At 55.0% G+C, this 230,686-nt stretch carries 212 protein-coding genes, 8 tRNA genes, 3 riboswitches and 1 other annotated feature (1 of these 224 cut by a window edge); of the genes, 29 read left to right on the plus strand and 191 right to left on the minus strand.

Features of this window, described 5'->3' with window-relative positions; genetic code table 11:
• Nucleotides 1-281: 281 nt before the first annotated feature.
• Entirely contained in the window at nucleotides 282-1,415 is a 1,134-nt protein-coding gene (locus NOS26_RS01375) for a PucR family transcriptional regulator ligand-binding domain-containing protein (RefSeq protein ID WP_255917183.1), read from the minus strand.
• Between the two features lie 191 nt (nucleotides 1,416-1,606).
• Here NOS26_RS01375 and NOS26_RS01380 point away from each other — a divergent pair, with 191 nt between their 5' ends.
• Nucleotides 1,607-2,962: an aspartate aminotransferase family protein gene (locus tag NOS26_RS01380; protein WP_255917184.1), complete on the plus strand. Its 1,356-nt coding sequence runs from the start codon at nucleotides 1,607-1,609 to the stop codon at nucleotides 2,960-2,962.
• Here the strand turns inward: NOS26_RS01380 and NOS26_RS01385 are convergent, their stop codons facing one another.
• The 7 genes from NOS26_RS01385 to NOS26_RS01415 are packed head-to-tail and all read right to left on the minus strand — an operon-like array spanning nucleotide 2,963 to nucleotide 10,437.
• Complete coding sequence (locus tag NOS26_RS01385) at nucleotides 2,963-4,099, minus strand: amidohydrolase (RefSeq protein WP_255917185.1); 1,137 nt, start codon at nucleotides 4,097-4,099, stop codon at nucleotides 2,963-2,965.
• Nucleotides 4,100-4,119: 20 nt separating this feature from the next.
• Nucleotides 4,120-5,049 (minus strand): LD-carboxypeptidase, encoded by a 930-nt coding sequence (locus tag NOS26_RS01390; protein WP_255917186.1) that lies wholly within the window; start codon nucleotides 5,047-5,049, stop codon nucleotides 4,120-4,122.
• Between the two features lie 4 nt (nucleotides 5,050-5,053).
• A complete protein-coding gene (locus NOS26_RS01395; RefSeq protein WP_255917187.1) occupies nucleotides 5,054-6,646 on the minus strand; it encodes a peptide ABC transporter substrate-binding protein in 1,593 nt (530 codons plus the stop codon).
• Entirely contained in the window at nucleotides 6,643-7,611 is a 969-nt protein-coding gene (locus tag NOS26_RS01400; protein WP_036202042.1) for an ABC transporter ATP-binding protein, read from the minus strand. The genes NOS26_RS01395 and NOS26_RS01400 overlap by 4 nt, the downstream gene beginning before the upstream one ends.
• Entirely contained in the window at nucleotides 7,608-8,600 is a 993-nt protein-coding gene (locus NOS26_RS01405; RefSeq protein ID WP_204904935.1) for an ABC transporter ATP-binding protein, read from the minus strand. The genes NOS26_RS01400 and NOS26_RS01405 overlap by 4 nt, the downstream gene beginning before the upstream one ends.
• Entirely contained in the window at nucleotides 8,600-9,502 is a 903-nt protein-coding gene (locus NOS26_RS01410) for an ABC transporter permease (protein ID WP_014014978.1), read from the minus strand. The genes NOS26_RS01405 and NOS26_RS01410 overlap by 1 nt, the downstream gene beginning before the upstream one ends.
• Nucleotides 9,503-9,504: 2 nt before the next feature.
• A complete protein-coding gene (locus NOS26_RS01415) occupies nucleotides 9,505-10,437 on the minus strand; it encodes an ABC transporter permease (protein WP_014014979.1) in 933 nt (310 codons plus the stop codon).
• 114 nt (nucleotides 10,438-10,551) lie between these two features.
• On the opposite strand from NOS26_RS01415, the gene NOS26_RS01420 reads away from it, so the two are divergent.
• Nucleotides 10,552-11,766 carry an MFS transporter gene (locus NOS26_RS01420; protein ID WP_014014980.1) on the plus strand — a complete coding sequence of 405 codons (1,215 nt, stop codon included), beginning with the start codon at nucleotides 10,552-10,554 and terminating at the stop codon, nucleotides 11,764-11,766.
• 7 nt (nucleotides 11,767-11,773) lie between these two features.
• On the opposite strand, the gene NOS26_RS01425 is transcribed toward NOS26_RS01420, so the two are convergent.
• The 15 genes from NOS26_RS01425 to recG form a co-directional block, all read right to left on the minus strand.
• On the minus strand, nucleotides 11,774-13,384 hold the full coding sequence (locus NOS26_RS01425; protein WP_014014981.1) for an FAD-dependent oxidoreductase: 1,611 nt from the start codon (nucleotides 13,382-13,384) through the stop codon (nucleotides 11,774-11,776).
• A gap of 9 nt (nucleotides 13,385-13,393) precedes the next feature.
• The gene (locus NOS26_RS01430) at nucleotides 13,394-14,065 is read right to left on the minus strand and encodes a 2Fe-2S iron-sulfur cluster-binding protein (RefSeq protein WP_014014982.1); all 672 of its coding nucleotides are present in this window, start codon (nucleotides 14,063-14,065) and stop codon (nucleotides 13,394-13,396) included.
• A 150-nt stretch (nucleotides 14,066-14,215) separates the two neighbouring features.
• Nucleotides 14,216-17,650 carry a pyruvate carboxylase gene (locus NOS26_RS01435; protein ID WP_022497904.1) on the minus strand — a complete coding sequence of 1,145 codons (3,435 nt, stop codon included), beginning with the start codon at nucleotides 17,648-17,650 and terminating at the stop codon, nucleotides 14,216-14,218.
• A gap of 170 nt (nucleotides 17,651-17,820) precedes the next feature.
• Nucleotides 17,821-18,534 (minus strand): twin-arginine translocase subunit TatC, encoded by a 714-nt coding sequence (tatC, locus tag NOS26_RS01440; RefSeq protein WP_014014984.1) that lies wholly within the window; start codon nucleotides 18,532-18,534, stop codon nucleotides 17,821-17,823.
• A 232-nt stretch (nucleotides 18,535-18,766) separates the two neighbouring features.
• Complete coding sequence (locus NOS26_RS01445) at nucleotides 18,767-19,270, minus strand: nitroreductase family protein (RefSeq protein WP_014014985.1); 504 nt, start codon at nucleotides 19,268-19,270, stop codon at nucleotides 18,767-18,769.
• A gap of 135 nt (nucleotides 19,271-19,405) precedes the next feature.
• Nucleotides 19,406-19,489: transfer RNA gene (locus NOS26_RS01450), tRNA-Leu, on the minus strand.
• Nucleotides 19,490-19,590: 101 nt separating this feature from the next.
• Nucleotides 19,591-20,976, minus strand: coding sequence for a sodium:alanine symporter family protein (locus NOS26_RS01455; protein WP_054335833.1), 1,386 nt, complete (start codon nucleotides 20,974-20,976; stop codon nucleotides 19,591-19,593).
• A gap of 110 nt (nucleotides 20,977-21,086) precedes the next feature.
• Nucleotides 21,087-21,174: riboswitch (glycine riboswitch) on the minus strand.
• Nucleotides 21,175-21,347: 173 nt separating this feature from the next.
• Nucleotides 21,348-21,734: a cytidine deaminase gene (locus NOS26_RS01460; protein WP_255917188.1), complete on the minus strand. Its 387-nt coding sequence runs from the start codon at nucleotides 21,732-21,734 to the stop codon at nucleotides 21,348-21,350.
• Nucleotides 21,731-22,489: a 5'/3'-nucleotidase SurE gene (gene surE / locus NOS26_RS01465; protein ID WP_014014988.1), complete on the minus strand. Its 759-nt coding sequence runs from the start codon at nucleotides 22,487-22,489 to the stop codon at nucleotides 21,731-21,733. Before surE ends, NOS26_RS01460 begins: the two co-directional genes overlap by 4 nt.
• 11 nt (nucleotides 22,490-22,500) lie before the next feature.
• The gene (locus NOS26_RS01470; protein ID WP_014014989.1) at nucleotides 22,501-23,751 is read right to left on the minus strand and encodes a glycosyltransferase family 2 protein; all 1,251 of its coding nucleotides are present in this window, start codon (nucleotides 23,749-23,751) and stop codon (nucleotides 22,501-22,503) included.
• Nucleotides 23,752-23,771: 20 nt separating this feature from the next.
• Nucleotides 23,772-24,446 carry a phosphatidylcholine/phosphatidylserine synthase gene (locus tag NOS26_RS01475; RefSeq protein ID WP_014014990.1) on the minus strand — a complete coding sequence of 225 codons (675 nt, stop codon included), beginning with the start codon at nucleotides 24,444-24,446 and terminating at the stop codon, nucleotides 23,772-23,774.
• Entirely contained in the window at nucleotides 24,443-25,096 is a 654-nt protein-coding gene (locus NOS26_RS01480; protein ID WP_014014991.1) for a phosphatidylserine decarboxylase, read from the minus strand. The genes NOS26_RS01475 and NOS26_RS01480 overlap by 4 nt, the downstream gene beginning before the upstream one ends.
• 12 nt (nucleotides 25,097-25,108) lie before the next feature.
• Nucleotides 25,109-25,840, minus strand: coding sequence for a WecB/TagA/CpsF family glycosyltransferase (locus tag NOS26_RS01485; protein WP_014014992.1), 732 nt, complete (start codon nucleotides 25,838-25,840; stop codon nucleotides 25,109-25,111).
• An 18-nt stretch (nucleotides 25,841-25,858) separates the two neighbouring features.
• Nucleotides 25,859-27,316: an IMP dehydrogenase gene (guaB, locus tag NOS26_RS01490; RefSeq protein WP_014014993.1), complete on the minus strand. Its 1,458-nt coding sequence runs from the start codon at nucleotides 27,314-27,316 to the stop codon at nucleotides 25,859-25,861.
• A gap of 116 nt (nucleotides 27,317-27,432) precedes the next feature.
• On the minus strand, nucleotides 27,433-29,472 hold the full coding sequence (gene recG / locus NOS26_RS01495) for an ATP-dependent DNA helicase RecG (RefSeq protein WP_169013842.1): 2,040 nt from the start codon (nucleotides 29,470-29,472) through the stop codon (nucleotides 27,433-27,435).
• Nucleotides 29,473-29,612: 140 nt separating this feature from the next.
• Between recG and rpmB the strand changes: the two genes are divergently transcribed.
• Nucleotides 29,613-29,804, plus strand: coding sequence for a 50S ribosomal protein L28 (gene rpmB / locus NOS26_RS01500; RefSeq protein ID WP_014014995.1), 192 nt, complete (start codon nucleotides 29,613-29,615; stop codon nucleotides 29,802-29,804).
• Between the two features lie 110 nt (nucleotides 29,805-29,914).
• Here rpmB and NOS26_RS01505 read toward each other — a convergent pair whose 3' ends face one another.
• The 6 genes from NOS26_RS01505 to ppsA form a co-directional block, all read right to left on the minus strand.
• A complete protein-coding gene (locus NOS26_RS01505) occupies nucleotides 29,915-30,994 on the minus strand; it encodes a flavodoxin family protein (RefSeq protein ID WP_027894687.1) in 1,080 nt (359 codons plus the stop codon).
• A 15-nt stretch (nucleotides 30,995-31,009) separates the two neighbouring features.
• Nucleotides 31,010-32,005, minus strand: a complete 996-nt coding sequence (locus NOS26_RS01510) for a lactate dehydrogenase (protein ID WP_169013843.1) — start codon at nucleotides 32,003-32,005, stop codon at nucleotides 31,010-31,012.
• Entirely contained in the window at nucleotides 31,989-36,833 is a 4,845-nt protein-coding gene (locus tag NOS26_RS01515; RefSeq protein ID WP_169013844.1) for a phosphohydrolase, read from the minus strand. The genes NOS26_RS01510 and NOS26_RS01515 overlap by 17 nt, the downstream gene beginning before the upstream one ends.
• 86 nt (nucleotides 36,834-36,919) lie before the next feature.
• Nucleotides 36,920-37,741 (minus strand): pyruvate, water dikinase regulatory protein, encoded by an 822-nt coding sequence (locus NOS26_RS01520; protein WP_014014999.1) that lies wholly within the window; start codon nucleotides 37,739-37,741, stop codon nucleotides 36,920-36,922.
• A 2-nt stretch (nucleotides 37,742-37,743) separates the two neighbouring features.
• Nucleotides 37,744-38,382, minus strand: coding sequence for a helix-turn-helix transcriptional regulator (locus NOS26_RS01525; protein WP_014015000.1), 639 nt, complete (start codon nucleotides 38,380-38,382; stop codon nucleotides 37,744-37,746).
• A 205-nt stretch (nucleotides 38,383-38,587) separates the two neighbouring features.
• On the minus strand, nucleotides 38,588-40,996 hold the full coding sequence (ppsA, locus tag NOS26_RS01530) for a phosphoenolpyruvate synthase (RefSeq protein WP_014015001.1): 2,409 nt from the start codon (nucleotides 40,994-40,996) through the stop codon (nucleotides 38,588-38,590).
• Nucleotides 40,997-41,315: 319 nt separating this feature from the next.
• Between ppsA and NOS26_RS01535 the strand changes: the two genes are divergently transcribed.
• Nucleotides 41,316-43,358 (plus strand): transglycosylase domain-containing protein, encoded by a 2,043-nt coding sequence (locus tag NOS26_RS01535; protein ID WP_255917189.1) that lies wholly within the window; start codon nucleotides 41,316-41,318, stop codon nucleotides 43,356-43,358.
• Nucleotides 43,359-43,498: 140 nt separating this feature from the next.
• Here NOS26_RS01535 and NOS26_RS01540 read toward each other — a convergent pair whose 3' ends face one another.
• The 5 genes from NOS26_RS01540 to cytX form a co-directional block, all read right to left on the minus strand.
• Nucleotides 43,499-44,161 carry a CoA transferase subunit B gene (locus NOS26_RS01540; RefSeq protein WP_041647040.1) on the minus strand — a complete coding sequence of 221 codons (663 nt, stop codon included), beginning with the start codon at nucleotides 44,159-44,161 and terminating at the stop codon, nucleotides 43,499-43,501.
• Nucleotides 44,162-44,165: 4 nt separating this feature from the next.
• Nucleotides 44,166-44,903: a CoA transferase subunit A gene (locus tag NOS26_RS01545; protein ID WP_014015004.1), complete on the minus strand. Its 738-nt coding sequence runs from the start codon at nucleotides 44,901-44,903 to the stop codon at nucleotides 44,166-44,168.
• Between the two features lie 28 nt (nucleotides 44,904-44,931).
• Nucleotides 44,932-45,726, minus strand: a complete 795-nt coding sequence (locus tag NOS26_RS01550; RefSeq protein WP_014015005.1) for an enoyl-CoA hydratase/isomerase family protein — start codon at nucleotides 45,724-45,726, stop codon at nucleotides 44,932-44,934.
• Nucleotides 45,727-46,020: 294 nt separating this feature from the next.
• Entirely contained in the window at nucleotides 46,021-46,224 is a 204-nt protein-coding gene (locus NOS26_RS01555) for a hypothetical protein (RefSeq protein WP_014015006.1), read from the minus strand.
• 134 nt (nucleotides 46,225-46,358) lie between these two features.
• The gene (gene cytX / locus NOS26_RS01560) at nucleotides 46,359-47,522 is read right to left on the minus strand and encodes a putative hydroxymethylpyrimidine transporter CytX (RefSeq protein ID WP_014015007.1); all 1,164 of its coding nucleotides are present in this window, start codon (nucleotides 47,520-47,522) and stop codon (nucleotides 46,359-46,361) included.
• A 209-nt stretch (nucleotides 47,523-47,731) separates the two neighbouring features.
• Between cytX and NOS26_RS01565 the strand changes: the two genes are divergently transcribed.
• From NOS26_RS01565 to NOS26_RS01575, 3 genes are read left to right on the plus strand one after another with little or no spacing between them, the layout of a single operon-like run.
• Entirely contained in the window at nucleotides 47,732-48,865 is a 1,134-nt protein-coding gene (locus NOS26_RS01565; RefSeq protein ID WP_014015008.1) for an efflux RND transporter periplasmic adaptor subunit, read from the plus strand.
• A 12-nt stretch (nucleotides 48,866-48,877) separates the two neighbouring features.
• Nucleotides 48,878-49,582, plus strand: coding sequence for an ABC transporter ATP-binding protein (locus tag NOS26_RS01570; protein ID WP_014015009.1), 705 nt, complete (start codon nucleotides 48,878-48,880; stop codon nucleotides 49,580-49,582).
• On the plus strand, nucleotides 49,572-50,789 hold the full coding sequence (locus NOS26_RS01575; RefSeq protein WP_074787029.1) for an ABC transporter permease: 1,218 nt from the start codon (nucleotides 49,572-49,574) through the stop codon (nucleotides 50,787-50,789). Before NOS26_RS01570 ends, NOS26_RS01575 begins: the two co-directional genes overlap by 11 nt.
• Nucleotides 50,790-51,059: 270 nt before the next feature.
• Here NOS26_RS01575 and NOS26_RS01580 read toward each other — a convergent pair whose 3' ends face one another.
• The gene (locus NOS26_RS01580; protein WP_074787027.1) at nucleotides 51,060-51,581 is read right to left on the minus strand and encodes a flavodoxin; all 522 of its coding nucleotides are present in this window, start codon (nucleotides 51,579-51,581) and stop codon (nucleotides 51,060-51,062) included.
• Nucleotides 51,582-51,800: 219 nt separating this feature from the next.
• On the opposite strand from NOS26_RS01580, the gene NOS26_RS01585 reads away from it, so the two are divergent.
• Together NOS26_RS01585 and ychF are read left to right on the plus strand one after the other, a co-directional pair.
• Nucleotides 51,801-53,042, plus strand: a complete 1,242-nt coding sequence (locus NOS26_RS01585) for an LL-diaminopimelate aminotransferase (RefSeq protein ID WP_014015012.1) — start codon at nucleotides 51,801-51,803, stop codon at nucleotides 53,040-53,042.
• A 14-nt stretch (nucleotides 53,043-53,056) separates the two neighbouring features.
• Nucleotides 53,057-54,163: a redox-regulated ATPase YchF gene (ychF, locus tag NOS26_RS01590; RefSeq protein WP_020310654.1), complete on the plus strand. Its 1,107-nt coding sequence runs from the start codon at nucleotides 53,057-53,059 to the stop codon at nucleotides 54,161-54,163.
• Between the two features lie 112 nt (nucleotides 54,164-54,275).
• Here the strand turns inward: ychF and NOS26_RS01595 are convergent, their stop codons facing one another.
• The 6 genes from NOS26_RS01595 to NOS26_RS01620 all read right to left on the minus strand — a co-directional run bounded on the left by NOS26_RS01595 (nucleotide 54,276) and on the right by NOS26_RS01620 (nucleotide 61,971).
• A complete protein-coding gene (locus NOS26_RS01595; protein ID WP_014015015.1) occupies nucleotides 54,276-54,521 on the minus strand; it encodes a helix-turn-helix domain-containing protein in 246 nt (81 codons plus the stop codon).
• Nucleotides 54,522-54,672: 151 nt separating this feature from the next.
• Nucleotides 54,673-56,082 (minus strand): FAD-binding oxidoreductase, encoded by a 1,410-nt coding sequence (locus NOS26_RS01600; protein ID WP_014015016.1) that lies wholly within the window; start codon nucleotides 56,080-56,082, stop codon nucleotides 54,673-54,675.
• 262 nt (nucleotides 56,083-56,344) lie between these two features.
• Entirely contained in the window at nucleotides 56,345-58,267 is a 1,923-nt protein-coding gene (locus tag NOS26_RS01605; RefSeq protein ID WP_027894695.1) for an ABC-F family ATP-binding cassette domain-containing protein, read from the minus strand.
• Between the two features lie 398 nt (nucleotides 58,268-58,665).
• Nucleotides 58,666-60,213 (minus strand): ABC transporter permease, encoded by a 1,548-nt coding sequence (locus NOS26_RS01610; RefSeq protein WP_255917190.1) that lies wholly within the window; start codon nucleotides 60,211-60,213, stop codon nucleotides 58,666-58,668.
• The gene (gene phnC, locus NOS26_RS01615) at nucleotides 60,210-60,953 is read right to left on the minus strand and encodes a phosphonate ABC transporter ATP-binding protein (protein WP_036202136.1); all 744 of its coding nucleotides are present in this window, start codon (nucleotides 60,951-60,953) and stop codon (nucleotides 60,210-60,212) included. The genes NOS26_RS01610 and phnC overlap by 4 nt, the downstream gene beginning before the upstream one ends.
• A 28-nt stretch (nucleotides 60,954-60,981) precedes the next feature.
• Complete coding sequence (locus NOS26_RS01620) at nucleotides 60,982-61,971, minus strand: phosphate/phosphite/phosphonate ABC transporter substrate-binding protein (protein ID WP_240936482.1); 990 nt, start codon at nucleotides 61,969-61,971, stop codon at nucleotides 60,982-60,984.
• Between the two features lie 430 nt (nucleotides 61,972-62,401).
• Here NOS26_RS01620 and NOS26_RS01625 point away from each other — a divergent pair.
• Nucleotides 62,402-62,477 (plus strand) — tRNA-Ala (locus NOS26_RS01625).
• 238 nt (nucleotides 62,478-62,715) lie between these two features.
• On the opposite strand, the gene NOS26_RS01630 is transcribed toward NOS26_RS01625, so the two are convergent.
• The gene (locus NOS26_RS01630) at nucleotides 62,716-63,171 is read right to left on the minus strand and encodes a flavodoxin family protein (protein WP_255917191.1); all 456 of its coding nucleotides are present in this window, start codon (nucleotides 63,169-63,171) and stop codon (nucleotides 62,716-62,718) included.
• Nucleotides 63,172-63,366: 195 nt separating this feature from the next.
• On the opposite strand from NOS26_RS01630, the gene NOS26_RS01635 reads away from it, so the two are divergent.
• Nucleotides 63,367-63,909 (plus strand): phosphatase PAP2 family protein, encoded by a 543-nt coding sequence (locus NOS26_RS01635; RefSeq protein WP_022497661.1) that lies wholly within the window; start codon nucleotides 63,367-63,369, stop codon nucleotides 63,907-63,909.
• Nucleotides 63,910-63,948: 39 nt separating this feature from the next.
• On the opposite strand, the gene NOS26_RS01640 is transcribed toward NOS26_RS01635, so the two are convergent.
• The 37 genes from NOS26_RS01640 to NOS26_RS01820 all read right to left on the minus strand — a co-directional run bounded on the left by NOS26_RS01640 (nucleotide 63,949) and on the right by NOS26_RS01820 (nucleotide 98,750).
• On the minus strand, nucleotides 63,949-64,746 hold the full coding sequence (locus NOS26_RS01640; protein WP_014015032.1) for an HAD-IIA family hydrolase: 798 nt from the start codon (nucleotides 64,744-64,746) through the stop codon (nucleotides 63,949-63,951).
• A gap of 28 nt (nucleotides 64,747-64,774) precedes the next feature.
• Nucleotides 64,775-65,935 carry an acyl-CoA dehydrogenase family protein gene (locus NOS26_RS01645; protein ID WP_022497660.1) on the minus strand — a complete coding sequence of 387 codons (1,161 nt, stop codon included), beginning with the start codon at nucleotides 65,933-65,935 and terminating at the stop codon, nucleotides 64,775-64,777.
• Nucleotides 65,936-66,218: 283 nt separating this feature from the next.
• A tRNA-Pro gene (locus tag NOS26_RS01650) sits at nucleotides 66,219-66,295 on the minus strand.
• A 44-nt stretch (nucleotides 66,296-66,339) separates the two neighbouring features.
• On the minus strand, nucleotides 66,340-67,689 hold the full coding sequence (locus tag NOS26_RS01655; RefSeq protein ID WP_014015034.1) for a pyruvate carboxylase subunit B: 1,350 nt from the start codon (nucleotides 67,687-67,689) through the stop codon (nucleotides 66,340-66,342).
• Nucleotides 67,690-67,754: 65 nt separating this feature from the next.
• Nucleotides 67,755-68,810 carry an elongator complex protein 3 gene (locus tag NOS26_RS01660; RefSeq protein ID WP_014015035.1) on the minus strand — a complete coding sequence of 352 codons (1,056 nt, stop codon included), beginning with the start codon at nucleotides 68,808-68,810 and terminating at the stop codon, nucleotides 67,755-67,757.
• Nucleotides 68,811-68,925: 115 nt separating this feature from the next.
• On the minus strand, nucleotides 68,926-69,642 hold the full coding sequence (gene rnc / locus NOS26_RS01665) for a ribonuclease III (RefSeq protein WP_036202212.1): 717 nt from the start codon (nucleotides 69,640-69,642) through the stop codon (nucleotides 68,926-68,928).
• A 17-nt stretch (nucleotides 69,643-69,659) separates the two neighbouring features.
• The gene (gene fabF / locus NOS26_RS01670) at nucleotides 69,660-70,913 is read right to left on the minus strand and encodes a beta-ketoacyl-ACP synthase II (protein WP_014015037.1); all 1,254 of its coding nucleotides are present in this window, start codon (nucleotides 70,911-70,913) and stop codon (nucleotides 69,660-69,662) included.
• 32 nt (nucleotides 70,914-70,945) lie between these two features.
• Nucleotides 70,946-71,902 carry a nitronate monooxygenase family protein gene (locus NOS26_RS01675; RefSeq protein WP_014015038.1) on the minus strand — a complete coding sequence of 319 codons (957 nt, stop codon included), beginning with the start codon at nucleotides 71,900-71,902 and terminating at the stop codon, nucleotides 70,946-70,948.
• 76 nt (nucleotides 71,903-71,978) lie between these two features.
• The gene (locus NOS26_RS01680) at nucleotides 71,979-72,224 is read right to left on the minus strand and encodes an acyl carrier protein (RefSeq protein ID WP_014015039.1); all 246 of its coding nucleotides are present in this window, start codon (nucleotides 72,222-72,224) and stop codon (nucleotides 71,979-71,981) included.
• 38 nt (nucleotides 72,225-72,262) lie between these two features.
• Entirely contained in the window at nucleotides 72,263-73,006 is a 744-nt protein-coding gene (fabG, locus tag NOS26_RS01685; protein WP_255917192.1) for a 3-oxoacyl-[acyl-carrier-protein] reductase, read from the minus strand.
• 1 nt (nucleotide 73,007) lies between these two features.
• Nucleotides 73,008-73,949: an ACP S-malonyltransferase gene (gene fabD / locus NOS26_RS01690; protein WP_173364618.1), complete on the minus strand. Its 942-nt coding sequence runs from the start codon at nucleotides 73,947-73,949 to the stop codon at nucleotides 73,008-73,010.
• 26 nt (nucleotides 73,950-73,975) lie between these two features.
• A complete protein-coding gene (locus NOS26_RS01695; protein ID WP_014015042.1) occupies nucleotides 73,976-74,971 on the minus strand; it encodes a beta-ketoacyl-ACP synthase III in 996 nt (331 codons plus the stop codon).
• A complete protein-coding gene (gene plsX / locus NOS26_RS01700) occupies nucleotides 74,955-75,980 on the minus strand; it encodes a phosphate acyltransferase PlsX (RefSeq protein WP_014015043.1) in 1,026 nt (341 codons plus the stop codon). Before plsX ends, NOS26_RS01695 begins: the two co-directional genes overlap by 17 nt.
• A 15-nt stretch (nucleotides 75,981-75,995) precedes the next feature.
• Nucleotides 75,996-76,538: a transcription factor FapR gene (fapR, locus tag NOS26_RS01705; RefSeq protein WP_014015044.1), complete on the minus strand. Its 543-nt coding sequence runs from the start codon at nucleotides 76,536-76,538 to the stop codon at nucleotides 75,996-75,998.
• Between the two features lie 150 nt (nucleotides 76,539-76,688).
• The gene (locus NOS26_RS01710; RefSeq protein WP_014015045.1) at nucleotides 76,689-76,919 is read right to left on the minus strand and encodes a YdbC family protein; all 231 of its coding nucleotides are present in this window, start codon (nucleotides 76,917-76,919) and stop codon (nucleotides 76,689-76,691) included.
• Nucleotides 76,920-77,062: 143 nt separating this feature from the next.
• Nucleotides 77,063-77,899, minus strand: coding sequence for a YitT family protein (locus NOS26_RS01715; protein WP_014015046.1), 837 nt, complete (start codon nucleotides 77,897-77,899; stop codon nucleotides 77,063-77,065).
• Nucleotides 77,896-78,315, minus strand: a complete 420-nt coding sequence (locus NOS26_RS01720) for a hypothetical protein (RefSeq protein WP_014015047.1) — start codon at nucleotides 78,313-78,315, stop codon at nucleotides 77,896-77,898. The genes NOS26_RS01715 and NOS26_RS01720 overlap by 4 nt, the downstream gene beginning before the upstream one ends.
• Before the next feature lie 12 nt (nucleotides 78,316-78,327).
• On the minus strand, nucleotides 78,328-79,587 hold the full coding sequence (locus NOS26_RS01725; RefSeq protein WP_022498069.1) for a DUF3084 domain-containing protein: 1,260 nt from the start codon (nucleotides 79,585-79,587) through the stop codon (nucleotides 78,328-78,330).
• 306 nt (nucleotides 79,588-79,893) lie between these two features.
• The gene (gene lptG / locus NOS26_RS01730) at nucleotides 79,894-80,982 is read right to left on the minus strand and encodes an LPS export ABC transporter permease LptG (RefSeq protein WP_014015049.1); all 1,089 of its coding nucleotides are present in this window, start codon (nucleotides 80,980-80,982) and stop codon (nucleotides 79,894-79,896) included.
• 13 nt (nucleotides 80,983-80,995) lie between these two features.
• Nucleotides 80,996-81,715, minus strand: coding sequence for an LPS export ABC transporter ATP-binding protein (lptB, locus tag NOS26_RS01735; protein ID WP_014015050.1), 720 nt, complete (start codon nucleotides 81,713-81,715; stop codon nucleotides 80,996-80,998).
• 15 nt (nucleotides 81,716-81,730) lie between these two features.
• Nucleotides 81,731-82,474, minus strand: coding sequence for an LptA/OstA family protein (locus NOS26_RS01740; protein WP_052048626.1), 744 nt, complete (start codon nucleotides 82,472-82,474; stop codon nucleotides 81,731-81,733).
• 2 nt (nucleotides 82,475-82,476) lie between these two features.
• Entirely contained in the window at nucleotides 82,477-83,031 is a 555-nt protein-coding gene (lptC, locus tag NOS26_RS01745) for an LPS export ABC transporter periplasmic protein LptC (RefSeq protein WP_014015052.1), read from the minus strand.
• The gene (locus tag NOS26_RS01750; RefSeq protein WP_014015053.1) at nucleotides 83,003-83,941 is read right to left on the minus strand and encodes a lysophospholipid acyltransferase family protein; all 939 of its coding nucleotides are present in this window, start codon (nucleotides 83,939-83,941) and stop codon (nucleotides 83,003-83,005) included. The genes lptC and NOS26_RS01750 overlap by 29 nt, the downstream gene beginning before the upstream one ends.
• Before the next feature lie 18 nt (nucleotides 83,942-83,959).
• The gene (locus NOS26_RS01755) at nucleotides 83,960-84,496 is read right to left on the minus strand and encodes an HAD family hydrolase (protein WP_014015054.1); all 537 of its coding nucleotides are present in this window, start codon (nucleotides 84,494-84,496) and stop codon (nucleotides 83,960-83,962) included.
• Nucleotides 84,496-85,467 carry an SIS domain-containing protein gene (locus NOS26_RS01760; protein ID WP_027894710.1) on the minus strand — a complete coding sequence of 324 codons (972 nt, stop codon included), beginning with the start codon at nucleotides 85,465-85,467 and terminating at the stop codon, nucleotides 84,496-84,498. Before NOS26_RS01760 ends, NOS26_RS01755 begins: the two co-directional genes overlap by 1 nt.
• A gap of 28 nt (nucleotides 85,468-85,495) precedes the next feature.
• On the minus strand, nucleotides 85,496-86,341 hold the full coding sequence (gene kdsA / locus NOS26_RS01765) for a 3-deoxy-8-phosphooctulonate synthase (protein ID WP_022498073.1): 846 nt from the start codon (nucleotides 86,339-86,341) through the stop codon (nucleotides 85,496-85,498).
• Between the two features lie 3 nt (nucleotides 86,342-86,344).
• Complete coding sequence (kdsB, locus tag NOS26_RS01770; RefSeq protein ID WP_014015057.1) at nucleotides 86,345-87,094, minus strand: 3-deoxy-manno-octulosonate cytidylyltransferase; 750 nt, start codon at nucleotides 87,092-87,094, stop codon at nucleotides 86,345-86,347.
• On the minus strand, nucleotides 87,091-88,236 hold the full coding sequence (gene lpxK / locus NOS26_RS01775; protein WP_036202235.1) for a tetraacyldisaccharide 4'-kinase: 1,146 nt from the start codon (nucleotides 88,234-88,236) through the stop codon (nucleotides 87,091-87,093). Before lpxK ends, kdsB begins: the two co-directional genes overlap by 4 nt.
• A 4-nt stretch (nucleotides 88,237-88,240) precedes the next feature.
• A complete protein-coding gene (locus tag NOS26_RS01780) occupies nucleotides 88,241-89,578 on the minus strand; it encodes a 3-deoxy-D-manno-octulosonic acid transferase (RefSeq protein ID WP_255917259.1) in 1,338 nt (445 codons plus the stop codon).
• A 6-nt stretch (nucleotides 89,579-89,584) separates the two neighbouring features.
• Entirely contained in the window at nucleotides 89,585-91,351 is a 1,767-nt protein-coding gene (gene msbA / locus NOS26_RS01785; RefSeq protein ID WP_027894714.1) for a lipid A export permease/ATP-binding protein MsbA, read from the minus strand.
• A complete protein-coding gene (gene lpxB, locus NOS26_RS01790) occupies nucleotides 91,335-92,489 on the minus strand; it encodes a lipid-A-disaccharide synthase (protein WP_014015061.1) in 1,155 nt (384 codons plus the stop codon). The genes msbA and lpxB overlap by 17 nt, the downstream gene beginning before the upstream one ends.
• Nucleotides 92,490-92,497: 8 nt before the next feature.
• Nucleotides 92,498-93,313, minus strand: a complete 816-nt coding sequence (locus NOS26_RS01795; RefSeq protein ID WP_014015062.1) for an LpxI family protein — start codon at nucleotides 93,311-93,313, stop codon at nucleotides 92,498-92,500.
• A gap of 125 nt (nucleotides 93,314-93,438) precedes the next feature.
• Nucleotides 93,439-94,251: an acyl-ACP--UDP-N-acetylglucosamine O-acyltransferase gene (lpxA, locus tag NOS26_RS01800; RefSeq protein WP_022498081.1), complete on the minus strand. Its 813-nt coding sequence runs from the start codon at nucleotides 94,249-94,251 to the stop codon at nucleotides 93,439-93,441.
• Between the two features lie 200 nt (nucleotides 94,252-94,451).
• A complete protein-coding gene (gene fabZ / locus NOS26_RS01805) occupies nucleotides 94,452-94,898 on the minus strand; it encodes a 3-hydroxyacyl-ACP dehydratase FabZ (protein ID WP_014015064.1) in 447 nt (148 codons plus the stop codon).
• Nucleotides 94,899-94,915: 17 nt separating this feature from the next.
• Nucleotides 94,916-95,749: a UDP-3-O-acyl-N-acetylglucosamine deacetylase gene (gene lpxC, locus NOS26_RS01810; RefSeq protein WP_255917193.1), complete on the minus strand. Its 834-nt coding sequence runs from the start codon at nucleotides 95,747-95,749 to the stop codon at nucleotides 94,916-94,918.
• 310 nt (nucleotides 95,750-96,059) lie between these two features.
• Nucleotides 96,060-97,493, minus strand: a complete 1,434-nt coding sequence (gene argH, locus NOS26_RS01815; protein ID WP_255917194.1) for an argininosuccinate lyase — start codon at nucleotides 97,491-97,493, stop codon at nucleotides 96,060-96,062.
• A 12-nt stretch (nucleotides 97,494-97,505) separates the two neighbouring features.
• On the minus strand, nucleotides 97,506-98,750 hold the full coding sequence (locus NOS26_RS01820) for an argininosuccinate synthase (protein ID WP_014015067.1): 1,245 nt from the start codon (nucleotides 98,748-98,750) through the stop codon (nucleotides 97,506-97,508).
• A gap of 197 nt (nucleotides 98,751-98,947) precedes the next feature.
• On the opposite strand from NOS26_RS01820, the gene NOS26_RS01825 reads away from it, so the two are divergent.
• A complete protein-coding gene (locus NOS26_RS01825) occupies nucleotides 98,948-99,736 on the plus strand; it encodes a transglycosylase domain-containing protein (protein WP_255917195.1) in 789 nt (262 codons plus the stop codon).
• 19 nt (nucleotides 99,737-99,755) lie between these two features.
• Here the strand turns inward: NOS26_RS01825 and NOS26_RS01830 are convergent, their stop codons facing one another.
• From NOS26_RS01830 to ispE, 6 genes are all read right to left on the minus strand, one after another.
• Complete coding sequence (locus tag NOS26_RS01830; protein WP_255917196.1) at nucleotides 99,756-100,202, minus strand: flavodoxin family protein; 447 nt, start codon at nucleotides 100,200-100,202, stop codon at nucleotides 99,756-99,758.
• Between the two features lie 270 nt (nucleotides 100,203-100,472).
• Nucleotides 100,473-101,873: an FAD-binding oxidoreductase gene (locus NOS26_RS01835; RefSeq protein ID WP_014015070.1), complete on the minus strand. Its 1,401-nt coding sequence runs from the start codon at nucleotides 101,871-101,873 to the stop codon at nucleotides 100,473-100,475.
• Nucleotides 101,874-102,273: 400 nt separating this feature from the next.
• On the minus strand, nucleotides 102,274-103,563 hold the full coding sequence (larA, locus tag NOS26_RS01840; RefSeq protein ID WP_014015071.1) for a nickel-dependent lactate racemase: 1,290 nt from the start codon (nucleotides 103,561-103,563) through the stop codon (nucleotides 102,274-102,276).
• Between the two features lie 33 nt (nucleotides 103,564-103,596).
• On the minus strand, nucleotides 103,597-103,758 hold the full coding sequence (locus NOS26_RS01845) for a hypothetical protein (protein ID WP_014015072.1): 162 nt from the start codon (nucleotides 103,756-103,758) through the stop codon (nucleotides 103,597-103,599).
• A gap of 20 nt (nucleotides 103,759-103,778) precedes the next feature.
• On the minus strand, nucleotides 103,779-104,519 hold the full coding sequence (locus tag NOS26_RS01850; RefSeq protein WP_014015073.1) for a GntR family transcriptional regulator: 741 nt from the start codon (nucleotides 104,517-104,519) through the stop codon (nucleotides 103,779-103,781).
• A gap of 1 nt (nucleotide 104,520) precedes the next feature.
• Nucleotides 104,521-105,387, minus strand: a complete 867-nt coding sequence (gene ispE / locus NOS26_RS01855; protein ID WP_014015074.1) for a 4-(cytidine 5'-diphospho)-2-C-methyl-D-erythritol kinase — start codon at nucleotides 105,385-105,387, stop codon at nucleotides 104,521-104,523.
• 194 nt (nucleotides 105,388-105,581) lie between these two features.
• Between ispE and NOS26_RS01860 the strand changes: the two genes are divergently transcribed.
• Nucleotides 105,582-106,517 (plus strand): YitT family protein, encoded by a 936-nt coding sequence (locus tag NOS26_RS01860; RefSeq protein WP_022498089.1) that lies wholly within the window; start codon nucleotides 105,582-105,584, stop codon nucleotides 106,515-106,517.
• Nucleotides 106,518-106,751: 234 nt separating this feature from the next.
• Here the strand turns inward: NOS26_RS01860 and phoU are convergent, their stop codons facing one another.
• From phoU to NOS26_RS01905, 9 genes are all read right to left on the minus strand, one after another.
• Nucleotides 106,752-107,402: a phosphate signaling complex protein PhoU gene (gene phoU / locus NOS26_RS01865; RefSeq protein WP_014015076.1), complete on the minus strand. Its 651-nt coding sequence runs from the start codon at nucleotides 107,400-107,402 to the stop codon at nucleotides 106,752-106,754.
• Between the two features lie 17 nt (nucleotides 107,403-107,419).
• Nucleotides 107,420-108,175, minus strand: a complete 756-nt coding sequence (gene pstB, locus NOS26_RS01870) for a phosphate ABC transporter ATP-binding protein PstB (RefSeq protein WP_014015077.1) — start codon at nucleotides 108,173-108,175, stop codon at nucleotides 107,420-107,422.
• On the minus strand, nucleotides 108,175-109,053 hold the full coding sequence (pstA, locus tag NOS26_RS01875; RefSeq protein WP_027894724.1) for a phosphate ABC transporter permease PstA: 879 nt from the start codon (nucleotides 109,051-109,053) through the stop codon (nucleotides 108,175-108,177). The genes pstB and pstA overlap by 1 nt, the downstream gene beginning before the upstream one ends.
• A gap of 1 nt (nucleotide 109,054) precedes the next feature.
• Nucleotides 109,055-109,978 (minus strand): phosphate ABC transporter permease subunit PstC, encoded by a 924-nt coding sequence (gene pstC, locus NOS26_RS01880; protein WP_255917197.1) that lies wholly within the window; start codon nucleotides 109,976-109,978, stop codon nucleotides 109,055-109,057.
• An 18-nt stretch (nucleotides 109,979-109,996) separates the two neighbouring features.
• Nucleotides 109,997-110,875 (minus strand): phosphate ABC transporter substrate-binding protein, encoded by an 879-nt coding sequence (locus NOS26_RS01885; RefSeq protein WP_014015080.1) that lies wholly within the window; start codon nucleotides 110,873-110,875, stop codon nucleotides 109,997-109,999.
• A gap of 237 nt (nucleotides 110,876-111,112) precedes the next feature.
• Nucleotides 111,113-112,813 carry an ATP-binding protein gene (locus NOS26_RS01890; RefSeq protein ID WP_014015081.1) on the minus strand — a complete coding sequence of 567 codons (1,701 nt, stop codon included), beginning with the start codon at nucleotides 112,811-112,813 and terminating at the stop codon, nucleotides 111,113-111,115.
• Nucleotides 112,810-113,493 carry a response regulator transcription factor gene (locus tag NOS26_RS01895; protein ID WP_036202253.1) on the minus strand — a complete coding sequence of 228 codons (684 nt, stop codon included), beginning with the start codon at nucleotides 113,491-113,493 and terminating at the stop codon, nucleotides 112,810-112,812. The genes NOS26_RS01890 and NOS26_RS01895 overlap by 4 nt, the downstream gene beginning before the upstream one ends.
• 270 nt (nucleotides 113,494-113,763) lie before the next feature.
• A complete protein-coding gene (locus NOS26_RS01900; protein ID WP_255917198.1) occupies nucleotides 113,764-115,266 on the minus strand; it encodes a hypothetical protein in 1,503 nt (500 codons plus the stop codon).
• Nucleotides 115,259-116,452: a hypothetical protein gene (locus NOS26_RS01905; protein ID WP_014015084.1), complete on the minus strand. Its 1,194-nt coding sequence runs from the start codon at nucleotides 116,450-116,452 to the stop codon at nucleotides 115,259-115,261. The genes NOS26_RS01900 and NOS26_RS01905 overlap by 8 nt, the downstream gene beginning before the upstream one ends.
• A gap of 301 nt (nucleotides 116,453-116,753) precedes the next feature.
• Here NOS26_RS01905 and NOS26_RS01910 point away from each other — a divergent pair, with 301 nt between their 5' ends.
• The gene (locus tag NOS26_RS01910; protein WP_027894728.1) at nucleotides 116,754-117,302 is read left to right on the plus strand and encodes an NADH peroxidase; all 549 of its coding nucleotides are present in this window, start codon (nucleotides 116,754-116,756) and stop codon (nucleotides 117,300-117,302) included.
• A 195-nt stretch (nucleotides 117,303-117,497) separates the two neighbouring features.
• Here the strand turns inward: NOS26_RS01910 and NOS26_RS01915 are convergent, their stop codons facing one another.
• Nucleotides 117,498-118,421, minus strand: coding sequence for a LysR family transcriptional regulator (locus NOS26_RS01915; protein ID WP_255917199.1), 924 nt, complete (start codon nucleotides 118,419-118,421; stop codon nucleotides 117,498-117,500).
• 137 nt (nucleotides 118,422-118,558) lie between these two features.
• Here NOS26_RS01915 and NOS26_RS01920 point away from each other — a divergent pair, with 137 nt between their 5' ends.
• Complete coding sequence (locus NOS26_RS01920; RefSeq protein WP_027894730.1) at nucleotides 118,559-119,458, plus strand: universal stress protein; 900 nt, start codon at nucleotides 118,559-118,561, stop codon at nucleotides 119,456-119,458.
• A 27-nt stretch (nucleotides 119,459-119,485) separates the two neighbouring features.
• The gene (locus NOS26_RS01925) at nucleotides 119,486-120,892 is read left to right on the plus strand and encodes a radical SAM protein (RefSeq protein ID WP_230579021.1); all 1,407 of its coding nucleotides are present in this window, start codon (nucleotides 119,486-119,488) and stop codon (nucleotides 120,890-120,892) included.
• Nucleotides 120,893-121,033: 141 nt separating this feature from the next.
• Here NOS26_RS01925 and NOS26_RS01930 read toward each other — a convergent pair whose 3' ends face one another.
• From NOS26_RS01930 to NOS26_RS01970, 9 genes are all read right to left on the minus strand, one after another.
• Entirely contained in the window at nucleotides 121,034-121,732 is a 699-nt protein-coding gene (locus tag NOS26_RS01930; RefSeq protein WP_014015089.1) for a TVP38/TMEM64 family protein, read from the minus strand.
• A 45-nt stretch (nucleotides 121,733-121,777) separates the two neighbouring features.
• Nucleotides 121,778-122,845 carry an anthranilate phosphoribosyltransferase gene (trpD, locus tag NOS26_RS01935; RefSeq protein ID WP_051014177.1) on the minus strand — a complete coding sequence of 356 codons (1,068 nt, stop codon included), beginning with the start codon at nucleotides 122,843-122,845 and terminating at the stop codon, nucleotides 121,778-121,780.
• An 81-nt stretch (nucleotides 122,846-122,926) separates the two neighbouring features.
• Entirely contained in the window at nucleotides 122,927-123,709 is a 783-nt protein-coding gene (gene truA, locus NOS26_RS01940) for a tRNA pseudouridine(38-40) synthase TruA (protein ID WP_027894732.1), read from the minus strand.
• Nucleotides 123,709-124,506: an energy-coupling factor transporter transmembrane protein EcfT gene (locus NOS26_RS01945; protein WP_074786991.1), complete on the minus strand. Its 798-nt coding sequence runs from the start codon at nucleotides 124,504-124,506 to the stop codon at nucleotides 123,709-123,711. The genes truA and NOS26_RS01945 overlap by 1 nt, the downstream gene beginning before the upstream one ends.
• A complete protein-coding gene (locus NOS26_RS01950) occupies nucleotides 124,496-125,368 on the minus strand; it encodes an energy-coupling factor transporter ATPase (protein ID WP_255917200.1) in 873 nt (290 codons plus the stop codon). The genes NOS26_RS01945 and NOS26_RS01950 overlap by 11 nt, the downstream gene beginning before the upstream one ends.
• Entirely contained in the window at nucleotides 125,353-126,192 is an 840-nt protein-coding gene (locus tag NOS26_RS01955) for an energy-coupling factor transporter ATPase (protein ID WP_255917201.1), read from the minus strand. Before NOS26_RS01955 ends, NOS26_RS01950 begins: the two co-directional genes overlap by 16 nt.
• A gap of 23 nt (nucleotides 126,193-126,215) precedes the next feature.
• Nucleotides 126,216-128,321 carry a ferrous iron transport protein B gene (gene feoB, locus NOS26_RS01960; RefSeq protein WP_014015095.1) on the minus strand — a complete coding sequence of 702 codons (2,106 nt, stop codon included), beginning with the start codon at nucleotides 128,319-128,321 and terminating at the stop codon, nucleotides 126,216-126,218.
• A complete protein-coding gene (locus tag NOS26_RS01965) occupies nucleotides 128,314-128,544 on the minus strand; it encodes a FeoA family protein (protein WP_014015096.1) in 231 nt (76 codons plus the stop codon). The genes feoB and NOS26_RS01965 overlap by 8 nt, the downstream gene beginning before the upstream one ends.
• 11 nt (nucleotides 128,545-128,555) lie before the next feature.
• On the minus strand, nucleotides 128,556-129,113 hold the full coding sequence (locus NOS26_RS01970; RefSeq protein ID WP_014015097.1) for a DUF805 domain-containing protein: 558 nt from the start codon (nucleotides 129,111-129,113) through the stop codon (nucleotides 128,556-128,558).
• Nucleotides 129,114-129,229: 116 nt separating this feature from the next.
• On the opposite strand from NOS26_RS01970, the gene NOS26_RS01975 reads away from it, so the two are divergent.
• Complete coding sequence (locus NOS26_RS01975; RefSeq protein ID WP_014015098.1) at nucleotides 129,230-129,691, plus strand: hypothetical protein; 462 nt, start codon at nucleotides 129,230-129,232, stop codon at nucleotides 129,689-129,691.
• Between the two features lie 306 nt (nucleotides 129,692-129,997).
• On the opposite strand, the gene NOS26_RS01980 is transcribed toward NOS26_RS01975, so the two are convergent.
• The 14 genes from NOS26_RS01980 to NOS26_RS02045 all read right to left on the minus strand — a co-directional run bounded on the left by NOS26_RS01980 (nucleotide 129,998) and on the right by NOS26_RS02045 (nucleotide 143,879).
• Entirely contained in the window at nucleotides 129,998-130,825 is an 828-nt protein-coding gene (locus NOS26_RS01980) for an undecaprenyl-diphosphate phosphatase (protein WP_072981848.1), read from the minus strand.
• Nucleotides 130,826-130,980: 155 nt separating this feature from the next.
• A complete protein-coding gene (brxF, locus tag NOS26_RS01985) occupies nucleotides 130,981-131,448 on the minus strand; it encodes a BREX-3 system P-loop-containing protein BrxF (RefSeq protein ID WP_014015100.1) in 468 nt (155 codons plus the stop codon).
• Nucleotides 131,449-131,560: 112 nt separating this feature from the next.
• Complete coding sequence (locus NOS26_RS01990; protein WP_255917202.1) at nucleotides 131,561-132,817, minus strand: hypothetical protein; 1,257 nt, start codon at nucleotides 132,815-132,817, stop codon at nucleotides 131,561-131,563.
• A 205-nt stretch (nucleotides 132,818-133,022) separates the two neighbouring features.
• Nucleotides 133,023-134,534: a lysine--tRNA ligase gene (lysS, locus tag NOS26_RS01995; RefSeq protein WP_014015102.1), complete on the minus strand. Its 1,512-nt coding sequence runs from the start codon at nucleotides 134,532-134,534 to the stop codon at nucleotides 133,023-133,025.
• Between the two features lie 16 nt (nucleotides 134,535-134,550).
• Nucleotides 134,551-135,039 (minus strand): transcription elongation factor GreA, encoded by a 489-nt coding sequence (gene greA, locus NOS26_RS02000; protein WP_014015103.1) that lies wholly within the window; start codon nucleotides 135,037-135,039, stop codon nucleotides 134,551-134,553.
• A 119-nt stretch (nucleotides 135,040-135,158) separates the two neighbouring features.
• Nucleotides 135,159-136,145 (minus strand): tRNA dihydrouridine synthase DusB, encoded by a 987-nt coding sequence (gene dusB / locus NOS26_RS02005; RefSeq protein WP_014015104.1) that lies wholly within the window; start codon nucleotides 136,143-136,145, stop codon nucleotides 135,159-135,161.
• Nucleotides 136,129-136,893: a type III pantothenate kinase gene (locus tag NOS26_RS02010; RefSeq protein WP_014015105.1), complete on the minus strand. Its 765-nt coding sequence runs from the start codon at nucleotides 136,891-136,893 to the stop codon at nucleotides 136,129-136,131. The genes dusB and NOS26_RS02010 overlap by 17 nt, the downstream gene beginning before the upstream one ends.
• Before the next feature lie 87 nt (nucleotides 136,894-136,980).
• Nucleotides 136,981-137,949, minus strand: a complete 969-nt coding sequence (locus NOS26_RS02015) for a biotin--[acetyl-CoA-carboxylase] ligase (RefSeq protein WP_014015106.1) — start codon at nucleotides 137,947-137,949, stop codon at nucleotides 136,981-136,983.
• A gap of 282 nt (nucleotides 137,950-138,231) precedes the next feature.
• On the minus strand, nucleotides 138,232-140,277 hold the full coding sequence (gene ftsH / locus NOS26_RS02020) for an ATP-dependent zinc metalloprotease FtsH (protein ID WP_255917203.1): 2,046 nt from the start codon (nucleotides 140,275-140,277) through the stop codon (nucleotides 138,232-138,234).
• 88 nt (nucleotides 140,278-140,365) lie between these two features.
• Nucleotides 140,366-140,905 (minus strand): hypoxanthine phosphoribosyltransferase, encoded by a 540-nt coding sequence (hpt, locus tag NOS26_RS02025; RefSeq protein ID WP_255917204.1) that lies wholly within the window; start codon nucleotides 140,903-140,905, stop codon nucleotides 140,366-140,368.
• Between the two features lie 26 nt (nucleotides 140,906-140,931).
• The gene (gene tilS, locus NOS26_RS02030) at nucleotides 140,932-141,927 is read right to left on the minus strand and encodes a tRNA lysidine(34) synthetase TilS (RefSeq protein ID WP_255917205.1); all 996 of its coding nucleotides are present in this window, start codon (nucleotides 141,925-141,927) and stop codon (nucleotides 140,932-140,934) included.
• A complete protein-coding gene (locus NOS26_RS02035) occupies nucleotides 141,924-142,847 on the minus strand; it encodes a phosphatase (protein ID WP_014015110.1) in 924 nt (307 codons plus the stop codon). Before NOS26_RS02035 ends, tilS begins: the two co-directional genes overlap by 4 nt.
• A 127-nt stretch (nucleotides 142,848-142,974) precedes the next feature.
• Complete coding sequence (locus NOS26_RS02040; RefSeq protein WP_014015111.1) at nucleotides 142,975-143,424, minus strand: S1 domain-containing RNA-binding protein; 450 nt, start codon at nucleotides 143,422-143,424, stop codon at nucleotides 142,975-142,977.
• 107 nt (nucleotides 143,425-143,531) lie between these two features.
• Nucleotides 143,532-143,879: a septum formation initiator family protein gene (locus NOS26_RS02045; protein WP_014015112.1), complete on the minus strand. Its 348-nt coding sequence runs from the start codon at nucleotides 143,877-143,879 to the stop codon at nucleotides 143,532-143,534.
• A 165-nt stretch (nucleotides 143,880-144,044) separates the two neighbouring features.
• Between NOS26_RS02045 and NOS26_RS02050 the strand changes: the two genes are divergently transcribed.
• Complete coding sequence (locus tag NOS26_RS02050; protein WP_014015113.1) at nucleotides 144,045-145,448, plus strand: FAD-binding oxidoreductase; 1,404 nt, start codon at nucleotides 144,045-144,047, stop codon at nucleotides 145,446-145,448.
• A gap of 52 nt (nucleotides 145,449-145,500) precedes the next feature.
• A riboswitch (FMN riboswitch) is annotated at nucleotides 145,501-145,632 on the plus strand.
• A 114-nt stretch (nucleotides 145,633-145,746) separates the two neighbouring features.
• Nucleotides 145,747-146,964, plus strand: a complete 1,218-nt coding sequence (locus tag NOS26_RS02055) for a bifunctional 3,4-dihydroxy-2-butanone-4-phosphate synthase/GTP cyclohydrolase II (RefSeq protein WP_255917206.1) — start codon at nucleotides 145,747-145,749, stop codon at nucleotides 146,962-146,964.
• A 261-nt stretch (nucleotides 146,965-147,225) separates the two neighbouring features.
• Here NOS26_RS02055 and NOS26_RS02060 read toward each other — a convergent pair whose 3' ends face one another.
• Nucleotides 147,226-147,888: a Crp/Fnr family transcriptional regulator gene (locus tag NOS26_RS02060; protein WP_014015115.1), complete on the minus strand. Its 663-nt coding sequence runs from the start codon at nucleotides 147,886-147,888 to the stop codon at nucleotides 147,226-147,228.
• A 121-nt stretch (nucleotides 147,889-148,009) separates the two neighbouring features.
• On the opposite strand from NOS26_RS02060, the gene NOS26_RS02065 reads away from it, so the two are divergent.
• Nucleotides 148,010-148,702, plus strand: coding sequence for an ATP-binding protein (locus NOS26_RS02065; RefSeq protein WP_036202286.1), 693 nt, complete (start codon nucleotides 148,010-148,012; stop codon nucleotides 148,700-148,702).
• A gap of 145 nt (nucleotides 148,703-148,847) precedes the next feature.
• Here NOS26_RS02065 and NOS26_RS02070 read toward each other — a convergent pair whose 3' ends face one another.
• The 17 genes from NOS26_RS02070 to NOS26_RS02150 form a co-directional block, all read right to left on the minus strand.
• Nucleotides 148,848-149,288, minus strand: a complete 441-nt coding sequence (locus NOS26_RS02070; protein WP_014015117.1) for an Lrp/AsnC family transcriptional regulator — start codon at nucleotides 149,286-149,288, stop codon at nucleotides 148,848-148,850.
• 129 nt (nucleotides 149,289-149,417) lie between these two features.
• Nucleotides 149,418-150,359: an FAD:protein FMN transferase gene (locus NOS26_RS02075; protein WP_014015118.1), complete on the minus strand. Its 942-nt coding sequence runs from the start codon at nucleotides 150,357-150,359 to the stop codon at nucleotides 149,418-149,420.
• Nucleotides 150,360-150,476: 117 nt separating this feature from the next.
• Nucleotides 150,477-151,331, minus strand: coding sequence for an RnfABCDGE type electron transport complex subunit B (gene rnfB / locus NOS26_RS02080; RefSeq protein WP_022497725.1), 855 nt, complete (start codon nucleotides 151,329-151,331; stop codon nucleotides 150,477-150,479).
• Between the two features lie 23 nt (nucleotides 151,332-151,354).
• A complete protein-coding gene (locus NOS26_RS02085; protein WP_014015121.1) occupies nucleotides 151,355-151,927 on the minus strand; it encodes an electron transport complex protein RnfA in 573 nt (190 codons plus the stop codon).
• On the minus strand, nucleotides 151,927-152,550 hold the full coding sequence (gene rsxE / locus NOS26_RS02090; protein WP_014015122.1) for an electron transport complex subunit RsxE: 624 nt from the start codon (nucleotides 152,548-152,550) through the stop codon (nucleotides 151,927-151,929). Before rsxE ends, NOS26_RS02085 begins: the two co-directional genes overlap by 1 nt.
• A gap of 2 nt (nucleotides 152,551-152,552) precedes the next feature.
• Nucleotides 152,553-153,104: an RnfABCDGE type electron transport complex subunit G gene (locus NOS26_RS02095; protein ID WP_014015123.1), complete on the minus strand. Its 552-nt coding sequence runs from the start codon at nucleotides 153,102-153,104 to the stop codon at nucleotides 152,553-152,555.
• Between the two features lies 1 nt (nucleotide 153,105).
• Nucleotides 153,106-154,140 (minus strand): RnfABCDGE type electron transport complex subunit D, encoded by a 1,035-nt coding sequence (locus NOS26_RS02100; RefSeq protein WP_014015124.1) that lies wholly within the window; start codon nucleotides 154,138-154,140, stop codon nucleotides 153,106-153,108.
• 17 nt (nucleotides 154,141-154,157) lie between these two features.
• Nucleotides 154,158-155,513: an electron transport complex subunit RsxC gene (rsxC, locus tag NOS26_RS02105; protein WP_014015125.1), complete on the minus strand. Its 1,356-nt coding sequence runs from the start codon at nucleotides 155,511-155,513 to the stop codon at nucleotides 154,158-154,160.
• 550 nt (nucleotides 155,514-156,063) lie between these two features.
• Complete coding sequence (locus NOS26_RS02110) at nucleotides 156,064-157,674, minus strand: CTP synthase (RefSeq protein WP_014015126.1); 1,611 nt, start codon at nucleotides 157,672-157,674, stop codon at nucleotides 156,064-156,066.
• A 64-nt stretch (nucleotides 157,675-157,738) separates the two neighbouring features.
• Nucleotides 157,739-159,403 carry an arginine--tRNA ligase gene (gene argS, locus NOS26_RS02115; RefSeq protein ID WP_022497722.1) on the minus strand — a complete coding sequence of 555 codons (1,665 nt, stop codon included), beginning with the start codon at nucleotides 159,401-159,403 and terminating at the stop codon, nucleotides 157,739-157,741.
• A complete protein-coding gene (locus NOS26_RS02120) occupies nucleotides 159,403-159,831 on the minus strand; it encodes a DUF1934 domain-containing protein (protein WP_014015128.1) in 429 nt (142 codons plus the stop codon). Before NOS26_RS02120 ends, argS begins: the two co-directional genes overlap by 1 nt.
• 148 nt (nucleotides 159,832-159,979) lie before the next feature.
• A complete protein-coding gene (locus tag NOS26_RS02125) occupies nucleotides 159,980-160,135 on the minus strand; it encodes a hypothetical protein (RefSeq protein WP_014015129.1) in 156 nt (51 codons plus the stop codon).
• Between the two features lie 12 nt (nucleotides 160,136-160,147).
• On the minus strand, nucleotides 160,148-161,383 hold the full coding sequence (locus NOS26_RS02130; RefSeq protein WP_014015130.1) for an FprA family A-type flavoprotein: 1,236 nt from the start codon (nucleotides 161,381-161,383) through the stop codon (nucleotides 160,148-160,150).
• Between the two features lie 126 nt (nucleotides 161,384-161,509).
• A complete protein-coding gene (locus tag NOS26_RS02135; protein WP_014015131.1) occupies nucleotides 161,510-162,790 on the minus strand; it encodes a hypothetical protein in 1,281 nt (426 codons plus the stop codon).
• Between the two features lie 26 nt (nucleotides 162,791-162,816).
• Nucleotides 162,817-163,491, minus strand: a complete 675-nt coding sequence (locus NOS26_RS02140; protein ID WP_014015132.1) for a hypothetical protein — start codon at nucleotides 163,489-163,491, stop codon at nucleotides 162,817-162,819.
• A complete protein-coding gene (locus NOS26_RS02145; protein ID WP_255917207.1) occupies nucleotides 163,488-165,305 on the minus strand; it encodes a DUF2157 domain-containing protein in 1,818 nt (605 codons plus the stop codon). Before NOS26_RS02145 ends, NOS26_RS02140 begins: the two co-directional genes overlap by 4 nt.
• Before the next feature lie 223 nt (nucleotides 165,306-165,528).
• Nucleotides 165,529-165,975, minus strand: coding sequence for a universal stress protein (locus tag NOS26_RS02150; protein WP_014015134.1), 447 nt, complete (start codon nucleotides 165,973-165,975; stop codon nucleotides 165,529-165,531).
• A gap of 262 nt (nucleotides 165,976-166,237) precedes the next feature.
• Here NOS26_RS02150 and NOS26_RS02155 point away from each other — a divergent pair, with 262 nt between their 5' ends.
• Nucleotides 166,238-167,605 (plus strand): sodium:proton antiporter, encoded by a 1,368-nt coding sequence (locus NOS26_RS02155; RefSeq protein WP_014015135.1) that lies wholly within the window; start codon nucleotides 166,238-166,240, stop codon nucleotides 167,603-167,605.
• A 247-nt stretch (nucleotides 167,606-167,852) separates the two neighbouring features.
• Here the strand turns inward: NOS26_RS02155 and NOS26_RS02160 are convergent.
• The 4 genes from NOS26_RS02160 to speE all read right to left on the minus strand — a co-directional run bounded on the left by NOS26_RS02160 (nucleotide 167,853) and on the right by speE (nucleotide 169,051).
• A tRNA-Lys gene (locus NOS26_RS02160) sits at nucleotides 167,853-167,928 on the minus strand.
• 5 nt (nucleotides 167,929-167,933) lie between these two features.
• Nucleotides 167,934-168,008 (minus strand) — tRNA-Gln (locus tag NOS26_RS02165).
• A 1-nt stretch (nucleotide 168,009) separates the two neighbouring features.
• A tRNA-His gene (locus NOS26_RS02170) sits at nucleotides 168,010-168,085 on the minus strand.
• Nucleotides 168,086-168,202: 117 nt separating this feature from the next.
• On the minus strand, nucleotides 168,203-169,051 hold the full coding sequence (gene speE, locus NOS26_RS02175; RefSeq protein WP_027894749.1) for a polyamine aminopropyltransferase: 849 nt from the start codon (nucleotides 169,049-169,051) through the stop codon (nucleotides 168,203-168,205).
• Between the two features lie 239 nt (nucleotides 169,052-169,290).
• Here speE and NOS26_RS02180 point away from each other — a divergent pair, with 239 nt between their 5' ends.
• Nucleotides 169,291-173,586 (plus strand): 2-hydroxyacyl-CoA dehydratase, encoded by a 4,296-nt coding sequence (locus NOS26_RS02180; protein ID WP_255917208.1) that lies wholly within the window; start codon nucleotides 169,291-169,293, stop codon nucleotides 173,584-173,586.
• A 25-nt stretch (nucleotides 173,587-173,611) separates the two neighbouring features.
• On the plus strand, nucleotides 173,612-174,508 hold the full coding sequence (locus NOS26_RS02185) for a universal stress protein (protein WP_014015138.1): 897 nt from the start codon (nucleotides 173,612-173,614) through the stop codon (nucleotides 174,506-174,508).
• A 340-nt stretch (nucleotides 174,509-174,848) separates the two neighbouring features.
• Here NOS26_RS02185 and NOS26_RS02190 read toward each other — a convergent pair whose 3' ends face one another.
• The 5 genes from NOS26_RS02190 to NOS26_RS02210 all read right to left on the minus strand — a co-directional run bounded on the left by NOS26_RS02190 (nucleotide 174,849) and on the right by NOS26_RS02210 (nucleotide 181,114).
• Nucleotides 174,849-177,134: a xanthine dehydrogenase family protein molybdopterin-binding subunit gene (locus tag NOS26_RS02190; RefSeq protein ID WP_054335881.1), complete on the minus strand. Its 2,286-nt coding sequence runs from the start codon at nucleotides 177,132-177,134 to the stop codon at nucleotides 174,849-174,851.
• The gene (locus NOS26_RS02195; RefSeq protein WP_022497851.1) at nucleotides 177,134-177,601 is read right to left on the minus strand and encodes a (2Fe-2S)-binding protein; all 468 of its coding nucleotides are present in this window, start codon (nucleotides 177,599-177,601) and stop codon (nucleotides 177,134-177,136) included. The genes NOS26_RS02190 and NOS26_RS02195 overlap by 1 nt, the downstream gene beginning before the upstream one ends.
• Nucleotides 177,601-178,383 carry a xanthine dehydrogenase family protein subunit M gene (locus NOS26_RS02200; RefSeq protein WP_255917209.1) on the minus strand — a complete coding sequence of 261 codons (783 nt, stop codon included), beginning with the start codon at nucleotides 178,381-178,383 and terminating at the stop codon, nucleotides 177,601-177,603. Before NOS26_RS02200 ends, NOS26_RS02195 begins: the two co-directional genes overlap by 1 nt.
• Before the next feature lie 431 nt (nucleotides 178,384-178,814).
• A complete protein-coding gene (locus NOS26_RS02205; RefSeq protein WP_074786965.1) occupies nucleotides 178,815-179,795 on the minus strand; it encodes a GGDEF domain-containing protein in 981 nt (326 codons plus the stop codon).
• Nucleotides 179,796-179,897: 102 nt separating this feature from the next.
• A riboswitch (cyclic di-GMP riboswitch) is annotated at nucleotides 179,898-179,971 on the minus strand.
• A 75-nt stretch (nucleotides 179,972-180,046) separates the two neighbouring features.
• Nucleotides 180,047-181,114, minus strand: coding sequence for a glycosyl hydrolase family 18 protein (locus NOS26_RS02210; protein WP_074786963.1), 1,068 nt, complete (start codon nucleotides 181,112-181,114; stop codon nucleotides 180,047-180,049).
• Between the two features lie 146 nt (nucleotides 181,115-181,260).
• Here NOS26_RS02210 and NOS26_RS02215 point away from each other — a divergent pair, with 146 nt between their 5' ends.
• Nucleotides 181,261-182,487 (plus strand): transposase, encoded by a 1,227-nt coding sequence (locus tag NOS26_RS02215; RefSeq protein WP_255917210.1) that lies wholly within the window; start codon nucleotides 181,261-181,263, stop codon nucleotides 182,485-182,487.
• A 351-nt stretch (nucleotides 182,488-182,838) separates the two neighbouring features.
• Here the strand turns inward: NOS26_RS02215 and NOS26_RS02220 are convergent, their stop codons facing one another.
• The 5 genes from NOS26_RS02220 to thiM form a co-directional block, all read right to left on the minus strand.
• Nucleotides 182,839-184,656, minus strand: coding sequence for an ammonium transporter (locus tag NOS26_RS02220; protein ID WP_074787587.1), 1,818 nt, complete (start codon nucleotides 184,654-184,656; stop codon nucleotides 182,839-182,841).
• A gap of 153 nt (nucleotides 184,657-184,809) precedes the next feature.
• The gene (locus NOS26_RS02225) at nucleotides 184,810-185,586 is read right to left on the minus strand and encodes a TatD family hydrolase (RefSeq protein ID WP_074787585.1); all 777 of its coding nucleotides are present in this window, start codon (nucleotides 185,584-185,586) and stop codon (nucleotides 184,810-184,812) included.
• Nucleotides 185,587-185,701: 115 nt separating this feature from the next.
• Nucleotides 185,702-185,792: transfer RNA gene (locus NOS26_RS02230), tRNA-Ser, on the minus strand.
• Nucleotides 185,793-185,842: 50 nt separating this feature from the next.
• Entirely contained in the window at nucleotides 185,843-186,142 is a 300-nt protein-coding gene (locus NOS26_RS02235; protein WP_014015147.1) for an MTH1187 family thiamine-binding protein, read from the minus strand.
• A gap of 4 nt (nucleotides 186,143-186,146) precedes the next feature.
• A complete protein-coding gene (thiM, locus tag NOS26_RS02240) occupies nucleotides 186,147-186,980 on the minus strand; it encodes a hydroxyethylthiazole kinase (RefSeq protein ID WP_255917211.1) in 834 nt (277 codons plus the stop codon).
• A gap of 1,017 nt (nucleotides 186,981-187,997) precedes the next feature.
• Here thiM and NOS26_RS02245 point away from each other — a divergent pair.
• From NOS26_RS02245 to NOS26_RS02255, 3 genes are read left to right on the plus strand one after another with little or no spacing between them, the layout of a single operon-like run.
• The gene (locus NOS26_RS02245) at nucleotides 187,998-188,780 is read left to right on the plus strand and encodes a basic amino acid ABC transporter substrate-binding protein (protein ID WP_022497179.1); all 783 of its coding nucleotides are present in this window, start codon (nucleotides 187,998-188,000) and stop codon (nucleotides 188,778-188,780) included.
• 3 nt (nucleotides 188,781-188,783) lie between these two features.
• Nucleotides 188,784-189,428 carry an HAD family hydrolase gene (locus NOS26_RS02250; RefSeq protein ID WP_074787590.1) on the plus strand — a complete coding sequence of 215 codons (645 nt, stop codon included), beginning with the start codon at nucleotides 188,784-188,786 and terminating at the stop codon, nucleotides 189,426-189,428.
• Between the two features lie 14 nt (nucleotides 189,429-189,442).
• Nucleotides 189,443-190,231, plus strand: coding sequence for a basic amino acid ABC transporter substrate-binding protein (locus NOS26_RS02255; protein ID WP_014015151.1), 789 nt, complete (start codon nucleotides 189,443-189,445; stop codon nucleotides 190,229-190,231).
• Nucleotides 190,232-190,373: 142 nt separating this feature from the next.
• On the opposite strand, the gene NOS26_RS02260 is transcribed toward NOS26_RS02255, so the two are convergent.
• From NOS26_RS02260 to NOS26_RS02315, 12 genes are all read right to left on the minus strand, one after another.
• A complete protein-coding gene (locus NOS26_RS02260; RefSeq protein WP_074787592.1) occupies nucleotides 190,374-191,681 on the minus strand; it encodes a hypothetical protein in 1,308 nt (435 codons plus the stop codon).
• Nucleotides 191,671-192,606, minus strand: coding sequence for a DNA-binding protein WhiA (whiA, locus tag NOS26_RS02265; RefSeq protein ID WP_014015153.1), 936 nt, complete (start codon nucleotides 192,604-192,606; stop codon nucleotides 191,671-191,673). The genes NOS26_RS02260 and whiA overlap by 11 nt, the downstream gene beginning before the upstream one ends.
• Nucleotides 192,607-192,619: 13 nt before the next feature.
• Nucleotides 192,620-193,966, minus strand: coding sequence for a YvcK family protein (yvcK, locus tag NOS26_RS02270; protein ID WP_014015154.1), 1,347 nt, complete (start codon nucleotides 193,964-193,966; stop codon nucleotides 192,620-192,622).
• An 11-nt stretch (nucleotides 193,967-193,977) separates the two neighbouring features.
• Nucleotides 193,978-194,883 carry an RNase adapter RapZ gene (rapZ, locus tag NOS26_RS02275; protein ID WP_027895015.1) on the minus strand — a complete coding sequence of 302 codons (906 nt, stop codon included), beginning with the start codon at nucleotides 194,881-194,883 and terminating at the stop codon, nucleotides 193,978-193,980.
• 23 nt (nucleotides 194,884-194,906) lie between these two features.
• Nucleotides 194,907-195,707, minus strand: a complete 801-nt coding sequence (locus NOS26_RS02280; RefSeq protein ID WP_014015156.1) for a Cof-type HAD-IIB family hydrolase — start codon at nucleotides 195,705-195,707, stop codon at nucleotides 194,907-194,909.
• Nucleotides 195,694-196,095: a hypothetical protein gene (locus tag NOS26_RS02285; RefSeq protein WP_014015157.1), complete on the minus strand. Its 402-nt coding sequence runs from the start codon at nucleotides 196,093-196,095 to the stop codon at nucleotides 195,694-195,696. Before NOS26_RS02285 ends, NOS26_RS02280 begins: the two co-directional genes overlap by 14 nt.
• Before the next feature lie 87 nt (nucleotides 196,096-196,182).
• Nucleotides 196,183-196,785 carry a DivIVA domain-containing protein gene (locus NOS26_RS02290; RefSeq protein WP_014015158.1) on the minus strand — a complete coding sequence of 201 codons (603 nt, stop codon included), beginning with the start codon at nucleotides 196,783-196,785 and terminating at the stop codon, nucleotides 196,183-196,185.
• A 27-nt stretch (nucleotides 196,786-196,812) separates the two neighbouring features.
• Nucleotides 196,813-197,598: an RNA-binding protein gene (locus tag NOS26_RS02295; protein WP_014015159.1), complete on the minus strand. Its 786-nt coding sequence runs from the start codon at nucleotides 197,596-197,598 to the stop codon at nucleotides 196,813-196,815.
• Between the two features lie 16 nt (nucleotides 197,599-197,614).
• The gene (locus NOS26_RS02300) at nucleotides 197,615-198,127 is read right to left on the minus strand and encodes a cell division protein SepF (protein WP_014015160.1); all 513 of its coding nucleotides are present in this window, start codon (nucleotides 198,125-198,127) and stop codon (nucleotides 197,615-197,617) included.
• Nucleotides 198,128-198,142: 15 nt separating this feature from the next.
• Nucleotides 198,143-198,826 (minus strand): YggS family pyridoxal phosphate-dependent enzyme, encoded by a 684-nt coding sequence (locus NOS26_RS02305; protein ID WP_014015161.1) that lies wholly within the window; start codon nucleotides 198,824-198,826, stop codon nucleotides 198,143-198,145.
• A 118-nt stretch (nucleotides 198,827-198,944) separates the two neighbouring features.
• A complete protein-coding gene (gene pgeF / locus NOS26_RS02310; RefSeq protein WP_074787594.1) occupies nucleotides 198,945-199,751 on the minus strand; it encodes a peptidoglycan editing factor PgeF in 807 nt (268 codons plus the stop codon).
• Nucleotides 199,729-201,480, minus strand: coding sequence for a radical SAM protein (locus NOS26_RS02315; protein WP_074787596.1), 1,752 nt, complete (start codon nucleotides 201,478-201,480; stop codon nucleotides 199,729-199,731). The genes pgeF and NOS26_RS02315 overlap by 23 nt, the downstream gene beginning before the upstream one ends.
• Nucleotides 201,481-201,854: 374 nt before the next feature.
• Between NOS26_RS02315 and crcB the strand changes: the two genes are divergently transcribed.
• A complete protein-coding gene (crcB, locus tag NOS26_RS02320; RefSeq protein ID WP_014015164.1) occupies nucleotides 201,855-202,235 on the plus strand; it encodes a fluoride efflux transporter CrcB in 381 nt (126 codons plus the stop codon).
• Between the two features lie 908 nt (nucleotides 202,236-203,143).
• Here crcB and NOS26_RS02325 read toward each other — a convergent pair.
• The 15 genes from NOS26_RS02325 to NOS26_RS02395 form a co-directional block, all read right to left on the minus strand.
• Nucleotides 203,144-204,586, minus strand: coding sequence for a sodium:solute symporter family protein (locus NOS26_RS02325; protein ID WP_074786881.1), 1,443 nt, complete (start codon nucleotides 204,584-204,586; stop codon nucleotides 203,144-203,146).
• A gap of 51 nt (nucleotides 204,587-204,637) precedes the next feature.
• Nucleotides 204,638-204,912: a binding site (T-box leader), on the minus strand.
• A gap of 95 nt (nucleotides 204,913-205,007) precedes the next feature.
• The gene (locus NOS26_RS02330; protein ID WP_177183656.1) at nucleotides 205,008-206,117 is read right to left on the minus strand and encodes a type II secretion system protein GspD; all 1,110 of its coding nucleotides are present in this window, start codon (nucleotides 206,115-206,117) and stop codon (nucleotides 205,008-205,010) included.
• 12 nt (nucleotides 206,118-206,129) lie between these two features.
• The gene (locus NOS26_RS02335) at nucleotides 206,130-206,636 is read right to left on the minus strand and encodes a hypothetical protein (protein ID WP_255917212.1); all 507 of its coding nucleotides are present in this window, start codon (nucleotides 206,634-206,636) and stop codon (nucleotides 206,130-206,132) included.
• Between the two features lie 67 nt (nucleotides 206,637-206,703).
• Nucleotides 206,704-207,699, minus strand: coding sequence for a UDP-glucose 4-epimerase GalE (gene galE / locus NOS26_RS02340; RefSeq protein ID WP_054335891.1), 996 nt, complete (start codon nucleotides 207,697-207,699; stop codon nucleotides 206,704-206,706).
• Nucleotides 207,700-207,727: 28 nt separating this feature from the next.
• Nucleotides 207,728-209,170: a glucose-6-phosphate isomerase gene (locus tag NOS26_RS02345; protein ID WP_074786885.1), complete on the minus strand. Its 1,443-nt coding sequence runs from the start codon at nucleotides 209,168-209,170 to the stop codon at nucleotides 207,728-207,730.
• 265 nt (nucleotides 209,171-209,435) lie between these two features.
• Nucleotides 209,436-210,203 (minus strand): amino acid ABC transporter ATP-binding protein, encoded by a 768-nt coding sequence (locus tag NOS26_RS02350; RefSeq protein ID WP_014015170.1) that lies wholly within the window; start codon nucleotides 210,201-210,203, stop codon nucleotides 209,436-209,438.
• An 11-nt stretch (nucleotides 210,204-210,214) separates the two neighbouring features.
• On the minus strand, nucleotides 210,215-210,865 hold the full coding sequence (locus NOS26_RS02355; RefSeq protein ID WP_014015171.1) for an amino acid ABC transporter permease: 651 nt from the start codon (nucleotides 210,863-210,865) through the stop codon (nucleotides 210,215-210,217).
• Between the two features lie 133 nt (nucleotides 210,866-210,998).
• Nucleotides 210,999-211,802: an amino acid ABC transporter substrate-binding protein gene (locus tag NOS26_RS02360; RefSeq protein ID WP_014015172.1), complete on the minus strand. Its 804-nt coding sequence runs from the start codon at nucleotides 211,800-211,802 to the stop codon at nucleotides 210,999-211,001.
• Between the two features lie 12 nt (nucleotides 211,803-211,814).
• Entirely contained in the window at nucleotides 211,815-212,612 is a 798-nt protein-coding gene (locus NOS26_RS02365) for an amino acid ABC transporter substrate-binding protein (RefSeq protein ID WP_014015173.1), read from the minus strand.
• A 150-nt stretch (nucleotides 212,613-212,762) separates the two neighbouring features.
• Nucleotides 212,763-213,269, minus strand: coding sequence for a hypothetical protein (locus NOS26_RS02370; RefSeq protein ID WP_014015174.1), 507 nt, complete (start codon nucleotides 213,267-213,269; stop codon nucleotides 212,763-212,765).
• Nucleotides 213,266-213,601, minus strand: a complete 336-nt coding sequence (locus tag NOS26_RS02375) for a hypothetical protein (RefSeq protein WP_014015175.1) — start codon at nucleotides 213,599-213,601, stop codon at nucleotides 213,266-213,268. Before NOS26_RS02375 ends, NOS26_RS02370 begins: the two co-directional genes overlap by 4 nt.
• A gap of 9 nt (nucleotides 213,602-213,610) precedes the next feature.
• The gene (locus NOS26_RS02380) at nucleotides 213,611-214,513 is read right to left on the minus strand and encodes a hypothetical protein (RefSeq protein WP_014015176.1); all 903 of its coding nucleotides are present in this window, start codon (nucleotides 214,511-214,513) and stop codon (nucleotides 213,611-213,613) included.
• 10 nt (nucleotides 214,514-214,523) lie between these two features.
• Nucleotides 214,524-215,468 (minus strand): phosphodiester glycosidase family protein, encoded by a 945-nt coding sequence (locus tag NOS26_RS02385; RefSeq protein WP_014015177.1) that lies wholly within the window; start codon nucleotides 215,466-215,468, stop codon nucleotides 214,524-214,526.
• A gap of 23 nt (nucleotides 215,469-215,491) precedes the next feature.
• Nucleotides 215,492-216,298 (minus strand): polysaccharide deacetylase family protein, encoded by an 807-nt coding sequence (locus NOS26_RS02390; protein ID WP_014015178.1) that lies wholly within the window; start codon nucleotides 216,296-216,298, stop codon nucleotides 215,492-215,494.
• An 18-nt stretch (nucleotides 216,299-216,316) separates the two neighbouring features.
• Entirely contained in the window at nucleotides 216,317-217,294 is a 978-nt protein-coding gene (locus NOS26_RS02395; protein WP_014015179.1) for a C-terminal binding protein, read from the minus strand.
• A 138-nt stretch (nucleotides 217,295-217,432) separates the two neighbouring features.
• On the opposite strand from NOS26_RS02395, the gene NOS26_RS02400 reads away from it, so the two are divergent.
• Nucleotides 217,433-217,521, plus strand: a tRNA-Ser gene (locus NOS26_RS02400).
• A 171-nt stretch (nucleotides 217,522-217,692) separates the two neighbouring features.
• Here the strand turns inward: NOS26_RS02400 and hydE are convergent.
• From hydE to hisG, 14 genes are all read right to left on the minus strand, one after another.
• The gene (hydE, locus tag NOS26_RS02405) at nucleotides 217,693-218,772 is read right to left on the minus strand and encodes a [FeFe] hydrogenase H-cluster radical SAM maturase HydE (RefSeq protein WP_014015188.1); all 1,080 of its coding nucleotides are present in this window, start codon (nucleotides 218,770-218,772) and stop codon (nucleotides 217,693-217,695) included.
• 24 nt (nucleotides 218,773-218,796) lie between these two features.
• Entirely contained in the window at nucleotides 218,797-220,062 is a 1,266-nt protein-coding gene (gene uraA / locus NOS26_RS02410; protein ID WP_074786887.1) for a uracil permease, read from the minus strand.
• 16 nt (nucleotides 220,063-220,078) lie between these two features.
• Nucleotides 220,079-221,371 (minus strand): FtsW/RodA/SpoVE family cell cycle protein, encoded by a 1,293-nt coding sequence (locus tag NOS26_RS02415; RefSeq protein ID WP_074786889.1) that lies wholly within the window; start codon nucleotides 221,369-221,371, stop codon nucleotides 220,079-220,081.
• On the minus strand, nucleotides 221,325-222,029 hold the full coding sequence (gene trmB / locus NOS26_RS02420) for a tRNA (guanosine(46)-N7)-methyltransferase TrmB (protein WP_074786891.1): 705 nt from the start codon (nucleotides 222,027-222,029) through the stop codon (nucleotides 221,325-221,327). Before trmB ends, NOS26_RS02415 begins: the two co-directional genes overlap by 47 nt.
• Before the next feature lie 122 nt (nucleotides 222,030-222,151).
• Nucleotides 222,152-223,246: a mandelate racemase/muconate lactonizing enzyme family protein gene (locus NOS26_RS02425; protein ID WP_036202424.1), complete on the minus strand. Its 1,095-nt coding sequence runs from the start codon at nucleotides 223,244-223,246 to the stop codon at nucleotides 222,152-222,154.
• An 8-nt stretch (nucleotides 223,247-223,254) separates the two neighbouring features.
• Nucleotides 223,255-224,373: an HAD family hydrolase gene (locus NOS26_RS02430; RefSeq protein WP_240936522.1), complete on the minus strand. Its 1,119-nt coding sequence runs from the start codon at nucleotides 224,371-224,373 to the stop codon at nucleotides 223,255-223,257.
• An 18-nt stretch (nucleotides 224,374-224,391) separates the two neighbouring features.
• A complete protein-coding gene (hisIE, locus tag NOS26_RS02435; RefSeq protein WP_255917213.1) occupies nucleotides 224,392-225,105 on the minus strand; it encodes a bifunctional phosphoribosyl-AMP cyclohydrolase/phosphoribosyl-ATP diphosphatase HisIE in 714 nt (237 codons plus the stop codon).
• Nucleotides 225,106-225,870 (minus strand): imidazole glycerol phosphate synthase subunit HisF, encoded by a 765-nt coding sequence (hisF, locus tag NOS26_RS02440; RefSeq protein WP_014015195.1) that lies wholly within the window; start codon nucleotides 225,868-225,870, stop codon nucleotides 225,106-225,108.
• 1 nt (nucleotide 225,871) lies between these two features.
• A complete protein-coding gene (gene hisA / locus NOS26_RS02445) occupies nucleotides 225,872-226,588 on the minus strand; it encodes a 1-(5-phosphoribosyl)-5-[(5-phosphoribosylamino)methylideneamino]imidazole-4-carboxamide isomerase (RefSeq protein WP_255917214.1) in 717 nt (238 codons plus the stop codon).
• Nucleotides 226,589-226,592: 4 nt separating this feature from the next.
• A complete protein-coding gene (gene hisH / locus NOS26_RS02450) occupies nucleotides 226,593-227,213 on the minus strand; it encodes an imidazole glycerol phosphate synthase subunit HisH (RefSeq protein ID WP_014015197.1) in 621 nt (206 codons plus the stop codon).
• Complete coding sequence (hisB, locus tag NOS26_RS02455; protein WP_255917215.1) at nucleotides 227,210-227,794, minus strand: imidazoleglycerol-phosphate dehydratase HisB; 585 nt, start codon at nucleotides 227,792-227,794, stop codon at nucleotides 227,210-227,212. The genes hisH and hisB overlap by 4 nt, the downstream gene beginning before the upstream one ends.
• A complete protein-coding gene (hisC, locus tag NOS26_RS02460; protein ID WP_255917216.1) occupies nucleotides 227,787-228,863 on the minus strand; it encodes a histidinol-phosphate transaminase in 1,077 nt (358 codons plus the stop codon). The genes hisB and hisC overlap by 8 nt, the downstream gene beginning before the upstream one ends.
• On the minus strand, nucleotides 228,856-230,145 hold the full coding sequence (gene hisD, locus NOS26_RS02465) for a histidinol dehydrogenase (RefSeq protein ID WP_255917217.1): 1,290 nt from the start codon (nucleotides 230,143-230,145) through the stop codon (nucleotides 228,856-228,858). The genes hisC and hisD overlap by 8 nt, the downstream gene beginning before the upstream one ends.
• A 16-nt stretch (nucleotides 230,146-230,161) precedes the next feature.
• Nucleotides 230,162-230,686: the 3' portion of an ATP phosphoribosyltransferase gene (gene hisG, locus NOS26_RS02470; protein ID WP_014015201.1), read on the minus strand. The gene runs 111 nt beyond the window's last position; the window shows 525 of its 636 coding nt (coding positions 112-636); its start codon lies off the right edge, out of view; the stop codon is at nucleotides 230,162-230,164.

A 230,686-nucleotide genomic window follows, 5' to 3' on the forward strand; every position in this document is an offset into this window, starting at 1 on the left:
AAGTGATAGTTTGTAGCTTGCACTTTGTAGTGCAAAACTCAAACTATTGAATTGATTGGTGTTATCCTCACACGAAAGTGTAAGCATAACCCACACTCTGGCGTTCATTCAGTTCATTGTTCAGTTTTCAAAGGTCATCGTTGTCGTCGTTTATCGCGGCGACTTGTATATCTTACCAAACTGTGAATACTTTGTCAAGAACTAATTTGAATCTTTTTTAATTCGTTTCGTCCGCTCCAGTACAGCTGGTTTCTATATAATACCATCTTCCCCGACAAAAGTCAATGGTTATTTTTCAGAATTTCAAAATAACGATGGATATGGCAGGCCAGGAAGACCGTGAATCGCTGTTCCCAATCGTTCAGGTCATAAGGGATGAGTTTTTCCGCCTTATGGATGCGATAGGCTACGGTATTGCGATGGGTATAGAGTTGGGCCGCTGTTCCCTTCAAGCTGCCGTCATGGCAGAGGTAGGCTTCCAGCGTTTCATACAGGCTGGACTGGTGTCCTTCATCGTAAGCCAGTAAGGCTCCCAGGGCCCGGTCATGAAGGACGTGCAGCACCTGGTCATCGGGCTGGGAAAAGAAGAGGGCATAAGCGCCGAGGGCCCCAAAATAGCACCAGGACTGCTGGTGGAGGCGCCCCCAGATGAGGGCCTGCTGCCCCTGGCGGCAGCTGTCCGGCAGGGCTTTTAAGTCAGGTGCCGTCACTCCCTGCCCCGTCACCAGCTGTTCATGGCCTTTGAGCCAGGCAACGAGAGCTGCTGGCAGTTCTCCCTGCAGGAGCAGGACGACGGTGTCCTTATAAGGAAATATAAAGTACGGCTGACCCAAGCCATTGAGAAAGGACTTGCTATCGGCTAAAAAAGACGCATCGGCATCGGCGCCGGCCAGGACCAGGGCCGTATACGGCCCCTCTTCTTTCCATCCGGTCAAGGCCAGTTCCGTCAGGACCGACGAGCCCTGGACGCCGAAGAGAAATTCCTTCCAGGCCGTAATGGCCCGGTATTCTTCGCGGTGGGTCAAGAAGAGGGACGACAAGAAGGATTGGGTAATGTCTGCCAGCCGCACTTCCCAGGGCAGGGTAAACAACGGGAAAGCCGCCGCATCACAGCGGTCCTTCAAGGCGTCCGTAATGTCCGACGCCAGGAGATATTTCCCCGTATTGACCACGAGTCCTGCCGCATCGGCCGCCAGCAGGGCGTCGACGAAGGCCTCCAGCCAGTGCGGGTCGCCGTGGCTGGCCAGGCCCGTCGTAAAGATGAAGGCATGGGGCCGCAAGAAAGTACCATAGTCCGCATCTTCCATGACCTGGACCCAGGCGACGTCATGGCTCAGCCCCTGACGGCCGGCCAGGAGTTCCAGTTTATATTTGTTTTCATCCTGTTTATAAAGCCGATCGATGGATAGAGACATCGGTCATCCCCCCACTCTTCTTGTGCTGCCAGCACAGTATCTCTCTTTTAACTTTGGTTCCCCGGCTCATTGCCGTTTTTAATCATTAAACGTATAATTTACGTATCATTTAAGTTTATCTATGTAAATTCTTTAGTATCAGCAAATTAACCTAAGATTTTACATTCTAATTGTCATAAGGGGGAGACATTATGTTAAAAGATGAATTACCGAAAATCGTTACCCAGACGGTTCCCGGCCCGAAAGCCGCTGCCGTATTAGCCCGCCGCCGTCAGGCCATTCCCGATGCCATCGGCACCATCTATCCGACGGTCATCAAACGCGGTGAAGGCGCTATGTTCGAAGACGTGGACGGCAACTATTTCCTCGATTGGGTCGGTGGCGTCGGTGTCTTGAACATCGGTTATTCTCAGCCGGAAGTCGTCAAAGCCGTCCAGGACCAGGCCGGTAACTATTTCCACGCCATGGCCAATATCGTCACCCACGAAGGCTATGTTGCCTTAGCAGAAAAGCTCAATGCCATCGCTCCCGTCAAAGGCGATAAAAAGCGGTCATTCTTCATCAACAGCGGTGCCGAAGCCGACGAAAATGCCGTCAAAGTCGCTAAAGCCTATACGAAACGGCCGAATATCATCGTCTTCTCCGGCGCCTTCCACGGCCGCACGCTCATGACCATGGCTATGACGGCAAAAAAAGCCTACGCCCGTGGCATGGGGCCTTTCCCGGACGGTGTATACCGTGCCGAATTCCCTTATCTTTACCGTAAACCGGCTGGCATGAGTGACGACGAAGCGCTGGAATTCTACATGAATTCCCTGAAGGAAGTCTTCATGTATTCCTCGCCGGCCGAATACGTCGCAGCCATTGTCGTCGAACCGCTCCAAGGCGAAGGCGGCTTCATCCCAGCGCCTATCCCTTGGATCAAAGCGCTGCGCAAAGTCTGCGATGACAACGGCATCTTGCTCATTGCCGACGAAGTCCAAACTGGCTGGTGCCGTACGGGCCGCATGTTGGCTACAGAATACTGGAAAGAAGCCGGCTGCCCGCCTGATATCATCGCCACAGCCAAATCTATCGGCGGCGGCGTTCCCCTCGGCGCCGTCGTAGCCCGCGAAGAAATCATGGAATCCGTCCCGGCCGGCGTCATCGGCGGTACCTTCGGCGGCAACGCCCTGGCCTGCGCTTCGGCTCTGAAAGTCATTGAAATCATGGAACGGGACCACTTGGCAGACCGGGCCCTGGAAATCGGCAAAAAAGTCTGTGCCCGCTATGAACAGTGGAAACAGAAATACGACGTCATCGGCGATTACCGCGGCTTAGGCGCTATGCTCGGCCTGGAATTTGTCCACGACAAAGCCGGCAAGGAACCCTATCCGGAACTGGTCACAGCCGTCATCAAGGAAGCTGCCCAGCACGGCCTGATCATGGAAAACTGCGGCATTTACGACAATGTCATCCGCTTCCTCTGCCCCCTCGTCGTCACCGACGCCCAGCTCGATGCCGGCCTGGATATTCTGGAACAGGCTATCCTTACCTGCACGAAATAATCAGTACTTCTCTCCCATGACATCGAGGGCGACCATAGCCATGGCCTTGGCGCCCGTCAATGCCTGCATCTTGCCCAGGTCGCTGCCCGCGGCTTGGGCAAATTCTTTGGTATGGGCATTGATGTCGTAGCCGATGCAGATTTCCGGCTGGCTGACCCGCGTGACCTGGCTGACATTGCCTACGTCCGTCGAGCCTTCGGCATAATCGTCGTCGCGGACGCCAAATTCTTCATAGAGCTGGTTGAAGGCGTCGGCAAAGTAAACGTCCATCTTGGGGTCATTGATCATATTTTTATAGAGCGGTTCATAATGGACCATTTCCACTTTCGCTCCGTGTGCGTCGGCGACGTCACGGGCGATTTTTTTTATGTCCGGCAGCATCTTTTCTTCCAGGTATTCCACCTTCAAGGCCCGGATAGTCGCTTTGAGGACGGCCCGGTCGGGGATGATGTTGGGAGCCGTCCCGCCTTCGGTGATGATGGCGCCGATGATATGGCGTTCGGTCAGGGTTTTTTCATAGGCTTTCAGGCGGCCGTAGAAATCGACGAGGGCGTCGAGGGCATTGACGCCGTGATAGGTGGCATCGGCCACGTGGGCTGCCTTGCCGAGGAAGGTGAACTGCAGGGGGTGCGTCGCATAAGACGTGCCGCCGATATACGTCTGATCCGTACCAGGATGGACGATGACCGCCGCTTCCAGGCCGTCGAAGACGCCGTGTTCGCTCATATAGACCTTGCTACCCACCGTTTCTTCAGCCGGACAGCCGTAGACATGGACCGTCGCCTTCGTACCGGCCGCTTTGGCAAAGGCCAGGGCTGCGCCGACGCTCATGGCCGCGATGAGGTTGTGGCCGCAGCCATGGCCGATTTCCGGCAGGGCATCGTATTCGGCCAAAAAGCCCATCTGGAACGGACCGTTGCCGCAGACAGCGTGAAAGGCCGTCGGAAAGGCATCGGCGACGGGATTGTCGATGGCAAAGCCGTGGTCCTGCAAGATTTTTTTCAGCGTCGTCGAAGCGAAGACTTCGTTCATGCCCGTTTCCGGGTGGTCGTGAAGGGCGTCGGCAATACCGTAGATGACCGGCTTCAATTCATCCACATAGTGGCAGGCCTGGTCTTTCAATTCTTTATATTCCATGGAATCCTCTCCTATTCAAATTACAGTAAAGTAAAGCGCACGCCGTCCAGCCGGGCTTCGAGGCCGGCCCTCTGCCCCAGGGGCAGCCAGGTGTTGTCGGCACCGTGGCCGAAAGGCAGGTCCATGACAGCCGGCTTGCCCCATTTCTTGGCATAAGCCCGCAGGACTTCTTTGACGGTCCATTCGTAAGGGGCCTTTTCTTCGGGGCCGCAGTGATAAAATTCGCCAAAGGCAATGGCCCGGACGCGGTCGATGAGGCCCGCTTCCTCGAACTGGCAGAGCATGCGGTCTAGCGCATAGGCATCTTCACCGACTTCTTCCAGGCAGAGGATGGCCCCGGCCGGCGGGTCGATGGCATAGGGCGTGCCCATGAGGACGGACAGGAGCATCATATTACCCCCGACCAGGGGACCCGTGACGGCACCGGGAACGAGCGTTTTCGGGGAACAATCCGGCGGCAAGGGCAATTCCCGCGCTTCATAGGGGTGCTGCAGGCCATAGGCGAACTGTTCTTTCGTATATTCCGAAGCATCGCGTCCGAGGGACATGACCATCGTCCCGTGGATGGGACAGAAGCCGCAACGCTGGAGGAAGGCCGTATGCAGGGCCGTAATGTCGCTGAAACCGACGAACAGTTTCGGGTGCGCCGCAATGAGGTCATAATCCAAAAGCGGCAGGATGCGCGTCGCGCCGTAGCCACCGCGCAGGCAGACGATGGCCTTGACGGTGTCGTCGGCAAAGGCGTCGTTGATATCGGCGGCCCGCAGCCTGTCGGGGCCGGCCAGATAGCCGTCAAAGGCGGATACGGATTTCCCGATTTTCAATTCATAGCCGAGAGAGCGCAGAAAGACGAGGCCCTTGGTCACATCGGCGCCGGCCAGGGTCGAAGACGGGGCGACGACGGCAATGGTGTCGCCAGGCTGTAAAGGGGCTGCATAGGTATACTCCATAAGGCTACTTCCTTTCTGTTTCATCGATATAGGCTTTCTTGAAGTCGACCAGTCCCAGCGGCGACCAGTGATAGCCTTTGATGTACGGCTGGGCTACATAGGGCTGGGTCGTGTAATACAAGGGGATGATGACGCAGTCGTCGAAGAGCAGCTGTTCCGCTTCATGGAGATAGGCCATGCGCTGGCGTTCATCGTTGCTGGCTTTGGCCTTGGCGATGAGGGCGTTGTAGGCCGGGTTGTGATACTGGGCGTCATTTTCGTCGTCGGCAAAGACGTCGAGGAAGGTCATGGGATCGATGTAGTCGGCGATCCACGAAGCCCGGGCCAGCTGATAGTCGCCTTGGGCACGGGTGGCCATGAAGACTTTCGATTCCTGGTTGGTGATATGGACGTCGACGCCGAGATTTTCTTTCCACATGGCCTGCAACGCTTCGGCGACGGCCTTGTGCATTTCATTGGTGTTGAAGAGGAGCGTCACTTCCGGCAGAGGATGCGAGTCGTCGTAACCGGCTTCTTTCAAGAACTGCCGGGCTTTAGCCGGGTCCTCGCTGATGAGGTTGCCCCCTTCCTTACGGAAATCGCGGCCTGTGGCCTTATCTTTCAGTCCCGGCGGGACCCAGGCATAAGCCGCTTCCTTTTCGCCGCGGACGATGTACTTCATCAGGCTTTCCCGCTGGACGGCCAGGGCAAAGGCTTTGCGGACGCGGACGTCGTCAAAGGGCTTTTTCTGGACATTGAAGACGTAATAATAGGCACCGAGATAAGGGGCGATCTTATAGAGGCCCAGCTTTTCCAGCCGTTCCTGGTCAGCCGGCGGCGGTTCGACAGTCATATTGGCTTGATTGCTTTCGACCAGGGTCAGGCGCGTCGCCTGGGAGTCACTGATGGGGAAGTCGATGTGGTCCAGGATGACCGAATCGGCATCCCAATAGCGGTCGTTCTTGACCAGCTTGATTTCGCTGGAATGGTTCCAGGATACGATTTTATAAGGGCCATTGCAGATCATGCCGTCGGCATCGGCAGCCCACGTATCGGGCTTGGCTTCGACGAGCTGGCGCGGCACGGGATAATAACAGTGGAAGGCCGTCAGGTTGAGAAAATATGGCGTCGGCTCTTTCAAATGGACGACCAGGGTCTGGTCATCGACGGCTTTGACGCCGACTTCATCGGCTGAGGCTTTCTTGTTGAAATAGTCTTCGGCCTTGTCGATGCAAAAGAGCATATAGGCATTTTCCGAAGCCACGTCGGGATCGACGACGCGCTTCCAGGAATATTCCAGGTCGCCTGCCGTAATCGGCGTGCCATCGCTCCATTCGATGCCTGGACGCAGGTGGAAGGTATAGGTCTTGCCATCGGGTGAAATGTCCCAGCTTTCGGCCAGGGCCGGCTGAGGGACATCGTCATCATCGAGGCGGGTCAGGCCTTCAAAAATCTGCAATTCCGTATTGCTTTCGACGAGAGCCGTCGTCATGGCCGGGTCCAGCCGCGACGGTTCCGCTTCCAGGACATAGCTGACCGTATCGGGATGTTGGATGCCGCAGCCGCTGAACAGGACGGCCGCCAACAGACAGGTCAGGAGTAAACATATCTTTTTCATCGTCTGCCCCCTCTCGCATGGTGACAGGCGACGAAACGGTCGTCCGAAACCTGTCGGAAATGAGGCACATCGAGGCGGCAGACTTCATCGGCATAGGGACAGCGCGGATGGAAGACACAGCCTTTCGGCAAATCGAGGGGGCTCGGCACTTCACCGCAGACGATGGTCCGGCGGCGGTAATGCGGGTCCGGCCGGGGCACCGAGGCGATGAGCATCTGCGTATAGGGATGGAGCGGGTCGTGGAAGACGGCGTCGCCCGGCCCCAGTTCGACGAGGCGCCCTAAATACATGACACCCATGCGGCGGCTCATGTGATGGACCATGGCCAGGTCGTGGGCTATGAACAAATAGGACAGGCCCCGTTCCTGCTGCAGGCGCTGCATCATGTTGACGATCTGGACCTGGACGGATACGTCGAGGGCCGAAATGGGCTCATCACAAAAGACACATTCCGGATCGACGGCCAGAGCCCGGGCAATGCCGATGCGCTGGCGCTGGCCGCCGCTGAACTCATGGGGATAACGCTGGGCCGCTTCAGGCCGCATGTCGACTTGTTCCAGTAAGGACGCCACGCGCTGGCGCCGCTGGCCGTCATCGGCACAGAGGTGATAGTTGCGCAAAGGCTCGCTGATGATATCTTCAACGGTCATGCGCGGGTCCAGCGAAGCATAGGGGTCCTGGAAAATCATCTGGACATGGCGGCGATAATCGCGGCCGACGGCGGCGTCAGAGACATCTTTCCCCTTATAAGAAATAGTGCCGCCCGTCTTGGCGTATAAGCCCAGCAAAGTCCGGGCGAAGGTCGACTTGCCGCAGCCCGATTCGCCGACGAGGCCGACCGTCTCCCCTTCACCGATGGTCAGGGACAAATCGTGGACGGCGGTCAGGACCTTTTTCGGCCGGCCCAGCCAGTCCCGCTGGACGACGAAATCCTTGCTAATATGTTTTGCTTCAATGAGGGTCATGGCAATGCCTCCTTTGCCGCTGCGGCCTGGGCCAGCCAGCACCGGTAGTAATGGCCCGGCCCGGCTTCTTCCCGCGGCGGGGCCGCTTCCATGCAGGCTTTCATGGCCCGGGGGCAGCGCGGATAGAAGCGGCAGCCCTGGGGCATGTGGAATAAGTCCGGTGCCTGGCCGGGAATCCCGGTCAGGGCCTTGTCTTTCTGGGATGGATCCGGCAGAGACGCCAAGAGGCCCTTCGTATAGGGATGGGCCGGGCGATAAAAGATATCGTCTGCCGTCCCCTCTTCGACGACGACGCCGGCATACATGACGTAAATGCGGCGGCACATCTGAGCGATGACGCCGAGATTATGGGAGATGAGGACGACGGCCATGCCCAATTCAGCCTGGAGGCGCTTGAGAACATCCAGGACCTGGGCTTCGGTCGTCACGTCGAGGGCCGTCGTCGGTTCGTCGGCAAAGAGGAGCCGCGGCGAACAGGACAGGGCCATGGCGATGAGACAGCGCTGGCGCATGCCGCCCGATAATTCATGGGGATACTGGTGGAGCCGCTTTTCCGGCGACGTCAGGCCGACGGCTTTGAGCAGTTCCAGGGCCTTGGCCTGACAGGCTTTGCGCCCCAGGTGCTGGTGCAGGGCAATGCCCTCGCAGAGCTGGGTCCCGATGGTCAGGACGGGATTGAGCGACGTCATGGGGTCCTGGAAGATCATGGCCATGTCGCGGCCGCGCAGGTGATTCATCTTCTGTTCCGACAGCGGCAGGACGTCGCGGCCATCCCAGAGGATCTGACCGCTCGTATATTCCGTCGCTTCTGCCGGCAGCAATTTCATGGCCGCCTGGGACGTGACGGATTTGCCGCAGCCCGACTCGCCGACGATGCCGACGGTTTCGCCGGGATTGACTGTGAGCGACACGTCATGAATGGCTTCCAGCAGGCCCCGGTAGGTATGGAAAGAAATGGTTAAATGGCGAACCTCTAAGAGTGCTTGCATCAGCGTCCCTCCTTCTGATTCTGCGGATCCAAGGCGTCGCGCAGGCCGTCGCCGAGGAACATGAAGCCCAGCATGGTAATGCACAGGGCCAGGGCCGGAAAGACGAGCTGGAACGGGAAGGAACGCATACTGTTGATACCTTCAGACGCCAGGACACCCCAGCTGGCCATGGGCGCCGAGACGCCGAGGCCGATGAAGCTCAAAAAGGCTTCCGTAAAAATGGCATCGGGAATGGACAAGGTCAGGGTGACGATGATCGGCCCGACGCAGTTGGGGATCATGTGGCGGCAGAGGATGTGCCACGTCGACGTCCCGCAGGACCGGGCGGCCATGACGTATTCCTGCTGCTTCAGGCTGAGGATCTGGCCGCGGACGATGCGGGCCATGTTGAGCCAGTAGGCAATGCCCAGGGCCAGGTAGATATTGAGCAGGCCCGGTTTAAAGACGACCATGAGCAAGATGACATAGAGCAGCATGGGAATAGAATAGAGGATATCGACGATGTGCATCATGATCTGGTCCGTCCGACCGCCAGCCAGGCCGGCAATGCCGCCGTAGATGACGCCGATGAAGACGTTGATCAAGCTGGCCACGAGGCCGATGGACAAGGAAATGCGGGCGCCATAGAGGACGCGGACCAGGAGATCCCGGCCCAACGAATCGGTGCCGAACCAATGGGCAGCCGACGGCCAGGCATTGGCAGCCGTCAAATCCTGGTCGGCATAGGTATACGGTGCCAGCCAGGGACCGGCAATGGCCAGGATGCTCATGATGACGACGATGGCCAGGCCCCATAAAGCCAGGCGGTTCTTCTTCATCTGCCGCCAGCCCCGGTCGCGCAGGGTCTGCGGCGGTACATACGGTTCCGTCCGGTCCGCAGCCGTAAGCGGTGTAAAATCCATCATCATCCCTCCTTCTTTCCATCTATGGTAATCCGCGGGTCCAAGAGCGGATAAATGACATCGATGAGCAGATTCATCATCATGATGAGGAAACTGTAAAAAATCGTAATGCCCAAAATGACCGTATAGTCGCGGTTATAGATACTGGTGACGAAGTGGCGCCCCAGGCCGGGAATGGCAAAGATCGTCTCGACGATGAAGCTCCCCGTCAAGAGAGCCGCCGCCAAAGGGCCGATGTAGCTGACGACGGGCAGCAGGGCGTTGCGCAAAGCATGGCGGCAGATGAGGGACCGCGTGCCGATGCCCCGCGACCGGGCCGTGCGGATATAGTCCTGTCCCAGGGCATCGAGCAGGCTCGACCGGGTCAGGCGCATGATGAAAGCTGTCGGCTGGGCTGCCAGGGCCAGGGCTGGCAGGATGACGTAAGCCGGCCCCTTCCACAACGCCGCCGGCAGGATGGGCCAGGTAAAGGCGAAGAGCTGGATGAGGACGGCCGCCAGGATGAAACTGGGCACGGAGACGCCCAGCGTGGCGCCGATCATCATGGCATAGTCTATCCAGGTATTCTTGTACCAGGCCGCCGCCATGCCGGCCAGGACGCCGGCGCCGATGGCCAGGAGCAGGCTGATAATCCCCAGCTGAGCCGACACGGGGAAGGTTTCGGCAATGATATCGTTGACGGTCTTGCCGGGATACTTATAAGACGGGCCCAAATCGAGGACGGCCGCATGGCGGACGTAGTCGACATACTGGGACCACAAGGGTTCGTCGAGGTGATATCGGGCTTCGACGGTCGCCATGACGGCCGGCGGCAGCTTTTTTTCCTGGGTAAAGGGGCCGCCCGGGATGGCGTGCATGAGGCCAAAGGTAATGGTAATGATCGCCCATAAGACGACACAGGCGCCGAGGAGGCGCTTTGCAAGGTAAATGGCCAATTCAGGTTCCTTCCTTTCCAAAATAGATACTATTCATTATAAGGCTCCCCTTCTGTCATGACAAGTTGTAATCCCTAAAAAGGCGGCGTATAATAAGAAGTTAGCACGTTAACAATGAACACGAGAAAGGTGATCGATGTGAACTGGAAATTCTGTTTAGCCATTCTAACCTGCAATGTCATCTTCATGTCTTCGAGCTATACCATGCTCATCCCCTTCCTGCCCATGTATCTGACCCGGGAATTAGGCGTCGATGCCGCTTCCGTCAATATCTGGTCAGGCGTCGTCTTTTCATCGACCTTCCTGGTCAGCGCCGTCATGGCACCTATCTGGGGGCGCATGGCCGACCGGCGGGGCAAGCGGCTCATGGCCATCCGGGCCAGCCTGCTCTTATCGATCAGCTACTTCCTCGGCGGCATCGTCACGTCGCCGCTGCAGCTGACCTTCATGCGCATGTTCCAGGGCTTCGCCTCGGGCCTGTGGCCCATGGAACTGGCCATCATGACCATTTATGCGCCGCCGAAGAAACTGGGCATCTGCCTGGGCATCATGCAGGGCGCCCTGACGGCAGGCGGCATCATCGGCCCCCTCTTCGGCGGTATCCTGGCCGAAGTCTTCGGCATGCGCATGTCCTTCTTCCTGGCCGCAGCCGCCCTGTTCCTGAACTTCATCGTCCTGGTCTTCTTCATCAAGGAACCGCCGACGGATACAGCCGGCGCAGACAGCGCCGCCGACAGCGAAGGGGATAAGGTCAGTCTCTGGAAGATTCCCGTCATCCGCCTGATGCTGGTCAGTGCCGCCCTGGTCCAGGTCGTCATCCTCATCGTCCAGCCCATCTTGACGACGTACATTTCCCACCTGGCCGGCGACTTGGACAACCTGGTCTTCATTTCCGGCCTCATCTTCTCGATGAGCGGTTTTTCCAGCGCCATCACGGCGCCGCTGTGGGGCCGCTTCGGCCAGCATCACGGCTTCGTCAAGGCCCTGCGATTGTCCCTGGTCCTGGCGGGGATCTTCTTCTTCGTCCAGGCCCTCCCGGACACGCTGTACACCTTTGCCGCCAGCCAGTTCGCCATCGGCCTCTTCTTCTCCGGTATCTATCCGTCGATCAACGCCATTTTAGCCGAAAAGACCAGTGCCAGCATCAAAGGCCGCGTCTTCGGCCTCATGTTCTCAGCCCAGCAGATTGGCGCCATGGGCGGTCCCATCCTGGGCGGCGTCATTGCCACCTTCCTGGGCATGAAATACGTCTTCTTGGCCGCCGGCGCCCTGCTGCTCTTCATCAGCCTCGCCGTCCAGCGCAAAGCCCGCCAGCTCCACGAAGCCTAGGACGGGCTTAGCCCCGCGTGCCGCGGTTGTGGGTGTAATTGGGCAGTAGCTTCGGCGACAAGATATCGTCGTGTATCCCCGCTGCTTCCCGTTCCTGGTCAAAACGGCGGACGTGGTCGAGGGTCCCCTTGCCGGGCTGGGCCGTCTGGCTGTAAGAAGCCGCTTCCATGCCGGCAATGCGGCCGAAGACGATGATGTCCAGGAGGCTGTTGCCCATGAGGCGGTTCGTCCCGTGGATGCCGCCGACGTCCTCGCCAGCTGCATAGAGGCCGGGGATCTTCGTTTCACTCTTGGCACCGATGCAGATACCACCGTTCTGGTAGTGCAGGGTCGGATAGACCAGGATAGGCTGCTTGCGGATATCGATGCCGAATTTTTCGTACATGTGGATCATGGCCGGCAGACGTTTTTCCATGGTCCCTTCGCCATTGATGAGGTCGACCATGGGCGTATCGAGCCAGACAGCCGGACCGTGGAGGGCGTAGATGCCCTTGTCCCGTTCCTGACATTCGCGGATGATGGCTGCCGCTACGACATCACGCGTTTCCAAGGGATGGAGGAAGGCTTCGCCGTTCTTATTGACCAGCATGGCTCCCAGGGAGCGGACCTTTTCCGTCACCAAGGCCCCGTAGATCTGCGGCGGGTAAGCCGCCCCGGTCGGATGATACTGAATGGCATCGGCATAGATGAGGGGCACGCCGGCGCGATAGGCCATAACCAGGCCGTCTGCCGTCGAGCCGTAGTGGTTAGACGTGGGGAAGCCCTGATAATGAAGGCGCCCGGCACCGCCCGTGGCGATGATGACGCTCTTGGCCCGGACGACGTGGTATTCGTGCGTATCGAAGTCGTAGAGGACGGCACCGGCCGCCTGCCCTTCCCCATCGAGGAGGAGTTCGACAGCCGGCGAATATTCGACGACGTCGACACCGGCATTGCGCACTTCATCGCGGAGGACGCGCATGATTTCGGCACCGGTATAGTCGCCGCAGGCATGCATGCGCTTGCGCGACGTGCCGCCGCCGTGGGTCGTGACCATGGAGCCGTCGCTGTCCTTGTCAAAGAGGACACCCAGCGAACTGAGCCAGTGGATGGCTTCCGGCCCGTGGAGGACGAGTTCGGCCAAGAGTTCCGGTTTATTCTTATAATGACCTCCGCCGATGGCATCGAGATAATGGGCCGCCGGCGAATCGTTTTCTTTGTCCGCCGCCTGGATGCCGCCTTCAGCCATGCCCGTATTGGCATCGCCCAGGCGCAGTTTCGTCGCCATGAGGACCCGGGCGCCGTGGCGGGCCGCTTCGATAGCCGCCGCGGCACCGGCACCGCCGCCGCCGATGACCAGGACGTCCGTCTCGAACTGGATGTGGTCCAGGTCGACATCGGCCGTATCCATGCGGCTCTTGCCCTGCAGGAGGGCTGCCAGTTCTTTCGGCACTTTATCGCCTTTGTTCGGGCCCGCCGTGAGGACGGCAAAACCTTCTTCATGGTAATCCGGGTGGTACTGGCGCAGGAGTTCCCCCTTTTCTTCAGCCGTGAAGCGCGGCAATTCTTCAGACAAACGGATATTCCGCGTAGCTTCGACCCGCGCCTGAGAAGCCCGCATTTCTTCTGTATAGATCATAGTGTCCCCCTATTTCTCGATATCCCGCGATTCATACAAGCGGTGCAATTCGGCGTCATCGGCTTCCATCAGATGCCGGACGTCGGCTGCGAACTGGCCTTCCTCGATGGCCTGGACGCGCTGTTCCAGATGCTTGCTCTTCTTGGCGATGTACTTGCCCATGAGGCGCCGCGCCAGGAGGCCGACGGCACCGTGACTGATCTTGGCCGGACAGCTGGCCGCACAGATATTGCAGCAGACACAGCGGAAGGATTCCTTGGCACAGCCGGCATAGTCACCGCGCTGGGCCAGGGCAATGTATTTCATGACCTGTATGCCTTGAGGGCAGTTCCGCGTACAGGCATTGCAATGGATGCAGTTGTAGATTTCCGGATAGAGCTGGCCGACGACGTTGCCGGCAACGGGCAGGTCTTCCATATCGTAATCCCGCTTCTTGATGGGGAACGATTCCAGGCGGCCGACGCACATGCCGTCTTCGACTTTCGTCTGACAGGCCAGGGCCGAATGGGTCTCCGTCTGGCCCTGCAGGCGGTAGACGACGGCACAGGCCCCGCAGAACCCGCTGCGGCAGCCGCAGCCCCGGACGAGGCGGAAGCCGGAATATTCCATGGCCCGCATGATCGTCAGATCTTCAGGGACCGAAAATTTCTTGCCTAATAAATAGACCGTTACCATTTTCATGATGAGAAAACTCCTTTGTGAATGAATGGCAAAAGGGCTTGTCGTACACGACAAGCCCTTTTTAAGTTTGACGTTGAAAGTTTGATGTTTGATGTAGAAGGGGCTAATTTAAAACCATCACTTCAAACATCAAACATCATACTTCAAACATTATTCCAGTACTTCCAACAGGCAGTCGCCACTGATGATGGCCTGGCCTTTGGTAGCATAGATTTCGCCGACCGTGCCATCGATAGGCGACGTAATGGTCGTTTCCATCTTCATGGCTTCCGTAACGACTAACGGTTCGCCTTTCTTGACTTTCTGGCCCTTGGTGACCAGGACTTTGACGACAGAGCCGGACAAGGTAGCCCCGATGTCGCCGGCTTTGTCCGGATCGGCCTTGCGGCGGGTGACGGTCTTCATGTCGACGCTCTTGTCCTGGACCTGGATTTCACGTTCGGCGCCGTTGAACATGAAGGTAATGGTGCGGACGCCGCTGTCATCAGGATCACTGATGTTGATGAGGGTGATGATGAGGTCCTTCCCTTCTTCGATTTCAACGTGGACTTCTTCGTTTTTCTTCATGCCGAAGAAGAACGTCGGCGTATCGAGAACGCTGACATCGCCGTATTTCTTGACCGTTTCGTTGAAGTCCTTGAAGACTTTCGGATACTGGCAGTAGGCGTTGATGTCTTCATCTTCGTGCTTATAGCCGGCATCGGTCAGTTTCTGGCGGATCGCTTCGAAATCGACAGGAGCCAGGCTCTTGCCCGGGCGTTCCGTCAAGGGTTTCTTGCCTTTCAGGACGATCTTCTGGAGTTTTTCCGGGAAGCCCTGGTAAGGAATACCGATGCGGCCTTCGAAAAATTCGACGACGGACTGCGGGAAGTCGAGGACGTCGCCTTTATCGTAAACGTCCTGTTCGGTCAGGTTGTTCTGGACCATGAACAAGGCCATGTCGCCGACGACTTTCGACGACGGCGTAACTTTGATGATGTCGCCGAACATCATGCTGACCGTGTGGTACATCTTCTTGATTTCATTCCAGCGGTCACCGAGGCCGACAGCTTTCGCCTGCTGGCGCAGGTTGGAGAACTGGCCGCCCGGCATTTCATGCTGGTAGACTTCCGTATTCGGATAAGCATCGGCTTTGTCGACGCCTTTGTAGTACGGACGGACCGTAGCCCAGTAACGGGACAGTTCTTCCATGGCATCGACGTCGAGGTCCGGCTGGCGGTCCTTGCCGCTCAAGGCGTAGTACAAGGTGCTCATGCTCGGCTGGCTCGTGCCGCCGGCAAAGGCGGAATAAGCGACGTCGACGATGTCGACACCGGCGTCGATAGCGCGGTTATACGTGCAGATGGCATTACCCGAACCGTCATGGGTATGGAGATGGATTGGCAGGTCGACGGCATCTTTCAATGCCGATACCAAGCGGTATGCCGCTTCCGGTTTCAAGAGGCCGGCCATATCCTTGATGGCGATGATGTTGGCGCCGGCGTTCTGCAATTCTTTCGCCATGTTGACGTAGTATTTCAAATCGTATTTATCCCGGGACGGGTCGAGGATATCACCCGTGTAGCACAGGGCGACTTCGGCCAGTTTGTTGTTTTCCCGGACGGCCTGGATAGTGCCGTACATGTTGTCCAAGCTGTTGAGGCTGTCGAAGACGCGGAAGACGTCGATGCCGTTCTTAGCCGACAAGTCGATGAAGTTCTTGACGACGTTGTCGGGATAACTCGTATAGCCGACGGCATTGGCGCCGCGGACGAGCATCTGCAAGAGGATGTTCGGCGCTTTCTTGCGCATCTGGCGCAGGCGGACCCACGGGTCTTCATAGAGGAAGCGATAAGCTACGTCGAAGGTAGCGCCGCCCCAACATTCATAGGAGAAGAGATTCGGAAGTTTCTTGGAAGCCGTTTCCAGGACGCGGAGCATATCGATGGAACGGACGCGCGTAGCGAACAGGGACTGATGGGCGTCGCGCATGGTCGTATCGGTGAAGAAGACCTTCTGCTGTTCCTTGATCCACTGGGAGAATTTTTCCGGTCCCATGGCATCGAATTTCTGTTTCGTCCCGTCCGGATAAGCGCCTTCGACAGGTGTCGGCAGTTCCAAGGCTTCAAAAGCCGGTTTATCCTGATGGCCGGCGTCGGCATAGCCATTGATGGTCGTATCGCCGATATATTTGAGGAGCTTCGTGCCACGGTCCTGGACGACGGGCAGGTTGAACAGTTCCGGATGGTCATCGATGAAGTTGACGTTGTACGTACCAGCGATAAATTCCGGACTCTTGAGGACGTTGATCAAGAAGCCGATGTTGGTCTTAACGCCGCGGATACGAAATTCCTTGAGGACGCGGAGCATCTTCTGAGCGGCTTCTTTATGGGTCAGGCCATAAGTCGTCGTCTTGACCAGCAGCGAATCGTAGTACGGCGTGATGATGGCGCCGGTATAGGCATTGCCGCTGTCGAGGCGGACGCCGAAGCCGCCGCCGCTGCGGTATACCATGATCTTGCCCGAATCAGGCATGAAGTTGTTCATCGGGTCTTCTGTCGTGATACGGCACTGGATGGCATCGCCCAGGCAGCGGACGTCGTCCTGGGACTTGATGCCGATTTCATCGCTGTCCAGGGCATAGCCTTCAGCGACTTTGATCTGGGTCTGTACGATGTCGATGCCCGTAATCATTTCCGTGACGGTATGTTCGACCTGTACGCGCGGGTTGACTTCGATGAAGTAAAATTCACCGTCCGGCGTGACCAGAAATTCGACAGTGCCGGCATTGACGTAATGGACGTTCTTCATCAATTTCAAGGCTGCGTTGCAGATCTTCTGGCGCAGTTCGACAGGCAGGGCCGAAGCCGGAGCCGTTTCGACGACTTTCTGGTGACGGCGCTGGATAGAGCAGTCGCGTTCAAAGAGGTGGATGACATTGCCGTGTTCGTCGCCCATGATCTGGACTTCGACGTGTTTCGGATTAACGATGCATTTTTCCAAATAAATTTCATCGCTGCCAAAAGCCAGTTTGGCTTCCGATTTAGCACGGTCGTAGGCATCGCGGAGATCGGCCATGCGGTCGACCATACGCATACCGCGGCCACCGCCGCCGTTGACAGCTTTCAGCATGATCGGGAAGCCGACCTGTTTGGCAAATTTTTCGACTTCTGCATAGTTCATGACCGGGCCGTCGCTGCCGGGGATGTACTGGATACCGGCCTTCTTCGCCTGGATGCGGGCATTGATCTTATCGCCGAACATGATGAGGTGTTCGACTTTAGGACCGATGAAGATAATGCCTTCTTCTTCACAGCGTTTGGCCAGGTCCGCATTTTCAGACAAGAAGCCGTAGCCCGGATGGATGGCATCGACGTCATGTTCATGAGCAATGCGGATAATATCTTCAATATCTAAATATGCATCTACCGGTTTTTTGCCTTCACCGACGAGATACGATTCATCTGCACGGAAACGGTGCAGGGACAGCGAATCTTCTTTGGAATAAATAGCTACGGTACGGATTCCCAGTTCATTACAAGCCCGGAAAACACGAATAGCGATTTCTCCGCGGTTGGCAACTAAAACCGAACGAATTTTTTTCATGAAAATACCCTCCTGCTTAGAAAAATTAAGTCAAGACCGGTAAACGCACAGATGTCCACTCCCATACATTCACCGCTTTCTTCATTATAACAAAATAGGAAAACATTACAAGGGACGCACCCTGCGGATTTATAAAAATACTGTATACACGTCATGTTTTTCTGGCCTTTTCAGTCCTTCCCGCTGCTTTTCCTTTCTGTCATCCCGATGACGATAATTGTTCCTTCGTACAGTACAATCATCGGGATGGCAATGCACGTCTGGGTGAACATGTCCGTCGTCGGCGATACGACGCCGGCAAAGATGAAGGCCAGGAGGATGAAGACGCGGCGCTTGGCTTTCAGCATGGCCGCCGTCACCAGCCCCAGGCGGGACAGGACCAGGAGGACCAGGGGCAGTTCGAAGCCCAGGGCGAAAGGCAGGAGAAAGGCGATGAAAAACGATAGATACGCCGAGAGAGAGAACATGGGCTGCAACGACACCGTGGCAAAACCCATGAAGAACTGGATTGCCGCCGGCAGGACCCAGAAAAAGGCAAAGGCCGAACCGCCGTAAAATAAGAGCAGGGCCGACGGGATGAACCATAAGGCCGTCGTCACTTCCCCACCGCGCAGAGCCGGCCGCAGGAAGCGCCAGAACTCATAACAATGGATGGGCAGGGTGCCGAGAAAACCCGTAAAGGCAGCGACTTCTAAATAAGAAAAAAAGACTTCTGCCGGATTGAGGAAATACAATTTCCCGGCCGGAGCCGAAAGGACGGCGATGATATCTTCGGCGTATATATAGGAAATAATACTGCCCAGGAGCCAGGCTGCGAAGCAAACGATGAGGCGCCGCCGCAATTCCTCCAGGTGAAAAGTAATAGGAGCTCGTTCTTCAGACATGGGATTTCCTTTCAGGTGCATAAAAGGGCTTGTCGCACGACGACAAGCCCTTTAAAGTTGTTAGTGGCTAGCAGTTAGTTGCTAGAGGGTGGCTTTAAATTTGAAGTTTTTCTCTGCAAACTACAGACTCTGTGCTACAAACTATAAAGTAAACGGGGCCTCGCATGATGGCAAAAACCTTCGTGCGACAGCCCCATCTGCTACAAACTACAAACGCTGTACTACAAACTAACTATACATAATGTACGCGGGACGGATCGTAGCGGTCTTCGCGGGGTTTGTCTTCGGCTGTGGCCTGGGGATACCCCATGGCTACGATGGCGAAAGGCGTCAGGCCTTTGGGAACGCCGAGGGACCGGCGGACGAGGACTTCACGGGCCTTATACGGGGCGACGCCGAGCCATACGGCACCGAGGTCGAGGTGGACGGCTTCGAGCAGGATGTTTTCAACTGCTGCGCTGAGGTCGAGATTGACGAAAGCCGGGAAACGCATGTTTTCATCGCGGGAACAGACGACGATGGCCAAGGAAGCACCGGCAGCACAGCCAGCATAGGGACTGCAGTGGGATAAGTCCTGGATGACCCGTTTGTCGCGGACAACGTAAAATTCCCAAGGCTGCTGATTCCCAGCCGAAGGAGCGGCCATACCGGCGCGCAGTAACTGTTCTATCTTTTCATCTTCTACCATGGTCGGTAAAAATTTACGGATACTCCGTCTGGCAAAGATTTCATTCATGTGAATCGACTCCCTCCTATAATCATATGTCTATTCTATTATAACATATATAGATAGAAAGAAAAAGAAGTTGGAGAGGCTTCCATCACGAATGATAAAAAAAAGCTTGTCGCGTATGCGACAAGCCTCTTTGCTTGGTGCCGAGGGAGGGACTTGAACCCTCACGGTGTTACCCGCCTGATTTTGAGTCAGGTGCGTCTGCCATTCCGCCACCCCGGCATATCTCTTGTGCCGGGCACTTTGTGTTTCAGTGCTTGGCACAAGAAGAATTATACCATAACTAGCAGAATCGTCAAGTATTTTTTTGAACTTTTTTTAACTTAGTGGCCAGCCGGGACTTTTTCTTCCGAATCTTCGGCTACGACCATTTCTTCTTCCTTCAGATGAGCGAAGTATTTCTTCGTTTCGGCTACGACGACGCCCGAGAGGCCGATGAGGGCGATGAGGTTCGGGATAGCCATGAGGCCGTTTACGATATCAGCCAGGACCCAGATGACGTCGAGTTTGATGAAAGCGCCGCAGGCGACGAGGGCGATGAAGATGATGCGGTACGGCAGGATGCCTTTGACGCCGACGAGGTATTCGACGCAGCGTTCACCGTAATAGTTCCAGCCGAGGATGGTCGTAAAAGCGAACAAGGTCAGGCCGACGCAGAGGATAATGCTGCCGTAAGCCGGGAACGCCATGTTGAAAGCGGCATTGGTCAGGGCTGCGCCATTGACGTCGCCCATCCAGGCACCGCTGACGACGAGGACCAGGCCCGTCAAGGTGCAGATGATGATAGTGTCGATGAAGGTACCGGTCATGGAAATGAGGCCCTGTTCAGCCGGCCATTTCGTCTTGGCAGCAGCGGCTACGATAGGCGCACTACCCAAGCCCGATTCATTGGAGAAGACGCCGCGGGCGACGCCGTTACGCATAGCGACTAAGACCGTAGCGCCGAGGAAGCCGCCAGCTGCGGCAGTCGGCGTGAAGGCGCTGACGATGATCTGTTCGACAGCGGCCGGGATCTGATCGGCAAAGATGACCAGGAAAGCGACGGTAGAAACGACATAGATGACAGCCATGGCCGGGACGATCTTGGAAGCGACGCGGGCGATGGACTGGAGGCCGCCGATGGTGATGGCAGCGACGAGGATGGTCAAGACGATAGCCGTGTATTCGACGGGGATGCTCGTCGTCAGGCGCGTGATTTCAACGATGGAGTTGACCTGAGCGAACGTCCCGATGCCGAAGAAGGCGACGAGGACGCCGAAGAAGGCGAACAAGAAAGCCAAGGGCTTGTATTTCTTGCCCAAGCCGTTTTCGATGTAGTACATCGGGCCGCCGGCGATGTCGCCGTTCTTATCGACCGTACGGTATTTGACAGCCAGACAGCCTTCGGCGTATTTCGTGGCCATGCCGACAAAAGCAGCCATCCACATCCAGAAGATAGCCCCAGGACCACCAGCATGGACAGCCGTAGCGACGCCGACGATGTTGCCCGTGCCGACCGTAGCAGCCAAAGCCGTGCACAAAGCCTTGAAGCTGTCTACGTCGCCTTCACCCTGGTTCTTAGCCGTGAAGATGAGCTTCAGCGCTCTCGGCAGACGGAAGACTTGCAGCAAATGGAGACGGACAGTCAGCATCAGGCCGGTCCCGATGAGCAGGACCAGCAACGGCGGCCCCCAGACAAAACTATCAATGGCATTCAACGTTTCTAACATCTTTTCATACTCCCCTTTTGTTATGGTAATTATAATGACATGAAAAAAAGACCTATCATCATCACTCTGAAGATAGGTCCTAAGGGTCGCAGAAAAAAAAGAAAGGTCATTCTGCCAGCTCTGTCCTTTTGCCTGAGAGATTAGGAATCACTTCCTTGCACCTTCGGCGCCCAAACGGGACTCTCCAGAGTCGTGTCCACACACGGTCCCACCCCCTGAGGGGTACCTGAGAGTTTGACTCCGTCGGTAGGCCAGGCCTTCTCCCGTGTGTTTCGTTCACGCAATATGTATGATGTGATTGTTATTATAAACCGGCTTCTTAAAAATTGCAAGCCCTTTACGGAAATTTGTCCGTATTCAGCGCACTTTTTTTATAAATCAGTGTCCGAAAAGGCATAGGGCAGGAGCTGGTCCAAAGTGACGACGCACCATTCCCCTTTCAGGTTGGCCATGATGACCTTGGGGATTTGAAATTCGGCCATAACCTGCCGGCAGGCGCCACAGGGTGAACAAGGGCCGGGCGTATCGGCGACGATGGCGATGGCCGCCAGGTCCCGCTCCCCTTCGGATACGGCCTTGAAAATAGCCGTCCGTTCGGCGCAGTTGCCCAGGGGATAACTGGAATTTTCGATGTTGCAGCCGCCATATACTTTCCCCGACGCCGTCAGGACGGCGGCGCCGACGGGAAAATGAGAATACGGGCTGTACGAATGAGCGCGATATTGTTTCGCAATTTCAATGAGGGCTTCATCGGTCATACGGACAGACATCCTTTCAAGTGATCTATGACCCGGTCAGCCGTCTGCTGCCATTTGAGCGGCGTCAAAGCGATATGGCCCTGGCGGATGCAGGCGACGTCGCTGTCCTCAGGAGCCGTCGTCATGTCGATATCGCCGACGATGTGATAGCAGACACTGCCGTCGAGGTCGCGTTTCTCAGCGATGACGTTGTGATAGATCTGAACCGTCTGGGGCACGACGCGGACATTGTCCAGGCTGATATCGCCTTCAGGCGGCACGTTGACGTTGACGATGCCCGGGAAGCGGCCTTTCACGATGAGCTTCTGGACCAGGTCCCAGACGAGGTGAGCCGTCTGGACACAGCGTTCGTCCGTCATGCCCAGCATGGATACGGCAAAGGCCGGCAGACCGTAGTAAGGCCCTTCCATGGCGGCCGAGACGGTACCGGAATAGAGGACGTCGCTGCCCAGGTTGTAGCCGTCGTTGATGCCGGAAATGATGAGGTCCGGCTTGTCGTCTTTGAGGAAGTATTCCATGGCCATCTTGACGCAGTCGACAGGTGTACCGGACACGGCGATTTCCCGGATTCCCGGTACCGTCGATTCGTCACGGCAGTAGAGGGCCTTATTGATCGTCATGGAATGAGACGCCGCACTGCGCTGGCCATTGGGCGCAACGACAGTCAGGCGGCAGTCGTGGGATGCCAGCTCCCGTTTCAGCGTCTGAAGGCCCGGGGCCTTCAAACCGTCATCATTGGTCAACAAAATATGCATAGTCGAACTCCTTACTTCTTGTTTTCTTTCCGCAATAAGGCCGCGCTTTCATAAGACAGGGCCCGCGTATGCAGCGTGTGACTCCATTTCATCTTATGCCGGTCTTTGAAACCGAGGAAGTTGACGGGAATCCAGCTGTACATGAAAATCGGATAAATAATGAGATAAGCCCATGATTTCGGCGGCACTTTGATCTGCAAGAGGACGATGACCGGGATGAGGTACTGTCCGACGCCGATGATCGTCCAAATCTGGACGGGCACGATGGCATTGAGGATATTGGTGTAAAAAGGCAGGTAGGAATTGATTGAAGCCAGGACGGCATAAATCGTCGAAGCCATCATGAAGAACGGCTGGGACAAGGTAATGATGCCGTCGAGCATGCGGATGTTGCCGGTCTTGATGCCCCGGGCGAAGAGCTTGGGAATGAAGCGTTCGCCACAGTCACACTGGCCCTGGGCCCAGCGCTTGCGCTGGCGGCAGGACTGCATGAAGCCGACGACCTTTTCGTCATAAATGATGGCGTCGTGGGCCCAGCAGGTGCGGACGCCTTCCAGGAGGACTTTCATGGAAAATTCCATATCTTCCGTCAGGCAGTCACAGCCCCAGCCGTACTTGCGGACGATTTCCGTGGCGATGCACATGCCCGTGCCGCCCAGGGCCGTCGACAAGCCGATGTTGTACTTGGCCAAATGCCACATGTGGTTGATGAGCCAGAAGGCGATGGAAAAGGTACCGGCAATCCACGAGTCCGTCGGATTCTTAGAATCCATATAGCCCTGGATGACCTTTTCCCCCTTGCAGAGGTGGTTGTTCATTTCCCGCAGAAATTCCGGATGGACCAGATTATCCGCATCGAAGACGACGAAGGCGTCGTACTGCTTTTCCTGGGCCAGCATCTGCGAGAACATCCAGTCCAGGGCATAGCCCTTGCCGACTTGTTCCTTATTGGTCCGCACTTTGACGATGGCCCCGTGTTCACGGCAGATGTCGGCCGTATGGTCCGTGCAGTTATCGGCGACGACGTAGATGTCATACATATCCTTAGGATAGTTGAGCTGCTTCAGGTTGTCGATGAGCTGCCAGACGACTTTTTCTTCGTTATGCGCGCAAATAACGGCAGCGAAGGTATTCTTAGGCGCTACCGTAATGCGTTCCCGCCGCTTCATGAGGCCGAAGCAGGCCAGGATGAAATAATACAGGGAATAAAAAACGATGATGACCTGTATGGGTATCATGATGATATCCAAGATGTGTTCCATATGCGACTCTCCCTAAAGACTTAGCGAGCAGCTGCGACGTTCATGGCCGTATTGACTAACCCGAAGACGATGTACAGTAAGAAGGGCATGGTGATGACCAGATGCCAGTCGACAAAGGCCAGGACCAGGGCACCGAAGACCAGGGCGATAGCCAGGGCCGATTTGTGGAGTACGTCCGGGCTGGCCCCTTTGAAATCGGGGTTGTGGACCTTGCTGACCAGATGATAGCCCAAGAGGACGACGAAAATGGCCAGCAGCCAGGCCGGCAGGACGGCTCCGGAAATGACATACGTCGCGATGAGGCAGCCGCCGTTCGGGATAGGCATGCCCTGGAAATAGCCATGGATGACGCCGGTATTCAAGTTGAACCGGGCCAGGCGGATACCGCCGAGGGCGGCATAGATGATGGCCGGGATGGCGCCGATCCAGCCCAGGGACTGCAGCGAATAGGAATAAATCAAAAAGGCCGAAGCCGCCCCGAAGGATACGACATCGGACAAGGAATCGAGTTCCTTGCCAAAATCACCGGCGACGCCCAGAGCGCGGGCCGAACGGCCGTCGCAGGCGTCGCAGACCATGGCCAGCAGGATGCAGACACCGGCCCAGGTATAGAGCCCGTGGAGGGTCATGATCATACTCAGGACCCCGAAACTGAGGTTCCCTGAGGTAAACAGACACGGTATTACATTTTTCATTGGACAATCCTCCCTATGACTGATTCACCGCCGCGGACTTTATCGCCCTTCTTGACCGTGATTTCCACATTGTCGCGGACATAGATTTCCGCACAGGAGCCGAATTTGATCATACCGTACAGCTGGCCGTGCTGCAGTTCGTCGCCCAAGGTGACCCAGGAGACGATGCGCCGCGCCAGGATGCCGGCAATGATGGTGACCAGGATATCCGTATGGGCTGAATGGATGCCGATGGAATAGCGTTCATTTTCATAGCCGACGCCTTCTTTATAGGCCGGACGGAAGCGGCCGCAGGTATATTGCTGGAAATCGATGGTCCCGGCCAGCGGTGCCCGGTTGACATGGGCATCGAAGATGGACAGGAAAATGATGATTTTCCGGCACTTCTGGTTGAGGTACGAATCTTCTTCTACGTCTTCGACGCCGACGACAGTCCCATCTGCCGGCGACACCAGGAGCCGTTCATCAGCCGGTATGGTCCGGCTGGGATTTCGGAAGAAATAGGTAAAATACCCGGCCAGCAGCAACGGCAGGACCGCCACATAGGCATTGAGGAAATATCCGGCGGCGACAGCCAGCAACAGGGGCACGATAATGAAGGGGTATCCGTCTTCTACGATATAAGGTTTGTTCAAGACATCACTTTTCAACTCATCACCTCATCACTTAGCCCGGCCGCCCAGCTTGACAGCCGCGACGAATTTCGGCAGCGCCAGCATGCGCTTGAACCGGGTCGGCTCTTTCAACAGGCGATAGAGCCATTCCAGGCGGTTATCCTGCATCCACTTCGGAGCCCGGCCGGCTTTGCCAGCCAGGACGTCGAAAGTCCCGCCGACACCCATGCAGACGCAGGGGCCGAGTTCATAAAGATGCTCGGATATCCATTTTTCCTGTTTCGGCACGCCTAAGGCGACCAAGAGGATGCGCGTCCCCTGGCTGCGGATATCTTCGATGATATCCTTTTCTTCATCGGCCGAAAAGAATCCCGAATGAGTCCCGGCGATATGAAGGGACCCGATTTGCTGCTGCACATTGGCCGCAGCCTGTTCAGCGATGCCCGGAGCACCGCCAAAGAGGTAGACAGGAGTTTGGCGTGCGGCTGCTTCTTGGAGCAGACTGCACGCCAAATCGACACCTGTCACGCGTTCTTTAAATTTCTTGCCCTGCTGTTCTGCAGCCCACAGGACGCCGGCCCCGTCGGGAACTACCAGGTCGGCATGCTGGAGGATATGGGCCAGTTCGCGGTCCGTCTGGGCCCGCATGACCATTTCTGCATTGGCCGTCGCAATGGAAGCGGCCCGGCCTTCGTCGATGCACTTAAAGGCCAGGTTACGAGCTTCTTCCATAGTGACGTTCCATATAGGGATGGACAAGATATCGATGGTACTAATCAACGTATCCCTCCGCCCTGCTTAGTTTACGCTGTAGTTCGGAGCTTCTTTCGTGATATTGACATCATGCGGATGGCTTTCACGAAGACCAGCTGCGGTAATCTGGATGAACTGCGTATTTTCAATCATTTCTTTAATGTTGTGGCAGCCACAGTAACCCATGGATGCGCGGAGACCGCCGACCATCTGGTAAATCGTGTCAGCTGCCGGTCCTTTGTACGGTACACGGCCTTCGATGCCTTCGGGGACGAGCTTCTTAGCGTCTTCCTGGAAGTAACGGTCCTTACTGCCACATTCCATCGCAGCCAGGGAGCCCATGCCGCGGTATTCTTTGTAGCTGCGGCCCTGGTAGATGACCGTTTCGCCCGGGCTTTCTTCCGTGCCGGCCAGGAGGTTGCCCATCATGACGACGTTGCCACCGGCAGCGATGGCTTTGGCCATATCACCGGAATATTTGATGCCGCCGTCGGCGATGATGGGGATACCATAGCGCTGAGCGACTTTAGCACATTCATAGACGGCTGTGATCTGCGGTACGCCGATACCAGCGACGATACGGGTCGTGCAGATGGAGCCAGGGCCGATGCCGACTTTGACAGCGTCGACGCCACATTCGATGAGGGCTTCCGTAGCGGCGCCCGTAGCGACGTTGCCGGCGATGACCGGGAGGTGCGGATACATCTTCTTGATTTCTTTCAGCGTATTGAGGACGCCCAGGGAATGGCCGTGAGCCGTATCGATGACGACGACGTCGACTTTGGCTGCGACGAGGGCATCGAGGCGGTCCGTCATGTCATGGGTTACGCCGACAGCAGCGGCGACCAGGAGGCGGCCATTACCGTCTTTGGCCGAGTTCGGGTATTTCGTAGCTTTTTCGATATCCTTGATGGTAATGAGGCCCTGCAGGTTACCTTCTTTATCGACAAGGGGTAATTTTTCAATGCGGTGCTTGCGGAGAATTTCTTTGGCTTCTGCCAGGGATGTGCCGACAGGAGCGGTAATCAGGTTTTCTTTGGTCATGATGTCACCGATGCGGCGGCTCATGTCTTCTTCAAAGCGCATATCACGGTTGGTGATGATGCCGACGAGTTTGCCATCGACCGTGATGGGGACGCCGGAGATGCGGTACTTGCCCATCAATTCATTGGCATCAGCCAGGAGATTATCGGGATGAAGGAAAATCGGGTCGATGATGATGCCGTGTTCCGACCGTTTTACTTTGTCGACTTCCCGCGCCTGGGCGGCGATGGACATGTTCTTATGAATAACGCCGATACCACCTTCGCGGGCAACGGCAATAGCCATAGGAGCTTCTGTAACGGTATCCATACCAGAGCTCATAATAGGAATATTCAGTTTGATATCGCGCGTCAGGTTCGTCGAAACGTCGACTTCCTTCGGAAGCACGTCGGATTTTGCCGGAACCAGGAGAACGTCATCAAATGTCAAACCTCTCATACCAAATTTATCAGATCTCATATTTGCACCTCTGTTTTGAAAAATATAAGAAACTAAGGGGAAATACCCCTAAATAGCTTATCCCTTATTATAACTGAAATCAACTCGTATGTACATATATTACAGAAAAATTTCTGTCAGTTATTTAAAAGTCCGGCAAAAGTCTGGCCAAAACGCCGCTTCAAGGCCGCCTCGGCCTGGGCCGTATCCTCGTGGTCCAGCCACCACTGCCGGGCTGCATCGCGGGCTGCCGCCAGGATGGGCACATCGCTCAGGATGTCGGCGGCCTTCAAATCGGGCAGTCCGTGCTGCATGTAGCCGAAGAGCTGGCCCGAACCGCGCAGGAGCAGATCCTTTTCGGCTAGCGTGAAGCCGTCATGTATCTGTTCCATCCATTTCAGGCGCTGCCGCGTCTCGTCGCTGCCGCCCTTGGCCATGAGGATGCAATAGGCCTGCTGGTCGCCGCGGCCGACGCGGCCCCGCAGCTGATGGAGCTGGGCCAGGCCGAAGCGTTCGGCGCCGTCGATGAACATGACCGTCGCGTTAGGGACGTTGACGCCAACTTCGATGACACTCGTCGCGACCAGGAGCTGTATCTCCCCTTTCTGGAAGGCTTCCATGACGGCTTCTTTTTCTTTGCCGGCCATGCGGCCGTGGACGAGGCCGCATGGCCGCTTGGTAAAGACCTGGGTCCGCAGCTGTTCATAGAGTTCCGTCGCCGCCTGCAAGTCGACTGTCTCCGACGCTTCGACGAGGGGACAGACGACGTAACACTGCTGGCCCTGGGCCATGAGCTTGTCCATGAAGACATAGACCCGCCGGCGCAGGGCTTCGCCGACGGCATAGGTCTTGACCCGTTTCCGGCCCGGCGGCATCTCGCGGATGGACGACACGTCCAGGTCACCATAGAGGGACAGGGTCAGCGTCCGGGGAATGGGCGTGGCCGTCATGAACAGGGCGTGCGGCTCTTTTCCCTTCTGTTCCAGGGCTGACCGCTGGCGGACGCCGAAGCGGTGCTGTTCGTCCGTGACGACCAGTCCCAGGCAGCGAAAGGCCACGTCGTCCTGGATGAGGGCATGGGTCCCGATGAGGATGTCGATCCGGCCGTCAGCCAGGTCGGCTAGCAGCTGCTTCCTCTCTTTGGTCGTCGTCCGGCCGGTCAGCAAGGCGATGCGCACGTCCAGGCCCTGGAAGAGGCGGCAAAATTCATCGTAATGCTGGGCCGCCAGGATACCCGTCGGCGCCATGAGGGCCCCTTGATAGCCATTCTCGACGATTTTCGCCAGGGCCAGGGCGGCGACGACGGTCTTGCCCGAGCCGACATCGCCCTGGACCAGGCGCTGCATGGGGACTTCGCTTTCCATGTCGGCCTGGATATCGAGGAAGGCCTGGGTCTGGCCTTTCGTCAGGGTAAAGGGCAGGTGCTCATAAAAGGTCTTGAGCAGCTTGCCATTGGGACCGCATTTGAGGCCTTGGCGCTTGCCTTCATGGCGCCGACGCAGGAGCAGGCCGAGCTGCATGTCGAAGAGCTCTTCAAAGGCCAGCTGGCGCCGGGCCTGTTCCCGTTTCTCCATAGAATCGGGAAAGTGTATCTGCTCATAGGCTTCGAGCGTCGGCATGGCGGCAAAGGGCGACTGGCGGCAGCCGTCCCAGCCCGGCAGGATGTCCAGATGCTCCCTGGCCAGGTCCAGGGCCTGGCGCACGGCTTTGCGGATATCCTGCTGGCGCAGGCCATCGGTCAGGCCGTACAGGGGGACGAAGCCCTCGCCTTCGGCCCGCCCTTCTTCCGTGTCAGGCCCATTCATCTGGCGGCGGCCATAAGCCCATTCCAGCTTGCCAAAAGCCGTCAAAGTCATGCCCACGCGGAACTGGCGTTTCTTGAAAGCCTGGTTGAACCAGACCAGCTCGGCCGCCCCCGTCCCGTCGCTAACCATAACTTTCAACAGCGACAGGCCCCGGCGGGGCCGCATTTCCTGGACTGACGCGACGGTCCCGCAGAGGACCAGGGACTTCCCCGTCCCGCACGGGGCCTGGCCGATGGGCCAGATATGGCTGCGGTCTTCGTAGTCGCGGGGAAAATATTGCAGCAAGTCGGACACCGTCGCCAGATGAAGCCGGGCAAACAGGGCTTCTTTGCGCGGTCCGATGCCCTTGAGATTGCGAATAGAAAAATTCATACAAAAAAACTCCTTGTCAAATATTCGTTTTTATTGTATCATATTTCGTAGGCTTTTTATAAAAAATAAAACTTGCTTTACCTAATAATCTGTGATAAGATTTATATGTTGTACTGTGATGGTGCAGGGAGGTGTAACCAATGGCAAACTTTTGCGAAATCTGTGGTAAAGGAACAATGAGCGGCATGAATGTCAGCCATTCCCACTTGAAAACGAAAAAAACCTGGAAACCGAATATCCAGCGTGTCCGCGCTGTCGTCGACGGCGAAGTAAAACGAGTTAATGTTTGCACTCGTTGCCTTCGTTCCGGTAAAGTCCAGCGTGATGTTTAAGGATGATAAAAAAAGCGTTGTCTGTGAAGACAACGCTTTTTTTAGTGGCTCGTGGCGCCCCTACATGCGGCCCGCAAACGGCGAACGGCGGGACGCCCTTTGAGCGTCCCCTACATGCATATGTATCTTGCCAGGCGGGCCGCCCGGTCTTCGATTCCTTCGTTCTGGAGGATGCTCTTGGGGGCATTGGCCGTTTCGATGAGGGCAAAGTACGGCGGCAGGATGAAGTTCTTGTTGCAGTTCATGGCGTCGATGACCTGTTCGGCTACAATGTCGCCGCCGCTGTAGCCGGAAACGACCAGGGCATAGACTTCCTTTCTGGCAAAGGCCGCTTCTTCCTTGCGGAACAAGGCCGTCAGCCTGTTGAAGAAAGCCATGATGTTGGCGCTGACGGCGTCGTTATAATTCGGGCAGACCAGGACGATGACGTCGCCCTTGCGGACAGCGGGATAGACTTTTTCCACCATGACGCCGCCGTAGAAACAGTCCCCTTTTTCACCGAAATGGAGGCACGTTTCATAGCTGCAGCCCCGGCAGTCGACGACGGTCCCGTTGCGCAGGGAAATCTCCGTGACCCGGGCCTTCCCCTGCAGATGGCGCTGCACCATTTCCCAGAGTAGGAGCGTGTTCGACGTGCGGCGGCTGCTGGCGTGGAGGACGACGACGTCCTTAGTCTTCCCGGTCCCGTCGGGCCGGGTGAAAGCCAGCAGTTTACTGACCAGGCGGCCGGCACTGACGGCGTAGGCTTCCTCATTGGAAAGGCCCTGGATCTGAGCCTGGGTATTAAAATTATAAAGGGATCCCGTAGCCTCGACGAGAGGCTTGCCGGGAAAGATACAGCCGGCCTGATTGGCAAAGAAAATCAGCTCCCGGCCTATTTTTTTTGTAAAAAACTCCCCCTGCCCGTCGACGAGGACGGCACCGCGGCAGCCGGCCAGACAATGGCGGTGGCGGACCAGACAGGATACGAGGTGGACATAGGACAGGCTAACGCCGGCCTTGGGCAGGGCGACGGCGAAGAGGACGGCTGTCCCCTCTTTTTCGGCCCGCGTCCGGACGCACCAGCGCAAGAAGGCTTTTTCCCGTTCGATGACCTGATACGTCCGCCCTTCCAGGGCCCGGCTGAGAACGCGGCCGATGCGCTCCGTATGACCGGCTTCGTCCCAGCCGACCTTCACGACTAACAGCATAGAACAGCCCCCTTCCTAGACGAGGCGGCTCAACGCCGTATAGGCCCGCTTCCAGCGTTCGTACAGGGCCGGGCAGGCACAGACGTCTTCATAAGTCACCTGGCCGCCGGCGACGCGGTTCTTGACGCCGAAAAAGGCTCCCTTCGATGCATCGCCGAGATAGACCGAGCCATAATGCCACTGGCCCCGCAGGGTCAGGATGATCGACAGGGCCGCTGACGACAGGGCCGGCGCGATATAGGGCTTATAGCCCAGGTCGCGGACGGCGATGTTGGCATGGACGACGAGGTCCGTCAGCTCCCGCGACAAGGCGTCGTCGTAGTCTTCCAGGCTGTCGGCGATGACCAGGTCCGCCCCATGGGGGCCAAAGGCCCGGCCTTCCGTCAGGTAGTGGGCAAAACGCGGATTTTTCTTGGCGTAATAGCAGGCCCGGGCATGCATGACGCCCAGGCCATAGCCCTGGATCTGGGCCGGATGGAGGCCCGATTCCGTCAAGAAGGCCCGGCACAAGGGGTCGACCGGATCCGATACGATACAGACCTGGCCGCCGAAGCCCGCCTGGCGGGCCAGGCCGGCATAGTGGGCGATGAGGCTGCGGTTGGCTTCGAGCTGGGCCATGCGTACATCGCCGCCGGCTCCGACAGGCGGCACGCCCTTGCTGGCACAGAAGATAAAGACGTCGCAGTCGAAGACGTCTTCTTCCCCGACGACCGTCACGGCTGGCAGGACCGGGTCCGGACAGCCTTCCTGGCCGGCAAAGGGATAGCGAATCTGGTTCATTTCCATTTCCAGACGGGCCAGGTTCTTCTCATTGATGTCGCACATGCCGACGGAAGCGATGACGTCCTGCCCGGCCAGGAGCAGTCCGATGAGCATGGTCGTCCCCACATCGCCTAAGGCGACGATGTGGACACGGGCTTTCCGGGCCAGCTGCGGTGCCCTGTCGAGAGGCATGGCAGACGCCCCGATGTCAGCGGGTAAATCGTGGATCCATTTATTCAAAGTCTTCATCTCCTTCTCCCCAGCGCAGGCGGATGAGCCGTTCGATATCGTTCTTGATGAACCGCGTCGGGTCCATGTTCTCATCGAACTTAACGCCGACGTCGATATCGGGGATGCGCGGGTACGTAATAACTTCGCCGAGCCGCTTCAGGGTCAGGCGCTTTTCAAACGTTTCCTGATAGACGTCCTGCAAGGTTTCCATGATGGACGCGGCGTTCTGCAGGCACGTCAGGGAATAGAGGTAATCGGCTTCGCTCTTCCCCTTGCCGATGAAGGCCGGCTTGACATAGGGCAGGACCAGGTTGATCGACGGGTTGCGGCCGTAACCGCTGTAGTTATGGGCATTGTCCAGGCTGTCGCCGCCGATGAAAGGATAGCAGTCCCTTTCATTGAGCCAGACTTCCAGGCTGGGCAGGAAATAGGCGCTTTCGGCACGGATGTTCTTTTCTTCCATCATATCCATGGCCTGACCGGTCATGACGCCGACCAGGACTTCTTTGATCTCTACGTCGTTCTGTTCCAGATAAGGCGTCAGCATGCGCATGCGATGGCCCTTGTGCAGGAGGTCGTCGATGAGGATGACCGGCCGGTTGAAGGACTTGATGGTCTTGACCTGGTTGTCGACGGACGAATAATGCTGACACTCTGCAATGGTAAAGCCCTTGACGGTGCGGTTGAAATACTTGTCGATATGGAGGCCCTTAGTGACCGTATTGGGCACGAGGACATCGCTCAGGGCCTTGCCGAAGGGGACCGACATGTACGGCCCGCGGCGCTTCTTCTTATCTTCGACGATGGAGACGCCGTTGATTTCAGCCACCTTCTTGATGATCTTGTTGTAAAAGGCACTCATGTTGAACGACAAGATGAGCTGGCCCGGATAAATGTGGTTCATGACCGACAGTAAGTTGTTGTGGGCCTCATAGATAGCCCGGCGGACGCGGGGATTCTTATTGAAGGGGTTCTTGATGGTCGTCTCGACGTCGCGGAAAATGACGATAGGCGACTTCATATTGACGGCGTAAATCGGCTGTTCCCCCGACGGAGCGATGTTGACGAAGCCCTGGCGGCGCAAGGCGTCGATGACCGTCGCTTCATAGCCGGCCGGGTCGACGGGATGGTAGACGGCATAGGCGAAGTCGCGGGCAATGAGTTCCGTCAGGATTTCCGTGATGATGATCTGGCTGACGTTGGCAATGCCGGCCATATCATCGGCATAGAGGAAGCCGATGCAGGCAATGCCGCCGTCGGCCGCGTCGCGGATGTGGGAGGCAATGGCCGAGTCGTGAAATTCGCGCAGCAAATCGCGGGAACCGACGCGATGGACGGCGGCATAGGCGATCATCTTCCGTTCCTGACTGGCGTCGTCGATGTACAAGGTCCAGACGTAATCCTTTTCGACATAGCTGTCGACGGTTTCCGTATGGTAGCCCTTGTCCCAGAGGGCACTGCAAATGGGCCACAAGCTTTCGGCGCCGCGCGGCTTGAAGGAACCGATGCCGATTTCCCGGGCTTCCAGGACGTGCTTATAGGCCGGTTCGCGCAGGTAAAGGTTATTGTCGTAAATGAAATTCTGGGCCACGGCGTCGATGAGGTTGGAAATATCTCGGTTGAGGTCGATGTTCTCGCGTATCTTCGTCGAACTGATGTCTTCGTAGAATTTGTCCAGCGTCAGGCGGATGACCTTGCCCTGGATGCCGTAAGTCTTTTCCGGCTGGTCCGTTTCCGGGTTTTCCCGGGTCTCCCGGGCAAAGGCGATGTGGTTCACCGTATGGATCGAATCGGGCGTCGGCACGGCCCGGTAGGCCGAGGCATTCTCGATGACGTCCGTCCCGACGGCGATGTACAGGTCCCGGCCGGCAAAGATTTCCTTGAGCTTCTTGATGTCCGCCGGATTGGCGATGTTGATGGGGATATCATCGGGGAAAGGATACATATTCTCTTCATCGGCGACGGACATATTCATGATCTTGCGGCGCATGAGCCGCGGCTGGGTATGCTTGGACCAGGAAAATTCATCGAGGGCCAGGTAAATATCGAAGCCCAGGTCGCGTATCTTGCAGGCCACGGCCTTATGGCCCAGGCTGAAGGGGTCGAAGGTCCCCGGATAGAAGCAGGGCTTGCGGCCCTTTTCGAAGGCAAAGGAACCGCAGGCAAATTCATGCTGGCTGATATAGCGGTAGATGTGGTTGAGCACGGCCGAATTGCTGTAGAAATCCAGGTTCTCTTCACTATTTTCATCGAGGAGGACCAGGAGCTTCTTATAGCAATGGCTGAACAAGAAATCCTTCCGCTCTTCCGGCATGATTGGGCTGTGGAAGATGAATTTCCCCAAATCGCGGAAGGCGTCGCGGCTCAGCTCCTTATTGTAATGGGCGTAGGCCTTGATCATGATGTACAACAGCTGGCGCTGACGTTTGTCGTTGACTGCCGGGTCCTGGGAAAATTCCTTGGCAAATTCATCGAAATGTTCCAAAATGATGCCGACCGTCTGGACCATGGACGAAGCCAGGGGGATATTGACATTGAGTATCTGCCCTTCGATAGTCTTGACAAATTCGTCAAATTCCCGCGGCGGCAGCTTGAGGATCATCTTGCCCAGAAACTCCGGCACGTACTTGGAGATCTGCGGGTCGCCGATTTCCAGGCCGTTGAACAGTTCCACCGTCAATTCGTTGCGCTGGGCATAGGTCATGGTAGAAGCGATTTTAAGCAGGCTGTTGCCGGCAGCGCGACGGACGAAAATGGATTCGCTCACCTTGAGAAGGTTGGTCAGATGCGTCCCCAGATGCATGACGCTGCCGGCGTTGCTCTGGCCGTCGATATAACGCAGCATGAGTTCCAGATTAGCTACTTTGACTACCCAATGGGTCCCCATCTTGAGGTCGACCAAGAAGAGATTGCCTTCCCGTTCAAAAAAGGCATCCCGCCCTTCGGGCAGGTCCATGACCGTCAGCAGGTCTTTATAATACAAATCGTCGGAATAGTCGGCGAAGACGTGGCGGGCACAGTTGAGGGCAGCGACGCGCAGGTTGAAGGAATCGCTTTCCCTCGCCGTTTCGATGAAAGGCGCCGCTGCCGCCATGAATCCGTCATCCAGATAAATCCGGTCCATATCGGCCAGGACCTTCAAGAGGATGATATACTCTTCTTCACTGTAGTTGCGCCGCTCGTAGTACGGCCCCATGATGGCCGTATAGCGGCTGCACTGGGACGGGGCGCAGCGCTGCAGGACGGCTGAGATGAATGTACTCAGGCAATAGCCGATCCACAATTTATGCTGTTCTGTGAAGCGGATGTCCGGACAGATGATGCGGTCCAGGTAGGTCGTGAACAAGGACAGGTTGGTCACGGATTTCGCCGGCAGGGAGACGCCTTCGGGCAGTTCCTTCGTATACGTATCGTTGAAGTTGGCAATGATGCGCCCCATGAGAGCGGCTGCCTGCAGGCGGATATCCCCTTCGCGGTGGGACAAGAGCTCGTAGAGGAACTTCAAGGTCATGAGTTTCTGATGTTCCGTCATGTACGTCGAATATTCCTCGAAAATGCCGATATACGTGCGGACATTCTTCCACAGCCGTTCGCTGCGGGCCGCTTCGATGAGGTTGCCGAAATCGCTTTCATCGCGGAAGATGCTCATGAGGCGGATATTGTGGTCGATGGCGGCATATTTGAGCTGGTCAATGACGTCGTTGCCTTCGAGGAGGACCTTTTCCCGATGGACGGGCTGCGGCGGGTCGGCCGGCTGCCAGGCAAAGTCCGCCGGCAGTTCCGTGACGACGCCGTGTTCTTCCATAAAGGCTTCAAAATCCGCCAGTTTGGCATAGACTTTCTGGTAACGCTGGCGCTTGGCTTCATCGACATTATCCAGTTTGCCTAAGATGACATCGAAGGCTTCGGCCAGGGAATAGAAATGGACGATTTCCTTGCCCTTATCATTGCGGCTGCTCTTGACGCGGAAGTCGGCATAGATGAGGAGCAGCGATTCGACGGACAAGTTTTCCAGCTCCAGGTCCCATACCGAATGGTTCGCCGCGATGTGGCCGATAGCCGGCAGGCCCAGGCGGCGGCAGCACATGCCCGTATAATAATAATGTAAATAAGGGACGCGCTTTTCTTCATTCTTCTTGCAGCCATATTTGCCGATATCGTGGCAGGCGGCGGCGCCGGAAATGAGGGCCACGTCGACGGGGATGCCGTTCCGGGCCAGCTGGCGGGCCGCATAGACGGCGACGTAATGGACGCCGCCGACATGACCGAGCGTATTGAACGGCGTAATATCGATGCCGATGCGCATAAATTCATAAATATAATCATCAGTGGCCAGCATCCGCAGGCGAAGGTATTCCTTGATGTAGCCTTTATGGGCGATTTCTTCCGCTGGAATGAGTGGCATGTCCTTTTTCGGATCAAAAGGCAATACGTTCCGTTCATAGTGATAGAGGCCGCGAAGGAGCTGCATAAAAATGAGGCAGCCCTGGCGATAGATATCCCCTTGGGCCCCGCGGCCTACAGCCGCTTCCAATTCCCGGTTCCCCTGACAGGACCCGGGGAACAGCCGGACCAGGACCCGCCGGTAGCAGCATTTCAGCCAACCTCCGGGCGGTTCCTGGCGAAGGCAATCCAAGTACGGCTGCGCTGCCGCCAGGACCTGTGGCGACAGGAAACGCCCATCTTCATCGCGGCATCCTTGCAGCTCATCGGCCAGGGCCCGCAGATGGCTGCGGCGGATCCAGGCCGTCATTTCCTCTTTGTCCATTCCCAGCGTCGCTAAAAAATGCCGGCTCTCCAAGGCCGCCGTCATGGACGTGAAAATGGCTGTCGTTGAATCTTTCATAACCTACCCCGCTTTCCTTATAGTCATAAAAAAAGGCTCGTCGCCGAGCGACAAGCCTTTTTCCCGCTAGCCGCCATTGGCTAACTTTATTCTGGATACAGTTCTTTGTTCCGTTTTACGATTTCCATGACCAAGTTGGCCGTTTCTTCGATGGCCTTGGACGACACATCGATGATGGGACAATGGAGACGGCGCATGACGCCGCGGGCATATTCCAGTTCTTCATTGATCCGTTCGATGTTGGCATAGCTGGCATTGGCATCGAGGCCCATGCTGCGCAGGCGTTCAGACCGGATGAAGTTCAGCTTGAACGGGTCGATGATGAGGCCGACGATCTTGCGGGCCGGGATCTGGAACAATTCCGGCGGCAGGCTGACTTCCGGTACCAGCGGCAGGTTGGCCGCTTTGATACGCTTATGAGCCAAGTACATAGAAAGGGGCGTCTTCGACGTACGCGATACGCCAACGATGACAATATCGGCCTTCAAGAAGCCCATGGGGTTCTTGCCATCGTCGTATTTGACGGCAAATTCAATGGCTTCGACGCGTTTGAAATACTCTTCGTCGAGCTGGTGGATCATGCCGGCTTTCAACGTCGGTTCCGTATCGGTCAAGGTGCCGACACCGGCCAGCATGGGGCCGATGATGTCGACGACGGTAACGTTGGCCGTCTTGGTCAGTTCCCGCAGCTTCCGGCGCAGGGATGGGGAAATGATCGTATAGCAGATCATGGCCTTGTTGGCTTCGGCTTTGCAGACCAGTTCTTCGATCTGCTGTTCCGACCGGATATACGGCACACGGATGATGTTAAATTCCTGTTTGTCATACTGGCTGGCTGCTGCCCGGGCCACGCGTTCGGCTGTTTCACCGAGCGAGTCAGAGCAAGCATAAATAATCGGTTTTTCCACGGTTATCTCCTCCCTAACCCACATTCTACAAAGAGACGGGTTATGTTCGTTTTTGATATTCTGCCCAGGACCTTCAATTCCTTCTTGTCATCTTCGTCAGTCCCTTTGACCTCGACGACGGGCAGGCAGTCGATTTCATATTCGATCAGGCGCTGAGCCGCGACGATCGCCTTTTCTTCAGGCTGGGCGTAAATCACCTTGCTCACAGGCGTCATGACCATGCGTACCGGCAGGGCCCGAAGGTCATTGCTGCCCATAGCGGTTTTCAATAAATCCTTTCGCGATACGACGCCGGCCAGGATATTGTCCGTCCCGACAAATACGGTCCCCACGTCTTCCGTAAACATGGCGATGATGGCATCGTAAGCACTCGTATGCTCGCCGACGATCACCGGCTGAGACAGGCAGGAATCAATGGTAATATCCGTAATAGCCCGTGAGAGCAGGTCTTTCTCTTTGTTGCCCGTAAAAAAATAGCCTAATTTCGGCCGCGCATCGATGAGCCCTAACATGGTCAAGATGGCCAGGTCCGAGCGCAAAGCTGCCCGCGTCACGTGGAGCCGGTTGGCAATATGCTGGCCCGTAATCGGACTGTTTTCCTTTACAATCTGTAAAATCGTTTCCTGACGTTCCGATAACATAGCGTCTTTTCACCCCCTATATAGCAAGCGTTCTCTTATTCACTTATTATCATAACATATATAAAAACATCCCGCGATATAAGATGTATAATATGCAAATAGTGTATAATACAAGGCCGTAGTATGAGAAAAAGGCGGCCCAAAAGTCTGCTTTTCTTTTGGGACCGCCTTTCTATTACTCATAAATCGGATATGCTATTACCAATTACCACGTATAGTCTTCCGTATCAGCACGGCCCTTGCCTGTCAGCGAATCGAGGAGGATACGCTGTTCGACTTGTGCTACGTGTTTCCGTGTCGATACGACAGCGTCGGGGTTGACCGAGATGGAATCGATGCCGCTCTTGACCAGAAATTCGGCGAAGTCCGGATAGACGCTCGGTGCCTGGCCGCAGATGGAAACGGTCTTGCCGTCTTTGTGAGCAACCGTGATGAGATGGCGGATAGCCCGTTTGACAGCCAGGTTGCGTTCATCGAAGAGCGGTGCGACTGTATCGTTGTCGCGGTCGCAGCCCATGACGAGCATGGTCAGGTCGTTGGAGCCGATGGAATAGCCATCGACGAACTGATTGAACTGGTCAGCCAGGATGATGTTGGCCGGGATTTCAGCCATGAGCCATACTTTGAAGTCCGGACCGCGATGGAGGCCTTCCTGAGCCATGAGGTCGACGACTTTCTGCATTTCATCGACGCGGCGGCAGAAGGGAATCATGACGTTGAGGTTCTTGAAACCGTATTCTTCACGGACTTTGCGGACGGCTTTCAATTCCAGTTTGAACGCTTCGACGTATTTCGGGTCATAGTAACGGGAAGCACCGCGCCAGCCGAGGAGGGCGCTGCTTTCCTGGGGTTCGTATTTATCGCCGCCCGTCAGGTTGCGGTATTCACTCGATTTGAAGTCGCTCAGGCGCAGCGTGACCGGACGCGGAGCCAGTGCCTGGCAGACCTTGCGGATGCCTTCGGACAGCTGATCGACGACGTAGTCAGCCCGGCCCGTTTCGATGAGATACAAAGGATGTTCGTGAATGAACGTCGTCCAGATAAATTCTTCACGCATGAGGCCGATGCCATCGCAAGGCAGTTTGCCGTATTTTTCAGCCAGATCCGGGTTGCCCAGGTTCATGTAGATTTTCGTGCCCGTAATCGGTGCGGCTTCGGCAGCGACGACTGTCGTTGCAGCCTGGCCGGCCGGAGCTTCGGCAGCTTCCGGTTTGACGATGTCGGCGACGATGCCTTCATAGACGATGCCGTTCGTCGCATCGACCGTGATTTCTGCGCCATCTTGGATGGTCGTCGTTGCTTCGACGCTGCGGCTCTTCGTGCCGACGATGCAGGGGATGCCCAGTTCACGGCTGACGATGGAAGCGTGACAGGTCATGCCGCCGGCATCGGTGACGATAGCTTTGGCCTTCTTCATGGCCGGAACCCAGTCCGGTGCCGTCATGGTCGTTACCAGGATTTCGCCGTCTTTGAATTCAGCGATCTTAGCCGGGTCGAGGATGACATGAGCTTTGCCAGCGGCACTGCCCGGGCTGGCCGGCAGGCCTTTGACGACGACCTTGCGGTCCGTCGTGACAGCAGCCTTAGCGGCAGCAGCTTCTTTCTTTTCTTTATTCTTCTTGGACCAGACTGTTTCCGGACGGGCCTGGAGGAGCCATACCTTATTGGTCCGTTCATCGACGCCCCATTCCATATCCATGTAGCAGCCGTAATGTTTTTCAATGGCTTTGGCATATGTAGCCAGTTCTTTGACCTGTTCGTCCGTAATGACCTGCTGTTTCTGCAATTCCGGCGGAACGAGTTTTTCTTCGCAGTCGCCGCCCGGTTTGCGGACCAGTTCGATCGGTTTGGTATTGATCATCTTGGAGAGGATGGTCAAGTCATCTTTGCGGACTTTGAAGTTATCCGGCGTAACCGTGCCCTGTACGACGTATTCGCCGAGGCCCCAGGCGCCTTCGATGGTGATCGTCGAATCGTCGCCCGTGACCAGGTCGACCGTGAACATGACGCCGGCGGCTTTGGAGAAGACCATCATCTGGATGGCGGCGCTCAAAGCGACGGAGAGATGATCGAAGCCCTGTTTCGTACGATAGTACGTAGCGCGGTCCGTAAAGGTCGATGCATAACATTCCTTGACCTTCTGGATGACCATGTCAGCGCCCTGGACGTTGAGGTACGTGTCCTGCTGGCCGGCAAAGCTGGCATCGGGCAAATCTTCTGCCGTTGCACTGGAACGGACGGCGACGAAGGGATTGGCTTCGCCGACTTTCTTGCCCAATTCTTCATAACTCTTGCGGATGTCTGCTGCCAAATCAGCCGGCATTTCAGCATCGCAGATTGCCTTGCGGATCTTAGCCGTGACATCGCGGAGCTGGACAGCGTCTTCGACGTCAGTCAGGCCTTTCAGCAATTCCGGGATGGTGACGTCCATGCCCGTTTCATGCATGAAATGACGATAGCCTTCTGCCGTCGTCGCAAACCCATAGGGAACGGGGACATCCGTCTGGGATGTCAATTCACCGAGGGAAGACGATTTCCCGCCTACGAGGGAAACATCAGCCCTGCGCAGTTCATCGAACCACAATACATATGCTTTTTCTCTGTCCTTTGCCATAATCCTTACCTCCTGCTGCTATACCCAAGCGTGTACGCTAAATTGTCTGCTTGTTACGTTTATAGTACGCTATTTATTTGTAAATGTCAATGGCCTTTCTTAAAAAGCTATGTGATACCTCTTTTAAGGGTATACTATATGTGAAATATTTTCAGAATCCGTATAGCGTAAAACGATTTAAGTCCAAAAAACGCTTTAAATTTTCTCAACCTGCCCTGCCTATATAGGATAATAATGGCGGATGTGATATAATAAGAAATTAGTAATGTTTCATTACCTGCTCATCTTGAACGATTATGTCGTCACGTAGGAGGAAAATATGTATACACCCAGACGCAGAGCAAAAAAAGCCAAAAAAGCCGGTCCCCTTCGCCGCATCCGCCTTTTCATCGCCTTATGCCTTGTCGTTTTCGCAGGCCTAGGCTTTGGCTATATTTTTGCAGCCTATCAAAGTTTGCCTGCCGTAGGCAATAACATGCGGCCTGCCGTTTCATCGCAGGTCTTCGATTCCCACGGCCGGCTGATTACGACCCTTCATTCCGACCAGAACCGCTTGCCCATCGACATCAATAAAGTGCCGCAGAACCTGCAGAACGCCTTCATCGCTGCCGAAGACAACCGCTTCTATGAACACATCGGCATCGACCCCATCGGCATCTTCCGCGCCATCTTTGCCAACCTGACAAACCGCGGCATCGCCCAGGGCGGCAGTACCATCACCCAGCAGCTGGCCAAGAACGCCTTCTTGTCCCAGGAACAGACATTGAAGCGTAAGATACAGGAAGCCATGCTGGCCCTGGAAATCGAACACAAATACAGTAAAAAAGAAATCCTGGAAATGTACATGAACCAGATCTACTTCGGCCAGGGCGCCTATGGCATCCAGACAGCGGCTAAGACGTATTTCAATAAAGACGTCAACGAATTGAGCCTGACGCAGTGTGCCATGCTGGCCGGCCTGCCCAAGAGCCCGAACTACTACTCGCCGTTCAACAACCTGAACGAAGCCAAGAAGCGCAAGAACGTCGTCCTCGACCAGATGGTCAAATATGGCTACGTATCGGCAGCAGAAGCGGAAGACGCCAAGAACCAGGACCTGGGCCTCTCCAAGAGCCACCAGGCGAAAGAAGCCGACGAATACGCTTCCTTCATCGACTACGTCTCCCAGCAGGTCGCCAAGAAATACGGCGACGATGCCCTCTATAAAGAAGGCCTCAAGATCTACACGACCATGGACGTCGACAAACAACACGCCGCCGTCCGGGCCATGCGCAACCTGCCCAACAACTATACCGACGAAAACGGCCTGACCCAGCCGCAGGCGGCTCTCGTCTCCATCGACCCCAAGACGGGCCATATCCTGGCCATGGTCGGCGGCCGCGGACAGGACAGCTTCAACCGCGCCAGCATGGCCGTCCGCCAGCCGGGTTCGGCCTTCAAGCCCTTCGTCTACCTGACGGCACTGCAGCACGACATGACGCCGGATACGACCATGAAAGACCAGCCCATCACCTACGGCGGCTGGAGTCCGAAGAACGCCGGCGGCTCCTACAGTGGCGCCATGAGCCTCAGCGATGCCCTGGCCCACTCGGTCAACACCATCGCCGTCCAGCTGGCTGATGAAGTCGGCACCAAGAACATCATCGCCAACGCCAAGAAAATGGGCATCACCACCCTCGACGCCAAAGACGACAACCTGGCCATGGCCCTGGGCGGCCTGACCCGGGGCGTCACGCCTCTGGAAATGGCCAGTGCCTACGGCACCTTCGCCAATAAAGGCGTCCACGTCAAACCGACGGCCATCGTCAAGATCCTCGACCGCAACGGCAACGTCCTGGAAGATTCGTCGACGTTAGAAAAAGAAGAAACGAAGACCCGCGTCATGTCCGAACGGGAAGCCTATGAAATGACGACCATGCTCGAAGGCGTCATCGACCACGGCACAGGGCGGGCTGCCGCCATCGGCCGTCCGGCAGCCGGCAAGACCGGGACGACGGACGACAACAAAGACGCCTGGTTCGTCGGCTACACGCCGGATATCGTCACGGCCGTCTGGATCGGCGACGATACAGGAGCCCACAGCTTAGGCGACATCTACGGTGGCACGGTCCCGGCCGAAATCTGGCGCGACTACATGTCGTCGGCCACGTCCGATGAATCGGGTGGCGACTTCTCCGCTCCGTCCGGCATGGAACGCCGCAAAGAAACGGCATCATCCAATAAGAGCTCGTCCCGCAGCGATGACCGGGAAGAACCAAAGAAAAAATCGGCAACGTCAGAAAAACCGACGACCAAAGAAAAATCCAAACAACAGACCCAGCAGCCGGCCAAACAACAAGCCGACCGCAATAATAAGGAATAAGGAAAAAGGCGCTGTCTTACGACAGCGCCTTTTTAGTGGTTCGTAGTTAATGGCTCGTAGCTCGTGGTTCGTAGGGGCCGGCCCATTCGGGACACCTCTCCTAGCAGGAGAGGCTTACGAAGCCTTCGTGCGGCCTCCCCTCACTCGCCCATGACGGCGATGGTTTCGGGGACGATGAAGTCCGCTTCGGTGCAGGCCCGGATATCTTCTACGGTATAGCCCGGGGCCAGTTCCCGCAGGACCAGGCCTTGCGGCGTGACTTCAAAGTAGCAGCGTTCGGTTACGATGTCGGTCACGCAACGGGCTCCCGTCAGGGGCAGCGTGCATTTCTTCAGTATCTTGGAATGGCCGCTCTTTTCGCAATGGTCCGTGGCGACGATGATCTTCTTGACACCGGCACAGAGGTCCATGGCCCCGCCCATACCGGGCACGAATTTCCCGGGGATGGTCCAGTTGGCGATATTCCCTTCCTGGTCGACTTGCAGCGTCCCCAAGACAGTCGCGTCAATATGGCCACCGCGGATGAAAGCGAAGGACGTTTCGTGGTCGTAGACACTGCCGCCGGTAATGACCGAAGCCGGCTGGCCGCCAGCATCGATGACGTCGATATCGACATGATTCCAGTCCGGCGACGGGCCGCTGCCAACGGTGCCGATTTCAGCTTCCAGCCAGAGGGATACGCCTTCGGGCAGATAGTTGACGCACATCAGGGGCAGGCCGATCCCTAAGTTGACGAAGTCCCCATTTTTGAAGAATTGGGCACAACGCCAGGCAATCAAAGCTCTTCCTTTCCGTTCAACCATGACCTCATCCCCTTTCCTGCCGTTCCCGCGCCTTGGCTTCGGCACGGGCCCTGGCCTTTTTCCACATCGGGCAGATAAACCGTTTTTCGCCCTGCCGTTCATAGACCATGTCGACGACAGGAGCCGGGATGGCGATTTCTTCCGGCAAGAGCTGGCCGACGGGGACGATTTCTTCGACTTCGGCGGCGACGAAATCAGCCGCATAAGCGATGGTACTGTTCGTCGCCCGCGAATTCATGCGGAAATAGAGGTTCCCTGCCGTATCGGCTTTGGTCGCCTTGACCAGGGCTACGTCGGCATGGAGCGGTAATTCCAGGAGATATTCCTTCCCATCGATGACCAGCTTCTGTTTCCCTTCTTCGACACTCGTACCGACACCGGTCGGCGTCAGGACGCCGCCCAGGCCGGCACCGCCGCAGCGCACGCGTTCGGCCCAGGTCCCCTGGGGGACGAATTCGACGGCCAGTTCACCGGCCAGCATCTGTTTCAGCGCTTCCGGATTGAGGCCGATATGCGTCGTAACGATGGACGACACGCGATGAGCCACGATCAGCTTGCCTACGCCCTGGCCGGGATAGCCGGCCGATACGGCGATGGCTTTGATATCCTTGACGCCTTTTTCCAGCATGCCGTCGATGATTTCATCAGCCGCGAATTGGCCATGCCAGTCACCGAACATGATGGTCTGTCCGTCATGGATATGCTCCAGGATATCTTGGAGAGAAAATACCTTCGATAACACCGTACTCACTCCCTTTCAGAGGACAGCCTTACTGGCCGGTAAAATGGGGACGCCGTTTTTCCATGAACGCGCAGACGCCTTCGGCAAAGTCCTGGGTCCGGGCACATTCACGCTGGCACGGGACTTCGATGTTTTCCAGGTAGTGCTGATATTCAGCAAAAGCAGCGGCATAAATCTGGCGCTTGATGTTCTTATAGGAAATAATCGGTCCGGCAGCCAGTTTCTTGGCAAATTTCATCGTTTCTTCATCGAGGGCATCGTTGGGCACAATGCGGTAGACAATGCCCAGATCCTTGGCTTCCTGTGCGCTCACAGGGCGTCCGGTAGCGCAGATGTCCATGGCCCGTTTCGGCCCCAGCTGTTTGACCAGGAGATAGGAACCGCCCGTATCGGGGACCAGGCCCAGATTGACGAAGGCCATGATGAACTTGGCGTTTTCACTGCAAATGATGAAATCCGCTGTCAGGGCCAAACTGGCACCGGCACCGGCCGCAGCCCCGCTGACCGAGGCGATGACCATCTTGCTCATCTTCTTCAGGCCATCCGTGACCTTGCCGACCTTGCCGATAAGGCCGTCCATATTGACATCGCCGCCGGCCTTGATGAGCTGGTAGAAGTAGCCGATATCGCCGCCGGCCGAAAAAGCACGGGGCAGCCCTTTGAAGACGACGACCTTTACCGATTCATCCGCTTCAGCCGCTTGGACGACATAAAGGAGTTCATCGGCCATTTCTTCATCGATGGCATTGAGGTTCGTCGGATAATCGAGCTGAACGACAGCGATGCCATCTTCAACGGTATAATGTAACTTGTTGAGTTTCATATGAATCCCTCCTCATTATTATAACAAAAACGAATGAATACCTTTCTTTATAATCATATTATATCATAGGTTCCAGAAAAAAGCCTATACCAGAAAGGCATAAAAAAGGCGCTGTCTTACGACAGCGCCTTTTTAGTGGTTCGTAGTTCGTGGCTCGTGTTCCCTACAAGGTTAAACCTCTCCGATCCAGTTGGACCACTTTTCCTAATAAGAGAACGAGTTTGCAATTTGCAGCGAATCCCTCAAATTTAAAACCATCCGCTAACAACTAACCACTAACCACTGGCTTTTTTATCAATCTACGCAATACTGACAGAAGATGCCGCGGAGGTCGAAGCGGCGGCTTTCTTTTTCCTGACGGGCCGTTTCTTTCGGCTGGCCCATGGAAGCGACGAGTTCCTGGCCGCGGCAGTAGATGCCTTCGCCGTTGGCAGCGCCGCTGATGGGCAGGGGCATCATGGTGTTGATCATATCATCAAAAGTAAAGTGTTTATCCATTTGAAAAGCCTCCTCTGAAGATGCTCAAGTTTTTATTATCTTGCTTGAGCATAAGTTTACGCTTTTCAATGTCTTTTTGTCAATGCTAATCACGAATTACTTTTGCATTTCATCCATTCAATATTAGAATCGTTCTACGCTTTATTCAATACCTTATGGACCAAAGCGCTGACGGCCATCAGGATGACGACGACAGGGACGGTGATGCCCACGGGCGTATCGACATTGAGCAGGAAGCGGTACAGGGCGACGCCCAAAACCCAGAGGACGAGGTTGAGCCAGTTGACGCTGTCTGCTGTATGGTCCTGCTTGAGGATGAAGAAGTCCGACAAGAGGATGGCCGTCATCGGCGCAAAGACGGAACCGATGAGGTAGAGGAAATCCTGGAACTGGTCCGGTGCGGCGAAGATGGCCAGCAGGACGCCCAGGACCGTCGCGATAAGCGCTAAAATCTTATCCGATACCTTCGGGACCAGGCTCTGGCAGCTGACGCCGGCCGAAAAGGCATCGAGGAAGGTCGTCGTGACCGTCGACAAGAGGACGACGAGGATCCCGGCGACGCCCAGGCCGGCCTGGACCATGATGGCCGCAATGTCATCCTGGCCGGTGAACAGGGCCGCGCCCATGCCGATGAGGAACATCCACGAGCTGGCGATGAAATAGGCACTGCAGCTGGCCGCCGTAGCCAGGCCCGGCTTTTCAGCCGTCCGCGTATAGTCCGAAATAATGGGCAGCCATGACAGCGGCATGGCGACAGCCAGTTCGACGGCGCCGCCAAAGGTGAGGTCGCCAGCCGGTACCTGCGGCGCCCCGCCTTTGAAGACGACCAGGCTGAGGACAATCGTCAAGATGAACAGGGCCGCCATGACGACGACGTTGATCTTGCTGAGGTTCTTCAGTCCCATGACGATCCACACGGCGATGAAGGCGCCGATGATGAGGCTCCACCAGGACACGCCGATGGCGGCGATGGTATTGGCAGCCAAAGCGGCACTGGCGACCATGACCGCCGTCCAGCCGACGAGCTGGATGACATTCAGGCCGGCAAAGAGCTTGGCCCCCTGGGTCCCGAAGGAAATGCGGACCGTTTCCATGGCACTGCCGCCCGTCCGGCCTCCGATGAGGCCGGCCAGGTACATGACGACACCGCCGATGAGATGGCCCAGGATGATAGCCGCAAAGGCTTTGGCAAAGCCCAGCGGCGCCAGGAGCATACCCGTCAGGATTTCGGCGATGGAAATGCCGGCGCCGAACCATAACAGGCCGTTGGAAAAGACAGACGTCTTACGTTCATTCATAATAAAATACCAACCTTTCTTTTATAATGCTACATCAGTATAACACATTCTCCGGGAAAACCCTACGTACACAACATCTTTGTTACAATTCCAACTCACTTTACTAAGAAAAAATGGCTTTACCTTTATTGCTATAAAATGACATGCTATACTTAATGAATCAATGATAACTATACCTACTTATTTAACATCATGACTGGAGTGATACCATGCAAATTGACAAGCGCCTGAAAATCGTCATTGCCGCTGTCATCGTGGCGGCCTGTGCCTTTGGCGGCTATAAATACTATGAATCCCAGCAAGCCGCAAAACAATCCAAGGCCATCGAAACAGCCGATGTCGTCCGCAAAGACCTGCGTTCGACCGTTTCCGCCACAGGGACCATCAGCCCTGTCGATTCCGTCGAAGTCTCGCCGAAGATCACGGCCCGCATCAGCCAGGTCCTGGTCAAAGAAAATGACCGGGTCACAGCCGGCCAGACCGTAGCAGTCCTCGACGGCAAAGATTATGAAGCCAAACGCGACCAGGCCCAGTATAAGGTCACCAACACCAAAGTCGAATACGACCGGGCCCAGCAGCTCTATGACCTCGGTGCCGGCACCAAACAGGCCCTGGATACGGCGAAATTCAACTATGACACTGCCGTCAGTACTTTGACGGAAGCCGAATCGGACGTTGCCGAAACGGTCATCACGGCGCCCATGGACGGCGTCGTCGTCGGCGAACCGAAGACTGTCGGCACCATGGCCGTCCAGGGTAACAGCAACCCGACGGTCATCATGCGCATTGCCGACACGTCGACGAAGCAGATTCTGGCCAAAGTCGATGAAACGGATATCGGCAAGATCCAAGTCGGCCAAGATGCGACCTTCACTGTTGACGCCTTTACAGACCGGACTTTCACGGCCCACGTCTCGAAAATCGCCAAAACCGATACGGGCAATACGTGGGATACGAACGGCTCCAGTTCGACGTCCAGCTCGTCGAGTTCGTCGGCCAGCGTCATCTACTACTACGTCACCCTCGACGTCGACGACCCGGATGACGTCCTGAAACTGGGCATGACGGCCCGCGTCGACATTACGACCTCGCAAAAAGATGACGCCCTCGTCGTACCCATCGCCGCCTTGAAGACCAACGACTCCGGCTCTTACGTCATCCGCGTCGATGCCAATGGCCAGACGGAACAAGTACCGGTCACGACGGGCATCTACAGCGATGAATACGTGGAAATCCTTTCGGGCCTGACCCAGGGCGACAAGGTTTCCATCGCCTATACGGCCTCCAGCAAGTCGTCGTCCTCGTCGAACAGCAATAGACGCCAGGGCCCGCCGCCCATGTAAGGGGGCCTCGCCATGAAGCATGTCATCGAATTGAAAGATATCAAAAAAATCTACCACATCGGCGGTGAAGACTTCGCCGCTCTGGCCGGCATTACCTTAAACATCGAAGAAGGCGAATTTGCCGCTCTCATGGGGCCATCGGGCTCAGGAAAATCGACGCTCATGAACATCCTGGGCTGCCTGGACCGGCCGACGTCGGGTTCGTATAAGCTCGGCGGCAAGGAAGTCGCCCACCTCGGCGACGATGAACTGGCCGTCGTCCGCAACCAGCACATTGGCTTCGTCTTCCAGAACTTCAACCTCTTGTCCCGCATCTCCGCCCTGGACAATGTCGCCCTGCCCCTGGTCTACGCCGGTGTCGGCCGCAGGGAACGGACGGAACGGGCCATGGAAAAGCTGAAATCCGTCGGCCTGGAAACGTGGGCCCACCACAAGCCCAACGAACTGTCCGGCGGCCAGCGCCAGCGCGTCGCCATCGCCCGGGCCCTGGTCAATAACCCGCATATCATCATGGCCGACGAACCGACGGGCAACTTGGATACGAAATCGACGAAAGACATCATGCGCCTTTTCGAAGCGCTCCACGAAGAGCACAAGACGATCATCCTGGTCACGCATGAACCGGAAATCGCCGCCTGTGCCAACCGCCAGCTCCTGCTCTCAGACGGCAGGATCACAAAAGACGCCGGAAAGGGGGTCGTCATGGATGTTATTTAGTGAAAGCGTGCAGATCGCCATTACGGCCCTGCTGTCCAATAAACTGCGCTCCATCCTGACCATGCTGGGCATCATCATCGGCGTCGGCGCCGTCATCGCCATGATTTCCATCGGCATGGGCGTCAAGCAGAACGTCACCAACTCCATCGCCAGCCTGGGCAGCAATATGCTCATTGTTTCGCCAGGTTCGACCAATCACGGCGGCGTCCGTTCGGCAGCCGGTTCGAGCCAGAAATTGAAATACGACGACGCCGTAGCCATCAAGAATAAAATAAAGAACATCGACTACGTATCGCCGACAGTCAACAGTTCCTACCAGATTGTCAACGGCAACCAGAACTGGAATACGTCGGTCTACGGCGTCACGCCAGAATACCTGCACATCCGGTCCCTCGTCGTCCAGTCGGGATCCTTCATCACCCAGAGCGACCTCAACTCGCGCAACCGCGTCGCCGTCATCGGCCCGACGGTCGCCGCCAACCTCTTCGACGAAATCAATCCCGTTGGCAAGAACATCCGCATCAACAACCAGCCCTATAAGATCATCGGCGTCCTGGAAAGCAAAGGCCAGTCCTCCATGGGCCAGGACCAGGACGACATCGTCATCGTCCCCTTGACGACGGCCCAGGAACGCCTCATGGGCATCACCTACGTCCGCTCCATCAACATCCAGGTCTCCAGCGCCGATAAAATCGAACAGGTCCAGGCCGAAGTCGAAACGCTCCTGCGCCAGCGCCACCATATCCGCAGCGGCAGCGAAGATGACTTCACCGTCCGTAACCTGACGAGCCTCATGGAAACCATGACCAGCACGACGACCATGCTGACCCTCTTCCTGGGCAGTATCGCCGCTATCTCACTCATCGTCGGCGGCATCGGCATCATGAACATCATGATGGTCTCCGTCACTGAACGGACGCGGGAAATCGGCATCCGGAAAGCCCTGGGCGCAACTTTTCAGAACATTATGATGCAGTTTCTCATCGAATCTGTCGTCATCGGCGTCATCGGCGGCCTCCTGGGCATCGCCTGCGGCGTCGGCATCGCCCTGGCTATCGCCAAGTCCGGCCTGTTCCAGACGGTCATCACGGCGGCGCCGATCATCATCTCTTTCAGTTTCTCCGTAGGCATCGGCCTCTTCTTCGGCATCTACCCAGCCCGGAAAGCAGCCAAACTCGATCCCATCGAAGCCTTGCGGTATGAATAAAAAAAGGGCTTGTCGCATGACGACAAGCCCTTTAAAGTTGTTATTGGCTAGCAGTTAGTTGTTAGCGGATGGCTTTAAAGCTGTAGCGGGCGTCCCGGCTTTCCTGCTAGGAGAGCTGTCAGCGCAGCTGACTGAGAGGTTGCTTTTGAATCTGGAAATTCAACCTCTCCGGCCCATTGGGCCACCTCCCCTATCAGGGGAGGCTTGGCGCTCTGCAATCGGCGGGCCGCCCCTACGAGCCACGAACCACTAGCCACGAACCACGAGCCACTAATCTCTCAGCCAGCGGCGGATGTCGTCTTCGGCATCTTCGATGGTCGTACCCAGGAGGGCCAGGCTCTTGCCGAGTTTGGCCGTCGGGCAGAGAGCGTGGATGTCTTCCAGGCTGTGACCGACGCCGCTGCCTTCATGGGTGCAGAAAGGATAAATCGTCTTATCCGTGAAGTCGTGGCTTTCCAGGAACGTCCACAAGGCCATGGGCATGGTGCCGCACCAGTTGGGATAGCCCAGGAAGATGACGTCGTAATCATCGATGTTGTCGATATCCCTTTCCAGGACCGGCCGGGCGTTGTCGGCCTTTTCTTTCCTGGCGATCTTGACGACTTCCTGATAGTCATTGGGATAGACCGAAGCCGTGCGGATGTGGAAGAGGTCGCCACCCGTGAACAGGCGCAGCATCTGTGCCGCCCGTTCCGTATTGCCTACGGGCAGGTCGACGATCTTACCGCTGACATAGTTCATGCCGGCGTGAGAAAAATATGCAATGAGGCATTTCTTACCTTGATAATCCATCAGTCAATCAAACCTCCCTGATATGTTTGACTTAAAAATTCCCGATACAGTTTTCATTATACGGCAAAAATCGTTGCCATTCAATCACTATCATGAATGACGGCCATTTTATTTTATCATGCCTGCCCGGCGCCCAGTATCTTTCCAAGGCCCATATAATGTAGTAAAATAGAGTTTGTCAATAGATTACTATGCTAAGCAATACAAGGAGGTCCCTTTATGGCTCATGTAAATGAAAACTACTTAAAACTCCCCGGCAACTATCTTTTTGCAACCATTGCAAAAAAAGTTGAAGCTTATTCCAAAGCACATCCGGAAGCGAATATCATCCGCCTCGGCATCGGCGACGTCACCCGTCCCCTGGCCCCGGCTATCATCGACGCCATGCACAAGGCCGTCGACGAAATGGGCAAAGCCGAAACCTTCCGCGGCTACGGTCCGGAACAGGGCTATGACTTCCTCCGTCAGGCTATCATCGACGGCGACTACAAGACGCGCGGCATCGACCTCGATCTGGACGAAGTCTTCGTCGGCGATGGCGCCAAGACCGACGTCGCCTGCATCCAGGAAATCTTCGGCGACGACCTGAAATTCGCCGTAGCCGACCCGGTATACCCGGTTTACCTCGACTCCAACGTCATGTTCGGCCATACCGGCGAATGGAACGCTGAAAAAGGCATCTACGACGGCGTCGTCTATCTCCCATGCACTCCGGAAAACGGCTTCAAAGCCGAACCGCCGAAGGAAAAAGTCGACATCGTCTACCTCTGCAACCCGTCCAACCCGACCGGCACGGCCATGAGCAAGGAAGAATTGACCAACTGGGTCAAAGCCGCCAAAGAAAACAACTTCATCATCATCTACGATTCGGCTTATGAAACGTACATCACCGAACCGGACGTTCCCCACAGCATCTTTGAAATCGAAGGCGCTAAAGAAGTAGCCATCGAACTCCGCTCCTACTCCAAGTGCGCCGGCTTCACGGGTACGCGCTGCTCCTATGTCGTCGTCCCCCATGCCTGCGTCGCTTACAAGAAAGACGGCACGGCTGTCGAACTCAATCCCTTGTGGAACCGCCGTCAGTGCACCTTCTTCAACGGCACGCCGTACATCGTCCAGCGCGCAGCTGAAGCTTACTACAGCCCGGAAGGCCAGAAACAGTGCCTGGCTGACGTCGAATACTACATGGAAAACGCCCACATCATCCGCGACGGCCTGACCGAAGCCGGCTTCACCGTCTACGGCGCTACCAACTCGCCGTACGCCTGGGTACAGACGCCGAACGGCATGAAGAGCTGGGATTTCTTCGACCTGCTCCTGGAAAAAGCCCACGTCGTCACGACACCGGGTTCGGGCTTTGGCCCCCACGGCGAAGGCTATCTCCGCCTGACCGCTTTCGGCACCAAAGAAAACACCGTCGAAGCTGTCAAACGCATTGCTGATTTAAAATTATTCAAATAAAGGTGGTTTAACCATTGAGTACCAATCTGGAAGTAGGCATCGTCGGCCTGCCGAATGTCGGTAAGAGCACGCTGTTCAACGCAATTACCAAGGCCGGCGCAGAAGCGGCAAACTATCCCTTCTGCACGATTGAACCGAATGTCGGTGTCGTAGAAGTCCCGGATAAACGCATCCAGGTCCTGACCGACATGTACAAACCGAAAAAAACAATTCCCGCTGTCATGCGCTTCGTCGATATCGCCGGCCTCGTCGCCGGTGCCTCCAAGGGCGAAGGCCTAGGCAACAAGTTCCTCAGCCACATCCGTGAAACCGATGCCATCGCTGAAGTCGTCCGCTGCTTCGAAGACTCGAACATCACCCACGTCGACGGCTCCATCGACCCGATCCGCGACATCGAAACAATCAATACGGAACTGTGCCTGGCCGACCTGGAATCGGCCCAGAAACGGGCGGACCGCATCGCCAAAGTCGCTCAGTGTGGCGACAAGGACGCCAAAGTCGAATACGCCGTCCTGAAAAAAGTCCTGGCCTGCCTGGAAAACGGCGACCCGGCCCGCAAAGCCGGCCTGACAAAAGATGAACTGCCGCAGGTCAAAGAGCTCAACCTCCTGACCTTGAAGCCGATCATCTACATCGCCAACGTCGCAGAAGACGAAGCAGGCAATCCCGATGCCAACCCCAACGTCAAACGCGTCGAAGAATACGCCGCCAAGGAAGGCGCTCAGGTCGTCGCCGTCTCGGCCAAGATTGAAGCCGAAATCGCCGAACTACCGGACGACGAAGCCGAAGTCTTCCTGGAAGAACTGGGCCTGCCCGAATCGGGCCTGGACAAGCTGATCAAAGCCAGCTATTCCCTGTTGGGTCTGATCAACTTCTTCACGGCCGGATCTGACGAAGTCCGCGCCTGGACCATCGTCAACGGCACGAAAGCCCAGAAAGCAGCCGGTAAGATCCACACCGACATCGAACGCGGCTTCATCCGCGCCGAAATCGTTTCCTACGACGACCTCATCGCCTGCGGCAGCGAACAAGCTGCCAAAGAAAAAGGCCTTGTTCGTCTGGAAGGGAAAGATTACGTCATGCAAGACGGAGATGTCACATACTTCCGCTTTAATGTATAGGAAAAAAAGGCTTGTCGCATATGCGACAAGCCTTTTTAAGTGGCTAGCAGTTAGGGGTTAGCGGATGGGTTTTAAATTTAAAAACCATCTGCTACAAACTACAAACTCCGTACTACAAACTAGTATCGTCCTCCCGATGTTTTGGGCGTGGTTCCCGTTCATCTGTCAATCCGGCAATGTAATCGAGTGAGGTGTGGTACAGCCTTGCCAGCTGGATCAACTTTTCTACGGGGATCTTCCTTTTCCCCAATTCATACATGCCGTATCCAACTTGTGAACACTTCAAGATTTTTGCCACGTCGGCCTGAGAAAGCCTTGCTTCCAACCGAAGCGTCTTTAAGCGGCTGTAGTATTTCATGTCATCACCTGTTTTCATAGATCTAGGACTATAATAAGTACATTAGTAAATTCCTTGATTCTATTATAGTAAATATATAAAAAGACGGCAACGATTATTATGAATATAATCGTTGCCGTCTTTGCAATTTGACTTCCCCTCTATGAAATAATTAGCCGATTTCTACTAATTTTCCAGGATTCATGATGTTATTCGGGTCCAAAGCCTTCTTGATGGCTTTAATGACGTTAAGTTCCGCCTGCGGTGTGCAAAGGGCAAATTCTTCTAATTTTTTATAGCCAATGCCGTGTTCACCGGACATCTTGCCGCCCAGGGCATAGACGCGCGGGAAGAGGTCGCGATGGAAGGCCTTGATCTTCTGGAACCATTCTTCCGGCGACAAGCCTTTGGCATTCAGAGGCAGGACGTGGATGTTACCATCGCCGATGTGAGCAACCGTGACGCAGTAGAGGTCGTATTTTTCGCGCAGTTCCGGAATCTGTTTGGTGATTTCCGGAATCTTGTCCAAGGGGACGACGAAGTCTTCCGTCTGGAACATCTTGTCAACGTCGCGTGCGGCTTCGGCGAACTGCTTGCGCAGAGTCCAAATCCGTTTATCCGCTTCAAATTCGTCGATCGATCCGTTGGCTTCCGCCAAGTCGCAGAGCTGTTCCATCTTGCGGTCCGAGTCGTCTTCGCTGAACGATTCGACCGTGACGATGACGTAATCACAGCCTTCGTCGACATGAGGCATTTTCATGTCCAGGAATTTGCAGGTCATGCGCAGGGCTTCATTGTCCATAAATTCGATGCTCGTCGGGTCGATGCCGGCTTTGAGGATCTTATTGGGCAGGGCAAAGGCTTCTTCATCGGTCTTGAAAACGCAGACCATATTGAAGGCATATGGCGGCATGGGACGGAGTTTGACCGTGACTTCCGTAATGATGCCCAGCGTGCCTTCGGAACCGGCAAAGAGCTGTTCCAGGCAGAGGCCGGTAGAACTCTTCTTGAGGCGGGCACCGGCGTCGAGGATGTCCCCTGTCGGCGTAACGACTTTCAGGCTGTAGATCTGATGGCGCGTCGTGCCGTATTTAACGGCTTTATTGCCGCCGGCATTGTTGGCGACGTTGCCGCCGATCATGCTGCTGTCGGCACTGGACGGGTCCCCGGCATAGAGGAGGCCGTGTTTGGCAGCTTCACGCTGCAAGTCCCCAGTGATGACGCCAGTCTGGCAGACGGCATACATATTGTCGGCATCGAATTTGAGGATCTGATTCATCCGTTCCAATTCGACGACCATGCCGTGATAAACAGGAATAGCACCACAGGCAACACCGGAACCAGCCGAGCGCGGCGTAATCGGAACGAGGTACTTATTGGCCAATTTGACGATAGCGGCCACTTCTTCCGTCGAGCCCGGGAAGACGACGACTTCCGGTTTATGGAAATAATGGGAGTTCCCTTCTTCGTCTGTCTGGTATCTTTCCAAATAATCTTCGTCCGTCTTGACGTATTTATCACCGACGACCTGACGTAATTCTGCTAATAATTCCGGCGTAACCGGGTTAAACTGTGCTGCCATATATAAACGCTTCCTTTCTATCGGAATCTTTCCGTATGCTTTAAAGATATAATAAGTTTATCCTCCGAATGGGAGTTGAGCATAGTATACCACGTAGCAGAAACTTGTAAAGCCCGTTTTCTTGACATTTTTAAAAAATGCATCAAGAAAACGGGCTTTTTGAAACCACACATCGGGATGGATACGTAAAGTTTTACGTTTTACGCTATTTCCAATCCTAAAGTTTATATTTATTTTTCATATCTTCCATGCACGGACAGTTTTAAGACTCCGAAAGGGCTTCCCACTTTTCATAAGCCTCATCGAGCTGGGCCTGGGCCGCTTCATATTCCCGGGTCAATTCCATCATGGCGTCGGCATCGGTCTGGTTCTGAGGCATATTCATCTGCACTTCATACATCTTGATGGTCGCTTCCAGTTCGGCAATCTTCATTTCGATTTTTTCCAGCTTGGCCGCCTGGCCATAAGCCGGGGCCTTGGCCGGCGCTTTCACGGCCGGTGCCGGTTCCGCCTTCCTGGCTGCCGGAGCGGCCTCTTTTTCATGAGCCGGCGAGGAGCCCTGCCCTTCGGCTGCCGCCTTTTCTGCCGCTTCCTGGGCTTCACGGACCTTTTCCCGGTAATAACTGTAATTGCCGACGTATTCCGTGAGCTGCTTATGTTCCAGGACCAGCGTCCGCTGGGTAATCTTGTCGAGGAAATAACGGTCATGGGATACGACGAGGTACGTCCCGCCGAAATCCAGCAAAGCCTGTTCCAGCACTTCCCTCGTCGGGATGTCGAGATGGTTCGTCGGTTCGTCGAGGATAAGGAAATTCGGCCCCTGCAGGAAAAGCTTCAATAGGGCCAGCCGGGCCTGTTCGCCGCCGCTGAGGCTGTCGATGACCTTGAAGACATCGTCGCCGCGGAACATGAAGCGCCCCAGGACGGACCGGGCTTCTTCTTCGCCATAACTGAAATCGTTCATGATTTCATCGAGGACCGTCCAGGCCCCGTGCAAATCCGTGTGTTCCTGGGCAAAATAGCCGATATGGACGCGGCTGCCCAAGGTAATATGGCCGTCTGTCGGTTCCTTTTCGCCCATGATCATGCGGATGAGCGTCGTCTTCCCCGTCCCATTGGGGCCGATGAGGGAAGCCGCTTCGCCGCGGCGCAGGAGGAGCGATAAATGGTCGAACAACTGGCGGTCAGCAAAGCCGCCGCTGACCTTGTCCAGGACCAGGACTTTCTGGCCGCACTCTTCGACGGGCTTGAAATTGAAGTGCAGCGACTCATCTTCGGGCTGCCATTCGATGCGTTCCAACCGGTCCAGCTGGGACTGGCGCCCGCGGGCCTGCTTGGCCTTGATGCCGGCTTTGTATTTGCGGATATATTCTTCCGTTTCGTGGATGTGTTCCTGCTGCTTCTTATAGGCCTTTTCCAGGGCCTTCTGCTGCTGGGCATGCTGCTCGACATAGCGCGAATAATTGCCCTTGTATTTAGTTACCTTGCCGTGGGACAGTTCGAGGATGCCCGTCGCCACGCGGTCGAGGAAATAACGGTCATGGGATACGATGAGGATGCCGCCGCCATAAGACAAGAGATAGCTTTCCAGCCATTCCAGCATGTCCACGTCGAGATGGTTCGTCGGTTCATCGAGGAACAAATAATCCGGCCGGCGGACGAGGGCCTTGGCCAGATTGATGCGCGTCTTCTGGCCGCCAGAAAAGCTCTGGACCGGCCGGTCCATGTCGGCTTCCGAAAAGCCCAGGCCCTGGACGATTTTCCGCGACATCGATTCGTATTCATAGCCGCCGAGCCACTCGAACCGTTCCTGCATGCGGGCATAGCGGTTCATCAAGCCTTCATCATCGGGATGGGCCTGCATGGCCTTTTCAACAGCCTTCAAATCCTTTTCCAGCTTCATGACATCCTGCCAGGCCTCGGTAATCGTCTGGCGCAAGGTCACATCGTCGGCGTAGGTGATATCCTGCTGCAAATAGCCGATGGATTCACCTTCCGAAACGACAAAGGCCCCGTTGTCGTAGTCCTCTTCGCCCATGAGGCACTTGAGCAGCGTCGACTTCCCGGCCCCGTTGGCCCCGATGAGGCCGATCCGTTCGCCCCGGCGGATTTCAAAACTCACATCATGGAATACCGTATGCACTCCAAAAGACTTACTCAATTTCTGTACTTTAATACTACCCATCTATACAATCCTGCCCTTCCTGGCATACTGACGACAAAACAAAAAAAGAGCCGCCCGCGACTCCTATCTTGAGCGGCTACTCCTGTAGCAATTCATGAAGGCCGACCGTCCCGCGGCAAGACCCCTTTTCACATATCTATTATACCGTCAACCCTCAATCATCGTCAAGACTCGGATTCCGATGCGGCTTCGCCGCGTCAATTTCATGATTGTATTACGACCATGTGCCATCTGTCATAAATTCCGGCTATGTACAGGATTCACAGCGGTACGCCCTTTGGGCGTCCCCTACGGTATCGCATAGAGGCGATGAAAATGAACGCAGGCCGTAAAAAAATAACCACGCGGCTCATGAACCGCGTGGTTGTCGTATTCTTTATGATGACAAGATGGATTCATTATGACATGTTGTTGATCCGCTGTTTTTTACGCAGCCATTCCGAAAATATTTCAACGACCGTCACCATTCCTACCATCCCCCATAACAAGGCTCCGGCAGCGGCCCATTCATAATGCATCATCGCCAAAATCAGCGGGGTACCGATGCCACCGGCACCGACCAGACCCAGGATGGCAGCATCACGCAGATTGATATCTAACCGGTACAGGATAGCCGCTCCGTAACGAGGTCCCAATTGGGGCAGGACAGCCCAACGGACAGATCGCACGGCAGAAACTCCCATGACCCGGCATGCGCGGTACGGCTCCAGATGAATATCGTCGATAGCGATGAGGAACCGCTTGGCCAGGAGGCCCACACTGCACAGAGTCAGTGTCAGCACACCGGCAAAAGGCCCAGGACCGGTAACGCGAATCCACATCAAGCCATATACAAAGACGGGAACAGTGCGGATGAGCAACAATATCAGCCGGGAAGCCAGTGCTGCTGGTGCAGGAAAGAGCCGGAAACTAGCGGTAAAGGAAAACCAGGCAGCAATGACCGTTCCCCCTAGTGTACCCAGAAAAGCAATGCAAAATGTTTCATATAATAACCAGGGAACGCCATCATGAGCTAAAGAACATATCATAGACCAGTCGGGATGAATGATTCCCTGTACCATAGCCGCAGCGGCTGCCATTCCCTTCCCATCTGTATCTGGCAGAACCAGCGTCTGAAAAGAGGAAAGAAATAACCCGGCCAATACTAGTCCCAATACCGTCTTTTCTGTCCGGGATAAATGTCTTTTACCAGAAAGGACCTGGCGCAGCCATTCACTGACTCCTTCGGTCAATATGACAACCCCATATAACAGTAATAGAATCATGCCAACTTCACTGTATTCGCGCCAGGCCAGCCTTTCATTCAGTAACAGGCCGATACCACCGGCCCCGACGTAGCCAAGGATAGCCGCATGACGCACATTGGCTTCCAGCATATACAATACATTAATCAGATATCCTGCCAGCACCACCGGAAGGATAGTGCGAATGAACGCCCGCAGACGGCCGCATCCCGCCGCTTCCAGCGCTTTGGCTGCCTTCTGGTCAGCATTTTCCATATCTTCATAACCCATACGGGCCATGACCGCTGTCGTATATATGCTCAGGGCCAGTGTCCCTGCCAGCGTTCCCAAACCGACGAGAAAGGTGCACAAAAGTGCCAGGATCAGAGCCGGGATAGTACGGATGAGATGGATGACTGCCTTGAACGGAACACGCAGCCAGGCATGAGGATTGAGATAGGCACTGGCAAAGGAGCCCCCCACCAATCCCAGCACAGCTCCGATGCCTGTACCGGCCAGGGACATCTGCACTGTGGCCCAAAGTGGTGCCAGTACGATTCGGCCATAGGACATATCCGGAGGTATCATGGCTCCGGCAATATCGAAGAAACGCACACCTCGCCGCAATAAGAGTGATAAAGACACGCCGGCACTTTCCCCGCAGAGGATAGTTAATGCCAGAAACAGCAGCACCATGACCGTACGGCGCAAGGAATACCTCATGATGTCTGCCTCCCATACAAGGCCTGCAGCCGGTCTTCTGTCCAGTCTGCCGGGGCCCCGTCAAAAAATATCCGTCCATCTTTCAACCCGATAATCCGGTCCGACCAGGTCCGTGCCTGTTCCACGTTATGGCTGTTCATGACGACGGTAAGGCCCTGTTCTTTTTGCAGCCTGCACATGAGCTCTAATACCTGCCGGGCTGTTAGCGGGTCCAGCGAGGCGACCGGTTCATCGGCCAGGAGAATCGTAGCATCCTGCATCAGCGTCCGGGCAATAGCTACACGCTGTTTCTGTCCTCCACTCAGGGCATGAGCCAGCGTCTGGCTGTATTCTTCCATTCCCACAGCTTCCAATGCCGCCAGCGCTTTTTCTTTTTCCACCCGAGGGAAGAAACCTGACAGGGCCCGCCAGAGCGGAATCCGGGCCAAGCAGCCATTGAGCACATTCTGCAAACACGTACACGTATCGACAAGACAGAAATCTTGGAAAATCATGCCGACCCGCTGTTGAATAGTCCGTCGCTTCCGGCTTTTCAGCGTATCGAATCGAACTTCGTCAATCCAGACTTCTCCTGAATCAGGACATACCATATGATTGAACAGGCGAAGTAGCGTTGTCTTACCGGCACCGCTGGGACCAATGACCGATACGAACTGTCCGGCCGGAATCGTAAAAGATATATCACGCAGGACAGGCTTTCCTTTCTTATATGACTGGCAGATGTGTTTTAATTCCAGCATAGCCATGATTCTTCCCCTTTTCACATCATTATTTCAATTCTTTTTGAACTTTTCGTTCGCCATCATAATCCGAACTCTGTGCCCAGTCATATCCTTTATGACCCAGTGTCTGTAATACCTTCAAGCCTTCATCGGTCTTTCCGATTTCAATGAGCGATTCGCCCAGAGCCTTGCGGAAATTTTCATCCTGCATGACCTTGCTGGTCTTGCTGACACTGACCGTATCATTATAAATCTTATCCGTTACGCCAATGACGCCGGTCTGAGACCAGATATCCGCCGTACCGCCAAATTTTTCCTGCCAGTTTTTGGCCATATGGGCGCGGATATGTGAATAAGCCACGATGACATCTACCTGTCCCGATGCCAGGCGCGCTGTCAAAGTCGTATATGAATCAGACTGTACGACATGGGACAGATCAGAAATCTTCTTGCCATAATTATCCTTCAACCACAATGACGGATACAGATACCCCGAAGCAGATGCCGGACTCATGACGCCCCAGGTCAAGTCATTCAATTCATCCCATGTTGGCTTTTCCCCCCGTTTTACCTTGGCAAGAAGCGCCTGCCCTTTGGCACTGGGCCCGACAACGATTGCCGATCGATAATACTTTACCAAATCCTTCTTGAACGCTTCCGGTGTGCCGTTATTCCAAACAGACAAATCTGTCGTATCCTTGTCAATGCCCTGGCGTAGAGCCGTCAACAGTACATCAACATCGTTGTCATACATGACATACGTAGCGCCGGAAATGAAACCCATATCGGCACTGCCCGAACTCAGCGCTTCCCCGACAGCATTATAAGAGGTACCGACATTGATAGTTACTTTCTTGATATTGTATCCTTTTTCCTTCATTTTTTCCTGAATCATCTTCCCCAGCGGTTCCGTTTTCGTCTGGATGGTATCAGCATCCTGATAAGGAGATACGGCAATTTTTAATTCTTCTACCTCTTTCGATCCGCTCTTCTGCGTATCGCTGCTGCCACAACCAGACAGGAATACACAACTCATAAGCAGTGCAGATATCAAGACTTGCCATTTTTTCATCATCATCGACTCCTCACAACAATATAATAATACACATTACAGCCATACAAAAAAAGAGAGGTCCCTGCGTCCCTCTCCGTACAACCAGTCCATGCGACAAAAAGGGACTATGATTCCCACATAACGGTCGGCGTCTCTGGCACCCTCTCAGTCCGGCACACGAACTCCCTCGCATGTTGGTCGTTAATATTACTATATAACAAATCCAGGGAGCTCCCCCAAGATTCATATTCAGACCTCTTTTAGTATAATATATGCAATTTGCAAATTCAAGGTAAACAATACCGTCTGACGGTGTCAACATATTATGGGAATTTCTTGAATAAGAAAAAGGTCTTTGAAACTTGACAATAATCCATAGTTCATGCTATAATACTTTTCGTACCAAACACATGGGGGTATAGCTCAGCTGGGAGAGCGCTTGCATGGCATGCAAGAGGTCAGGAGTTCGATCCTCCTTATCTCCACCATAAAGAATACGATAACCACGCGGTTCATGAGCCGTGTGGTTATTCTTTATTACATGAAAAACTGAAGAAGGTTAGCACTAGGGTTAGCAATAAAAAAAACGACAGCAACCAGCAACAGGAACTGTCGTTTTTTTTATTCGTGCTTTAAGGAAAAGGGACCGCGCATAGTAGCAAAAGTGCTATGCGATGGTCCCTTTGCATCTGACTATTTTACCGGAGTGGGATTCTGGCAAACGAATCAGGCAACCTTATCAGTTTGGGTACGGTAATAGGTGTTTTCGGCAAAGTCTTTGACCGATTCTATGTTGAATAATTCATTGTCTCCCAAGGGCGTCTTGGCCATGGATTCGGCTACGTAGTCGACATGGGTCCCTGCGACCCAGACGCCGGCTGGCAGGAGTTCTACGGCGCTGCGCAGGTTCTTGGAGATATCGTCGGAGAAGAGGTCGCGGTGCATGATGGCAAAGAGGGCGACTTTTTCAGCTTTGAGCCGCGGCAAGACAGCTTGAGAAATGGGATCTAATTTCAGGTTCAGGAACCAGACGCCGGCAAAGACGATGTCGTAATCGTCAAAGTTTTCCGGGGCCTGTTCCATGGGCAGGAAATCCGTATCTTTCGGCAATACTGAGCGGACGGCTTCCGCTAATTTTTTGACTCTTCCCGTCTGAGAGGAATACAGTACTAAGGCTTTCATTGTTTCCATCCCCTTTCCTATGGATGAATATCATTTTCTATATCCATACTATACCATGGAAAAAGACGGGAGGCTGTTGTATTTACAACACCTCATAGAATATGTTTTCCATATGGGAAGATAACGATATATATATTTTCCTAATCATACAATTCATGATATACTGACCTTTGTTTCTACGAAAGGAGTCTTACTATGGAATGGATTACGACGACGGATATTCACATTCTCTTTGGGCTGCACCACCTGGCCGGGCCGCACATGGATATGTTCATGACTTGGTTCACGACGATGATCAATACGATCTGGCTCTGGGCTATCCTGGCTGCTGGCGGTCTTTGGAAACGGCAGAGCCGGTGGGTCACGATTTCCATCATCGTCGCTGTCTTCCTGGCCATCCTCGTCGGTGATGTGGCCATCAAGCACGTCGTCATGCGCATCCGGCCGTATCTGGTCATTCCCGATGCGCCGACGCTGGCTACGCTGAAATACCCGATCAGCTATTCCTTCCCGTCGGGCCATTCTTTCTTTTTCTTTGCTGGCGCAACGGTCTTGTTCCGTTTCCGCCGGCGCCTAGGCATGGCAGCCTATGGCTTGGCCTGTGTCGTCGCCTTTTCCCGCATGTATCTGTTCATGCACTTCCCCAGCGACGTCTTCACCGGCGCGGTCCTAGGCATCCTCATCGGGAATATCGCCTGGAAGATGTGCGGGTATGCCAAAAATAGGCTGTCCTATTAAGGACAGCCTATTTTTGAGTATTAAGTTTGTAGTTTTTAATTAAGCTTTTGCTTTTTTCGGTACTAAATCGCCAATCCGGTCCAGGATATAATGGGGCTGGTAGGAGAACTGTTGGATATTTTCCCGGTTCGAGACACCGCTCATGACCAAGACGGTTTCCATACCCGATTCTACCCCGCCGATGATATCCGTATCCATCCGGTCACCAATCATGACGGCTTCTTCAGAATGGACGCCCAGTTTTTTCAAGCCTGTGCGCATCATCAGCGGATTGGGCTTGCCGATGAAGTAGGCTTGTTTCCCCGTAGCCAGTTCAATCGGTGCAATCAAGGCCCGGCATGCCGGGATGACGCCGCGGTCGCTAGGGCTGGTCATATCGCCGTTGGTGCCAATCAGCTTGGCCCCTTTGTTGATCAGCTCGGTCGCCTTGATGATCATTTCATAATTATAGCCTGTCGTTTCGCCGACGACTACGTATTCCGGATTGACATCATTGAAGGGGATACCGACTTCATAAAGGGCATTGATCAAGCCGTGGGCCCCGATGATGTAAGCCGAGCAGCCTGGAGCCTGGGTCTTCAGGAAATGAGCCGTCGCCAGGGCACTCGTATAAAAATGACTTTCCTCGACATCCAGTCCCATAGACTGGAGCTTTTTTCGAAGTTCCAGCGGAGTCCGTTCGCTAGAATTGGTAAGGAACAGGAACTGCTTCTTTTCTTTCTGGAGCCAGTTTACAAATTCCTTTACCCCTGGAATCAAGGTGCTGCCTTGGTAGATGACACCGTCCATATCACTGATGAAACCCTTTTTAGAACGTATGATATTCAAATCCCTCATGAATTGATTCCCCCTTTATAGATGAACGCTATTGATTTGCCACGAAGCCGGCGATGACCATGCGCTGTACTTCATTGGTGCCTTCGTAAATCTGCATGATCTTAGCATCGCGGACGAGTTTTTCTACCGGATATTCCCGGCTGTAACCGAAGCCACCAAGGATCTGGACAGCTTCCAATGCGACTTGGACGGCCATGTCACCGGCAAAGCATTTGGCAATGGCGGCTTCGCGGGTGTAGTTCCGTTTCGGTACGGCATAGTACGTGTTGAGGAAGTTGATGATCGCCGCACGGGCGACTTCGGTCTTCATATCCATATCGGCCAGTTTAAAGGCGATGACTTCGTGCTTGATGATCGGTTTGCCGAAGGTGACGCGCTGTTTAGCATATTTGACCGATTCGTCGATAGCCCGCTGGGCAATGCCGACGGCCAACGAGGCAACCATAGGACGGGCCAGGTCCAAAGTCTGCATGGCATAGATGAAGCCCTTCCCTTCCTGGCCGATGAGGTGGTCTGCCGGGATGTGGACGTCCTGGAAGATGACTTCCGTCGTATTGGACAGGCGGATACCCATCTTATCTTCTTCTTTGCCGACGGAAACGCCTGGGCGGTCGCGTTCGACGATGAAGGCCGAAATGCCTTTGACGCCTTTCGTCTTGTCGGTGATGGCGAAGACCGTGTAGACCGAAGCGACGCCGCCGTTGGTGATGAAGCATTTCGTGCCGTTCAATACGTATTCATCACCCTGTTTGACAGCGACGGTCGTCCCGGCTGCCGCATCGGAACCGGCGTTGGCTTCGGTCAGGCAGAAAGCGCAGAAGCCGCTGCCCTTTTCGCCGGTCAGGTATTCGGCATAGAGCTTCTTCTGGGCGTCCGTGCCGTGCTGAAGCACCGGTTTCAGGCCCAGGCCGGAAGCGGCGATAGCCGTAGCGACGCCGGCGTCGACTTTGGCCAGTTCTTCATAGACCGCTGCGACGGTGTAGTAATCCTGGCCCAGGCCGCCGTATTCTTCCGGGATTTCCAGGCCGCAGAAGCCCATGTCAACGGCTTCCTGATAGATGTCCAGCAATTTCTGGCCCGGTTCCTTGGCCTGATCCAGTTCATGAACAAAGGGAGCCACTTTCTTTTCAGCAAAATCCTTTGCCAAATTGACCAGGTCCTGCTGATCTTTCTTCAAAATATAACCCATGATGAAAACCTCCTCTGACAGAAAATAAGCGGATGACAAACGCGGATATACTATACTATTTATTTTCATTCTATCAGAAATAGCCAAAAAAGCAACTGTTAGTGGCTAGCAAGCCGTTCGTAGGGGCCGTCCCAAAGGGCGGCCCGCTTCAAGATATGTATGATTTTTCCCAACTAGTCTGTCAGAAGAATTATCCAAATTCCGGAACGGGCCCGCCACGTGCGAGTCCCTACAACAAAAAAAGAGAGGCCGTTATATTAATAACAGCCTCTCTTTTTTGTCTTGGTCGGAACGGCGAGATTTGAACTCGCGACCTCTTCCACCCCAAGGAAGCGCGCTACCAAGCTGCGCCACGTCCCGTCGACTTTTCTATTTTAACTGATTCGACGGGACTTGTCAATAGTCTATTTGTTATCTCTTTTGCGGAAAAACGGCAGGGCGACTTCCGGGAACAAGGTATAGCTCAGGACGTCTTCCGGGCTGGCATTGGGGAAGCCTTCATCAGCCAGGGCCTTCTTCGATTTTTCCAGTTCCGGTTCCAAGTCGTCGGCCGGGCGATGGGTGATGACCGGTTCGTCGCCGATGCACATCTTACGGAACTTTTCGTCGATTTTTCCAGGGACACGGCCGTATTTGCCGCGGACGATGTCGCGGACTTCGTTGGTGACGATCTTATAGCGGCCGTAGAGGACGTTCAGGGCCGCTGCCGAGCCGGTAATCTGGCTGGTCGGCGTGACCAGCGGCGGATAACCGAGGTCGCGGCGGACGTTGGGCATTTCGGCCAGGACTTCGTCGAAGCGGTCTTCGGCGCCCTGGGCCTTGAGCTGATTGTAGAGATTGGTCAGCATGCCGCCGGGAATCTGGTATTTGCGGACAGCCGGGTTGATTTGGCTGGGCATGGTCAGTTTAAATTCATCTTCCAGTTCCTTGCGGACGTTCTTGAAGTGGTCGACGATGGGCCACAGGCGGTCGACGTCGATGTCCGTATCGTAAATGCTGTGTTGCAGGGACATGACCATTGATTCCGTCGCCGGCTGGCTGGTGATTTCACCGAACGGCGACAAGGCCGTATCAATGATATCGACACCGGCTTCGATGGCCTTCATGTAGGTCATTTCGCCGAGGCCGCACGTGCAGTGCGTGTGCAGTTCGATGGGGACGGACAAGTGCTTCTTGAGCATGCGGATCAGGTTGTAGGCATCATACGGCGACAACAGGCCGGACATATCTTTGATGCAGATCGAGTCAACGCCCATATCCTGCAATTCTTTAGCGACTTTGGTGAACGATTCCATCGTATGGATAGGGCTGATGGTGTAGACCAGGGCACCCTGGACATGGACAGATTTCGTATCTTTCGCCGCTTTGATGGATGCTTCCAGGTTGCGCGGGTCGTTGAGAGCGTCGAAGACGCGGATGATGTCAATGCCGTTATCGACGGCACGGTTGACAAATTCGTAGACGACGTCGTCGGCATAATGGCGGTAGCCTAAGATATTCTGGCCGCGGAACAGCATCTGCAGCGGCGTCTTCTTGACGTGCTTCTTGATGGTCCGCAGGCGTTCCCAAGGGTCTTCGTCGAGGAAGCGCATACACGAATCAAAGGTAGCGCCGCCCCAACATTCCAGGGCATTATAGCCGACTTCATCCATCGCTTCCAGGACCGGCAGCATCTGGCGCAGGCGCATACGCGTGGCCGCAATGGACTGGTGGCCGTCGCGAAGGACCGTTTCTGTGATTTTTACTCTTGCCATTCTATTTCCTCCAATATTGTATTTATCTTCAAAGGTTGGATGCGAAAATCATGCGTACTATTTTATTATATCATAGTAGGACCGGTTTTGCTATTCACATCGAGGTCATAGCTTGTCCGCCCCTGGCAGACGCGGATATGACCGACGGGCACCTCATCCTGGCGCCAGGTCAGGCGATGAGGCAGGCTCCAGCGGGCCGTCTTGACGGTGACGTTGCGATAGCCCCGGACGCGGGACGTGTCGCGCCGGTTGTAACAAATGGTGATGCCCGGTCCAGCAGGCAGGCTGCGGAGGAAGGACAGGAGCTGCCGGCCATAGCGGCGGGTATCGACTAATTCGCCCATAGCCGGCGTATAGGCCCCGGCCAGGACCTGCGTGTCGTCATCCAGGTCTTCCGTGGCTTGCAGGCCCGTCCGGATGCAATTTATGCCCTGTTCCAGGAAGCGTTGCTTCATATAGGCGGCCCGGACGACGCCTTCATGGATGGTCAGGGCATGGTAGCAGCCGGCCCGCCAGCTGTCGGCCAGGTCCGTCCCGGTGAGGACGGCAACGGGATAGATGCGGGCCAAATCCGGCTGGAGGCGGCAGATGGCGTCTGTCGTCCGGACCAGGCTGTCCCAGTCTTCCCCAGGCAGGCCGGGCATGAGCTGATGACCGACAGTGAAGCCGTACTGCCGCAAGAGTTCCGTCGCCGCCACGACGTCCCCTGCTGTGTGGCCCCGCCGGGCTTTTGTGAGGACATCATCATCCATGGACTGGACACCCAGTTCGACACAGGTCAGGCCATAGCCTTGCAGGCGCTCCAAGATAGCCGGCGTAATGCAGTCCGGCCGGGTCGAACAGCGGATTCCGTCGATGGTACCGGCCATAAGGGCTTCATGCGCCGGCTGCAGCAGGCCTTCCTGTATCTCTACGGGAATAGCCGTGAAACTGCCGCCATAGAAGGCCACTTCCCAGCGGCGCGGCGTCCGGGCCGAAGCCGTATAAGAGGCAATGAGGCGGCGCACCTCATCAGGCGATGGAACCCCTCTATGCCCGGTAATCTGCCACTGATTACAAAAGACACAGCGATGAGGACAGCCGATATGAGGAATGAAAATAGGGATAATAGACGTTTGCATGAGGCCTCCTGTAAAAAAAAGGCGCTGTCGCATGAAGACAGCGCCTTTTTTAGTGGTTCGTTGTTCGTGGTTTGTGGTTCGTAATACTAGCCACTAGCCACGAATCACTAGCCACTCAAAACTCTTCGCCTTTCAATTTCATGAGTGCTGTGTGCGCTGCATGTTGTTCGGCGTCTTTTTTTGTTTTTCCCGATCCTTCGCCCAGGACTTTGCCGTTGACCTTGACTTCCATGTAGAAGGTCTTGTCGTGGTCCGGTCCTTCGCTGCGGCACAGTTCGTATTCGATGTGCTGCGGGCCTTCTTGCTGGACGTATTCCTGGAAGAGGGTCTTATAGTCTTTTTCATAATGGCCGCTCTTGACCAGGTCCAGGTAGCCTTTGAGCTGGTGAAGGATGAATTTTCGTGCTTCTTCATAGGAACTGTCGATGTAGATGGCACCGACGACGGCTTCAAAGGCGTCGGCCATGATGCTCGGCCGCGTGCGGCCGCCCGTAGCCAGTTCCCCCTTGCCCAGGAGGATATAGTTCCCCATGTGGAACTTGGCACAGACCGAAGCCAGCGGCGTTTCGCTGACGACGCTGGCCCGGGCCTTAGAGAGTTCCCCTTCGGGCATGTTGGGATAATGAAGGAACAGGTACTCCCCTACGACCAGGTCCAGGATGGCATCGCCTAAAAATTCCAGGCGTTCATTGTAATAGCCATGGCTGGCCTTGTTTTCATTGGCGTAGGAAGAATGGGTCAGGGCCTGGTCCAAAACGAGGAGGTTATGGAATTCCTTGAGGCCCAGGACCTGTATGAATTGTTCTAACTGTTGTTTCCGTTCTGTATCCATCAGGTCAGTCTTCTTTATTATTCAGCGTACTTCTTGAAGAGCAGGGTTGCATTGTGACCGCCGAAACCGAAGGAGTTGGAAATGGCGACGTTGACGTCGGCTTCTACGGCTTTGTTCGGTACATAGTTGAGGCCCAGTTCTTTCAATTCGTCTTCCGGTTCGACGAGGTTGATCGTCGGATGGACCTTGCCCGTTTCGATGGTCATGGCGCAAGCAATGGCTTCGACAGCACCGGCAGCGCCGAGGAGATGGCCTGTCATGGATTTCGTCGAGCTGATGAGCATATCTTTGGCATGGTCGCCGAAGACGCGGGCAATGGCCTTCGATTCGTTGAGATCATTGAGGTGCGTCGACGTGCCATGAGCATTGACGTAATCGACGTCTTCCGGCTGGAGGCCGGCATCTTTGACGGCCAGAGCCATGCATTTAGACTGCTGGATGCCTTCCGGAGCCGGAGCCGTAATGTGATAAGCGTCGGCATTGCTGCCATAACCGCCGATTTCACAGTAGATATGAGCACCGCGTTTCTTAGCGTGTTCCAATTCTTCGAGGAAGACGACACCGGCACCTTCGCCCATGACGAAACCGTCGCGGTCTTTATCGAAGGGACGCGATGCATGAGCCGGGTCATCGTTGCGCGTGCTCAAGGCTTTCATAGCGGCAAAGCCGGCGACAGCGCCCGGAGAAACAGCGGCTTCCGTACCGCCGGCAACGGCAGCGTCGAGTTCGCCGCGCTGGATCATGCGGTAAGCAGCGCCGATGGAGTTCGTACCCGTAGCACAAGCCGTGACGACGCTGGCGCAATGGCCCTGGAGGCCAAAGAAGATCGATACCTGGCCCGATGCCATGTTGGCGATCATCTTCGGTACGACGAAGGGATTGACGCGGGACGGACCTTTGGCGAACAAGCCTTTGTACAAGTTGTGGAGCGTTTCCATACCGCCAATGCCGGTACCGATGATCGTGCCGATGCGGTCGCGGTCTTCTTCATCCAGATTGATTTTGGAATCGTCGAGAGCCAATTTAGCAGCGGCTACGGAGAACTGAGTAGACGGATCCATGTGGCGGGCTTCTTTACGGTCGATGCCGTAGTCAGCGGGGTTAAAATCTTTGACTTCGCCGGCAATGCGGGCAGCATATTCGGTTGTGTCAAAGTGGGTAATGGGGCCGATGCCGTTTTCGCCGTTGAGCAGGGCATTCCAGAAGGTATCCTTGCCGATGCCGACAGGAGAAATGACACCTAACCCGGTAATTACTACGCGTTTTTCCAAAGTTTTCACCTCATTAAAAAAGTTAACACCAATCAGTCGGGAATGGCTTCCATTTCCCGTTTGATATTCGCAAATATATCCTTGACCGGCAGGATGTCGTGGATTTCCATCATGCGCTTGCCGGAAAATACCAGGCCTGTTTCGACGTCGCCCTGCTGGGCCCGCGTCAGTGCCCGGATAATGCAGTACTTATGGCTGCACTTCTTGAGACACTGGTCACACGTTTCCGGTTTCGGCGCCGTGCCCAGGAGGATCCGTTCGGAGAAAGGCGTGCGGATGGCCTGGCCGGGAAGGCCGACAGGACTGTGTACGAGGACAAAATCTTCCGGTTTATTGGCCCGGAGATAGACTTTCTTCAATTCATCAGCACCGTTCGATTCGACACTGGCGGCAAAACGGCTGCCCATCTGGACGCCATTGGCACCGAGGCGCAGCATTTCTGCTACATCTTCACCATGCAAGACCCCGCCGGCACCGATGACAGGGATGTCGACGGCAGCGCGGACTTCCGGCACGATGAGACGGCTCGAACGGTTAGTTCCCAAATGCCCGCCTGCTTCTGCACCTTCGACGACGACGGCCGAAGCACCCAGGGATTGGGATATTTTAGCTAGTTTGGCAGAAGACACAATAGGGACAATAGGCGTGCCCGATGCTTTGCCCCAGGCGAACATGTCCCGGGAAAAGCCTGCGCCTGCCACAACCAGATCGATTCCTTCTTCAATAGCAGTGGTCACGATACCCTTGAATTCACGGGCTGCAACCATTACGTTTATACCTATGATTCCATGAGGAGATAATTTTCTGGCTAATTTAATTTCATGTCGCAATTCGTCAAAAGGCATGCCAGATGCCGCAATAAGGCCGATACCGCCTTCATTGGCTACGGCTGCAGCCAACCGGGCTGTGGACAAACGGATGGCCATGCCGCCCTGAATGATTGGCACCTTTGCTACGAGCTTGCCTATTCTTAATTCTGGCAGCTTCACTCTGTTTTCCTCCATTCAAGATACCGGGAGGGGAAGACATGCAACATGCCTCCCCCTTCGGGCTCTTATTGCGTACTTACGCTTTCTTTTCCTTTTCAATGTAATCAACTGTATCTTTGACAGTTTTGATTTTTTCGGCAACATCATCAGGGATTTCGATATTGAATTCTTCTTCGAAAGCCATGATAAGTTCAACAATGTCCAAGGAATCAGCGCCTAAATCATCGATGTAAGCAGCGTCCATTTTGACTTCTTTTTCGTCAACGCCTAACTGTTCAACAACAATGCTCTTAACTTTTTCAAAAGTATCCTGTTCGCTCATTTCCATTCACCCCCTTTCAATGGAGTATATTTTCTCTATTACATTACCATGCCGCCATCGACATTGAGGGTCTGGCCGGTAATATAGCTGGCGTCATCCGATGCCAGGAATAAGACGGCTTTCGCCACTTCTTCCGGCTGGGCCACGCGGCCCATGGGAATGGTCTGGACCATAGCATCGACGGCTTCTTCACCGAGGACAGCGGTCATATCCGTTGCGATGCAGCCGGGAGCGACGGCATTGCAGCGGATGTTGCGCGATGCCAGTTCCTTGGCGACGGATTTGGTGAAGCCGATGAGGCCGGCTTTGGCAGCGGCGTAATTGGCCTGGCCGGCATTGCCCGTTTCACCGACGACGGACGTAATGTTGATGATCGAACCACTGCGCTGTTTCATCATCAGCCGCGATACGGCTTTGGTGCAGTGGAAGGCCCCGTTGAGGTTGGTATTGAGGACGGCCTGCCAATCTTCTTCTTTCATGATCATGAGCAGCCCGTCGCGGGTGATGCCCGCATTATTGACTAAAATATCGACGCGGCCCCATTCTTTCTTGACCGCTTTTACCATATCGGCAACCGCTTTTTCATCAGAGACATCGCACTGGATGGCCATGGCCTGGACGCCTTTTTCTTCGACGGCCTGCTTCGTTTCTTCAGCAGCCTTCGTATTGCCGGCATAGATGATGGCGACGCTGGCGCCGGCTTCAGCCAGGGCCAGGGCAACGGCGCGGCCGATGCCGCGGGAGCCGCCAGTGACGATTGCAGTTTTCCCTGTTAAGTGCATTTTATCGAACCTCCTGGAAAAATTCAAGCGTTTTCTGCAAAGAAGGAATATCTTCTACATTTTCGCTGTGGATTTTGCGGTCGATTTTCCGGTTGAACCCGCACAAAGTCTTGCCCGGACCGACTTCGACAAAGGTTTCGGCGCCAAAGGCCTGCATGGCTTTCGTGCAGTCGATCCAGAGGACCGGGCTGGCAGCCTGTTTGACCAGGTTGGCCTTGATATCGGCAGCCGATGTTTCGATCTGGCCGTTGACGTTGGCAACGACAGGGATCTTGGCATCGGAAATGGTGATGTCATCGAGGACTTCTGCCAGGCGTTTGGCTGCCGGTTCCATGAGGGTGCTGTGGAAAGGCGCACTGACGTGGAGGAGGATAGCCCGTTTGGCACCGGCTTCCTTCATAGCCGCAGCCGCTTCTTCGACGGCTTTGGTGCTGCCGGCGATGACGATCTGGCCGGGGCAGTTGAAGTTGACAGCCTGGACGGTGCCGCCCTGGGCCGAAATCTGAGCGCAGATTTCTTTGATCTTATCTTCAGCCAGGCCGAGGATAGCGGCCATGCCGCCTTCACCGAGAGGCACGGCTTCCTGCATGAACTGGCCGCGGAGGCGGACGGTGCGGACGGCGTCGGCAAAGGTCAGGGCGCCGGCAGCGACGAGGGCCGAATATTCGCCGAGGCTGTGGCCGGCAGCGATGTCCGGTGTCAGCCCTTCCTGGGCGAGAACGCGGCAGCAGGCCGTGCTGGCCGTGAGGATAGCCGGCTGTGTATTATAGGTCTTCATGAGTTCTTCATCGGGACCTTCGAAGCAGAGCTTGGTCAAGGAAAAGCCCAATGCGTCGTCAGCTTCTTCAAAAAGCTGTTTGACCACGGGATATGCATCGTATAAATCTTTGACCATGCCGACTTTCTGGGCACCCTGGCCGGGGAAAACAAATGCCTTTTTCATCATCAGTCACACCTCTCGTAAAAAAATCAATACCATTTCATAACTAAGCTGGCCCAGGTCAGACCGGCTCCGAATCCATCCAGGCAGACGATATCGCCGCGGTGGATCATGCCTGCGTGAACGGCTTCATCCAAGGCGATAGGAATGGAAGCGCCGGATGTATTCGCATATTTCTCGATGTTGACGAAGACTTTTTCCATCGGTACATGGAGCCGTTTTGCCGCAGACTGGATGATGCGGATGTTGGCCTGATGGGGAACAAGGACGTCGATGTCTTCCTTCGTCAGTTCCGAGCGTTTAAGGGCTAATTCAGCTGCGTGAGGCATAGCTTTGACGGCGAATTTATAGACTTCTTTGCCGTCCATCTTGGCATAGGCCATACCGTTTTCGCGCAGGGCATCGGTCGGCGGCATTTCGACACCGCTGGCCGGGATGGTCAGGAAATCACCGCCTGTCCCATCGGCACCCATAGCACCGCCGAGGATGCCATAGCCGCTGGGGACCGGGCCGATGACAGCAGCGCCGGCGCCATCTCCGAAGAGGACGCACGACGAGCGGTCTTTCCAGTTGACGACGCGGGTCAGGATTTCTGCACCGATGACCAAAATATATTTATACATCTTATTTTCAATGAACTGGGAAGCGATGATCGAGCCGTAAGCAAAGCCCGAGCAGGCTGCTTCCAAATCGAAGGCCGCTGCATTGACAGCGTGGAGATTGGCCTGGACTTTGCAGGCCGTCGACGGCAGGGCCCGGTCCGGGGTCAGCGTGCAGACGATGATCAAATTCAAATCTTCCGCTTTGATGCCGGCATTCTTCAAGGCTTCTTCGCCGGCTTTAGTAGCCAGGTCCGACGTATTGACGCCTTTCGGAGCGACGTGACGGGCGCCGATGCCTGTACGGCTGCGGATCCATTCATCGGATGTATCCATCATTTTTTCTAAATCTTTATTCGTCCATACCTGATCAGGTACACAGTGACCTGTACCAAGAATCCCAGCGGGATTAGCTTTCACTATCATACTGTTCTACCTCTTCTTCCTCTATACTTTTACGAATATGGCCGACGACGTCCCGTTCTGCCACTTCTCCGGCAACGCGGACGGCGTTCTTGATGGCCTTGGCTTTCGAACTGCCATGACAGATGATAAAGCTGCCATCGACACCGAGCAGCGGCGCACCGCCGTACTCAGTGAAATCAAGCCGTTTCTTCAGCGATTTCAGCGCCGGGTAAACCGCTAAGGCCCCTAATTTAGCGATGAAGCCGCTGTTTTTAATCGTATCTCTGACGAGGCGGATGATGAACATGGCCATGCCTTCGCCAAATTTTAAGATGACATTGCCGACGAAGCCGTCACAGACGACGACATCGACCGTGCCTTTCGGTATGTCTCTCCCTTCTACGTTACCATAGAAAGAGATAGTTTTCAAATTTTCCAGCATAGGATACGTCTTCTGGCAGAGTTCATTGCCTTTCGACGCTTCTTCGCCGATATTGAGCAGGCCGACCGTCGGCTTTTCTACGCCCAGGATATACTTGGCGTAGTGATAGCCCATGATAGCCCCTTCGACGAGGTGCTTCGGCTTACTGTTGGCATTGGCCCCGGAATCGAGGAGCACCGTAATGCCCTTCTTCGATGGGATAGGCGTCGCGATACAGGGCCGTTCGATGCCTTTGATGCGCCCCAGCCCGAAGAGAGCCGCCGTGACAGCGGCGCCCGTGCTGCCAGCGGCGACGACAGCATCGCAGAGGCCGTCTTTGACCAGCCGCGTCGCCACGACGATGGAAGCGTCTTTCTTGCGGCGGATGGCCTGGGCCGGATGTTCGCCCATTTCAATGACTTCGCTGGCGTGGACGATGGACAGGCGGTCGCTTTCTTTGGCGCCATATTTCGTCAGGACGCCGCGTATTTTCTTTTCGTCACCTACCAGGACGACATCAAAATCATATGCCTTGACGGCTTCTACGGCACCGAGGACAATCTCTTCCGGTGCGTAATCACCGCCCATAGCATCTACAGCTATTTTCATTCTACTACCGCTCCATTATTCCAAAGATTCTATAATAAATTTCGCCCGGAATACTTCTTTACGCATTTTCCGGATGGTGACCCATACGTAGTACTTCTGATCGCGCTGGCGCATGACTTCGGCCTTGGCAATCAGTTTATCGCCTACGGTGACGGGCTGTTTATATTTTATATTCGCTACTGCCGTAATGCAGACAGGAAGGTTCAATACCGTCCGCGCCAGGGAACTGGCCTGGGCATACAGGCATTGGGAGCGCACGATGTGAGCTTCGTCGACCATATCGTCCGTAGCCGTCATGATCGAAATGGCGTTCTTGCCGATGATGCAGTCTACGAGCTCACCGACGACGGTCGCATTGCGCAGTTTCGGCTGCGCCGCTTCCGCTTTCTGGCGGATGCGGATGCGCATTTCAGGTATCCCCAAAGCCATGCGGTCCAGGCGGATTGTCGCTACGCTGACAGAAAATTCTTCAGCTAATTCTTCGTCATTTATGAAAGGATTTTCTTCAATCCGCTTCTGTAATAAAGCATGTCGCTTCTCTCTCGCTATACGAACCATTTCATTCACCCTTGAAATTATTACCAAGTACTAACAGCACATACAACTAGAGATTATATAATGTTTTGACAAATTTGGCAAGGAAAATAAAAAAGTATGCTTTCTTTTCATTCAACTCATTGAATTGCCGAAAGCATACTTCATCACTCCTTAGTATTTATCGAAATCCATTTCGTTCAATACATCACGCAGTTTTTCCAGTTCTTCCTTGGTCATGGTAATACCTTTGGTCATGGCCTGGTAATCCGGGTCCCACGAGCGAAGGTCGAATTTCGGAGCCCGATTGTTCCAGCTGATGTACGTCAGTTCTTTGCGCCAGCCGTCTTTATTTTCCGACAGCGTCCCGCAAATATCTTCGATATTGAAATTTAACTGTGCCATTGTATACCTCCCAATAGGTGTTCTCCCACCTGTGTTGTCATTTTCAGGTTAACGCTATAACCCAATTATTTTATATAATAGCAAATATGCGCTGTATGTCAATACAGCAGATTCGCCAATTATGTCAAGCCTTTTTTGACTTTTTACCCATGCATTTTATGTCTTTTAAACAGGCCGCCGTGCGCTTCGCTGATATCAAAGACCGAGACGAAGGCATTGGAGTCGACACTGGTAATGGCATCGCGGATCTTAGTGACTTCCAGGCGCGACACGACGCAGTAGAGAATCATCGTCTTTTCCCGCTTGTATGCGCCTTCGCCGTTGATGAGGGTCACGGCGCGGCCCATGTCTTTGGTCAGGCAGTCCGTGACTTGGTCGTGCTTGCCTGTGACGATGAGCATGCCCTTCATTTCGTCGAGGCCGTTGGTGACGACGTCGATCATCTTATAGGCGATGAAGTATGCCACCAGGGAATACATGGCGCTGTCCCAGGAGAAGACGAAGCCCGAACTGCCCAGGATGAAGAGGTTGAAGAACATGATCGTCTCGCCGACGGAAAAGGGCGTGCGCCTGTCGGCGATGATGGCCAGGACTTCCGTCCCGTCCAGGGAGCCGCCCCAGCGGATGATGAGGCCCACGCCGAGACCGATGATGATGCCGCCGTAAATGGTCGACAAGAAGGGGTCCGACGTGACCGGTTCGTAATGGATGAAATTGCTCCACCCGGACAGGCAGAGGATGGAAAAGAGCGAAGATACCGTAAAAAAGGCCCCTATCTTCTTATAGCCGAAGATGAAGAACGGGATGTTCAGGATGATGATGAACACGCTGAAACTGATACCCGTCAGCTGCGCGGCCATGAGGGCGATGCCGACGACGCCGCCGTCGATGACGTGGTTCGGGACCAGGAAGACGTCCAGGCCGATGGTGTAGATGAGAGCGCCAAAGGCCAGGCCCAGGGCACGCAAGATATATTTCATGGATTTCCTCCTCGTTGTTTGGCTAAATAACGGCGGCCGATAATCCAGGCGACGAAATCATCGACCGGTTCCGGCGGATACTGGAAGGACAGGGGCACGAAGCGGCGCCAGCCCCTGCGCGGCGTGTATTTGAAGTAGAGCTTGCGCCCTTCGACAGTGGTGAATTTCTCGTCGGTCAGGGAAAAGGTGATATCCTGATGATCCCGGGCAATCCACTGCTCGACCAGGGGCTGCAGCTTCTTGTGATTCGTCCCGTCGCCCATGACGATGTGGGAAAAGGGATGGGTTTCATAAACCCGGCTCAAATAATCGCCCAGCTCCGGCGTCGGCACGATGGCCTTGGTAACCAGGCTGCCATCTTCTGCGACGACAGCGGTCCCGGTCTTTTCCGAACCAGGATCAATAGCAAAGATCAAAATATCTCCCCCTTATTCATCGGCTTCTACGCGGATATCAATCTGCAACGGGCCGGCCGTGTAGGTATCGGTTTCAGTCACGGCTTTGAGGACGATATCGGAGCCGCCGTGATTCTTTATCTTGCTGATGGTTTCAAACATTTCCGTGGCCGTCAGGGCCCCGACATTCCCCGTCAGCGGGTCCGGCAGGAGGCCTTTCGCCTGGGCCTGCTGGTTGACGTTATGGAGGAAGCGCATGACCTGTAATTCGGCATTGTTCGACAATTCCTGAGCCGTCAGCCGTTCTTCATAGACGACGTCGCCGCGGTGATAGATGAGGTTGTTGTCATACATTTCCACGTGGACCAGGGCCGGTTCGCCGAGCATGATGTTGCCGGCGGCGATGATACGGACCAGTTTCTGCGACTTCCCGGCCTTCTGCAGGGCGTCGACAGTGGCATTGAACTCATCCGGCGAAATGTAGAGGAGGACTGTATTTTCATCGCGGACGCCGAGGTGGCGGCAGATCATAGTATTGGTCTGGCTCATGGCCCGGCTCAGTTCTTCCCTCGTCTGGGCCTGGCTCAGGCCGCCGTTGAGGACATTGCTGGACAGGACTTCGCCGACGCGGAAGACGACGGTCCCTTCGCGGATATTAGTCATCGTTTCATTGAGCAGCTTGATACGCTTGTCGAGGACGTCGATGGTGCTCATCATCTTCTGCTTCGTTTCTTCCAGCAGAGCTACGTCCTGGCGGGCCTTTTCACTGTCGGCCAGGGCCGAGTCGCGCTGCTTCTTGGCTTCGTCCATGGCGACCTGGATGACCGTCAGCTGACGGGCCTTGTCGTCGCGGGCCGACTGGGCCTGCTGCAAGTCGAGCTGCGTCGTCCGGATTTCCTCGTTCTTGCCATCCAGTTGTTCCTGCTGCTTCTTCAGCAGTTCTTCATTGGAAGCGATGAGGTTGTTCTTGTCATCCAATTCCTGCCCCAACTCCTTAGCCTGCTGCAACAGTTCGTCGCGCTGGGCTTCGAGCTGGGCCTTCTGCATCTGCAGCTGGTGCATGCCGAACAAGGCAATGCGGACATTTTCCGACAAAATAGACATGACGCCTAAGGTGATGACGGCAATGCTGATACCCGTCAGGATCGTGACCAGGATGGACGTATATTTCGGGCGCAAGCCGAATAATTTAATTTTCTGTTTCCCTACCCGGGAGCCGATCTTATCACCGAGATAAGCGATAATCCCGCCCATGACAGACAAGACGATCAGCATGACCCATCCGTATTCCATAAGACACCACCTTTGCTCATATCTTTATATCATTATATTATAGCCCATAACAGCCCTGGCCTGCAAGGGCTGTCCTGCCCTTGCCGTCAGCCGTCCGTAACTAACCCCTAACTGCTAATCCCTAAAAAGGGGCTGCCGCACGAAGGCTTCTACCATCATGCGAGGTCCCCTTTTTCTTAAATGTTTGAGGTTTGATGTATGATATTTGAGGCGATGGCTTTTAAATTTTGTCCCCTCCACATCAAACTTTCAACTTCAAACTTCAAACTCAAAAAGGGCTTGTCGTCATGCGACAAACCCTTTTCCTCACTTCGATTTTCTATAGACTAAGATGACGCCAGCGATGCCGCAGATGATGTCTGGCAGGAAGGCGGCGATGTACGGCGGTATCTTGCCGCCGTTGCCCAAGGCGTTGCCCAGGGTCATGATGGAATAGTAAATAAAGATGACGACGACGCTGATGCCGAAGCCGATGGACGAACTGCCGCGCTGTTTCTGCATCCCCAGGGGAGCGCCGACGATGGCACAGACCAGGCTGGCCAGGGGCAGGGCAAAGCGGTTGTACATTTCGACTTTCATCTTATTGGTATTGACCGAGTTCTGGTCCAGGAGCTTGATCTGTTCCCGCAATTCGCGAATCGTCAATTCATCCGGTTTCTTCTGGGACGCATTGATCTTATTCGGCTTCTGCGTGATCGGCAGGGCCTGGTTCTGGAACTTCAAGGACCGCGTCGTCTGTTCATTGGCCGATACGTCGTAGATCATGCCTTCGTGCATGATCCATTTCTGGCCGTTCCAGTCGGCCCGGTCAGCCTGTTCGACGCGCATGAGCGTATCATTTTCAAATTCCTGGACGGTAATATCCTTGAGCTGCTTCGTATTGGCGTCATATTGACGGGCATACATGAGGCTGGAGATATCCGATCCCTTGGTATTCTTGATGATGATATGGTCCTGCGTCGTCGGCGCGACGTTGTGCTTGATTTCTTCATTAATGATCGTATTGTAGGCATTATTGGCCTTAGGCACGACGTATTCATTGAAGGCCGTCGCCCCGATGGAAATGAAGAAAGCCGCCACGAAGATCGGCATGGCCAGGCGGATGAAATTCTGACCGCCAGCCCGCATGACGATCATTTCACTGGAGCTGGACAAGCGGCCAAAGGCCATGAGCGATCCCAAGAGGACGGACATGGGAAAGGTGACGACGATGATCGACGGCATAGCCAGGACGAAGACGCGGAACGCGGCCCAGGCCGAAGCCCCGTACTGGTTGATCAAGTTGGCAATACGGTAGAGCGTCCCCGTGCCGACGAAGACCGCTGTAAAAGCACAGACGCCAAACAAAAAGGGGCCAATAAATTCTTTTAATATATACTTATCTAATATTCGCATTCCATACTCCCTGTTACATCCTAAATTCTTCGCCTAAGTAGAATTTCTTGGCTATCGGGTCATTGGCAATCATTTCCGGGCTGCCTTCGAGGAGAATCTTCCCTTCACTCAAAATATAGGCCTTATCGACGATGCTCAGCGTTTCCCGGACGTTGTGGTCGGTAATGAGGACGCCCATGCCGCGGTTCTTCAAATGGCTGATGATGCCCTGGATATCGTTGACGGCCAGGGGGTCGATGCCGGCAAAAGGTTCATCGAGGAGGATGAATGCCGGGTCCATGACCAGGCAGCGGGCAATCTCGACGCGGCGCCGTTCGCCGCCGGAAAGCTGGATACCCAGGCGGTCGCGGAGCTGGGTGATGGAAAATTCTTCCATCAAGGCCTCTGCCTTTTCACGCTGTTCCTTCTTGCTGAGTTTCGTCGTCTCCAGCATGGCCAGGAGGTTATCTTCGACGGTGAGCTTGCGGAAAATCGACGCTTCCTGGGGCAGGTAGCCGATGCCATAGGCGGCCCGCTTATGGATGGGGAGGCGGGTGATGTCCTTGCCGTCGATGGTGATTTTCCCCGCCGTCGGCCGTTCGATGCCGACGATCATGTAGAACGTCGTCGTCTTGCCGGCACCGTTCGGCCCCAGGAGGCCGACAATCTGCCCTTGGTCGACGCGGATGCTGACGCCGTTGACGGCATTCCGTTCTTTATACGCTTTTACGAGATCTTCAGTCTGAATAAACATAGGTACCCCTTACTCTTACGGATTACTGCCCGGTACGATGACGATGGTCGACCGGCTCCGGGTCTGGACGGAATTATCGGCCAGGCGGATATCGACGTTGTCGCCGTTGAGGGAATTGCCGTTCTGCGTGGCATTGACGTTCCCTGTCAAGTGGATGACGCCGTCATTCTGGCCCGGTGTCTGGGTGTAGACGGCCTGGTTGGCATAAGCGACGAGGTTTTCTGCCGGCGATTCGATATGGACGTTGCCCGTGCCGACAGCCTTTATCTGCTTGAACCAGGCATTGATATGGTCGGCCCACATCTGCGAGCCCTGGGCTTCGAGATAGCCGTTGCCCGTGACGATGCCGTAATCCTGGTCGAGATAGTATTCGACTTTATCGCCATTGACTTTCTTATCGTCATAGACGCCGCGGACACTGCCCGTAGCGACGACGTAATTCTTATTCGTCGAATGGACCTTATCGGCGTTGAGCTGCATATCCGGCTGCTGAATGGATACGTTGCCTTCCATGTCGGCTTCGGCCGTCTTGAGGTTGTAGACGGCTTTATTGCCGGTCATCGTAGCCTGGTCGCGGACGATGACGACATTGCCCGTCGCCGTAGCGACCTGGGTCTTGCCGTTATATTCCAGCGTGTCTGCCGTAACGGATACGGCAGGATTGCCATTGTTATCCGCTGCCACGGCGCCGACGGCCGGCAGGACCATGGCTCCCAGAAGGGCGGCCACAGCCAGTTTCTTTCCAAGTAATTCCATCATAGTCATTCTCCCTTTGTCACCTGCGCATGGCCAGTCAGCTTTACGTTGGTCAGGCTGCTGTCCGTTTCAAAGGCATCGGCTTTGAGCGACGTCTTATCATGGCGGTCCATGACGACTTTGCCGCCTTTGATCATACGCGTATCCATATTATAATACACACTGCCGTCGGTCTGCAACGTATCGCCCTTATCGGTTTCCGCTTTGACCGGCGGTTTGATTTCGATGGTCCGCTTCTGACGGTCGACGACGCCCTTATCCGACGTAATGGTCATCTGTGTCCCGTCTTCGGCGATGACCAGGGCCTTGGGATTGGTGAAATACATGATCTGCGTGTCCGGGTCGATCTGGATCTTATCGGCTGTCAATTTCCAGACGAGCTGACCCTCCTTCTTTTCTTCCAGCTCCGTCCCTTCAAATTCGACGAGCTTATCCGGGCTGACCATCGGGTCTTCCGTCTTCTGGGGATGCATGAAAACGTAGAGCATGACGGCGAAGGCGATGACGACGACGGCGGCAATGATGGAAATTTTATTCTTTTTCAGCTTTTCTGCTATCATCGGTATGCGCCTCCGGTTTCTGCTGCAACGCTATGATTTCTTCCGGTTCTGTACTCCAGCGGTGCTGGAACCACAGCCATTCTGTCGGATGTTCTTTGATGAATTGCTCTGTGACCACAGCCATCTTGCGGGTCATGCGGGCAATATCTTCTTCTTTATTCCCCGTATCTTCAAAGTGCATGACCTCGCCGATCATCAAATGGGTCCGATGGTTTTCGTCATGGACGGGAAAGACCGGCACGATGGGGGAATGGAATTTCTGGGCAAACATGGCCGGCCCCTTAGGCGTCGAGCTCATCTTGCCCAAGAACGGCTGAGGAACGCCGTGGAAGCCGCCGTCCTGGTCGGCCAGGAAGCCCAGGAGCTTCTTGCGCTTCAGGGCACGGGCAGCGATGATCATTTCATTGCCGCCGCGGGCAAAGACTTCCAGCCCCATGCCTTCACGGTTTTCGTTGAGCAGGCGCGTGACGGCGTCGTTGGCCTGATTCTTGACGATGGTCGACGCCGGATAGCCGTACATGGCCAGGGCGCCGAGCCATTCCCAGTTGCCCATATGGGCCGTCAGGACGATGACGCCCTTCCCTTCCTTCACGGCCTCATCGAGGCGTTCCGGATGTTCCAGGGTGACATAGTCGCGGATATTCCCGGGGTTCAGATTGGGCGTATAGAGGATTTCCATGAGCGACTGGCCGAGATTGCGGAAGACTTCGGTCATGATGCGTTCCGCTTCTTCCCGGCTACATTCCAGGCCGCGCTGGATCTGGAAAATCCCGCGGTTGCGCTGCTTCTTCATCAACTTTCCTACGAGAGGGCCTAGTTTGCGACCCAAGGAAATGATAAACGGATAGGGCAGATGACAGAGGATCTTGCCAAATCCGCGCGCAGCATGGTACTGCCATTCCTTACTCACAATACAGACTCTCCTTTCCTATTGGCGCAACGTAAGGCTCCCATCGCCTAAATAACGGCTCAGGACCTTGTCCCAGACATGCTGGCTCTTCAAGATATATTCGGCAAATTCCCGCAGAGCCCCGTGGCCGCCGGGATAGGCCGAAACGAAAGCGGCCGACCGCCGGGCTTCTTCGCAGGCATCGAGGGGCGCTGCACCGAAACCGGCATTGGCAATGAGCTCGACGTCATTCAAGTCGTCGCCCATATAGGCCACTTCGTCGAGGGACAGGCCGATTTCACTGCACAACTGCTGCATGGCCAGGAGCTTGCGCGAGCAGTCCTGCAGGACGTAGTCGATATGCAGGTCTTTCGCCCGCTGTTCGACCATGGGCGACCGGCGTCCCGTGACCAGGGCCGTCTTGAGGCCGGCAGCCCGGATGAGGGAAATGCCCATACCGTCGCGGGCGGAAAAGCCCTTCATGGCATCGCCGGACGGGCTGTAATAGATGATGCCGTCGGTCATGACGCCATCGACGTCGAGGGCCAGCATCTTGATATGTGTCAAAAAGCTCATCAGACCACTCCCTGCCGCAGCAAATCGGTAATATGGATCATGCCGACAACTTTATCGTCCTTGTCGACGACGGGCAGTACCGTAATCGGACGGGGCTGGTTCTTTTCCATGATGTGCAGGGCTTCCGTCGCAAGTTTATGGTTGGCAATGACCCGCGGGTTCTTGGTCATCATGGCATCGACAGGCCACTGGAGGAAATTGGAGCCCGTTTCCAGGCCGCGGCGGACGTCGCCGTCAGTGACCAGGCCGACGAGCTTGCCGTCTTCATCGACGACGGATACGGCACCCAGTCCTTTTTCCGTCATGAGGAAGAGGGCATCCTGGACGATGCTGTCTTCGCTGACGACAGGATTATCCTGGCCTTTATGCATGACATCGTCGACGGTGAGCAGGAGCTTCTTGCCCAGGGCTCCGCCGGGATGGAAGATGCCGAACTGTTCCTTCGTGAAATGATGCTGCGTCAAGAGGACCACTGCCAGGGCATCACCCAAGGCCAGGGCAGCCGTCGTACTCGTCGTCGGAGCCAGTCCCAGCGGGCAGGCTTCTTTTTCTACGGATGCGTCGAGGATGATGTCGGCGTGCTTGGCCAGCGTCGAATTGTGGTTGCCGACGACGGTGATGAGTTTGGCACCGATACGCTTGAGCGACGGCAGGATGTTGAGGATTTCTACGGTTTCCCCGCTGTTCGAAAAGGCCAGTACGACATCATCGGACGTGACCATGCCCAAGTCGCCGTGGATGGCTTCGGCCGGATGGAGGAAAATAGACGGCGTCCCCGTACTGGACAGCGTCGCCGATACTTTGCGGGCAATGTGGCCGGATTTCCCCATGCCCGTGACGATGACCCGGCCCTTCGATTTCATAATCATGTTGACGGCATTGACGAAATTTTGATTGAGCGTAGGAATCAACTTTTCAATGCCTTGTGCTTCCTGATGGAGCACGTCTTTTGCTTCTTCTAAAATATCCATCATGATTTCGTCTCCTTCTTGCCCGTGCTTATTTATCCGTGCTTACGCTTCGCTGGGCGATTTCGTTGATAGCTGCCATATCGCGGAGGACGCCTTCGACCTGCGATAAGTACAGCATGTTCGGCCCATCGCTGAGGGCTTCGGCCGGGTTATCGTGGACTTCCATGAAAACGCCGTCGATACCGGCGCCGGCAGCGGCCCGTGCCAGGTTGCCGACGAACTGGCGCTGGCCGGCCGATTTCGTGCCGGCTCCGCCGGGCAGCTGGACGCTGTGGGTCGCATCGAAGACGACGGGATAGCCGAAGCTTCGCATGATTGGGAAGGACCGCATGTCGACGACCAGGTTGTGATAACCCAGGCTGATGCCCCGTTCGGTGAGCATGATGTTTTCATTGCCGGCGTGTTCGATCTTGGCGACGACGTTCTTCATGTCTTCCGGTGCCAGGAACTGGCCTTTCTTGACGTTGACGCATTTCCCCGTAGCCGCAGCGGCTTCTAATAAATCGGTCTGGCGGCAGAGGAAGGCCGGGATCTGGATGACGTCCAGGACTTCCGCAGCCGCTTCGGCCTGGCAGGTTTCGTGGATATCGCTGACGACGGGGACCTGGAGTTCTTTCTTGATATCGGCCAGGATGCGCAGTCCTTCTGTCAGGCCCGGTCCGCGGTACGACGTATAGGACGAGCGGTTCGCCTTATCAAAAGAAGCCTTGAAGATATAGGTCAGGCCCAATTTTTCGCAGATAGCCTTCATGGCCTTGCCAATGGCCAGGGTCCGTTCCGGGTCTTCGATGACGCACGGGCCGGCCATGACGAAAAGCTTGCCATCGCCGCCGACGGTCTGGCTGCCAACCTGAATTTGTTTCACTTTTTCCATAGTCTATTCCCCTTTATGAGCAGATTCGGCAAAATAACGGCGGATGTGTTCCAGGTCATCCGGCGTATCGATACCGATGAATTGGTGATGAGTCTTTATTACTTTTATCTTATAACCATTTTCGAGAACCCGCAACTGTTCCAGGGACTCGACTTTTTCTGCCGGCGTCTGTTCCATGGCCGCGTACTGCAGGAGGAAGTCCCGGCGATAGGCATAGATACCGATGTGCTTATAGGGCTGGATGCCCCCTTCTTCAAAGGAGTGGCGCGGGTACGGGATGAGGGAGCGCGAAAAATACATGGCTTCATCCTTCTGGTTGAGGACGACTTTGACGGCACTCGGGTCGTCGTATTCGTCTTCCTGCAAAGGCGCAGCGACGGTAGCCATGGTCAGGTCCGGTTCCGCTTCAAAGGCCCGACACAAGTCGTCGATGACGTCCGGCGCGATGAGCGGTTCGTCGCCCTGGACATTGACGATGACGTCGGCATCGGGAAAATGACCGACCGCTTCGGCCAGGCGGTCCGTACCATTGGCGTGGTCTTCCCGGGTCATGACGGCATGGCCGCCGAAGGTGACGACCGTGTCATAGACTTTCGGATTGTCTACGGCGACGACGACAGACGTCAGTTTCGAGGCCTTGGCAGCCTGTTCGTAGACGCGCTGTACCATGGGCTTGCCGGCAATATCGCACAGTGGTTTTCCCGGCAGGCGCGTCGATGCATAGCGCGATGGGATGATGCATACAAATTTCATAGTTTATCCTCCAATACTGCTTGCAGAATCGTATCTATTGTCTCCTGTCCTTCTACGATTTCAATGGTGATACTCAAAACGTACAGTGGCAGGTCGTATTCATGGATGAGGGATGCCGGCAGCTTGACGGCATCTTTTTCCGTCGTCACCAGGGGGCAGCCGGCAGCCGCCGCCTGGTCAGCCATCTGACGGATATCGTCGCGGCTGTACTGGTGATGGTCTTCATAGCGGATGGCACCGGTGACGGTAAAACCGGCATCGCTCAAAGTCCGTTCAAAGGAGGCCGGATTGCCCAAGGCCGATACGGCCAGGACCGGCTGCCCGTCGGGCCGTAACTCTCCGGCGCCATCGCTCCGGCCTTCGTGCCAGGCGGCAAAGGACAGGCAGCGCGACGGCTTGTGGATGGCCATGGCCACCGGCGCTTGCCGGTTGTACTGCCGCAACTGACGGACAATGGCATCCGCCCGGTCCTGGGAAATCTGGTCCCTTTTCGTAATGATGAAGGCGCCGGCCCGTGCCAGCTGTTCCAGCGGTTCCCGCAGGATTCCCCGCGGCAGGACGTGGCCGTTGCCGAACGGATTGGTCCCGTCGACGAGGACGATGTCCAAGTCCCGGTACAGCTGCCAGTGCTGGAAGCCGTCGTCGAGGAGGAGGACCTGCGTCCCGAAGCGTTCGACAGCCAGACGGCCGCCGGCGGCCCGATGGCGGCCGACGAGGACGGGAACACCTGGCAGGCTGCGGGCCATGAGGCAGGCTTCATCGCCGCCTTCTTCAGCCGTCAGCAGGACGTGCTGCCCGTCGGACATGACGGCAGCCCCGCCCTGTTCCCGCTGGGAGCGGTAGCCCCGGTTGAGCAGGGCTACGCGCCAGCCCTGGGCCTGCAGGCGCCGGGCCAGCATACACGCTGTCGGCGTCTTACCCGTACCGCCGACAGTGATATTGCCCAGGCTGATGACGACGGCCGGCACGTGTTCCTGCCGTTCCGGATGAGAAGCGATGGAATGATACTTGGCCAGGACGCCTTTCCGATACAGCCAGGACGCCCCGCTCAGCAGGGCCAGGGCCGGCCAGTCCCAGCAGCGATGCGGACCGCTGCCGGTGAGGTAATGGAAATAGGCCGTTGCCCAGTTGCGAAAAGACATGGCCTCACCTCCCGCCGTGGACAGCATCGAGCATCTGCTGCAGCTGTTCCAAGTTCTTCCGCGTCGCCCCCTGGTTTTCCTGGACGACTTCGATACAGCTGCGTTTCATGGCTTCGGCCCGGTCCGGATGGATGAGGATATCCAGGCAGGTGTCGATAAATTCCTTTTCATTCTTGACCATGACGCAGGCGCCGCGGCTGCTGAGGAGATCGAAGATTTCAACGAAGTTGAACATATTGGGACCGACGACGATGGGCTTGCCATGAGCTGCCGGTTCCAGGATATTATGGCCGCCTATATGGGCCAGGCTGCCGCCGACAAAGATGAGGTCGCCCAGGCTGTAGACGCGGCCCAATTCGCCGATCGTATCGAGGATGACGCCGTCATAGTCGGCTTTAACCGGTTTCCCGGCCTTCATATCGCTGCGCTTGACCATGATGACGCCATGCTTCAGCCCTTCGTCGGCGATGAGGTCGGCCTGGTAGATATAGCGCGGCGCGATGATCAATTTAGCGTCCGGGAAATGGTCCCGTATCTTGACGAAGGCCTTGTAGACCGAACCGTTCTCCCCTCTATGGGTGCTGCCGGCGATCATGATGGGGTACGTCCCTTCGGCAAAGCCCAGTTCATGGAGGAAGCGCTTCTTTTCTTCTTCCGTGACGATGCCGTAGGTCTGGTCGTACTTGGTGTTGCCCGTAACGATGACCTTATTGGGGTCGGCGCCGATGTCGATGATATACTGGGCGTCGATGCGGCTCTGCATGCAGAACATGCGGATTGTCGACAAGACGCGGCGCGTAAAGAAGGTGATCATCCGGTAGCGGACGGCACTGCGCTGGCTGATGCGGCCGTTCATCATCATGACCGGGATGTGCTTGTCGGCAGCGATGCGCAGGAAATTCGGCCAGATTTCCGTTTCGACGAGGACGATGGCCTGGGGATTGACGATGGTCAGGATGCGGTTGGTCAGATAAGGCAGGTCCAGCGGGAAATAGAGGATCCCATCGGCGCCTTTGATGATCTGATGGGCCATGCGGAAACCCGTCGCCGTGACGACAGAGACGATGATGACTTCGTCGGGATGAGTCTTGCGCATTTCCCGCACAATCGGGCTGGCCGCGACGATTTCCCCGACCGACGCGGCATGGACCCAGATGGCATGGCGATTGGATATTTTATCTTTTAATTCTTCCGGCAAAAAGCCGATACTCTGTTTGATGCGCTGATAAAATCCTTCTTCCCGGATAAGCCGGTAAATGAGCATGGGAATGAGTGTCGCCCAGTAAATGAGGAGCAGGATATTATACAGCCAGTACATAGGATGGGATTTTAGATTTTTCATCACGAATCAACCTTCCGACGCTGTGTCTTCCGTAGTATCGTTGAACTGTACGGCATAGAGATGGGCATAGAGGCCGTCCTTAGCCAGCAGTTCTTCATGGGTTCCTTCTTCGACGATGCGGCCATGGTCGATGACGACGATGTTGTCGGCATTGCGGACCGTACTCAGGCGATGGGCGATGACGACGGCCGTACGGCCTTCCATGAGGCGGTCCAAGGCGGCCTGGACGATTTTTTCGCTTTCCGTATCGAGGGCCGACGTCGCTTCATCGAGGATGAGGATGCGCGGGTTCTTGAGGATGGCCCGGGCGATGGCGATGCGCTGGCGCTGGCCGCCGGACAGGGAGCTGCCGCGGTCGCCGACGAGGGCTTCGTAGCCGCCAGGCAGTTCCATGATGAACTCATGGGCATTGGCCGCTTTGGCCGCAGCGACGACTTCTTCGTCTGTCGCATCGAGGCGGCCGTAGAGGATGTTCTCCCGGACCGTAGCGTTGAAGAGCATCGTTTCCTGCGGTACCAGGCCGATCTGCTGGCGCAGGGACGAGAAAGTGACGTCGCGGACGTCGATGCCGTCGATGGTCAGGCTGCCGCCGGTAACGTCATAGAAACGGGGCAGCAAGTTAGCTACCGTCGATTTACCGGCCCCGCTGGGACCGACGAGGGCGACGACTTCGCCCGGAGCGACTTTCAAGTTGAAATCGGTCAGGGCCGGGTGATCTTTATCGTAGGCAAAGGAAACGTGGTCAAATTCGACTTCCCCTTTGACCGGCGGCAGGACGATGGCGTCCTTCTTTTCCTTGACATCCGGTTCGGTGTCGATGGTTTCAAAGACACGGTCGGCAGCGGCCAGGGATTTCTGGATGTCGCCGTAGATTTCGCTGATGCGGCGGACCGGATTGGCCAGGTTGATGGCGTAAATGAGGAAGGCGATGAGGGCACCGGCCGTCATTTCACCGTTGATGACACTCATGCCGCCGTACCAGATGATGCCCGTAACGGCAATGGCTGCGAAGAACTGGATGAACGGCGTCAATAAGGCCGTCAGCTTAGTCGTCGTCATGAGGGCCCAGAAGTTGCGGTCGTTCTGGACCATGAAGCGGCGGATTTCAAAGTCTTCGCGGTTGAAGGAGCGGATGATGCGAATCCCGGAAATGGCTTCTTCCAGGAGCGATGTAATATCGGCCATCTTGCCCTGGACGTCGTGACCGGCCCGGCGCAGGCGGGAGCCGAAGAAGTTGATCGTAAAGACGACGAGGGGGACGATGACCAGGGTCAAGAGGGTCAGCTTCCAGTAGAGGAAGAGCATGGACCCCAGGGAGCCGACGAGGATGACCGCTTCCTGGACGAAGGAAATGAGGTTGCCTGCAATGGCCGTCTGCAAAGCCGTGACGTCATTGGTCAGGTTGCTCATGATATTGCCCGTCTTGTGCTTGTCGAAGTACGACAGGGACAAGGTCTGCAAATGGCGGTACAAGGTTTCGCGGATGTCGTTGACGATTTTCTGGCCGACGAAACTCATGAGGTACTTCTGGCCGAAGTAGAAGAAGCCACGAAGCAGGAACAAGATTAGGATCCCGATGACGATGAGGTTCAGCGTGTAGATATCCTTATTGGCCAGGACCTTATCGATGACGTCCTTGATGAGCCACGGGACGACGACGTTGCTCGCCCCGGACAGGGCCATACAGATGACGGCGACGGCGAGGCGCATCTTGTACGGCTTGATGAACATTAATAATCTCTTATAACTTTGCCAACTATTGTATTGCTTCATGGGCACCTCTTTCTCTTGCAAAATCTAAGATAGCCTGGGCCGTCCGCTGGACAGCACCGGGTTCCCCCATCGTGCGGCGGACAGCCGCCAGGGATTCGTGCAAAGCTTCACGGCGCGCTTTATCGGTAATCATGGGCACCATGGCGGCGGCGATATTCCCGGGCGTCACCTCGTCCTGCCACAATTCAGGGATGACCCGATGGCCCATGATGATGTTGGGCAGGCCGATGCTGTCGATATGGACCAGGACCTTCGACAGCCAGTAGGTCAGGCGGTTGACGCGGTAAACCAGGAGCGTCGGCAGGCCCATGAGGGCCGTTTCCAGCGTCGCCGTCCCGGAAGCCGCTATGGCCGCCGTACTGAGGTTCATCATATCGTACACCCGGTCTTCCCCGATGGTGACATCGATTCCCGAAGGCTTGATTAATTCGTCCAGCAGAACCTCGTCAATAGTCGAGGCCCGCGGCAGGATGAACTGGACGTCGCCAGCTTCCTGGCGAATGAGTTTGGCCGCTTCCAGCATACACGGCAGGAGGCCGCGCACTTCCTGGACCCGGCTGCCCGGCATAAGAAGAACCGTCTTTTTCCGCTCGTCCAGGCCAAAATAGGCACAAGCTTCGCGGCGGCTCATGGTCGCATGGACCGTATCGACCAGGGGATGGCCGGTATAGATGACATTCGTCCCCATGTCTTCATACATCTTGGCTTCAAACGGAAACAGGGAAATAGCTAAATCCGTATACTTGGCAATGGTCTTCCCGCGGCTCTTGTGCCAGGCCCAGATAGTCGGCAGGATATAATAGACGACGGGTATGCCCGCCGCTTTGGCCACTTTGATGAGGCGCATATTGAAGCCAGGATAGTCGATACAGACCAGGACGTCCGGCTTTTCCCTGCGCATCGTCTCGACGAGGAAATCGCGAAGGCGGAAGAAGAAAGGAATCTTGCGAAGGATTTCCCCGACGCCGATGACGCCTAAGTTCTTGATATCGTAGACGATGTCGACGCCGGCCGTTTCCATTTCCTTACCGCCCATACCGAGCAGTTCGACCTGCGGATCGAGTTCCCGCAAAGCCCGGGCCAGGTTGGCGCCATGGAGGTCGCCCGATGCCTCACCGGCAGAAAACATGATTTTCATAGGCTCTCCTAAAAATTCTTATCGACGGCACAGATGCAGATATTGTGGCGGTTGGCCAGATCCAGGACTTCGTCCTGTTCGACGAAGAGCGTCCGGCCGGCTTCCATGGCTAGGACATTGCACTTACTTTCAATCATGGACAGGATGGTCTGCTTGCCTACGGCAGGCACATCGAAACGCGGGTCCTGATTGGGTTTGGCCACTTTGACGACGACGGACTTTTCCCGTCCCAGGGCGCCGCCGCGGCGGATGCAGGCGTCCGTCCCTTCGATGGCTTCGACAGCCATGACGGCCTTGTGCTTGACGACGACGGTCTGGCCGATGTCCATGCCGCCCATGGCCTTGGCCGTGACGAAGCCGAAGCGGATATCGTCTTCTTCATCGGCCGTCGGTTTACGGCGCGACAAGACGCCGCAAGCCGGCATGAGGGGCTTCAGGTACAAGGTCTGGTCGACGACTTCCAGACCATCCTTGGCCAGTTCTTCGACGATGGCCAGCATGATCGTATCGTCCTTGCGGTTGCGCAGTTTCGCCAACAGCTTGATGGCCCGCCAATCTGGGAACTTCAAGCCCTTGAAGAGGATTTCCTTGGTGACTTTGCCAATCATGGTGACTTTGGCGACGCCATTCTTCTTGAGGGTCTTGATGACTTTGTCCAATTTGGCGACATTGATTTCATAATAAGCATCTGCTTCGGCAGCCAGTTCCGGCTCTACGCCATCGACGACGGCGATGACGATGACCTCGTGGCCCAGCTGCTTGGCAGCGCGCATAAATTCTACAGGCAGTTTGCCGACACCGGCAAGCAATCCTACTTTTTCCATAGCAATCATCCTTATTCATAAAGAGAAATATTCATCTTTATATTATAACAAAAAAACAGGCTCCCTGTCAGCAAAAAAAGGGGCCATCGCAGACGCGACACCCCTTTTTAGCCACTAGCGGCTGCCTAATCTTTCGTCCCTCTGCAGATACCGCGGTCGGCATTGCGGAGGAAGCGGAGAAAATGTTCTACTTCTTCATAGCTGTCCAGTTCCTGTTCCATTTCGGCAATAGCCTGGCGCAGGTTGAGGCCGGAACGGTACAAGATGCGGAAGGCCTTCTTCAGTTCCCGGCGTACTTCTTCCGGGATACCTGCCCGCGAAAGGCCGACGCTGTTCAAGCCGATGCAGCGGGCGGGCTGGCCGTCGGCGATGACGAAAGGCGGAATATCCTGGACGACTTTCGCCAGGCCGCCGATCATGCTGTTGCGGCCGATTTTGACGAACTGATGGACGCCGGCAATGCCGCCGATGACGACGCGGTCTTCGACGGTGACATGGCCGGCCAGGCCGGCGCAGTTGCTCATGATAACGTGGTTACCGACGACGCAGTTATGAGCTACATGCGTGCAGGCCTGGAAGAGGCAGTCGTTGCCGATGCGCGTTTCTTCCCCTTCGCCAGTCGCCGTGCTGACCGTGACGAATTCCCGGAACACCGAACGGTCGCCGATGATCAGGTAACTCTTTTCGCCGTGATATTTCAGATCCTGCGGTTCCGAACCAATGGAACAGCTGGGGAAAAACCGGCAGTCCTTGCCGATTGTCGTCCAGCCGTCGATAGTAACGTGGGCCATGATTTCTGTTCCGTCACCAATGGTAACGTGGGGCCCGATAACGGCATACGGCCCGATTTTGACACCGGCACCGATTTTTGCCTGCGGGTCTATAATAGCCGTCGGATGTATCATGCTCTGAGGCATGTTATTCGTTTCCTCGGTCATTAAAGTCACTCCTCGCTTCCCTGCCTCACTGGCAGGCGCTTATTTTCAACACAAACTATATAGGTTATACTCACAGAAATAGCGTCCGGTTTTGCCGGGCAAAATCAGGCTTTTTCCCGCTAATTTCCACTTCATGCTCACAAATGCGCCCATTTAAGGCTTTATTTAACACAAAGCAAAATTTTTAAACTTTTTTAAAATTATTTCTTCGGGTTCTGGCCCGGCATGAGGGCAAAGAGATATTCCCCTTCGGCACAGAGCGTATCGCCGACGTGGCACTGGGCCTTGACCTTGCCCATACGGCCTTTGATTTTTTCGATGTCGGCCCGCATGACCAGCTGGTCGCCGGGGATGACGGGATGGCGGAAGCGGAGTTTGTCGATGCCCGTGAAGAACGGGATGAGGCCGCGGTTTTCTTCCGGATAGAGCAGGGCTACGCCGCCGACCTGAGCCATGGCTTCGGCGATGAGGACGCCGGGCATGACCGGTTTACCCGGGAAATGGCCCTGGAAAAATTGTTCATCAAAGGTCGCATTCTTGATGCCGATGGCATACTTCATCGGTTCCAATTCGATGATGCGATCGACGAGCAGCATGGGATAGCGATGCGGCAAAATTTCCATAATATCAGTTACTTCCAAAGTCATGAGAATTCCTCCTTAGATCACTGCAGTTCTTGAAAAATTTTATGGGTCAGCAGGTTGTTCAGTTTGTGGCTTGATTTGACGGCAATGATGTGTCCCCGCACGGGCCGTCCGAGCATGGCCAGGTCTCCGATGATATCGAGGACCTTATGGCGGACCAGTTCATCGTCGCTGCGGGGCACGGATAAGCACGACGTCTTGTCATAGACGACGACATTTTCGATGGTGCCGCCCTTGCCCAGGCCTAATTTCTTGAGCATTTCCAATTCTTCCGTAAAGGCGATGGTACGGGCAAAGGCGATGTCCCGGATATAGGATTCCTGGGTGATGGTCGTATCCAAGAACTGTACGCCCAGCAGGGGATGCGGGTTAATCGATGTAAAGGTGATGCGGAAACCGTCATAGGGCACGATAGCAATGAATTTATCGTCTTCCTGGACGAGATGCTGTCTTTGGACGACCAGCGGTCGGCGCGGTGCCTCGAGGTCACGGATCCCGGCTTCTTTGATGAGCTTGACAAAGGTCAGGCTGCTACCATCGGCGACAGGCGGTTCGACAGAATCCATTTCGACGAAGCAGTTGTCCACTTCCATGCCGCTCAAAGCGGACAGCAGGTGTTCTACCGTGAAGACCTTGGCCTCCCCTTTTTCCAGCGTCGTCGCCCGCATTGTATTGGTTACATTCGTGAGATGGGCTTGTACAGACGGTCTTCCGGGCAAGTCCGTCCGGATAAAGACGATGCCTGTATCAGCCGGAGCCGGGCGCAATACCATATGGACTTCATTCGCAGCATGCAGGCCGATACCGTTATACGAAACATCATGAGCCAGCGTCGTTTGTGCGACAATTGACATAGGCAGGCCCCTCCTTTCCTGTTACGAGTAAATAGTTGATTTTTTTCATACTTTTTTATTATACCTTATTTATAGCATGTATGACAAGGGAATTGTTCGTGGTTTCGGCCTACGGCCTAGTGGCTCGTAGTTCGTGGCAAATCATGAAAATAGGCTGTCGCATGAAGACAGCCTATTTTTGAGTATTAAGTTTGCAGTTTGTAGTTTTTAATGAATGGTTTTAAATGTAAAGCCATCTTCTTCAAACTTTCAACTTCAAACTTGAAAAGGAGCTGCCCCACAGGGACAGCTCCTTTTCATTCAATCGCTTTTACTTCAATAGTTCATAGACAGAGGCGACGACGTCGTTCCAGGTTTCAATCTGGGACTGTTCCCCTGTGATGGCAGCCTTGCCAGACTGACACTGGCGGGCTACGGACTGGGGCGACGTGCCGTTATATGTGTTACGCTGCTTGACGCAGGTTTCGATATCCAGGTAGTGGTGGATATCTTCTGCGAAGAGCGGGCTCATAGCCTGCAGCTCCTGCAGCGATAACTGCTGTAAGACTTTGCCCTGTTCGATGCAGTAGTGGACGGCTTTGCCGACGACGGCATGGGCTTCCCGGAAGGGCAGGCCTTTCTTGGCCAGGTAGTCGGCCATATCCGTCGCATTGGAAAAGTCGCTTTCCAGGACTTCCCGCATGTGCTTGCCATTGACGGTCATCTTGTCGATCATGGCGGCATAGATGGTCAGGGCGAACTTCAAATTATCGATGGCATCGAAGACGCCTTCTTTATCTTCCTGCATGTCCTTGTCGTAGGCCATGGGGATGCCCTTCATCATAGTCAGGACACCCATGAGATGGCCGTAGAACCGGCCTGTCTTGCCGCGGACGAGTTCGCAGATATCGGGATTCTTCTTCTGAGGCATGATGGACGAGCCCGTGCAGTGGGAATCGTCGAGTTCGATGAACTTAAATTCCGAACTGGACCAGAGGATAAATTCTTCCGACAAGCGGCTGAGGTGCATCATCAGGACGGCAGCAAATTCCAGGAAGGCGATGATATAGTCGCGGTCGCTGACGGCATCGAGGCTGTTATCATAAATCTTGCCGAAATGCAGGGTCTTGGCGACGAAGGGCTGGTCGAGAGGATACGTCGTGCCAGCCAGGGCGCCGGCGCCGAGGGGCATCCTGTCGGCCATGTCCCAGGCATATTTCAAGTGGATGAAGTCACGGGACAGCATGGAGAAATAGGCCATGAGGTGGTGACTGAAGAGAATCGGCTGGGCCCGCTGGAGATGGGTGTACCCCGGCATGATGACGTCGCTGTACTTTTCGGCAGCCTTGACCAGCGATTCCTGGAGCTTGACCAGGAGCTTGGCGACGGCGGCGATTTCGCGGCGGACATACATGTGCGTATCCAAGGCGACCTGGTCGTTACGGCTGCGGCCGGTATGCAGGCGCTTGCCGGCTTCGCCGATGGCATCGGTCAATCGTTTTTCGATGTTCATGTGGATATCTTCCAGTTCGACGGAGAAATCGAAATTCCCGTCTTCAATCTGCTGGAAAATGGCCTTCAGCCCCTTGACGATGGCATCTTTATCTTCCTGGGAAATGATGCCCTGTTTAGCCAGCATCGTCGCATGGGCAATGCTGCCGCAGATATCTTCAGCGTACATGCGGCAATCGAATTGGATGGACGCATTAAATTCTTCTACACTTTTATCCGTGGCCTTAGTAAAACGGCCGCCCCATAACTTCATACGAATCGCTCCTTATTTACCCTGTTTTTCTACGTGCTGTTTCATGAGGGCCCGCATCTTGAGCGGCAGGCCGAAGAGGTTGATGAAGCCTTCGGCATCGGTCTGATCGTATACGTCGTCTTCGCCGAAAGTGACAAATTCTTCATTGTACAAGGAGTACGGCGACGTAGAACCAGCGCTGATGATGTTGCCCTTATAAAGTTTCAATGTGACCTGGCCGGTAACGGTCTTCTGCGTTTCATCGACGAAAGCCGACAGGGCTTCGCGAAGCGGCGAGAACCATTTGCCGTCATAGACGAGTTCGGCAAATTTATTGGCTACATTTTCTTTATAGTGGTACGTGTCGCGGTCGAGGCAGAGATATTCCAGTTCTCTGTGGGCATACATGATGATGGCACCGCCCGGGTTTTCATAGATGCCACGGCTCTTCATGCCGACCAGCCGGTTTTCGACGATATCGACGATGCCGACGCCGTTGCGGGCACCGATTTCATTGAGGGTCGTAATGAGTTCGACTGCGCCGAGTTTCTGACCGTTGACGGCAACCGGTACGCCCTGTTCGAAGTCAATCTTGACGTATTCCGGAGCATCCGGAGCCTGTTCCGGCGTCTTGGTGACCATGTAGACCATGTCTTTCGGAGCATTGGCCGGATTTTCCAGGTCATCCCCTTCGTGGCTCAAATGCCAGATGTTCCAGTCCATGCTGTACGGATAGGGGTTTTCTTCAGACTGATAGTCGATGGGGACGTTGTGGGCTTCGGCGTATTTCAGTTCGTCTTCACGGGATTTGAGGTCCCACATCCGCCAGGGAGCGATGAGGGTCATTTCCGGAGCCAGGGCTTTGACAGTCAGTTCAAAACGGACCTGGTCATTGCCTTTGCCCGTAGCGCCGTGAGCGATGGCGTCAGCGCCTTCTTCCTTGGCGACTTCGACGAGTTTCTTAGAAATAAGGGGACGAGCAAAGGACGTGCCCAAGAGGTATTTTCCTTCATAAACGGCACCGGCTTTGACGGTCGGCCAAACGTATTCTTCCATAAATTCTTTTTTGATGTCCATGACATAGACTTTGGAAGCGCCCGAAGCATAGGCTTTCTTTTCGATGGCTTCAAAGTCGTCAGGCTGGCCGACATCGGCGCAGGCAGCGATGACTTCGGCACCGGGATAGTTTTCTTTCAGCCAGGGAATGATGACCGACGTATCAAGGCCGCCGGAATAAGCCAGGACAATTTTTTTAATATCTTTTTTCGTGTTGCTCATGATGATTTCCTCCTCTATCGAATGAACCAATGCGATTGATGTGTGTTTGTTTCTGTCTACGTTTGATAGTATACACCTAGTTGAAATATTATGCAAGTATATTGCATAAAAAATTTCCAAACTTTTTTTACGGCCTCGTCAATTCCCTCACCCTGCAAAGTATAGTATAATAAGGGTGTTTATGTAGGAGGAATTCCATGAAACTTAAATACATTGCCATCTTTGCCCTGGCCTTTGCCGTCTGTGCCGGCTGGAACCTGCTCTTTGACGCGCCGAAGACGGCCAAGCCTGCTGTCGAGACGGCTGCCAAGCTCCAAGAAGAAAAGGAACCCCAAGGGAACTGGCCGTCGCCGCTGCGGCCGCTGGAAATCCGGGTCTATCCCTACCTGCACTTCCACGAAGCCATGGATAATAAAATCAAGAAAATCCCCGTCTACGTGGCCATCAGCGCCATTTCCAAGCCCATGCAGCACGCCGTCGTGGCTACGGAAGACCGCCGCTTCTACGACCACGGCGCCATCGACCCGATTGGCATCATCCGGGCCGTCCTGGTCAATATCGAATCGGGCGAAACCGTCGAAGGCGGCAGCACCATCAGCCAGCAGGTCGTCAAGAACGTCTTCCTGTCCCAGGACCGGACGATGGCCCGCAAGGCACAGGAATTCGTCATGGCTTTCTTACTGGAACATTGCTACAGCAAAGATGACATATTGGAAATCTATTTGAATACAGCCTATTTCGGTGCTAACGCTACGGGCATTGACGATGCAGCCCGTACGTATTTCACGACGACGCCGGAAAAACTGGACCTGGCCCAGGCATCGATGCTGGCTGGCCTGGTACAGGCGCCGACGTACTATAATCCCCTGAAAAATTACGAAGGTGCCAAAGCCCGGCAGAAAACGGTCCTGACCTTGATGGCCGAACAGGGCTATATCAGCCAGGAACAAGGCGCAGAAGCCTATAAAAAAGACCTCGGACTCTGAGAAGTCCGGGGTCTTTTCGTCAATTTCCCTTGAGGCGGCTCACGATATTTTGGGCGAAGGACTGGGCCTCATCGAGATGCAGGTCCTCGCCGGCCTCCGGTTCGTACATATAACGCGCTTTATCAGTCCAGATGATATAGGTCCCGACGACACCGCTGCCAGGCTTCAGCAGCTCTACGGCACTGCGCAGGTGTTTCGACGCCTGGTCCGAATAGGGGTCGTCGTACATGGTAGTAAAGATGGCCACGTGGTCATTGGCAATTTTCTTCAACGCTTCCTGTCCCTTAGGGTCTGCCTGGTTCTCATCAATCCAAAAGCCCATGAATACGCAGTCATAATTGGAAAAATCAGACGGCATCTCATCGACGGGAACGCAAGGCGTCCCTTGCGGCAAGACCTGCGCCATAGCCTGGGCGATCTGCTGTATGCGCCCTGTTTTCGAAGAATAGACGACGATGGCTTTCATAGAAACATCTCCTCCTGTGTTATTTTGATATTAATTATCGATTTATAGCTATATATAGTATACCACAGGAGTCCGTTATTTGTCCAATAGCTAATTTATAATTTTAAGCTGAATCTTTATAGTTTAAAGTAATACGTTTAAGTAGAACTTCAAACATAAAAAGGGCCTGTCGCACGACGACAAGCCCTTTTTGAGTATTAAGTTTGCAGTTTGTAGTTTTTAGTGAAGGTTTTTAAATTTAAAGCTATCTTCCACTAACCACTAACTCATCTAGTTTTCTTCAATGACTTTGCCCGGGTTGAGAATCCATTTCGGGTCGACGGCCCGTTTGATGGTCTTCATGAGGTCCAGTTCAGCCGGATCCGTATATTCTTCCATGTATTTCAGGCGTTTCAAGCCGATGCCGTGTTCACCGGACAGGCGGCCGCCTAAGCCGTAAACGTATTTATAGGCTTTGGCACGAAATTCTTTCAACTGTTTTTCCCAGTCTTCGTCGCTCATATCGCATTTGAGAATCTGGAAGTGGAGGTTGCCATCACCGGCATGGGCCAGGCAGAAGACGCGGAAATCGTAATTCTGGCTTTCTTTGACCAAGGTCTGGATGCAGTCGGCGATTTTCGTGACCGGAACGACCAAATCTTCTGACGTGGCGACTTTCGAGAAGACACGCGTGCTTTCCAGGCAGTTGCGGCGGACTTTCCAGACGCGGTCGTCGGCTTCGACGATGTCCGTAGCTCCACATTCTTCACAGACAGCGGCCAACTTTTCCATCTTGTCGTCCAGTTCATCTTCATTAAAGGTTTCGATGGAGATGATGTCATAGCAGCCATCTTCATAATGAGGCAGTTTCAAGTCGCTGTAATCGCTGGCGCTGCGGACGAAGTTGTTGTCCATAAATTCGACAGACGTCGGGTTGAGGCCGGCTTTAATCAGTTTCGGTACCAGTGCCGTCGCCTTGGCCAGGTCGGTAAAGACAGCCAGGACGTCGAGCTTATACGGCGGCAAGGGGACGAGTTTCAACGTCGCTTTGGTGATGATACCCAAAGTCCCTTCAGAACCGATGATGAGCTGGTCCAGGCAGAAGCCGGTCGAGCACTTCTTCAAGGTAGCGCCGAGGTTGACGATCTTGCCCGTCGGCAGGACGGCTTCGATGGAATAGACCTGATGGCGCGTCGTACCATAGCGGACGGCCTTGTTGCCGCCGGCGTTGGTAGCCAGGTTGCCGCCGATGAGGCAGCTGTCGGAACTGCAGGGGTCGCCGGCATAGAGCAGACCTTTTTCGTGGGCTGCATTCTGGATGTCGATAGTGCGGACGCCGGCTTCGACGGTCATATACATGCCATCTTCATTCAATTCGATGATGTGGTTCATCCGTTCCATGAGCAGAACGATGCCCTTATAAGCCGGGACGGCGCCGCAGCTAACGCTGGTACCGGCACTGCGCGGCGTGACCGGGACGTCGAAGCGGTTGGCAATCTTCATGATTTCCGAGACTTCCTGCGTATTGGCCGGCAGGACGACGACTTCCGGCGTCTTCCAGAAAGACGGTGCCAGGCTTTCGTCCGATTTATAGACATCCAGGACATCTGCATCGGTCTTGACATATTTATCGCCGACGACAGCTTTCAATGCGTCGATAACTTCAGCGGTAACTGGATTGTATTCTTTCATTGTAAGAACCCCTTTACTTTTTAACGAAAATGGAACTATCATTTCACCTATTGCAACTTTTTCTCGTGAATTATGAATATTATAGTACACAAGGCGCCATTTGTCTTGGAAATTATAAAAAAAAGATATATAGTTTAGTCATTTTATACCATGCAATAAAGTTATGTAAAAGGTAAAACGTATAACCGTAGGGAATAAAAAAAGGCACTGTCGCATGAAGACAGTGCCTTTTTCCGTAGGGGGTCGCCTAAAAGGCGCCCCGCTGTGAATCGTGGATAAAATCATCCGGGGATATGATAGCAGGATGTTTCCACCCATCACCTACGGGATTCCCACAAGCGGGCCGCCTTAACAGGACGGCCCCTACGACCATTAGCCGTTAGCCACGAGCCACCGGCCCCTACTTACGCACTGGGAAGGTGGCGGCGGCGTGGCCCATGATGGTGACTTTATAGTTTTCCGGCAAGTTTTTCTGGGCCTTTTCCCAGGCTTCTTCCAGGGTAGCTGCCGGGATGAGGCCGCTGTGGCGGATGATGTCGAAGTTTTCCGGCCGCGTGACGACGTAGGCTTCTTTCAGGGACCGGAAGATACAGTGCGATTTGAAGGCGACGAAGGCCGGGATGGAAAAGTCGGCCCGCAGGTCCTTTTCAAAGGCGTCCATATCGCTGCGGAAGAACCAGTCCGTAAAGATGGCCGGTTCCTTGATGTCCGGGCAGTCCAGGGTCAGGATCATCGTGCCGCCCGGTTTGGTGGCGAAGACGGCATTCATCGGCGCTTTCATGCTCTGGTAGAGGTTCATGTCCTTGGGATAGCCGCCAGCCGAAGCAATGGTGATATCTGCCAGGTCCTGGATGGGTACGCTGGCGATGTGCAGCAAGTCGTCACAACCTTTTTTCCAGGCTTCGTACCAGTGACCGCCGACGACTTCATATAGGTCGCCGTCTGCCGAAAAGACCGTATTGACCAGGAAACAAGGATTGAGCAGGGCTGCGGCCTGCTTCATATCGTCGTGGAGGGGATTATCTTCCAAAAGGCTCGTTTCACATTTAGGATTACAGCCGCCGCCGAAGGTTTCCGTCAAGGCCATGGCGTGGTTGCGCATGATCGTTTCATAACTGGCAACGCCCGGCAGGACGGCTTTGCGGCCGCCGCCAAACCCGGCCATCGGATGGAAGGACACGGCACCGGTCAAGATGACCTTGTCGGCCTGGACGACGTGCGAATTGAGATAGACGTCATTGCCATAGGTGGTCGTCCCGATTTTGGTCAGCTGGGAGGCATCGCGGCAGTCATGGCTGACGATCTTTACGCGCTTGACCATGTCTGCACCGCAGACGATGGCATCTTCTTCCGGCGTATGGGCCCGATGCGTCCCCTGGGCCGTGACGACCGTAATCTGGTCATCCTTGACGCCGGCCTGGTTCAATTCATCGACGATGATGGGCAGCATCTGGGCCGTATGGACCAGGCGGGTAATATCGCTGACGACGATGGCGACCGTATCGCCAGCCTGGACGACATCTTTCAAAGGCGCGCTGCCAATAGGATGGCGCAGGGCCTGGCGGATGGCAGCCTGTTCATCGGCGACGGCGTCGACATGGTTGCCGTGCAGGTCATATAATACGTGTGCTTCATCGAGTGAAACAGTCTGTGTGCTCTTCCCAAAAGGAAGAGAAAAAGTCTTCATCATAAAAAAACCCCTCTTTACTATAAGATAATAGTTTTAGAACAAGTTCCACCGTCCCATGTACAAGGCGACCAGGGAGCGGATGAACAGACAGACGAACAAGATGTACGTCAGGATATACAAAAAGTTTTCAAAATCATCCATGTGTTCTGACTTTTCGTGGACATGGCGGAAATGATTCAAGAGAAAATGTCCCATCCCATGGTCGCTTCCTTTCCTTATTCGCCTTTATGAGGAAACAATTCATGAACGCGGCGGGCCGATTCTTCATCCTTACTGATGCCCTTCAGCAAGGTCCGTTCGGAATTTTCCATATGCTTCTTGGCCACTTTCCGGGCCATGGCACTATTGTGTTCGGCAATGTTTTCTACCATCTGCCGATGTTCTTCCCAGGTCGCGGCCAGGCGGCCCGGATAGTGCATGGAAATGGAACGGAAGCGCAGCATCTGTTCGCGCAGATTGTTGAGGATATCGACGAGGCGCTGGTTACGGCTGGCGTGATAGAGGACGTCGTGGAAGCGGACATCGGCATCGACGATCTTATCAAATTCGTCATTGTCGATATATTCGTTGATCTCGACGAGAATCCGTTCCAGGTATTCCAGCTCGTCCGGCGTGATCCGTTCGGCAGCCAGGCCGGCAGCCAGTTCTTCCAGGGCACTGCGGATTTCAAAGACTTGGGCAATATCCTTCAAGGAAATATCTGCAACATACGTCCCGCGCCGGGGAACCATGACGACGAAGCCTTCCAGTTCCAATTTGCGGATAGCCTCGCGGATCGGCGTCCGGCTGACGCCGAGCTCATCGGCCAGCTGGATTTCCATGAGCCGTTCCCCCGGCTTGAGCACGCCGTCCTTGATGGCCTGGCGCAGCGTTTCGCTGACCACTTCGCGCAGCGGTTTATAAGCATCTAATTTAATCGGTTCCAATGCATGCTGTCTTTTTGTCGTTTTCATCATTCTAGGCTTCACCTTCCACTCGTTTCACAACCTTTGTCACATAGGCGTCGACGTCTCGCCACGAAGCCGCCTGACGCCGTATCTCCCCTTCCCGCTCCGGCGGGACCAGGGCAAAGACCGTCGGTCCGCTGCCGGCCATGAGCGGCCGCAATCCTGACGAGGACAGGAGCTGCTGACAACGGGCGACTTCGGGCACATCGGGAATGACCAGTTCTTCAAAAGTATTGCCCATCGAAGCCGTCAGGGCCTGGAAATCACTGCGGCAGACGGCGCGTTCTACGGCATCAACATCGATGGGCTTCGTTCTTTCCCGGCTGTCGAATAAGGCATAGGCCTTCTTCGTCTGTACCGCGGCATGAGGATGGACGATGACGACGGGCCAGTCCGGCAGGGGCGGCAGCTCCCGCAGCTCTTCGCCGATACCGGTCCCGCGCATGGTCCCGCCGCAGATGCAGAAAGGTACATCGGCACCGAGGCCGGTCCCGATATGACAGAGGTCTGCCTGAGACAATCCCAGGCCCCACAGGCGGTTGAGGCCGCGCAGGACAGCGGCGCAATCGGTACTGCCGCCAGCCAGGCCGGCGGCAATGGGGATATTTTTTTCGATATGGATGGCGACTGGCTGATTGTCCTTTTTATATGGACAAAGTGCTTGCCAGGCCTTGTACGCTAAATTCGTTTCATCGCAGGCCAGTCCCGGGACCGAGCAAGTGAGCTGCCATTCATCGGCGTCCTGCAAGGTCACGGTATCACAAAGGCCGATAGATTGAAAGACGGTATCAATATCGTGATAACCATCGGAACGACGGCCGGTTATCGCCAAGGCCAGATTAATTTTTCCGTATCCTGTTTCTACTATTTTAGTCATACTTCCACTCCGTGTATAAAATGTGCATTGTCTTATTGATTAAAATTTTTCCTATGTTATAATGAGACGACAGCAGGGAGCTGCGCCATTTCCGCATCCTCTCTGAATGCACACTTTCATCATTATACTATAATGATTATACCGTTTTTTCCTTTACTTTACAATTCTTCATTCATTACGGAGGAAAAAAAATTATGAAAACCCTGACTTCACACACGCTTTGGGAATTAGCCGTCCCCTACCTGGCGTCCTTCGTCGGCAGCCTGGTCGTCGCCATCGGCATGAATGCCTTCTTCATCCCCTTCCATTTGCTGAGCAGCGGCCTCAGCGGGGTAGCCATCATGATTTACTTCCTGACAGGCCTGCCCGTCGGCATCGGTATCTTCATCCTCAACATCCCAATCATGATTGCCTGTTATAAATTCATGGGCCGCCGCTATACGGTCCTGAGCATCGTCGGCACGATCATGCTCTCGGTCCTGGTCGATGCAACGGCCTTCCTGTCGACGTGGAACATCATGCACGATGCCATGCTCTCGTCCATTACGGGCGGCATCCTGGCCGGCATCGGCTTCGGCATCATCTATAAATACAACGGCAACAGCGGCGGCCTGGACGTCATCGGCGCCATCGTCAAGAAATATTATTCCCTGGAAATGGGCACGGTCACGATGATTCTCAATCTGGTCATCCTCCTGGCGGCCGCCTGGCTCTTCTCCCTGGAACGGGCCGTCCTGACCTTCGTCGCCATTTACATTGCAGCCTTCATTACCAACAAGGTCGTCATCGGCCTCAAACAGCGTAAAAGCGTCATCATCATTTCCAACCGGGCTACGCCGATCGCCCAGGTCCTCATGCGCTACGTCGGCCACGGCGCCACCTATCTCCACGGCCAGGGCGCTTACACCATGCAGGACAAACGGGTCATCTACGCCGTCATCAAGCTGACGGAAGTAGCCAAGGTTAAGGAAATCGTCAACAAACTCGACCCGCAGGCCTTCATGATCATCAGCGACGCTTCGGAAGTCGTAGGCCGGGGCTTCACGACATCGCCCGTCAAATACCACCAGTATCCCGGCGATGCCCTCTCCATGCCGCATACGAAAAAGAACATGCCGCCGGAATACTAGGCGCCTGCGGCGCCGTGGGTCGTTTGCCGTGGCGAACGTGCCTGCGGCCGTTCGTTGTTCGTCGTTGGTCGTTCATCGTTCGTCGTTGGGAAACGGGCTCGCTGACACATCGCCTGGTGAAGAACCCCTCCGACCCTGACGGGCCACCTCCCCTTCGCAGGGGAGGCTCAACGAACCACGAACCACGGCATAAAAAAAAGCTGTGCATCAATTGCGCAGCTTTTTTTATGCCTATTATAATCTGATTTCGTTGGTATCGCGATAGATGAGCCATTCGGCGATATTGTTGGCGTGGTCGGCCATGCGTTCGATGTATTTGACGACCAGGACCAGGTCGATGTAGTCCTTGGAGTTTTCCGGATGGGCCGTCATTTCGGCAGCCAGCGTTTCCATGAGGTTGTTGAAGGCCTGGTCGACGATATCGTCTTTATCGCGCATGAGGCTGGCCTGGGACGAAGTGCCCCGCTTTTTATAGAAATCAATGACATCGCTGACCATAGAGGCCATGACGCCGTACATTTCCTTAATGCCCTGCGGCAAGGGTACGTTGTGATGAGTCTGTTCCAAATGGATGACGTAGTGGCTGATGTCGGCGCAATGATCGGCAATGCGTTCTAAGTCGGAGAGGATTTTCAACGTCGCCATCAAGCTCCGGTAATCAGCCGCTACGGGACCCTGCATCATACTGATGGTCAAGTCTTTCTTCATGCAGTTCTTGACCAGTTCATCGATGACGTCATCGCCATCGTAGATACGCTGGGCCAGTTCGATATCTTTCTGTTCCAGCGCCTTCCAGGCATTATCGACGGCCTGTTCGACCTTTATGCCCAAGTTAATCATATCGTTTTTCAATTCTGCTACGGATTTTTCGTAAATTTCCAGCATAAGTGCCTTTCCTCCTCTTAACCGAAACGGCCGGTAATGTATTCTTCCGTCTTGGGATTGGACGGATTGGTGAACATATTCAAAGTATTATCGTATTCAATGAGTTCGCCTAAGAGGAAAAATGCCGTCTTATCGGAAATGCGGCGGGCTTGCTGCATGCTGTGTGTGACAATGACGATCGTATATTTTTCCTTCAGTTCTAAGGCCAGGTCTTCGATTTTCTGCGTCGAAATCGGGTCCAAAGCCGATGTCGGTTCGTCCATGAGGATGACCGACGGATCGGCTGCTAACGTGCGGGCGATGCAGAGACGCTGCTGCTGACCACCGGAGAGGCCGAGGGCGCTCTTACTGAGGCGGTCTTTCATTTCATCCCAGCAGGCAGCCTGGCGCAGGCTCTTTTCGACGATGGCGTCGAGCTGCTTCTTATCTTTGATGCCCTGGATGCGCGGACCATAAGCGATATTTTCATAAATGCTCTTCGGGAACGGCGTCGGCTGCTGGAAGACCATACCGACGCGATAGCGCAGGGCCAGGGGGTCGACTTCCTTGAAGATATCCTTGCCTTCAAAGCGGATATCGCCCGTGACCCGGCAGCCTTCGACCCAGTCGTTCATACGGTTCAAGGTCTTGAGGAACGTCGATTTGCCGCAGCCCGACGGACCGATGAGAGCCGTGATTTCATTCTTCTTGATTTTCATGTTGATGTCTTTCAAGGCCTGGAAATCATTATAAAAGAGATCCATATGGCTGACATCGAAGGTATATTCTGACATTATTTATTTCCTCCCATTTTCTTGTCAATTCGATAGCTGAGATAGCGTGCAGCCAGGCTGAAGACGAGGACCATGACCATCAGGATGGCCGACGACGCAGCTGCCTGCTGGGCCGCATCGGCATGAAGAGCTTCCGTGCGCAGGGCCCAGATGTGCAGGGCCAGGGTTTCGCCGGGACGGAAGGGATTGAGGGGACACGACGTGGCCGTAATATCCCAGTTCGTCCAGTCGATATCCGTCGACATACCGGCCGTGAACATCAGGGCTGCGGCTTCACCGAAGCCACGGCCGGCGGCCAGGATGAGGCCGGTCATGATGCGCGGGAAGCAGGCCGGCAAGAGGACATGCCAGATGGTCTGCCAATGCGAGGCCCCCAGGCCCAGGCTGCCGTTACGGTAGCTCGACGGCAAGTTGCGCAGGGCGTCTTCGGTGACGGACGTGACCAAAGGCAGGGTCAGGATGGATACGGCCAGGGCGCCGGCCATGAGGTTCCATTGGGAACCGGTCATGACGATGAAGACCAGGTAGCCGAACAGGCCGACGACGATAGACGGCAGGGATGCCAAGGTTTCGACAGCCATGCGGACCCAATGAGTGATGCGCCCTTTCTTGGCGTATTCAGCCAGGAAAATGCCGGCCGGGATCCCCGTAATGGTACTGGCGACGAGGGCCAGGACGACCAGATAAATCGTATTGAAGAACATGTTCCCCAACCCCGTCGGGCTGAAGGACAAGAGCTGCGGCGTCATACCACTGATGCCGCTGACGACGACGTAGAGGACAAAGGCGATGAGCAGGATGACGGCAAAAGCAGCGCCAGCCGTAAAAAGGGCCGTCATCATTTTATCTTTATTTTTTTTCGTTTCCACACTTGTCATGTTAATTCCGTCCCCCTTTTACTTCGGAAGCGGCATTGATCTGATGAATGACGAAGATGAACAAGAACGACAGCAGGAACAGGACCAAAGCCATCGTCCACAGAGCTGCGTTGTATTCACCGCCTTCCATGGCGCCGCCCATGTCGGCAGAAATAGTTGTCGTCAGCGTACTGGCCGGCAGGAACAGGGACGTCGGGAAGACTTTCATCTGGCCGATGACCATGGCGACAGCCAGGGCTTCGCCCAAAGCACGGGCCAGGCCTAGGATAATGCCGGTGAAGATACCGCTTTTCGCTGCCGGCAGGACGACGTGGGCAATCGTTTCCCACCGCGTCGCACCGAGGCCGTAAGACGCTTCACGCCAGGACTTAGGCACGGCGGCCATGGCATCGGCAGCCATAGTCGTAATGGTCGGGAAAATCATGATAGCCAGGACAATGCCGGCAGCCAGGACGGAAAAGCCAAAGGGCATGGGGAAAATGTGGCGCAGGGCCGGGATGAGGACGGTCATGCCGACGAAGCCATAGACAACGGACGGGATGCCCGTGAACAATTCGATAGCCGGCTGGATGAGGCGCCGCCGCTGAGGCGTCGCGATTTCCGTCATATAGATGGACGAAGCCAGGCTGAAGGGCAGGGAAATGATCAGCGACAAGAGACAGGTGACCAGCGAACCGGCCAGGAACATGGCCGCCCCGACCTGGCCGCCGCCTTCGGCGGTATCACTCGGTTTCCACTGACCGGAAAAGAGAAATTCCGTCACGCTGTGGCCAAAGGTGAAAAACGTATCTGTACCTTTAATGAAGAGAAAAGCGCCAATGAGAAGCGGCACCAGTGCCATACCGATGCCGCAAATAGTGATGAACGTTTTGGCTGCTTTCTCGTTGCGGTGAGCCCGTTGGACTACCGTTTCGATTGCATTCATGTCGTTCCTCCAGTAAAATTAGTGAACTTCTTTGGTCTGCATCTTCGAGCTTACGCCATAGCCGAGTTCTTCGATGCGTTTGCCGTAATCGGCGCCCGTAATGTATTCGATGAAGGCTTTGACGGCAGCTTTCGGTTCTTTGCTGGTGTAGATATGTTCATAGCCCCAGACGCTGTAGGTACCGTTATAGGTATTTTCCAGGGTCGGTGCTACGCCATCGATGGAAACGGAGTCGACTGTGTCGTTATTGAGCAGGTACGGCAGTGCAACATAGCCGATAGCGCCCGGATTCTGAGCGACGCTCTGGATGAGGATACCGGAGTTATCCGTTTCCAGGGATTTATTGTCGGCTTCTTCCGCGCCGTTGATAGCGTACTGTTTGAACAGGGCCCGCGTACCGGACGTCTTCGGGCGGGTAACCAGGACGATTGGCATATCTTTGCCGCCGACATCTTTCCAGTTCGTGACTTTTGCCGTGAATACGTCCTGTAACTGCTGACGGGTCAGGTTCTTGACGCCTACGTCTTTATTGATGATCGTAGCGACCGTCATGACACAGACTTTATGGTCTTCCAATTTTTCCGCTTTGGCTTTATCCAGTTTCGTTTCAGCCGGTACGTCGGAGTTACCCATATCGACAGAACCATCGGAAACCTGTTTCAGACCCGTGCCAGAACCGCCGGCATTCAAGGTGATCGTTACGTCTTTATTCGTCGTCTTGAATTTTTCAGCTGCATCTTTGACCAAAGGCAGCAGCGCCGAAGAACCCGAACCGGTAATACTGCCGGAAACAGCCGAACCTTTCCCGGCATCTGCTTTCTGCTGACTTCCGCAGCCGGCAGCCCCAATGGCCATAGTAGCAGCTAAGGCGACAAGAACTAACTTTTTCCATTTCATAAAAAATCCTCTCCTTTGAATAAACGAATCTGAGATGTTCCTGATTCTGAATACAGTCTTATCCTACCAAGGAGATGTAAGGACTTTATGTATGTAATGTAAAATATTGTAAAAAAAGGCGCTGTCCCATGAAGACAGCGCCTTTTTGAGTTTGAAGTTGAAAGTTTGATGTTTGATGTGTCGGACGGGTATGGGGCCCCTGACCGGAAAATCATCCCTACGGATGGCCCCTCCTCCCTACATCGGCAAGGTGATGGTAATCGTCGTGCCTTCGTTTTCCTTGCTGCTCAAGGCGATAGTGCCGTGATGCTGTTCGACGATGTGCTTGACGATAGCCAGGCCCAGGCCGGTCCCTTTGATTTTGCGGGACCGGCTGGAATCGGCCCGGTAAAAGCGTTCAAAGACGCGCTGCTGTTTGTCTTCAGGGATGCCGATGCCCGTATCACAGATGCTGAAAAAGGCCTTATGGTCGTCGTGGCGGACAGTGATGTAGACATGGCCGCCTGGGCGGTTGTACTTGACGGCATTGTCCAGGAGATTCATGATCAGTTCCCGGAAAAGGCCGCGGTCGGCCAGCACTTCGGTGTCGTCCATGGTACACTGGACGGTCACTTTCTTTTCCGTCAGGACCGGCTCCATAAATTCTACGATATCCTGGACCAAGTCGCGCAAGCATAGCCGTTCCAGGTTAACTTGGCGCTTGCCGTCTTCGATGCGGGCCAAGTGCATGATTTCTTCGATCATCTGCAAGAGGCGCAGGGCTTCCTTACGGATGAGCGTCCCGAAATGGATGACGTCGTCTTTATTCTTGAAGAGGCCCGTCGACAAGACTTCGGCAAAGCCGCTGATGGAAGTAAGCGGCGTCTTCAGTTCATGGGATACATTGGACGTAAATTCCCGCCGCAGCTGTTCCCGGTGTTCTTGTTCGGTCACATCATCGATGATGAACAACATGCCGTAGAAATCATCATTTTTATAGACTGGCTGAAGAGTCAGCAGATAGAGGCGGTCCGCCCGCATGAGTTTCGTCTCACAGACACTGTCCATATGCTGCAGCCTGTCCCAGGGCGCATCGGGAAGGAGTTCCTGGAGGTTGCGCTGCAGGACAGCCTGTGTATTCCCAGCGCCCAGGAAGCGGGCTGCCCGCAGGTTGAGGCCGGCAATGCCATAGGATTTATCCGTCAGGATGACGCCTTCCTGGAGATTTTCCATGATGAGGCGCATGATATTGCGCTGTTGTTCCAGACTGCGCATATTATCCGCAATGGTCTGGCTCTGCAAAAAGACCTTGTCCACTAAGGGCTGTAATTCATGGTCGACGCGCGGTGGCTGGACCATCTTCACATCGCTGTCATTGATCTGGCGGATGAACAAAGCCGTCTGCCGGAGCGGGCTGAGCAGGCTCGCCGTCAGCAGGCGCGAGGCCTTAACACAGGCCAGGGCCGACAGTCCCAAGAGCAGGAGGGCCCACGGCAGGAGGCTGAGGAAGTGAGCATAAAACGTATCCCTTTCCAAGCTGATCCGCAAGATGGTCCCATCAGGCAATTTCTTGGCATAATAATAGAGGGCCTTAGACAGGGTCTGGGAATCGCGGACGGCTGTCCCTTCCCCATTTTCAATCGCCGCCCGTACTTCCGGCCGGGCCAGGTGATTTTCCATGATTCCTTTATCGTAATCCGATTCAAAGAGGACATCGCCGCGGGCATTAATCCAAGTGATACGCAGGCCGTTCGTATGATGGATGCCGATTTTCTTCAAATACAGGGACGTATCATGGCCTTCTTCAAGGGCCGTTTCGACGACATCCATGGTCATCGTCAATTCCTGCTGGATCTGATGCTGTGTAGAACGCCAGAAGAACCACGTCGAAATGAGCAGGGTCACAGCCATACAGGCCAGGCCCATGGACAACAGGCTGAGGTAGACTTTCCGCTTCATACATTCCCTCCAATGACGTATCCGACGCCGCGCACGGTATGGATGATCTTGCCGCCATCGCCCAGCTTCTGGCGCAGGCTCTTGATGTGCATGTCGATGGTCCGGCTTTCGCCTTCATAGGTAAAGCCCCAGACCGCTTCCATGATCTGTTCCCGCTTGAGGACGATATCCGTATTGACCAGGAGATAGCGCAGGAGTTCAAATTCTTTTACCGTCAAGTGACACGGCTTGCCCTCGACGGTGACGACATGCTTTTCCTGGTCCAGGGAAACCGGCCCATACGTATAGAGATTCGTTTCCGTATTCTGCCGGCCCGAACGGCGCAGGACAGCGCGGATACGGGAAATGAGCTCGACGATGCCGAAGGGTTTGCAGACGTAATCGTCGGCGCCGCCGTCCAGGCCTTTGACAATGTCATATTCGCTGGTCTTGGCCGTCAGCATGATGACGGGAAGCGTCTTATACGGCTGGGTCTTGCGCAGTTTTTCCAATATGTCGTTGCCGCTTTCACCGGGCAGCATGATGTCCAAAAGGAGCAAAGCCGGCATCCGCTTCTCTAAGGCCGGCCAAAATTCCTTGCTGTCGGCAAAAGTCTCGACTTCAAAATCCTGGCTGCGCAGGGCATAACCGACGAGTTCACGAATATTTTCATCATCTTCGACACAGTAAATCAAAGGCATAGGGCTACAGTCCTTTCATGTAAAATCCAGTTTTCTCATTCTATTCCATTATAGCGCAAAACCGGCTAAAAACAGTGTAAAAAGAGGGTAAAAAAAGGGCTTGTCGCACGACGACAAGCCCTTTAAAGTTGTTAGTGGCTAGCAGTTAGTTGTTAGCGGATGGCTTTAAATTTGAAGGTTTTCTCTGCAAACTACAAACTCTGTGCTACAAACTATAAAGTAAACGGGGCCTCTCATGATGGCAGAAACCTTCGTGCGGCAGTGCCCCTTTTAGAAATCGAAGTCCTTGGCCTTGATCTTGACCTGCCATTCTTTATCGACCTGTTTATAGGTAATGGTCGCAATGAAGGAGTGGAGGTCGCGGACCCAGGTGTAGTTGCGGTCGGAAATGTGATCATCGTCGAGGTCCTGGGCCCAGGAGAAGATGACCGTATCCCGCGGTGTCAGGACGTAGCCGATGGACAGGCCGTGCTGACGGGGGTCATCGAGGGTATCGAAGCGATACGGCGTGTAGCCGCTGACGTTGTGTTTCTTATACCAGAAGCTGGTCCACAAGCGATCGTTGATGCCCTGGTTGAGGATGACGCCGGAATAAGGATCGCGGCGCTGAGCATCATCGGTAGAATACCAATCCTTGCGGTAGCCGGCGAAGAAGCGCACATTGGCACGCTGCCATAAGGGGATAGGCGTATGAGTGATTTCCGTGCGGAAGCCTTTATGGGTCCCCGTCTTGACGCCATCTTCGGCCCAGCGGCCCCAGTTGGCACTGGAATCGATGTAAATGCCGGTGTCGCCGAGATGGATACGCGGTGCGAAGTATTCCAGTTCCGGCCACTTCGTAGCCCAGATGTTATCGTCGTTATCGGTACTTTCCTCCTTGCTGTAGCCAAAGCGGAAGGACCCGATTTTGGTATCCTTCTGTATCTGTGCCGCCGGCTTGAGGCCATTCTTGGAGTTCAAGGCATAGCTGGCATGGAATTTCAAGTCACCTGACTGATTAAGCGGTACATCAGCATACCCCCGGACGCCGATGCCGTCATCGCTGTTATACGTCGGCCGCGGCAGCAACGTAAAGATGTAATGCTTGGTTTTATTCTTGTTATCCAACCGGCCCTCGTAATGGCCATAGGTGAACAGGCGGACGTGCTTGAACCAGAGGGCCGTATTTTCAGCCGTGAACTTTTCCCCCGGATAGATGCGGATATCGTCACCGGTAATATAATAGTCCGGCGTCTTGGCAACGGCATGGGGCGTCGTAATCAGGCCGTGCTTGACGTAGCCGATATTGTCGTACATTTCGGCATCGGTCCCGCGGATATAGGTCGTAGGACCCATGAAGCCTTCGACCTTATCCATGCTCATGCTGCCGTTCTGGCTGTTATAGGTCACATCCTGCCCGGTCAGGGCATTGGTCTCATTGACATAGACCACAGGCCCTTTCGTATGGTAGACGCCGCTTTTCATATTGCCTTCGACATAGTTGGCATGGACTTCATCCATGCCCTGCTTGATGTCGACATTGCCCCGGCTCTTGACATAGCCGTCGGCATTACGGGCGAAAAAGGTATCGGCCGTCATATGGACGGGCTGCTGCGGCAGGACGACGTCTTGCGAAGCGGCGGCCTGGTCCAAATCGACAGGCAGGATTTTCTTTTCTGTCACGGGAACGGCCATGACCTTATCCGTATGAAGTTTAGCTGTATCAGCGGCACTGGCCGAAAGAGTCAGCGGCAGCAGGGCTGCGATCATCGCCGCTGTCCACGTTTTATTCATTCGCGTCACCTGCGGTATCGGATTGAATCGTCACGACGGCCTGCTGGTCATCGTTGTGTTTGCTATTGTCCAGGTCGACAGGCGTTACCGTACCATTTTGGAGGCCTGCCTGCAAATCGCCTCCACTGCTCTGGGGAGCTGTATCCGTATCAGTATAGGCCCCTGTATCGCCATTCCCGCTATTGTCGACGTCATTGTTGGCAACGGGCGCAAAGGACGGGACCTGTACGCCGCTGGCTGCCATATTGGCCGTCTTCATATTGTCCATGACGCCGTTTTCCTTGAATCCGACGACTTCGGCATTTTCCTTCGTTTCGGCATACATCGTCGTCCCTGCAGGAATATCGACTTCATTGCCATGGACGAAAAGACCGCCGACCAGGCCGACCGGGCCGAGGATGATGGCGCCAGCTGCTGACGCGCCGACAGCGCCGGCCGTCCGCTTATATTCTTCCTTGGTCTTATCGCCCACCGTAAGGGCTACCGGTGATCCATCGGCAGCGCGGACATTGTCATAAGTAATCTCAATCTTGCCATCTTTGCCAAAACGGCCCGACTTCCGGGCTTTCGTCACCGTCCCCGTCGCTTCCATGCCGCGAGGGATGGCGATGACATCGCCGACGCAGACGTCATCAGCCACGGCAAAGCGGACGACGTCACCTTCCTGGATGGTCTTAGAATTGAGGGCATCGATATTAGTCATCGTCACCAGTGTATTGGCCGGGATCGTGACGGTCTGGGACACGTACTTCTTATTGCCCAGGAGTGCCTGGCGCAGGGACAGGACGCGGCCTTCCAGGGAACCGCTCAAGGTCTTGCCATCGATGCTCTGTTCCAGCGATTCCACCCGGACCAGAAGAGGTTCATCCGTAATCTGGCCGGAGTACTGCCACTGCATGAGATTGACTGCCGTCAGCAAAGATAAATCGGAACCCGAATTTCCATATACATCTTTATATAAGGCATTGGTCTTGTCCTGCAGGCTGCCCGAAACGGTCGACTGCCCATTGAGCAGTTTGTCCAGGGCAGCAATACGGTCGTTCAAGGATCCAGTCTGCGTCGTCCCGTAGACCGTCGTTTCTACTTTATCCGCTTTTTCCAGAATCGTATAATTCGCTGCACTGGCAGCCATGGTCCCGCACAGGGCCATGACCGCCAGGATGCAGGCAGCTTTCTTTTTCCACATAGGCGTAACCTCCAAATTTCAGTCTCGTTTTATAATCATGATATCGTCTAGGCTTTTATGGATACTATCTCCATTATATAGGAGTGATGTCTAAATTGCAATAAAATTGACCGTGAATGGCCGGTTCTTCCCCGCCTCATTTAATTAATAATTATTTTCAATTAAAAGTTTTACAAAATTACTCTTGATTTTCCCCTATCGGTCTGTTATAATGTAGCCATAACAAATAAAAGTTATTTGTTAGTATTCAGTTAATATCCATTTTATTCAAAATGTATTATAATATCAGGAGGAATGAATGATGAAAAAATTTGTATGCGGCATCTGCGGTTTTGTTTATGAAGGTACGGAAGCTCCGGAAAAGTGTCCTCAGTGCGGCGCTCCGAAAGAAAAATTCACGGAACTCGTCGCTGGCGTCAAAGAATACGCTGACGAACATCGCGTAGGCGTTGCTAAAGGCGTCGACGAACGCATCCTTGAAGGCCTCCGCCTCAACTTCACTGGTGAATGTTCCGAAGTCGGCATGTACCTCGCTATGAGCCGTGTCGCTGACCGCCAGGGCTATCCGGAAGTCGCAGAAGCTTACAAACGCATCGCTTTCGAAGAAGCTGAACACGCTGCTAAATTCGCTGAACTCCTCGGCGAAGTCGTTACCGACGACACCAAGACCAACCTCGAAATGCGTGCTGCTGCTGAACAGGGCGCTTGCGCAGGCAAGAAAGAAATCGCTACCCTCGCTAAACAGCTCAACCTCGATGCTATCCATGACACGGTTCATGAAATGGCAAAAGACGAAGCTCGTCACGGCCGTGTATTCGATGGCCTCCTGGCTCGTTACTTCGCAAAATAATCCGTTTAGGAATGCAAAAAAGGGCTTGTCGCATGACGACAAGCCCCTTTTTGAGTATTAAGTTTGCAGTTTATAGTTTTTAGTGAAGGTTTTTAAATTTAAAGCTATCTTCTACAAACTCCGTACTACAAACTATGAAGCAAAAGGGTCATGCATGATGGCAAAAAACTTCGTGCGACAGCCCCTTTTTTACACTCACCCAGCGACATCGCAGATGACGCTGATGACGGCTTTGTCCGCCTTGGACAAATAGCGTCCCCGCTTATAGGCCAGGACGACGTCCCAATCGTCTAGATAGGCCCGCAGGGAAAAATACTTCGGTTCCACGGCCGGCGTATTGGCTACAGCCAGGCCGCCCGGTACGATAGCCGCGCCGACGCCGATGCCGGCCAGGGTCTGCGCCGTGGCCATGTCCGTCGTTTCCAGAGCCACGGTCGGCGATATATCCAGGGCTTCGACAAGGGAAAAAAAGGAATGGCGCAGTTCCTGCCCTTCTTTCATGACCAGGAAAGGATGGCCGTCAAGGCTATGATAATCAAAGACCGGGTAGCGGGAGTGGCGCTTCTTATCATACAGCGGTTCCCGTTCCAGGTCCCAGGCCGGTGAGATGGCCAGGAGCAGTTCTTCCTGGAAAAGCTCGACATATTCCAAATCCGAATGGCCGGCCGTCCTGACGACGATGGAAAAATCCGTCTTCCCTTGGAGGGCGAAATCTTCCAGTTCCCGCGTCGTCCCTTCTTCCAGGCAGATATCGATATGCGGATAGCGTTCATTGATGACAGGGATTGCCTTGGCCAGTATCGTCGAACTCCGATAATTGGAACTGCCAATGCGCACGGTCCCGCCAATGGTCTGCCCCAAATCCTGGATCCGTTGTTCCCGTACTTTACACAATTCCTGTATCTGTCCTTCGATGTCCAGATAAATCCGCCCGGCTTCCGTCAAGGTCACGGGCTGATGGGAACGGTCAAAGAGTTCGGCTCCGATATGGCGCTCGATACGGCGTATGAACTGACTCAACGACGGCTGGGTGATATATAATTTGTCTGCTGCCGCCAGGAAACTCCCTGTTTCGGCAATTTTACGGACATATTCATATTCTCTTCTTTCACAATCCATAAGCTCTCCTTTATGCAATAAAAATACTTCGCATACCTAATTATAACGCAAAAACTATAACTCGTATACGACAAAACCACTTTGACGCCAGCCTCCTTCGAGATTATCCTAAAGATACCCTTGAAGGAGGTATTTTCATGAAATCATATCATCATATCCTCGTCCCCATCGACGGGTCTGATTATGCAAAACAAGCCTTACAACATGCCATCGATATTGCCAAACTGACCGGCGCTTCGATTACGCTGCTGAACGTCGCCAATATGGCCGACATCATCAATCAGTTCAGTCAAATGGAAAATACGAGCGAATTGACAATAGACGAACTCTCCGCAACTGCTCAAGCCAACAGTACGGGCTTATTGAAAGAATTCGCCAGCCTGGTCCCGACGTCGATTCCGGTCCAATCCCTTTTTGAACTCAGTGCCCCGGAAGTATCGATTCTACAAGAACAAAAAGCTTTGCCAGCCGACCTCATCTGCATGGGCCGCGGCAGTAAACAGCCTCTCAAGAATTTCCTGCTCGGCAGTGTCAGCACCTATGTCATTACCCACGCACCGTGCCCGGTCCTCCTGGCTCACGACGAAAAGAAAGGGCCGTACCGTCACATCCTGGTACCCGTAGACGGCTCGGAATCATCGCTCCAGGCCCTGAAGCAGGCCGAAATCCTGGCCAAGGGAGATCAGGCTTCGCTGACCGTCCTTTACGTCGCCAGCATCAGCGACAGCCTGCACGATACAGCAGTCCCCGATACGATGGAACCGCATAAACTACAGGAACTGGCAGCCCACATGCGGTCCAAAGGCCATAACGCCTTCCTGCGCTGCCAGGAACAACTATCGTCTGACCTCCCCTTACAATGTCTTTATAAAATCGGCTCTCCCGGCCCGGTCATCTTGCAGACCGCAGCCGATATTGATACAGACCTCATCGTCATGGGCAGCCGCGGCCTGAACCGCATCCAAAGCGTCCTCTTAGGCAGCGTCGGCCGTTACGTGGCCTCTCATTCCGGTCTGCCCGTCCTCATCATCCGCTAACAGCGGCTTCATTCATTTTCTCAGGAGATGATACCCTTGAATACACTCGTACATAAAGCCCAAAAAGAATCGGTCGCCCTGCTGGTCAACCGCATCATGGCCGAAAAAAATCCCGAAGACCGCAAGAAAACCTTGAAACGCCTGACGACGATCATGGAAACGTTCTTCGGCGATTTATTTGAAAAAGAATCGTTCGACAAGGCCCGCAAGCTCATCGACGAAGATGGCAAGTGGTTCCAGTTCCTCAACCGCGCCTTGGACACCTTGAATCCCAATGTCGTCCGCACCGCCGTCATGGACCTCGGTTTTGAATCAGGCTTCTACGGCCTGCGCACGCGGGATGCAGCCAAAGCCAAATACCACTGCAACATCCCCTGGGCCATCCTCTTCGACCCGACGAGTGCCTGCAACCTGCACTGCATCGGCTGCTGGGCTGCGGAATACGGCCACACGCTGAACCTGTCTTATGAAGTCATGGACAAAATCGTAAGCCAGGGGAAAGAAGTCGGCTGTCATTTCTACCTCCTCACCGGCGGCGAACCGCTGGTCCGCAAGGCCGATATCCTGAAACTCTGCCGGAAGCATCCGGACTGTGAGTTCCACGCCTTCACGAACGGCACCCTCATCGATGATGATTTCTGCCAAGAAGTCGTCAAAGTCGGCAATCTGAGCTTCTCCCTCAGCGTCGAAGGTTTCCGCGAAGTCAATGACAGCCGCCGCGGCCCAGGCGTCTTCGACAGGGTCATGCATGCCATGGACCTGCTGCGCCAGTACGGCATCGTCTTCGGTACGTCGATCTGCTACACCCGCAAAAATATCCAGACCGTCACGTCGGACAAATTCTTGGACCTCCTCATCAGCAAAGGCGCCTGGTTCACTTGGTACTTCCACTACATGCCCGTCGGCAACGACGCTTCTATCGATTTATTGCCCACGCCGGAACAGCGGGCCTATATGGTACGCCGCATCCGTGAAATCCGCAGCGTCAAAGGCGGCAAGCCGATATTCGCCATCGACTTCCAGAACGACGGCCAATTCATCGACGGCTGTGTCGCCGGCGGCCGCAATTATTGCCATATCAATCCCAACGGCGACGTCGAACCGTGCGTCTTCATCCACTACTCCAGCGCCAACATCAACGACCAGGACCTCATCCCCTGTCTCCAGCAGCCCCTGTTCCAAGAATATGCCAAAGGACAGCCCTTCAACCATAATCACCTCCGCCCCTGCCCGATGCTGGAAAATCCCCAGGCCCTCATCGATATGGTCAAACGGACAGGCGCCAAATCGACAGACATGCAGTCCCCGGAATCGGTAGAACATCTCTGCGCCAAATGTCAGGCCTATGCCAAACATTGGCAGCCGGCAGCCGATAAATTATGGACTGACATCATCCAGGCCGATAAAAAACAGACAGAACAGGAAATCTCGTAAGCCCTTCATGGATATCCAAAAGGGTGAGGCAATAACTTTTAAATTTTGTCCCATCCACATCAAACTTTCAACTTCAAACTTCAAACTCAAAAAAGAGGCTGTCGCATTATGCATTTTTTGCTTAATGCGATAGCCTCTTTTTTACATTCCGCTATGATAGCGGTTTTTTTTTATGTGGCGTTTGCGCCACCAGATGATACCGTAGATGATAGATACCAGGGCCAGCAGGATGAGCAGGCGGCCCCAATGTTCCTGGATGCGCAGGAGATCATGGCCCAGCCAGACTTCGACCAGGACAGCCGGCATCTTGCCAAAGAAGTTGGCAATGAAATGGTCACGGTAAGAAATATGGCTCAAGGCACTGAAAGCAGTGACGACGACATTCGGCGCATACGGGATGGCCCGGCCCATCATGACTGTCTTGATGCAGCTATAGGAATCGAGTTTTTCCAGCATCTTGCTCTTGGAAATGACTTTCTGTGCCTGTTTGCGGAGCAGCGTCCGAGTCAGACGGAAACTGATTTCAATGCCGATGACTTCCCCAATCCAGGAAATGATGATGCCCGGGATGAGGCCGAAGATGATCCCATTGACCGTCAAGAAAGGAATGGACGGCAGGCCAATGGCATTGACAAAGGCAATCATGAAAATACTGATGCCGATAGCATAGAAGCCAAAAGAAGCAATGTAATCGGCTAACCCATCCAAGTCGCCGCTGACAGTCAGATGCCACATGATGGAATAAAAATCAGGTGCCATGAGCTGAATCGACAAAAACATCACGATGACGAGCAGGCCCCCGCCGATATGAAGGAGCCAGCCTAAATATTTATCATTCATAGAAATACGGTCCTCACGTAATAATGAATTTTTTCGTACCCTTTATTATACCATATCTTCCGGTTCCCTGTCTGCTATGAGCTTCACTTTTTCCGCCTGTCCCAGGCGCTGGCTCAGGACGAGGAAGTCGTCGAGCTTCTGCCGGGCCAGGCCGCTGTCGATGAGGCGGGCCGCCTTGCGGATGCCGGCATAGAGATTGAGGACGCTGCCGCCGACGTAGAGGCCGGCGCCTGCGTTGAGGAGGACTGCCGTCCGGGCCCCGCCCTTGTGTCCATCGAGGACGGCACGGGTAATGGCCGCGTTATGCTTCGGTAGGCCGCCGCGCAGTTCATCGCGCGAAGCCCTGGGCAGGTTGAAATCTTCCGGCCTGATTTCATACGTCGAAAACGATTCCGGCGTAAATTCACAGATCGTCGTCGCCGCAGACGCCGAAATTTCATCACTGCCATCCTGGCCATAGACAACCATGCCGTGACGGACACCGAGGGCAGCCAGGACATGAGCCATGGGCTCGACCAGATGCGGTGCATTGACGCCGAGGATCTCATATACGGCATGAGCCGGATTGGTCAAAGGCCGCAGGACATCGAAGACAGTATAAATGCCCAACTGTTCGCGGACAGCATCGATGCGTTTCATCATGTAGTAGTAATACCGCGTATAAAAATAACAAAGGCCGATCTGTTGGAGCATGTCCAGACAACTTTCGGGACTGAGGAAGATATTGGCCCCCAAGGCCTCCAGGACATCGGCCGACCCGCTGCGAGACGTCTTGGCCCGATTGCCATGCTTGGCGACGCGGACGCCGCCGGCGGCGATGACGAACGATGCCGTCGTAGAGATATTGAAGGTCTTAGTCCGGCCGCCGCCAGTACCGACGATATCGAAGACGTCCATCGTGCAGGGAACGTGCATACTATATTGCCGCATAGTCCGGGCAAAAGCCGTGATTTCTTCTTCCGACGCGCCTTTCGTCGTCAAGGCTGCTAAAAAACCGGCCAACTGGACGTCAGAAATCGTCCCTTCCATAATCTGCTCCATGACGATGGAACTTTCCCGCTGGTTAAGGTCCTTTCCCTTAGTAATGGTTTTCAGTAAACTGGTCAGCATCATACTCACCTCCGCCTGAAAAAACGGAACCGTACTATTCCCTTTTATTATAGCATATTATGCCCATCAGCGCCGCAAAAAGGCTCATTCTTCCTCTAACTCGGCAATGCGCTGTTTCAATTCCCGTTCTTCGTAAAAAACTTTTTCCAGGCACAGGCCCTGGGCTGGTGCCGTCGCCCCCAGCTGGGTCCGGTCGCCACCTTCCAGGATTTCCCGGAAGCGGTCCGGCGTCAGGCGGTGGAGTCCCAGATCGACGAGGCCTCCGGCGATGTTGCGTACCATGTGGTAGAGGAAGCCATCGCCGACGACGTCGATGTCGAGGACATGGCCCCGCTCGTGAAGGGTAATAGAGTACATGGTCTTGACGGGATTCATGGGCGTCGTATTCTGGCCTTCAAACGCCGAAAAATCATGCGTCCCCAAGAGGATAGCCGCGCCTTCGCGCATGGCCTGCCGGTCCAGGGGTTTGCGGATGAACCAGGCATAGCGCAGGAGGAAAGGGTCGTGCATGCGGTTATTGTCGATGGAATAGCGATAGTGCTTGCCCACATTATCATGGCGGACGCTGAAGCGGTCCGGCATCTCTTTAGCCGATAAGACGGCAATTTCCGGCGGCAAATAGCCCTTCATGGCATACGGTATCTTTTCCGTCGGAATCGAGCCCTGGCCGTAGAAGTTGACGACCTGGCCGCGGGCATGGACGCCGGCATCGGTGCGGGCGGCGCCGTAAATGGTGATGGGCGTCCGGAAAATAGCCGACAGTCCCTGCTCGAGGCAGCGCTGGATCGATTCGGCATTGGTCTGGCGCTGGAAGCCGTGGAAATCGGTGCCATCATAGGCGACGACGAGGCAGATATTCTTCTTCATTATAACCACCGCATAACCGCCAGGACGGCCGTGACGATCAGGACGGCGGCCATGGCGATGCCGTCGCGATAGGTATAGGACAATTCATTCATCCGCGTCCTCCCTTCGCCGCCGCGATAGCAGCGGGCTTCCATCGCCGTTGCCAGGTCATCGGCCCGGCGGAAAGCGCTGACGAAGAGCGGCACCAGGAGGGGAATCATATTCTTGCCGCGCTGCAAGAGGCTGCCACTGGTAAAATTAGCCCCCCGCGCCGTCTGGGCCTTCATGATGCGGTCCGTTTCTTCCAGGAGCGTCGGAATGAAGCGTAGGGCGATGGTCATCATCATGGCCAGTTCGTGTGCCGGCACGCCGATGCGCTTGAAAGGATTGAGCAGGTGTTCAATGCCGTCGGTCAGGACGATTGGCGACGTCGTATAGGTCAGGAGCGACGAAAAGACGATGAGGAAGACCAGGCGGGCCGTCATGAGCGCCCCCTGGTACAGGCCTTCTTTGGTGATGTGGAAGATACCGTACTGCCAGAGGACATCGCCAGGCGTCGTGAAGATATGGACGCCCATCGTGAAGATGATGATGACCCACAGGGGCTTCAAGGACTTGAGGATGAATTTCACCGGCAGGCGGGAAATGGCAAAACTCAAGGCGACGAAAGCCGTGACCAGGGCATACGAGGCCAGGGAATGGGCAAAGAAGATGGCGATGATGAAAATCATCGTAGCTACGATCTTGATGCGCGGATCGAGTTTATGTAAGAAAGACGTGCCGGGAAAATACTGGCCCAGCGTAATATCAGTGAGCATGGCCCTTGCCTCCTTTCAGGCAGTCGAAAATAGCCTGTGCCCCTTCTTCGACGGTCCGGACCCGGTCGTTGATGGCAAGGCCCCGTCCCTGGAGGTATTGGAGCACTCCCGTGACGGGCGGCACGGATACGCCGGCATCGTGCAAGGCGCGCTGCTGGGTCGCAAAGATATCCAGCGGTTCGCCGTCGAGGACGATATGGCCCTGGGACAAGACCAGCAGGCGGCTGGCCAGGCGGGAAATATCGTCCATATTATGGGAGACTAAGATGACCGTAATGCCCTTCTCCTGATGCCAGCGCTGGATTTCTGAAAAGATTTCCCGCCGGCCGATGGGATCCAGGCCGGCCGACGGTTCATCCAAGATGAGATACGACGGGTGGATGGCGATGACGCCGGCAATGGCAACGCGGCGCATCTGGCCGCCGCTCAGGCGGAACGGCGAGCGGTCGGCATAGGTCTTGTAATCGAGGCCGACGAAGTCCATCGCTTCTTTGACCCGTTCTGTCACTTCGTCTTCGCTCAAGCCGAAGTTGCGCGGCCCGAAGGCGATGTCTTTGGCAATCGTTTCTTCAAAGAGCTGATATTCCGGGTACTGGAAGACCATGCCCACTTTGTGGCGCACGGCCATGGCTTCTTTCGTCTTCTTGCCGATATCCGTCCCGTCGACGGTCACGGTCCCGACCGTCGGCTTGATGAGGCCGTTGAGGATCTGGACCAGCGTCGACTTGCCCGAGCCGGTATGACCGATGATGCCGACAAATTCCCCTTTATGGATTTCGACATCCGTATCGTAAAGGGCGGTCTTCTCGAAAGGCGTCCCGATGCCGTAGGTATAGGTCACATTGCTTAACTTAATCGACATAATGCATCTCCTAATTCTTCCTCGGTAATGATGGAATCCGGCAAATCAAGGCCTTTCTGGCGCAGCCGTTCTGCCAGTTCGGCAGCTACGGGCACGTCGAGACCCATAGCCTTCAGTTCCTTGACATGCGTAAAGACGTCGCGCGGCGTCCCGTCCATCTTCATTTCAGCCCGGTCGACGACGACGACGCGGTCGGCCTGGACGGCTTCTTCCATGAAATGAGTGATGATGATGATGGTAATGCCTTCGTCATGGAGCTGATGAAGCGTATCCATGACTTCCTTGCGGCCGACGGGGTCGAGCATGGCCGTCGGTTCGTCCAAGACGATGCAGTCACACTGCATGGCCAGGATACCGGCAATGGCGACGCGCTGCTTCTGGCCGCCGCTCAAGAGGTGCGGCCCGTGTTTGGCATAAATAGTCATATTGACGCGGCGCAGGGCATCGCTGACACGGGCCTTGATTTCATCAGACGGGATGCCCAGGTTTTCCGGCCCAAAAGCCACGTCTTCTTCGACGACGGCGGCGACGATCTGGTTATCCGGATTCTGGAAGACCATGCCCACGTGCTGGCGTATCTTCCAGATATTGTCGGGGTCATTGGTCCGCATGCCGCAGACTTCACACGTGCCGGACGTCGGCGTCAGGAGGACATTGAAATGCTTGGCCAACGTCGACTTGCCGGAACCGTTGGTCCCGATAATGGCGACAAATTCGCCCTTGCCGATTTCCAGGGAAATATCCTTCAAGGCATAGACCACCTTGCCGTCTTCATCTTCATAGGTATGGCTGAGATGATCCGTTTTAATCATAGGTTCTGTCATACTAACTCCTTAGTTATTCATGGTTAAAAAATACGGCTTCCGACCTGGTAGACGACGAAGGTCAGGCCCCAGGCGACGGCAACCTGGAAACAGACGGAAAAGGCCGTCCACTTCCAGCTGTGCGATTCAGCGTGGATCGTGGCGATCGTCGCGGCGCAGGGGATATAGAGCAGGGAGAAGAGCATCATGCAGTAGGCATTGAGCTGGGTGAACCCGCCTTGACTCATCATGGACGCCAGGGCTGCCAGGGCCGCCGGTGAATTGATGTTGACGCCATCGAAGAGGACGGCAAAACTGGAAACGACGACTTCCTTGGCGGAAATACCGGCCAGGAGGGCCAGACAAATCTGCCAGTACCCCAGGCCGATGGGCGCAAAGAAAGGTACGATGGCCTTGCCGATGATAGCGCCGAAACTGTCGGCCATGTCGCCATAGCCGGCGGGGCCGAAGTTGAGGATGAACCACATGAGGATGGATGCGGCGAAAATGACCGTACCGGCACGGCTCAAGTAGTCCTTGATCTTTTCCCAGACGTAGATGTAGACCGTGTGGGCACTGGGGCGCTTGTATTCAGGCAGTTCGATGAGCAGGTCGTTTTCCTTCTTGACATGACTGAAGACATTCATGGCCTTCAAGGCGACCAGGGCCACGACGATGCCGATGAGGTACATGGAATAGGCGACGATCATGGCGTCGTTAGGGAAGAACATACCCGAAAAGAGGATGTAAATCGGCAGGCGGGCACTACAGGACATGAACGGCGTGACCAGCATCGTCCGATAGCGGTCGCGCTTATCTTCCAGGGCCCGCGAAGCCATGATGGCCGGTACACTGCAGCCGAAGCCGAGGATCATGGGGATGAAAGCCCGGCCCGATAAGCCCAGGCGGTTCATGATGTCATTCATGACATAGGCCACGCGGGACATATAGCCGCTGTCTTCTAAGAGGGCCAGGGCGAAGAAGAGGATACAGATGTTGGGCAGGAAAGTCAAAATACCGCCGACGCCAGCGATGATGCCGTCGCAGACCAGGGAAATGAGCATATCATCAGCGCCCAGCGAGGTCAGTCCCCCTTCCGCCATGGCCGACAGGGCATCGATGGACCCTTGGAAGGAATCCTGTACCATGTCGCCGACGAAGAAGGTCAAGAAGAAGACGATAGCCATGATGGCCAGGAAAATCGGAATGCCCAGCCATTTATCGGTCAGGTAGCGGTCGACGGAGTCCGTAGCAGCCGCCTTCGACGCCTGATTGACGACGACTTCATGGATGATTTCTTCGATGAAGGCGTATTTCTCCGTAATGATATCCGTTTCATAACTGCGGTCCAGGACGTGGTGGACGTCGTCGACGGGATATTTGGCCGCAATCTCCGGATCCTTTTCAAGGAGCTTCAAGGCATGCCAGCGATGATTGTACAAGTCCGGATATTTATCGTGCAAAAGGTGGCGCACGGCGTCGATGCGGTCTTCCATTTCATCGCTGTAGACCATGGCAAATTCACTGTGATGGTTGTGCTGATGATTGGTCTGATCCGAATGGTTGTGGATGAGCCGGTCCGGATGGACGTGGTCCTTATGATGGACGGCGGCATGGAGCAGGACGCTCAGGCCGCGGCGTTTCAAGGCCGATACGGGGATGACCGGCACGCCGAGCATTTCCGGCAGACGGTGCAAGTCGATTTCCATACCCCGCTTCTCGACGATATCCATCATATTCAAGGCGACGACGACGGGCTTGCCCAGTTCCAGGAGCTGCAAGGTCAGGTAGAGATTGCGTTCCAGGGCCGATGCATCGATGACGTCGACGATGACGTCGACATCGTCACTGAGGATGAAATTACGCGAAACCTGTTCTTCCATGGTATACGACGTCAAGCTGTACGTCCCGGGCAGGTCGACGAGGTGGATGTGATAACCGTGGGCATTGATGGCGCCTTCGACCTTTTCGACGGTGACACCGGGCCAGTTGGCCACTTTGAGGTTGGCCCCGGTGTAGGCGTTGAACAAAGTCGTCTTGCCGCAGTTCGGGTTGCCGATGAAAGCGACTGTCATTTCCTTCTTTTCCACTTGGGCCGGTGCCTTAGGAACCTGTGCTTCCCTCGTCTGCGCCTTTACTTCGCTAGTCATGGTCCTTCCCCCTTACTTCGATGTGCGACGAAATCCCTTTGCCCAAAGCCAGGCGGGTACTGCGCATCTTGATGATGACCGTTCCTTCGTTCTTATTGTTGAGCACGGAGATTTCCGTCCCTTCGATCATGCCCAGGGCCTGCAGACGTTTTTCCGTCTGGTCCGGCAAGGTCAATTTTTCTACAATATAATCGCAACCGATTTTCCCTTCTGCTAAAGTCATACTGCCGCCCCCTATCGCGCCCGTTCCGGGCCATAGGCATTGTCGCCGGACGTCCCCTTGACGGTAAACAAGCCCAGATAAGACACAGCCATGATCGACTGAGCTGCCATAGCGGCTGTATCCTGTCCCAGGACAGGCAGGACATAGCTGGCCAGGTAACAAATAAAAGGAACGGCGAACATGAGGCCCGGCTTGTTGATGTCGTGACAGCGACGGACGCCCAGGGAAATCTGGGACCAGACAGCCGGAATGGACAGCAGGACGAAGATAATCGCGAAAATGATGGCATATTCCATATGATTGATCAAAATAGATTCGACGATCTTGCTGTAGAGGATGATAGAGAACATGAACTGGGCGAACATTAAAATCAATGTCCGGAAAATAAAAGGCCGGCGCTGAATACGGCCGGTAAAGCGGAAATACTTGGCCTTCAGATCGGCAAAGTCACGGAAACTGACCAGGCTGTTTTCGCTCCCCGGACCGACAGGCATGGCAAAACCGCGGTGAATCCGGGCCGATTGGCGGGACCGCTTCTTCAATTTAATTTTTTGATTGCGTTGAGACACAACGATTACCTCCTATAAAATGCTTACAGTACTATCCTACTATATTCATGGCCTCGATTCAATTCATTTCTGTCAAAATATGATATAATAGAAAAAATTACTTTAAGGAGGTCCTTATGGAATCTACTGTCTTTACGAATCTGCGCGGCTCTGAAGGAGCCCTGACCTTTAATTTTTTCTGTGAATCCTTGATTACCTCACTCCATACCTTGACGCACGTCATGGAAGATGCCGGCATCGCCGTCCCGGATAACGTCGGCGACGTCGCCGACGCCCTGGGAGAAATGGGCAGCCACCTCATGGAAGACTACCAGCGCGGCGAGCTCGACCTGGGCCGTTTCAAAGATGAAATCCTCGATTTCTACGACCTCAACTTCGCCGTCAACGACGCCCTGGCTTCGGCCATCATGAGCCACGACGACCTGCAGTACTATTACTACGTCTATATGCAGGGCCTGTATATCTTCTTCCCCAACATGATGGAAGCCTTCAACGCCGACATCGAAGACGAAAAAATCATCCCCTTCCTTGACGAACTGGCCAACGAATTTCGCCAACTCGCCGGCAGCGGATCGTGATGGCGCCCTGCGGCCTAGTGGCTCGTGGCTTCGGCCTGCGGCCTAGTGGCCGCATCGTAAGGACCGTCCGTAGGGGCCGTCCCAAAGGGCGGCCCGTTGTGGGAATCCCACCATCGGCAATCCGTAGGGGCGACCACGTGGGGCGCCCGTTGTAGGAATCCCGCATCTCGTTCCATAAAAAGGGCTTGTCGCACGACGACAAGCCCTTTTTGAGTTTGAAGTTGAAAGTTCAGCCCCTTATTTCGACCTGCGGGACGCCCTCTGGGCGTCCCCTACGAATGCAGCCTACGAATTGAGTCTCACAAATTACAGGATGAAGAAGTAGACGAAGGAAATGACGGCTACGACGAAGCGATAGTAGGCAAAGGATGCCAGCGTCGATTTATTCATGAACTTCAGGAACCAGAGGACCGAAATGTAAGCGACGATGAAGGCCGTAATGAAGCCGATGATGATCATGACCAGGTCGTTTCCGCTGAGGTCGCTCAAGCTCTTCAAGAGGTCGTAGAAGCAGGCGACGATCATGACCGGCACGGCTATGATGAAGGAAAAGTCAGCCGCTGCCTTCCGGCTGAGGCCCAGGAAGAGGCCGCCGGCGATGGTCGAACCGGAACGGGAAAAACCAGGCCATAAAGCCAGGACCTGGAACATGCCCGTCAGGAAAGCCTGGGCAATGGTCATCTTTTCTACATCGTTGCAGACCGTCTTGGTATGGGATTTTTCAGCGACGAGCATGAAGATACCGCCGATGATGAGGCCGATGATGACCGTACCGGCTGAAAAGAGATAGGTCTTGATGGCATGGTGGGCCAGATAGCCGATACCCATGACCGGTACGATACCGGCCGCGATGTGAGCCAGGGTCAGACCCGTATCGGTGCGGAACCAGTTTTCCCGGCGGAAGAGGTCCCAGCAGCGGTACTGGTGGAGCATGCGGATGAATTTCTCTTTATAGATGATGATGACCGACAAGATGGCGCCAAGCTGGATGAAGACTTCAAAGACACTGGCCCGGGGTCCTGTAAAGCCGAGCATATCGCCGACGAGAATCATATGGCCCGTCGAAGAAACTGGCAAATATTCAGTCACCCCTTCGACGATACCCAGGATGACGGCAATAATATAATCACTCATTTTTCTAACTCCTTTTCGCGGAACACTTGATGAAAAGCTTACAACAATACTTGAAAGTATACCACAATGGCAGGCAAAAAAAAAGTGCTGCTGCGCAAAGAGCACTTCTTTGCGTAACAGCACTTACAGAGACGAGGGCCTGTGAAAAACGGCCTTTATTCATCCAGGCAAATGACGTGATTCGGGTTGTCGATGACGAATTTAGCATATTTCGGATCGCCATTGTGTTCAAAGTACAAGGTATTGCCTTCCAAACTGCCGCGCCAGCTGACGATGATCGGGCATTCCCGGCTCAACTTCTTCAACATGGCGACGGGGTCGAGGTTCAAGATCGGTGCGAACAGAAATTCCACGTTATCAATCATGACGACACGGGCATTGAGGCGGTGGATTGCTGCCGATACCAGGGCAATAGCCTTATCCGGGCGGTCAGCACGGGGAATTTCCAGGAATTCGTCATCAAAGAGTTCCCGGGCTTCACAGATTTTCCAGCCGTCCTGGAAAGTCAGTTCACGAATCAGTTTGCTCTTGCCGGAACCAGGGCCGCCAATGAGAATCAACAATTTTTCATCGTCCTGGGCAATGTACTTCCACCGTTTTAAAACATCTGCATCTGTAACCATGAAAATCACCTTCGTTTTCTTATATTATTTATTTTATTATACCTAACTTTCATCATATAAGTAAAGCATTTTTGCTATTTTATTTTGACATATGATAAAGCAGTATGTAGCATCATTTCAAACCATACCGTTCCATCGGGTCCTGGATGTTCTTGATGGGCGTCGCCGTCAAGATGATGTCATCGACATAGGGCTCGTTGTGGCGCACGACGATGACCAGGGATACGCCCTTCTGATACGGGCTGTCATAGTAATAGGCGTCGACGGATTTCTCCTTATCCGGTCCCCATTCGATGCGGTCCGGCCGGCCGTATAAAGCCAGGATTGTCGAGACGTGATAGCCCAAGGTCGCGCCGCGGCCCGTGTAAGCGTTATTCGTCAAGAGGAAGACTTTCTGCACGATGTTGCGCCGGTCTACTTCGACGCCGTAATCGCCATAGAGCCAGAAATTACTGTTGTTGCGCTTGACCAGGTTAGTCCACATGTTGTACTTGTTCGCTTCAAAAGGCTGGTTGAGGCCGAAGCCCATGAGGGTAAAGTCCCGTTCGCCCAATTTCATGCGGTCCGCCGCTTCTTCTCCCGTAATGTACGGCGGCCGTACCGGCATGAGGGCCACTCGTTCGATGCGGCGGTTGCCGATGGCAAAGACGTACATGACATCTTTCCGCGGGCTTTCATAGGTAAAGTAATAGACGTTGGCATCGGCGTCGCGCAGGACGGAATCGGGCAGGCCGTACTGGCGCAACAGCACTTCTGCCGGATATTTCAGGCGGACATCCCGGCCGATGAGGATGTTCGTCCCAGACGACAGGAACATCGATTCTGCCCCGGGAATGACGGCTTTCCGGTTCCCGGCACTGTAGCGCAGGCTGTCCGCCGTCTTGTTGCGGAAGACGAAGCGCATCTTCAAGTCCTTGTCGTTGTACTGCATGGTCGTATAATGGGTACTGCGCGAAAACTTCGTCGGCGGCCCGAAGATGCGTTTGACCTTGGCCGGGCTGTCGCCATGATGGATACTGCCAATATAGAAATCGCTGGCCTGCAGCGGCGGGATAGACAGCGTATTCAGGGAGTCGAGGAGGACGCAGTCATCATCCGTCGGTACATGGGCCGTCTCTTTTTTACTATCTTTGCCGTCTTTATCGGTTTTATCCGCTTTTTTATCCACCTTGCCGTCTTTGTCGCTTGTCCCGTATGCAGCGGCTTTGGCAGCCTTAGGGGCTGTCTGGCCGGTCCCGGCCTTCTCAGCCGTAACAGCCGCAGCCCCGGCCAGGGCTTTCCCCGTTTTTTCCGCCGGAACTGCTCCCATAGCGGTTCCCCAGGCCAAAGACACAGCAAAGACCAGTGCAGCCATAGCTGTACGTTTCATGGCGTCCCTCCTTCGTAGGATTGAGAAAACGGAGCTGTCCTAGGAAGACAGCTCCGTTTTACGTTGGTCGAAAGCCGTTCATCGTTTGTCGCAAGGGATCCAACAATATCAAGCCATCGCGATGAACGACGAACGACGAACGAAAAACTGTTAAGTCAAAGGAATCGTGCATGATGGCAGAAACCTTCATGGAACCGTCCTTATCTTATTTATGCTGTTCCGGACGGCTCAACGGGAAGAGAAGGACGTCGCGGATGGACGGGCTGTTGGTCAGGAACATGACCAGGCGGTCAATGCCAATGCCCAAGCCGCCTGTCGGAGGCAGGCCGTATTCCAGAGCGCGGCAATAGTCTTCATCCATCTGATGCGCTTCGTCATCGCCGCGTTCTCGTTCTTTCATCTGTTCGATGAAGCGGTTACGCTGGTCGATGGGGTCATTCAATTCCGAGAAACCGTTTGCCAGTTCACGGCCGTAGATAAAGGCTTCGAAACGATAAGTCAGGAGCGGATTATCGCGGTCCTGTTTGGTGAGCGGCGAAATTTCCAGGGGATGACCGGTGATGATGGTCGGCTGGATGAGGTTTTCTTCGACGAATTTTTCAAAGAAAGCGTTGATAATCTTGCCGACGCCATCGAACTGGCCGTATTCGACGTCATGTTCGTCAGCCATCTTGCGGGCTGTTTCGACGTCTGTAATGCCTTCGAAGTCAGCACCGCTGAATTTCTTGACCGCTTCGATCATGGTCATGCGGTCCCAAGGCGGCGTGAGGTCGATTTCTTTGTCGATATAGGTCAATTTCATCGTGCCATAGAGCATTTCAGCCAGTTTGGAAACCATGTCTTCAGTGATGTTGATGACATCTTCCAAGTCGCCGTAAGCCTGGTACAATTCAACCGTCGTAAATTCCGGATTGTGCCGCGTGTCGATGCCTTCGTTGCGGAAACAGCGGTTCATTTCATAGACTCGTTCCAAGCCGCCGACGAGGAGGCGTTTGAGGTGGAGTTCCGGAGCGATGCGCAGATAAATGTCCATATCGAGGGCGTTGTGATGCGTCTTGAACGGACGGGCAGCCGCGCCGCCGGCAATGGTATGGAGCATCGGCGTTTCAACTTCCAGGAAATGACGGTCATCGAGGTATTTGCGGATGCCTTTGATGATCTTCGATCGTTTGATGAAGGTATCTTTGACTTCCGGGTTGACGATGAGGTCGAGGTAACGCTGACGATAACGCGTTTCCTTGTCCGTCAGGCCATGGAATTTTTCCGGCAGCGGGCGGAGGGATTTGGACAAGAGGGTCCATTTTTCGACGCGGATCGTCGTTTCACCGGTATGAGTAACGAAGACCGTCCCTTCGATGCCGACGATATCACCGATATCGAGGAGTTTGAATAAGGTATATGATTCTTCACCGAGAACATCTTTACGGAAATAGAGCTGGATTTCACCACTCAAATCGCGAAGGACGCAGAAAGCCGTCTTGCCGTGGCGGCGGATAGCCATGAGGCGGCCGGCGACACTGACGACGGTTTCATTCTTTTCCAGTTCTGCAGCGTCATCCTTGACTTCCTGTGCATGATGATCCCAGTTGTATTTCTGACCGAAGGGATAGACGCCGGCGTCGATAAATTCCTGCATCTTTTCGCGGCGGACCTTCATTTGGTCATTCAATTTTTCTTCTTCAATAATAGGCGTTTCTTTTTCTTTCGTATCCGACATGTTATTCCTCCTAGGATTATTCTGCATCAGGCGGCAAGATGCGGTATTTGATTTCACCTGCCGGTGCTTTGACGGTAACGATAGCCGGATTGGCAGTATCGATGACCTGGCCGAGAATGGCCTTCCCTACAGGAGATTCATTGGAGATGCGGCCGTTGAACGGATCGGCTTCAGCCGTACCGACGACGGTGTATTCGAAGCGGTCGCCTGTTTCGACATCTTCCAGGATGACTTTCGAACCGAGGCGGACTTTATCCGAACCGTCATCGGTTTCCTTGATGATCTTCGCCGTGCGGATTTTAGCTTCCAATTCGGCAATGCGGCCTTCGATGATGCCCTGTTCATTCTTGGCGGCATCGTATTCGGCATTTTCGCTCAAGTCACCAAGGGCGATTGCTTCTTTGATGCGCTGGGAAATTTCAATACGGCGAACTGATTTCAGTTCATTCAATTCATCTTTTAACTTCTGTAACCCTTCCTGGGTAATCAGCGTTTCATTAGTCATGATTTTCCTGATCCTCCTGCGATATAATCACGTTTCACTATGATATCTTTAATTTATACCGTACTCTTAATTATATGCATATCTGTCCCTTGTGTCAATAAAGCGGCTTTCGTATCGCTTCAGCGCGCCTTGTCCATCATATCGCGGACGATGGATCGAAATTCATCAGCCGAAGCGGCGCGATTGATTCTTTCGCGGAGTGCTGCCGAGCCGTAGAGGCCGTGCGTATACCAGGACGCATGGGAACGCATTTCCCGGACGCCGATGTATTCGCCTTTATAGGCCAGCAGGGCTTCGAAATGGGACAACATCTGTTCATAGCGTTCCATCGCCGTCGGCGGTGGCAGGACTTCCCCCGTCGCCAGGTAATGGCGTATCTGCGGGAAAATCCAGGGATTCCCCTGGGCACCGCGGCCGACCATGACGGCACCGCAGCCCGTTTCCTTCATCAGGGCAGCAGCTGACGGGCCATCTACGACATCGCCGTTGCCGATGACCGGGATGGATACGGCCTGGACGACGGCTTTGATTTTTTGCCAGTCCGCCTTGCCGCTATAGAATTGTTCCCGTGTCCGGCCGTGGACCGTGACGGCAGCCGCACCGGCCGCTTCAGCCCGTTTGGCCAGCTCCGGTGCCGTAAACGAAGCGTCATCCCAGCCGGTACGCATCTTGACCGTGACCGGAATGGACACGGCGCGGACGACGGCACGGATGACCTTCTCTGCCAGGGGCAGGTCCTTCATCAGGGCCGACCCATCGCCATTCTTGACGACCTTCTTGACGGGACAGCCCATATTGATGTCGACAATATCGGCGCCGGCTTCTTCGACGACAGCCGCTGCCTGGGCCATGACCTCCGGATCCGAACCGAAAATCTGCATGGACAGGGGATGTTCCCCGTCTTCGATGTGCAGCAGTTCTTCCGTATGCTGGTTGCGATAGCGGATACCCTGGGAACTGACCATTTCCGCACAGACCAGGGCCGCCCCATAGCGGTGGGCGATGACCCGGTATGGCGCATCACAGACGCCGGCCATCGGCGCCAGGATGACCGGCGCCTCGAGTTCGACCGTGCCGATGGAGAAAGGCTTAATGGTTGCGGTCATAAATGATTCTCAGCCCTTCCAGGGTCAGCATAGGTTCGACGACGTCGATAGCGTCCGTTGCCGGAGCGACGATGACAGCCAGGCCGCCGGTAGCGACGACTTTGGCCTTACAGCCCAGTTCCTTGCGCATACGGGCCACGATGCCGTCTACCTGGCCGACGAAGCCATAGAAGACCCCGGCCTGCATACTTTCGACGGTGTTGCGGCAAATGACCTTATCCGTGCTGACGACTTCGATACGCGGCAATTTCGCCGTGCGCTGTACCAGGGCATCTGTAGAGATGCCGATGCCCGGGCAGATAGCACCGCCGAGGTAGGTTCCTTTCTTGTCGACGGCGCAGAAGGTCGTCGCCGTGCCGAAGTCGATGATGATGACCGGGCCGCCGAATTTTTCATACGCTGCGACGGCGTTGACGATGCGGTCAGCGCCGACTTCACGGGGATTATCGTATTTAATGTCCATGCCCGTCTTGACGCCCGGTCCGATGACCAGCGGTGTCAGGCCGAAATAGCGCTGGCACATGCGTTCCAGCGTGGGCATGACCGGCGGGACGACGGACGAAATGATGATGGCATCGATTTCGTCGGAGTTGACGCCGTTCAAATAAAAGAGGTTGCGGATGAGGACGCCGTATTCATCGGTCGTACGGAGACGGTCCGTCGATACGCGCCAGTGGTCCATGAGCTCCTTTCCCTTGAAAATGCCCAGGACAATATTGGTATTCCCTACATCAATGACTAATAACATAACTTTATCTCCTGCCTACTATAAGTTGATAATACGCCTATTATAATAACAGAGTTTTCCTGTCTTGAATAGTCTTTTCCCAAGAAATTAGACGGGCCGGACATGAATATCCCCTGCCATGACGACTTCTGTACCGGCTGCCGTATCGACGAGGAGATTGCCGTTTTCATCGATATCCCGTGCCATGCCGGAAAAAGTCCGGTTCACGGAACTGACGGTCACTTCCTGCCCCAGCATGCACGACAAGGACCGCCATTCGGCCAATACCTGGCTGAACCCCTGGCGGCAGACCGTATCGTAGAGCCGTTCGATTTCTGCCAGCAGCGTTTCCAGCAGGGCCAGCCGGCTGACACGGATGCCTTCCCGGGCAAAGCTGGTGACGATGGATTTCAAGTCTTCCGGCAAATCATCGGCCATGATGTCCGTGTTGACGCCGATGCCCATGATGATGTAATTGACCTTTTCAGCCGACCCGTTGAGTTCGGTCAGGATGCCGACCATCTTCCGCCCCTGGACCAGGATGTCATTGGGCCACTTGATGCCGCAGTCTGCCAGGCCGTGCCGGCGGATGGAGCGGGCTACGGCGACGGCAGCCAGCAAGGTCATCTTAGCCACTTCCATGGGAGAAATATCGGGCCGCAGGATCAAGGAAAACCAGACGCCCTTGGCATAGGGAGAGAGGAAGGTCCGATTGATGCGGCCGCGCCCGCCCGTCTGTTCTTCTGCCACGATGATCGTTCCTTCCGGCGCCCCCTGGTCAGCCAGTTTCTTGGCGACGTTATTCGTCGAATCGACCCGCTCCCGATAGACGACAGGGCGGCCGACGAACTTCGTCTGCAAACCATCAAGGATGGCCTTTTCCGACAAGAGTTCCGGAGCTTCCCGCAGACAATAGCCTTTCTTGGTATAGGACTCGATGACATAGCCCCGCTGCTTCAGCGCGCGGATATGTTTCCATACGGCCGTCCGGGAAATACCGAGCTGGTCGGAAATCTGCTGCCCCGATACAAATTCATCCTTATGGTGTATCAAAAAATCGAGAATATCTTGTCTCATCACAATCACCCCTGCCGCTGCCCCTGGCAGCCCCATTCAAAAAAAAGCGCCACTAACGGCGCACAATATGCCTATTCTATGTAAAAATTTTAACATAAACCATCCCCCTGTCAAGGGGAGGCTGGGAGGTAGTGGCCCGTAGAAAGAATCTCCAAATATCCAGCGGATCGCCCACGTAGTGTTCTCTTTCAATTCAAAACCATCCGCTAACAACTAGCTACTAGCCACTAACAACTTAAAAGGGTTTGTCGTCATGCGACAAACCCTTTTTTCACTTGTTTCCTATTTTTCTTCGTCAGCCTTTTTTTCTTCGTCGTCTTTATCGGTCAGACCTGTAGTCAGGCCGCCTTTGGGGACGGGGTTGCCCCAGGGGCTGATCTGTATTTCTGTCTGTTCTGCCTTGGGAGCAGCCGGTTCGGCTTTTTCTTCCTTGGCTTCAGGAACGGCTGTGGTGTCCGGTGTTCCGGCTTCCGTCGTTTCCGCCGGGGCAGCCGGTGCAGCTTCCGTTTCCTTTTTCTGGTCTTCCGGCCCTTCCAGGGTACCGTACTTGACCAGGTTGTCGACTTGCTGATGGTTGATCGTTTCGACTTCCATCAGGGCGTCGGCCATATGCTTCAGCGTATCCAGGTGTTCGCGCAGCATGTGGAGTACGTCGGCATAGGCTTCGGATACGGTATCGTGCATTTCCTTGTCGATGAGTTCGGCTACACTTTCACCGTAGTTGCGTTCATGCCCCAGGCTCTTGCCGAGGAAGACCTGGTCCTGCTGTTCTCCGAAGACCATGGGACCCAGTTTCGGGCTCATGCCCAGGCGGGTAATCATCTGGCGGGCGATGCGGGTGACGCTCTGCAAGTCGCCGGATGCACCGCTGCTGATTTCGTTGAAGACGATTTCTTCGGCAGCCCGGCCGCCGAGGGCGACGCGGATCTGAGCCAGGTAATACGACTTCGTTTCATACGACCGGTCTTCTTCGGGCAGCATCATGGTATAGCCGCCAGCCCGGCCGCGCGGGATGATCGTGACTTTATGGACCGGATCGGCATCCGGCAGGAGATAGGCGATGAGGGCATGGCCCGATTCGTGGACTGCCGTCAGACGCTTTTCCTTATCGCTGATGACATGGCTGCGGCGTTCCGGACCGAAGCAGACTTTTTCACTGGCTTCTTCCAGTTCAGCCATATTGATGACTTTCTTATTGGCCCGGGCAGCCAGGAGGGCTGCTTCGTTAAGCAGGTTGCCCAGATCGGCACCGGTAAAGCCCGGTGTCTTCTTGGCGATGACGTCGAGATCGACATCCTTGCCGAGGGGCTTGCCTTTGGCGTGGACGTCGAGGATAGCCCGGCGGCCGCGCAGATCCGGACGGTCGACCGTGATCTGCCGGTCAAAACGACCGGGACGCAGCAGGGCCGGGTCGAGGATATCCGGACGGTTGGTCGCAGCAATGGTGATGATGCCTTCGTTGGACCCGAAGCCATCCATTTCGACCAGGAGCTGATTCAGCGTCTGTTCCCGTTCGTCGTGGCCGCCGCCAAGGCCGGCGCCACGCTGACGGCCGACGGCGTCGATTTCGTCGATGAAGACGATGCAGGGCGCATTCTTCTTGGCCTGAGTGAACAAGTCACGGACACGGGAAGCGCCGACGCCGACGAACATTTCAACGAAGTCGGAACCACTGATGCTGAAGAAAGGCACGCCGGCTTCACCGGCTACGGCACGGGCCAGGAGGGTCTTCCCGGTCCCCGGAGGGCCAAAGAGGAGCACCCCTTTGGGTATCTTGGCGCCAATGGCATTATACTTGCTGGGGTTACGCAGGAATTCGACGATTTCCGCCAGTTCCTCCTTCGCTTCGTCTTCACCAGCAACGTCTTTAAAGGTAACTTTGATCTTACCTTCACCGTGCATCTTGGCATGGCTCTTGCCGAAGTTCATGACCCGGCCGCCGCCCCCCTGGGTCTGCTGCATGATGAAGAACCAGACGGCAATGAGGACCAGGATCGGCAGGACTGCTGTCAGCATGTTCATCCACCACGAAGGCTGTTCGGGCGGTTTGGCGATGATGTTGACATCAGCATCGCGCAGAGCCGGCAAGAGGGACGAATCGGTCGGGGCGTATGAAGTAAAGGACGTTCCGTCTTTCAGCTGGCCCACGATGGCATGGTCCGCTGTGATCTGGACGGCATCGACTTTCTTCTGCTGTACCTGACTCATGAAATTCGTATAAGAAATTTCCGATTTATCTGTCTTACTGCTCGTAAAGGCATCTATGATCGATACGGCGACGATGATGATGAGTAAGTATAAACTTACATTCCGCACAAATTTACTCAAAATATGGCTCCTTTCATTTAATTTATGATAATGCTTTTTATTCCAACCAATACAGTCTTATATTACCACACTTCTTGTAAAGCAACAACTATTTGGAATATACTTCTTCTTTCAAGATACCGATATACGGCAGGTTGCGGTAACGGCTGTCGTAGTCGAGGCCATAGCCGACGACGAAGGCATCGGGGATTTCAAAGCCGTTGTAGTCGACAGGCACTTCGACCTGACGGCGGGCCGACTTGCTGAGGAGCGTGGCCAGTTTGACCGAGCGGGCGCCCCGTTCTTTGAGCATGGGGACGAGGTGGCTCAAGGTGACGCCCGTGTCGATGATGTCTTCGACGATGAGGACATCTTTATCCTTGACATCGTTGTCGAGGTCCTTGCGGATTTTGAGGACACCGGACGACGTCGTCGACGAACCGTAGCTGGAGCAGCTCATGAAATCGAAGTAGACCGGGCCATCGATGCAGCGGGCCAAGTCGGTGAAAAAGGTGACGGCCCCTTTGAGGATGCCGCACATGAGGATGGTCTTGCCGGCATAATCTTTGGTGATCTGGGCGCCCAGTTCGTGAACGCGGGCAGCAATCTGTTCTTCTGTCAATAAAATTTCTTTAATGTCCTGATGCATCTTGTTTTCCTCCATAATAAAGTGAATTACCGATGCCGTCTCCGTCGGGGGACGGCAGGACCCAGGCAGAGGGCTGTCCGGGTCGTATAAACACAGGCCCGGCCGCACTGGAACTGTTTCCCCGCTCCTTTAGCAGCCAGGTCCCGTATGGTTTCAACATAATGAAAAGGCAGGTCTTGACGAGAGCCCGTCCCTTCCTGCCACAGGCGGCGGATCAAGCGCCGCTGCATGGCCAGCGGCTGAGCCAGCAAACCTTTCTTATCCAGGGCCGGCATGGCGCCGTCTGGAAGGGCGAGCTGCTGGTACAGGGCTTCTGCCGCGTTTTCCAGAAAGACTTCGTCGGCCCTGACGATGTCGGCCAGGCGGTTCAAGTCCGCTGTAATGGCCGGGTTGTACTGCTGCAGCTGCGGCAACAGATCCAGCCGTATCCGGTTGCGGCTGTAGCGCCGGCTGTCATTGGTCTCATCGTGGCAGACCGGCAGCTGGCGCTGGGCGGCATAGGCTGTCAATTCAGCCTTGGTCACAGCCAGGAGCGGGCGGATGATGTCGCCCCGCCTGGGAGACATGCCACAAAGGCCGTCGAGGCCGCTGCCACGCAAGAGATGGAGCAGTACCGTTTCGGCCTGGTCATCGGCATGATGGGCCACGGCAATGCGGTCTGCCCCACAGGCCCGGGCCGTTTCCCGCAGGATGCGGTAACGTTCCCGCCGCCCTACGGCTTCTTCCGAAGCCTTTTCTTTCCGGGCCAGGGCCGGCACGTCGACATACTGCCAGGCAAAACCACAGTGGCGGCGCAGGGCTTCCTGCCGAACCAGGGCGACTTCGTCGTCGGCAGCCCGGCGGATGCCGTGATGGACGTAACAGGCCGTCAGGCTTAGCCTATATAACGGGGCCAGGCGGTTCAGTATATCCAGCAGGGCCAGCGAATCGGGCCCACCGGAGCAGGCGACGACCAGGGCCCTTCCCGGCTGCCACAGGTCGTGCTGCCTGCCGTAAGCGTCTACGCGTTCGACGAGGTTCACGGCTGGCGGTCCCGGGAATTCCAGGCCGCATCATGGAAAGAATGGCGGAAAAAGACGCCTTCCATGAGGTCCCGTTCACTGACGGTAATCGCCGGGATCTGATACCGCTGAAGAAAGGACTTGGCGATGAGCAGGCCGGCGATGATGATATCGCTGCGCTTGGGCTGAAGGCCCGGCACATGGCGCCGTTCTTCCGGCGTCATGGCCTGGAGCCGTTCGATATGACCGCACAGGGCTTCATAAGAAATGCAGTGGCCTTCGACTTTTTCCGCATCGTAGACGGCCAGCTGCAGATCCATGGCGGCCAGCGTCGTCAGCGTCCCACCGACGCCGATGAGCAGATCCGGCCGTATCTTCATGGGCAGCCATTCCTGATAGCAATGGCGCTCCAGATGAGCCACATCCTGATGGCTCATGACCTCGCCCCGCGTAAAGCGCACCGCACCCATGGGATAACTGTGGGACCAGCACAGGTCCCCGCCCCGGCCGGCAGCGACTTCACTGCTGCCGCCGCCGATGTCGATGACGGCAGCCGTCACGTCGGGATTGAGGGAAGCCGTAGCTCCCGTAAAGCTGAGCGACGCTTCTTCCAGGCCGGAAATCGCCCGGCAGTGCCAGCCAAAGCGGGCCCGCACTTCTGCCAGGAAAGCCTGGCCGTCGACGGCTTCGCGGACGGCACTGGTAGCCACGGCACAGACGGGGATTCCCGTCAGCTGCCCTTTCCAGCGTTCCATGGCCGCAAAGGACGCCTCCATCCCTGCCGGCGACAAGTGGTGTGTTTCATCGATATCTTTTCCCAGCCGCGTCGTCGCCAGTTCTTTCGGCGAAAAAATCCACGTACCCGGGACTTCCTGCCAGCCCGTCATGAGGCGCAGGGAGTTGGAGCCGATATCGATGACTGCATACTTCTGATACTCCATAGTTGCTCCTTTCCGATTTCGTCCATCCCCACGGCCGGTTCTCTCAAACGACCCTGGGGAAAACGTAAAAAGGCGCTGTCTTCGTGCGACAGCACCCCTTTCTTACCATCTGCTATTCAATACTTACTCAATCAGCATGGCGTGCACCGCGGCCGCCGCGTTTCGATTCCGTATTGCGTTTTAAATCCATCAGGCGTTCATCGCTTTCCTTGAGGAACTTGCTGAGTCGGTCTTCAAAAGAAAGAGAACCCGACGAACGGCGCGAATCAAAGCCATTATGCTGGCGAAATTCATGTTTCTGGCGAAAATCGCGTTTCGGGCGAAATTCCTTCTTTTCCGGCGCCGGCTGGGTCTGTTTGATAGACAGGGCGATTTTTCCCTTATCGTCTACAGACAACACTTTGACGTTGACCTTATCTCGCACTTTCAAAAAATCATTTACATCTTTGACATACTCATTAGCGACTTCAGAAATATGTACGAGACCCACTTTCTTATCCGGAAGTTCTACGAATGCGCCAAACTTTGTGATTCCTGTAACGGTACCTTCCATCACACTGCCTACTTCGATTGTCATGCTGTTTCAATTTCCTCCTTGTAATATCAGCATTATTGCTAAACGTATACAGCCATTATACTCATAATCACTAAAAAATTCAATCATCAAAATACAAAATATAGCGATTACGGCTTATAAGGAATTTCATCGGGCTTGGCCAATCCAAACTGTTCTCGCGCTTCCTTGGCGATTTCATCGGGATCATTCAGCTCGTCACGCCGCTCCCGGAGCCGGAGGTTCTCATCCCGCAAGGTCTGTTCCTGCTGCAAAGTCTGATTCATGTCCTCATGGATTTCCCACAACCGGTAAAGGCGGATGCCGATGAGATAGAACCCGGCAATGATGATGGCCATGAGAAAAAGATTGTACCAGCTCAATTGCCGAAGCCGGATGAGCAGGCCAGGACGGCGCTTCCGGCGAACCTTGCGGCGCTTCTTCCGGCGCCCAGGCTGGCGATACTGCTTGGTTTCCACCCAATCACCCTTTCTAAGAACAAGAGACTGAAAAAGTCTTACCTTATAGTATACCGTGCTTTAAGCACAAGATAAAGTTTTTTTGCAAAATTCCTTTTAAAATGGGCAGAGGTTATATATAATAGAGGCACGACATTTTGTATCTTATTCCGAGGGGGAACACTTATGCATTACGAAAAAATCACGACAGAAATCCTGGAAAAATTAAAGGCCATCGTCGGCCCGAAGAACGTCGTCACCGACGCCGATGCCATGCAGCCTTACTCCCATGACGAAGTGACCGATCCGGCTTATCACCACATGCCGGAAGCCGTCGTCTTTGCCGAAACGGCACAGCAGGTCAGTGCCATCATCAAATTGGCCAACGCCTGCCACTTCCCTGTCGTCCCCCGCGGGGCCGGCACAGGCCTGGCTTGCGGGGCTGTCCCGGAATACGGCGGCCTCGTCTTGTCACTGGAAAAGATGAATAAGATCCTGGAAATCAATGAAAACGGACTCTATGCCGTCGTCGAACCGGGCGTGCGCACGTCAGACCTGCAGGAAGCAGCCGAAAAGAAAGGCCTCTTCTATGCCGGCGACCCGTGCAGCGGCGATTCATGCTTCATCGGCGGCAACATCGCCACCAACGCCGGTGGCAATAGGGCTGTCAAATACGGGACGACGCGCCACCAGGTCTACAGCGTAGAAGTCGTCAATCCGACAGGGCGCATCGTCAACCTCGGCGCGCGGCTGCAGAAACAGTCGACAGGCTATTCCCTGGACCAGCTGGTCATCGGCTCGGAAGGGACCCTGGGCATCATCACCAAGGCCACGCTGAAACTCCTGCCCAAGCCGAAATACGCCTTGGATCTGCTGGCCATCTTCGACGACCGCCGCCAGGCCATGGGCGTCGTCACCAAGATCATCAAAGCCGGCATCACGCCGACGTGCGTTGAATTTATGGACAACATCACCATCAAGTCCGTCGAAAAGTACCTCAATGAAAACCTCCAGGGCAGCGACAACGGCAACTACGTCATCGTCGAAGTCGAAGGGACCAGCGAAGACGACCTGGACGACAAAGCCGTCGTCCTCGACGAAGTCTGCACGGAAAATGGCGCTTCGTCAGTTCTCGTCGCCGACCACAACAAGATTTGGCAGGCCCGCAAGGCCTTTGCCGAAGCCGTCCGTGCCGAAAGCCTCATCGTCTGCAAAGAAGACGTCGTCGTCCCTGTCGACCAGGAAGCAGCCCTCCTCGATGAAATCCTTCGCCTGGCCCAGAAATATAACTTGGTCACCCGCATCGCCAGCCATGCCGGCGACGGCAATATCCACTTGAACATCCTCAAGAACGAAGATGCCACCTATGAAGACTGGGACCAGCGGGTCAAGGCCAACCAGCAGGAACTGTACAAGTTCATCTATGCCCACGGCGGCCGCCTGTCCGGCGAACACGGCATCGGCTATAAGCGCAAGCACTTGATGGAGGAATTTACCGATCCTGGCGAACTGGAAATGATGAAAGCCATCAAGAAGGCCCTCGATCCCAACGACATCCTCAACCCGGGGAAAATCTTCGACGTCGAGTAACTTGCAAAAATAGCGGCTACCGTGTATAATACATAACAGAACTGAATAAGACATATATCTTCAGGGCAGGGTGAAATTCCCGATCGGCGGTATAGTCCGCGAACGCTACGGCGTAGGAGCCACTGGCTCGTGATTTGGTGCAATTCCAAAACCGACAGTATAGTCTGGATGGAAGAAGATGTGGCGTGCTGCGCTTGCAGCCTGCCTTTCCTTGCATGTCAAAGCCCTGTGCCACTGGCCAGGGCTTTTTTGATACCATTCATAAAACTGATAAACAGACTTTAAGGAGGTCTTTATTTTGACTACAGAAAAACGTAAATTCAACACCATCGAAGAAGCACTGGAAGAATTGCAGGCCGGCCATATCATCATCGTCACCGATGACCCGGACCGCGAAAACGAAGGCGACTTCATCTGCGCCGCCCAGTACTGCACGACGGAAAACATGAACTTCATGGCCAGCCACGGCAAGGGCCTGATCTGCATGCCTATGAGCATCGAATATGCCCATAAACTCGGCCTGCCCCAGATGGTCAGTGAAAATACAGACAACCATGAAACAGCCTTCACCGTTTCCATCGACCACGTCGACACGACGACGGGCATTTCCGCTGTCGAACGCGCCCTGACGGCCCGCAAATGTGTCGAAGAATCGGCTCGTCCCGAAGATTTCCGCCGTCCTGGCCACAACTTCCCGCTCATCGCCAAACGCGGAGGCGTCCTGACCCGCAATGGCCACACAGAAGCCACGGTCGACCTCATGCGCCTGGCAGGGCTCAAACAAGTCGGCCTGTGCTGCGAAATCATGGCCGATGACGGCACGATGATGCGCACGCCGGACCTCTGGAAAATCGCCGATAAATACGGCCTGAAATTCATCACCATCCACGACCTCCAGAACTACTGCCGCCGCCACGACAAACACGTCATCCGCGAAGCCGTCGCCAAGATGCCGACGAAGTTCGGCGAATTCAAGATCTACGGCTACATCAACGACCTGACCGGCGAACACCACGTCGCCCTGGTCAAAGGCGAAATCGGCGATGGCAAGAACCTCTTGTGCCGTGTCCACTCCGAATGCCTCACAGGCGACGTCTTCGGCTCCCGCCGCTGCGACTGCGGCGAACAGCTGGCATCTGCCCTGACGCAGATCAACGCCGAAGGCCGGGGCATCCTCCTCTACATGCGCCAGGAAGGCCGCGGCATCGGCCTCATCAATAAACTCAAGGCCTATGTCCTCCAGGAACAGGGCTACGACACGGTCGAAGCCAATGAAAAACTCGGCTTCGCACCGGACCTTCGTGAATACTGGATTGGTGCCCAGATTCTCCAGGACATGGGCGCCAAAGAAATCCGCCTGCTCACGAACAACCCGGAAAAAGTCTACGGCCTCGAAGGCTTCGGAGTCGAAATCGTAGAACGGGTCCCCATTGAAATGAAACCGCAGAAATTCGACGAATTTTACTTGGAAACGAAAAAGAATAAAATGGGCCACATCCTCCCCCATCTGCATTAAGAGCGAGGAAAAAAGGCGCTGTCCCATGAAGACAGCGCCTTTTTTAGTGGTTCGTGGTTCGTGGCTTTCCTTATAGGAGAGCTGTCAGCGAAGCTGACTGAGAGGTTGCTCTTTCAGCATGTGGTTCGAAGTTTGCAGAGCTTGCCACGTGCAAGCCTCTACAGATGTGACGCCTCGGGAATTTCTACAAACTCCGTACTACAAACTATAAAGTAAAAGGAACCTAGCATGATGGCAGAAACCTTCATACAACACACTCTCCTATTGCAGCAAAGTGAATTTATCCTTTCGGTAATCGATGAGGCCTTCTTTCTTCATCTTGCTCAGTTCGGCCGATAAGGCGCTGCGGTCTACGGAAAGGAAGTCGGCCATCTGCTGGCGGTTGAAGGGCAGGCTGAACGTGGCCTTGCCTTTCTTGCGGGCCAGGTCGGACAAATAGAGGACGATTTTCTGGCGCGTCGACCGCTGGGTCAGGTAGCGTATCTTTTCGGTCAGGAGACGGTTCTTTTCGGCCATCATGGCCAGGAGGTTGCTCATGAAGCGGGCCTGGGCTGGCGTCAGCACCTGGCCGGCATGGAGGACGTTATCGACGTGGACCTGCATGATGACCGTATCCGACGCGGCCACGACGTCGACCGTAGCCAGTGACTCAGGCAGACAGGCAAAGGCTTCGCCAAAGAAGAAGCCCGCCGGGATCTGGGACAGGATATTGCGATTGCCCCAGTAATCTTCCTGGATGATATGGACGGCGCCGTCCAGGACCAATCCGATATAGGGGACAGTATCGCCGGAATAAAAGAGAAATTCCCCTTTCTGATACTTTTTTTTGCGCACCTTCAAGTGCTCCAGGAGCGGCAGGACATCGGCTTCAGTAATACCACAAAAAAGCGGTGATTTTTTGATAAGGGAAAGATAGGGTTCCATTGGAAAACCTCCCGAAAAAAGATAATAGTTGGAAAAACAACAGCTTATTCCTCCTCCATGAGATATACTGAGACCATAAAAGGTCCAAGATTATTGATTCATCATCACTGCGGAGGAAACTATGATACGTAAAATTATACAGATTGATTCAGAAAAATGCAATGGCTGCGGCGCCTGCGCCACGGCCTGTCACGAAGGAGCCATCGCCATGGTCGACGGTAAAGCCCGTCTCATGCGCGACGACTACTGCGACGGCTTAGGCGACTGCCTGCCTCACTGCCCGACAAATGCCATCACCTTTATCGAACGCGAAGCCGTCGCCTACGACGAAGAAGCCGTCAAGAAGCATATGGCCGCCCAGGGAAGGGTCTACCGTGGCCGCTGCCCGGGCAGCCAGGCACGCAGCCTCGAACCGGCAGAAACAGTCCCGGCAGGCACGCCCGACATGCCATCGCGCCTGAGCCAGTGGCCGGTCCAGCTGAAGCTGGTCCCGCCCCATGCGCCTTACTTCAACGGCGCCAGCCTGCTCATCGCCGCCGACTGCACGGCCTATGCCTACGCCCGTTTCCATGAAGACTTCATCAAAGGGCGCATCACCCTCATCGGCTGTCCCAAACTCGACGACATCGACTACGCCGAAAAATTGACAGAAATCATCCGTCAGAACGATATCCAGGACCTCACACTGGTCCGCATGGAAGTCCCGTGCTGCGGCGGGCTGGAAATGGCCGCCAAAAGAGCCCTCCAGCAAAGCGGCAAGGCGATTCCCATGAACGTATACACCATCAGTTTGGATGGGAAAATAAAGGCATAGGAAAAGGAGCTGCCCTTGTAAGGCAGCTCCTTTCCGTGGTCCGTTTGGCGTGGTTCGTTTACTGAAGAAATCCCACATTTAGCGACAAACGAGCCACGACCCACGGCAAACGAAAAAGCTGTCCGCAAGGACAGCTTTTTTCATTTTACACGTTCCATTCTTCTTTGAGTGTCGACAGGCACATGAAGGTCTGCGACGAGGCGACGGTCGGGATTTCGTTCAGGACCTGCATGAGGAAGTGTTCCAGGTCATCTGGCGTCTTGACCAGGACTTTCAATAAGTAGTCAAAGGCGCCGACGACGTGATGGCATTCCAATACTTCCGGGTACTGGACGATTTTCGAGCGAAATTCTTCGACATCGCCAGACCGTTCGAGGTTGACCATGATGAAAGCCGTCACGTTATAGCCGGTCTTGCGGCGGCTTATCTTGGCACCGTAGCCTTCAATGATGCCGTTGTGTTCCATCTTGCGGATACGTTCGGCAACAGCCGGGATGGACAGGCCGACGACCTTGCTGATTTCCGTAGCCGAAGCCTTGCCATTGTGTTTGAGTATCGTTAAAATTTTGTCATCAATATGATCCATATGTAGATACTACCCTCCATAGTTCTTAAATTTTACATATCTATTATCTTACAAACGAATGAAAAAGTAAATAGACTTAAAGATATTAATTTTTCTTCTGCTATACTTTTTACTTCTATGGAGTCGGGTTTATTCTGAAAAATGAAAATCACCGTTCAGATCGGAAAAATTATCCTTGAATCCCTGAGTCATATAGACGGCATTATCAGTGCCCGTGATTTCACAGTCGACGCCTTCCATGCTGTTCACCAGCTCCATCCCTTTCTGCGGCCCCAGGACGAAGACGATGGTCGTCATCATGTCGCTGAGCATGCCGGCATGGGGTACCGATCCGTCGATGATGATGGAATCGCTCATGACGCCGGACCGGGCCGGATAACCCGTGCGAGGATCGAAGATGTGGTGGTAGCGGACGCCATCCTGGATGAAATAGCGTTCGTAGTCGCCTGACGTGGACAGGGCCTGGTTCTCGATGGATACGATGCCCAGGAAAGCCTTATCATCGTCAGACCGGGGATGCTTGATGCCGATGCGCCAGGGCTTGCCTTTACTCGTCTTGCCGACGGCATACATCGAGCTGGCGCCGAGATTGATGAGACCGCTTTCAATGTGGTGCTTTTCATAGATCTTACGGATTTCGTCGACCGCATAGCCTTTGGCGACACCGCCCAAGTCGATGGCCATACCTGCTTTCGCCAGCATGACGCTGTGGTCTTCCGGCCGCAGGAGGATGTCCTTATAGTTGACCTTCATCAAGGCCCGGGAAATCTCATCGGCTGAGGGTACGTGCTGGTCGTCATTGCCGATGCGCCACAAATTGGTCATGACGCCGACCGTGATGTCCCATTCGCCCTGGCTCTTGGCAGAATAATCCTTGGCATATTCAATCATTTCATAAACAGCCGGGTCGACCTGGACGTATTCCCTGCCGGCAGCCGCATTGATACGGCTCACATCGCTGTCTTCATTCTGTCCGGCCAGTTTATCCAGCTGATCCAGGCGGTCGAAACCTTCGTCGACTGCTTCTTTGGCTTCTTTCCCCGACGCCCGCAGGGACACCGTCGTATCCATGGCGACACCGCTCCTATCAAAAGAAGACTCCGGATGCAGAGTGCATCCGGAGCAACTTAAAACGATGAGGAACGCCATGGTGAGAAGAACCCATACATACCGTTTCTTATCCATGTATTAACCTACGTTTTCTTCTTTCTTGAAAGAACCTTTGATCATTTCGTTGATGGCACCGGTCGGGCACTTGGTCAGGCAGGTTGCATTGTCACAGTTGTGGCAGATGTCCTGGTTGACGACAGCCAGATGGTCGATGATCTTGATAGCTCCTTCTTCCTGGTGCGAGCAGTTACGCATGCAGGAACCGCAGCCGAGGCACAGGGCCTTGCAGTTCTTCATAGCCGGAGCGCCGAAATCTTTGGAGCTGCAGCTGATGCTGACTTTGGCACTGACCGGCAGGAGTTCGATGACGTGGTTCGGGCAAACAGAAGCGCATTTGCCGCAGCCCGTGCAGAGCGTCTTGTTGACGACAGGCAGGCCATTTTCACCCATGCTCATAGCGCCGAACGGGCAGGCACGCGTGCAGTTGCCGAAGCCAAGACAGCCGAACTTACAGAATTTCGGCCCCTGCTGGACGATTTTAGCAGCCGCGCAGTCATGAATACCTTTGTATTCATAAGCCAGTTTGGCAATGCCATTGCCGCCGCGGCATTTGATGTGAGCATATTTCGGTTCCGTAGCTTCAGCGACTTTGCCCGTCAATTTAGCGACGACAGCAGCGACTTCAGCTTTACCAGGAACACAGAGGTTAGGCGGAACGTTCGGGTCGAGGACGACGGCTTCCGCATATTTTGCACAACCGGCGAAACCGCAGGCACCGCACTGGCCCTGAGGAAGTGCTTCTTTTACTTCGCCGATGAGCGGGTTTTCTTCCATGGCAAACTTCTTATCAGCACTTGCAAGGATAAAGCCGAAGACGATACCGATGCAGGCCATGATAACGACGGCCATGATTGCAATGAACGAGTAATCCATAATTTAATTCCAACTCCTTTGCCTTAAATCATACCGGAGAAGCCGAGGAATGCCAGGGACATCATGCCGGCGATGATGAAAGCGATCGGTGTGCCTTTCATAGCATGAGGAACATCGGCATAGTCCAATTTTTCACGGCAGCTTGCCATGAGAATCAGAGCCAGGGCGAAACCGAGGCCTGCGCCAACGGCGAAGACGATGTTTTCCAGGAAGTTATAACCGCTGGTGACACTGATGACCGGGACGGACAATACGATACAGTTCGTAGCGATCAGCATGAGGTAAATGCCCCACATGTTATACAATGTCGGCGATTCTTTCTTGATGACGATTTCCAGTAACTGTACGAAACTTGCGATCAAGATAACGAAGGAAATCGTCCGCAAGAAGGTCAGGTTAAGCGGTACGAGGACCCAGTTGTAAAGGCACCATGCCAGGATAGTACTCAAAGTGATGACGGCAGTGACGGCGAAGCCCATGCCGACAGAGGCGTTCAGGTTCTTGGAAACGCCGAAGAAGATACACAAACCGAGGAACTTGGTCAATACGAAGTTGTTAATCAAGACAGCCCCGATGAACAGCGTAAAGTATTCCATTATCCTTCACTCCCTTTCAGTTGTCTCTGTCTTTCAACATGTTCATTCCAGATCTTGAAGCCGGCCATGATGAAACCGATGAGCATGAAGGCTCCAGGCGGCAATGCCATGATCAGAGCAGGCTGATAGGACGGACCGAAGACTTCCATGCCAAAGAAAGTACCGTTGCCGAGGATTTCACGGACGAAGGAAATCATGAACATAGCAATGGTGAAGCCAATGCCCATGCCCATGCCGTCGAGGAAGGAAACGACGACGCCGTTTTTCGATGCAACCGATTCAGCACGAGCCAGGATGATAGCAAATACGACAACCAAGTCGAGGTATACGCCCAAGGCTTTGTACAGATCCGGAGCATAGGCCTGTAAGAACAGCTGTACGCAGGTTACGATGGTAGCGATACAGGTGATGTAAACAGGGATACGGACTTTTTTGTTGATCAACTTGTGGATGATGGAAACGACTGTGTTGTTAGCCGTGATAACGAACCATACTGTGCAGCCCATGGTCAGACCATTGATGACGCTTGTCGTGACGGCAAGGCCAGGGCACAGGCTCAGGGCCAGGACGAAGTACGGGTTTTCTTCAATAATGCCTCTAGTAAATACTTTCCAAAGATTCATTATTATTTACCCCCTAACTGTGCTGCTTTTTCAACAGCCTGCTTAACGCCCAAAGTGAAAGCACGGGAAGAAATGGTAGCACCGGTCATGGCCTGGATCTTATCCTTTACGCCATGGTCTTTAGTGACTTCCAGGTTTTCCAGTTTCTTGCCTTTGAACTGATCTTTAAACGGAGATTTAGCACCTCTGTCACCGAGGCCCGGAGTTTCGTTGGCTTCGAGGACCGTGTAGTCCAGGACTTTGCCGTCCATGGAAACAGCCGTCAGCATCTTGATGGGGCCGCCGTAGCCTTTCGGAGCCGTCGGAATGATATAAGCAACTTTTTTGCCGCCCTGTTCAGCGATGAAGGTATCTTTTTCGCCCTGGACGGGAACGAATTTTTCAGCCTGCGGAACGAGTGATTTCATGGAATCCTGTTTCATCTGTTCTGCTTTAGCCGTAGCGGTCGGGCCGGTAATGAAGAAGACAGCGCCGATGATACAGCCGGAAACCAGGCAGGTGAGGACAAGGTTCATCGCAACCTTGAAGATCCCGCTTTCGTTTTTGTCTGCCATTTTATTTAGCCCCCTTTTTTACTGCGCCAAAGACGGTCGGTTTGACCAGACGGTCGATGAGCGGAGTCAAGGTATTCATGAGCAAGATGGAGTAGCAAACCCCTTCAGGATAGCCGCCGAGTGTACGGATGAGGACCGTAATGAGGCCGCAGCCCAGAGCGAAGATCATCTGGCCTTTGAGGGTAATCGGAGCGGTGACCATATCGGTTGCCATGAAGAAAGCACCGATGATGAGGCCGCCAGCCATCATTTCAAAGAGTGCAACGTTGGCACTGCCATAGATGGCACCCATGAGGATACCGACAGTAGCGATCATGATGACCGGAACCTGCCAGTTGATGTAACCTTTGTAGATCAGCCACAAACCGCCGAGGATGAGGAGGACCGTAGAGGTTTCACCGAGGGAGCCGTTGCGGAACCCGAAGAACAGGCTCTGATAAATGGTGCCCCAATCGTTCGTGCCGAAGAGATTGAAGAGAGCGTCTGTGCCGCCGTGTTTGAAGACGTTCAGCGGCGTAGCACCAGCGACACCGTCGACGACGGTCCCGTTGAGCTGGGTCCAGGTCGTCATGGCAATCGGCCAGGAAACCATCAAGCCAGCACGGCCGACGTGAGCCGGGTTGAAGATGTTGTAGCCAAGGCCGCCCATGGCCTGTTTACAAACGACGATTGCCAGGAAGGAACCGACGATGCTCATCCACCAGGGAAGGCTCGGCGGGCAGCACATAGCCAGGAGAAGGCCCGTGATGACGGCAGAACCATCTGTGATGGTGACGCGTTTGTGCATCAGTTTTTCCCATAAAAATTCGAATACAACTGCCGAGACAATTGCGACGATGATATTGACGAGAGCATTAACACCGAAATAGTAGACGCCGAACGCAGCAGCCGGTACAAGGGCGGCGACGACATTCCACATGATTTTAGGAATGGTTTCGTTACAGCGAACATGCGGTGAAGATGCTACGGTAAGTTTAAATTCCTGCATGTCTTTAGCATCCTTTCCATTTGTTTGTCCTTTAGCTTCTGGACTCATGATATCCCTTCTTCCAATTAGTTCTTGGCTTTCTGTGCTTCAGCTTTAGCCTGCGCTGCGCGCTGGATAGCTTTGCACTGGCCTTTCGCATTGCGGATATACTGGACAATGTTACGTTTTGCCGGGCAGGTGTAGACACAGCTGCCACATTCGACACAGTTCATGACGCCGTATTCCATGCATTTATCCCATGCCTGGCAGGACGAGAAGATGCTGAGCTGGCTCGGAATGAGGCCCATCGGACATGCTTCTACGCAGCGGCCGCAGCGGATGCACGGAGATTCTTCGCCGACCTGGCATTTTTCCGGAGAGAGAGCCAGGATACCGGAAGCCCCTTTGGTGATTGGTACATCGAGCTGATACTGGGCCAGCCCCATCATCGGGCCGCCGGCGATCAGGCGATCCGGCTGTTTGGAGAAGCCGCCGCAGTAATCGATGGCTTCCTGGAAAGTCGTGCCAATGCGGAGACGGAGGTTCTTCGGTTCTTTGATGCAGTCACCGGTGACGGTCGTAAGACGTTCGATGAAGGGGATGCCCTGACAGACAGCATCGGTGATGGCAATGACCGTACCGACGTTGCTGACGACGCAGCCGACGTTCATAGGAAGTCCGCCCGGTTCGACCTGACGGCCTGTGCAGGCTTCGATCATCATCTTTTCAGCGCCCTGAGGGTACTTCGTCTTGCAAGCGAGAACAGTAACTTCAGGAATATCTTTGAAAGCTTCGGTCAGGTTCTGGATGGCTTCGGGCTTGTTGTCTTCGATGCCGATGAATGCTTTCTTGACGCCGAGGACTTTCATGCAGATCTGGACGCCCGTGACGAGTTTGTCCGTCGTTTCCTTTTCAACCATGGCGCGATAGTCGCAGGTCAGGTACGGTTCACATTCAGCACCGTTGACGATGAACGTATCGACCGGTTTGTTCGGAGCCAGTTTGACATGAGCCGGGAAGGTAGCACCGCCGCAGCCGACGACGCCGGCCTTCTTGATGAGTTCCAAGATTTCCTTGCTGTCGAGCTGTTTCCAGTCGTGAGCCTGAGGAATCCCTTCTGCCCATTCATCTTTGCCATCTGCTTCGATGACGACAGCCATGCACTTAACCATCATGTTGTGCGGCATAGGCGCAACTTTGATGACTTTGCCGGACGTAGATGCATGGATGTCGGCATGCAAGAATGCGTCACTCGTCCCGATAAGCTGGCCTTTCTTGACCAGGTCACCGACTTTGACGGTCGGCGTACAAGGCGCACCAAAGTGCTGGCTCATGGGAATGACGACTTGAGCCGGTACTGCCGGGGTTTCTATGGCTTTGTCTTTTGCATAGATCTTGCCATCGTCAGGATGGACCCCACCTCTTTTAAAGGTATTCAACATCAAAAATCACCTCATTATTATATAATGAAAAATAATAAAAACATGAATCATGCTTTCAATCGCTTACATTATATCATTATGTAGCATATTATTCAATGTGAAAATCAGAGCAAAGTTACACATTTAACTCATTTTTATGACCTGCCAGGCGAAGGAAAAAGAAGTCAAAAAAGGTCCAGATACAAAGAGATACTACAGTTTACATTTTCGTATACATTACCTGTTTTGTATACTATAAAGGGCCGTTTTATCTCATTTTACAAGGATGCATAATAACATAAAATAGTTTATTTTTCTTTTCACAGTAACTAACTTTTATCGTATTTTGCCGAAATAAAGCAACTTGCCATATGTTCAAGAAATCACATATATATGCATCACATATGCATCAAGGGCATAGACGTGAAAAAGGCGCTGTCTTATGACAGCGCCTTTTTGAGTGGCTAGTTGTTAGGGGCTAGGGGCTAGGGGCTAGGGGCTGACTGCTGACTGCTAACGGCGGGCCGCCCTTTAGGACGGCCCCTACGAGCCACGAGCTACGAGCCACCAATTATTCCCCTTTTAATTCCAGGGCCGTTTTGATCAGGCCTTTGAACAGCGGATGAGCGTTGGTCGGACGGGATTTAAATTCCGGATGGAACTGGCAGCCGACGAACCAGGGATGATCTTTGAGTTCGACGATTTCTACCAGGCGGTCGTCCGGCGACGTGCCCGACAGGACCAGGCCGGCATTGACCATTTCCGTACGGTATTTGTTGTTAAATTCCCAGCGATGGCGATGGCGTTCGTAAATGAGGTTTGTCCCATAGACTTCGTGGGCCTTGGTGCCTTCCGTCAATTTGCAGGGATATAGGCCGAGGCGCATCGTGCCGCCTTTATCGGAGATGTCGACCTGGTCCGGCATGAGGTCGATGACCGGGAATTTGGCATCTTCGTGAAATTCCGACGACGTAGCGCCTTCGAGGCCGACGACGTGGCGGGCAAATTCCATGACAGCGCACTGCATACCCAGGCAAAGACCGAGGTAAGGCACGTTGTTTTCACGGGCATACTGGACGGCGCGGATTTTGCCTTCGACGCCACGGTTGCCGAAGCCGCCGGGAACGACGATGCCGTCGATACCTTTGAAGACTTCTTCCATGGACAGGTTCGGATCTTCCAGGGTTTCCGAATCGATCCAGTGGATGTTGACTTTGGTCTTATAGGCGATGCCGGCATGGTTCAAGGCTTCGGCTACGCTGAGGTAAGCATCGTGAAGGGCGACATACTTGCCGACCAGGGCGATTTCCAGGGTCTTTTCCGTATTGTAAATGGCGTGGACCATCTTCTTCCAGTCTTCCATATCGCACGGGCGGTCGGGCAGGTCGAGTTTGTCCAGGACGATGCGGTCCATGCCTTCTTCTGACAAGAGGAGCGGCACTTCATAGATGCTGTTCAAGGTCTTGTTTTCGATGACGGCATCTTTATCGATGTCGCAGAACAGGGCCAGTTTTTCTTTCATTTCATCCGACAAGGGGCGTTCCGTACGGCAGACGATGATGTCCGGCTGGATACCGATGCTGCGCAGTTCCTTGACGCTGTGCTGGGTCGGTTTGGTCTTCAGTTCGCCAGCAGCGCCGATGTACGGCACGAGGGTGACGTGGATGTACAAGACGTCATTGCGGCCGACTTCCTTCTTGATCTGGCGGATGGCTTCCAGGAACGGCAGGCTTTCGATGTCGCCGACAGTGCCGCCGATTTCCGTGATGACGATGTCCGCATTGTCGTCGTCGCCGACTCGATAGACGCGGTTCTTGATTTCATTGGTGATGTGCGGGATGACCTGGACGGTATGGCCCAAATAATCGCCGCGGCGTTCTTTCTGCAGGACAGACCAGTAAATCTTGCCGGTCGTGACGTTGGAGTTCTTGCCGAGGTTAATGTCGATGAAGCGTTCATAATGACCGAGGTCGAGGTCCGTTTCCGTACCGTCGTCGGTGACGAAGACTTCGCCGTGCTGGTACGGGCTCATCGTACCCGGGTCGATGTTGATATAAGGGTCAAACTTCTGGATCGTGACCTTATAGCCGCGGTTCTTCAGCAAACGGCCCAGCGATGCTGCTGTAATGCCTTTCCCTAACGAAGAAACGACGCCGCCTGTGACAAAGATGTATTTAGCCATATTTCCTCCCTGTTGAGCTTCTGCTCATCGAATCAAAAATCAAATCGCTTATTATTTTATTATATTACATTTTTTCAGGAGCAGAAACCCCTAAAATAGCCAAACTGTTTGCAATGGTGATGCGGACTGCCGTGACCAGGGCCAGACGGGCTTTTTCCAAGTCCTTATCTTCCTGGATGATGCGGCAGTGGTTATAGAACGTATGGAACATGCCGGCCAGTTCGTGGACGAAGTGGGCGATGCGGTGCGGCGCCCGTTCGCGGGCTGCGCGCTGGACTTCTTCCGGGAAAGCGGCCATCTTCTTGATCAGTTCCAGTTCGTATTCATTGGTCAGCGTATCCCATTTGACGTCGGACCAGTCCATGCTGAGGTTGGCACCGGCTTCCTTGGCCTGACGGTAAATGCTGTAGATACGGGCATGGGCGTACTGGATGTAGTAGACCGGATTTTCGTTGCTGTGGGATTTCGCCAGGTCCAGGTCGAAATCGAGCTGCGTATCCAGGGACCGCATGATGAAGAAGTAGCGGGCTGCATCGGTGCCGACTTCTTCGATGAGTTCGTTCAGCGTAATGGCCTGACCCGTACGCTTGCTCATCTTGACGGGCTTGCCGTCGCGGAAGAGGCTGACCATCTGCAAGAGGAGCACTTCCAGCTGATCGACGTCGTAACCGAGGGCTGCCATGGCCGCTTTGACGCGGGCTACATAGCCGTGGTGGTCGGCGCCCCAGATGTTGATCATCTTCTTGAAGCCCCGGTCATACTTATTCTTATGGTAGGCGATATCGGCTGCCAAATAAGTCGGTACGCCGTTGTCGCGGATGACGACACGGTCTTTGTCGTCGCCGTAGTCCGTCGATTTCAGCCACAGCGCACCGTCTTTTTCATAAATCTTGCCCCGTTCTTCCAGGACCTTGCAGGCTGCCTGGATGGCATCGGGATGGAGCGTCCGTTCGCTGAACCAGTTATCGTAATGGACGTTGAAATGAGCCAGGTCCCGTTTGAGGGCCTTGAGTTTTTCTGCATAGGCCCGGTCCTTGAACAGTTCCAGCCGTTCTGCTTCCGGCATGTCCAAATATTTATCGCCGTCCTGGTCGATGATGGCCTGGGCCGTTTCGATGATGTCATGGCCGTGATAGCCGTTTTCCGGGATTTCCGCCGGCTTGCCCAGGAGTTCCAGATAACGGGCGTTGACCGACGCAGCCAGGTTGTTCATCTGGTTGCCGGCATCGTTGATGTAATATTCAGCCTGGACGTTATAGCCTGCAGCCCGCAGGAGGTTGACCAGGGCACTGCCATAAGCGGCACCGCGGCCGTGACCGACGTGGAGCGGCCCCGTCGGGTTGGCACTGACGTATTCGACCTGGATCGTGTCTTCCTGCCGAAGCGGTGCATGACCATAAGCGTCACCGGCTGCCAGGATCTGTTTGAGCGTATCGTAGATGACGTCGTTCTTCAAGAAGAAATTGATGAAGCCGGCACCGGCGATTTCAGCATGGTCGAGCCAGGGGTAATCCATGCCGTCGACGATGGCCTGGGCAATGATGCGCGGTGCCTTGTGGGCGACGCGGGCCGACTGCATGGCGATGTTGCTGGCAAAATCACCGAATTCCTTCTGCGGCGGTACTTCCAGGGCGACATCGGGATAGTCGCCAGCGGGAAGCGTGCCGGCTGCAATAGCCTTGTTCAGGGCTTCCGTAATGCCCTGCTTCAATAAATCCTTCATTTCCATTACGCTTGATCCTCCTGCACGGTTATGGTTAATTGTGTATAATTGGCGCTGACGCCTTCGATATGGACGTCGTAGCCTAACTGAATCGTACCGGTCCCATCGAGCAGATCGGCACGGCATTCATAGGTCTTCATCTGCACGTCGAACGTGCCGACCGGTGTGTCATACTGGGAGCGCGTCACCTTTCCCTTGCGAAATTCCTGACGCTGGCGGAGCTTCCCGAGGCGCAACAATAAGACGGACCCTCCGGGTAATACCTTGATGACCGTCGTAACGCCTTTCATTTCCGTCAGCTCGCTCTCTTCGTAGACGATGTACTGCGTCCCGTCTTTGACGTAGTATTTGCCTTCGGAAACGAGCTCCATTTTCAGCTCTTCTCCCTCTTTGTTACGTTGGATACTCTTTACACTTACTAAGACAGGTTTCAATGTATTCCACCTTTCCTATCACAAATCCAATGTTACTATTATATAACAAGTGCCGGGAAAAAGAAATACTTTTTTCACTTCTTTCTCGCTTCATTTCAAATCGGCCACAGTGAAAAAGGACCTGCCCATGAGGGCAAGTCCTTTTTCCTTACATATGTAATCCTTCGCGCAATTTTTCAAAGATTTTTTGTTCGTCTTCGGTCAGGTCCCGGCCCAGGTCGATGTGGAGTTCTTCCCCATTACTGCGGGCCTTGTCCTGTTCGTGCTTATCGCCGCTCTTGGCGCTATCGTCACGGATGATCACGCTTACACCACCTTAGATCAAAGTTTTCGGATCGGGATATTCTTTAATGCTTTCAACCAGTTTGTCAGCCAATTCGTCGAGTTCACATTCCTGGTCGTCGCGGAGGGACGATTTCATATCCATCGTCGGTTCCAGGAGTTCGCAGCATTTGAACTGATTTTCGACGTAGTCCACCATGGTCTTGTAAGCAGCCGATGCCCAGCTGTGGCAAGCGATGACGCCGATGGTGCGTTTCTGGAACATGAGGGTCTTCAAGTCGTGGAGGAAGTTTTCCATGGGCAGGAAGAGGTTCAGGTTGTACGTCGGAGCAGCCAGGACGAGGTGGCTGTATTCCCAGGCTTTTGCCGTGATGTACGACGAATGGATCTTGGCTACGTCGTAGAGGCGGATGTCCTGGATGCCGCGCTGGCTCAATTTATGGGCCAGGACGCAGGCAGCCCGTTCGGTGTTTCCATAAATGGACGAGAAAGCGATGACGACGCCTTTCTTTTCCGGTACATATTTAGCCCAGTGGAGATATTTGTCGATGATGTACTTAATCGTAGCCGGCGTGCGGAATACGAAGCCGTGGAGCGGGCAGATGAAGTCGATGGGAAGGCCCGATGCCTTCTTGAGGACGTTGACGACCTGCGGGCCGTATTTACCGACGATGTTGACATAGTAGCGGCGGGCCGAATCGAGGTAGTTTTCTTCAAAGTCGACCTGGTCTGCATAGACGTTGCCGACCGTACCGAACTGGCCAAAGGCGTCGGCACTGAAGAGGACATGATCGGTCAGGTCATAGGACATGATGACTTCCGGCCAGTGGACCATAGGAGCCTTGACGAACTGCAAGGTGTGCTTGCCGAGGGCGAGCTGGTCCCCTTCTTTGACGGCAACGTAGCGGTCCGTCATGGGATGGCGGAAGAACTGTTCAAAGAGTTTGAACGTCTGCGGCTGGCCGATAATCTTGGCATCAGGATATTTTTCCAGGAGCGCCAAGGCGGAGCTGGCATGGTCCGGTTCCATATGCTGGAGGACGAAGTAGTCCAGTTTACGGCCTTTGAGCAAGTATTCTACATCTTCCAGGAATTCGTCGCGGCACGATTTATCCATGGCATCGACGACGCATGTCTTTTCATCATCGATGAAATAGGAGTTGTACGTTACGCCTTCGGGAATCGGGAAAATCCGTTCAAACAGTTCGGTACGGAAATCGTTGCATCCCATCCAATAAATACCATTTTTAATTTCTTCTACACAATGCATATTGATATGACCTCCTTAAAAAGTACAAGCAGCAGTCCTGCTGTAATGGCAATTCTCATACCCATATCATACCATTTTTTGGACAAATAGGAAATACTAACAAGAAAAAAAGTTAATTAAAAATCCTTATTGTTTATTTGTTTTGCCTGTATCGCGGTTGTTATCGGACGACTGACGGCTTTTCGACGAATCGGAACTCTTAGTATTCGTCGACTTATCGTCAGACCGGCTGCGAGTCGTACTCTGGGAGCTGGAAGTCGATTCACTGCGCCGTGTTTCCTGAGAAGAGCTGCGGCTCGGCGCCGATGCACCGATGGAATCGGCTTCGGCTACGACGTTGTCGATGAGCTGTTCCAGGACCTCGCGGTCGGCCTGGGACAGGTTCGTGCTTTCATTGAGCATATCCTTGGCCTGCTGAGCCAGGCTCTGAGCCTGGGAACGGGCCGAGCTGCGGCTGATGGAGCCGTTGCGGTACTGGACCTTCAGGCTGCGCAGTTCATTGGAAATGTCATTGGCCTTGCTGCGGATACGGGCAGCCACCATTTCGCCGCTGCGCTGTTTCCGGGCATCAGCATCCTGCAGGCGCTTGTCTTCTTCCCGGTTTTCCAGCAGTTCTTCCTGCTGCTGTTCGGCCACTTTATCCAGGGACGCCGCCGTCACATGGGTCCCAACGTAGTATTCATAGCCCATGTAGCCCAAGATGATGAGTGGAATACAGAGAAGCATCATTTCGACTTTGCGCATATGGGCGGCCCGCTTCCAGCTGATGACATTCTTGCGGCGGTGTTCCATGATAAGGACGATGATCAGGACGAGGACGACCAGGAACAAGGCGATATAGATGAACAATTTATGCCAGACCGTGGCCTGAAGCTTGATTTCCGTCGGGTTGGAATTGGACAGATTCCACAGATAGGTGCTGCCCTGGTCGTCGGCTTTATCGCTGTTGCTGACGACGCGGGTCCCGGACGGGAAGGAAACGATGTATTCCAGGTCGACGCCGTTTTCCGGCATCGGTGCGCCTAAGCGCAGGCTCTGGATGCTGTCTCCATCAAAATTATAATCGATATAATAAGTCGAACAGATGAGGCCGTCGTGCGTCTTGTGGACGATATGGTCGACAGAGCTCTTGCTGGCCCCGTCTTTGGTGATGGTCTTCATGGCCCGGAAGCCTTCGCCATTATCATTGTTATAATCCATAATGGTATAATTGCGCTTCTGGAATTCATCGGCATCATCTTTCAAGGACTTCTGTCCCTGAGCCGAATCGGACACCTTCAGGACATCCTGTGTTTCGCTGCCATCGTCGTGGATGATGGTCTGCGCCCGGAACCCCGATAAGAGGAAGAACGCTGCCAACAGCATGACCGTCATAGCAATCTTGGCAATTTTCGCGTATGCTTTCATAGTCTCCTCGCTTTCTTTCTGTGCCGTCATTCTTCTTTCGGCGGTACCATTCCGGTATCGACGAGATGAGGCCGGTCAAATAAGGTCTGGGCCTCTTTCTCCTGGCGGGCCTTGGCCATGGCCGCGCCATTGCTGATATCCGCCAAGGGAATCCCATTGACGAAGATGCCCTCGATGACGCCTTCCCCCCGCTTGATGCGGATACTGGCGATGATGTTGTCATCCTGGCGGAGCCCATAGATGCCATCGGTCAGTTCCGGAGCCAGGCGGTAGCGGTCAAAGCCGACCTGGAACTGGACGTAGCCATCTTGATAGGAAACGACGGTGGCCTGCATATAGTCGCCGCCGACGAAAGGCTTGGATGCCGAAGCCCCCTGGATTTCCATAAGGCCTGAAGCATCCCGTGAAATATAAACATAAATCTGCTGTCCCGTTTCTGGCGGCGTGTCGTCCCGCCACCGGGTCGTATCTTCGGGGAAGACGACGCGGACATAATCCGTCCCGAAAGAAGCTACTTCCAGACGGGGAACGCAGCGCCACTGATAAGGGATCCCATCGACAGCGATGTTATGCCAGCGCCATCCCATATAGGCGACGACGGCGAACTGGATGAGGACGACAAGGGTGAAAAAGATCCAGCGATACCGTCCGTCGAGCGAAAAGGAAAGATGGAGTCCCTGCAAAGGCGGTGAAAATTTCATTTTCGATTGCCTCCTTGATGAGACCACGGCGAGTGGGTAAAGTATTTTTTACGTTTCGGAGCCGGCTTCATCGAACTCCACGGCGATTCCGTGATCCGCGGCTTTTCTTCCGGCACCGGTTCCTGAGGAACAGCCATCTGCTGCGGCACGGCCTCCGTCGTTTCGTGGACGGTCTGGCTGACCGGCACTATAGGCGTTACGTCAGATTTCTCTGTATCGGCAGCCGGAGCCGTAAAGGTGAAAGCTGGCGGAGCTTCTGCCGGTTCGGCTGGTACAGGCGGTGCTTTCGGCAAATCGTCTGCCTTTTCTTCCCCAGCCGGTTCCGCAGACAGCCCCAATTCGGCCGGCGATGGGATACGGACGTCCTTCATCCATTCGGCCAGACTGTCGGCATCACTGGCCGCATCCTGGACCTGCCAGGACGGCATTGCATCCTTAGGCGGCACGTCGGCCTCACGGTCTTCTTTCACCTGGCCGCGGACGCGCGTCGACGAATGGCGAAGGCCGGTCCGCCGGGCTGCGCGCAAAGCCGCCCAGGCCTTAGCCTTCCGGGTCCGTTTGAACTGGAAAAGGATCAGTGCCAGGACGACGATTGCCAGCAGCGGTGCCAGCGGTGAGAACTGGGTCCCAAAAATGAAGGCCAGGATCAGACTGACAAAAAGGACGACGCCGAACTTCATATGCAGGCTGTGACCGGGCTTAAAGCCCTGGGACGTTTCAAAGAAACCTAAGACGACCATGTACAGCGACGATAAGACCAGGGGAATCGAAGAATAGAGCCCGGCCCGGACGAGAAGGGTTTCAAAGGCCAGGATGAACGGGACGGCCAAGTACAAGACCGGTCCCCACAAGCGTTTCTTTACGGTCCTGGCCATGAGAGCGATCATCACGGCAAAGAGGACGAGCGTCACCAAAGCCGTCACCCAATGGAACTCGTGTACCCTGGCAATCCCGTCCCAGGCAGCAGGCAGACAGGAAATGAGCAGGGATCCGGCAGCGGCAAAACGGCCGAACCAGCGGAAAGGGACACCCCAGGACTGATGGATGTCGATAGAATACCCGATCAGCATGATTGTCACGGCCAGGCTCCCCAATAAGAGGAAGGGGATATAGTCCGTCGCCCGGGCGGACAAGCCAAAGGCGGCGAAGACCGTCATGGTCATGAGCCAGGAAAAACCGGACAGGCGCCGTTCATCGCGCATGGTGATGAGGGTATTATAAAAAGGTACGGCCAGCAGGAGCAGGACCCATAACAGCGCCGTCCCGCCGGGCGTATTCATCGGGCCGCCGGCAGCCGTCCAATACAGGAGAGACAAATCATAGACGACCAGGGCCGCCAGGGACCGCAGCAGGTAGACCACAGGCAGGCAGAGGAGGGCGCAGACGGCGACATAGGCCGTCACATCCCAGCCGATATAAAAAGACTGCTCGGCCATCGCCAGGACAGCAAAGATGCCCAGGCAATGGACCAGGGCCACGCCTTCAGCGACGAGGCTTCCCTGCCGTTCCTGGAACATGGCGGCGCCGACGCCGATCTGGGTAATCAGGAGCAGGACACAGGCCAGTCCCATGCGGACCGTAATCGACACGTAGTACCAGAACTGGGAAACGCCCCAAATCAGGGCGATACCGGCCGCAGCCAGGCCGATGACGGCCAGCAGGGCATATAAAGGCAGGGTCGTCAAAAGAGATTTCCTTTGTTCGTCCCTGCCATAAGATTTTCGTATTTTTTGCCGGGCTTCTTCGCTGATCCAGCCTTTAGAAACCCAGTCATCGACTTTTCTGTCGAGCCATACATTGGTATTTCGTTCCATAGTTGCCTCCAGGCACTCATTTTTCAAACAGGCAAAAAAAGGCATACCTGTGTACCCAGTATACCACAAAAAGAACAATTCCCCTATGGCACGACGTGAAATTTTAAAAAAAAAGAAGCTGTCGCATGTGCGACAGCCTTTTTTTAGTGGTTAGCAGCTAGTGGCTAGGGGTTAGCAATACAGATTGCTTCTCCGCGAACCACTAACTACGAACCACTACTCACTATTTAACGATCAATACGGGGCAGACCGAATGGGTGACGACATAGCTGCTGACGGAACCCATGAACAAGCCTTTCAACGGCCCGAGGCCGCGGCTGCCCATGACGATGAGGTCGGCATTGTATTTCTTGGCCACCGACAAGACGGCCGGACCGGGCGAACCGACTTCAAAGACACTCTTGACTTCGATGTTCTGGGGAATGGATTTCGCAAATTCGTCGAGGATGCCCTTCCCTTCTTCTTCCATGTCCAAAGCGACCTGTTCCGTGACGTAGCCGCTGGCATTGGGGATCTGGTCGAAGTTAGAAATGACCGATACGATGTTGGCGACATAGACCAGCGTAATCGTAGCGCCTAAGGACGAGGCGATGACGACGGCATGTTCCAGCGCGCGTTTTGAGTTAACAGAACCGTCCGTCGGTACGATGATGTTATTATATTTTTTCATATGAATCCCTCCTTATTAAGGCCTGTACTTATCCTTGATATATATATTCGCCATGACTTTTATGGATTCCTTCTTTGTCATCCAAAATTTTTTCAGAAAATGTCCGCTTTTTATTTTTAGAAATCCATCCGGCCTATACTTAAATGACCATGCGAAATCTGAAAAATGAGTATAAACTTTCATGTCTCTATGCTATAATACTGAATATGATTGTAATATTTTTAAGTTTCTCTGCAATCAGATAATAAGAAAGGTGGTTTTTATGACACATGAACTCGTAAGTGCGACCTTGCCCGTATGGAGTATCATCCCCTTCGCCGGGATGCTCTTGTCCATCGCCATCGTGCCCCTTGTCCGCCCGGAATGGTGGGAAAAGCACATGCTCGGTGCAGCCATCGCCTGGTCTCTTTTGTTCCTCATCCCCTTCGCCGCAGCTTATGGCGTCGGTGAATCGTGGTTCCGGCTCTTAGAATCGGTCCTCCTCGACTACATTCCCTTCATCGTCCTCCTCTTCGGCCTGTTCGTCGTCGCCGGCGGCATCGCCGTCCGCGGCACCTTAGCCGGTACGACGAAGATCAACTGCCTCCTGCTGTTCATCGGCACGTTCCTGGCCAGCTGGATCGGTACGACCGGCGCTGCCATGCTGCTCATCCGTCCCCTCATCCGGGCCAATGCCTGGCGCAAGAACAAAGTACACCTCATGGTGTTCTTCATCTTCCTCGTCGCCAACATGGGCGGCTGTCTGACACCGCTCGGCGATCCTCCCCTGTTCATGGGCTTCCAGCGCGGCGTCCCCTTTACCTGGACCTTCCATCTCCTGCCCATCCTGGTGCTCAACCTGGTCCTCATGTTCGCCCTCTTCGCCTTCTTGGACAAACACTTCTATAATAAGGAAGTAAAAGAAGGCCGGACTCCGCTCGACTTGATCGATGAAAACGACAAACAGCCCCTTCGCCTGGAAGGCGCTCACAACCTCATCTTCATCGCATTGATCATCATCGGCGTCCTGGCCAACGGCCTCCTGCCGGATATGTTCCCGGCTTTCGCCAACGGCGCAGGCCTGCACATTTACGATGAAATCGTCTTCCCCTATGCCACCTTGGCAGAAATCGCCATCATCCTCGTCGCGGCCTTCCTGTCCATCAAGACGACGCGGAAATCGACGCGGGACCTCAACGAATTTACGTATGCCCCGATTCTGGAAGTGGCTAAACTGTTCATCGGCATCTTCGTCACCATGATTCCGGCCTTGATCTTGCTCAAAGCCCACGGTGCTGAACTGGGCCTGTCCCATCCGTGGCAGATGTTTTGGGCCACCGGCGCCCTGTCGTCCTTCCTGGACAACACGCCGACGTACCTGGTCTTCCTCCAGACAGCCGGTGCCCTCGGTGCTACCCAGGGTATTACGACGTCCGTCGGGACGGTCTCCCAGATCATGTTGGAAGCCATCTCGGCCGGTGCCGTCTTCATGGGCGCCAATACCTATATCGGCAATGCACCGAACTTCATGGTTAAATCCATTGCAGAAGAAAACAAGATCAAAATGCCGAGCTTCTTCGGTTACATGGGCTGGTCCGTAGCCATCCTCATTCCGCTGTTCATCATCGACATGGTCGTCTTCTTCTTGTAATTCGTGGCTAGTGGCTAGTGGCTCGTTATGGACTCAGATGCCGCTATGCGGCGATGGATTCAAAGTGACAACGACGCTTCGGGATAACCCTCAGCGCGTATCGGGCCGCCTTATCAGGACGTCCCCTACGAAATCGCATGCAGGCGATAAAAAAACCATTGCGGCTGCAGCCGCAATGGTTTTAATTTTTTAACCATCCACTACAAACACACAAAAAAGCTGTCGCAAATGCGACAGCTTTTTTAACTGGTGATCCATCCGAGATTCGAACTCGGGACACCCTGATTAAAAGTCAGGTGCTCTACCAGCTGAGCTAATGAATCATGGCTGGCAGGGGTAGCTGGATTCGAACCAGCGCATAGCGGAGTCAAAGTCCGGTGCCTTACCACTTGGCTATACCCCTATGGGGCGAGTATAGGGATTCGAACCCTAGCGTAACGGAGCCACAATCCGCCGTGTTAACCACTTCACCATACCCGCCATATGAGATTATCTGCGTCGGGAGATTATCTGCGTCGGCCGCGCTGTATTAGCGCCGTCAACGTAGATAATCTTACCATGAACCCTTCACAAAGTCAAGCACTTTTTCAAACTTTTTTATCTTTCTTTTTCTCCGTATAATAAGTCCTTGACGAAGTTCGGCAGGACGAAGGCGCTCTTCTGGATTCCTTCGTTGTAGTATTTGGTCGGGAAGGTCCGTTTGCGGTTCGGTTCCCATGCCAAGGGATCGTATTTCTTCGAGCCCATGGTGAAGCAGTGCATGCCCGACGGGTAGAGCGGGATGAAGGCCGTGTACAGGCGGGTGATGGGGAAGATGTCCGATACGCAGTCGAAGATATCCTTGACCAGTTTGCGGTGCATGAAAGGCGATTCGGTCTGCTGGACGAAGAGACCGTCTTCTTTGAGGGCCTTGAAGGTGTCCTTATAGAAATCATACGAGAACAGTCCTTCACCAGGGCCGACGGGGTCCGAGCAGTCGACGATGATGACGTCGTAATAGTTTTCGGCTTCCCGCATGAAGGCGATGCCGTCGCCGACTTTGACGGTCAGTTTGGGATTCTTTTCAAGGATGGCTTTAGAGATTTCCGGGAAATATTTCTTGGACAATTCGATGACCTGGCCATCGATGTCGACCATGGTGACCGATTCGACTTCCGGATGACGGACGGCTTCCCGGGCAGCGCCGCCGTCGCCGCCGCCGATGATGAGGACTTTCTTCGGGTTGGGATGGAGGAACAGGGGGATGTGGACGATGCTTTCGTGATACATAAATTCATCTTTGATAGACGTCTGGAAAACACCGTCCAGGACCAGCATGCGGCCAAATTCCTTGGAATCGGCGACGATGATGTCCTGGAACTGCGAGTGACCGCGATAGAGGATATCCGACACTTCCGTCGTCAAATCCAAATACGGGGACTGGTGTTCGCTTACGAATTTTCTCATGACAGGGCTCCTTTATGATAAAAATATAGCTTTCATTAAGACAGGGACACCTTTATTCTATCATATTTGCCAGGATTTGTCGTAACTCATTTTATGGCGCAGCAAAAAATCCTCTCTCCCACCCCCTTACAGAACAAGGGGATTATGGTACAATATAAAGTAGACTTTTTATATACAGTCTTTATAATATAGAAATTTATAAGAAAGAATCGGTTGGTAAACCGATAGGGTGACAAAACATGAAAAATCTCTTACATATCGGTATCGACATCGGTTCGACGACGGTAAAGATTGCCGTCCTCAACCATGCCAAACAATGCCTTCACGCATGCTATGTCCGCCACTATACGGATATACGCCAAAAAGTTTGGGATTTACTCCAAAACGCCTATGAAATCTTTGGCGACCGTCAAATCACCATGGCCATCACCGGCTCTGGCGGCATCGCCCTGGCAGACTACCTGCACATTCCCTTTTTGCAGGAAGTCATTGCCGGTACCAAAGCCGTCCGCACTTATTATCCCCAGTCGGACGTCATCATCGAACTCGGCGGTGAAGATGCGAAGATCACCTACCTGACCGGCGGCAACGAACACCGCATGAACGGCAACTGTGCCGGCGGGACCGGGGCCTTCATCGACCAGATGGCGACCCTCCTCGACACCGATGCCAGCGGCCTCAATGAATTGGCCAAGAAAGCCGACACCATTTATCCCATCGCCGCCCGCTGCGGCGTCTTCGCCAAGACGGACATCCAGGCCCTGCTCAACGAAGGGGCCAGCAAGGAAAATGTCGCCGCTTCCGTCTTCCAGTCCATCGTCTTCCAGACCATCACCGGCCTGGCCTGCGGCCGTCCCATCAAAGGCACGGTCTGCTTCCTCGGCGGTCCGCTGACCTACCTGTCCCAGCTTCGGGAACAATTCGCCAAGACCCTCCATCTGACGCCGGAACAGGTTATTGCCCCGGAAAACGCTCAGGTCTACGTGGCCATCGGCGCCGCCCTGGGCAGCATAGATACGAAGCCCGTTTCCTTCATGAACCTCATGGGTCAGCTGAAGAACGTCGACGAATCGACCCTGGCCAAATCGGACCGCGTCGAACCGCTGTTCAACAACCAGGCCGAACTCGACGAATTTCGGGCCCGCCACAGCCAGCACACGGTCCCGCAGGCGGACATCACCACCTACAGCGGCCCGTGCTACCTGGGCATCGACGCCGGCTCGACGACCATCAAGGCCGTCGTCCTCAGCGAAGACATGAAGATCCTTTATTCGCACTACCAGAACAATGAAGGCAGCCCTTTGACAGCGGCCAAGAACATCGTCGCCGAAGTCTACCGCCGCCTGCCGGAAAAGGCCTTCATCGCCAAAGCCGGCATCACCGGCTACGGCGAAGCCCTGCTCAAGGAAGCGCTGCACCTCGACCTGGGCGAAGTCGAAACCATTGCCCACTATCAGGCAGCGTCCCACTTCTGCCCGGACGTCGACTTCCTCCTCGATATCGGCGGCCAGGACATGAAATGCAGCCGCATCAAAGACGGCCATATCGAAGACATCCTGCTCAATGAAGCCTGCTCGTCGGGCTGCGGTTCTTTCCTGGATACCTTCGCCAAATCCCTGAAAATGTCCATCCAGGACTTCTCTCAGGCCGCCCTCCTGGCCAAGAGCCCCATCGACCTGGGCTCGCGCTGCACGGTCTTCATGAACTCCAAAGTCAAGCAGGCCCAGAAAGAAGGGGCTACACTGGCCGACATCTCGGCAGGCCTCTCTTACTCGGTCATCAAGAATGCCCTGTATAAAGTCATCAAGGTCAAAGACCCGGCCAAGCTCGGCAAGCACATCGTCGTCCAGGGCGGCACTTTCTACAACGACGCCGTCCTGCGGGCTTTCGAAAAGCTCCTGGGCCGCCAGGTCATCCGTCCGGCCATTTCCGGCCTCATGGGCGCCTTCGGCATGGGCCTCGTCTGCCGCACGGCCTATCACCAGGACCACGCCAAGTCGACCATCGTCAGCCCGAAGGCCCTGGAAGAACTGCAGGTCACGACGTCCATCCGCCACTGCGGCTTGTGCACCAATAACTGCCTGCTGACGGTCAATACCTTCAACGACGGCCGGTCCTTCATCACGGGCAACCGCTGCGAACGCGGCGCCGCCGGCTCGACATCGGCCCGCAAGAAGCCCCTGCCCAATATGTACAAGGTGAAATACAACCTGCTCTTCGGCTACAAGCCCGTAGAAAATGCGCCGCGCGGCACCGTCGGTATCCCGCGGGTCCTCAATATGTACGAAGACTATCCCTTCTGGTTCACGTTCTTCACCAAACTCGGCTATACCGTCGTCCTTTCCGACCCGTCTTCAAAACCCCTCTTTGAAAAGGCGATGGACACGGTCCCGTCGGATTCGGCCTGCTACCCGGCCAAACTGGTCCACGGCCACATCGAAAACCTGTTGGAAAAAGGCGTCGACCGAATCTTCTATCCCTGCATCCAGAACGGCCCCAGCGAAGGCAGCAAGGACAATACCTTCAACTGCCCCATGGTCATGAGCTATCCCGAAGTCATCCGCAACAACATGGGCGAACGCCTGGCCGAAACCAATACGCCCTATCTCTGCCCCTTCCTGCCGCTCCACGACAAGAAGCGCATCGGCAAGCGCCTGGCGGAAGAACTCAAGGCCTGGAACCTGCCGGCTCACGAAATCAAAGCCGCTGCCGCTGCCGCCTGGGACGAAGAAGAAGCGTATAAACAGAAAATCTATGATTTGACTAAGAAAATCCTGGACAACCTGGAAAAGACCGGTCAGCGGGCCATCGTCCTCTGCGGCCGCCCGTACCATATCGACCCGGAAATCAACCACGGCATACCGGAACTCATCAACAGCCTGGGCCTGGCCGTCCTCACCGAAGACGGCGTGGCACCGCTGGGCCAGTTCCCGGGCCACCTGCGCGTCGTCGACCAGTGGTCGTACCATTCCCGCCTCTACCGGGCGGCCCAGTACATCACGCAGCATCCGAACCTGGAACTGGTAGAACTCAATTCCTTCGGCTGCGGCCTCGACGCCATCGTCGCCGACCAGGTCCAGGACATCCTGGCCCATGGTCACAAAATCCACACCCTGCTCAAGATCGACGAAGGGTCCAACCTGGGCGCCATCCGCATCCGCCTCCGTTCGCTGCTGTTCGTCATGAATCACCGGCCCAAAGAAGATCACGTCATCGAACCGTATTCCTACGAAAAGACGAAATTCACCAAGGAAGACGCCAAGCAGAACGTCATCCTGGCCCCGTCGATGACGCCGATCCATTTCCCGCTGTTCATGGCCGCTTTCGAACACGAAGGCTACCGCGTCGAACTCCTGCCCCACCAGGGCCAGAAAGCCATCGATACGGGGCTGGCTTATATCCACAACGACGCCTGCTACCCGGCCATCATGAGCCTGGGCCAGATCATTACGGCCCTCAAGTCGGGCAAATACGACCTGGACCACACGACGGTCATGATTTCCCAGACCGGCGGCTGCTGCCGGGCGACGAATTACATCGGCATGATCCGCAAGGCCTTGAACGACGCCAACATGTCGCAAGTCGCCATCTTGTCGCTGAACCTCAAGGGCATGAACAAGCAGCCCGGCTTCCAGCCCGGCATCGGTTTCTGGCACCGCCTGGTCATGGGCATGATTTACGGTGACGCCCTGCAGCAGGTCCTGTACCGCACACGGCCTTATGAAAAGGTCAAGGGCACGGCCGAAGCCCTCTTCCACAAGTGGCAGAAGAAATGCGCCGAACAGCTGAAGAAAGCCGATTTCAAATCGTTCAAGAAAAATATCCGCGACCTCGTCGACGAATTTGACCACATCGACATGAGCGAAACCATGAAGCCGCGCATCGGACTGGTCGGTGAAATCTACGTCAAGTTCCACCCCATCGCCAATAACCATATCGTCCGCATGATTGAAGAAGAAGGCGGCGAAATCATCGTCTCCGGCCTGGCAGACTTCTTCCTCTACGGCCAGCTGGACAGCCAGTTCCGCCACAAGTACCTGTCGGGCAGCTGGAAGGATTCCTTCCTCAGCAAGACCGCCGTCCGCCTGTTGGAATGGTACCGCAAGCCTTATGAACAGGCCGTCGCCAAGAGCCGCCATTTCGATTCCATCACATCCATCTACGATATCGCCGACGAAGCGAAGAAATACTTGTCCCTGGGCCATGAAGCCGGTGAAGGCTGGTTCCTCACGGGGGATATGATTGACCTCATCCACCGCGGAGCCAAGAACATCGTCTGCCTCCAACCCTGGGCCTGCCTGCCGAACCACGTTACGGGCAAAGGCATGATCAAGACCTTGAAGGCCGCCTTCCCGGAAACGAATATCGTCGCTATCGACTATGACCCCAGTGCCAGCTCAGTCAACCAGACAAACCGTCTGAAACTGATGCTGACGACGACCTTTGAAGGCATCCGCGAACCGGTGCAGGAAGATGCGAAACCGGTCCTGCCCTTCCTGAGCGGCGTCCGCATCAACAGCTCACTGGAAAAATAGTTCCAATAAAAAGGGGGTATGTATCATGAAAAACATCTTAGTTCCCATTGACGGTTCCCATCCGTCGCACAACGCCTTGCAGCATGCCATCGACATTGCCAACGTCTACAACGCTGAATTGACCATCGTCAATATCACCAATGCCGATGCCGTCCTGGACAGCTTCGATGTCTTCGAAGACATGACGGACGAAAAAGTCAAGGACCTGACCAAGCTGGCCAAGGACAAGAGCGGCTACGTCCTGGAAAAAGCCATGGAAGCCGTTCCGGAAAATCTGATGGTCCACACGGTCCAGCTGGTCAGCACACCGGAAATCGGCATCCTCAGCGAAGCGGAAAAATGCGACGCCGATCTCATCGTCATGGGCCGCCGCGGCAGCCATTCCCTGTCGGAACAGATTCTGGGCAGCGCCAGCACGTATGTCCTGGCCCATGCCAAATGCCCGGTCCTGCTGGCACATAATGAAAAAGAAGGCCCGTATCAGCGCATCCTCGTCCCGGCCGACGGCTCGGAAGAATCGTTGAAAGCCGTCCGCTACGCCGTAGAATTTGCCAAAGCCGACGGCGCATCGGTGACGGTCTTCCACGTCGCCAACATGCGCGACCTCATTGCCGAAGAAACGGCACTGGACCAGAAAAAACACGGCCTGGAAGACCTGACAGACCGCCTGCGCCAGAGCGCCGACCGCGTCTTTGCCCTGTGCAAGGCTGCCGTAGCCGACCATAAAGGCGGCGTGGACATCCACTTCGTCGCCAACATCGGCCGCCCTGGTCCAACAATCCTCAAAAAAGCCGAAAAAGACGGCTCGGACCTGCTCATCATGGGCAGCCGCGGCCGCAGTGGCCTGACCTCGATTCTCCTGGGCAGCGTCAGCCGCTACATCACGACTCATTCGGGCCTGCCCGTCATGATCGTAAAATGATGAGCTCGTGGCTTCGGCCTGCGGCCTAGTGGTTCGTGGTTCGTAGACCGCAACGGTCCCCTGGGCCGTCTGTAGGGGCCGTCCTGCTAAGGCGGCCCGCCCTGAATGATGGGGATAACGCAGGCCGTAGTTCTCCGAATACACCCGAATACATAAAAAGGGGCTATCCCATTAAGCAAAAATACTTAATGGGATAGCCCCTTTCCATTGAAATTTCTGAGAAAAAGCAACCTCTCAGTCAGCGTTGCTGACAGCTCCCCTATAAAGGGAGCCAGGGCAGGCCGTACAGGACGGCGCCTGCATTGCGGAGTGCGACCTGCGGGCGCCCTTACACGAGCCACTATTTTTTTCTCATCGCCTTGTAGAGTTTTTCTGCCGTCATGGGCAGGTCGCGCAGCCAGATGCCGGTGGCATTATAGATGGCGTGGGCGATGGCCGGTGCCGGCGAGTCGATGACGAGTTCGCCGATGGATTTGGCCCCGAACGGTCCGTTCGGTTCGTAGCTCGGTTCAAATTCAACGTTGATCTGGCCCAGATCCATACGCGTCGGCATGCGGTACTGCATGAAGGAGTTGTTCTGGATACGGCCTGACGGCGTAAGCTGGATATTTTCGGTCAGGGCCATGCCGATGGCCTGGACGATACCGCCTTCGGTCTGGACTTTGGCCAGGGCCGGATTGATGACCGTGCCGCAGTCGACGACGGCGTCATACTGTACCAGCGAGATATGGCCCGTTTCCGGGTCGACGTCGACGGTAGCGGCACCGGCCATGTACGGCGGCGGACTGGTCGGCGAGTAGCACGATTCCGTCGCTTCCAGGGCGATGTCATTCATGAACATGGCGTCGTTGCCCAGGTCCTTGATGGTGATTTTCTTCCCTGTCGCCAGGTCGGTGATGGCCTGGCCGTCAAATTCCAGATTGTCGATACCGGCCGAGCCGAGTTTGACGGCAGCCCGTTCTTTCATGCGCTGTATCAGGCTCTGGCAGGTCTTGACGACGGCATTGCCCGTAAGGTACGTCGTCGACGACGCATAGGAGCCGCTGTCATACGGCGACGTATCCGTATCGACGCCATAGGTGACGATGTTGTCGACCGGGCAGAGAAGACATTCCGCAGCAATCTGGGCCAGGATAGTATCACAGCCCGTCCCCATATCGGTAGCGCCGATATTGAGGGAATAGAAGCCGTCGTCGTTGACCTTGATAGTGACCGAGGCGACGTCGACGTTGGTAATGCTCGACCCCTGCATGGCCGCAGCGATGCCGATAGCCCGGATATGGCCATTGGGCAGGACCTGACGCGGGCAGTCGTCGTGCCAGCCGGACATCTGGACCACCCGTTCCAGGCACTTGTCGAGGGTACAGCTCAGGGCCGTTTCATTGAAATAAGCCGGCATGACCTGTCCCTGACGGACCAGGTTCTTCAGGCGCAGGGCCACAGGGCTCATGTGCAGGGCTGCTGCCAGTTCATTGACAGCCGTTTCCAGGGCAAACAAGCCCTGGGTCGCACCGTAACCGCGATAGGCACCGGCGGCGATGGTATTGGTATAGACGCAGGTATAACTGAAGCGGAAAGCTTCGGCTGCATTATACAAGGGAATCGATTTATGCCCCGACAACGTGACCGTCGTCGGCGTATGTTCGCCATAAGCACCGGCGTTCCACAGGGAATCGACGAAGATGCCGCGGATATGGCCGTCCTTGCTGGCGCCGAGGACGACGCGGATCTGCGATTCATGGCGCGGCGTCGATACGGTCATGGATTCTTCCCGGCTGTAAATCATATACGCCGGTTTTCCCGTCAGCCAGGCAATATACGCCGGATAGACTTCCATGACGGCTGTCTGCTTGGAGCCGAAGCCGCCGCCGATGCGCGGCTTGATGACGCGGATCTTCGATTTCGGGATTTCCAGGGCATTGGCAACGATGCGGCGGACGTGGAACGGAACCTGCGTCGAACTGACAATGGTCAGGCGGCCGAAGGCGTCCTTATAGGCATAGGCCCGGAACGTTTCCATAGCGCCCTGCTGGTTCTGGCGCGTATGATAAGTCCTGTCGATGACGACGTCCGATGAAGCCAGGACGGCATCGATGTCGCCGTGTTCATCACAGGCCTGGGCGACGAGATTGCGCTTGTTGTCGCCGCCGACGTCGACGAGAGGATTCCAGTTGTCTTCGGGATGGACGACGATATCGTTATCCAAGGCTTTGGTGAAATCCAGGAGCGGTTCCTGGACGTCGTACTCGACGCGGAGGACGCGCAGGGCCTTGTCGACGGCTTCTTCACTCGTACCGGCGACGAGGGCGACGGGATCGCCGACGAAGCGAATCTGCTTATCCAGGATGAGGCGGTCATACGGGCTCAGTTCCGGATAGGTCTGGCCGGCAATGGTGAACCGCGACTGCGGTACGTCATCGGCCGTGACGATGCAGACGATGCCCGGCACCTTTTCGGCCGCACTCTTGTTCACGTTCTTGACGATGGCTCTGGCATGAGGACTGCGCAGGGCCTTGACGATGAGGCAGTCCTTGGGCCGCAAATCATCCGTATAGACCGGCTGGCCTGTGACCAGGGCTTGGGAATCCTTCTTGGCAACAGTATGGTTGATAACTTTGTATTCCATTATGCCCGGACCTCCTTCCCTTTGGCTTTGAAATAGGCCTTGATGGCCCGCATATGGCTCACGTAGCCCGTGCAGCGGCAGAGATTGCCCGACAAAAATTCCTTGATGTCGTCTTCGGTAGGCGCATCGAGCTTGCGGACCATGGCCAGGACATTCATGACGAAACCGGGATTGCAGAAACCGCACTGGTCGGCGCCTTCACGGCCCATATAGAGGGCAAATTCTTTGGCTTCGTCCTGCAAGCCTTCCAGGGTCGTCACATGACAGCCGTCGATGCGGACGGCCAGCATGGCACAGGACAGGACGGGTACGTCATCGACCCAGACCGTACAGAGGCCGCAGTTCGTCGTTTCACAGCCGCATTTGACGCTGTAACAGCCCTGGCTGCGAAGAAAATCATAGAGCATCAGGCCCGGCGCGACGTCAGCCGTCGCCTTCTGGCCGTTCAGCCAATACGTAATGGTCATCACTGGTCACCTCCCAGTACTTTCGTCAGTAAGCGACGGCAAAGGACGACCGCCATATCGTGACGATAATCGGCAGAACCGCGCATATTGCTTTCATAACTCAAAGAGCCGGCTATCGACGCAGCGGCCCCTTCCATCCCCTGGCTGCGCACATCGCTTACGGGCAGGCTGACAACCTGGGCCCGGGCCGGACGGGCGCCGATGGCACAGCGCACGTTTTCTGCGTCGGCCGACACGGCTACGGCGATGACCGGGAAATCCGTTTCATTGAGACGCAGTGAAGCGTACGCCGTCTGGCAGGCCTTTTTCGGGATGACCACCTGCGTGACGATATCCGTACCCGGTCCGTTCTGACCGAAGTCTGTCAGGCTGACTGTGCCGCCTTTGTACAATTCGACGCGGGCATCCAAGGCCAGGAACAGCGTCCAGATGTCAGAAAAGCCGAAGCGGCCGCTGATACTGCCGCCGACAGTCGCCATGTTGCGGAACTGGGTCCCGACGATATGGCGGACGGCTTCTTTCATAGCCCCCTGGGTAAAAGCGGCCAGCCCTTCATGACCTTCGAGCTGCCCTAACGTGACCATAGCGCCGATGCGGAAGACATCGTCTCCTTCTTCGATCTGGTCCAGCCCCAGCCCGGACAAGTCGATGGCCTGGGCAATGCGCCGCTGCGGCGACAAGCGGAGCCAGCAGCAGCCGCCGAGGACGACAGCGGACCGCTTTTGCTTGAGTTTCCACGCTTCTTCCAGCGATGCCGCTTTCGTATATTGCGCAATATTCATAAAAAACCCTCCTTTGCAGGGTAAAAAATAAACTTCAATGCATAATTTATCAAGTTTATTATACCAGCAAAGAAGGGCGGGCCGCAAGGGCTCGTGGCTCGTGGCGGGCTGCGTTCATTTCCATCGCCTGTATGCGATACCGTAGGGGACGTCCTGAGCAAGGCGTCCCACTGTGAATCATGGGTATGACCATTCTGGTATATGAGGCTTTTTTTCACGCATCACCCGTCATACATGTCGTGTACATCACATTTCAGGCGGGCCGCCTTACCAGGTCGGCCCCTACGCAGGCCCCGGTCGGGGCGTTTTTTTACGCGCTGAGGGCTTCCCGAAGCGTCGTTGTCAGTTTGAGTCTGTCGCGGCGGAACGCCGCATCTGAGTCCGCGAAAAAAGCCGTGGCTCGTGGCGGGCCGCCCTGGCCGGGTCGGCCCCTACGGGCGGATAACTTGCCGCCTATGGTAACGTCGTTTTTCTTCATACATGTGCTTATCGGCGGCTTGCAGGACAGGAGGCAAGCCTTGGATGGCTTCGGCTACCCAATGATAGCCCAGGGCAATGTTCAAGTTTTGGGACGCGATTTGTCTGCGGATCTGATAGCAGGCCTGATGGAAATTCCGTTCTTCCACATGCTGCCAGATGATGACGAATTCATCGCCACCGATGCGAAATACCTCACCGCCATGGCGATATTGCTGAAGAATCGACGCCGTATGACAGATGAGCCGGTCACCGCTGGCATGACCTTCTTCATCGTTCGTCTTCTTGAGGTTATTGATATCGGCAAAGAGGACGCCCATGCTGACCTGGCAGTTGACGTGCTGCTGATAGGCATCGAAGGCATTGCGGTTAAACACGCCGGTCATCTGATCGATGAAACTGTGGTTCCGCATCTGATAGATATGGTCGCGGCCTTTGAGCAGCACCAAAAGGAAGCTGCCTGCCAGGCGGAGTAATTCATCGGCCCGTTCTCTTGCATCGGGATGAATATTTTCCAAGACAATCGCGCCAATCCGGTTGCCCGGCATGAAAAAAGCCATCGCCGCTACATTGTGAATGTGAGCGCGATGCATATGTTCCTTTATAGAAGAATCCAGGTCCGGCCAGTCCGCCGTATTGGCAATGAAGACCGGATGGCCCCGACTGGCCAAGTCCTTGAACCAGCCCCGCAGCTTCTGCCGATCTTCGTTCGGGATGACACGATCCGTATCATAAGTCATGCCGTCCGGGGTCCAGCAATAGAAGTGGATAGGCGTATCATCGAAGAGAAACGCTTTTCCAGCGCCTAAAAATGAGCCAATGCGGGCAACAAAGGAAAAGAGGATGTCGTCCGGGTCATCATTGGTCATAGCCTGACACACGGCATCCTGTAAAATCGCAATAAGCGTCGCCATCTTTTTCTGATTACAGTACATGGAATCCCCCTTGTCTGATACACACAAAAAAAACGGCCCCATACTGGCTGTACGGCGGCCGTCATCAGAAACCTGATTCCTTTTTTGCACACAAAAAAGAGAGATTGCAACTGGCTGCCAGTAGAGGCCCTATAGCTTTGCGTCGCCGGGTTTCCCCGGGTTTGCCGAATTTAATGTTTACTTTTTACATCAAGTATTATATACCCAACCTAAATTTGTGTCAACAAACAGCATACAAAAGCATAAATATACTATGGCATCAAGCCAACATAGTATGTCCTGATGTGGTCATTTTCCCCTAAGCGCCACAGGGAAATGCCATCGACACCATGTTCCAGAGCCTGCTGTTTCCAGGCCCGGATCGTCTCGCTGTCGCCATACCAGCCGGTAACGGCCGCGCCATCGGCCCGACGCCCTTCAAACCGCAAGGCCTGGCTGGACGGTTCGCGCTGAACCTTGGCATGGAGGGATTTAGCCAGCTCCCGGGCTTCTCCTTCCGTGACCATACGCGGGCTCTGTCCGCTTTCCCAGATACAGCCACCAGTAGCAAAGGCGATGCTGTGCGGCCGCGGCAGACGGTCCACCCGTCCGAGGACGGTATTGATGAAGTCCGGATCCGCCTTGGGACCGGCGTCTTTCGTATGCGTACCATAGAGATTATAGCACATGATAACGTATTCCGGCCCTTCCGGGAAAATGAGCTTGTTGGCCGGGACAGACGGTTCAAAAATGATGCGCAAAGGCACCTGTTGTTCGTCAGCTGCCGCGGCGATTTCCTGGATGAATTTCACATAACGGAAAGCCACGAGAGGATTCTTCCAAACCTGTTCATAATCGATTTCCAGGCCGTCATAGCCATAGGCTTTCATAGTCCGGAACAAATCGTCAATATGGTCCTGACGCGAAGCCTGCGTGGCCAGAATAGTTTCCAGGATTGACGTATCTTTGACCTTGGTCTGCCCCTTCGGGTCCTGCGGGTTGTCATAGACATCGTTGACGACAGTCAGGTACTTCTTGACCGTCACCTTATAGCGGGGCAGTTTCTCTGCCGCGAAATCCTTGGCCGGCCCCAGGACGATAACTCGACCCTGGCCATCGAGGGCGCCGCCGAAATAACTGACTGAATTGAGCTGGCTGCTAATATCCTTGGCTTCTTTCAGCCCTTTGTCGTAATCCCAATAAGCAATCCAGGCATTGTTGTCAAAAGTCGGCTGGGGACGCTGCTTGGCTGCCGACGTCGACGGTACCATGAGCGACACCGCCCCGGCGACGACCAGGATGATGCCGGCGGCGACGGCGCCGGAGAGAATTTTCATCATATCGCGGGCAGGAGACCCTGACCTCTTAGGTTGGGGAGGAATGCCCGCTTCCTCCTTTCAATAATAAATAATAGACTTTTAGCAAAAAAATTATGATATAATAATTTTAATGAAATAATATAGATTTTAGAAAGGCAGGTGAAAAAATGTCTAACCTAACTAAAACGATAAAACTTCGTATACATGCTACTTCTGAACAAGAGTTTCTGTTCCGTCAGATGACCGAACAATACCGTCAGGCTTGTAACTTCGTGTCGCAGTACATCTTCAACAACCGATTTAACATGACCTACCAAAGTCTCAACAGAGAGCTGTACAGTGACCTGCGCAGCCAGTTCGGTCTGAAATCGCAGCTGGCCCAGTCTTCTATCAAGACGACGATTGCCAGATATAAAACGGTAAAACAACAGCTCTTCCAAAATCCCTACAGATATAAGGATAGGAATGGCAACTGGCAACGCATTACCAAAACTTTGGAATGGCTCTGGAAGCCAGTATTCTTCAGCCGTCCACAAGCAGACTTGGTCCGTAACCGAGATTACAGTTTCGTTAATGATGGTCAAATCCTATCTATCAATACACTCGGCAAAAGAACCAAATGCACTTTTGAGGGCGAACATTTCGCTGAATACCTTGATGGCGCTTATGACCTTGGAACAGCAAAACTGGTCGAACTCAAAGGTTTATGGTATCTCCACATTCCCGTAACCCAAGCTGTCGAAGATTTTCAGAAAGAAAACGTCCGTCACGTTGTCGGTATTGACCGTGGATTACGTTTTTTGACCGTTAGCTATGACGAACAGGGCAAAACTGAATTCGTCTCTGGTAAGAAGATGGCTACTAAACGCCATAAATTTCAGGAAGTCCGCCGCCAGCTCCAGTCTAAAGGTACAAAATCAGCAAAGCGTAGACTCAAAGCCATTTCAGGACGAGAGAACCGTTGGATGTCTGATGTAAACCATCGGATTTCTAAGACACTCGTTGAAAAATACGGCAAAGATACGCTGTTTGTGCTTGAAGATTTGACCGGTGTTAGCTTCGAAGAGTCCCATCTTTCAAAAACTGCTAAACAAAATTACGACCTGCGCAGCTGGGCGTTCTATCAGTTGGAGCAATTCCTGACCTATAAGGCTCATGAAAATCGTTCCGAAGTTCTGAAGGTATCTGCTAAGTATACCTCTCAACGTTGTCCCAAATGCGGTACTATCCACAAGGAAAACCGTGACCATCACAAACACTTATATCGTTGCCAGTGTGGTTACAGATCTAACGATGACCGTATCGGAGCTATGAATATCCAACTCCTCGGAACTATGTGGATTTCCGGAGATAACAATCCTCGTTACGAAAGAATAACAACTGCTTTGGAGTAAACTCCTTAGCAAAGCGGGTGTTGTCAGCCACCCGATGATGTAGGCGGATTTAGGAAGACATCTTTTGATGCCGTTAGTACCTATGCAGTTCCGACTTACAAGCTCCCACCTCAAACGCCGAAAGCGTTAGGTGGGGATAGTTGACGATTTTGCGCATAGTTCCTCCTCGAATTATAAAAATATCGGCCAAATTCCCTTGAAAAATAGGAAATTTCAGTATTTTCTCATAAAAAAAGGCGCTGTCCCATGAAGACAGCGTCTTTTGATGTTGGTCGTAGGTCGTTCATCATTTGTCGTAGGAAATTAAAAATATCAATCCCGTGCGATGAGCGATGAACTACGATAGAATACTTACTTATTAATAGGATAATCCTGCAGGGCTTCGTAGCCTTCTTCGCCGGTACGGATTTTGACGGCATTGTCAATGGTCGAGACGAAGACTTTGCCGTCGCCGTATTTGCCGGTGTACAGGACTTTCTTGGCGACATCGATGATCTTCCGTGGCGAGATTTTGGAAACGACCATTTCGACGCGTACTTTCGGAAGGAGTTTAGCCGATACTTTAGCGCCACGATACATTTCCGGACGGCCTTTTTCAATGCCGAAACCCAGGGCCCGGGTAATAGTCATGCCAGTGATGCCGATAGCTTCCATAGCTGCTTTGAGCGGTTCAAAGCGTTTTTCATCGGTAATGATCGTGACATTGTACAGATGATGGCCGTCAGCCGGCATAGACGTAACCGTAACGGCCGACGGAGCCGCTTCCGGTTTATCCAGAGGAACTTCAACAGCATCAGCCGGAGCCTTGCCTGCATCAATAGCCTGCGTAACCGTATCGGGCGTAATCATGAAGCCGGCATAAGCCGAAGCGATACCGTGTTCTTCCAAGTCCAAGCCGTTGATTTCTTCTTCTGCCGTAACGCGCAAGCCCATGGTGGCGTTGAGGATGCGGAAGACAATATTGATGGCGACGAAGACGTAGAGGGCGACGACACAGACGCCGAGAACCTGAATGAGGAAGAAGTGGGTTTCTCCCGTATAGAGCAAGCCATCTTTGACGCTGAACAATCCCGTCAGGATAGTGCCTAAAGCACCGCAGCCACCGTGAGCGGCAACAGCACCGACAGGGTCATCGATTTTCAATTTCTGGTCGATGAATTCGATGAGGAAAATGATGACAGCCCCGGAAATGACGCCAATGATGAAGGCACCGGTAACGCTGACAGCATCGCAGCCAGCCGTAATGGCGACTAAACCAGCCAAGCCGCCGTTCAAGGTCATGGAAACATCCGGTTTGCCATAGTGGATCCAAGTGACAATCATAGCCGTGCAAGCACCAGCAGCAGCCGCCATGTTGGTCGTAACGAAAATCATCGAAGCCGATACCAGCGTTTCATCGCCGGTCATGGAAACGGTTGAGCAGCCATTGAACCCGAACCAGCCGAACCAGAGGATGAACATGCCCAAGCAGGCCAACGGCAGGCTGTGACCCGGAATAGCATTGACACTACCATCTTTATTGTATTTGCCAATACGAGGTCCCAAAATCCAGGCACCGACGAGAGCACAGACACCGCCGACCATGTGAACGCAAGTGGAACCGGCAAAATCATGAAAACCTAATTCCTGGAGCCAGCCACCGCCCCAGATCCAGTGACCGGAAATCGGATAAATGAGCAGACTGATTAAGACAGAATAAATACAATAAACAGAGAACTTCGTCCGTTCTGCCATAGCGCCGGAAACAATAGTCGCCGATGTCGCACAGAAGACAGTCTGGAAAATGAGGAAAGCCATGTCCGGGAAACCGGCGTCATCAGCGACGTGGAAGTTCTGGACAAAAGGATCTGGAATCCCGATGATACCGTGAAAATCGGTACCAAACATAAGGCCAAAACCGAGGAACCAAAAGAAAACAGTCCCCAGCGCAAAGTCCATGAAATTCTTCATGACGATATTGCCAGCGTTCTTAGCCCGCGTCAAGCCCGTTTCCAACATGGCAAAACCAGGCTGCATGAAGAAGACCAGGGCAGCGCCGAGAAGAATCCAAATCGTATCGACCGAGGAATACCGGCCCGTTCCAGCATCTGCGGCCAAAGCGGCTAATGGACTGCAAGTCAAAATGGCTGCCAGGCTGCCGCGCTGAAGGATATGTCTGAATTCACTCATAAAACTCCCCTCCTTGCAAAAAGAGACGCCTGACCGTAGAAAACGACCAGGCGCCATTGCCAAACATATTAAATTAAACATAAATAATTTAAAACTTATAAATTTTAAATTTAAATATATTATAAAAACAAACGTTATACTTGTCAAGAAATTTTATGGTAATTTGAAAAGTTTTTCTGTATTTTCCTTAGCATGGGCTATGAGTTCTTCAACAGATACATCCATATATCCAGCCAACGTCCGGGCCACATAAGTAATGTTGTTAGGAACATTCGTCCGAGGCAAGTGGAATCCCCGCGGCGTCAAATAGGGCGCATCCGTTTCGATGAGAACCCGTTCCAAAGGAAGGATAGACACGGCATCGCGCAAGGGAGCGGCTCGCCGTTCATCGCAAATCCAGCCGGTAATACCAATATAAAAGCCCAAATCGAGCATTTTGGCCAGCGTCTTCTTGTCGCCAGTATAACAATGGACGACGGATTGCGGACAAATTCCTTCATGCCCTTTAAAACAAGCCAGGAAATCGTCAGCTGCATCCCTTTCGTGCAGGAACAAAGGCTTGTCCAATTCTTCGGCCATAGCAATGAGGGCCTTGAAAAAATGGAGCTGATTCTCTTTCTTAGAATACATGCGATCGTAATCGAGCCCTGTTTCACCGACGGCGACGACTTTCGGATTCGTCATGACGATGCGCCGGATTTCTTCTAAATCTGCATCCGTCGCTTCATCGGCCACATGAGGATGGATACCAGCCGTGCCAAAAGCCGTATGATTGCGGACAAACTGATCGACTAAGCGGTTCTCCCGGGCTTCCGACCCGGTCAAGATGCAACAAATACCATCTGCCGCCGCATCGGCAATGATTTTTTCCGGCTTAGGAAATGATCGGGTAAATAAATTGAGTCCAATATCATAATACTTTATATCCATGTCAGACACCTCGTGAAAATAAGATTCCACGAATATTGTACCAAAAAAACAGGCCCCTGCGTAGCCAAAAAAGAGCACCTAGGAAAATTTCCTAGGTGCTCTCTGTCCAGTAATCTGGCGGAGTGAGAGAGATTCGAACTCTCGCAGGCCTTACGACCTCTAACGATTTAGCAAACCGTCCTCTTCAGCCTCTTGAGTATCACTCCATGCGTCAACTGACTATGTCAGTATACTACGATGGAGCGAGATTGTCAAGTTATTTTTTCAATATATCTTCTACGGCCTTGGTCTTATTGTTCATCATATTCGTATATCCTGGCCGGATATCGGCTTTCAAGACGACTTCTGCCCGCAAGCCCTGGTCGGTCAGGTACTGTGTCGCTTTTTTAACGACAGCCATGACGTCGTCCCATTCGCCTTCGATTTCAGTGAACATGGAATTGGTCCGGTTCGGCAAGCCCGATTCCCGGATGATCCGCACGATTTCAGCAACATAAGGGGCAAATTCATCGCCTGTACCACAAGGCGCAATAGCTACGGCAATTAATGTGTTCATTGTATTATACCTCCTCTACAATCAACGGGTTCTGGGCAATCGCATCGGGCGTGGCTACATAGAGTTCATCGATGAAGGCCGTCTGGAAGGAGCCTGTCCCACTGGCATGGGCTGCGGCCTTCGTCCCGGCCAGGTTATAGACAGCGGCCCCGGTAATGGCGGCAATGAAAGGGTCGGCTACGGCAGCATAAACGGCCATGACACCGCCCAGGGAGCAACCCGTCCCGGTAATGCAGGGCATCATTTCTGAACCGCCCTGGGAAAGGACAATCTGTCGGCCATCGGTAATTAAATCTTCTTCTCCAGAAACGGCGACAGCACCGCCTGTCCACTGAGCCAGCGCAGCGGCAGCATGAGCTGCGGAGCGGACGGAATCGGTCGAATCGACGCCGCGCACATCCGACGTGTCCGTACCACCTTCTAAGCCCCATAAGCCGGCCAAAGCAATGATTTCCGATGCATTGCCACGGATGATAGACGGTTTATAGTCCTTGAAGGTCATCAAAAGGTCCGTCCGCATTTGGCCCATGCCAATGGCTACGGGGTCCAGGACCCAAGGTTTTCCTTCTTCATGGAGTACGGCTGCTGTTTTCGGCAGTGTTTCCGCATAAATCGGGAACAAAGTCCCTACGTTGATATACATAGCCGCGCCGGCTTTGGCCATGCTGACGCCTTCATCGGGTAAATAAACCATCGCTGCTGAACCGCCGACAGCCAATTGGGCATTGGCGACGAAATTAATCGTCACCGTATTGGTAATGGACGGTGTCAACGGATTCGACGCCTTAGCTAATTTCGCAGCTTCCCGGACGGCATCGCGGATTTCAGATTCAGTCATATTATTACCACCTTTGTCATTTTGCTCTTTCTATTATAGACGTTCTGACAACGAAAGGCCAGGGAAATTTAATGGCATTTCCATCGCCTGTATGCGATATCGTAGGGGACGTCCTGATCAAGGCGTCCCGCTGTGAATCGTGGGTATAGTCGGAATTTATGACGAATGACACTCGGTCGTAATACAATCATGCGTCTGTCGCGGCAGTACGCCGCATCTGAGTCCGCGAAAAAAGCCGTGGCTCGTGGTTCGTGGTTCGTGGCTCGTAAAAGCGCACCATCATTCCGAATGGGCTGTGGTCAAATATCACAGCGGGCCGCCCTAGCCGGGTCGGCCCCTACGCTGGCCCCGATCGGGGCTTTTTTTACGAGCCGAGGGTTACTCGAGGCGATGTTGTCAGTTTGAGATGCCGTTGTGCAACGGCATCCGTAGGGGCCGTCCTGTGAAGGCGGCCCGCCACGCGCTGAGGGTTTCCCGAAGCGTCGTTGTCAGTTTGGGTCTGCCGCGGCGGTACGCCGCATCTGATTCCGAGGAAAAAGCCGTGGTTCGTGGTTCGTTGCTCGTAAAAGCTCACCATCATTCCGAATAGGCCATGATCAAATATCACAGCGGGCCGCCCTAGCCGGGTCGGCCCCTACGATGGCCCCGGTCGGGGCATTTTTTTACGAGCCGAGGGTTACTCGAGGCAATGTTGTCAGTTTGAGATGCCGCGGTGTAACGGCATCCGTAGAGGCCGCGGCCCGCTACGCGCTGAGGGCTCCCCGAAGCGTCGTTGTCAGTTTGAGTCTGCCGCGGCGGAACGCCGCATTTGATTCCGAGGAAAAAGCCGTGGCTCGTGGCTCGTAAAAGCTCACCATCATTCCGAATAGGCCATGATCAAATATCACAGCGGGCCGCCCTAGCCGGGTCGGCCCCTACGCATTTTATGCTATATTTTTTGCGCTATATATAGTATAATTATGTCGAGTAGTTGTATTTTATTTTTCCTTATTAGGCAATGAACAGGAGTTGTTACACATGAACAAGAAATGTTTAGCTTTGGCAGCTGCTGCCATGGCAGCTGTGACGTTGGTCGCCGGCTGCGGTTCTTCGGCAGATAAAAAAGACGGCGCTTCAGGTGAACAGAAGACCCTCGTCGTCGGCATGGAACCGACATTCCCGCCTTTTGAATTTACAGAAAACGACAAGTATATTGGTTTTGATATCGACTTGGCCAATGCCATCGGCGAAAAGATGGGCTCCAAGGTCGAAGTCAAGAGCCTCGGTTTCGACGCCCTCATCCCGGCCCTGCGCAGCGGCCAGATTGACATGATTGCTTCTGGCATGGACGCTACGCCGGAACGGCAGAAACAGGTTTCCTTCACGGATCCTTATTTCCATGATGGCTACTCCGTCGTCGTCCGCAAGGACAACACGACCATCAATGGTTTTGATGATCTCAAAGGCCGCACCGTCGGTTCCCAGGTCGGCACGAAGGGCGTAGACCTGGCTACGGAAGCCGGCGCTACGGTCAAACAGTATGACGCCAACAGCCAGGGCTGGATGGAATTGCAGAGCGGTACGTGTGACGCCGTCGTCATCAACACGTCGGTTGCCCTCTATTACATGAAAGAAGGCGGTGATAAGGACCTGAAGATCGTCGGCGATGCCAAGAAAGCCGATGCCGGCATCGCAATGGCTGTTTCCAAAGATAAACCGGAACTCCTGGAAAAAGTCAACAAGGCCCTGGCCGACCTCAAAGCCGACGGGACTTACGCCAAACTGTACAAGAAATGGTTCGGCGTCGACCCCAAGGAATAATCCATGTATAAAGCCTACGTATTCGATTTCGACTACACCCTGGCAAATTCGGAAAAAGGCATCGTCATGTGCTTCCAGCTCCTCTTCGAAGCCGAAGGCTATGACGGTATCCCCGAAGAAGCTATCCGCCGCACGATCGGCATGACCATGTACGACGCCATGGCCAACCTGACCGGAGAAACGGACCCGGCCCGCATCCAGGCCTTGACTACGGAATACAAGGTCCGCTTCTCCGATAAATACATGACGGCCAATACCCACCTCTATCCGCAGACCCTGCCGACGCTCCGCACCCTGAAAGAGTCCGGCGCTCTGTGCTGCATCGTCTCGACCAAGACCCGGTCGCGCATCGGTGAAACGCTGCGGAAGTATCAGATGGAAAGCCTCATCGACCTCGTCGTCGGCATGGAAGACGTCGCCCAGGCCAAACCCGCCCCGGACGGAATCAACGCCGTCTGCCGCCATTTCGGGCTGGACAAGAAAGACGTCCTCTATATCGGTGACAACACGATCGATGCCAAAGCGGCCCAAAACGCAGGCGTCGCCTTTGCCGCCGTGACGACAGGCACGACGACGAGCCAGGAATTTGCTCCCCTGCCCCATGTGGCAATCATGAAGGATCTCAGTGAAATCCTTACTATTCCCTAATGGAGGAACCTATTATGATGAAGAAAAAAGTTACGACCCTCGTCGCTGCCTCCCTGGCAGCCCTGACCCTTCTCTCCGGCTGCGGCTCGAATGGTACAGCCGACAAAAAAGACGGTGCTGCCAAAGGTGACAAGACCCTTATCGTCGGCACGGAACCGACGTTCCCGCCCTTTGAATTCACGGAAAACGAAAAAGACGTCGGTTTCGACATCGACCTGGCCCAGGCCGTCTGCGACAAACTGGGCTACAAGATGGAAGTCAAGAACCTCGGCTTCGATGCCCTCATCCCGGCCCTGAAGAGCGGCCAGATTGACCTCATCGCTGCCGGCATGGACGCTACGGATGAACGGAAGAAACAGATCGACTTCACCGACGTCTACTACCAGGGCGGCTACACCATCGTCGTCCCGACGGGCAATACGGACATCACCGGCTATGACTCCATTGCCGGTAAGACCGTCGGCGCTCAGGTCGGTTCCAAAGCAGCCGACTACGCCCGTGAACACGGCGCCAACGTCAAGGAATTTGACACCAATACCCAGGGCTGGATGGAACTGGAAGCCGGCACGTGTGACGCGGTTTCCATCGATAAAGCCGTCGCCCAGTATTACCTCCAGCAAGGTGGTAAAGACAAGCTCAAAATCGTCGGCGAAGCCATTACGTCCCGCGGCGTAGCCATGGGCATCAGCAAGGATAAACCGGAACTGAGCAAGCAGGTCAACGAAGCTTTGAAGGAACTCAAAGCGGACGGAACGTATGCTAAGATTTATAAGAAATGGTTCGGCGAAGAACCGAAGCAGTAAAAAAAGGCGCTGTCGCATGAAGACAGCGCCTTTTTGAGTTTTAAGTTTGTAGTTTTTAGTTTGCAGCAATAAGGCAAAAGAATCTCTCCGGCCCGTTGGGCCACCTCCCCTATGAGGGGAGGCTTTGCGAGCCACGAACCACTTATTTTTTATCCTTCTGCTGGAGTTTGGCCAAGCGGTCTTTCAGGGATGTGAACTCACCCTGGTTGTCGGACTGGAGTTCGGCTTCGGGCTGGATGGTTGTGTCTTTGTAGGCGGCTTTCCGTTTAGCTGCTTCTGCAGCGGCAGCAGTCCGTTTTTCTTTGGCAGTCCGTTCGGCCTGGACGGCTTCGCGGATGGGCTGGAGTTTATTGTCCGGGACGACGAGGAAGCGGACCGGCAGGTTGGCCGCTCCCGGCGGCATGATGCGGATGGTCATGTCTGTCCCGGCCGGGAAGGTATCGACGTATTCCATGGCATACGGGTCATTGAGGCCCATAGAATGGCGGTGGCGCGGCAGTTCGACGATTTTCTTGTCTTCCCCCCGCTTGTGGTCGCTGTAGATGAGTTCCGTCACGCCGGCATATTCGCCGCCCTGGGGATTGAAATACAAGTGGACATCCCCGTTTCCTGTCGTGCGCAGGTGGATGGTGTAATCGACGCCGTAGTTGCCCGTGTCTTCCGAGGCCCGGTTGTCCATGACGTCGCGCCCCTGGAGGAAACGGTCCCAGACGCCGTCGGCCAGGAGGATATAGCCGATGCCGCTGTCCGTCGAGTACGGGATGAGCGTACTCAGATAGCGGTCCTTGCCGTGGAAGGTACCGCGCAGCTGAACCGAGTCGCTGGCCAGGTACTGCTGCTTGCGGATGAAGGCGACAGGGTCTTCCTGCGGCGGCAGGATCATGGATGACAGGATCATCGGTTCCGGCAGGCTGACATTGACGATGCCCGAAAAAAGCTGGTCCGGACGGACGACGGTCTCGTTGAGGCGCTGGCCGACGACGGCATAGTTATGAGCCGGGACGGTAATCTTATTGACCGTCATATTGCCTTCATAATACATGGTGGACAATTCCTTGCCAACCTGGTAGTAATCCGTGCTGGGCCGCGTGTACTGATAGCCCTGGAGGACGGCTTCCAGCGGATAAGGATGCGGGTTGTAGAGCATGGCTACGATTTTCCGGTTGTACGGATGCTGGTTGACATGATAGAAATAAAGGCGCACGTCGCCGCTGACCATATCCCCATAGAGGATACCGTCACCATCGGCGTATTCCGGACTGTCTGACAGCAGCAGCGTCCCCGTATCGACAGGGGCCGTCATGGAAATGGGCAGCATGCGCTGGGCGACGACGCGGTCCATGACCTCCGGATCGTCCACAGCCGGCAGGTCCGCCGCCAGGGCACTTGCCAAAGGCAGGCAGGCCGTCAGCAGGCCGGCTATATAAGTACATAGTTTCTTAAATTTCATCTTTTTTTTGACCTTCTATCTGTTTCGCTATATCAGCGATTTTTTTGAATCGGTGGGACAAGCCGGATTTCGTCAGTCCCGACTGGGCCGCCAGCTCGCTCATGGACGCTTCCGGATTGGCCATGCGCAGTTCCGCCGCTTCCCGAAGCTTCGGGGACATGCGCGGATACAGGCCCGATTCCTGGATACAGGTAATGGCCCGGCGCTGGCGGACAGCGGCGTCGACGGTCTTCTGAAGATTGGCCGTTTCGCAATTGACGACGCGGTTGACGTTATTGCGCATCCCCTTGACGACGCGGACGCTTTCAAACTTGAGATAAGCCTGGGCCGCGCCGATATATTGCAGGAACTGGGACACGCCATTTCCCTCTTTGATATATACGAGATAATCACCCTTGCGGTCTGTCGTCTTGGCCGGCAGATGGAAGCGGCGCATGATTTTCAACAGTTTTTCGGCAAAGGCCGCATTGCCCGTCACCAGTTCCAGGTGATAGTCCCCTTTGGGCTGGTTGACGGAACCGCCGCCCATGAAAGCGCCCCGCAGGAAAGCCCGCTGGCAGTCGGCCTTGCGGAGATCGATGGCGGAAAATTCCGCATCCGTCGGAAATAAGGACAGGTCCCGTAAGATGGCCGTGCTCTCCGGCGACGGCGTCACCCGCAGGATGTAATAGTTCTTCTTGCGCAGGCGCAATCCCTGGCGGACGCGGACTTCCGGCCGGACCGTAAAGGATTCCATCCACATCTTCAAAGCCTTGCGGGCGACGGCATTATTGGACGTACTGAATTCGATGCCGATGGTCCCGCGCGATCCGAGGATGAGGGACCCGCCCATGCAGAGCAGCGCCGCCAGTTCGGCAAAGCGGCAGGCAGCATTTTCCGGCTTGCAGTGGGCGATTTCATTCTTCACTTCTTCTGCAAAAGACAAAAGATGCCGCCTCCTAACGATGGGTAAATGTGTAACGTTTCAAATAGTAATGCAACAGTTCCGGCGATAAGTCGGTCCGCAAGGCATTGATCAGGTCGAAGAGGACGTTGGCCAGCTTCTTCGTATCGTGGGTGGCACTGTTTTCCTTGTTGATGAGATCCGACAGGATGAGCGTCGCCCCGGCCTGGCTGACTTCCTTCTTGTCGATGATGACCGGATGGGACCCGGTGGCGACATAGCGCTGGAGGACGGCCGGATCGACGTCACCGTTGTTGGCGATGACGAAGTCGATGACCCTGCCGCCGGCCTGGCGGTTGATGGCCTTGACGTGGTCGGATACGGTGTAATCATCGGTTTCTCCGGGCTGGGTCATGACGTTGCAGATATAGATTTTCGGCGCCTTGCTGGTGCGGACGGCCTGGACGATATCGGGCACACAGAGATTGGGCATGATACTCGTATAGAGGCTGCCCGGTCCGAGGACGATGGCGTCGGCTTCCTGGATGGCCCGGACGGCGGACTGGATGGCCTTGGGATGTTCCGGCGTCGTAAAGACGCGCTTGATCTTGCCGTGGGCATGGGGAATCTGTGATTCCCCTTCGACGATGCGGCCGTCGGTCATTTCAGCGTTGAGGCGTATCTTTTCCGCCGACGACGGGATGACCTTGCCGCGGACGCGCAGGACTTTGCTCGTCGCATCCATGGCTTCTTCGACGTCGCCCAGGACTTCGATAAGGGCGGCAATGAAGAGATTGCCGAAGCTGTGGCCCGTCAGGTTGCCGGAGCCGCCGAAGCGGTGGGCAAAGAGCTTTTCCATGAGCCCTTCCTTATCGGCCAGGGCGACCAGGCAGTTGCGCAGGTCACCAGGCGCGATGATATCCAGGTCCTGGCGGATACGGCCCGTCGAGCCGCCATCATCGGCAACGGTGACGACGGCCGTCAGATTATAGGTCTTGGCCTTGAGGCCGCGCAGCATGACCGACAGGCCCGTGCCGCCGCCGATGACGACGACCTTCGGCCCTTTGGACAGCTGCAGGTTGGAGAAGATCAAGTCGCTGAGGTTCTCCGATTCGCCGGGCATGACGACGCCGATCATGGTGCGGATCAGGCGCCGCGTGGCCCAGGCCATGACGACCAGCCCCAGGAGGATGACCAGGATGCCCAGACTGGCCAGGATGGTATAGTTATAATGGCCGGTCATTTCGTAGAGCAGGCGGAAAGCCCATTCTTCCAATTCTCCCAGCCATTGGTAGTTAAAGGTCAGGATAATGCCGAAGCTGGAACACATCATGCCCAGGCCGAAGAGAAAGAGCCATCGCTTGATGTGCAAGCCCGGATGCAGCCATTTCATAAAACGCATGACAGCACCTCCTACGCTTCGCCTTCGTACCCCGGCGCATCTTCTTCGACGTCGTTCTTCTGGATATCCCGGTGTTCGATGGATACGTCGACACCATTATCCCGCAAATGCTTATACATGGCTTCAGCCATACAGACACTGCGGTGCATGCCGCCGGTGCAGCCGACAGCGATGACCAGCTGGCTCTTGCCTTCCCGTTCGTAGTTGGGCAGGAGGAAGTCGATCATGTCGAACCACTTTTCCTTATACGTCTGGGTAATGGGGAAACTTTCGACATAGTCGCGCACACAGGGCACGCGGCCCGATTTATGGCGGTATTCATCGATATAATACGGATTGGGCAGGAAGCGTACATCTTCGACGATGTCCGCGTCGATGGGCATGCCGTGCTTGAAGCCGAACGAGACGACCGTGACGGTCATGTTCTTCTTGCTGTCCGTAATGGCATAGCGCTTGACCAGGATTTCCTTGAGCTGTTTCGTCTTGAGGTTCGACGTGTCGATGATGAAATCCGCTTTCTGGCGCAGGCTGGCCAGGCGCTTTCGTTCTTCGGCGATGCCCTGGCTGATGCGGCCGTGCGGGGCCAGGGGATGGACGCGGCGCGTTTCCTTGTAACGCCGTACCAGGGCCTGGTCAGAGGCTTCGATGAAGACGATTTCGTAGGAAATGCCTTCGGCCTTGAGGTCTTTCAGGCACTGGCTCATGGCATCGAAAAATTCACCGCCCCGGATATCGGCGATGAGGGCCACGTGGCGGACCCGTTCGCCGCCTTTGATGCATAATTCCGCGAATTTAGGAATCAGGACCGGCGGGATATTGTCGATGCAGAAATAGCCGATATCTTCCAGTACCTGGACGGCATGGCTCTTACCGGCACCGGACATGCCGGTGACAATGATCAAATGAAAATGGTCCATAAGAACCTCCTATTTTAAATGAGTTATAATACAAATTTCTCGACAGCTGCGGCGACACCGTCGTCGTCGTTGGACGCCGTGACATAAGCCGCTGCGGCCTTCACTTCTTCGGCGGCGTTGGCCATGGCTACGGGGAAACCGGCAGCCTTCAGCATATCCAGGTCGTTCTGGGAGTCGCCGAGGGCCATGATTTCATCGGTCCCGATGCCGTAGAGCTCGCCCAGGCGGCGGATGCCCTCGCCCTTGTCGACGCCCTGGGGCATGATTTCCAGGAACGTCGGCGCCGAGAAGAGGACATTGAACCGGCCGGGAAAGGTCTTTTCGATGAGGGCCTTGCGGGCGACGAGGTCGTCGTGTCCGCCCCGGCTGAGGAGCTTGTTGCAGTCGCCCTGGACGTGGTAAAAGTCATCGCCGCAGATGCAGGCCTTGCTGTGCGTGATCCGTTCATAGTCGCGGATCCACTCGTCGTCCCGGGCTGCGCGCAGGACGTCGTCGATATAGGTCTGGAGCTGCCAGCCCCGGCGGCGGGCCAAATCGGCCAGTTCCTGCGCCCATTCCCTGGGGATGACCTGCTGGAAGAGAATCTTCTTCGATTCCAGCGTCTCGATGAGGCCGCCGGCAAAGAGCAGCAGCGGGCTGTCGCCCAGCCCCAGCCGTTCTCCGTATGGCCGGGCCGTCTGGTACATGCGGCCCGTGGCGATGGCGACGACGACGCCCTTATCGCGGGCGGCCTGCAACGTCCGCACCGTCCGGTCCGACACGCTGCCGTCACTGCGCAGGAGGGTCCCGTCGAGGTCGATGGTGATCATCTTAATGGCCGGCACCGAGGGTTCCCTCCTTCCAGTCGAATACGACGCCCTTCGGCGTCTGATTGGCTTCCTGCGCCGCGTCGGTGACATATCTCAGGTCATCGGCATAGCTCTGGGCCAGCTTATCGATTTCCTGCTGCTGGTCTGCCGTAGCCCGGCTGCGGTTCTTCATGGCCGTCGCGATCATTTCCGTCACTTCATAGCGGGTCAGATTATACGACGGGGCGAACCGCTCCATCGGAGCCCCGGTCAGGCCGGCCTTGGACAGGTCATAGACGGCCTTGTATTCCCACGTATGGCGGTCGACGGCGTCGAACTGGTTCGGCGCGTAGGGATTGTAGGCCAGGACCGTGCCCAGGCCCAGGCAGCACCAGGCTGCCAGTAAAAGAAAGAGTCTTTTCATGATGGTCCCCCCTCTATAAACAAATATACTCCCTGCCGGGTCTAACGTGCGTCATACCTGAAAGAGAGCATATCCAGAAAATACGTATTATTTGGCTTTGTTGGCGTCCTTTTCGGCGTCCTTGCCGTCGTGGCTGCCATGGTCGGGTACGGCTTTCTGTGCCGCTTCGGCCGAAACGGCGACAGCAGCCGCTGCCGGCTTGACGGCAACAGCCTTATCCGAAGCGACAGGTGCCGCCGCTTCGCCGTCGAGGGCCATATCGTCGAGCAGCTTGAGCTGGCTGGTCAGGATAGCGCGGCATTTGGCACGGTATGCCCCGGTCTGGGCTTTGAGCTTTTCCCATTCCTGCTGGGATTTCTGCAGATTCATCATCGTTTCGTCGAGCATCTGCTTCTTCTTGCTTTCCGCTTCCTGCAGGATGAGGTCGGCTTCCTTACGGGCCGAGACCTTGACATTTTCTGCCGTCTGCTGGGCCAGCATGAGCGTACTGTTCATGGTCGCTTCCATCTTTTCGTACTGCGTCAGCTTATCCTGCAGGCTGTCGCAGCGTTCCTTCAATTCGCAATATTCCCGGTATACCTTTTCGTAGTCGCCGGCGATGTTGTTCATGAAGGCATCGACGTCTTCCTCGCTGTAGCCGCGGAAGCCGCGTTTAAATTCTTTGTTGTGAATATCCATTGGTGTAAGCATGGCATTTCCTCCGTATGAAAAAGGGAATCACATATACCGCTTCAGCAAGACGCCGATACGGCCCTTTCTCGACGTACCCGTAATCTCGGCCAGTTCCATCCGGCCCTTGCCGCGCAGCGAAATGACATCGCCCTCACTGACGTCCTGGCTCGGCCCCTTGGCAGGCTGCCAATTGACCTGGACCCGGTCGCCCTTGATGGCTTCGGCCGCCTTGGTACGGGAAATGCCAAAGCCCGATGAGGCAATGGCATCGAGGCGGAGCGATGCAACAGTGGTCTTGATTTCCTTAACCTTTTCCTGGCGCGGCGCGATGTCTTCCAGGGGCATCTCTTCGATGGCAATGGATACCATAGCGATTTTTGTGAAATTCTGCTGTAAATAGGGGACGAGCTTCGTATCTGCCAAAAGGATGGCACCGGCCTCCTGCATGATGATGTCGCCGAAGCGTTCCCGGCCGACACCGAGGCTCATGAGCGAGCCCAGGACGTCGCGGTGCCCCAGGAGCCGGTAGCGGTCATCCCAGGACAGACGGCAGGCCGTGATGCCGAAATCGACAGGCCCGTCGTAATCGGCGCTGACAAAGGCCAGTTTGACCCGTTCAGCCCCTTCGTAGCCGCCAAAGGTCCGGAGGACCAGGGACGGCACATGGGCCTGGATGGTCTCGCCGATCTGGACGGCGCCGGGAGATACGAACTCGCTGACAGCATAAGGACGGCCCTTGGCCGTGCTGTCAGCCAGATCGATAAGGCGGGCAGCGAGCTCGCCATTATCGGTCCCCTGATAATAACGGATAATCCGATCTCTGTTCTTCAAGATAATCCCTCAATTACTAGTGCTGCGGCGTGTTATTGCCGTTGCTGTTATTGTTGCTGCCGCCATTCCAGGACAGGGGCGGCGTGTTGAAATCGCCGTAATCGTCGCGTTTGCCGTGATCGACGGTGACGTTGCTCGGTACGCAGAGGAAGATTTCCTTGCCGACCTTCTGGATGTTGCCGTCAAGAGCATACGTAGCGCCGCTGACGAAATCGACGACGCGTTTGGCGATGTCGTCCGGCGTCGATTCGAAGTTGATGACGACAGGCTTGCGGTCGCGGATGTAATCGGCAATGCTCTGCGAATCATCAAAGGTTTCCGGTTCGACGATGACCATGCGCAGCGGTTTTTCCTGCGGTGCTGCATAGTTGACGCTGGAACGGCGCGGAGCTACGGCCGGCGTGCGGCGCGGCGGACGTTCTTCTTCCATTTCTTCTTCGTCTTCGTATTCGTCCGTTTCAAATTCGTCGTCTTCGTTGACGCCGCCTACAGTACCTACTAATTTATCCCAAACTTTCTTTACTCCCATGGTGAATACTCCTCCTTAGTAATTACGGGGCCCAAAGATCGCCGTACCTACGCGGACGACATTGGCGCCTTCTTCGATTGCTATTTCAAAATCATGGGTCATGCCCATAGACAGGTAACGGATCTGACCTTCCGGAAACTTTGGCTTCATGTCTTCGTACAAAGCGTGGGCAATGCGGAATACAGGCCGTACATCCTCGACATTGTCGTAATTCGGGGCGATACACATGAGTCCCAGGACGCGGACGTGTTCCATACCCTTGGCCAGTTCGCACATAGCCGGGAAGTCCTCTACTTCCATACCGAATTTACTTTCTTCGCGGGCCACATTGACCTGCAGGAGAATATCCTGTACCTTGCCGATCTTGCCGGCTTCCTTATCCACAGCTTTGAGCAGGTGTTCCGAATCGATCGAGTGGATGAGGTCGAAGTGTTCGACGGCATGCTTGGCCTTGTTGGTCTGCAGATGACCGATCAAGTGCCAGGTCAAATGGTTATCCGGAAAGGCTTCCAGCTTCTGGAGTGCTTCCTGGACCCGATTTTCACCGACGTCCGTGACACCGCATTTGGCGGCTTCTTCCATCATTTCTACGGGATGATTCTTCGTAACTGCGACAAGCGTAATTTTGTCAGTTCTGCCGACACGGGCAGCTGCATCGGCAATTCTCTTATTTACTGCCTCAAGATTTTCCTTAATCAAGCCTATCCCTCCGTAGTGCATGTGATTATATATATTTATAAAACATTACACTTCTTTTATTATATATAGTTAAGGCTATAAAAGCTAGTCATATTTAAAAATTTGTCCCATCTGCTTTTCAAAGGACGGCAAAGGCCCCCATGCGGCCCGTATGGCCGCCATCGCGGCGGTAGGAAAAGAACTTATCCGCTTCGGAAAAGGCACAGCTCGTCGTGACTTCCACGTGGTCCGGCGCGAGGCCCGCTTCCAGCAGGAGCAGGCGGTTGGCCTGCCACAAATCGACGGACCAGACGCCGTCAGTCTCGCCGGCACAGGCGGCGTAGTCCGGGCCCAGGCGGCGGAAGGCCATGGCCGTGTCTTCGCTGACCTGGTAATGGGACCGGGAAATGGAAGGCCCGACATAGGCCAGAAGGTCCTTCGGGTCCGACCCGTAGGCCAGGCGCATGGCAAAGACTGTCTTGGCCGCCAGGCGCTGCACCGTACCGCGCCAGCCATCGTGGATGACGGCGACGGCCTGCTTCACCGGGTCGTAGACGATGACCGGCACGCAGTCGGCGATGCAGAGCAGGAGCGGCACGCCGGGAAGGTTTGTCATGATGGCGTCCGTATGGGCCAGGGCGTCGGCATAACTGCCGGCACCGCAGCCGATTTCAGCCGGTCCGACGGCGACGACGTGGTCTTCATGGGTCTGCTGGGCCGTCGTCAGCTTCTGCAGGGAATAGCCCAGGAGCGCGCAGAGGCGGCGCCGGTTCTCCAGGACGTCCTTGGGCCGGTCACCGACGTGAAGGGCCAGATTGAGCGATGTAAAAGGCGCTTCGCTCACGCCGCCGCTCTTGCCGGTCACGCCGTGGCGCAGGCCGGCCCCGGCCAGGAGGGTACTTTCTTCCCAACAGATTCCGTTTTTATGTTCTACCCACTTCGTCATGATGACCTCCGCAAATATGGCAGCGCCGGCAGCCGTCGAAACAGGGAATCGTAAATTCGCCGGTCTCGGCCTTCTTCAGCTCGTCCGTCAGGTACGTCGGCACCAGTCCCGTGTCGATCGTATCCCAGGGCATGACGGCATCGGTCGGACGCTGGTCATATAAAAATCCTTTAATATCGAAATGAAGTTCCTTGGCCGCCCGCTTCCAGCCCTTGACGCCGCCGTACTCATGGGCCTTGACCAGGAGGTCGCCGACGCGGCGGTCGCCCCGGGACAGGACGCCCTGGATATAGGCCGAACGCAGGGGCTCGATGAGCAGCTCGATCTGCTTGTCCTTCAGAGCCTTCTTGAGGAAATTGAGCCGTTTCTCGACGACTTTCTTTTCCGTCATGGCCATCCACTGGAAGGGCGTGAAGGGCTTGGGGATGAAGGGGTTGATGCTCAGGGTGATGCGGCTCAGGTTGCCGATGGCCGCCATGTGCTGCTGGACGCGGCGGGTCATGTCGACGATGCCCTGTATATCGTCATCGTTCTCCATGGGCAGGCCGACCATGATGTACATGCGCACGTGGCGGATGCCGGCGGCCGTCGCCAGGTCGATGGACTGGAGCAGGTGCTCCTCGGTAATGCCCTTGTTGATGATGTCCCGCATGTGCTTGCTGCCCGCTTCCGGCGCCAGGGTGATCGTCTTCTGTCCGCTTTCGGCCAGTCCCTTGACGATAGTCGGCGTAATCGAATCGGCCCGCAAGGACGCGCAGGAAAAAGCCAGGCCCTGGTCGCGGATGAAGGTGACCAGTTCGTCGATGTAGGGATAATCGGAAATGGCTGCCCCCATGAGGCCGATTTTCTTGCCCAGCTCCTTGCCGCGCAGGACGGCAGACTTCACATAGTCCAAGGGGCGGACGCGGGGCCGGCGGTAACAGTATCCGGCCATGCAGAAGCGGCAGTGACGGCCGCAGCCCCGGGCAATCTCGATGAGGTACATGGCGCCGAACTCCGTATTCGGCGTGGCGATGACCGTCTCGGCTGGTTGGTCCAATTCATGCCATTGCCGTTCGACCTTGGCTGGGATGCCTTCTTCCGGGACGATGCGCACGACATGGCCGTCATCATCGTATTCGTGACGGTACAAAGACGGCACATAGACACCGGGAACGTGGATGGCCAGATAGCGCAGCAGTTCATGACGCCCCAGGCCCCGGGCCTTGCCTTCCCCATAAGCATCGAGGAAGGAATGGATGAAGTGTTCCCCTTCGCCGACCAGGACGACGTCGACGAAGGGCGACAGCGGTTCGGCATTGAAAAAGGCGACGGGCCCGCCCATGACGACGAGCGTATCCTCATCGCCGCGGTCAGCTGCCAGGATGGGGATACGTCCCATTTCCAGGATCTTCGGCACGTTGAAATAATCCATTTCAAAACTGACCGATAAGCCGAGGATCTCAAAATCCGACAGGGGCCGGCGGTTCTCCAGGGAAATGAGCGGTTCCCCCGTCTTGTCGAAGACCTTCATGAGGTCCTTGTCCGGCAGGAAGGCCCGTTCACAGAGCCAGTCCTCGCGGCCGTTCACTTCGCGGTAAATGATCTGCATCCCCAGATTGCTCATGGCCACGTCGTACGTATTGGGATAACAGATAGCCATGGCGTGACGCGTCCCGAACGGATAGCATACGGCTCCCGTTTCCTGGGCCATCAAATCATCCAGGGCCTTTTCGACTTGCCAGCTCATGTATACACCTCCCCTTTCGTTCATCCTTTATAGGTAACCTATATTGTATCACAGAATGTCCCGATGGGCCAGCAGCGTCTTGCATCGCCTTCCCCATCGTGGTATGGTATTAATTGATGTAGGGGCCGCTCAAAAGAGCGGCCCGCAGGTCGCCGTTCGCAGGCCGCAGGCCGCAAAGCCTCCCCTCATAGGGTAGGTGGCCCAACAGGCCGGAGAGGTTGAATTTCCGCACACTACTTCAAAAGCAACCTCTCAGTCAGCTTCGCTGACAGCTCTCCTATGAGGCGAGCCTTTTGAAAGACCCCCACGGACCGCTTCCGTAGGGGCCGTCCCAAAGGGCGGCCCGCTTATTTCATAAAAAAGGAGTCCTCTTCATGGAAAAAGTCCTCTTCGTCGCCCTGGGCGGCGGCATCGGCGCAGGCTTGCGCTATTTACTCACGGAACTGGCCAACCTTCACGGCGGCGCCTTCTTCCCATACGGCACCGTCCTGGCCAATATCATCGGTTCCTTCTGCATCGGCGTCTTCTTCGTCTTCTTCTCCGAAAGCAGCAACCTGCCGCCGGTCGTCAAACTCTTCTTCGTCACAGGCATCCTCGGCGGCTTCACGACCTTCTCGACGTACAACATGGAACTCCTCACCTTCGTCCGCACCGGCGACCTCTTCCCGGCCCTGGCCTACTTCTCCTTCAACGTCATCGGCGGCTTCGTCTGCTGCTGGCTAGGCTTCGCCACGGGCAACGCCTTGTGGGGATAGTGTTAGTGGTTCGTGGCTAGGGGCTCGTAGTAAAGCCTCCCCTCATAGGGGAGGTGGCCCAACGGGCCGGAGAGGTTGAATTTCCGCACACTACTTCAAAAACAACCTCTCAGTCAGCTTCGCTGACAGCTCTCCTATGAGGCGAGCCTTGGGAAAGGCCCCCTCAGACCGCAGGCCGCAAGCCTCCCCTCATAGGGTAGGTGGCCCAACGGGCCGGAGAGGTTGAATTTCCGCACACTACTTCAAAAGCAACCTCTCAGTCAGCTTCGCTGACAGCTCTCCTATGAGGCGAGCCTTGGGAAAGGCCCCTCAGACCGCAGGCCGCAAGCCTCCCCTCATAGGGGAGGCGCCCCAACGGGCCGGAGAGGTTGAATTTCCGCACACTACTTCAAAAGCAACCTCTCAGTCAGCTTCGCTGACAGCTCTCCTATGAGGCGAGCCTTGGGAAAGGCCCCTCAGACCGCAGGCCGCAAGCCTCCCCTCATAGGGGAGGTGGCCCAACGGGCCGGAGAGGTTGAATTTCCGCACACTACTTCAAAAGCAACCTCTCAGTCAGCTTCGCTGACAGCTCTCCTATGAGGCGAGCCTTGGGAAAGGCCCCCTCAGACCGCAGGCCGTAAAGCCTCCCCTCATAGGGGAGGTGGCCCAACGGGCCGGAGAGGTTGAATTTCCACGCGGTGATTTAAAAACAACCTCTCAAGGGAGCAAAAAAGGCGCTGTCGCATGAAGACAACGCCTTTTTGAGTTTGAAGTTTGAAGTTGAAAGTTTGATGTGGATGGGACAAACTTTAAAAGCCATTGCCTCAAACATCATACATCAAACCTCAAACATTTAAGAAAAAGGGCCACGCATGATGGCAAAAGCCTTCGTGCGACAGCCCCCTTTTTTACTTTAGGCCGATACGCTCCTAATGCTGTGCCGGTGCGCCGACAGTCTTGGCTTCTTCTACGAGGCCGTCTGTTGCGATGGCTTTCTTGGATACGAAGCTGATGCCGCAGAAAGTGACGGCGCAGACGATCCATTCGGCATAGATGACGTGCGGCAGTACGCGGACAGCCGGTACGAACATCCAGGCGACGAGGACGATGATGGAAGCCAAAATCGTGTAGAACGCAGCCTGTCTGGAGCAATATTTCGGTGCATACATGGTCATGAGGACGATGACTGCGAAAGCCGTCATAAGCGACAAGCCGGCCATGAGGGTCGAAATGATGCCGCTAATCGTCAAGGCAAAGCCTAAGGTCAGCAGACCCAAGAGCAGGACCGAAATACGGGTAACGGTCATGTATTTCTTATCGGACATATTGGGATCGATGAACTGTTTATGAATATCATGGGAATACAGCGTCGCAGCCGACAGCAGGAGATTGCAAGCCGTGCTGACATCGGCAGCCCACAGCGAAGCCAAGGTCACACCGGCCAGCCAGGGATTGAGGGACATGATGAGTTTCGGCAAAGCCGTCGTCGGCGAAATAGCCGGATACATTTCGGCAGCGATGACGCCGAGGAGTGCTGCGATGAAGCCAACGGGCAGCATGACCAGGCCGCCAATGATGAAGCCTTTGCGGGCCGTCTGGACATCCTTGGCACCCAGGGAAATCTGGATGATAGCCTGAAGCGAAACATTGACCGTAATGAGGACGACGATCCACGTGACAATAGTCATGGAGCCGACACCGCTGATGAGGTCCATGGACGTAATGGACGGAGCCTGGATAGCGACGACGTCGATACCGCCGGCCATGCCCAGGATAAGGAAAGCAGCGACGGTAATACCGATGTACTGCAAGGTAACATTGAGGACGTTAGACTGGCTGGCCGACCACATACCACCGATGAGGGTAATGCCGATGAAGACGACGGCACTGGTGAGCATCCCCGTAACCGGCGTGAAGATGTTCGGCATCAAAGCGGCCAGGATAGCGCCGCCGGCGACGTACTGCAAGCTCATGATGACCAGCTGGACCAAAACCTGACAGCCAATACCGGCAACCATGCTGCGGCGGTCATAATACCGTTCCAACAATTCCGGCACCGTCGTAATGTTGAGCTGACGATACTTCTTGGCGACCGTCAGGCCCATGACGATGGCCCCGATGCCCCAGGCAGCCGTATACCAACCGGCCGACAGCCCGACTTTGTAGGCCTGTTCGGCAACGCCGATAGTCGAAGCCCCGCCGACAGCCAGGCCGACGATAGACACCATGATGAGGGGCGTCGTCAATTTACGGCCAGCCAATACGTAAGCTTCCGTCGAAGCGGCAGCCTTATGCTTGACATACCAGCTGATACCGAAGAGAACGCCGATGTACACTAAAATAATGAAGACTTGAATCCCTGTGGTTCCCATAGTAAAAAACTCCTCTCTGAAATACTTTCCCGAAAAAAAGCCGCCCCTCACAAAAGGGACGACTCAGTCGCGGTACCACCCAATTTATCGATATATGGATAAAAAAAGAGTGGTACGCCAGGGACGGAAGATTCCGCGGTACCACCCTAATTATCTCGAATCGATCAACTCATGGCCGTATAACGGCAGCCGTCCCGGTACAGCCTACTCACGTTCAGCCGTACAGTTCAGGAATGAACTTCATGCCCTCTCCCCTGTCCCCTCACACCAGCCGGGGACTCTCTGAAAAGCTCAAAGACACTACTTTTTTCCATCACAACTGTTATCAGGAAATCTGTTGTTGACCATGATTATACAGGAAAATAAAATAAAGTCAAGGAAAAAGTAACGAAAAAATGTAAAGAAAATCACGTAAAACGTACTACGAATCAAGTAAAACGTGAGACTTGAGAACCAAAACAATTTCTGTGTTTTTATGCGACTTATAGTGATAACGAAACAATTTCCCCAACACCGGCAATGACGCCAGAATGGGTACCTTGCGGAAATGCTCCACCTCTTCCCGGCGGATCAGACCACCAATGACCAAGGGCTCGCCATCGCGCAGACGCACGACCGTCCGGGCCTGGCGCGTCGCAATGCGGTAGGCCTTCATTTCCGGTACAAAAACAGGCGTACTCACTTCCGCCACCAGCTGAGCTGTCACCGAGTTATCCGGATGGATCTGCGGAGTATAGGTCAATTTTATGCCCGCCTCTTCGTAAGTCGTGCTCACAGCCGTCTCCTTGCCGGACAGATGCTCCGTCTGGACGGGAACCTTATCGCCGATGAGGATGTGCGCTTCCCGGCCATTGCTGGCCACCATATGCGGCGAAGCCAGAATCTGAGCCCGTCCCTTTTCTTCGAGGGCGTGGATTGTCCCGGTCAGGGAAAAGACATCGTGGTCCGCTCCGCCTTCCACCGTCGACCAATTCCATTCCATACCGGTCTGTTTCAACAGGCTGTCATCGACGGAGGCGACCTCTACAGAAACATCAACTTGCCGCGCCGGCACATCGAGGCGCTTCACCAGGGAATGAACAGCGGCCTGCACTTGGTGGGTCCCGCCGACGACGAGGGTATTCGTATCACTATGACAGCGCACATCGGCTTCCGGTACCGCCGCCTGGACAGCTTCTTTCAAAACGGCCGGGTCGGCATAGCGCAGAGACCAGGTGTGGAACGTCTTGACGCCTTTTCCCGCTTTGGGTCCGGTCATCGTCCGGATAGGTCCGGATTTTTCATAGTACAAGCCTTGGCTGTCGGCAATAGCCTGCAAGGCCTCTTCCAAGGTGACATCGTGGAGGTTCATCGTCAATGCCCCCTGCACGCTGTCATCGACGACGAGATTGATATTCCCTGACCTGGCCAGTCCTTCCAGTACCGTCCGCGTCGGCACATCCTGGACCTGTACATCGACGGCTCCCGCTGTCCAGGGACAAAGGCAACAGACGCTGACAGCCAGCCACTTTTTCCATTCATTCACAACCATCCCTGCCTTTCCTTACAAAGGAATTTCAAAAACCCGTCCATCCCGCTGCAGGCTGGTGGCCTGACGGTTGACGTAGGCGACATACCAGCCGTTCCACCATTCACCGGCAGCACACGTCGCCGTCTGTCCCTGCCATTTCAAAATGACCAAGTGAATATCTCCTTCATGGACGGCGCCGCAAACGACGGGCAGCGCCCATTCTTTCTTCTCTTTTTCAGGTTGTTGCTTTTCTTCTTTAGGCGCAGCTGGCGGTACCTCTGGCGGTATCGCTTCAGGAGCAACAGTCTTCTTCGGCAGACTGCTGGCAAACAAATCGGGTAAGGGCTGGTAGCGCAAGGCCGGTCGGACATCATAGACAAGATTTTCGTTGCCATGCTCCCGTTTTCCTTCGTCATGGGTAGAAAAAACGGGATGCGACCCAGCTTCATGCTGAGCGGCATCCCGTTTCGTGTATTCTTGTCCTTGCGACGGCTCGTCCCACCACATCCAGATGGCGCCAAGGCAGACAAATATCCCCATATAGGGAAGCCATGTCTTGCGATGTTGAACGATACCGTTCCTTACCCTTTGCAGGACGGATAAGACCTTATTTCTTATCTCCATAGCCCTGCGGATGATGCTGATGCCAATTCCAGGCATCGGCAATGATTTGTTCTACGTTGCTGTGTGTCGGCTGCCAGCCTGTGACGCGGCGGATCTTTTCGGATCCGGCGATGAGGATGGCCGGGTCGCCGGCGCGGCGCGGTGCTTCTTCGACTTTGAAGTCTTTGCCGGTGACTTTCTTGGCGGCTTCGATCATTTCACGGACGCTGAAGCCGTTCTGAGAGCCTAAGTTGAAGTACTGCGATTCTCCCCCTTCGGCGAGGTACTTGAGGACCCTTACGTGGGCGTCTGCAAGGTCTGTGACGTGGATGTAGTCACGGATGCAGGTGCCGTCGGGCGTGGGATAGTCGGTGCCGAAGATTTTGATGCTGTCCCGCTGGCCCAGGGCCGTCTGCAGGATCAAGGGGATGAGGTGTGTTTCCGGGGTATGGTCTTCCCCGATGGTGCCGCTTCCATCGGCCCCGGCCGCATTGAAGTAGCGCAGGGCCACGTAGCGCAGGCCGTAAGCCCGGCTGAACTGGGCCAGCATGGTTTCGATCATGAGCTTGGTCTGGCCGTAGACGTTGGTCGGATGGTAAGGCATGTCTTCCGTAATCGGCGTCTGTTCCGGTTCGCCGTAGACGGCGGCCGTCGACGAGAAGACGAAGTATTTGACGCCGGCCCGGCGTACGGCTTCCAAGAGGCTGTATGAGCCGACGACGTTGTTATCATAGTAAATCGTCGGGTTTTCCATGGATTCGCCGACCTGGCTATGGGCGGCGAAGTGCATGACAGCGTCGATGTTCATGTCTTCCATGATGTGCTGTACCCGGTCGATGTCATGGATGTCGACGACGTAAAAAGGGATTTCTTCCGGGACGGCTGCTCGATGGCCGCGGGAAAGATTATCGATAACGACGACGTTGTGGCCTTGAGCCAATAAAGCTTTGACCGTGTGGCTGCCGATGTAGCCAGCGCCGCCTGTAACGAGAATATTCATTGAAAATCTGCCTTTCTTATATTATCATCTATTTTTCTTGTAATTTCTTCAGGCGGCCGCCGAGGAATTTCTTATAGACTTCGACGCCGGGCTGGTTGAAGGCGTCGACGTTGGCGTATTCGCCTTCGTATGCGATGGACAAGCAGAGCATGAACATCAATTCGCCCAGGTGATACGGTGTGAGGGCGGGCAGGATGTAGTTGGCGCTGGGACGGCCGTCACCGGCGAGAGCTTCGGCGTTGGAGCTGCGGGCGGCTTCCAGGATCTGGCTCAAGGGCAGGCCGCTGAAGGCAGCGAGTTTCGGGTATTCGTCATAGAGATGGGGGACCGTGACGTCGTCAGGCCAGTTTTCGACGGAGACGAACTGGACGACTTTGTCCTGCGGGCCTTCCTGGTGTTCCTGGGTCTGGGCGTGCATGTCCGTCGTACCGACGGCGACGATCGGCGTGCGGCCGTAGTTGACGACGTTGCCCTGTTTATCCAGGCGTTTGCCCAGGGATTCAGCCAGGAGCTGGATGTACCATTCGGACAGGGATTTCAGGTTGTCCGCATAGGGCATGAGGACTTCCAGGTCGCGGCCGTGGTTCTTGCCGGCCAGGAATTTGAGGACGCTGTTGAGCAGGGCCGGGTTCTGCCAGATATCCGGATTCTGGCAGGCGTGGTCCATGTCGCGGGCGCCGTCGAGGAACTGGCGGATATCGAAGCCCGTGAGGGCACCGACGATGAGGCCGACTTCGGAGAAGACGCTGAAACGGCCGCCGACGCCATCGGGAACGTAGAAGATGGGCCAGCCCGATTTCTTGGCCAGGCCGTGGAGCAATGTTTCTTTATCGCCACCGTCGTGGGGGTCCGTAACGGCGACCGTTTCCAGGGCAATGCCGGCGTCGTTCATGGCCTGTTTGAGGACCATGTAATTGGACATGGGTTCAATGGTCGAACCCGATTTGGAGATGACAACGGCCATGACCGTGTAGTTCGGTTTGGTGTGGCTATCGGCCTTGAGGAAATGAATGAGGCCTGTCATCTTATGGGAGTCGACGTTGTTGCCGGCAAAGAAGGCTTTCGGGAAGCCCTTGCGTTCTGCCGTGCTCTTGAGGTTCCAAAATTCGCCGCACTGGACGTCGAAGAGGACCTTGCCGCCGAGATAAGAACCGCCGATGCCGAGGAATACGACGGCGTCTACGCGGTTGCGCGTCGTCCGTGCCAGTTCTTCCAGGGCAAAGATGCGTTCCGGGCTGTTGATGTTGCCGTCTTCGATGTACGGCAGCTGCGGGAAGAGGACTTCTTCCGGTTCGCCGTCTTTCGAGAGATGGCCCGGCATGATACCGGTCTTGCGCATATTCATAACGGCTTCGTGGGCTTTTGTATAGACAGGCGCGAAAGCCTTTACTTCATCTTCAGTTACTGCATTGGGACCATAGAGGTTGGTTACGTCAAAAGTAAATCCAGAACGTAATTTCAATTGGGTCATGTGAGTTCCCTACCTTTCGATAGAATAATGTCTGATTCACGTATAAGGTCATTATAGCACAAAACGGGGCGCACGGGCTACCTCCTGGACGGGGACGGGCCCGATGTGGAAAAAGGACTTGTCGCATGACGACAAGTCCTTTTTTGCTGTAGGGGCTCGCACGTGGCGAGCCCGTTCATGTAAATGATTGATAACGGGATTCCCGCAAGCGGCTATGGCAACCTCTCAGACCGCCTTTGGCGGCCTGCGAATTGCGATTTTGCAATCAAAAATGCAGCATGGATTTTAGGAAGTTCTGGGTCCGTTCGTTCTGCGGGTGTTCGAAGACGTCTTCCGGTTTGCCTTGTTCCTGGATGATGCCGTCGGCCATGAAGATGACCCGGTCGGCGACTTCCTTGGCGAAGGCCATTTCGTGGGTGACGATGATCATGGTCATGTGTTCATCGGCGAGCTGTTTGATAGTCCGCAGGACTTCGCCGGTCAGTTCCGGATCGAGGGCACTCGTCGGTTCGTCGAAGAGCATGATGTCCGGGTCCATGGCCAGGGCGCGGGCAATGGCCACACGCTGCTGCTGGCCGCCGGAGAGGCGCGACGGATAGGCATCGCGTTTGTCCCAGAGGCCGACTTTCTTCAGGAGTTCTTCGGCCTTGGGCATGATGTCTTCGGTCTTCATCTTCTTGACGATGCGCGGCGCTTCCAGAATGTTATCCAAAACGGTCATGTGCGGGAAGAGGTTGAAGTGCTGGAAGCACATGCCCATGCGGCGGCAGATGGCCCGGACTTCGGCTGCCGGGGCATAGACGGCACGCTGGCTTCCTTCCGGCGTACTGACCATGGTCCGGCCGTCGACGACGATGGAACCGCTGTTAATCGTTTCCAACTGACAGAGACAGCGCAGGAAGGTACTCTTGCCGCTCCCTGACGGGCCGATGATGGAAATGACTTCCCCCGTTTCAACGTGGAGGGTAACGTCTTTCAAGACTTCGAGACTGCCGAAGGTCTTGCGGATATGGTCCATTTCAATAAAACTCATGATAATCCTCCTTATTCATCGTAAACGGCATAGCGTTTTTCCAGATATCCAAAGACCTTAGTCAGGATAAAGGTAAAGAACAGATAGAAGACAGCCGCTACCAGGAAGGCCGTCGTATCAAAGTCGCGCTGTACGATGGAACGGGTAATGCGCAGGATGTCGTTCATGGCCAGGATGTAGACCAGGGACGTATCCTTGAGGAGGTTGATCGTTTCGTTCGATACCGGCGGCAGGACGCGCTTGATGACCTGGGGCAGGATGATGCGGCGCATGGTCTGGACGTAAGTCATGCCCAGGACCTTGGCACCTTCATACTGGCCGCGGTCGATGGACTGGATGCCGCCGCGGAAGATTTCGGCAAAATACGCGGCGTAGTTGAGGACGAAGGCGATGATAGCCGCCGGGAAGGCCGGCAGTTTCAGGCCGTCGATGATGAAAGGCAGGCCATAGTAGATGAACAGGATCTGCAGCATGAGCGGCGTGCCGCGCATGACATAGATATAGGCGTACATGGCCTTGCGCAGGATGGCGATTTTGGAAATACGGCCGATAGCCATGAGGATGCCCAAGGGCAGGCTCAGGATGATGGTGATGATGAAAATTTTCAGGGTAATCTGAAGGCCTACGGCAACGGCAGGCACGATGTGAAATAAATAGTCCATGTTGGCTCCTTTTTGGGAATTAACACATATACGGCATAGGATTCACTTATATACGCAAGGCGGGCCGCCCTTTTGGGCGGCCCCTACATACGGTCCATAGGACCGTTGCAAACTGCGAACTGCGAATCTCCGCTTACTGTACTTTAATGGTAATATCTTCGTTAAACCACTTCTGGGACAACTTAGTCATTGTACCATCTTCGCTCATTTGTTTCAAGACGTCGTTGAGTTTATCCTGCAAGAGCGTATCTTCTTTGCGCATGCCGACGCCGAATTTTTCGTCGCCCATCTTGTCGTCGATGACTTTGAATTTGCCCGGCTTCTTGGCCATGTAGTAACGGCCGACGACGCTGTCGACGAGGATGCCGTCGGTACGGCCGATTTCCAGGTCCATGAAGGCATTGACGAAGTCACCGTATTTCTTGACTTCTGCCAGGGAATCCTTGAATTCGGCGTTCTTTTCCAGGGCGTCGATGGAACTGCTCCCTTCCTGGGTGCCAATGACTTTCCCTGCCAGGCCGGCCCGGTCGCTAACCGGCGAATCGGCGCGGACGACGAGGAGCTGAGCGTTATTCATATACGGCTTGGAAAAGGCAATCTGCTGAGACCGTTCGTCCGTGATGGTCAAGCCGTTCCAAAGCATGTCGACCTGTTTGCTCTTGAGGGCCGCTTCCTTGCTGTCCCAGTCGATGGGCTTAAATTCGACGGGGATGCCCAGGCGCTTGGACGCTTCCTGTGCCAGGTCGATGTCGAAGCCGACGAGCTGACCGCTGTCATCGCGGAAACCCATGGGCGGGAAGTTGTCGTCGAGACCGATGACGATCTTATCGGGCAGTTTCTGTGCTGCCTGTTTATCCGTATTGCCGCCGCAGCCGGCGATCATGGTAACGGCTGCGACAGCCAGGGTGCCCGCAGCCAGTGCTTTTTTCCAATTCATGTAAATTCCTCCTTACATCGTGACGTCGATGCCAAACCATTTTTCAGAAATCTTCTTCGACGTACCGTCGTTGTGCATATCTTCCAGTACCTTGTCGATCCGGGCCTTCAGTTCCGTGTCATCCTTGCGCATGCCGACACCGCTGGGGATGTCCGGATAGCCGACGTCGATGATGCGGAAGGGCGCGTTATTCTTCTTGATGAAGTAGGCAGCTGTCGTCTGGGCGACGACAACGGCGTCGATGCGGCCGACTTCCAGGTCCATGAAGGACGTGACGTTATCCGAATACTGTTTCAATTCCTTGAAGGAATCGCGCAGTTCCGGTTCGGCTTCGATGGCTTCCAACCCAGTGCTGCCCTGCTGGGTGCCGACGATCTTGCCGGCCAGGTCGGCCTTGCCCTGGATGGGCGAGTCGTTCTTGACTAACAGGATCTGCGGGCCGTTTTCATAAGGCCGGGAGAAGAGGATGTTCTGTTCCCGTTCCGGCGTGATGGACAGGCCGTTCCAGATGGCATCGATTTTCTTGCTCTTCAGTTCCGTTTCCTTGCTGTCCCAGTCGATGGGCTTAAATTCGACTTCCATGCCCAGGCGCTTGCTGGCTTCCTTGGCCATGTCGATGTCGAAGCCGACGAGCTCGCCGCTTTCATCATGGAATCCGAAAGGCGGGAAGTTATCATCGAGGCCGATGACGATTTTCCCCTTTTGAGCCGTCGCCCCCTTGTCGGTCTGTTTGTCAGCGCCGCACCCGGCGACGAAGGTTGCTGTCAGAAGTGCCGCCATGCCGGCAGCTGCGTATTTTCTCCATTCCATGATTATCCGCTCCCTTGAGATCATCTAGACGTACCGTTGTGTACAAGCCTTATTTTACTTTATTTCGTTAAAAAGATAAAGGCTTTAGGGTATAAAAAATCGGCATGTCTCCATGCCGATTTATGCATACCATACATATGACAGGCGCCGTCAGTGAGCGCTGTCGTCGTCATCGCGCTCATGGGCCTGCTTGATGCGGTCGATGATGCGCTGTTTGTTCCGCTTGGAGAGGAACTGCAAGTGGACCGGCAGGACGGCCAGCCCCCCTTCTTCGGCTTCGCCCAGCTGGATTTCCTGCCAGCTGTCACCGATGACGAAGATATCCTTATACGGGAGGAAGACGAGGCTCCGCTCTTCATGGAACTGATCGTCGTAGAACTCGCGGAGGGACCGGAACTGGCGGCGGACGACGAGGCCTTTCCGGGTGACGTAGCACATGACGTCGTCCTGGCGGTGGATGCGCCACAGGCAGAAAGCCAGGACGGCCCAGTTGTCGAGGTGCTCGACGAGGTGCTGTTCGCCCATCATAAGCCAGAAGAAATAGATGGCCACCAGGAGGAAGAGGACCTTCATGAAGACCGAGAACCACTTGGAGTTCTCATAGGCCGCCTCGACGGGACCGCAGCGGAAGCGCTTTTCCAGGTCCTCGTTTTTCATTTTCTCAGTTTCTTGCTCGTCTTCGGCGCCGTCTTGATGACGACGTTGCGGCCGTCTTTGACGACTTCCAGGGAGATGTCGCCGACGCCGTCCTTGAAGTAAGCCATCTTGATGTCCAACAGGATGGAGCCGACTTTTTCCTGGAGGTCATCCGTGAAGAACTGGCGGCGGAAGTCCGATGCGGTCTGCTTCTTGGCCGACTTTTTGGCCTGCGGCCGGCGGACGCTCACTTCGTCGTCTTCCCAGCCCGTCGTTTCAAAAGTCGCTTCTTCTTCAACGCCCTGGAACATGTCTTCAATGGAGCGGTTCTTGGGAATCTTATGTTTTGCCATGACAATCACCTACTTCTTTTCCATTTTGTCGGATTTTTCCGACGCTTCGTGCATACTATTAAGGGTAATCTTATTAAATTCTTCCGGCGTCTTGTACGTCGCAATCTTCTTGAAGCCGACGCGCAGGCGGCCCCGGTAAGCGGCTACGACCTTGTCGTCGTGGTTCATTTCGGCGATGTAGATTTCCTGGCCGTCGATGCCGATGAGGCGGAAGTTGCCGCTCGGCGAGATTTCACGCCAGCTGCTGGTCGCTCCGTCGAACATGTAGACGACGCCGGTCCTCAGGTTGTCGTAGAAGAAGGTATCCGAGTCGTAGAAGACGGCAATGCGGCCGATGTTTTCTGCCTGGACGTGGATGCGGCGCGTATCGTAGTTGGCATCGGTCCGGTAGATGCGGTATTTATTTTCGCCAACTTGGAGCTTCATGTAAACGACATTGGTCGCTGTCGAATAAGCGACATCGGTAATCTTGCTGTCGACCGGTGCGTCTTCGATAGGCGTATCGAGTTCGCGGTCCGGATAAATCGGGTTGTACTGGGCGATGTAGACGCCGTACTTGCCGTTTTTCCTGTCGCGGCCATAGGTAGCGAAAATAGCCAGGTTGCGGTCGGGCAGCCATTCAAAGAAAGAAACTTTACGGCCGTGGAGATTGATGCGCTGGGGATCGCTCTTCTTTCCGGCTTCGTAAATCGTGACCCTGTCGTCGACGATAGTCGCCATGAAGCGCTTGTCATAGGAATAGAAGCTGCGGCCGTTCGGTTCCGTCCCTTCGCCCATGGCTTCCTGCTGGTTCGTGCCGCCGATCTGGAAGTCCGACGTCGGCGCAAACAGGACCTGATCGAGATAGAGATAAATAGCAGCCTGGACGGCGATGCCTGCCAGAAAGACTGCGATGAACTTTCGTATTTTCATAGCCTGCCTCCTACTTGACGACGAACGCCGTCGGAATCATGCGTTCACCTAAGAGGTCCGCCGGTTTGTTGATGACTTTGCCGTTATAATACAAGGTCGAGCTGGAACCACCGTCCAGGTTGGCCGCGATGACCGCGCCTTCTTCATACATGATGTTCTGTATGTCACGCAGTGTCGCCCCGACAGAATAGCCGGGCTGGCGGCCGTCGATGACCAGGAACAGGACCGTCCCGTCCTTGCGCTGGCCGATGGCCGTGCGGGGACCGACGCCCCAGCCGCCGTCGCCGCGGGTAATCATCTTTTCACCGTTGACGATGAGGGCCGGCCCGAAGGAAATGCCTTCGACAACGTCTTTTTCTTTCAATTCGGCCTTGGAGTAATTGCCGACAATGAGGTTGCCATCCTTGGTGAAGCCGACAAATTCATTTTCTTCCTCGTCGGACGCATCCTGGCCGAGGAGATATTTGCCATCGTGGAGGATGAAGCCATAGGGCTGACGGCCCGTGCCGGTCCCGTTGGCATCGTAGAAGCCGCCGGCATTGATGGCAGCTACGGCGCCGACACGTTCGGCGATGCCGCTGGTCGTATCGCCCTTTTCATCCATGTTCTCAGCCGTCGCGACCTGTACGCGGTGCGGATCCGGGATTTCCAGCAGGAATCCCTTGAAACGGCTGGAATCGATATTCTTCAAAGTCAATGTCGAATCGGTACGGGCTTTGAATTTAAACAATTCCTGTTTCGGCGTCGAGCTGATGCCGCCCAGGATCTTGTCGATTTCTTCCTGCGAAAAGAGCCAGGTAATGTACTGGGGATGACGGCTCTTGAGGATGGCCCCGACGACGGTGCGCTTCAGATTGTCGAACGGTCCGAAGAGGACGACAAAAGGCGATGTCAAGGCGAAGAAAATGGCGACAAAGACAAAAAACTTACCGATTTCTTTTACGTGTTTCCTCATAAGTAACCTCGAAAATAATAAAGTTAGCGTTCTTCATAGTGCGGTGTCGTGACGCGCTGCTTGAAGTTTTCTATGTCGACGGCATTGCCGATCCAGATGCGCTTGACTGCATAGGGGTTGTCCCCGTATTTGGCCCAGCCTGGATCCATGGTGAAGGCCAGTTTGATGCCGGCTGCCTTCAACGCGTCGCCGGCGCTCTTCGTATAGCCGCCATAGGGATAGCAGAAATATTCGTTGGTAATGCCCAGCTGTTCCTTGAGTTCAGCCTGGCTCTTCTTGATTTCATCGGCAAAGGTACTGCCCGTCATGTCCGTCGCCCGTTCATGATGATGACTGTGGGACGCGATGGTCAGGCCGGCAGCCTTCATTTCTTTGACCTGCTGCCAGTTCAGGCGCGTCGCCTGGTCCGTATCATAGGTCGGCACGAAGACCGTCCCGGCAAAGCCGTATTCCTTCAAAACGGGCATGACGATGCTGTACGTATCGGGATAGCCGTCGTCAAAGGTAAGGACGACCGGCCGGACCGGTACGGGCTTGTCGTGGACCATATAGTCGTAGAGCTGATCCATGGTGATGGGATGGAAATCATTGTCCTTCAAGAACTTCATCTGTTCCCGGAAGTGCGATTCCAAGAGGACCGCGTCGTTGTCCGGCACATCGCCGATCATGTGGTACATCAGGACCGGGATGCCCTGTTTGGGCACGGCCATTTCTACCTGCGCCGGCTGCGGCTTTTCCGCCTTGGCCGTATCGCCGCTCTGCGTCGGCGTACAGCCAACCAGCATGAAGCAGCAAAGAACGGCCAGACAGGCCAGTTTCCATATACGCAAATTGTACAGCCCCTCTCGTTAAGATTCTTCGCTGTCCCGCCGGGTCACAACGGGCAGCTCGTCGTAATGGCCGGCCAGGAACAAACGGATATACCGTTCGGCATCATCACGGACGGCCTTGTCGGCTTCTACGGAATGGAAGCAGACATTGGGCGTGAGCAGGAATTCCGGCCGGGCGATCATCTTGAGCAGCATCGGGCTCGGATGTTCCATAGATAATACGTCGAGAGCGGCACTGCGGATGTGGCCGTCGTCGACAGCATGATAAAGGGCCGCTTCATCCGCCAGGCCGCCGCGGCAGCAATTGACGAACATGGCCCCTTCTTTCATTTCCTCGAACTGTTCGTCCTGGAAGATGTAACGTGTCGTTTCGTTGAGCGGCATGTGAAGTGATACGACGTCGCTGGTCTGAAGAAGCTTGTCAAAATCGACGGGACGGACACTGCGTTCCATCATGACCTTTTCACTGACAAACGGATCATAAGCCTGGATCTTGCATCCAAAAGCCTGGAGACGGGCGGCGACGGCGCGGCCGACATGGCCAAATCCGACGAGGCCGATGAGATTGCTGCTGACACGGTGAATGGGCCAGGAAACGGACCCGTATTCCCAACGGCTGTTGGTGCGGATATCGCTCTGGTATTCCGGCAGCTGGCGGATGAGGGCCAGGATCATGGCACACGTATGGTCTGCGATGTCGTCGACACAGTACGACGTATTGTTGATGACCATGACGCCCCTTTCCCGGGCAGCCTCCAAATCGACATTATCCGACCGCGTCGATAAAACGACGATCAATTTCAGATCATCCAATTCTTTCAGAAGGGAAGCCGTAATCGGTTCGGACTTGCAGACGATGATGTCCGCATCTTCGAGCCTGTCGGCCATTTCTTCTTCATCTCCGGGAGGACAATATTCAACGCGCGCTACATCGCGCAGTCTCTCTCCAAAATCATCTTCATCCTGACGTCCTGTCAAAACACTTATGTGATACATTATCACTGCCCCTTTTCTATAAACAAAAGATTTAGACATAAAGATACACCTAATTATATACCATATAAAAGTCAATTAGCAAGTCCCTGCGCCGTCCTTGACGGAATTGTAAAAACTCTGCTATAATAGTTTCGTTATGGAAAGGTGTCCGAGTGGTTTAAGGAGCTAGTCTTGAAAACTAGTGATGCGGCAACGCACCGTGGGTTCGAATCCCACCCTTTCCGCCAGCTTCCAAAAAGGGCTGTCGCACATGCGACAGCCCTTTTTGAGTGGTTAGCAAAGGCCCCAATCGGGGCTTTTTTTACGAGTCACGAGTATTCTGAAGTGATGTTGTCAATCTGATTCTGAAGCGGCCTGCGGCCTGCGAACTGCGACCGGCGGGGCGCACTTGGGCGCCCCTACTTTTTATGGAAAAAGTGCGGCGAGTCGCCCCATTGTCCCAGGCCGATGGTGTCGCCTACGGAGGCGACGCGGGCGCTGATGCAGTTCTTGCACTGGTCCGGTACTTCGTCGACGCAGGGTTTGTTGTCGTATAAGAGGTACTGCGGCCGGTATTTGGGGACCGTGACGATGGGCATGAGGACGTTGGCCCCGGCTTTGAGACCCAGTTCCCGTCCCAGGGGATGGAGGGCCTGGAGGGCCGTCGTGGCTGCGATGTTGACGTCGGGCAGGAAGAGACGCGTGACGGCAATCATCTTGAGGCCCAGTTCCAGGCGCCGCCGTTTTTCCTCGTCGCTGTCCAGGCCGCCGGCCAGTACCTGTTTGCCGACAGGCGTATTGTGATGGACGACGTACGGCCCCATGCCGATCATGTCGATATCCATGTCGCGGTAGAAGAGGATGTCATCAGCCAAGTCACCCAGGGTCTGGCCGGGCAGGCCGATCATGTCGCCCGTCCCTACCTGATAGCCGATGCGGCGCAGGCTGTCCAGGCAATCCTTGCGGACCTGCCAGCGGTGATGGCCGTCCTGAGGATGGAGGGTGGCGTAGAGGTCAGGATTGCTCGTTTCGATGCGCAGGAGATAGCGGTGGGCACCGGCCTCGAACCAGCGGCGGTACGTGTCTTCCGTCTGTTCGCCGACGCAGAGGGTCAGGCCCAGTTCGCCGTGGCTCAGGTCCTTGATGTCGCGGACGAGGCCTTCGACGTAGTCGATGAAGGCTTCATCCTGCCGTTCGCCGGACTGGAGGGTCAGGGATCCGTAACGGTTTTCCCAGGCCCAGCGGGCCATGGCCAGGATATCGTCGCGCGGCGTGTCGAAGCGTTCCACTTCGTCATTGCTCTTGCGGATGCCGCAGTATTTGCAGTCTTTGATGCAGTAATTGGAAAATTCGACAAGGCCCCGGTAATAGACGACGCGGCCCACATTGGCAGCCTTGACGGCATAAGCCGCATCATAGAGAGCCTGGAGTTCATCAGGATCGGTAATCGAGAGGAGCGCGATCAAATCGTCGCGGGTTTTCGGTTGGGAAATAGTCATAGACGGAACTCCTTTCAGGCCGCCTTATTCGTTGGCCCAATGGATTTTTTCAAAGAACAGGAAAACGAGGCTCATGACCATGGCCACGACCGTAGCCAGGCCCATGCCCTTGAGCTGGACCGGCCCGAGGATGATAGTCGCCCCGCTGAGGCCGGAAATCATGGTGACAGCCGTGAGGATGAGGTTCTTCGAGCGCGTATAGTCGACCTTCTTTTCTACGAGCATGCGCAGGCCCGAAGCGGCGATGAAGCCGAATAAGAGGATGCAGACGCCGCCCATGACCGGTGTCGGGATGGCGTGGATGAGGGCTGCGATCTTGCCGATGAAGGAAAAGAGGATGGCAAAGACGGCAGCACCGCCGATGACCCACGTGCTGTATACGCCGGTAATGGCCATGACGCCCATGTTTTCACCATATGTCGTATTCGGCGTCGAACCGACCAGGCCGGACAGGACGTTGGACAAGCCGTCGGCAAAGAGGGACCGGTGCAGGCCCGGGTCCTTGATGAGGTCGCGGCCGACGATATCGCTGGTGACGAAGAGGTGGCCCAAGTGTTCTGCCAGGACGACGAACAGGGCCGGCATGATCATCATGATGGCACTGAGATTAAATTCTGGTTTGTAGAAGGTCGGGATGGCAAACCAAGGCATTTCCTGGACATGGGTCCAGTCGACGACGCCCATGAAGAAGGACAGGATATACCCAGCGATGACGCCGATGAGGATGGGAATGATGCCGATGAAGCCCCGGCCGAGAACGGTAGCCAGGATGGTGACGACCAGGGTAAACGTCGAGATGATCATGGCCGTTTCATTGGACATGCCCTGGACTTCGCCCATATAGCCGGACATATTCATGGCCAGCGGTGCCAGTTCCAGGCCGATGATGGCTACGATAGAACCCATGGCAGCCGGCGGAAAGAGGACGTCGATCCACTTGGTGCCGACTTTGTCGACAATGGCCGCCAGGACCATGAAGGACAGGCCGAAGACGATGAAGCCCCCCTGGGCATCGCCATAGGACATGCCCGACGTCGAGCAGACGGCCAGGACCGGCGAGATGAAGGCGAAACTCGAGCCGAGGTATGCCGGCAGGCGCCATTTACAAATAGTCAGATAAATGAGCGTACCGACGCCGTTCATGAACAGGGCCGTCGCCGGGTCGACGTGGAGCAGGAACGGTACCAGGACCGTCGAGCCGAACATGGCAAAAAGATGCTGTAAACTTAAAGGAATCGTCGGCAAGATGGGAAGCCGTTCTTCTACATGTATAATTCTTCGTTGTTCCATAAAATCCTCCTAAATTCTAATGCCGAATAAAGGGCGGCCGCAAAGCCTGCCAGGCCTGATGGTCCGTCATGTCCTGCGCCCGGGCGGCGTCGATGTAATTGTCATAACTGATGCGCAGCAGCAAGGCCGCGGAAATGAGGTTCAAAATGAGGGACGACCCGCCATAACTGATGAAAGGCAGCGGGACGCCGACGACGGGAAAACAGTCCGTGACCATGGCCATGTTGACCAGGCCCTGGCCGCCGAGGGAAAAAGTGATGCCCATGGCCAGGAACATGCCGAACCGGTCCTGACAGGAACCGGCCGCCTGGACGCCGAAATAAATCAAGGCCAGGAACACGACCAGGACCAGGATAGCCCCCAGGAATCCCCATTCCTGGCAGATGATGGCATAGGCAAAGTCCGTATGGGCTTCGGGCAGATAACTGAACTTGCTGATGCCCGTCCCCATCCCCTGTCCCCAGACGCCGCCGGAACCGATGGCGACGAGGCTCTGATATATCTGATAGCCGATTGTCTTCTTATAGGAATCAGGACTCCGCCAGGCCCGGATGCGGTCTTTCTGATAATCATGAGCAAAGAAATAAAAGGACAGACCGATGATGGCCAAGGTCACAATGACAAACACGAGTACCTTCCACCACGGCCAATGACGGTCATAGAAGGGGATGCCGCTGCAAATGAGCATCAACACCGGCGGTACAAAAAGGATGATAGCCGTGCCGGCATCCGGCTGGAGCAGGATAATGGCGGACAGGATCAGCGGTGGGATGAGACAGAGCAGACCATAACTTTTGAAAAGCCTGTCTTTCTTCAATAAAAAGGGCTCCCACTCTTCGACATGCCAATTTTTGACAAATCTGCCGATGACGGCTGCCTTCTCGCCGTGGCAGTCCCAAAAGAAGGTCAAAGCCGCTGCCATACAGACGATGGCTGCCAGCTTAGCGAATTCCGACGGCTGGAACGACACGATGCCATAGCCCAGCCAGCGCTGGGCCCCGTTGACAGTGATGCCAAAGGCTTTGACGGCGAAGAGCAAGAGAACGCTGGCCAGGAAAAAGAGCCTGCACCAATGGCGCAGCCACTGATAGCCCAGATGCCAGATTCCCCGGGCTGTCAGCAGGCCTATGACCAGGAAGACCAGCTGCTTCAGAAGATAGCCGTAGACCGTGCTGCCGCCGTCTAGGACAAAGGTCGAGCTGAGGATATTTTCCATGCCGATGACGATGAGAAGGGAAAATATCCCTACCAGCCAGAGAACGTTAGTCCTCCGGTGCCGGGTCTTGACGGTCAATCTGGGTTTTAACATGATCAATCACTTCCTTGGGACGCGTAGCGACGCAATGGAAAATAGGCTGTCCCTTAGCGCTGAACTTCGCTTCATATTCCGTCATGGCTTCATTCAAAATGGAGCTGTTATGCAAATCGTACGTCACTTCTGACAAGGGCCAGCCACATTCCCGAAATTCTTCCAGTGTGAAATCGAAGAGGCCCGCATTATCGGACTTAAAGTAAATTTGGCCACCCTCACGGAGGAGCCGTGCGTAGCGGTCGAGGAAACCGCGATACGTCAGGCGCCGCTTGGCATGGCGCTTCTTGGGCCAGGGGTCGCAGAAATTGATGAAGAAGCGGTCTACTTCGCCGGGCGCAAAAATATCTTCCAGCCGGGCCACGTCGAAGCGCAGGAGCTGGACGTTGTCCACTTCGGCTGCGGCGCACTTCTTGCCGGCATAATAGAGGACGCCGACCTGGATCTCGATGCCGATGAAATTGACATCCTTATGGATCTGGGCCATCTGGGAAATGAAGTTCCCCTTCCCCGTCCCCAGTTCGACCCACAGCGGTGCATCAGGGTCCTTGAACAGGGTCCGCCATTTCCCCTTATAGCTTTCGCAGCTTTCCAGATGGAGAAAATCACTGTAATCCTTGATAGCCTCGTCAATCCACGGTTTTCTTCGTAAACGCATGTTGCCTCCTTATAAAAAATGATTCATCGCACAAGAACCCTTCAGACCTGCTGTACAAGCCGAAGGGTTCCATAACTAACTTTTTCAGACTTATTTTATTATAAAAAATGTCGGCGCCGGTGTCAATCTTTTAATGGCTGCCAACCTTCAATGGCCGTAATGCCCAGGCCCGGCGCGTCGGGGACGACGAGGTGGTCTTTGTCATAGGTGATGCCGCCCCGGACGGGGTCGGCAGCCATGAGGTCGGCCGCGTCGAGGTCGTTCTTGGTGATGACGGCCTTGCCGGCAGACAGGGCAGCCGCGGCGGTGATGCCGACTTTGCTTTCCAGCATGCAGCCCATCATGCAGCCGACGCCGGCGGCATCGGCCATGGCGGCGATCTGGGCGGCCGGTCCCAGACCGCCGGCCTTCATGAGCTTGATGTTGATGAGGTCGCAGGCCCGCATGGCCAGGAGGCGGAAGACGTCTTTCGCACTGAAGGCCGATTCGTCGGCCATGATGTCCGTCGCCACGTGGTCCGTGACCTGTTTCAGGCCTTCAAAGTCGGCGGCGGCCACGGGTTGTTCGACCAGTTCGATGTCGAGGCCGGCGTCTTCCATGCGGCCGATGAGGCGGATGGCTTCTTTCGGCTTCCAGCCCTGGTTGGCATCGAGGCGGATGGTGATATCCGGCCCGACGGCCTGGCGGATGGCGGCGACGCGCTGGAAATCAATGGCCGGGTCGATGCCGACTTTCAACTTCAAGTGGCTGTAGCCCAGAGCGACGGCCTGGCACGCATCGGCCGCCATCCCAGCCGGGTCATTGATGCTGATCGTAAGGTCCGATGCGATGCGCGTCTTGCGGCCGCCGAAGAAACGATACAGGGGCAGGCCGTAGCGCTGGCCGAAGAGGTCGTGGACGGCCATGTCCAGAGCGGCTTTGGCCGACGTATTGTGGACCATGGATTGGTGGATCGTGTCGAGGATATCTTCGCGGTCGTCGATATCCCGGCCGATGAGTTTCGGCCCGATGGTATATCGAATAGCAGCGGCGACTGATTCGTGGCTGTCACCGGTGATGACGACCGTCGCCGGCGCGTTGCCGTAGCCCGTATGGCCGTCGTCGGTATGGACCTTGACGACCAGGTCTTCGGCGACGTCGACGCGGCGCAGGGCCGTGATGAACGGCGTTTTCAAGGGAATGGCAATCTTCCCGATTTCAATAGCTGTAATCTTCATGATAGTTCCTATGGTAAAATATCTAAAATCTCTTCGACCGAGTCGACGATATAGCGGACATGTTCCTTCTGGAACATGGGCTTGGCCGCCGGACCGTCGATGCCGGTCAGGGTCCCGATCATGGTAGCCCCCATGGCCCGGGCACACCAGACATCGGCCAGGGAGTCGCCGACGACGTAGTAAAGGCCCTTCTTGAAGTCATCGGGATGGCTGACGTAGTCGAGATAACGTTTCTTGTTCTTGCCGAAGGCCCCCAGGTAATACGCAAAGGGATTGGGCTTGTCCAGGGACATGTGCAGCATGGCTTCGGCTTCTTCCACGTCGCTGTACGTCGCTACGTAGTGTTCATCAAATTCATCGAGCCAGCCGTAGGTCTGGAAGGGAATCTCCATTTCCATCTTCGACCGCCCCGTGGCGATGGCGATCTGATAGCCCCGCTTCTTCAAGGTCTTGAACATATTGCGGATACCGTCGACCGTCCCCAGCGGTTCTTCCCGCGTCAAAAAGCCCGGCTTCCCCGGCGCATACGGCTCCTTGCCGTAGGTCTTTTCGTAGAGGTCGTCGCCGAAGTACCAGTCCTGGAAAGCTTCAAATTCCATCTGCCACAAGGGCGAATTGAGGGGCGTCCACTGGCGGGAGCTCGGCCCCAGGGACGACTGGACGGCATCGGTCAAATAAGTAAAGACCTCGTCCTTGCCGGCCCGTTCGGGAATGACATTGTCCAGGCGGCGGTATACGTCGTCTGCCGTCGGCACGGGATAGCCCCGCAGGAGGGAACCCAGGTACTGGACGTCGTCGACTTTCTTCAGGCAGCCGTCCAGGCAGCCGTGGTCGGCTACGTACTGTTCCAGCATGAGCCACAGCGTGACGACGATGTGGGCGTGGACCATGTCCCAGTTGCTGTTGACGCCGTGTTTCTTGAGCCACAATAAGATGTCGTCATTTCTCCAGAAACGGGCCCGCAAGGCGGCGATGGTCTCGTCGTCGAGGTCGGCCGTGATCCGTTCCGGTTTGAGGTGCATATAGCGCGGGCTGTAATACCATTCCCAGACGACCAGGGCCGATACGTCGAAATAGCGCTTTTCACTGAGCAAGACGCCATCGACGTCAAAAATCACTTTCTTCATGCGCCTTCCCCTTCTTCCCTAAAAAGTCTTATCTAAATGGCCGACGGTCTTCTTGTTGCCCTTGACGTGGGACCGTTCTTCCAGGACCTTCATGACGTCGTTGACGGTGACGCCCGTGTCTTCCCAGAGGACGGACAGGTGATACAAGAGGTCCGCCGATTCCTTGCAGACTTCCAGGCGCAGGTTGTCTGCTTCGGCCGACGTGTCTTTCACGACAGGGTCGGCGTTCTTGGCGGCAATGATGACTTCCGACGATTCTTCGCCGATTTTCTTGCAGATCTTGTCGATGCCCGTCTGCAAGAGGTAGGCCGTATAGGATTTTTCCGTCGGATGGACGCGCTTTTCACTGATTTCTTCGCGCAGGTCCGACAGCATGGAGAGATTGCCGGTGTAAGTCTTTTCCCATTCCGTCATGGACCGGAAGAAACACGATTTATGGCCTGTATGGCAGGCGGCGCCGACCTGGTCGACCGTCAAGAGGATCGTATCGGCATCGCAGTCGACAGCGATGGAACGGACGTGTTGGAAATGGCCCGACGTTTCGCCTTTATGCCATAATTCCTGGCGGCTGCGGCTGTAATACCAGGCGTCGCCGCTTTCGACGGTGCGCTTCAAGGCTTCGGCGTTCATATAAGCTACCATGAGGACCTTGCCGCTGCACCCTTCCTGGACGACGGCCGGTACGAGGCCCTTTTCATCAAATTTAATGTCTTTCATCGATACACTTTCCATTTATTCTTCTGCCCCTCTCATGGGAATTCCCTGTCCTTGTAAATAGGTCTTCAAATCGGGGATGTCGATCTGGCCGAAGTGGAAGACCGAAGCGGCCAGGGCGGCATCGACGCCGACGTCGAAGACATCTTTGAAATCCTGCATCGTGCCGGCACCGCCGGAAGCGATGATGGGCACAGGCAGTTCCGTCGCCAGGCGGCGGTTCAGTTCCAGGTCGAAGCCGGCCTTTTCACCGTCAGCATCCATGGAGTTCATGCAGATTTCACCGGCCCCCAGGGCGACGCCCTGTTTGGCCCAGGCGATAGCGTCGATGCCCGTATTCTTGCGGCCCCCTTCGACGTAGACCTGCCAGCTGCCGTGGTTGTCGCGCTTGGCGTCGATGGACAGGACGACGCACTGGCTGCCAAAACGCTGGGCCGCTTCGCGTATCAGTTCGGGGCGGCGGACGGCAGCCGAATTGACCGATACCTTATCGGCGCCAGCCCGCAGGACCTGATGGAAGTCGTCGATGCTGCTGATGCCGCCACCAATGGTAAAGGGAATGGTAATGGCTTCGGCTACGGCGCGGACGACGTCGATGAAGATATGGCGTTTTTCATGGGTCGCCGTAATATCGTAGAAGACGAGTTCGTCGGCGAGCTGGTCGGAATAGAATTTCCCCAGTTTGACAGGATCGTCGACGTCCTGGATATGTTTAAACTGCTTGCCTTTGACGACGCGGCCATCGCGGACGTCCAGGCACGGTACAATACGTTTTGCCAACATCTTACATTCCCCCTAAGGCGCGGATTTCGGCCATGGTGATTTTCCCCTCGTAGAGCGCCTTGCCGGTAATAGCCCCGTAGACGCCCATGGCCTGTAATTTCTTCAGATCGTCGATGCTACTCATGCCGCCGGACGCAATGAGGCGGATAAAAGGCAGCTGCTGGAGCTGACTGAGCATTTCAAAGTTCGGCCCTGTCAACATGCCGTCGCGGCTGATGTCCGTATAGACCAGGGTATTGATGCCGATGTCGAGCATGGACTGGGCAAAGGGCAGGACCTTCTTGTCACTGCCATCGACCCAGCCGCGGGTGGCGACGACGTCGCCTTTGGCATCAATAGAAACGGCCAGGGACGAACCGTATTTCTTGGCCATGGCCGTAATGAATTCCGGGTCTTCGACGGCTTTCGACCCGATGATGACGCGGTTGACACCGGCTTCTAAATACGTTTCGATAGCTTCTTGGCTGCGGATGCCGCCGCCTACTTCGACGGGGATGTCGACGGCTTCACAGATGTCGCCGATAAGGGAGGCATTGGTCAATGTTCCTGAAAAGGCGCCGTCCAAATCGACGACGTGGAGGAACATGGCCCCTTCGTCACACCACTTGACAGCGGCGTCGACAGGGTTCTCGAAATACGTCGTGCTGTCGTCTTTCACGCCTTGGCGCAGGCGGACAGCATGGCCGTTCTGGATATCGATAGCAGGAAATACGATCATAGTCTCACCCTTTCTTCATGACGTAATCGACGACGTTCCGGAGAAGCTGTTCGCCGACGCGGCCGCTCTTTTCCGGATGGAACTGGAAGCCCAGGACATTGTCTTTGCCGCAGATAGCCGGGACGGGCTGGCCGTAGTCGGCCGTAGCGATGACGTCGGGCGTATCGACAGGCGATTTATGGTAGGAATGGACGAAATAGACGTACGGATGGGCCGGCAGGCCTTTCTGGAGCCAGTGTCCCTGACGAAATTCCAATTCATTCCAGCCCATGTGGGGCACTTTCAGTTTCGTGTGGAAAGGCACGATGTCGCCGGGCAGGAAGCCCAGGCAGTCATAGGTACCGCCTTCATAGCTCTTTTCAAACAGGGCCTGCATGCCCAGGCAGACGCCCATGAAGAATTTGCCGCTTTGGACCTGTTCCTGAAGGAGCGGGATGAGGTCGAATTTCTGTAAATTCCCCATGGCATCGCGGATGGCACCGACGCCGGGCAGTTCGACCATGTCGGCGTCGCGGATGACAGCCGGGTCGCGGGTAATGACCGCTTCGATGCCCAGGCGCTTCCAGGCATTGTATACGTTGGCCAGGTTGCCAACTTCATAATCGATAATCGCAATCTTCATCATAACACCCCTTTTGTCGACAAGACACTCGTTTCGTCGCCTTCGATGTGGACGGCTTCTTTCAAGGCATGGCCCAGCCCTTTGAACACCGATTCGACGATGTGGTGGGCATTTTCGCCATAGAGATTGGTGACGTGCAGGTTCATGCGTCCGTGGTCGGCCAGGGCATAGAGAAATTCCTTGAGCATTTCCGTTTCAAAGGTCCCGATGCGTTCGACAGCGAGCTTCACGTCATACACTAAGTACGGCCGGCCGCTGAGGTCGATGACAATCCGCGTCAGGGCTTCGTCCATGGGGCAGTAGAACATGCCATAGCGGTTGATGCCCTTCTTGTCGCCCAGGGCCTTGGTCAGGGCATCGCCGAAGACGATGGCCAGGTCCTCGATGGTGTGATGCGTGTCGACGTCGAGGTCGCCGTGGACGTGGAGGGTAATATCCATGCCGCTGTGGCAGGCCAGGAGGTTCATCATGTGGTCGAAGAAGCCGATGCCCGTCGTACCGCCGAAGGTACCGGAGCCATCGATGTTGAGGGAGACGGCGATCTGCGTTTCTGCCGTTTCCCGTTCGATCTGGGCACTACGCATTTTTCTTCGCCTCCTCGGTCATGACGGCGACGACCTTGCGGACGACTTCGTCAGTGGTAATGGTGATGCGCAGGCAGTTCTTGAGGTTTGCTGCCTTATAGGAGCGGACGCAGATGTCAGCATCGTGCAGGGCTTTGACCATGGCCGGGCCGTCGGGGACGCGGACCAGGACGAAGTTCGTCGAGCTGGAGTAGACCGTAAGGCCGGGCACATCCTTCAAGGCGTCCATGAAATACTGACGGGCTGCCAACGTCGGAGGAATGTTGTGGGCCAGGATGTCATCGGCATAGTCCATGGCGGCCAGGGCGGCATTCTGCGAGAGGATGTTCAAGTTGTAGACGAGCTTGGTCAGGCCCAGGGCGTCGATGAGCTCTTTCTGGGCCACGCCGTAACCGACGCGGCAGCCGGCCAGGCCGAAGGCCTTGGACAGGGTGCGGATGACGATGAGGTTATCGTACTGGGAGAGCTTGGTGATGATGCTCGGCGCACCGGCAAATTCCAGGTAGGCTTCGTCGATGACGACGATATTGTCGGCAGCCTGGACCAGGCTTTCGACGTAATCCAGGGGCAGCAGTTCCCCTGTCGGGTTGTTCGGATTGCAGAGGACCGTCACTTTCGGCTGGAGTTCCTTGACTTTGGTCAGGAGTCCGTCGCGGTCGCGGCGGTAGCCGTCGAGGTCGGATACGGTGACGACCTGGGCGCCGAGGACTTCGGCGTCGATGCTGTAGATATCGAAGGTCGGCGTATGGGTCAGGAGGGTATCGCCGGGATTGAGGAAGGTATTCATGATGAGGCTGATGATTTCATCACCGCCATTACTGACGAGCACTTCCTGAGGCTGGCATCCGACGTATTTGGCCAGGGCTGCCCGCAGTTCTTCGGCAAAGGGGTCGGGATAGTGGTACGACGGCGTCTTGGCCAGGCGTTCCAGGAAATCGGCCTTGACCTGGGGGAAATCAAAGATGTTATAAGGGCTTTCATTAGCATTGATGACGATATGCTCTTTGATTTCCGGAACGACATAAGGTTCAAAGGAACGGATTGTATTGCGGAGCCAGTTATTATTCATCGATTCTCCTCCTTACTGCCAGGCCGTGTGCCTGCAATCCTTCGACATTGGCGAAACGCATGACCTTGTCGGCGACGGCGCCGAAGGCGTCCTTATCGTATTCCAGGAGGCTGCTGCGCTTGACGAAATCATAGACACCGAGGGGCGACGAGAAAGCCGCCGTGCCCATGGTCGGCAGGGTATGGTTCGGTCCGGCGAAGTAGTCGCCCAAGGGTTCTGTCGTATAGGGACCCATGAAGATGGCGCCGGCATTGACGATTTTTTTAGCCCACGTTTCGGCGTCGCTGAAGGCGATTTCCAAGTGTTCCGGTGCGATGAGGTTCATAATATCCACGGCCTGGTCCTTGTCCTTGACGATGAAGAACTTGGCGTGCTTTTCAATGGATTCGGCGGCAATGTCCTTGCGCGGCAGTTCTTCCAGCTGGCGCCGTACTTCGGCTTCGACTTCGCCGGCAAAGGCGGCACTGGGCGTGACCAGGAAGACTGCAGCCCGGCGGTCGTGTTCCGCCTGGGCCAGGAGGTCCGCAGCGACCCAGACCGGATTGGCGTCGTGGTCGGCCAGGACGCCGACTTCACTGGGACCGGCAATCATGTCGATGCCGACGGTGCCGAAGACCAGGCGCTTGGCCATGGCCACGTAAGCATTGCCGGGACCGACGATCTTAAAGACTGGCGGAATGCTTTCTGTACCGTAAGCAGCCGCGGCAATGCCCTGGGCACCGCCGACTTTATAGATTTCCGTAGCGCCGGCGACATGGGCCGCAGCCAGGATGTAGGGATTGACCGAACCGTCTTTGGCAGGCGGCGTGAAGACGGCGATGGACGGGACGCCGGCGACGTGGGCCGGGATGGTGTCCATGAGGACCGTCGACGGGTAGGCAGCCGTGCCGCCGGGAACGTAGACGCCGACGCGCTGGATTGGCGTGAACTTGGCCCCCAGGCGGACGCCGGGACGGAAGGTATCGATCCAGGTCTGTTCGACCTGCCGTTCATGATAAGCCCGGATGTTGGCGGCCGCTTCTTCGAGGATGGCCATGAAATCGGGACCGACGATGTCGACGGCGGTGTCGATTTCTTCCGGCGAAACGAGGAAACTGTCCAAATCCACGCCATCGAAGCGCTTTGTATATTCCCGGACAGCTGCGTCGCCGCGCTGTTCGATATCGGCCAGGATGGCTTCGACGGCTTTGCGGATGTCTTCACTTTCTGCCTGATCGCGTTTGGTAATGCGGCGAATGTCGCGTAAGGTCAACCCTTTACTGGGTACATCTATCCATTCCACTCTAACTCCCCCTTAGTTATGCCTTCATGCTGTGTTCACGGATGACTTCCATGAGCTGCTGGATTTCGTCATATTTCATCTTAAAAGAAACGGGATTGCAAATCATGCGGGCACTGAAATCCATGAAGTATTTGAGAACTTCCAGGCCGTTGGCCTTCAAGGTGTTGCCCGTTTCAACAATATCGACGATGACATCGGACAAGCCGACGATCGGTGCCAGTTCGACGGACCCGTTGAGCTTGATGATGTCGACGCTGTGGTGATTGGCTTCGAAATAGGCGCGGGCAATGCGCGGGTATTTCGTGCCGATAGTGATGCGCTTGGTCATGTCGACCTTCTTGCCGGCAATGCCGGCGACGGCCATGCGGCAGCGGCCGATGCCCAGGTCCATGACTTCGTAGACGTCAGCGCCCGGCGCCTCTTCGATGAGGACGTCCTTGCCGACGATACCCACATCGGCAGCGCCGCGTTCGACGTAGACGGCGACGTCCGGCGACTTGACCAGGGTCACTTTAAGCTGGCCCTTGGCGTCCTCAAAGAT

Origin of the sequence: Megasphaera sp. SC8-1 (genome assembly GCF_024436295.1) — a bacterium.
Taxonomy (GTDB): domain Bacteria; phylum Bacillota; class Negativicutes; order Veillonellales; family Megasphaeraceae; genus Megasphaera; species Megasphaera elsdenii.

Excerpts from the sequence above, each read along its gene's own strand:
- pstC (WP_255917197.1), bottom strand. The coding sequence starts at position 109,978 with ATGAATGCAATCGAAACGGTAGTCCAACGGGCTCACCGCAACGAGAAA.
- NOS26_RS02355 (WP_014015171.1), bottom strand. The coding sequence starts at position 210,865 with ATGGACTATTTATTTCACATCGTGCCTGCCGTTGCCGTAGGCCTTCAG.
- NOS26_RS01655 (WP_014015034.1), bottom strand. The coding sequence starts at position 67,689 with ATGGCAAGAGTAAAAATCACAGAAACGGTCCTTCGCGACGGCCACCAG.
- NOS26_RS01955 (WP_255917201.1), bottom strand. The coding sequence starts at position 126,192 with ATGACAGAACCTATGATTAAAACGGATCATCTCAGCCATACCTATGAA.
- NOS26_RS01780 (WP_255917259.1), bottom strand. The coding sequence starts at position 89,578 with ATGAAAAATCTAAAATCCCATCCTATGTACTGGCTGTATAATATCCTG.
- lptC (WP_014015052.1), bottom strand. The coding sequence starts at position 83,031 with ATGATAGCAGAAAAGCTGAAAAAGAATAAAATTTCCATCATTGCCGCC.
- phoU (WP_014015076.1), bottom strand. The coding sequence starts at position 107,402 with ATGCTGGAAATTTACGAAAAATCCGTAGCAGAATTGAAAAACGATATG.
- NOS26_RS01380 (WP_255917184.1), top strand. The coding sequence starts at position 1,607 with ATGTTAAAAGATGAATTACCGAAAATCGTTACCCAGACGGTTCCCGGC.
- NOS26_RS01680 (WP_014015039.1), bottom strand. The coding sequence starts at position 72,224 with ATGAGCGAACAGGATACTTTTGAAAAAGTTAAGAGCATTGTTGTTGAA.
- NOS26_RS01575 (WP_074787029.1), top strand. The coding sequence starts at position 49,572 with ATGTTATTTAGTGAAAGCGTGCAGATCGCCATTACGGCCCTGCTGTCC.
- lptG (WP_014015049.1), bottom strand. The coding sequence starts at position 80,982 with ATGCGAATATTAGATAAGTATATATTAAAAGAATTTATTGGCCCCTTT.
- NOS26_RS01375 (WP_255917183.1), bottom strand. The coding sequence starts at position 1,415 with ATGTCTCTATCCATCGATCGGCTTTATAAACAGGATGAAAACAAATAT.
- NOS26_RS01610 (WP_255917190.1), bottom strand. The coding sequence starts at position 60,213 with ATGAGGTATTCCTTGCGCCGTACGGTCATGGTGCTGCTGTTTCTGGCA.
- NOS26_RS02430 (WP_240936522.1), bottom strand. The coding sequence starts at position 224,373 with ATGAAGAAAGTGATTTTTGACGTCGATGGCGTCTTGCTCAGTGAAAAG.
- NOS26_RS02085 (WP_014015121.1), bottom strand. The coding sequence starts at position 151,927 with ATGGAATACTTTACGCTGTTCATCGGGGCTGTCTTGATTAACAACTTC.
- NOS26_RS01565 (WP_014015008.1), top strand. The coding sequence starts at position 47,732 with ATGCAAATTGACAAGCGCCTGAAAATCGTCATTGCCGCTGTCATCGTG.
- NOS26_RS02180 (WP_255917208.1), top strand. The coding sequence starts at position 169,291 with ATGAAAAATCTCTTACATATCGGTATCGACATCGGTTCGACGACGGTA.
- tatC (WP_014014984.1), bottom strand. The coding sequence starts at position 18,534 with ATGTCTGAAGAACGAGCTCCTATTACTTTTCACCTGGAGGAATTGCGG.
- NOS26_RS01570 (WP_014015009.1), top strand. The coding sequence starts at position 48,878 with ATGAAGCATGTCATCGAATTGAAAGATATCAAAAAAATCTACCACATC.
- NOS26_RS01760 (WP_027894710.1), bottom strand. The coding sequence starts at position 85,467 with ATGGATATTTTAGAAGAAGCAAAAGACGTGCTCCATCAGGAAGCACAA.
- NOS26_RS01795 (WP_014015062.1), bottom strand. The coding sequence starts at position 93,313 with ATGGAAAAAGTAGGATTGCTTGCCGGTGTCGGCAAACTGCCTGTAGAA.
- thiM (WP_255917211.1), bottom strand. The coding sequence starts at position 186,980 with ATGACTGAATCTGAAATCCGCGATGCCGTCCGGGAAGCTGCGAAATTA.
- argH (WP_255917194.1), bottom strand. The coding sequence starts at position 97,493 with ATGAAGTTATGGGGCGGCCGTTTTACTAAGGCCACGGATAAAAGTGTA.
- NOS26_RS01585 (WP_014015012.1), top strand. The coding sequence starts at position 51,801 with ATGGCTCATGTAAATGAAAACTACTTAAAACTCCCCGGCAACTATCTT.
- NOS26_RS01725 (WP_022498069.1), bottom strand. The coding sequence starts at position 79,587 with ATGGAATACGGATGGGTCATGCTGATCGTCTTGTCTGTCATGGGCGGG.
- pgeF (WP_074787594.1), bottom strand. The coding sequence starts at position 199,751 with ATGACGAAGTGGGTAGAACATAAAAACGGAATCTGTTGGGAAGAAAGT.
- larA (WP_014015071.1), bottom strand. The coding sequence starts at position 103,563 with ATGATGAAGACTTTTTCTCTTCCTTTTGGGAAGAGCACACAGACTGTT.
- rnfB (WP_022497725.1), bottom strand. The coding sequence starts at position 151,331 with ATGGATTACTCGTTCATTGCAATCATGGCCGTCGTTATCATGGCCTGC.
- NOS26_RS01635 (WP_022497661.1), top strand. The coding sequence starts at position 63,367 with ATGGAATGGATTACGACGACGGATATTCACATTCTCTTTGGGCTGCAC.
- NOS26_RS02375 (WP_014015175.1), bottom strand. The coding sequence starts at position 213,601 with ATGGCAAAACATAAGATTCCCAAGAACCGCTCCATTGAAGACATGTTC.
- NOS26_RS02370 (WP_014015174.1), bottom strand. The coding sequence starts at position 213,269 with ATGAAAAACGAGGACCTGGAAAAGCGCTTCCGCTGCGGTCCCGTCGAG.
- NOS26_RS01905 (WP_014015084.1), bottom strand. The coding sequence starts at position 116,452 with ATGTGGAAAAAGAAAGCTGCCTGCATCCTGGCGGTCATGGCCCTGTGC.
- NOS26_RS01385 (WP_255917185.1), bottom strand. The coding sequence starts at position 4,099 with ATGGAATATAAAGAATTGAAAGACCAGGCCTGCCACTATGTGGATGAA.
- hydE (WP_014015188.1), bottom strand. The coding sequence starts at position 218,772 with ATGACTATTTCCCAACCGAAAACCCGCGACGATTTGATCGCGCTCCTC.
- NOS26_RS01860 (WP_022498089.1), top strand. The coding sequence starts at position 105,582 with ATGAAAACCCTGACTTCACACACGCTTTGGGAATTAGCCGTCCCCTAC.
- rnc (WP_036202212.1), bottom strand. The coding sequence starts at position 69,642 with ATGGATACAGAACGGAAACAACAGTTAGAACAATTCATACAGGTCCTG.
- NOS26_RS01920 (WP_027894730.1), top strand. The coding sequence starts at position 118,559 with ATGAAATCATATCATCATATCCTCGTCCCCATCGACGGGTCTGATTAT.
- NOS26_RS02345 (WP_074786885.1), bottom strand. The coding sequence starts at position 209,170 with ATGACCCAATTGAAATTACGTTCTGGATTTACTTTTGACGTAACCAAC.
- fabG (WP_255917192.1), bottom strand. The coding sequence starts at position 73,006 with ATGCACTTAACAGGGAAAACTGCAATCGTCACTGGCGGCTCCCGCGGC.
- NOS26_RS01990 (WP_255917202.1), bottom strand. The coding sequence starts at position 132,817 with ATGAAACGTACAGCTATGGCTGCACTGGTCTTTGCTGTGTCTTTGGCC.
- brxF (WP_014015100.1), bottom strand. The coding sequence starts at position 131,448 with ATGGTTACAGATGCAGATGTTTTAAAACGGTGGAAGTACATTGCCCAG.
- NOS26_RS01630 (WP_255917191.1), bottom strand. The coding sequence starts at position 63,171 with ATGAAAGCCTTAGTACTGTATTCCTCTCAGACGGGAAGAGTCAAAAAA.
- NOS26_RS02330 (WP_177183656.1), bottom strand. The coding sequence starts at position 206,117 with ATGGTTGTGAATGAATGGAAAAAGTGGCTGGCTGTCAGCGTCTGTTGC.
- NOS26_RS02070 (WP_014015117.1), bottom strand. The coding sequence starts at position 149,288 with ATGGATCATATTGATGACAAAATTTTAACGATACTCAAACACAATGGC.
- NOS26_RS01980 (WP_072981848.1), bottom strand. The coding sequence starts at position 130,825 with ATGAGTGATTATATTATTGCCGTCATCCTGGGTATCGTCGAAGGGGTG.
- NOS26_RS01395 (WP_255917187.1), bottom strand. The coding sequence starts at position 6,646 with ATGAAAAAGATATGTTTACTCCTGACCTGTCTGTTGGCGGCCGTCCTG.
- NOS26_RS01400 (WP_036202042.1), bottom strand. The coding sequence starts at position 7,611 with ATGACCCTCATTGAAGCAAAACATATTAGCAAGGATTTCGTCGTCCAG.
- NOS26_RS01435 (WP_022497904.1), bottom strand. The coding sequence starts at position 17,650 with ATGAAAAAAATTCGTTCGGTTTTAGTTGCCAACCGCGGAGAAATCGCT.
- rsxC (WP_014015125.1), bottom strand. The coding sequence starts at position 155,513 with ATGTTGAATACCTTTAAAAGAGGTGGGGTCCATCCTGACGATGGCAAG.
- NOS26_RS02335 (WP_255917212.1), bottom strand. The coding sequence starts at position 206,636 with ATGGGGATATTTGTCTGCCTTGGCGCCATCTGGATGTGGTGGGACGAG.
- NOS26_RS02095 (WP_014015123.1), bottom strand. The coding sequence starts at position 153,104 with ATGGCAGACAAAAACGAAAGCGGGATCTTCAAGGTTGCGATGAACCTT.
- NOS26_RS02260 (WP_074787592.1), bottom strand. The coding sequence starts at position 191,681 with ATGAAATTTAAGAAACTATGTACTTATATAGCCGGCCTGCTGACGGCC.
- pstA (WP_027894724.1), bottom strand. The coding sequence starts at position 109,053 with ATGACAAGTGTGGAAACGAAAAAAAATAAAGATAAAATGATGACGGCC.
- NOS26_RS01425 (WP_014014981.1), bottom strand. The coding sequence starts at position 13,384 with ATGATCTATACAGAAGAAATGCGGGCTTCTCAGGCGCGGGTCGAAGCT.
- NOS26_RS01430 (WP_014014982.1), bottom strand. The coding sequence starts at position 14,065 with ATGAAAATGGTAACGGTCTATTTATTAGGCAAGAAATTTTCGGTCCCT.
- NOS26_RS02110 (WP_014015126.1), bottom strand. The coding sequence starts at position 157,674 with ATGGCTAAATACATCTTTGTCACAGGCGGCGTCGTTTCTTCGTTAGGG.
- NOS26_RS01515 (WP_169013844.1), bottom strand. The coding sequence starts at position 36,833 with ATGAAAGATTCAACGACAGCCATTTTCACGTCCATGACGGCGGCCTTG.
- NOS26_RS01835 (WP_014015070.1), bottom strand. The coding sequence starts at position 101,873 with ATGAAAGAATACAATCCAGTTACCGCTGAAGTTATCGACGCATTGAAA.
- NOS26_RS02250 (WP_074787590.1), top strand. The coding sequence starts at position 188,784 with ATGTATAAAGCCTACGTATTCGATTTCGACTACACCCTGGCAAATTCG.
- hisF (WP_014015195.1), bottom strand. The coding sequence starts at position 225,870 with ATGTTGGCAAAACGTATTGTACCGTGCCTGGACGTCCGCGATGGCCGC.
- plsX (WP_014015043.1), bottom strand. The coding sequence starts at position 75,980 with ATGAAAATAGCTGTAGATGCTATGGGCGGTGATTACGCACCGGAAGAG.
- NOS26_RS01445 (WP_014014985.1), bottom strand. The coding sequence starts at position 19,270 with ATGAATGAAATCTTTGCCAGACGGAGTATCCGTAAATTTTTACCGACC.
- NOS26_RS02100 (WP_014015124.1), bottom strand. The coding sequence starts at position 154,140 with ATGAGTCCAGAAGCTAAAGGACAAACAAATGGAAAGGATGCTAAAGAC.
- hisA (WP_255917214.1), bottom strand. The coding sequence starts at position 226,588 with ATGATCGTATTTCCTGCTATCGATATCCAGAACGGCCATGCTGTCCGC.
- trmB (WP_074786891.1), bottom strand. The coding sequence starts at position 222,029 with ATGCGTTTACGAAGAAAACCGTGGATTGACGAGGCTATCAAGGATTAC.
- NOS26_RS01460 (WP_255917188.1), bottom strand. The coding sequence starts at position 21,734 with ATGACCGATGAAGCCCTCATTGAAATTGCGAAACAATATCGCGCTCAT.
- hisIE (WP_255917213.1), bottom strand. The coding sequence starts at position 225,105 with ATGGAAAGTGTATCGATGAAAGACATTAAATTTGATGAAAAGGGCCTC.
- greA (WP_014015103.1), bottom strand. The coding sequence starts at position 135,039 with ATGACTAATGAAACGCTGATTACCCAGGAAGGGTTACAGAAGTTAAAA.
- truA (WP_027894732.1), bottom strand. The coding sequence starts at position 123,709 with ATGAAGAAGAATATCTGCCTCGTCGTCGCCTATGATGGCACCGATTTC.
- ppsA (WP_014015001.1), bottom strand. The coding sequence starts at position 40,996 with ATGGCAAAGGACAGAGAAAAAGCATATGTATTGTGGTTCGATGAACTG.
- NOS26_RS01915 (WP_255917199.1), bottom strand. The coding sequence starts at position 118,421 with ATGGATTGTGAAAGAAGAGAATATGAATATGTCCGTAAAATTGCCGAA.
- NOS26_RS02150 (WP_014015134.1), bottom strand. The coding sequence starts at position 165,975 with ATGAAAAAATATAATAACATCATCGTACCGACGGACGGTTCTGTTAAC.
- uraA (WP_074786887.1), bottom strand. The coding sequence starts at position 220,062 with ATGGAACAACGAAGAATTATACATGTAGAAGAACGGCTTCCCATCTTG.
- NOS26_RS01580 (WP_074787027.1), bottom strand. The coding sequence starts at position 51,581 with ATGGATTATCAAGGTAAGAAATGCCTCATTGCATATTTTTCTCACGCC.
- NOS26_RS01890 (WP_014015081.1), bottom strand. The coding sequence starts at position 112,813 with ATGAAGCGGAAAGTCTACCTCAGCCTGTTGTCCATGGGCCTGGCCTGT.
- NOS26_RS02050 (WP_014015113.1), top strand. The coding sequence starts at position 144,045 with ATGCATTACGAAAAAATCACGACAGAAATCCTGGAAAAATTAAAGGCC.
- NOS26_RS02325 (WP_074786881.1), bottom strand. The coding sequence starts at position 204,586 with ATGGGAACCACAGGGATTCAAGTCTTCATTATTTTAGTGTACATCGGC.
- NOS26_RS02130 (WP_014015130.1), bottom strand. The coding sequence starts at position 161,383 with ATGCATTGTGTAGAAGAAATTAAAAATGGTATTTATTGGATGGGATGC.
- crcB (WP_014015164.1), top strand. The coding sequence starts at position 201,855 with ATGGAAAAAGTCCTCTTCGTCGCCCTGGGCGGCGGCATCGGCGCAGGC.
- NOS26_RS02065 (WP_036202286.1), top strand. The coding sequence starts at position 148,010 with ATGATACGTAAAATTATACAGATTGATTCAGAAAAATGCAATGGCTGC.
- NOS26_RS02040 (WP_014015111.1), bottom strand. The coding sequence starts at position 143,424 with ATGACAATCGAAGTAGGCAGTGTGATGGAAGGTACCGTTACAGGAATC.
- NOS26_RS01755 (WP_014015054.1), bottom strand. The coding sequence starts at position 84,496 with ATGAGCTTTTTGACACATATCAAGATGCTGGCCCTCGACGTCGATGGC.
- kdsA (WP_022498073.1), bottom strand. The coding sequence starts at position 86,341 with ATGGAAAAAGTGAAACAAATTCAGGTTGGCAGCCAGACCGTCGGCGGC.
- NOS26_RS01715 (WP_014015046.1), bottom strand. The coding sequence starts at position 77,899 with ATGAAATATATCTTGCGTGCCCTGGGCCTGGCCTTTGGCGCTCTCATC.
- NOS26_RS01845 (WP_014015072.1), bottom strand. The coding sequence starts at position 103,758 with ATGGGACATTTTCTCTTGAATCATTTCCGCCATGTCCACGAAAAGTCA.
- NOS26_RS01895 (WP_036202253.1), bottom strand. The coding sequence starts at position 113,493 with ATGCCTTTGATTTACTGTGTCGAAGATGATGAAAATATTCGTGAACTC.
- NOS26_RS01510 (WP_169013843.1), bottom strand. The coding sequence starts at position 32,005 with ATGAAGACTTTGAATAAATGGATCCACGATTTACCCGCTGACATCGGG.
- NOS26_RS01390 (WP_255917186.1), bottom strand. The coding sequence starts at position 5,049 with ATGGAGTATACCTATGCAGCCCCTTTACAGCCTGGCGACACCATTGCC.
- fabZ (WP_014015064.1), bottom strand. The coding sequence starts at position 94,898 with ATGACTTTGGAAGTAACTGATATTATGGAAATTTTGCCGCATCGCTAT.
- NOS26_RS02215 (WP_255917210.1), top strand. The coding sequence starts at position 181,261 with ATGTCTAACCTAACTAAAACGATAAAACTTCGTATACATGCTACTTCT.
- NOS26_RS01505 (WP_027894687.1), bottom strand. The coding sequence starts at position 30,994 with ATGCTGTTAGTCGTGAAGGTCGGCTGGGACGAAGCCGGTCATACGGAG.
- argS (WP_022497722.1), bottom strand. The coding sequence starts at position 159,403 with ATGGAAATGAAGGATTTATTGAAGCAGGGCATTACGGAAGCCCTGAAC.
- NOS26_RS02145 (WP_255917207.1), bottom strand. The coding sequence starts at position 165,305 with ATGGAACGAAATACCAATGTATGGCTCGACAGAAAAGTCGATGACTGG.
- NOS26_RS02185 (WP_014015138.1), top strand. The coding sequence starts at position 173,612 with ATGAAAAACATCTTAGTTCCCATTGACGGTTCCCATCCGTCGCACAAC.
- NOS26_RS01740 (WP_052048626.1), bottom strand. The coding sequence starts at position 82,474 with ATGATGGAATTACTTGGAAAGAAACTGGCTGTGGCCGCCCTTCTGGGA.
- msbA (WP_027894714.1), bottom strand. The coding sequence starts at position 91,351 with ATGAAGCAATACAATAGTTGGCAAAGTTATAAGAGATTATTAATGTTC.
- NOS26_RS02425 (WP_036202424.1), bottom strand. The coding sequence starts at position 223,246 with ATGAAGATTACAGCTATTGAAATCGGGAAGATTGCCATTCCCTTGAAA.
- fabD (WP_173364618.1), bottom strand. The coding sequence starts at position 73,949 with ATGAAAAAGGCATTTGTTTTCCCCGGCCAGGGTGCCCAGAAAGTCGGC.
- lptB (WP_014015050.1), bottom strand. The coding sequence starts at position 81,715 with ATGTTTATTCAGACTGAAGATCTCGTAAAAGCGTATAAAGAACGGAAT.
- NOS26_RS01645 (WP_022497660.1), bottom strand. The coding sequence starts at position 65,935 with ATGGGTTATATTTTGAAGAAAGATCAGCAGGACCTGGTCAATTTGGCA.
- NOS26_RS01420 (WP_014014980.1), top strand. The coding sequence starts at position 10,552 with ATGAACACGAGAAAGGTGATCGATGTGAACTGGAAATTCTGTTTAGCC.
- rpmB (WP_014014995.1), top strand. The coding sequence starts at position 29,613 with ATGGCAAACTTTTGCGAAATCTGTGGTAAAGGAACAATGAGCGGCATG.
- NOS26_RS02290 (WP_014015158.1), bottom strand. The coding sequence starts at position 196,785 with ATGCTTACACCAATGGATATTCACAACAAAGAATTTAAACGCGGCTTC.
- NOS26_RS01930 (WP_014015089.1), bottom strand. The coding sequence starts at position 121,732 with ATGAATGATAAATATTTAGGCTGGCTCCTTCATATCGGCGGGGGCCTG.
- galE (WP_054335891.1), bottom strand. The coding sequence starts at position 207,699 with ATGAATATTCTCGTTACAGGCGGCGCTGGCTACATCGGCAGCCACACG.
- NOS26_RS01825 (WP_255917195.1), top strand. The coding sequence starts at position 98,948 with ATGAAACTTAAATACATTGCCATCTTTGCCCTGGCCTTTGCCGTCTGT.
- NOS26_RS01535 (WP_255917189.1), top strand. The coding sequence starts at position 41,316 with ATGTATACACCCAGACGCAGAGCAAAAAAAGCCAAAAAAGCCGGTCCC.
- NOS26_RS01910 (WP_027894728.1), top strand. The coding sequence starts at position 116,754 with ATGAAAAAATTTGTATGCGGCATCTGCGGTTTTGTTTATGAAGGTACG.
- NOS26_RS02155 (WP_014015135.1), top strand. The coding sequence starts at position 166,238 with ATGACACATGAACTCGTAAGTGCGACCTTGCCCGTATGGAGTATCATC.
- yvcK (WP_014015154.1), bottom strand. The coding sequence starts at position 193,966 with ATGCGTTTTATGAAATGGCTGCATCCGGGCTTGCACATCAAGCGATGG.
- NOS26_RS02220 (WP_074787587.1), bottom strand. The coding sequence starts at position 184,656 with ATGAGTGAATTCAGACATATCCTTCAGCGCGGCAGCCTGGCAGCCATT.
- rapZ (WP_027895015.1), bottom strand. The coding sequence starts at position 194,883 with ATGGACCATTTTCATTTGATCATTGTCACCGGCATGTCCGGTGCCGGT.
- surE (WP_014014988.1), bottom strand. The coding sequence starts at position 22,489 with ATGCATATTTTGTTGACCAATGATGACGGTTTGAAGGCCCCGGGCCTT.
- NOS26_RS02385 (WP_014015177.1), bottom strand. The coding sequence starts at position 215,468 with ATGAGGAAACACGTAAAAGAAATCGGTAAGTTTTTTGTCTTTGTCGCC.
- lysS (WP_014015102.1), bottom strand. The coding sequence starts at position 134,534 with ATGTCGGATACGAAAGAAAAAGAAACGCCTATTATTGAAGAAGAAAAA.
- NOS26_RS02015 (WP_014015106.1), bottom strand. The coding sequence starts at position 137,949 with ATGAGACAAGATATTCTCGATTTTTTGATACACCATAAGGATGAATTT.
- guaB (WP_014014993.1), bottom strand. The coding sequence starts at position 27,316 with ATGAGATCTGATAAATTTGGTATGAGAGGTTTGACATTTGATGACGTT.
- NOS26_RS02235 (WP_014015147.1), bottom strand. The coding sequence starts at position 186,142 with ATGAACACATTAATTGCCGTAGCTATTGCGCCTTGTGGTACAGGCGAT.
- fapR (WP_014015044.1), bottom strand. The coding sequence starts at position 76,538 with ATGGTTCGTATAGCGAGAGAGAAGCGACATGCTTTATTACAGAAGCGG.
- lpxB (WP_014015061.1), bottom strand. The coding sequence starts at position 92,489 with ATGAAAATCATGTTTTCTGCCGGTGAGGCATCGGGCGACCTCCATGGC.
- NOS26_RS02365 (WP_014015173.1), bottom strand. The coding sequence starts at position 212,612 with ATGGAATGGAGAAAATACGCAGCTGCCGGCATGGCGGCACTTCTGACA.
- NOS26_RS02415 (WP_074786889.1), bottom strand. The coding sequence starts at position 221,371 with ATGTTAAAACCCAGATTGACCGTCAAGACCCGGCACCGGAGGACTAAC.
- NOS26_RS01710 (WP_014015045.1), bottom strand. The coding sequence starts at position 76,919 with ATGGCACAGTTAAATTTCAATATCGAAGATATTTGCGGGACGCTGTCG.
- NOS26_RS01660 (WP_014015035.1), bottom strand. The coding sequence starts at position 68,810 with ATGCAAACGTCTATTATCCCTATTTTCATTCCTCATATCGGCTGTCCT.
- NOS26_RS01900 (WP_255917198.1), bottom strand. The coding sequence starts at position 115,266 with ATGAATAAAACGTGGACAGCGGCGATGATCGCAGCCCTGCTGCCGCTG.
- NOS26_RS02075 (WP_014015118.1), bottom strand. The coding sequence starts at position 150,359 with ATGGATACGACGGTGTCCCTGCGGGCGTCGGGGAAAGAAGCCAAAGAA.
- rsxE (WP_014015122.1), bottom strand. The coding sequence starts at position 152,550 with ATGAATCTTTGGAAAGTATTTACTAGAGGCATTATTGAAGAAAACCCG.
- trpD (WP_051014177.1), bottom strand. The coding sequence starts at position 122,845 with ATGATGCTGACCAGTTTACTGAAAACCATTACTAAGGGAAAGGACCTT.
- NOS26_RS01620 (WP_240936482.1), bottom strand. The coding sequence starts at position 61,971 with ATGAGTTGTGTATTCCTGTCTGGTTGTGGCAGCAGCGATACGCAGAAG.
- NOS26_RS01820 (WP_014015067.1), bottom strand. The coding sequence starts at position 98,750 with ATGAGCAACACGAAAAAAGATATTAAAAAAATTGTCCTGGCTTATTCC.
- NOS26_RS01600 (WP_014015016.1), bottom strand. The coding sequence starts at position 56,082 with ATGGCAGCACAGTTTAACCCGGTTACGCCGGAATTATTAGCAGAATTA.
- NOS26_RS02035 (WP_014015110.1), bottom strand. The coding sequence starts at position 142,847 with ATGGAGTATCAGAAGTATGCAGTCATCGATATCGGCTCCAACTCCCTG.
- NOS26_RS02360 (WP_014015172.1), bottom strand. The coding sequence starts at position 211,802 with ATGAATTGGAAAAAAGCACTGGCTGCGGGCACCCTGGCTGTCGCAGCC.
- NOS26_RS01830 (WP_255917196.1), bottom strand. The coding sequence starts at position 100,202 with ATGAAAGCCATCGTCGTCTATTCTTCGAAAACAGGGCGCATACAGCAG.
- NOS26_RS02300 (WP_014015160.1), bottom strand. The coding sequence starts at position 198,127 with ATGGGAGTAAAGAAAGTTTGGGATAAATTAGTAGGTACTGTAGGCGGC.
- NOS26_RS01595 (WP_014015015.1), bottom strand. The coding sequence starts at position 54,521 with ATGAAATACTACAGCCGCTTAAAGACGCTTCGGTTGGAAGCAAGGCTT.
- NOS26_RS01950 (WP_255917200.1), bottom strand. The coding sequence starts at position 125,368 with ATGTCGATTAAGTTAAGCAATGTGACCTATACCTACGGCATCGGGACG.
- lpxA (WP_022498081.1), bottom strand. The coding sequence starts at position 94,251 with ATGACCGAGGAAACGAATAACATGCCTCAGAGCATGATACATCCGACG.
- NOS26_RS02205 (WP_074786965.1), bottom strand. The coding sequence starts at position 179,795 with ATGTACTGTAATCAGAAAAAGATGGCGACGCTTATTGCGATTTTACAG.
- cytX (WP_014015007.1), bottom strand. The coding sequence starts at position 47,522 with ATGAATGAACGTAAGACGTCTGTCTTTTCCAACGGCCTGTTATGGTTC.
- NOS26_RS01470 (WP_014014989.1), bottom strand. The coding sequence starts at position 23,751 with ATGGAACACATCTTGGATATCATCATGATACCCATACAGGTCATCATC.
- NOS26_RS02200 (WP_255917209.1), bottom strand. The coding sequence starts at position 178,383 with ATGAATATTGCGCAATATACGAAAGCGGCATCGCTGGAAGAAGCGTGG.
- NOS26_RS02245 (WP_022497179.1), top strand. The coding sequence starts at position 187,998 with ATGAACAAGAAATGTTTAGCTTTGGCAGCTGCTGCCATGGCAGCTGTG.
- ispE (WP_014015074.1), bottom strand. The coding sequence starts at position 105,387 with ATGACTAAAATAGTAGAAACAGGATACGGAAAAATTAATCTGGCCTTG.
- NOS26_RS02315 (WP_074787596.1), bottom strand. The coding sequence starts at position 201,480 with ATGAGCTGGCAAGTCGAAAAGGCCCTGGATGATTTGATGGCCCAGGAA.
- NOS26_RS02285 (WP_014015157.1), bottom strand. The coding sequence starts at position 196,095 with ATGAAAAGACTCTTTCTTTTACTGGCAGCCTGGTGCTGCCTGGGCCTG.
- lpxC (WP_255917193.1), bottom strand. The coding sequence starts at position 95,749 with ATGTCAATTGTCGCACAAACGACGCTGGCTCATGATGTTTCGTATAAC.
- hisH (WP_014015197.1), bottom strand. The coding sequence starts at position 227,213 with ATGATGAAGATTGCGATTATCGATTATGAAGTTGGCAACCTGGCCAAC.
- NOS26_RS01695 (WP_014015042.1), bottom strand. The coding sequence starts at position 74,971 with ATGATAGTGAAAGCTAATCCCGCTGGGATTCTTGGTACAGGTCACTGT.
- NOS26_RS01410 (WP_014014978.1), bottom strand. The coding sequence starts at position 9,502 with ATGGATTTTACACCGCTTACGGCTGCGGACCGGACGGAACCGTATGTA.
- NOS26_RS01525 (WP_014015000.1), bottom strand. The coding sequence starts at position 38,382 with ATGTTATCGGAACGTCAGGAAACGATTTTACAGATTGTAAAGGAAAAC.
- NOS26_RS01925 (WP_230579021.1), top strand. The coding sequence starts at position 119,486 with ATGATACCCTTGAATACACTCGTACATAAAGCCCAAAAAGAATCGGTC.
- NOS26_RS01605 (WP_027894695.1), bottom strand. The coding sequence starts at position 58,267 with ATGGGTAGTATTAAAGTACAGAAATTGAGTAAGTCTTTTGGAGTGCAT.
- pstB (WP_014015077.1), bottom strand. The coding sequence starts at position 108,175 with ATGTCAGAATATACCTTCGATGTCAGCCATATGGATCTCTTTTATAAT.
- NOS26_RS02190 (WP_054335881.1), bottom strand. The coding sequence starts at position 177,134 with ATGGAATACAAAGTTATCAACCATACTGTTGCCAAGAAGGATTCCCAA.
- NOS26_RS02140 (WP_014015132.1), bottom strand. The coding sequence starts at position 163,491 with ATGAAATTTTCACCGCCTTTGCAGGGACTCCATCTTTCCTTTTCGCTC.
- NOS26_RS01405 (WP_204904935.1), bottom strand. The coding sequence starts at position 8,600 with ATGCAAGCACTCTTAGAGGTTCGCCATTTAACCATTTCTTTCCATACC.
- NOS26_RS01945 (WP_074786991.1), bottom strand. The coding sequence starts at position 124,506 with ATGCTCACTGATATTACGCTGGGCCAGTATTTTCCCGGCACGTCTTTC.
- lpxK (WP_036202235.1), bottom strand. The coding sequence starts at position 88,236 with ATGTCTTTTCGCAACTGGGCAACGGCCTATTTCCATTACCTCACCGGC.
- NOS26_RS02135 (WP_014015131.1), bottom strand. The coding sequence starts at position 162,790 with ATGAAAGCATACGCGAAAATTGCCAAGATTGCTATGACGGTCATGCTG.
- hisB (WP_255917215.1), bottom strand. The coding sequence starts at position 227,794 with ATGCGTAGTGCCCAGATCGAACGGGAAACGGCAGAAACGCAGATCGCC.
- NOS26_RS02395 (WP_014015179.1), bottom strand. The coding sequence starts at position 217,294 with ATGTATCACATAAGTGTTTTGACAGGACGTCAGGATGAAGATGATTTT.
- NOS26_RS01555 (WP_014015006.1), bottom strand. The coding sequence starts at position 46,224 with ATGGATAAACACTTTACTTTTGATGATATGATCAACACCATGATGCCC.
- recG (WP_169013842.1), bottom strand. The coding sequence starts at position 29,472 with ATGAATTTTTCTATTCGCAATCTCAAGGGCATCGGACCGCGCAAAGAA.
- NOS26_RS01550 (WP_014015005.1), bottom strand. The coding sequence starts at position 45,726 with ATGAAACTCAACAAGTTACATTATACCGTTGAAGATGGCATCGCTGTC.
- NOS26_RS01885 (WP_014015080.1), bottom strand. The coding sequence starts at position 110,875 with ATGAAATGGAAAAAGTTAGTTCTTGTCGCCTTAGCTGCTACTATGGCC.
- NOS26_RS02060 (WP_014015115.1), bottom strand. The coding sequence starts at position 147,888 with ATGGAACCCTATCTTTCCCTTATCAAAAAATCACCGCTTTTTTGTGGT.
- hisC (WP_255917216.1), bottom strand. The coding sequence starts at position 228,863 with ATGAATAATAACTGGCTCCGCAATACAATCCGTTCCTTTGAACCTTAT.
- NOS26_RS02210 (WP_074786963.1), bottom strand. The coding sequence starts at position 181,114 with ATGATGAAAATTCTCTCCGGCGCCGTCGCCGCCGGCATCATCCTGGTC.
- NOS26_RS01455 (WP_054335833.1), bottom strand. The coding sequence starts at position 20,976 with ATGTTAGAAACGTTGAATGCCATTGATAGTTTTGTCTGGGGGCCGCCG.
- NOS26_RS02350 (WP_014015170.1), bottom strand. The coding sequence starts at position 210,203 with ATGAGTTTTATTGAAATGGACCATATCCGCAAGACCTTCGGCAGTCTC.
- NOS26_RS01850 (WP_014015073.1), bottom strand. The coding sequence starts at position 104,519 with ATGATGAAAACGACAAAAAGACAGCATGCATTGGAACCGATTAAATTA.
- NOS26_RS02010 (WP_014015105.1), bottom strand. The coding sequence starts at position 136,893 with ATGTTATTAGTCATTGATGTAGGGAATACCAATATTGTCCTGGGCATT.
- NOS26_RS01475 (WP_014014990.1), bottom strand. The coding sequence starts at position 24,446 with ATGAAAAATGTAATACCGTGTCTGTTTACCTCAGGGAACCTCAGTTTC.
- speE (WP_027894749.1), bottom strand. The coding sequence starts at position 169,051 with ATGAGAAAATTCGTAAGCGAACACCAGTCCCCGTATTTGGATTTGACG.
- NOS26_RS01540 (WP_041647040.1), bottom strand. The coding sequence starts at position 44,161 with ATGGTTGAACGGAAAGGAAGAGCTTTGATTGCCTGGCGTTGTGCCCAA.
- NOS26_RS01975 (WP_014015098.1), top strand. The coding sequence starts at position 129,230 with ATGGAATCTACTGTCTTTACGAATCTGCGCGGCTCTGAAGGAGCCCTG.
- NOS26_RS01965 (WP_014015096.1), bottom strand. The coding sequence starts at position 128,544 with ATGACTTTAGCAGAAGGGAAAATCGGTTGCGATTATATTGTAGAAAAA.
- NOS26_RS02195 (WP_022497851.1), bottom strand. The coding sequence starts at position 177,601 with ATGACCATTACGTATTGGCTGAACGGCCAGAAGGCGACGGCTGACGTC.
- NOS26_RS01640 (WP_014015032.1), bottom strand. The coding sequence starts at position 64,746 with ATGAGGGATTTGAATATCATACGTTCTAAAAAGGGTTTCATCAGTGAT.
- NOS26_RS02255 (WP_014015151.1), top strand. The coding sequence starts at position 189,443 with ATGATGAAGAAAAAAGTTACGACCCTCGTCGCTGCCTCCCTGGCAGCC.
- phnC (WP_036202136.1), bottom strand. The coding sequence starts at position 60,953 with ATGCTGGAATTAAAACACATCTGCCAGTCATATAAGAAAGGAAAGCCT.
- NOS26_RS02225 (WP_074787585.1), bottom strand. The coding sequence starts at position 185,586 with ATGGATATAAAGTATTATGATATTGGACTCAATTTATTTACCCGATCA.
- feoB (WP_014015095.1), bottom strand. The coding sequence starts at position 128,321 with ATGACTAGCGAAGTAAAGGCGCAGACGAGGGAAGCACAGGTTCCTAAG.
- NOS26_RS02380 (WP_014015176.1), bottom strand. The coding sequence starts at position 214,513 with ATGAAAATACGAAAGTTCATCGCAGTCTTTCTGGCAGGCATCGCCGTC.
- kdsB (WP_014015057.1), bottom strand. The coding sequence starts at position 87,094 with ATGAAATTTGTATGCATCATCCCATCGCGCTATGCATCGACGCGCCTG.
- dusB (WP_014015104.1), bottom strand. The coding sequence starts at position 136,145 with ATGACCGCAACCATTAAGCCTTTCTCCATCGGCACGGTCGAACTCGAG.
- hpt (WP_255917204.1), bottom strand. The coding sequence starts at position 140,905 with ATGCATCAGGACATTAAAGAAATTTTATTGACAGAAGAACAGATTGCT.